Below are 230,686 nucleotides of genomic sequence, written 5' to 3' on the forward strand. Positions count from 1 at the left end.
ATATTAATGGGGGATAACTTATATGAATAGAACTATAATGCAATTTTTTGAATGGTATCTGCCCTCAGATGGTGGACACTGGAACTTTTTAAAAGAGCACAGTAAAGAATTAAGCGAAGTGGGTATAAATACTCTTTGGCTTCCACCGGCATACAAAGGCGGTGGTGGTATTAATGATACCGGTTATGGTGTTTATGATTTATATGATCTTGGAGAATTTGATCAAAAGGGAGCTGTTAGAACTAAATATGGTACAAAAGATCAATACATAGAGGCAATAGCAGATGCTCACAAAAATAAAATTGAAATAATAGCGGATATAGTTTTAAATCAGAAAGGGGGAGCAGACGACACGCAGTGGGTAAAGGTAGTTAAAGTAGCCCCTTCAAATAGAAACAATAAAATATCTGGCGAATATGATATAAAGGCATGGACAAAATTCAACTTCGTAGGAAGAAATAATAAGTACTCAGACTTTAAGTGGAGCTGGGAACATTTTAATGGGGTAGATTGGGATGAGAATAAAAAAGAAAGTGCTATATTCGAATTTACTGGACTTTCTAAGGGCTGGGACTCGGATGTAGATTCAGAAAATGGTAACTATGATTATCTTATGCTTACAGATGTTGATGTTAGTTCAACCGTAGTATGTGAAGAACTCTTAAAGTGGGGATTGTGGTATACAGAAATAGCAAACCTAGATGGATTTAGACTAGATGCGGTAAAACATATAGATTATGAATTTTTCAATAAGTGGATTAATGATATAAGGAAGGTTACAAAAAAAGAGATGTTTACAGTAGGAGAATATTGGAGTGCAGATTTGAATGTTTTAAAAAAGTATGTTGAAGATACCAACCATGCATTTAATATTTTTGATGTACCTCTGCACTATAACTTTTTTTCATCAGCAAAGGAAAAAGAAAATTATGATTTAAGGGGTTTAATGTCAAATACCTTAATAAGCTGTTATCCTGAAAACTCAGTGACTTTTGTGAACAATCATGATACTCAACCTGGACAGTCGCTTGAGTCCTTTGTAGATAATTCCTTTAGTTTACTAGCATATACATTTATTTTGACAAGACAAGAAGGGATACCCTGTGTTTTCTTTGGGGATTATTATGGAATACCAAATAATAATATAGCTCCACTAAAGGATCATTTAGATAAATTATTAAAAGCTAGAAAAGATTTTGCTTATGGATGGCAGCATGATTATTTTGATGATGCACATCTTGTAGGATGGACAAGAGAAAATGGACTAGCTGCCTTAATTTCTAATGGGGAGAACGGTGGTTGTATCAAGATGTTTGTTGGAGAAAAACTTTCAGGCAAGACCTTTGTAGATATAACTGGAAATATTCCAGGAGAAATTAAAATAGCCGAGGATGGTAATGGTGATTTCACTGTTAATGGAAATTCACACTCTGTTTGGTGTATAGTCTAAAAAATAAAAAGGATTGGTAGGGGAGTATTATGAAAAAAGTATTCGCACCTGGGTGTGCCTTGATGATTTACAAATCGGAGCTAGGAAGAAAAGTGCTAGACTTTTTAAATAGTGATTTAGGTAAGATAGATGAATATCTAACTTGCTGTAGACATGAACCAAATTTAGAAACGGGAACACAAATAATAAATACTTGTGCTGGCTGTGATAGACGTTATAGAGAACTCTATGAAGGAATAACAACAATTTCACTTTGGGAGGTATTAGCACAGAGTAAAACATTTTTATTTCCTGATTATAAAGGAAAAGAAATGGCAATTTTGGATGCGTGTCCTACAAGGCATCAGGAAAGGGTTCATAATGCAGTAAGAACGTTATTGAAAAGAATGAATATTGTTGCGGTAGAGCCAGAAAAAACAAGAACAAAGGGTACTTGCTGCGGAGATAGTTTTTATGGAGTTCTTCCTGTGGAGCAAGTTAAAGAGCAAATGAAAAAACGTGCGGAAGAGATGCCTGCTTGCGATGTTGTTGTTTATTGCGTTTCTTGTTCTAAATCCATGTACATCGGGGGTAAAAAACCAAGATATTTGGTAGACCTTTTATTTGGAGAGGATACAATCCCCGGTACTTTTGAACCAGATGAGTGGCATGGGGAGATTAATGATTTTATAAATGAACATTAATCATCATCTTCGATGATGCAATATTATAGCTGAAGCCTCCATTTTGATGGAGGCTCCAGCTTTTGTTAAATGATATTTTTCTTAACACACCTAATATAACAAAAACCAATACAAAGGTTCCAATTACTTCTGTTATAAAGTTTGATGAATATTTTTGTTTATTTTTCTTCCCAGTCCATTGATCTTCCAACGGCTTTGTGCCAACCTTTTAAAAGTTGTACTCTCTTTTCTTCTCCCATTTTTGATTCAAAGGATCTAGAGAGTGCCCAATTTTTTGCAACTTCTTCTTGATCTTTCCAATATCCAACTGCCAGTCCTGCTAAATATGCAGCGCCTAAAGCTGTTGTTTCGATAACTTCTGGTCTGTCAACTTGAACATTTAATATATCAGATTGGAACTGCATTAAGAAGTTATTAGCGCATGCACCACCATCAACCTTTAAGGCTTTAAGTGTGATACCTGAATCTTCTTGCATAGCTTTTAATACGTCATTTGTTTGATAAGCTAAGGATTCAAGGGCTGATCTTATAAAATGTTCTTTCTTAGTTCCGCGAGTTAAACCAACTATTGTTCCTCTTGCATATGGATCCCAATATGGTGCACCAAGTCCGACGAATGCTGGAACCATGTATACACCATTTGTATCTTCAACAGCGGTAGCATATTCTTCTGATTCAGGTGCATTCTTTATCATTCTTAATTCATCTCTTAGCCATTGAATAGTTGCTCCTGCAACAAATACACTTCCTTCAAGAGCGTAGTTAACTTTGCCATTAATACCATAAGCTATAGTTGTAAGCAAACCGTTGTGGGAATCAACTGCTTTTTCACCAGTATTCATTAATAAGAAGCAACCAGTACCATAAGTGTTTTTAGCTGTTCCTGCTTGATAACAGGTTTGTCCAAATAAGGCAGCCTGCTGATCGCCGGCTGCACCAGCTATTGCTATAGGAGAACCAAATATTGAATTATCAGTATATCCATAAACACAACTTGAGGGTTTTACCTGCGCAAGCATTGATTTAGGTATATCCAAAGTGCTAAGTAGTTCATCGTCCCATTTCAATTCATGAATGTTATATAGCATTGTTCTGGAAGCATTTGTATAATCTGTTACATGAACCTCTCCCCTAGTTAATTTCCAAATTAACCAGGTATCTATAGTTCCAAATATTAAATTTCCTTTTTCGGCTTCGTCTCTAGCACCAGCAACATTATCAAGTATCCATTTTACTTTTGTTCCAGAAAAATAAGCATCGAGTATAAGGCCAGTTTTGTCTCTTACCACTTTATCAAAACCTATAGCTTTTAATTCATCACAGGTACCGGCTGTTCTTCTGCACTGCCAAACTATTGCATTGTATACAGGAATGCCAGTGTGTTTATTCCAAACCACTGTAGTTTCTCTTTGGTTTGTGATACCAATAGCCGCGATATCTTCTGCTGTTACATTAATTTTTGCCATAGCTTCTTGTGCTACACCTAATTGAGTAGCCCAAATTTCCATAGGATCATGCTCAACCCAACCTGCACTCGGAAATATCTGTGTAAATTCTTTTTGTGCTACACTTGCAATTAGTCCTTCTTTGTTAAACAAAATGCATCTTGAACTTGTTGTCCCTTGGTCTAGTGCCATTACATACTTAGCCATAAATTTTTACACTCCTTAATTTTATTAGAAACCGTTTACTTGAAGTTTATAGAAACACGGTATTATCTTCATTAATACCGTGAATTTATCATAATTTAACTTATCAAATGGGGGCAACTTGCCACTTGCCACGTGGGTGGCACTATGCCTCTTCAATATCCTTAGTTGCTATAATATTCACTCCTGTGTTAAGTACGTTTTTCAGTACCACATCACCTATATGGATGGGAGCTTTTACTGAAACATTTTTTAGCGCTCCTACACAATCATAAATCAAATTCTTTGGGATATCCTTCTCAGTCTTTACAGGAAGTATATTACTTTTTCCGCCTGTTACCAAAACAGAGGTCGTAACAACTCTTGTTGGATTTGTGCATTCCTTCTTGCCATAGTTTTCACCGATTTTACAGCTATTGCCGGATACACTTATAACTTCATTGCCAGAAAGCTCTACTGTAAGAGCGCAACCCACTGGACAGCCTATACAAGTCAATTCTCTAGTACTCATAATATACTACTCCTTTTCTACTTTTATAGTAATTTTCGTACATTTACTATATTTATCAAAAACTGCTTTAGTTAATTTAACACTTTCCATTTCACCAGGAGTCAGAATCTTCTTTTTTAAATGCATTTCCCTAGCTTCATCAAAGTAAACAGATATATAAGCATTTTTATAGACCTCGCCCACCCTAAATCTAACATCTATACCATCACCGATATTTTCAGGGTTGATAGTCTGTGGTACTGTATATCTAACACCATCTGTTGCGAAAATCGGAGTACCCAAACCCTCATGGTGAATTCCATTTATATAATCTGCAGCATTTCTACCGGCAGTGTAGCTTTCAGTTGTTACATTATCTACCAAATCATGAACGTGAAGCACATTACCACAGGTAAATATCCCAGAAATACTTGTCTGCATACTCTCATCTACCTCAGGTCCTCCTGTAACTCTAGAAAGTTTAACATTTGCTTTTCTAGAAAGTTCATTTTCAGGTAGAAGTCCAACAGATAAGAGTAATGTATCACAAGGAATATATTCATCAGTACCAACAATTGGCTTTCTATTATCATCAACCGCGGCTATTGTAACTCCTTCAAGTCTATCTCCCCCATGTATATTAGTTATAGTGTGGCTTAATTTTAGTGGAATATCAAAATCGTCTAAACATTGTACAATATTCCTCTTAAGACCACTTGAATGGGGCATGAGTTCTATACAAGCCTTTACTTTTGCACCCTCTAGAGTCATTCTTCTTGCCATTATAAGTCCAATGTCTCCGGAACCAAGTATTACTACTTCTTTGCCGGGCATTAAGCCTTCAACATTAACATACTTTTGGGCTGTTCCTGCAGTATAAATACCTGAACATCTTGCTCCAGGTATATTTAAAGCGCCTCTTGGTCTTTCACGACATCCCATTGCAAGTATAATTGCTTTTGCCTGAATCTCAAGAATACCATCCTCGGTATTTACAGCAGTAACTTGTTTATTATCATTTACATCTAAAACCATGGTATCTAGCTTATATTCAATATCAAGAGCAGTAACCTTATCAATAAATCGTTTTGAATATTCAGGACCAGTTAACTCTTCTTTAAAGGTATGGAGACCAAAACCATTATGAATACATTGATTAAGGATACCACCTAATTGATTATCTCTTTCTATAATTAAAATGCTGTTTATCCCTTGATCCTTTGCAGAAACTGCAGCTGCCAGGCCTGCTGGACCGCCACCAATTATGACTAAATCATATTCTTGCATATATATTCCTCCAATTTATAGTGATTCTTTATTCTTGCCAGTTAATAAAATAGAATCCCCACCTGATTTTGTAATTTTAAAACGAGGTATATTAAGTTCTTTTGAAAGTATGTCTACAACTCTTGTAGCGCAAAAGCCTGATTGGCATCTACCCATTCCAGCTCTTGTACGTCTTTTAACTCCATCAAGTGTTTTTGCTCCAAGAGGTCTTCTTATAGAATCTAAAATTTCTCCCTCTGTTACAGTTTCACACCTGCAAATAATTTTCCCATATTCAGGGATTTCCTTGATTATTTCTTTTCTCTCTTCGTTTGACATTTCTCTGAATTTTCTTATACCTTTTCTAATCGGACTAAATCCTTCACTTTTTTCAGGTGCTAATTTCTCTATTACTATATCAGCTACCATTACAGCAATGCTTGGAGCACTAGTTAAACCTGGAGAGTCAATCGAGGCTACATTAATAAAGTTTTTAGCGTCCACGGCCTCCCCAATTATAAAATCATTTGAAATATTTTTTGCTCTGTTACCTGCAAATGAAGTTATTACCATATTCATAGGAAGTGGCTCTTGAATACTGAGCCCTGCATTCAATAAGATATCATCAATACCTTCCTTAGTTGTACAAAGATTAGCCTTGCTATCTACATCTACAGCATCAGGACCAACAAGAAGATTACCATCCACAGTGGGAGTAACTAAAACACCTTTTCCAAGTTTAGTAGGAAGTTGAAAAATAGTTTTTGTAACTAAATCTCCTACAGCTTTATCAAATAAAACGTATTCACCTCGTTTGGGAAGTATTTTAAACTTGTGATCGCTTACCATATTATTAATTTCATCTGAAAATAAACCAGCTGCATTTATAATTATTTTTGTTTCTATGGTACCTTTATTAGTTTTTATAATATAGCTATTTGATTTTTTTTCTATGGAAGTGGCTTCAGTTTCAAATTCGAATTTCACACCATTGGTATATGCGTTTTCAGCCATAGCAATAGTCATTTCATATGGACAAACTATTCCTCCAGTAGGAGCATATAATGCAGCGACGCAGGCTTTAGTTATATTAGGTTCCATTTCGCGAACTTGATCTTCGCCTAGAATAACTAAACCAGGCACTCCATTTTCTTCTCCTTGATGAAGTAAATTTTCAAGATCCAACAGGTTTTCCTTGTCAAAACATAAAACCAATGATCCATTTCTTTTAAAAGGGAAATCTAATTCTTTTGCAAGGTTTGTATACATTGAATTACCTATGGCGTTTAATTTTCCCTTCAAAGTACTTGGATCCGCATCATGTCCTGCATGGACTATAGCGCTATTTGCCTTTGAGGTTCCAGACCCCACATCAATAGATTTTTCAAGTACACAGGTTTTTAAATTATATTTTGATAGTTCTCTTGATATTGAGCAGCCCACAATACCAGCACCAATAATAGTTACATCAAACATCATATTACCTCCTAAACGCAAACAAAAAGAGAACCTTGAAAAATAGGTATAAAACACCTATAGATCAAGGCTCTCTTCTCTCCGCCCCTACTTTATTTAATTTAACAATAACATAATAAGTAAACAATTGCAAGTCCTAATAACTATAAGACCAAATAATGGATATATAAGCGTAATCAAAGCAAATGGTTTACTTGAAATGCTCTAATTTAAATTTAAAGATTCTTTTTATCCATTTAATATAAAATCAAAACATATAAAAGCGGAATAAATAAATTGACTTGAAAGAAAAATAACACTGTGATAAACTTAATTTAATTAAAAATCCTGAATATAATACAACTATAAATTAAAGTTGTATTGTTCTTTTTTATTATAACTTTCTATATAAATAAAATAAATTTTTGGAGGATACATATTTGGGAAAACTAGATCAATTACTAATAGAAAACCCGGTTATTGCAGCCATAAGAAATGAAGAAGATTTAGAAAAAGTAATTCATAGTGGTGTTCTTATTGTGTTTGTATTGTATGGAAGCATTATAAATCTAAAGGAAATATGTAAGAGGCTTAAAGAGGCAGGCAAAGTAGTGTTTGTTCATGTGGATTTAATAGAAGGATTAAAGGGAGACTATACAGGACTTCTTTTTATAAAGCAATGTGGTCAGCCCTACGGGATTATAACTACAAGGGCAACAAATATAAAAAACGGGAAAAAGTTAAATTTTTGTGTTATACAGAGAATATTTGTGGTGGATTCACTGTCCTTAAGAACAGGAATACATAATATACAATCGGTACTTCCAGATGCTGTAGAAGTTATGCCTGGGGTTGCAAGCAAGATTATTAAAAGTATGGAAAATGAGGTGCGAGTTCCAATTATTGCAGGAGGCTTAATTCAAACTAAAAAGGATATAATGGAATCAATTAGTGCAGGAGCAATGGCAATTTCAACAACAAAACAAGAATTATGGACACTATCTGAGGAGTAGCAAAAAAAAGTGGTTCAGTTTTTAATGCACTTATTTCGCCATTGAATGGAACAATGAATTAAAGTATAATTACTTTGAAATCGTTGTTCCTTATTTTTTTTTATCATTTTATGCACTCGTTTGCACAAAATAATATGAATTAATAGGGAATAAGAAACAATAATAAATAGAAAGAGGTGTTTTATGGCTACCAATACTAGTGTGTCTTTACGAAATAAGGTAATGTACTCTGTATATGTAAGAAATCATGGAATTAATGGAACATTCCTCTTAAGTGGAGAGTAGTTCACGAGCTTACTTAATCATTTACACTCCATTGGAATGGAATGTATCCTGTTTTTTTGTATTTCCAAAAGGGATGTACACTTTTATATGCTGGGCAGGAAGCACAAGAATTTCACATACCAAGTCTTTTTGATGGGGATAAAATTAATTTACGTTCTATAGAGGAAGACTTTATAGAACAATTAAAAACTCTGGGAAAGATAAAAAAGAATGAAATTATGGCTAAGGGCTTTTATGAAATTTATATGGCCCAGGATAAAGACGTTATATTAGCATCCTACAAGCTTAAAAACAAACAGCTTATTGGAATATTTAATGTAGGTAAACTGCAAGGTGGGATAGGTGTAAATGTTGCTGATGGTGAATATACTAACCTTGTCGATGGCACAGTGGTAGTAGTTAACAAGGGAATCTTGAAACTTCAAAATAAAGCTGTAATTTTTGAAGTTTAATAAAATATTTAGGAGTCAATAGTTTTTATTGGCTCCTTTAATATTAGAAATTAAAATAAATAAATTAATTGAAACAATTTTCAAAAAAATGGTTTGACATATAAGAAAACTAATAGTAAAATAAAATTAAGCAAACGGTTGCACAAATCACTAAAACCGGTTGCATTGTAAATAATTATATGGGTAGTTAAAATCTTTATTTTATAATATTAAGGGGGAAAGAAAATGAAAAAAATCAAAGTAATAATCGCTATGGCAATGATATCTACTTTAGTAATAGGATCAATGGCAGGATGTACAAAAAAAGCAGCTGTTACACCAGAAAAAACACCAGCTGCAGTAGAATCAACTAAGCCAGTAAGTTTAGCACTATGGGAGCAGGATGATCCGAATGCACAAAAAATACTTGATGGATTGATCACTGAATTTCAAGCTGCAAACAAAAACATAACAGTTAAAAGAACACATTTTGAAACAGAAGAGTTAAGAAAAAATTATACAACAGCATCACTCGGAACAACAGGACCTGATATAGTTCTTGGACCAAATGATAACCTTGGAGTATTTGTTCCTGGAAGTTTAGTACAACCTATTGATACTATTCTTGGAGCGGATTTCATGGCTACAATAGATCCGAATGCATTAGATGCGGCTAAATTTTCAGGAAAACAATATATGCTTCCAGATAGAAATGGTAATGAAGTTTTAGTTGCTTACAATAAAAAATTAGTTCCAACTCCTCCAAAAACGTTTGAAGAATTAGAAGCAATGGGATTACAACTTAAAAAAGACGGAAAAGTAGAATACGGTTTAGTTTTCAATACAATTGAACCATTCTTTTCAATTGGATTCCTAGGAGCCTTTGATGGTAAAGTATTTGATGATGTTAACGCAGCAACTCCTAAACCAACACTAAATACACCAGCTGTTGCGCAATGGATGACTTTCATGAAAAAGATTCACACTGAAGGCTTAATCCCTAAAGAAGCAGATGGAACAGTAGCTGACAACCTTTTCAAAGGTGGAAAAGCTGCATTTGAAATCAATGGACCTTGGGGCTTTGGAGACTATACTAAAGCTGGAATCGACTTTGGTATAATGCCAATACCTACAATAAACGGTAAATCCCCAGCTCCTTACTCGGCTGTTAAAGGTTATACAGTATCTGCAGGAGTAACAGACAAAGATAAATTAGCAGCAGTTAAAGCTTTCCTTATGTTTGTAAATTCAAAAGACGCACAATTAAAAATGGTTGATGCACATCAACAAACTCCATCTAATCTTGAAGCTATGAAAGATGCTAAGATTACAGGAAATGTATTAATAGCAGGACAAAAAGATCAATTAGCAGTAGCAACACCAATGCCAGTTATTACACAAATGAGAGCTATTTGGGATGCTATTAAACCAGTTCAACAAGACGTATTATCAGGAAAAACAAAGCCAGAAGCTGCAGGAGCAATTATGCAGAAGAAAGCTGAAGATGGAATAAAAGCTTTAGGATTATAATTTTTATTTAAAAGGGGAGAAATCCCCTTTTTCTTCTAAGAAAGGAGCATTCACATGGACGGGACTGTTAAAAAAATAAAAAAGAAAAAAGGTAATAGTAGTTTTGGAATAGGACAAAGTAAAATGACCCCTTTCTTTTTTTTAGCACCAGCTGTTATAGTTTTAACACTTGTTGTAGCATATCCACTTATATATGAAATAATAATTTCATTTAAAAACGTTACACTATTAAATTTGAAAAGTCAGAAATATCCTTTTATTGGATTTGATAATTACAAAAATGTACTTGCTGACAGTTTATTTTATTCTACTTTAATAAGAACAGTACTATGGACTGCTATCAATGTGTTTTTTCATGTTTCCATTGGATTATTTCTTGCAATAGTTTTAAATAGAAAATTACCTGGTAAAGCATTTATAAGAGTTTTACTAATTCTACCTTGGGCAGTACCACAGTATATTGCTGCAATGACCTGGAAAGGTATGTATAATGTAGAATTCGGTTCTATTAATATTATTTTAACACATTTATTTGGAAGTGCAGCAGCAATTCCATGGCTATCTATACCCAGTTGGACATTTATAGCATGTATTATAACTAACATATGGCTTGGAATTCCTTTTATGATGATGATATCTCTTGGTGGACTTACAAGTATTCCAGATGAGCTATATGAAGCTGCAGATCTTGATGGAGCAACGGGTTTTCAAAAATTCAAAAATATAACACTACCACTTTTAAAGCCAATACTTACTCCTGCTATAGTACTTGGAACAGTGTGGACATTTAATATGGTTAATGTAATATACCTAATTACAAGTGGTTCTGCTTCAGATGAATCTCAGATTCTTATAACTATGGTATTTAAGAGAGCATTCCAATATTTCAGGTATGGTCAATCAGCAGCGCTTTCAGTTATTATATTCTTAATTTTGCTTGCATTTAGTACAATCTTTATTAGAGCTCAAAAATCAGAAGATTAGAGGTGATTTGTATGAAGAAAAGTGATAAATTTAATAGAGGCGATTCGCTTCCGAAAATAATATTAATATATGCATTTTTAATAGTTGCGTGTATATGTTCAGTATATCCAATATTAAATATATTAACAGTAGCTTTAAGACCAGCCAATGCATTGTTTTCTAAATCTTTGAGTATAATTCCCCCTAATGCAACCTTTGATAATTTCAGACAAGCTTTTATACAATATGATATGTTAGGATGGCTTTATCATAGTTTAATTGTATCAGGTTCCGCCTGTGCTTTTAGTGTATTGCTTTCTGTTACAGCAGGATATGCATTTTCTAGGTTTGAATTTAGAGGTAAAAAAATGGGATTATCACTAATTTTAGTTACTCAGATGTTTCCATTAGCTATGACACTGTTACCACTATATTTAATGATAATTAATTTGAAGATGACAAATAGCTATATTGCATTGGCAGTAATCTATGTATCTACTTCAATTCCTTTTAACATTTGGATGATGAAGGGTTTTTATGATACTATTCCTAAGTCACTTGAAGAGAGTGCTTACGTAGATGGAGCTTCAGTATTTAGGTCTTTTTATCAGATAATATTACCACTTGCAAGACCTGCTGTTGCATTAACAGCGTTGTTCTCATTCATGGGAGCCTGGTCTGAATATATAGTTGCCAGTGTAATCATTAATGAAGCGGGAAAAATAACGTTGCCCGTTGGACTTGTAAGTATGCAAGGGCAATTTTCAACTGCATGGGGTATTTACTCAGCAGGGGCTTTAATTACAGCTGTGCCTGTAATGATATTATTTATTTGCTTATCTAAATACCTTGTTGGTGGATTAACCGTAGGTAGTGTTAAAGGTTAGTAGATAAAATTTTAAAAAAGCAATCTCCTTACCTAAAATTAAATTTAAGGTAAGGAGATTGCTTTTTTAGATAGCTTAAAGTTGTTTGTCGCAATCTAAAGGTCCACATATATCAAATTCAGAATCGGATGGTTGTGGTACAAAATTAGCTTCTTTTTTTGCTTTTTCAAGGTTATCTTTTTCTATTTTTGCTGATTCCTCAGGGCTCAATTTTTTAGTTTGTTTTTCTTTATCTGTCATTAATAATCCTCTCCCTTTTTAATATTTTTAGTTTATCTATTATACTATAACCCTAAATCTAAATTATATCAATGATTATGAACGAATATTAATTGTTATAATGGATTAATTATTTCTTATATAGATTGTCTTAAAAAAATATAATTTTTAAAAATTCACCAATAATTCTGTATTCTATCATACTTCTATCACAATTGGTCCCTATAATAAAGATATAAAGTAAATAAAAAAATATAAGGAGTGTGTGTTTTATGAAAAATATTAAAAAAATTGTTTTATCCATGGCAGTAATAAGTGTACTTAGTACCAGCGTTGTATTCGGAGTGGTAGCTACTAAATCGCCAGCGGATATAACAGCAGGCTTAACAGGAAAAACAATAGAAGAGGTTGCAAAAGAAAGAACTTCTGGAAAAACCTATGGAACAATTGCAAGTGAAGCAGGAAAGTTTGATGAGTTTAAAGCAGCTTCACTCCAGCAGAAAAAATTAATACTAGATCAAAGAGTAAAAGATGGAAACTTAACTCAGGCTGAGGCGGACAAAATTTATAATGATATCAAGACTAATCAGGTAACTTGCGATGGAACAGGTAAAAAAAATGGTGTAGGTTTTGGACAAGGACGAGGAATGGGTAAAGGTGTGGGTCAAGGATCAGGACAACGTAATGGTGCCGGATGCGTTAACACAACACAAGGAACTACAAAATAAAGGGAATTAAAGATTGGCAAGTAAGCCATGAAAACTGTTGAAATATGTAAGTATATTTCAACAGTTTTTCTTAAATATATAATTCTTTAAAAGTAGTTTGCTTAGTTTTACCCATAAATTATAGCCCCTCAAAATTTTGTGAATAATATTACATGGAGGCATCTTGTGTGAGAAAATTATAGTATAATAAGTTTTATAAGAAAGAGGTGGATTTATATGGATAATGAAAAGATACTTCTAGTTGATGATGAAGAACGCATGAGGGATATGATAAAAGAATATACCAGTATAGAGGGATATAATATAGATGAAGCTGCCGATGGGGTACAAGCACTAGAACTATTTAAACAGAATAAATATTCATTGGTTATATTAGATGTAATGATGCCTAAAATAGATGGCTGGAGTGTATGTAGGGAAATACGTAAAACCTCAAATGTTCCTATAATTATGCTTACGGCAAGGGGAGAAGAGTATGATAAGCTTTTCGGGTTTGAGCAAGGCGCGGATGATTATATAATAAAACCATTTAGCCCCAAGGAACTTCTTGCACGTATGAAAGCAATAATTCGAAGAAGTGCGAGTATCGATCTTGAAGCTAAAAAAGAAAATACAGTTGCATTCCAGGGGCTTGTCATAGACTTTGATTCAAGAAATACTTATGTAAATGGTAATATAGTTACACTTACCCCTAAAGAATATAGTTTACTTATTTTTTTTGCAAAGAATCCAAACAGAGTATACGCTAGAGAACAGCTACTTGATGAGGTTTGGGGCTACGATTTTTTTGGGGATGATAGAACAGTGGATACACATATAAAAATGCTCCGTGAAAGTATAAGTGAATATAGGAAATTTATTGTTACAGTTTGGGGAACAGGATATAAGTTCGAGGTGGGTGAAAAAAATGAAAAACATAGCTCTTAAACTTTGGTCAGGAATGATAGCACTTGTTCTAGTGATGCTTGTTATGCTATGGCTTTTTCAAATTGTGTTTCTAGAAAAATTTTATACAGGGATAAAAATTTCAGAGATTAAAAGCAAAGGCTATTCTATTCTTGAAGGGTTAAATGTGGACGGTGGAAAAGATTATGAAAGTACTTTTGAGTCATTTGCCAGCGAAACCAATTCTAACGTTGAGTTTTTGGATTCAAAGGGAGAAACTCTATATAGTGTAGGCTCAAATAGTGGCAGTTCTCAGATACCTATGATGATGAATAATTCAAGGATTGAAGCTCTTAATGATATTACGGCAGGAAAGGAAGTAACGCTATCTTTAATTCACCCCAAATTTCACAATACTTTTATACTTATTGGATTACCTCTTAAAGTACAAGGTGAGTTTAAAGGGGGGCTCCTTATAAGTTTGCCTTTAGCCCCTGTAAAAGATACCGCCGCCATATTAAAGGTACAGCTATTTTACATTACATTAATTCTTCTTTTTACAGCACTAATATTTGCTTATTTCTTGGCTAGAAGTTTTACTAGACCTATACTTGAAATTACAAAAGTATCCGAAGCCATGGCTTCAGGTAATTTTTCAGTTAAAATCAAATCAAAGGGCAGAGATGAGATCGGCAGACTTGCATCCACTATTAATTATATGGGGGAAGAATTATCGAAAATTGATCAACTGAGAAAGGACTTGATTGCTAATGTATCCCACGAATTACGTACTCCTTTAAGTCTTATCCGTGGCTATGCTGAGACAATTAGAGATGTTACAGGAAATGTTGCAGAAAAAAGGAATAAACAGCTTGAAATTATTATAGAGGAATCGGAGAGGCTTTCTAAAATCGTTGATGACATTCTTAATTTATCTCAAATACAGGCTGGATATGTTAATTTGAATAAAACACAGTTTAATATTAATGAGCTTTTAGAAAGAATCATAGCGAAATTCCAGATTTTAAGTGAGAAAACCGCAGTTACTATAGTTCTTGAGAATCATGTAGATGTATTAGTAGAAGGTGATGAAATAAGAATAGAGCAGGTTATGTATAATCTTGTAAATAATTCTTTTAACCATACTGGTAGATCTGGATATATAAATATAAGGGCAATAGAAAATGAAAAAAACATTAGGGTTGAAGTTGCGGATACTGGAATAGGCATTTCAGAAGAGGACTTAAAGCATATATGGGAGAGATTTTATAAAACAGATAAAGTGGAAGGGATAAAATCCGCAGGTAATGGCCTTGGACTTACTATTGTAAAGACTATCCTGGAATCACATGGATTTAAATATGGAGTAGAAAGCACAAAAGGAAAAGGGACTATGGTTTGGATTGAGATCAAAAAGCAGGGTTAATAATAATTAAAACATTGATTAAAAATTTCGTCGAAATTTATTTTTGTTGAAACCTAAAAATTCGTAACTTCTTTATAATTAGTATCGTCTAAATAATATAAGTGTAAATAAAAAATTAAAATATAAGGGGCGATATTATGAAAAAAATAATTGTTTTTACTATAATTAGTATGCTTGCAGCTGTAATGCTTGTAGGATGTAAAAGTAAAGAGATAACAGAAAAACCACCAGTATCAAGTGCCAAGTTGATGGCACCAACGGTTATTGGGAATGTATTAGAGGTAAAAGAAGATGGAAAAGCAATTTTAGTGGATTCTACTTCAGACAATGTAAAAGGGCAAATTTGGGTAAGTATAGACAGTAAGACTAATTTTTTTGAAAATGTAACTGAAGGAACCTCTATTCCTTATCACAATGTAAGTCGTAAATTTGCAATAGGTAATCATGTTGAAATTTTCATTGAGGGAGAAATAAAGGAATCTTATCCTATGCAAGCAACCGCTACATCGGTTTATGTTAATGAAGCTAAGAAGTAGTTGGGAACTTGAATAAATGTAAACTTGCCACTTGCCACGTGGGTGGCACTTGACATATCAGAGTTAAAATTAGTAAAAGAGGCTAAAAAAACCATATAACAAGGTCAAAAAAAGAATTCCAATAATGGAGTTCTTTTTTTATGTCATGAGTTCCTTGACTTGCTATTTTATATCGGTAAACAGAGAAGTGTTAAAATGGCCATAATAACTTTGACTTGGATAATTCATATTATTGTAAAAGATTAGACCATCAGCAAGCAGCCACTCTTTACCATTGTCGCATTTCCAAATGGATACATTTTCATTTTTATCACTACGAAAAAATATAATGCACTTGTTATCAATATATCTTGGTGAAAAATCAAAATAATTTTTATTATAAGTAAGCTGTTTTATTTGTTTTGTAGTTGTATCAATACTAAAAATATGGTGCTTCCCATTTGAAAACCACTCAGATAAGGTTAGGATTCCCTGTTTTTCTTCTGGAGAGGAAGCATATAGAAGGGTTTTCCCATCACGTTTGTAATAAGGCGTCATGGCTGCTTCATCCCCTGGGGCTAAGGACTGAAATTTGCCTGTTAAAACATCTAGAACAACTAAATCTTTGCTATTATCCATATCTCTGCCACAACCATAGATTAATGCTAAATATCTGCTGTTTTTAGGGTTTGGAGATATATTATCACTATAGGCCAGTGAAATTATGTTTGGGTTAGTATATTCTATTAATTTATTATTGTGAATATCATAGACAGCCAAATCAACTCCGTCTGCTGCCAAAGACCCTGAATGCGGATGTTTCCATATATAAAGGTACTTATCATCCTTTGATATCCCAGTTATGATGGGGTACATACCTAAATTTCCACCTGATTCCATTTTGTTTGGAATTGATTTTATAACTATTTTTTCACCCTTTGTTACTGGGTCAAAGAATAGTACACCGTAATCTTTTATATAATCAGAGCCATTCTTTTTATAGAAAAGATACTGTTCTGCATATATTTTTCCACTTCTGTCTAAGGTAATATTTTGATAATTAAATTCATTCTTAAGGTATGGTTTACTAGTTTTATTTACAACATCATAAACATATAAGCCACCAGAGGTAGGGGAGTATAACAATGAATTTTCATCTTGCCATGCAAAGGATAGTTGTGACGCATTATCTGCTACTTTTATATGTTCAAGATTATCCGTCGTAATATATAAAACATTGTCCTTAAGGTATGAAACCTGTTTATTATTAGGGGATATAAGAGGTCGCGAAAAGGTACCGCCACTATCTAAAGTAATGTTTTTTTCGCTATCATTTAAAGAAACCAATAGTAATTCATTTTTCCTAACTACCACAACATTCATTTTTTTAACTGTGCTTTTTTCGCTTGCACTGATTTTTACTACAAAACCACTTGTAATGATAATAGTAATTAGCAACAACATTATAATTGTTAGCCGTTCCGATTTTATTTTTAAACCTATCATGATTTCATACCACCAACCTTTCTTTTTATAAATAGCATTCCCTGTTTCCTTGATTAATTATAAATAAGTTGCTGGATATATAGCAATGTTCGTTACCAGTTTTGAATTTAGTACCATTTTTATACAAAATGTTATTAAGAGGTTAGAAGAATTTATAGAGTGTTTTGAAAATCTTAGTAATAAGCAAAATTACCTAGAGGAAATATTTGATGAAGATTTAATATTTTTAAATAGATTTTAGCTTGATATTTAAATAACTTTTGTAATAAATATTCATTGAAGTAAAATATTAACACAATTGCACATTTATAATTTTGACGATTATTAAAAAAAAACATCAAAATACTCCATTTTTATAAAAACTACGTCCTTATTTAAACTTATTTTCATAAATTTAATGCCGGTATTCGAAAAAAATAAAATATGATTAAAATAATAAGAACTTTAGTAAGATAATAAAAACTGTATAATAATTAGTATTTTATCAACGTGTATATTAATTCAGATTAAATGAATAAATATACATATATAATGGCTTGATGTGAAAGAAATAACGACAAAATGTGAATAATTATTCAAAAAAACCCTTGCTATTTTGTGATTTTTTACCTATAATTTAAATACAGTAATAAAAAAAGGCATAACGTAATAATGTAATATACGGATATATTAAAATGAATAAACATTAAATATTAAAAAATGTATTTAGTGTTAATAAAAGAAAGGATGTGCTGTTCATGTCAATAAATACTTATTTTATTCCAACAATAAACACAATTGGTCAAGGTTCTGTTAATGAGGTTGGTAATCATATTAAATCATTAGGTGGTAACAAAGTATTAATTGTTACAGATGCAATGTTAGCTAAATTTGGTATGGCAGAAAAGATTAAAGGTATATTATTAGAATCTGGTCTTGAAGCAATAATTTTTGACGGTGCTCAGCCAAACCCAACTGATCTCAATGTAGAAGCTGCTTTTGCAGTGTGGAAGGAAAATTCCTGCGATGCAATAGTATCACTTGGTGGAGGTTCTTCTCATGATTGTGCTAAAGGTCTTGGACTCGTAGCTGCTAATGGTGGAAATATTAGGGATTATGAGGGAGTAAATAAATCAACTAAAAACTTCCCACCTTTTGTTGCAGTTAATACTACAGCAGGTACTGCATCAGAGATGACTCGTTTCTGTATAATTACAAACACTTCACGTAAAGTTAAGATGGCTATAGTTGACTGGAGAGTAACACCAAACGTTTCAATTAATGATCCTGAATTAATGGTTGGTATGCCACCAGCACTTACTGCAGCTACTGGTATGGATGCTCTCACTCACGCTATAGAAGCCTATGTTTCTACATCTGCTACTCCTCTTACAGATTCTGCTGCATTAATGGCTATAAAGCTTGTATCTAAATATCTACCTAAAGCAGTTGCGAACGGTACAGATATGGAATCAAGAGAAAAAATGGCCTATGCTCAATTCTTAGGTGGTATGGCTTTTAATAATGCAAGCCTTGGATATGTTCATGCTATGGCACATCAACTAGGTGGATTCTACAACCTACCTCATGGAGTATGTAATGCTATTTTACTTCCAATAGTATCTAAATTTAATCTTTTATCTAGTGCAGAGAGATTCCAAGATATTGCTGTTGCAATGGGAGAAAATGTAACTGGACTTTCTGTAAATGACGCTGCTCAGGTTGCAATTGACTCAATTAAAAGATTATCAAAGTCCGTTGGTATTCCTTCAGGACTTACAGAGTTAGGGGTTAAAGAAGAAGACTTTGAAGTAATGGCTACAAATGCTAAAGCTGATGCATGCCAATTTACAAATCCGCGTCTGGCTACGCTTCAACAGGTAATTGAACTTTTCAGACAAGCATTGTAATTTTATAATTTGAAGCTTATTGCATAAATGGAAAGAAATGTTCTGCGTAAATAGATGTAGGGGCATATGCCCCTTTCTATTTTTAGTAGTTTATGTTATATTGTAATATAAACAAAAGTTCTAAATTTTACAATTAATGAGTAATAAAAAGCTTTAATATGTCATTTGTTCTCCGAGTCATATTTCCTAAGGGATGCTATGGAATTATGACCGTTAGGGTTAAATTGAAAACGATTTAGCCTTCCATTTGAAAAGGGGGATGCTTAATTGCTATTCTCTTTTATATTATAAAATATGAAAGGGGTTTTTTTTATGCAAAAATCAAGTAGTAAGTCAAGTTTCAGGGAGTTATTAATAATATCGCTTTGTGTTGTTATGGTGTTTACTATAACTGCATGTTCTAAAAAAGAGAGGTCTATGGTACTGGCAACCACAACAAGTACTCAGGATTCAGGACTTCTGGATTATTTGCTGCCATTGTTTGAGAAGGACACAGGAATTAAAGTTAAGGTCTTAGCTAAAGGAACAGGAGAAGCGCTAGAGGTTGCAAAGCGTGGAGATGCTGATGGACTTCTTGTACATGCAAAGGCACAGGAACTTCAATTTGTTAAGGATGGATTTGGAACAGAAAGACTTGAGGTCATGTATAATGACTTCATAATAGTTGGACCAAAAGATGATCCTGCAAAGCTTTTGGAAAAAACACCAAGTGACGCTATTGAATCTTTTAAATTAATTAGCAGCAGTAAAGCTACATTTATTTCAAGAGGGGATAAGTCAGGTACTAATACAAAGGAACTTGCTATATGGAAATCAGCAGGGATAACACCTACTGGAACCTGGTATGTATCAGCTGGAAAAGGAATGGGAGCAGTACTTCAGATGGCAGATGAGAAAAAAGCTTATACATTAACAGACAGAGCTACATATTTATCTATGAAGGATAAGCTAGAACTTAAAATTGTTACTGAAAAGGGAAGTGGATTCTTAAACCAATATGCTTTTATAAGATTAGACCCAACCAAGAACAAAATTAAAACTCAGGAAGCAAATGAATTTATTGATTGGATGATTTCTAGTAAAGGACAAAAATTAATAGGTGAATATGGCAAGGATAAATATGGACAGACTTTATTTATACCTAATGCAAAAAAATAGGTGATTAAATGAGTTTTTATGGAGAAGTATTTGGAGTGGTTTTTTTATCCTTGTTTATTTCAGTTACATCAACAATAATAGCTTCAATGGCAGGGATGATACTTGCAATTCCTATTGCACTAAAAGATTTTAGGTTAAAAAAATATGTTGTAAGACTCGCTGAAACCTTTATGAGTATTCCACCAGTACTAATGGGACTAGTAGTTTACCTACTCCTTTCAAGGAAAGGACCTTTAGGTGAACTTGGACTGTTGTTTACTCCTACTGCAATGATTATAGCTCAGAGTCTTCTGGTATTTCCCATAGTATTTGGGCTTACTGTTTCAGCAATAGGAACGCGTGGAAGAAAAATTAAAAAGAATTGTATTGCTTTAGGTGCAGGAAAAAGAGATACTTTAATTTTAATTATAAAAGAGTGCAAAGTTCAACTTTTATCGGTGGCTGCCGCTGGTTTTGGACGTGCAATTTCGGAAGTTGGAGCAGTTATGATGGTGGGAGGAAATATAAAAGGGGACACACGGGTAATGACTACGTATATAGCTTTAGAAACAGGGCAGGGTAAATTTAAGGAGGCCATTACAATAGGAATCATATTACTCCTAGTTGCATTTATGGTTAACTTTAGTTTACATGGACTTACTGAAACTCCTACGCCTAAAGCATAGGGTTCTCAAGTACTAAATAACTTCTTTAATATCACGAATAATATTAACACTGATTATTTTCCCTAAGACTTTCACTATCAAGGATTGTGATCAATCCATTAACGATAGCATAACCGCTCGCTTCAAAACGGCTGGTTTGCGATACCTTGTATATTTTACGCAGTTGAGGCTCTACCTACTGCAACTCCATATATACAGTTGTCGAAGAACGTATTAATATTTTATCATACCCAAATAACCATGTCTAATGGTATATTTTAGAGTAATATCCTTTACACACTTAAAAAACTTTCGCTTTTGCACAAAATTGTAAGTATGAAAAATAGGTGATATTGTATGAAGATTAAAGTATTAGACCTAAGTAAAGAGTACAATGGAAAAGAAGTACTATATATAGATGAGTTAAATTTTAAAGAAGGCTACGTTTATGCATTGATGGGATTAAATGGAAGTGGAAAGACTACTCTTTTACAATGTGTTTCAGGGATTGAAGCATTTACAAGGGGAACAGTATTATATGACGATATTAGCTCCTCTGAATTTGTTACAAAAGATATATCTGTTATGCTTCAAAGCCCATACTTATTTAACTCTTCTGTAATTGAAAATATAATAATGGGCTTAAAGTTCAGAAAATTAAGTGAAGAAATAATCCAAGAGAGAATAAAGCATTATCTTACCTTCTTTAATATCGAAGACTTGCTAAATAAGAATACTAGAGAACTATCAGGTGGAGAACAGGCCAAGGTGGCCCTACTTAGAACAGCTGTTTTGGAAACCAAGGTGACTTTTCTTGATGAACCTACTGCCAGTATGGATATTGAAAGTACACTTATAGCGGAAAAGCTCATAAGAACCATGGCAGAAGGCAAGAGGAGTGTTATTTTAGTCACTCACGACTTAATGCAAGTTGAGCGAGTTGCGGATTTTGTTATTTTTTTAGATAAGGGAAGTATTATTGAACAAGGAGAAAAAAGTGTGGTTCTTAAGTTTCCAGAGCATAAATTGTTAAGACAGATTTTGAAAAGGGGCGATTAAAATATGATAAAAACTGCAATATTAACTATGAGTGATAAAGGTTCTAGAGGAGAAAGAATTGATGGAACAGGTCCAGCACTTAGAAGTGAATTAGAAGGTAAGGGATTTATTATAAGCTACTATAAAATGATTCCTGATGAAATACAGGAAATAGAAAGAGAACTTATTTATTTATGCGATGAGCTTAAGGTGAATTTAATTTTAACAAATGGAGGAACAGGGTTTTCACAAAGAGATGTTACTCCAGAAGCAACTCAAAATGTAATTGAGAAATATGTACCTGGTATTGGTGAAGCTATGAGAATGAAATCCCTTGCAATTACAACAAAAGCTATGCTTTCAAGAAGTATTGCAGGGATTCGCGGGAAAACCTTAATTATTAATCTTCCTGGCAGCCCAAAAGCTGCGGTGGAAAATCTCGGATTTATACTACCTGCAATTCCACATGGGATTGAAATACTCACAGGAGAGGCAAGTGAATGCGCTACTTTGTAGCGTGCGCGACAAAGTAGCTATAAGGTAGAAAGTGATCTATAACTTAATTAATATTATTAAAAAAAATACTGAACTAAAGCGTTTGGGGGAATGACAATGGAACTATTTAATGTGGTATCTGTAAAGGAAGCTAAAGAGATAATCGATAGATCATTTGACTTTAAGCTTGGCTATGAAGTGGTTAATATTTTGCAAAGTGTTTCTAGAATTTGTTCTAATGATATAAAAGCAGAATGTAATATACCAGAATTTAAAAGGTCAACAGTAGATGGATATGCAGTTTGCTCAAGAGATGTGTATGGAGCTTGCGATGCAATGCCTTCTATGCTTGAACTAAAGGGTGAAGTTTTAATGGGAACAGTTCCCCCAACAGATATCTCACTTGGAGAGTGTATGTATGTACCTACAGGAGGAATGCTCCCAGAGTCTGCAGATAGTGTTGTAATGATTGAGTATAGCCATTTCATGGATGATAATACAATACTTATTTATTCACCTGTGGCTATGGGAGATAATGTAATACAGGTTGGAGAAGATATAAATACTCAGGACGTTGTCATAAAAAGAGGGGATAAGCTAAGACCATATGAAATAGGTGTTCTCGCAAGTATCGGAATTTCAGAGATTTCAGTTTATAAAAGACCTAGGGTTGCCATTATTTCCACAGGTGATGAAGTAGTACCCTGTGACGTAAAACCAGCAATAGGGCAGGTGCGAGACATAAATACACATCTGATTTGGTCCTTACTTCTTGAGGATGGAATGGAACCGGTAAGTTATGGGATTATTAAAGATGAATATGATGATTTAAAGAATACAGTTGATAGAGCCTTTAATGAATGTGATATGGTATTAATTTCAGGCGGAAGTTCCGTTGGCAAGAAGGATCAGACCTTAAAGGTGATAGACTCATACACCGATGGAGAGGTTTTAGTACATGGTATATCAGTAAAGCCTGGGAAACCAACTATAATAGGAAAGCATAAAGGCAAAATAATATTTGGACTTCCTGGACACCCACTTGCATGTTCTATTATATATAAGATACTTGTTAAAGATTATTTATATAGACTAACCTCTCAAAGTGATAAGATCTACGGAACAAATGCAGTAATGAGTATAAATTACCACAAAGCTAAAGGGCGAGAGGAATATTTACCTGTGGAGCTTGATACAATAGAAAATGTGGTTGTTGCAAAACCTGTATTTGGGAAATCTGGATTAATATCTGTATTTTCAAAGGCTTGGGGTTATATTGTTATAGAAAAGAATGAAGAAGGGGTAAAGGAAGGTCAAATAGTTGAAGTTTATAAATTATAAAAGAAGAATGAAATCTAAAAAATAGACTGGAATATTGATTAGTTTGTTTTTTAAATGATTAACTATAGCTACAAACTATAGCAATGAGGGGATGAAAGTATTGGCTCAAGAAGTTTTTCTATCAAACATGGATTTAAATGAGGCAATTAATTTGTATTATAATAAGTTACTTCCTATAAAGAGTGAAGTAGAAACCGTGGTTACTTGGGACTGCGCAGGAAGAGTTTCCTACTCACCAATCTTTGCAAAAATATCCTCACCTTTTTATAATAGTTCAGCTATGGACGGTATTGCAACTATAAGTACAAAAACTTATGGAGCAACAGATAGGAGTCATATTGAACTCCAGGAAGGGATGGATTATTTGGTAGTAGATACTGGAGACCCAATACCTAAGGAATATGATTGTGTAATTATGGTAGAGGATCTGATAAATGTAGAAAGTGGAAAGGTAGCTATTTATAAGAGTGCTATCCCTTGGCAGAACATTAGAACTATTGGAGAAGATATTGTGCAAACACAACTTATTATTCCATCAAAGCATTTAATAAGGCCAGTTGATATAGCATCTATTATTGCTGGAGGAGTAAATGAGGTTCAGGTGTACAAAAGACCAGTGGTTGGAATAATTCCAACTGGAACTGAGATGGTGGAACCAGGAGGAGAACTTGTGGTTGGGGACATAATTGAGTTTAACTCAAGAGTATTTTCTGCGCAAGTTAAGGAGTGGGGAGGAATACCTCTAAGATTTGATATAGTAAAAGATGATTATTTACTTATTAAAGATACTGTAAAAAGTGCAGTAGAGAAATGTGATATTGTACTTGTTAGTGCAGGCTCCTCAGCTGGTAGGGAGGATTTCACTTGTAAGGTGATAGAAGAATTAGGTGAAGTATATGTACATGGAGTAGCTATAAAACCAGGTAAACCTGTTATTCTTGGGAGCATAGATAGAGTTCCTGTGATAGGTATACCAGGATTTCCTGTATCTGCTTATTTTGTAATGGAGAATATTTGTAAGAAAATAGTCCATACTTATCAAGGGTTAAATAATGAAGTGCAAAGCACTGTAGAGGCGACTCTTACTAGGCGTACTATGTCCACTCTTAAATATTTAGAGTTCGTTAGAGTTAAGATTGGCTTTGTTTCTGGGAAATATATTGCAACACCTATAGGGCGAGGAGCAGGAACAACAATGTCCTTAGTTCGGGCAGACGGGGTCCTTGAAATTCCACAAAATGTAGAAGGCTATGAAGTGGGAACAAAGGTAAATGTTAAGCTTTTAAGAAGCCAGGAAGAAATTAAAAATACTCTTGTATGTATTGGAAGTCATGATCCAATAATAGATATAGCGTCTAACCTTTTTCATATAAAAAACTCCAATTATTTTCTCTCTTCTGCTCACGTTGGAAGCATGGGAGGAGTAATGTCACTTAAAGGATCAGAAACCCATATAGCACCTATTCATCTGCTGGATATGGAAGATGGAAGCTATAATATTTCTTATATTAAAAAGTATTTAGGGGATAAACCTATGGCATTAATTAAAGGCGTTAAAAGGATTCAGGGAATTATCGTTCCTAAAGGGAATCCACTAGATATTAAATCACTTACGGATATAGTAGCGCAGGGAAGAAAATTTGTTAATAGGCAAAGAGGCTCCGGCACAAGGTTATTTTTAGATTATAATCTAAAAAAATTTGATATTAATCCAAAAGATATAATTGGCTATGAAAGAGAGGAATTCACTCATATTGCGGTTGCAGCAGTAGTAGCCGCAGGAGATGCAGATTGTGGTCTTGGAGTTTATTCTGCAGCTGAGCTTATGGGTCTAGATTTTATAACACTTGGACATGAGGAATATGATTTTGCTGTGCCACTTCCATTTTTAGACATGGACATGATAAGCGAATTTATTAAAGTAATTAAAAATGATGATTTTAAAAGAGAACTCCATAAACTTGGCGGGTATGATTATTCAGAAATAGGAGAAATAATTGTAATTTAGGAGAGGATTTTATGAGAGATAGTCATGGAAGGAATATCAATTATTTAAGAGTATCAGTAACTGACAGATGTAATTTAAGATGTGTATATTGTATGCCAGAAGAGGGCGTTAAAAGTTTAAGACATGAGGATATTTTACGTTTTGAAGATACACTAAAAATTATAAAGGCAGCCACCTCGCTAGGTATTAATAAAATAAGATTTACTGGTGGGGAACCACTGGTTATGAAAGATATAGACAAACTAATATATGAAACCTCTAAACTACCAGGAATAGATGATATTTCCATAACTACAAATGGGATTCTACTCTCTGATATGGCAGTGGATTTAAAGAAGGCTGGGCTTAATAGGGTTAATGTTAGCCTTGATACCTTGAATAGCGATAAATTCAGGAGCATTACAAGAATAGGTAATTTAGATAAAGTAATGGAAAGTATATATAAGTGTTTATCCCTTGACTTAAAACCTGTAAAAATAAATACAGTATTAATGAGAGGCATCAATGATATAGAGTTTGAGGATTTTTTAAATTTGACTCGCGAATTACCAGTAGAAATAAGGTTTATAGAGCTTATGCCTATAGGCGAAGGTGTTAAAATGTATGAAGAGAACAAGTTAAGCTTTATGGAGATACTAAAGCTTCATCCTGAGTTAATCCAAATAGAAACGAAAAAAAGTAGCACTGCGGAGCTGTACAAGCTTCCTGGGGCAAGAGGAAAGATTGGATTCATCAGTCCGGTAAGTTGTAAATTTTGTGCGGATTGCAATAAAATAAGGCTTACATCTACAGGAACCATTAAACCATGTCTTCATTCAGAGGAAGAAATAAACCTTAGAAAATATTTAAATAATGAAGAGCTGCTTACAACTACACTCAAATCTGCAATTTTTAACAAGCCACTTGAACATCATCTTATTGAGGAAAGTGTTAGCAGAAGTGTTAAGGTGATGTCCCAAATAGGGGGCTAAATAAATAAAAAAGGAGCTAGGCAATGGAACTTACCCACATAAATGACGAAGGAAGGGCTAAAATGGTGGATGTATCAGAAAAGTGCGACACTGTACGTGAAGCTATAGCAGTTGGGTCTATATCAATGAAAAGAGAAACCTTAGAAAGAATAAGGGACGGCTCTATTTCAAAAGGAGATGTACTAGCTGTAGCCCAAGTAGGCGGAATTATGGGTGCTAAAAGCACTTCGCAAATAATACCAATGTGCCACGCAATAATGATATCAGGTTGCGATATTAGTTTTAAAATTGACTTTGAAAACAGTAAAATTGAAATAACCGCCACCACAAAGACAGTAGGAAAAACAGGCATTGAGATGGAAGCCCTAACTGCGGTATCTGTTGCAGCACTAACTATTTATGATATGTGCAAGGCGATTGATAGGGGAATGATTATAAATAATATTATGCTTGTACGAAAAAGTGGAGGCAAATCAGGAATATTTGAAAGGAAGGGATTGTAATGGCAAAGGTTACTGCTGTAAATATAAGTGAGAAAAAAGGTGTAATAAAACATCCTATAGAAAGTGGATACTTTAAAATTGACCACGGCATTGTTGGAGATGCACATGCAGGAAATTGGCATAGACAGGTGAGCTTTCTGGGGGAGGAGAGCATTGATAAAATGAGAGCTAGTGGAGTAGAAGGCTTATGTTCAGGGAAATTTGCTGAAAATCTTACTACAGAGGGAATAGTTTTGTACGAGCTTCCTGTGGGAACAAAACTTAAAATTGGAGAGGTAGTATTAGAGGTAACACAGATAGGAAAAGAATGTCATAAGGGCTGTGAAATTATGAAACTAGTTGGAGACTGCATAATGCCAAGAGAAGGTATATTTGCCAAGGTACTTACAGAGGGATATATTAAATCCGGAGATGATATTGTAGTGGAGGCATAAAAATTATGGATGCATACATTAAAGCGTCAAAGGATAGATGTAATGAAATGGAGTTAAGACCTGAAAATTTATTTAGCACTAAGGTGTTAGATGGTTGGGAATTACAGAAAAACTTAGAGAGAAACAGGGAACTTATTTTGAATGCAGCCACCTTTATGGATCATTTATATAATTTCGTAAAAGGCTCTGAGTTTTTTGCTTTATTATGTGATAGTGATGGGTGTATCTTAAACGTAGTTGGAGATGAAAAAATATTATTAGAAGCTGTAAAACTAAAAATGATTACTGGTGCTTACATGGATGAAGCCCATATCGGTACTAATGCAATGAGCCTTGTACTCTCGGAAGGAGTTCCGGTTCAGGTTTCTGGGAAGGAACATTTTATTAATGCCTATCATAAATGGACATGTTCTGCGGCACCTATTAAGGATGAGACTGGTAATGTAATTGGAATTATTAACTTAACTGGCTATATAGAAAATGTTAATCCTCATACCTTGGGTATGGTGGTGGCGGCTGCGGATGCCATTGAAAGAATGCTGGAAAACAACAAATACAATTTAATGCTTGAGATTTCAAAAAAACGTATAGAGACAACCTTTGAATCCATTTCTTCAGGGATTTTGACCTGTGATTTGCTAGGGAACATAACAACAATGAATAAGCAGGTTGCTATTATGTTTGGCTATAGTGATGAAGAAATGAAAAATATTAAAATATCTAATTTAATTTTAAATTGGAATGAAATTCTAGAAGGTATTAAATCAAAGGAAGCATGTACAGATGAAGATATATATGTTAATACACTAGTGAATAAACTTCAATTTACCCTTACAGCATGCCCTATTTATGGCATGGATATGAAGATTGAAGAAATAACGCTTGTATTTTGTGAACTAAAAAAGAGTAGGAAGCTGGCGGGGAGAATCTTGAGTGGTCAAGCAATATACACTTTTGGCAAAATTATAGGGGCAAATGAAAAATTTAAAAAGCTTACTGAATATGCAAAAAAAATAGCAGATAGTAAATCTACGATATTGCTAACTGGTGAAAGTGGAACAGGCAAGGAAGTTTTTGCCCAAGCTATTCACAATCACAGCAAGCGAAGTGAAGAGCCTTTTATAGCAGTAAATTGTGGTGCCATTCCAAGGACACTTATAGAATCAGAACTTTTTGGCTATGAAGGTGGAGCATTTACTGGTGCAAAAAAAGGTGGGAATATAGGCAAGTTTGAAATTGCTGAGGGCGGTACAATTTTTCTTGATGAAATAGGAGAAATGCCTTCTGATTTGCAGATAAGATTACTTAGAGTAATTGAAGAAGGTGTAATAAATAGAATAGGAAGCTCAAAACAAATAAATAGCGATGTAAGGATTATGGCGGCTTCAAATAAGGATCTGAAACATGAGGTGGAGATAGGGAACTTTAGAAAAGATCTTTATTATAGACTAAATGTTCTCCCATTATATTTACCTCCGCTAAGAGAACGTAGGGACGATATAGCAGAGCTCGTGAGTTATTATATGAGAAAAACCTCTAAGAAACTTAATAAACATACGGTAGATATTTCAGAAGAATATATGGACTATCTGATAAATTACGATTGGCCGGGAAATATAAGAGAACTAGAAAATGTAATTGAACGTATAGTTAATTCCGAAGTAATTCAGATGAATTTATATAATGAAGTGCCTCTCGAAGAAAAGAAATCAATAGACCTATATGTAGGGAATACCTTGGAACAGATGGAAAAACACTATATAACTGAAGTTATTAAAGAAGTTAATGGTAATATGAGTTTAGCTGCGAAAATATTGGATATTGCAAGGAGTTCGCTGTATAGAAAAGTTGAAAAATATGAAATTGATTGTCCGGAAATAGAACATTGTTCTAAAATGCAACACTTTAAAAGGTCCAAAGTGTATTAAAGTGGGACAGTGAGTAAAATTTTTAAATATCATTTTTTTTTGGTATCTGAAGCGCCCTAGAATCAATAGTCTCAATAAATTATAAAATTTTTTACCTTGGCATCAAACTTGCGTTGTATATAAGTATATAGAACAAAATGTTTGGAGGAGGGGTATTTATGTATGGTTATAATGGTAAAATATTAAGAATTAATTTAAAAGAAAAGACTGTTAAAGTTGAAGCGCTTGATTTTGAACAAGCGAAAAAATTCATTGGTGGTAGAGGACTTGGAACAAAAATATTTATGGATGAGGTAGATCCTATGGTTGATCCATTAAGCCCTGAAAATAAACTTATAATTGTTACAGGACCATTAACAGGCACACCTGTTCCAACTGGTGGAAGATATATGGTAGTTACGAAATCACCACTATCAAATACAATTGCTTGCTCAAATTCTGGTGGTCACTGGGGAGCTGAATTTAAGGCTACAGGCTATGACATAATTATACTTGAAGGAAAAGCAGATTCACCAGTTTACTTAACAATAATTGATGATAAAGTAGAAATAAAGGATGCAAGTAGTCTTTGGGGAAAACTTGTTACTGAAACTACAGATATTATAAAGAGTGAAATGCCAGATAAAGCAAAAGTTATGACTATTGGACCGGCAGGTGAAAGATTATCTAAAATGGCTTCCATAATGAATGAGTATGACAGAGCAGCAGGTCGTTCTGGTGTTGGTGCTGTTATGGGTTCAAAGAATTTAAAAGCTATTGCAGTTAAAGGAAGTTCAAAGCCACAAATAGCAGATGAGGTTAAGTTAAAAGAGGTTTCAAAAGTTTGGATGAAGGCTATAAAAGAAAATGGGGTTACAGGAGCAGGTCTTCCAACTTATGGAACTGCAGTTCTTGTAAATATACTTAATGAAAACGGTGTACACCCAACTAACAATTTCCAAAAGTCTTATTTTGAGAAAGCCGATGACATTAGTGGTGAAACAATGACCAAAGATTACTTAGTAAGAAAAAATCCTTGTTATAGATGCCCCATCGCTTGTGGAAGATATGTAAAAATAGAGGATATGGGTATAGAGGTTGGCGGACCAGAATATGAAACACTATGGTCTTTTGGCTCAGATTGTGGAATAGCTGATATGAATGCGATCAACAAGGCAAACTATTGGTGCAATGAATATGGTATGGATACAATTTCTGTAGGTGCCACAATTGCGGCTGGAATGGAACTTTATCAAAAGGGATATATTAAAGATGTTGAACTTGAGGGAACGCCACTAGAATTTGGAAATGTACAAGGAATGCTTGATTGGACAATAAAAATTGGAAAATCAGAAGGACTTGGAGCAAAAATGGCTCAAGGTTCATACAGGCTTTGTGATTCTTATGGTGCAGCCCACCTTTCAATGACAGTTAAAAAGCTTGAAATTCCAGCTTATGACCCAAGAGGTATAATGGGACAAGGGCTTTCATATGCTACTTCAAACAGGGGCGGCTGCCATGTAAGAGGATATATGATATCACCAGAAATATTAGGCTTGCCACAAAAATTGGATAGATTTGCACTTGAGGGGAAAGCTACTTGGACTAAGATTTTCCAAGACTTAACTGCAGCTATAGATTCCCTTGGATTATGTTTATTTACCTCCTTTGCAATGGGAGCTCCAGACTATGCTAACCTGTATAATGCAGTATGTGGTACAGAGCACACAGCAGAATCTATACTTGAAGCAGGAGATAGAATTTACAACATTGAAAGACAATTTAATCTTCTAGCTGGAATAGATCAATCTCAAGATACACTTCCAAAAAGATTACTTGAAGAGCCAATTACAGAAGGGCCTTCTAAAGGTAATGTACACAGACTTTCAGAACTTCTTCCAGAGTACTATCTCGAGCGAGGCTGGGATGAAAAAGGTAACCCAACGCAGGGAAAATTAAAAGCATTGGGATTATAATTTATAAGATTATAGGAAATAGTATCTAAGTTCTAATTGGGAGGTGAAAATGTGAAAATTACAGTGAAATTATTTGCTACATTTAGAGATGGTAGGGACAAAATTCAAGTTTTTGAACTGGAACAAGGTGAAACTCCAGAAGATGTTATATCTATTTTAGGAATAGAAAAAGCTGAGGTTGCAATATTACTTGTTAATGGACGAGATGGACAATTTGACAAGCCACTTTTAGAGGGAGATCTAATAGCACTTTTCCCACCAGTTGGAGGCGGATAATAGCTAAATGGATTTTATAGAAAAAGAGCTAGAGATGAGAGGCATGAAAAGAATAGAAATAGTAAATTATTTTATTAGCATGGGCGGCAAAGTTATAAGTGATGAGAACTTCATTGGAAATGGTTGGGAGGTAGAGATATCTGAGGAAAAAACAATTACACTTGGCTCTCTTAAGATACCAGCTACGATAGTTATTTTACGATGTAGGGAAGATCTCATAGATGGAATGATGGTTGCTTTCCGGCTAAGATTCTTATCGGCAGGGGGATAAAAAAAGTAAATGAGATAATAAAGGAATCAGGTTGATTTAACTGATTCCTTTATGTTTTAATTATTTATAGCAGTAATCATTAATTTAGAATCACTGCCAGTAGGTGCTTGTTCATTAATCCAAATATTATATAAACCTTCACCAAACATTATTCCTTGCCAATTAACAAACATATACTTTGTATATGCGTTACTAATTGCTTGTTTATAATTAGGATTGAAAATTTGGTCGTAATTTTTAATAAAATCATCTTTGTTTTGTATTTTGGTAACTTTACCATTAATCTTAACATTAATAGGATATCGTATTTGCGCGGCGAAACCTTTTTTATCACCATCAACTACCAGCTTTTGAATTTTGCTAGCAAAGTTTTCTACATCTTTATCATTTTTAGTATTCAGTGCAACCGCATATCTCTTTCCATATTCCACCCCAGGAATATTACTTTTAAGTGATAATGTAAATGGATAACTTTTTTTGCTATCTGCACTTATCCATGTTCCTTCAATTTTATCAACTGTGCTCAATGTTCCTTTAAATACACCTGTATTTTTACCTGCTTCATCATATTCATATAATAAGATATTTTTTTCTCCTGCTTTTCCTACAAGTTTAATTTCTTTTCTCTGTTTATCATAAAAGTACGTTCCAACTATATTTCCTTTCAATGGATAAATGCTCATATGAATTGGGAGCGTATTATTTATTGTGCCCTGATAATCATAATATCCAATTTCAAACTGACTTTTAGTAGTATCAATATTTTGGAGTGATTTTGAAATTATATCATCATTAGTGACTTCATCATTTTTTGTTGTTTTTCCTGATCCTGGATTATTATTTATTACGGTATCATTAACCGCAGGTTTAGTTATATTATTAACGTCCTTTTTCGAGCTTGAACACCCTGTTAAGGTGACCATTAAAGCAATGATAAGAATTACTGTTTTTTTCATTTTAATTCATCTCCTTATTGTTTGTTGATTCACAGGAGTTATTATAGTCAACAAGCTCAGTAATTGTTGGCTCTGCACCACATAAATTACAGTTTGTAGACTTATTCATACTAATAGTATCAAAATCAGAATCTAATGCATCATAGTAGATTATCCTATTAGATAATGTGTCTCCTATGTCTAAGAGTAGCTTTACAACTTCCGATGCTTGAAGAAATCCCATGAATCCAGGTACAGGACCTAAAACACCTGCTTCAGAACAACTAGTACCAGGCTTTTGATTAGGCATTAGTGGGAAGGCACAACGATAACATGGACCCTTGTTTGGTAATATTGTCATAATTAATCCATGAAACCTTACCACCGCTGCATCTACCAATGGTTTATTGGCGAAAAAACATGAGTCATTTAGAAGATAGCGAGTTGGGAAATTATCAACTGCATCTATAATAACATCATAATCAGAAGTTATATCTAGTGCATTTTGGATATTGATGCTAGTATTATAAGTTACGACCTTTACATCCGGATTTAAATCACTGATGAAAGCTTCTGCTGATTCCACCTTTGGCATGCCAATCCTAGAAGTAGCATGAAGTATTTGTCGGTTAAGGTTACTTATTTCTACACTATCATAATCAATGACACCAATGGTTCCTACGCCTAAACTGGATAGCGCATAAGCTACAGGAGACCCAAGGCCTCCGGTACCGACAATCAATACTTTACTATTTGATAGTTTTTTATCGTTATAGTTTTCTGAATTTTTAGGTAAATTATTCTCATATGAACTATTTTTAAGAAAATCAGTTATTGCTAAATAAAAAACCTTATTATCCCACTTGTAAAATTTCATAGATAGTAGATTAAAATATAATGGTTTATCTAATACCTTCCCTAAATTCAAAGAGAGCTTTATACATTCTACGGAGGTAAGCGCTGAAAGAACGCAATTAGAAAGAACATTACCTTCTTTTTCCTGCACATTATTTCCAAAGGAATTAGAATCTATGGGTAGAGGCTTTATAAGTAACTCATTAAAATCCTCTTGATTACTAAAAGTTTGAAGGAAGCCATTCCAACCATTGTTAATGGACACAATGGTTGGAATGAATTTAGAATGATTGTGGCTACAAGAAAAACTTATCAAATTATCTTGAAGTTCTACATATTTACTAATCAATATTCTAATTACAAAACCTTCATTAAAAAGAGAGTCACTGTATACTATTGATAATTCATTATTAGCAAGTTCAATAACTACATCACTATTTAAATCTTGTATGTTTTTAAATAATTTTTCATACCCCAGGGAATCTTTAAAATAACAAGAAATATAACCTATTCCAGAGGCTGCAAGATAATATATAAGGGAAGAGGCTTCTTGTACTGTAGATGCATATAAATAAATTTTTGACTGGGTTATTTTCTTTTGGCCAGAGCCACTAATTTCAGGGATAATAATATTTCTTAAATATCTATTAATTTGGTCTTTTGATAAAATCATTAAAACACCTCCTATAATAAAAAATTCACTATAATGTGAAAATTATAATCCATGGATTAAGAAATAATTTTTTATTGCATTGTGCAATGCATCAGCTGCTATGTTTGAACAAAGTAGCTTTTCTACAGGTAGACCTCCTAGAGCTTCTGAAACATCTTCATTTTGTATATTAAAAGCATCCTCTAAGGTTTTATTAATTGCGAGTATTGTAACCATACTGCTTGCTGCAATTGCAGCACCACATCCAAAGGTTTTGAATTTAATATCCACCAATAGGTTGTTTTTTACTTTTATAAATATCTTTATCTTATCACCATCTACAGGGTTACCTGTCTCACCAATAGCATCTGCATCAGGTATTTCTCCAGCATTTCTTGGATCAGAAAAATGATCCATAACTATATCATTATACACAGGATACACCTCCTCAAAATGGTAAACATATATTTATGAAAAACAACCACATATATGATTGTCCATACCTTAAGTATATTATAATGCTTTTACATAAGGGGTTCAACAAGGATTACATTTTTTAGTATATAGTTAGGTGTTTATAATTTCTGCTTTCTATAAGCTTTTTAAATAAAGTGGTAACTTAATTATCAAATGTTGAATCTAATGGTATAAACTATTATAATGTAAATAATAGATATTATTAGAGTGAGGGGATTTAATGAGGAAGAATGTAAAAACAGGTATTTTATCAGTTTTAATTATTATAACTACATTTCTAATAATAAGGCGGTCTACCATAATATATTTAGAATTTAAAAATATTAATTTACCTACAAAAGAAAGTAGACAGATTGGAAATATGAGCACTCATAAATGGATAACTGTAAAAAAATTATCCCAAAAAAACAATATAAGTGAAGATGATATTTTTAAAGCTCTTGAAATTATTCCACAAAATGGTGATGAGAATTTAAACATAGAAGAGTTGGGGAAAAAATATAATAAAACTTCAAAAGAACTGAAGGATAATTTAAAGAAAATCATAGAAAATCATAAAAATATAGAAAGTGATAAAAATTTAGAAAGTAATAATTTAGAAGGTAATAAATTAAAAGGTAATAATCATGAGCGAATTTAGTAATTTATTAATAGAATGTTTTAGAAACTATAACATTTGGTTTTTAAGTTTTATAATTATACTTCAGTGTATAGGAATTCCAACAGGATCATCTTTACTTGTAATGGCTTCTGGGGCTTTTGCTTATGCTGGTGAATCTAATGTAGTGATTCTTTTACTAGAAGTTTGGTTTTTTTCATGGCTTGGGGATAATATTGCTTATATTATGTGGAGAGGTATTGGGGATAAAACTTTAAACAATCATCCTAAAGTGAAAACTTACTTCCAACCTAAAATATTTAAGGCTAAAGATTATTTAAAAAAACATGGAAGAATTTCAGTTTTTTTTAGTAGATTTTTAATATCCTCTACGGGACCTTTTATAAATGCTGCAGCTGGGATTACAGGATATAAATTATGGACTTTTAACTTATTTGTTGCTTTAGGCGAATTGTTTTGGACTTGTATATACCTAGGACTTGGATATTGGTTCGGAGATTCCTGGGAAACTATAGTTCCCATAGTAACAGGATTTGGACAATTTTTAACTTACATAGCAATTTTAATTATTGCTCTATATTTTTTTATTAAAGCAATTAAAAACAAAAATCGTAAAAACTAGTCATTATATTTCTAGTTTTTACAATTAAGTTTATTAAGTTTATTAAGTTTATTAAGTTTATTTGACTATAATTTGGTAAAGATACTTTAAATAAAACTAAAATATGTTATAATAAAAAAGGTAACTTATTATATGGAGAGATGTCCGAGTGGCCGAAGGTACCTGCCTCGAAAACAGGCGAACGGGTTATTCCGTTCCGGGGGTTCGAATCCCCCTCTCTCCGCCAAAATTAAGGACTCTAGCAAAACTGCTAGAGTCCTTTTGGCATGGCACTTTTGTTGTAAATGGGATTTACAAGCTAGATCGGCAGTTATTACAACAGAATTAAAACCTATAAAGATAATTTTATGCTTAATAGTCTGCATAGTAGGGTTAGCAGGTTACAATCTATATAATATAATGTAAACTTGTGTTACAACTTTGTTACATCTTATTATATTTATTTATGGTAGAATTATATTAGGAATAATATGAAAATATTGCATATATTATTTCAATTGGTTTTTATAGTAGTATAAATATGAAGATTATACAAATTAATTTGAGGAAGTGTAATTGATGATTGGAAAAAGACTATGTTTAGGAGATACCATAGGGCTTATTTCTCCTGCTAGTCCAGAAAATATTGAAGCAATTCAAAAAGGTATTTTATTTTTAAAAAATCAAGGCTTCAATATAAAAGAAGGAACCCACTTATATGATAATTGGGGTTATCTTGCTGGCAAGGATAAGGACAGGGCAGCAGATGTTATGGAGATGTTTAAAGACAAAGAAGTAGATATGATACTCTGCATAAGAGGTGGATATGGCTCAAGTAGAATACTCCCCTATCTAGATTTTGATGTAATAAAAAAACACCCAAAGATATTTGCAGGTTTTAGTGACATAACGGTTTTTCTAAATTCCTTTTATGAAAAATGTAAACTTACTACCTTTCATAGTCCAATGGGTAGTTCTAATCTGGAAGATACCGAAACTTTTAAAAACTTTATGTTCACTTTTATGGAAGGGTATAAACCCTATGTTATTAAAAACCCATCTGAATTTCCTACTCAGTGTATTGTAAGCGGTATTGCTGAGGGTCATCTCATAGGTGGTAATCTTTCATTAATATGCAATTCTCTTGGAACACCCTATGAAATTAATATGAAAGATAAAATACTCTTTATAGAAGAGATTGGTGAGGCGCCTTATAAAGTTGATAGAATGCTGACACAATTGCTATTAGCTAAAAAGCTTCAACAATGCAAGGGAATTATTTTAGGTCAATTCACTGGGTGTGATTTACCTCACTATGAAAGAAGCCTTACCTTAGAAGAAGTTATTAAGGATCGGTCATATAGTTTAGATATACCTATGTTTTCGGGGTTTTGCTCAGGTCATGACTATCCCAAACTCACTCTTCCAATTGGCGCAAAGGTGATAATGAACTCAGAGTCTGGAGTTATTCATGTAATGGAAGCCGTAGTAGGTTAGGCTGAAGGGCTAAGCTAGTTTTAATATAGGATTTGATAATTTTAAAGGCAAGTGTATTGGAAAGTTTGTAATATTTTTTAGCAATCATTTTAAAGACATTGAAATATATTTAAATAATAGAAGATATTAATATATTTATTTTTTTAAATAAATATATTAATATCTTCTATTTTGGATAACTTTTATAAATAAAATCTTAATATATCTTTCCCTATAAATATAATTTAGTTTCAATTCTTCTATCATATTCTGACCAATTACCAGGTTCTGTTTTATCCTTTACTTGAGAGATCTTATTCATAGTAGCATCTATTGAATCTGCATAATTAACTATAAATGACTCTTCCATTTTCATGCTTCTTGGAGAACCAAATTCAAGTTTTCCATGATGCTGAACAATACAGCCCTTTATCCTAGTGACAAAATCCTCTGAATAAAGTGTTGGATTTTCTCTAATAGCCTTTTCTATCAGTTCTACTCCAATAACAATATGACCTTCCATTTCTCCTCTAAGGGTATATTTAAAAGGACCGTCATAATATAATTCATAAATCTTACCAATATCATGGAGTTTTGCTGCAAGCATTGCTGTTTCTGTCCTCCGGCAGTCATATCTTTCACAAAGCATAGAAGTTAAATGCATAACATTTAGGGTATGTTCTGCAAGCCCACCTATGTAATTATGATGCATAGATACTCCACCTATTCCTCTTTTAAATTTATCTAAGACTATTTCATCCTTAAAGAAATAGTCATTCAAAGACTTACCTTCTATTGAAGTAATATACTTAGTAGTATAAGATTCAATTTCATCCATGATCTCTTCTATAGGTCTCTTTACTGTTGGGAGATAATCTGAGAGATCATAATCTGAAATAAACCCATATTTTTTCACATCTAGATTCCAATCTTTAATACCCTCTATCTCTATTACGCTTCCTTCTGTAATATCGCTCTTTCTACTTGGTATGTTAGCTTTTATATCACCACTTCTATCTGCTAATATGCATATAACCTTAGCAGGGTCTTTAGCTATTATTTTCATTACCATTAATGATGTTTTTATCTTATTGCCACTTTTTATATCACATAAAAAAATCTTTTTTGCACTCATATTTTCCTCCAAATTAATTGTATTTTCTATATTTAGTATGTGTAAAAAAAACATTTATACTTATTGGTGGATCATGTTTATTTCTATAAGACCAATGCTCATATCCAATATTTGTAGAATACGTTTGTTATAAGATTTGTATTTGTAGAGAAACCCGATGTTATAAAAATTAGAAAAGTATGGTATGATAATAAATAAAAAACATATGTGCTGACTTTGGAAGGGGCTATCAAAATTGATTATTTTTATAAATATTATTATTGTATTTTTGCTTGTATTTATGAATGCTTTTTTCGTTGCTACGGAATTTGCCATGGTAAAAGTTAGAAAATCTAGGATAGAAACTTTAGTAGGTGAGGGAGCTAGGAACGCAAAATATACATCAAAGGTTGTTAAAAATTTAAATTCATACTTATCGGCATGTCAGCTAGGAATAACATTAGCATCACTGGGACTCGGATGGGTAGGGGAACCTGCTGTTGCAGATATGCTAACTCCCCTATTTAATTTATTTCATTTGCAACAAAGTGCTGTACATTCAATTTCATTTATTTTAGGATTTTCAATTATAACGGGCTTTCATATTGTACTTGGAGAGTTAGTTCCTAAGTCACTTGCAATTATAAGTGCAGAAAAGATAGCTATGTACACGGCACTGCCGCTTATAATGTTTTATAACGTAACTTATCCAATAATGTGGGCTTTTAACCATAGTACTAGTATAGTTTTAAAGGTTTTTGGTGTGTCCCTTGTAGATGAGCAGGAAGCAGCACATACTGATGAAGAAATAAAATTATTGGTTGAAGAGAGTTATAATCATGGCTTAATAGATAAGACAGAATTAACTTTTATAGACAATATATTTGATTTTTCTGAGAAAACCGTAAAAGAAATAATGATACCGCGTACTGATATGAAATGTATTTTTCTAGAGGATTCTTTTGAGGAGATTATAGCCTTTGCTCTGGAGAAGCAGCAAACTAGATATCCAGTGTGTAGGGATGACAAGGATAATGTTATCGGTTTTGTGCATATTAAGGATTTATATAAACAGAAAATTGAGGGTAATAATCAAAATATAGAAGACATTATTCGTGAGATTAAATTTGTTCCAGAATCCTTGTCAATAAGTGAATTATTAAAGGTGTTTAAAAAACAAAAGGTACAAATGGCTATAATTATTGATGAATATGGTGGAACATTTGGACTCGTAACTAATGAGGATATCTTGGAAGAAATTGTTGGGGAAATTCAAGATGAGTTTGATGAAGAAGCAAGCGAGATTATTAAAACTGAAGATGGTAATTATCTTGTAGATGGAAAAGTTCTCATTGAAGATATCATTGACCTTTTAGATAAGGACTTTGAAGTTGAAAACATTGATACCATTGGAGGTTGGATTTATTCACAGTTAAAGTCATATCCACAAGTTAATGATAAAATCATATATGAGGATTATGATTTTATCATATTGGAATGTGATAGTAAAAGAATAAGCAAAGTGCTAATCAAAAAATCATCTGTAGAATAAGTGAAACAGCCACAATAGTATTGGAAGGCTCTAGCAATTTTGCTAGAGCCTTAAGTTCGTTGTATCTCAACAAATGATATGATAAATGGAATTAAAACCATACTTTTTTTCCCTTAGGTTTTTTAAGTGTTCTGACAATCCATTTGATTACGTAAAAATTAAATTATTTATTTTTAATTTTTCTATTGTTTTTATTTTTAATTGTGATAATATATTGTTATATCGTAATATTACGATATATAGATGAAAATAAAATGTTTTAAAATTATAAATTTAATTTGAAAAGGAGAGTATAAATTATGTTTAATTCAAAGATTAAAAATGTTACTGCAGAAGAGGCTCATAAGCTTTTAAGTGAAAATAGTGAATTTGTTATTTTAGATGTAAGAACTAGAGAGGAATACGATGGTGGTCATATTCCAGGAGCAAAGCTTGTTCCAGTACAGATTCTTCCTATGAAACTTGCTGAACTTGATAAATACAAAGATAAGCCAGTACTTGTTTATTGTGCATCCGGTGGAAGAAGCCCAAGAGCGGTGGATACTTTGGCGAATAGTTCTTTTAAAAATATTTACCATCTCAGTAGAGGAATAAGCTCTTGGAGATACAGTCTAACTAGATAATGATTAAAAAAATTTTAGAAGGGGGCGAGGAACTATGGATACAGATTATATGCAATACAATCACATTGCAGAAATTCTTAAAGTTTTAGCACATCCAATTAGGATATGTATAGTAAAAAATCTATTAGAGAATGGGGAATGTAATGTCGGTTATATGCATACTTGTCTAGAAGTTCCTCAATCTACCGTATCGCAGCACCTACAGAAATTAAGAGTAGCTGGAATAATTGAGGGCAGTCGACATGGACTTGAAATTAAATATAAAATTAAAGATCAGAGAATGGGAAAATTAATTAATTCAATTTTTAGTATACAATAATAGTGAATATGAGGAGTGATTTTAATGAATAAAAAAGTGATTATAGTAGGTGGAGTAGCTGGTGGAGCTTCAACCGCAGCAAGGCTTAGACGACTAGATGAAACAGCAGAAATAATTATGTTTGAAAGAGATGAATATATTTCATTTGCCAATTGTGGACTGCCTTATTATATTGGTGAAGTAATAAAAGATAGAGATAAACTTTTAGTACAAACACCTGAGAGTATGAAGGCAAGATTTAATATAGATGTTAGAAATAACAGTGATGTAGTAGGAATTGACACTGCCAAAAAAACTGTAACAGTTAATAGTAAGGTTCGTGGTACTTATGAGGAGAGCTATGATTATTTAGTTTTATCACCAGGAGCAAAAGCAATCAAACCCAATATAGAGGGTATTAACAGTAAAAGAATATTTACACTAAGAAATATACCAGATACAGATAATATAAAAGCATATGTGGATAAAAAGGGTATTAATACTGCTATAGTTATTGGCGGAGGCTATGTCGGTGTGGAAATGGCTGAAAACTTAAAAGAAAGAGGACTTGATGTTACTATTGTAGAAGCAGCTCCTCATATAATGGCTCCTTTTGATACAGATATGGTTTTAACCGTTGAAAAGGAAATTATAGATAATGGTGTGGAAATAATTTTAAATGATGGAGTAAAAGCTTTTAAAGATAATGAAGACAGTGTGGAAATAATTTTAAATAGTGGTACAAGATTAAGTGCAGATATGGTTATTTTGGCAATAGGAGTTCTTCCAGATACTGGATTTTTGAAAAATAGTGGAATAGAATTTGGACCTAGAGGACATATAATAGTAAATGATAAAATGGAAACAGCTGTTTCTGGAGTATTTGCAGTAGGTGATGCAATAGAAATAGTTGATTTTGTAAACAAGCAAACTTCCGCAATACCACTAGCCGGCCCTGCAAATAAACAAGGTAGAATAGCAGCTGATAATATAGCTGGACTCGCTACTACTTACAAGGGAACTCAAGGGACTTCAATTATTAAGGTATTTGGCTTAACAGCTGCAAGTACAGGTAATAATGAAAGAACACTAACACGCCTTAACATTCCTCATAAAGTTATATTTGTTCATCCTGTAAGCCATGCATCTTACTACCCCGGCGCTCTTTCTATGACTTTAAAGCTTATTTTTAACGATGAAGGGAAAATACTAGGAGCTCAAGGTGTGGGTTATGATGGAGTAGACAAGAGAATAGATGTACTTGCTACAGTTATAAGGCTAGGAGGAACAGTAACTGATTTAACGCAGCTAGAACTTTCCTATGCACCACCCTTCTCATCTGCTAAGGATCCAATAAATATGGCAGGTTTTGTGGCTGAAAATGTAATAGCTGGAAGAATGGACGTATTAACCACAGATGAATTTATGGCTTATGATAAAGCAAATACCATAATACTTGATGTTCGTACTGATATGGAATTTAGTAATGGACATATAGAAGGTGCTATAAATATTCCTGTAGATGATCTAAGAGAAAGAATTGGTGAGCTTGATAAAAACAAGGAAATTCTTGAATATTGTCAGGTAGGACTTCGAGGATACGTAGCAGCCAGAATTTTGCAGCAAAAGGGATTTAAGGTTAAAAACTTAACAGGAGGATATAAATCAGTGTCAATTTCAAATTTCAACTCAAATAAAGTTGAAAAAAATGAAACATCAAAAAGACAAAAATTTTAGATCCTGATACTCAAGTTATAAAGGACCAAGTGGATTACTGGAGCTAAAACAGTGGTTGAAGCAGTAAGACTTTCTAAGAATGTGGCGGATGCCATTGATGAATATGTATTGAACAATATGGATAAATAGAATTGTACACCTAGGATATTAAAAAATGGGAAACTCCATATTGAGCTTCCCATTTTTTAATATAATTATTTACAAAAAACTTATTGCCAAAATGGTTAAAAGTATTTATACTATACTTAAGAATATAATTGTGGAAGTGGGGTGTATATGATTAAAATTCTAGAGGGATTATCTTGTCGGGATTTAGAAATCCTAAATATAATTCAAAAAAGAGGACCCATAACAAAAAAAAACTTGCATATTGTTGCAAATATAAAACTAACCACACTAAATAGAATTATGAAAACACTTAAGGATAAAAAGGTAATAGTGGAATATGGAGAGTCAAAGTCTACGGGAGGAAGAAAAGCAGTGGAATATGATGTATCCCAAGCAGACTTTTATGCTATAGGTATAGACATATCAAGAACTTATGTAAAATTGATATTAACTAATATGAAATTGAGTGTTTTAAAAAAAGAAGAATTTATTATGGATGAAAGTTACTCTCCTGAAAAAACTGTTGAAAAAATCATTCTCACAATAGAACAAATGTTATCTGATTTAAACATTAAAAAGGATGAAGTTTTAGGGATTGGGTTAGGTACTGTGGGGCCAATAGACAGAGAAAAAGGAATTATATTAAACCCTAAAAGTTTTTTTAACAGTAATTGGGTTAATGTTCCTATCAAAGCAATGCTTGAAGAAAGACTTAAAATTCCTTGCTTTATAGACAATGGAGCTAATACTGCTGTTTTAGGTGAGTATTTGTATGGCAAAGGAAAAAAAATAAAAAGCATTGCATATATTCACTGTGGCATTGGACTAAGGTCAGCAATAATAAGAGATGGCATTATTATTAGGTCAATGAACGATAGAGAGGATGCTTTTGCACATATGATTGTAGAGCTTAATGGAGAAGAATGTTATTGTGGTAATTGTGGTTGCATAGAAAGCTATTCCTCCATAGATTCAATCCTTAAAAAAATAAATTCAAAAACAAAATATAATAATAAGTTAATAAATGAAAAAAATTACAGCGAAAAGTTAAAAGTAGAATTACAAAACAATGACATTGCAATTGAAGTAGTAAATCATAGTGCAGAAATTTTAGGTATTGGACTTTCTAACCTTGTGAGATTACTAAATCCTGAGCTTGTGATTCTAAGTGGACCGTTAATAATGAATTTTGAAAATTACTATGAAAAATCTATTGAATCCTTTCGAAACATAAATCATAGGGATAATAGAGTTATGTTTAGCAAAGGAGGTAAGTTTGAAGAAGATATTATTGCCATAGGGGCAGCAGCTATGGTAATGGAAGGTTATTTAAAAAGTATTTAGGTGATAATAATATTATTAGGAGTGATTGTATGAACCCAGTAGCGTTTTATATATTTGGATTTGGTGTAATGTGGTATGGAATATTTATAGGAGCTGGAATGGCATTAGCCATAATGCTCGCAAGTTATACATGTAAGTATAGAGATGTTGATTATGACTCTCTACTAGATGTAGTGCTTTTTTCTCTACCAATTGGTATTATAGGTGCAAGGCTATATTATGTAGCTTTTCAGTTCGATGATTACAGAAATAATTTATTAGATATATTTAATATTAGAGGAGGCGGACTTGCAATTCATGGTGGAATTCTGTTTGCCTTAGTAACTGCATTTATAATAGCAAAGCGTAAGAAGATGAATTTCTTTAAAATGACAGATGTTGCTGCGCCAACAATTATTATTGCACAATCTATTGGCAGATGGGGAAATTTTTTCAATTCAGAAGCCCATGGTGGTCCAGTATCCTATGAGTTTATTAAGAAATTTCCGAAATTCATACAGCAAGGTATGCATATAGAAGGAGTTTATTATCATCCTACTTTCTTATATGAATCACTATGGGATTTCGCTGTGTTTATAATACTAATGATTCTTTTAAGGAAAAATAAAAAAGTTGGGATTGTATTTTTTACTTATATTGGACTGTATTCTATTGGTAGATTTTTCATAGAGGGTCTAAGAACAGATAGCTTAATGTTTGGACCTTTACGAATTGCTCAGATAGTGAGTTTATGTGGAATTGTAGTCTGGGTGGGATTTTTAATTTTATCTAGGTATAAAAAAGTAGAACTTTAATATATTCAGGAGGAATATCAATGACAAGTACTATATTGTTTATTCTAATAGGAATCGTTGCAGGAGTATTAAGTGGAATGTTTGGTATAGGTGGAGGAGTTATAATTGTACCTGCATTAATGTTTTTATGTGGCTTTAGCCAGCTAAAAGCCCAAGGAACTTCTCTGGCCATATTATTGCCACCTGTTGGAATAATTGCATTTATGGAATATTATAAAAAAGGCCAAGTTAATGTTAAAGCTGGCCTTTTAATAGTAATTTTTCTAGTAATTGGGTCAGTATTTGGATCTAAGTTAGCTCAAAATATCCCTACTGAGGTATTAAAAAAAGGCTTTGGTATATTAATGCTTTTAATATCTCTTAAAATGATATTTTCAAAATAAATTTTATATTGCCTTAATCTTTGTTGCATTTTATGGTACTTGAATTAAACTGGAAAAATTTAAATGAGCATCAGTGGTCATAAATAGCTACTGATGCTCATTTTGTTTATGGTAAGCACAAACTTCCCTATAGTTCCTTATTTAAAATAATGGTCTCATTTGTAGAGAGAAATGGACAACTTATATTTGCTAATATTCATTAGTTTGTGTTATATTAATCATATGATTAAATCCTGCTAAATATGGCGAATGGTGCGTTAAGAAAAGAGTATTAGGAAGGAGCACTTTTAATGGAGACAAATATTGATAAAGAACTTTCTAGTATATTTGTAATTTTTGGTGGAACTGGTGATTTGACAAGAAGAAAACTAATTCCCGCTATTTTCAGTTTAATGTACGAAGAAAAGTTACCTGAAAATTTTACAATTGTAGCAATAGGAAGACGTAAAAAAACAAATGAGGAATATAGAGAAGAAATGCATGAATCTGTAGAAAAATTCTCTAGATTTTCACTAAACGAAGAGTTATGGCTTAAATTCAGTAAGAGAATTTTCTATAAAAACTTTGATTTTACTTCGGATAATCAAGGCTATGTGGATTTGGATTTGTTTTTGGAAACTATGGAGATAAAATATTCAACAGGAGGCAAAAGATTATATTATTTAGCCGTTGCTCCAGAGTTTTTTGAAGGCATAATTAGAAATTTAAAGAACAATGGTATGGTTTTAAAAGCTATTGGCTGGCAGAGGATAATGATTGAAAAGCCTTTTGGATCAAGCCTTGAAACAGCTAGGATATTAAATAATAATATATCAAAGCTTATACCAGAAGAAGATTTATTTAGAATAGATCACTATTTGGGAAAAGAAATGATTCAAAATATATTGGCAATTAGATTTGGAAACTCATTATTTGAACCATTATGGAATGCAAATCATATTGATAATATTCAAATTACATCTAATGAGCTTTTAGGAGTAGAGAGCAGAGGTGCATATTATGATAATGCTGGTATACTAAAAGATATGCTTCAAAATCATATATTACAAATGCTAACTATGATTGCTATGGAACCTCCAATAGACTTTGAACCTGAATCTATAAGGGACGAAAAAGTCAAGGCACTACGATCACTCAGACCTTTTACTGCTGAGTCTTTTAAAGAAAATATTGTTCGTGGCCAATACGGCCAGGGAGAAGTCGAAGGTAAGAAAGTAGTGGGTTATAGGGAAGAAGACAGAGTATCCCCTAAGTCCAATACGGATACTTTTATAGCACTTAAGACTTATATTGATAATTTTCGATGGGGAGGAGTACCAATATATATAAGGGCAGGAAAAAGGATGAACAATAAAAGTACTGAGATAGTTATTCAGTTTAAAAAACTTCCGGGAATTAATTATTATAAGGAGTTTAATAACATTCCTCATAATCTTTTAGTTTTAAAAATTCAGCCAGAAGAGGGATTTTTCTTTCAGATAAATGCAAAGAAGCCTGGTAGTGAATTTAAGATGGAAAAGGTTCAATTAGATTATTGTCAAAGCTGTAGGTGTTTAAATGATTCACCTGAGGCCTACGAGAGGCTAATACTTGAGGCAATTAGAAATAACTCATCACTATTTACTAGATGGGATGAACTTCAATACTCTTGGGAATTTATTGAAAGCATTGAAAAACAATATGAAAATAATATACCTACGTGTCCCAATTATCCAGCAGGAACTGCAGGTCCTAAGGAAGCAATAGACTTAATTGAAAGTGATGGAAGACAGTGGTGGAATACTGCGTCTGATTAAGGAGTGTAAATATGATTATATATGATATCTCAATGACTATTGAAAAAAGTATGGGAGTTTACAAGAATATAGAAGAAAAAAGACCAGTAATTAAATTCGAGAGGAAAATTCCAAAGGATAGCATTAATGAATCTAGCATGTATATGAACTTGCATACAGGAACTCATATTGATGCCCCATATCACGTAGATGATATGGGAGCTACTATTGAATCTATTGATTTAAATAAATTGATTACAAAGTGTAGAGTATTAGATCTAACAAAGATAGTAGATGGTATAACAAAAGAGGATCTTGTGGATAAAAACATTACATCTGGTGAATTCTTATTACTTAAAACTAGAAATTCCTTTTCAGAAGAATTTCAGTTCGATTTTGTTTTTCTTAAAAAAAGCGGCGCAGAGTATTTAGCGGAGAAAAAAGTAATTGGAGTAGCAATAGATTCCTTTGGAATAGAGAGAGCTCAGCCAGAGCATGAAACCCATAAAATCCTTTTTAGTAGTGGAATAACTATCATAGAAGGAGTTAGACTAAAAGAAATAAAAGAGGATGAATACTTCATGTGTGCGTTGCCACTTAAAATTAAAGGAGTGGATGGTGCTCCTGCTAGGATTGTTTTAATAAAAGACATGATATAATAATCCTACACTTTTATGTTATAATAATGTCTGTAATAAGAATATATTGTAAATAAACGTTTACAATTTAATGAGGTGAAGGTAATGAACGTAAAAAAAAGAATTGAAGAGTTAAGAAATGAAATGAGAGAAAGAGGCATAGATGCTTGCATTGTCCCTAGTTCAGATCCACATCAAAGTGAATACGTAGCAGAGCACTATACTGCTAGAACTTTTATAACAGGATTCACTGGTTCTGCTGGTACCGCAATTATAACTTTAAGTGAGGCCGGTTTATGGACAGATGGAAGATACTTTATACAAGCAGAAAATCAATTAAGAGATACAGGAGTAACACTATTTAGAATGGGAGAGAGTGGCATTCCAACTGTTGAGGCATTTTTGAAGCAAAATCTTAATAAGGGAGCAAAGATTGCTTTTGATGGTAAGGTTATTTCAGTAGAGTATTTTAGAGGCCTGGAAAAGGCTTTAGAAAGTAGTGAATTTACCTATGAGGTTAATGAAGATTTAATAGATATAATATGGAAAGATAGACCTCAAAGACCTTGTAGTCAGGTAGTTTTGCATGATGTAGCGTTTGCAGGAGAGTCTAGGGAATCAAAACTTGCTAAGGTAGTTCTTGAAATGAAGACTATGGGAGCAGACTACTATGTTATATCGGGCCTTGATGACATAGCATGGTTATTAAACATTAGAGCAAGAGATGTAAAATGCAATCCACTAACTATAGCTTATGCAGTGATTTCAGAGGAAAAATATTATCTATTTATAGATGATAAAAAAATTAATTCGGTTGTTAGAGCAGAGCTTGAAAAGGCTAATGTAGAAATAATGCCTTACGATAGTATAGGGGAATTTTTAAAAGAAATTCAAGCGGAAGCAATATTACTTGATGCAGCAAGAACTAGCACTTGGATATACAGCGCTATAAAGATTAAAATTATAGAGGCTATGGATATAACTACAAGATTTAAGGCTATAAAGAATGATATTCAAATTGAAAATGTTAGAAGTGCAATGGTACGCGATGGTGTGGCTATGGTTAAATTTATTAGCTGGTTAAAGAGAACCATAAAAACACGTAATATTACAGAAATAGAAGCATCAGATAAAATTGAAGAAATAAGAAGAGTAGGAGAAAATTACTATGATTTAAGCTTTGCATCAATTTCAGCTTACAGAGCAAATGCTTCAATGCCTCACTACTCTGCTACGCAAAAAGATCAGGCGACTATTATGCAAGAGAGCCTTTATTTATTAGATTCAGGCGCACAATACTTGGATGGAACAACAGACATTACAAGAACGATAGCCGTAGGTCCATTAACTGATGAAGAAAAAACAGATTTCACCTTAGTATTAAGAGGGATGATTGATTTAACATTGCAGAAATTTTTACATGGAACTACTGGTTCAAATTTAGATATTATAGCTAGAATTCCACTTTGGAATGCTGGAATGGATTATAAGCATGGAACAGGACATGGAGTAGGTTTCTTCTTAAATGTTCATGAAGGCCCACATAGAATATCTGTGGTTCCAAATACTATTAAGCTTGAAAAAGGAATGGTAGTGTCTAACGAACCAGGAGTTTATAAGGCAGGAAAGCATGGTATAAGAATAGAAAACTTAGTTGTTGTTCAAGAAATTGAAAACACTTTATATGGTGGACAATTTATGAAGTTTGAGACCTTAACACTATGCCCTATAGACTTAGAAGTTATAGATGTTTCACTATTAACACTTGAAGAAAAAAACTGGTTAAACAATTATCACAAAACTGTATTTGAAAAACTTTCTACCTATTTAAAGGGAGAGGAACTAGAGTACTTAAAGCAGGCAACGGTGGAAATATAGATATAAGGTTTATAAATTAACAAAGGTTAAATGGCTGTCTCAAAATGATTAAAAAATCATTTTGAGACAGCCATTTTCTTTATTTTTATTTATAAAATCTATATCTTGAAGATAATCCACTTTTAACAACTGTTTTTATTAACGCTTATTCTTTTTAAAGATTTTTAAAAATACATATGCTATTATTGGTGGTAAAAAGAACATCCATACGGGAACTCTGGGTCCAGAAGTATTCATAACCATTTTAACACCCATTGCTGAGGTTACTCCAATAAATAAACCTAAGATTAAAAACTTTGATTTACCAAGCTTATTTAGTATATTTTTCATTTCGCATTTAACTCATTTATCAGATAATAATTTCAATATATGTATTTCTGATAAAATTCTCCTTTCTGTATAATTAGATTATATTAATTCTAGATATATAACTAAAATTCCTTCTTTTTTAAAAAAAATACCACAAATTTCGACTGTTTTTATAAAATAAATATTTTCCTGAAATTGGATATATGGCCGTAACCCTTTAAACAAGCCATATTATCTTGTCAATAGTGATGCTATAGCATAAAACTTAAGGAATGGTAGGAAATCATAGCATTCGAGCTTTTATTACAGTAGATTACTTGAAGTGCTAAATTTCGAACCTTTTAAATATTCTAAATTTTCAATATAGTATGTATTATATTATTTCTTATCCCCACCATATTATTACCTATAAATTATTTTATAACTCTATCATTAAAGAACACAAATTTTATAAAGGAGATAGCCAAGCCATATATTACAGCAAACTTTATTACTAAAATGAAATAATCCAAACAAAACAAAAGATGAATTTAAGAGAGGGGAAAATATTATGAATATTTGGAAGAAAAAATCCCTAGAGCAGATGTTACATTCCGCCGAAAAATCTGATTTGAAAAAGAATCTCACAGCAGTTGACCTTGCAGCACTTGGAATAGGTGCAGTTGTTGGTACAGGAATTTTTGTTTCAACAGGTGTCGGTGCTCATTTAGCAGGACCTGCGGTTGTTTTATCATTTATTGTAGCAGCAATAGTAAGTGGACTTTGTGCTCTTTCCTATGCTGAGCTTGCTACAATGTTTCCAGTTGCAGGTAGTACTTATTCATATTCATATGTTGCTTTTGGTGAAATAGTAGCCTGGACTATAGGTTGGGATTTAATGCTTGAGTATTTAGTTTCGTCAGCTGCAGTTGCATCGGGGTGGTCAGGAACCTTCGTAGGGCTATTAAAATCTGCAGGAGTTAATATGCCTTTAGCGATAACTAGAACACCCATGGCAGGTGGAATTGTTGACTTACCAGCTGTTGCAATAGTGGTGTTTGTAACCTGGATATTATTTGAAGGTATTAAAGAAAGTAAAAAGCTGAACAACATAATCGTTTTGATAAAAGTTGGAGTAATTATTTTATTTATAGTACTTGGCGTATTTCATGTTAGTGTAGCTAATTATAAACCATTTGCTCCTTTTGGATGGAAGGGCGTTATGGCAGGTGCTTCAATTATATTCTTTGCTTTTATTGGTTTTGATGCAGTTTCAACTGCTGCAGAAGAAACTATAAATCCAAAGAGAGATGTACCTAGAGGACTTGCTATTTGCCTAGGAGTGGTGATTCTACTTTACGTTACAGTTGCAGTTGTTATAACGGGCATGGTTCCATATAATGAAATAAGTCAGAACAATGCTGTTCCGGGTGCATTGCAAAGGTTTGGAATTACCTGGGGAGCTGCTTTGGTTGGAACTGGTGCGGTGGTAGGTATGATATCAACACTGATTGTGATGCTTTATGGACAGATAAGAATATTTATGGTTATGTCAAGAGATGGGCTATTGCCAAAGGTGTTCTCGCACATACACCCAGTTCATCAAACACCTAATCGTTGTACATTAATCACTGGTTCTTTAGCGGCGGTAATGGCAGGATTTTTACCCTTAGATCTTATAATACAACTATGTAATATAGGTACATTATTTGCCTTCGTTCTTGTTTCTATAGGTGTTATAGTTCTTAGAAAAACTATGCCAAATGTTGAAAGAAAGTTTAAATGCCCATGGGTACCACTTGTACCTATCCTTACTACATTGGCATGTGTTTACTTAATGTCAGCATTACCTGCAATAACATGGATTAGCTTTGTAATTTGGTTATTAATTGGATTACTAATTTATTTATTGTATGGTAAGAATCATAGTGAACTTCAAAAGGAGGAACTAATATAACAAAATAACATAAAGTTTTAAAGTTAAAAAGGGGCTGCCTCTTCAAATGATTAAAAATCATTTGAAGAGGCAGCCCTTTTTCCTTACTAATTTTTATGGATATGAACATTAAGTTGTGGGTAAAATATTTAGGCGCATGAAATAGATTACCATACTGACTTGTTATTTATTTAAATGAGACTTAGAGTAATAAATAGGAGAGGTGATTATGATGGGAAAAATAATAGCTTACGTTACAATGCCACATCCCCCTATAATAATTCCAGAGGTGGGGCGTGGAGAAGAAAAGAAGATAAAAAATACATATGATGCTTGCGCGCGCATTGGGAAGGAAATAGCAGAGTTAAAACCAGAGGTAATAATAGTAGTTACGCCGCATGGTACTATGTTTTCAGATGCCATAGCACTTTCTTTTGAAAATTCTATTTCAGGAAGTTTAAAGCAATTTGGTGCGTTAAAAGTTTCTATGAATTTTGAAATAGATATGAAACTTACAGAGAAAATAATCGATAAGGCGAACAAAAATAATATACCAACAGCCAAAGTAACATCAAGCTTTCTTAAAAAGTATGGTAGAGAATATGAACTAGATCATGGTACCATAGTTCCACTGTATTTTGTTGTAAATAAATATGATTCTTTTAAGCTTGTTCATATTACATATGGAGGGCTTAGTCCTATACAATTATATAAATTTGGTAAAATCATCAAGGAGGCAGTAGAGGAAAGTAATGAAAATGCTGTGTTTATTGGAAGTGGTGATCTTTCTCATCATCTTAAAGATGAAGGCCCTTATGATTATAATCCCTTTGGAGAAAAGTTTGATGCAGAAATAATAAGTCTATTAACAAAGGGCGATGTAGCAGGAGTATTTAATATAAATTCTGAAATGGTTGAAAACGCTGGAGAATGTGGTTTAAGGTCCTATTATATGATGCTTGGAGCGATGGAGGGTAATGAAATAAAGGGAGAACTTCTTTCCTATGAAGGCACCTTCGGAGTTGGATATGCAGTAATTAAATTTGAACTTAAAAAAAATGACAGAGACATATTATCAGAAATCATGGTGGGAAAAAGAAAAAAATACATGGAAAGAGTAAATAATGAAGATGTCTATGTTAGGCTTGCTAGGGAAAGTCTTACTCATTATTTAATAGAGGGCGATTTCATGGATGAGCCGAGCTATGTAACAGAGGAAATGACAAATAATAAAAGAGGGGTATTTGTATCTCTTAAAAAATTTGGACAGCTAAGGGGCTGCATAGGTACCATTTTTCCTGTAACAGACAGTATTGCTAGTGAAATAATGCGAAATGCCATTGAAGCAGGAGAGGAAGACCCAAGGTTTAGTCCAGTGTCCGAGGGAGAGCTTGAGGATATTGTGTTTTCTGTAGATGTTTTAACTGAGCCAATACCAGCTTTAAAAGAAGAATTAGATCCCAAAAAATATGGGGTAGTTGTACGAAGTGGAAGAAAGAGTGGACTTCTATTACCGGACCTTGAGGGTGTGAATACCATAGAGGAACAGATAAGCATTGTGCTAAACAAAGCAGGGATTTCCACCAATGAAGATTATTCCATAGAAAAATTTGAGGTCATTAGGCATAAATAGGAGTTGTTAATATGGAAAGAGAAGCGCTATTTTATGAAAAACAAGGAGATAAGATAAGTTGCAAACTTTGTCCGCATAACTGTCTTATTGCAGCTGGTGGGCATGGCAAATGTAATGTACGGTTGAATCGAGAGGGAAAACTTCATACTATAAATTATGGGGAAATAACTTCTATGGCTCAAGATCCCATAGAAAAAAAGCCACTATATCATTTTAAACCAGGTAGCAATATACTTTCTGTAGGAAGCTTTGGATGCAATTTTAGCTGTGGGTTTTGTCAAAACTACTCCATATCTCAAGGGAGAGCAAACAGCGAATATATAGCTCCAGAAAAATTAGTGGAAATATGCAAAAACCTTGAAGATAATATTGGGGTTGCATTTACCTACAATGAGCCTTCTATCTGGTATGAATATGTATACAATGCATCAAGGCTATTAAAAGAATCTCTTAAAGATATAAATATAGTTATGGTTACTAATGGTTATATAAAAGAAGATCCGTTAAAGATGCTTCTTCCTTATGTGGATGCTATGAATATTGATTTAAAGGCTTTTAATAATAAGTATTATAAGGACATCTGTGGAGGAAGTGTTACACCTGTAATGGATACTATCAAGATCTCATCAAAAGAGTGTCATGTAGAGGTAACTACACTACTGGTAAATGGAGAAAATGATTCAAGCGGAGAAATTTCTGAAATTGCAGGTTTTATAGCCTCAATAAATAAAGATATTCCACTCCACTTATCAAGGTATTTTCCGAACTATAAGATGAAAAATCCTGCTACAGAGATTGAGGTAATGCTTAAGGATAGAGATATAGCAAAAGAATATCTTAACTATGTATACTTAGGTAATGTGGCAGGTACTGATAACTCAACATACTGTCCAAAGTGCAGTTATAAACTTATTGAAAGAGATGGATTTTATGTACATGTAAATATTAGTGATGGCATATGTCCAAAGTGTGGTTATAAAATAAATCTTATACTTTAGGAGCCAGCAATAATTATTTTCTTATTTTGAAGGAAGTAATTAGGTTTTAGAGAATATAATATAAATACTATAAAAATATAACATTTTAATTGGGGAAGGGGAATAAATTATGAAATTTACAGAAATGCAGTATAAAAGACCAGATATGAAGGAGCTGGAAGTAAAGTTCACGCAGTTATTAGCTAGATTTAATACTTGTGCTAGCTTTGAGGATGCAAATTCAATTATGGTTGAAATCAATGACCTAAGGGGTAATATAGAGTCAATGTCAGAGCTTGTGGGCATACGCCATACTATTGACACAACTGATGCTTTTTATGAAGGTGAACAAGATTTCATTGATGAGAACATGCCTATTTACCAGGGCTTAATTGCCAAGTATTATGAGGCTCTTATTAATTCAAAATTTAGACTTGAATTAGAAGAAAAATGGGGTAAACAACTTTTTAATAAGGCCACTTTAAATATTAAAACTTTTTCTCCAGAAATAATTGAAGATTTACAAATGGAAAATAAGTTATCTAGTGAATATACTAAATTAATCGCTTCAGCAAAAATAATGTTTGAAGGTGAAGAAAGAACACTATCTCAATTAACCCCCTTCGGAGTATCTACTGATAGAGATGTGAGGAAAAGAGCAAATGAAGCTAAATATGCTTTCTTTTCTGAAAATGAAACAAAATTAGATGAAATTTATGATGGGCTAGTAAAAGTAAGAACTAAAATTGCTAAAAAATTAGGCTATGAGAATTTTGTACAACTTGGATATGATCGTATGCTTCGTTCAGATTATAATGCTGAAATGGTTGCGAATTACAGAAAACAGGTAAAAGAAGTTATAGTTCCTATTGCTAGTAAATTAAAAGCAAGACAATGCAAACGCCTAGGCTTAGACCATTTATATTATTATGATGAAGGGATAAGCTTTAAAAGTGGAAATGCAAAACCACATGGTAACCCACAGTGGATAGTTGATAATGCGAAAAAAATGTATGAGGAATTGTCAGCGGAAACTGGAGAATTTTTTAATTTCATGATTAATAACCAGCTTATGAACTTAGAAAGTAAAAAAGGTAAAGCCGGTGGTGGTTATTGTACATTTATAGCAAGTTACAAATCACCATTTATATTTTCAAACTTCAATGGTACCTCAGGGGATGTAGATGTGTTAACACATGAGGCTGGGCACGCTTTTCAAGCTTATTGCAGTAGAAACTATGCTGTACCTGAGTATAACTTCCCAACTTATGAGGCTGCAGAAATTCACTCTATGAGTATGGAATTTTTAACTTGGCCATGGATGAATTTGTTTTTTGAAGAAGAAGAACTAAAATATAAATTCAATCATTTAAGTCAATCACTTTTATTCTTGCCTTATGGAGTAACTGTTGATGAGTTTCAACACTTTGTTTATAATAACCCTGAAGCTACGCCTGCTGAAAGAAAGAGTGCTTGGAAAGAAATTGAGAATAAATATTTACCACATAGAGATTATGCTGGAAATGACTATTTAGAAAGAGGTGGATATTGGTATCAACAAGGACATATTTTTGGTTCACCTTTCTATTATATAGATTATACATTAGCTCAAGTTTGTGCGTTCCAATTCTTTAAAAAAGCTAATGATAATAGAGAAAATGCAATGGCAGATTATATGAACCTTTGCTCTGCGGGTGGAAGTAAATCATTCTTAGATCTAGTTGAACTTGCTAATTTAAAGTCACCATTTGATGATGGTTGCATAGAATCAGTCATAGATGATATTGAAAATTGGCTTAATAGTGTTGATGATACAAAACTATAAACTTATACTTTAATTAAGTAATTTAAAACCACATGGTAGTATAGAATTATTCTTGTTAAAAAATTATCTAAGTATAAATTAAAGCAAAATAAGAAATCCAGTAGAATAACATTCTGCTGGATTTTTTGCGTTCATAATACATTTTGCAATGTAGTTTTAAAGGGTGGATTATATGATAACCAATAGCCTTTACATGGTGAAAACACAAGGCTAACAGCATAAACACAGGCGGCTATCGAATAGTTACTATTTTAACGAAGTATACCAATAATGTTAAAGAAATATGAAATTTAAAAAAAAATTTAGAACAAACTGTTATAGTACTGAAAAAAAGAAATGTTACAGAGGACTTTAATACATGGAAGCAACAATAGATTAATATTTTCAAGTACTGTTGAAAACATTAGTAAGCAATGAATAAAACCTGAATATCAAATTTAGACAAAATATGCTGTATGCATTTTTAAAAGAGTATTTTTTTATTTAATATATTCATGTCATTATGGAGCTACATGTTAAAAATATATTTATTCTTGACTTTAATCTCATTTGAAACTATCTTAAGTAATGGAAGTTCAAGTTAAACAAGTGCAGGTTGATATATAACTCGCCAGTAAGTACAATGTGAATTGTATGGGAGATTTATAAACAAAATTAATATTGTAGTAATGGGGGGTAATGCATCGGTGGTAAAAGAAGAAGAAGGAATTATAATTGAGATATTTAAGGATAATATGGCTAAAGTTAAGGTGGGTAGGCATGGAGAATGCAAAAATTGTGGCGCGTGCCCAGGTGATAGTGCACTAGTCATTGAAGCACAAAATATAATTGGGGCTAAAGCAGGCCAAAGGGTTGCTTTTGAAATGAAAGAAACAAATATGCTAATGGCAGCTTTTGTTGTATACATAGCACCCCTTGTTGCTATTTTAATAGGTGTTGTTGCTGGTCAGGAAATAGCAGTGAAATTTGGTTATTCCGTGAGAGGTTTTCAAATTGCAGGTGGAATACTAACATTTATATTGTCAATATTGAATATAAAAATTTTTGATAAATTTGCTCATAATAATAAGAAAATGCAACCGACTATTACTCGAAGCTTATCTTAAATTATTTTTTTTGAGCTATAGTATGTATACATTAATGAATATACTTTAAATATTTTAAAAGAGGTGTGAAAAATTTATGAAAAGTTTTCGTGGAGGAATACATCCAAATGATTATAAAAGTTTTACTGCAGATAAGCCTATAGAAATAGCTCTACTACCAAGTAGGGTTGTTATTCCTGTAAGGCAGCATATTGGTGCGCCTTGTTCACCTATTGTAGCCAAGGGTGATTTTGTAAAAAAGGGGCAAGTTATAGCAAATAGTAATGCTTTTGTTTCTAGTCCTATCCATGCATCAATATCTGGCATGGTTAAAGACGTGGCAGAATACCCTCATGCGGTATTTGGAAAATGTCTTTCTATTGTAATTGAAAATGATGGCAAAGACGATTGGATAGAAGGAATTCCCTGTGAAAGGGATTGGGAGAAGTTAAATGACGATGAAATAAGAGATATTATTAAAGAGGCGGGTATTGTTGGAATGGGGGGTGCCACTTTTCCATCTCACGTAAAATTATCTCCACCAAAGGAAAAGAAAATTGATACTTTTATTTTGAATGCAGCGGAGTGTGAGCCTTTTTTAACAGCAGACCACAGAATGATGCTAGAGTATTCACAGCAAATTCAAACTGGGGTAAAAATAGTGATGAAGCTTCTTGGTGTTCAAAAAGCCTATGTGGGAATTGAGGACAATAAACCAGATGCAGTAATTGCAATGAAAAGAGCCTTTGAAGGAACTACAGTACAAGTTGTGGAAATCCCAACTAAATATCCACAGGGTTCGGAAAAAATGCTCATTAAAGTACTGGCAAATCGCGAGGTTCCCTCTGGTAGTTTACCGATGGATGTAGGGGTTGTGGTTCAAAATGTAGGTACAGTTATTGCAATTTATGATGCAGTGGTAAAAGGAATTCCGCTAATAGAAAGAGTTACAACTATAAGTGGAGGAGCAGTAAAGGAGCCTAAAAATCTTTTACTTAGAATTGGGACAACCTTTGAAGAGGCTATTGAAAATTGTGGTGGATTTATAGAAACACCAGCTAAAATTATTATGGGTGGGCCTATGATGGGATTTGCTCAATCAAACTTAAAGGTTTCGATTATTAAAGGAGTTTCTGGTATTTTAGGTTTAACTAAAAAAGATCTGAATAACGGCACGGAGTCTCCTTGCATCCGTTGTGGAAAATGTGTAACTGTTTGTCCATGTGGTCTTAACCCAAGTATGCTAAGTATTTTGGGGCAGAAAAACCTTTTTGTAGAAGCAAAGGAAGAACAAAATCTATTAGACTGTGCGGAATGTGGGAGCTGTGTTTATGTATGCCCTGCTAAGCGTAATATCGTACAATACATTAGATATTGTAAGATGCAAAATGCAGCGCAGACTGCAAAAATAAATGCAGCATATGCAGCAAAAAAATAGGGGTGCAAGTTAAATGAATAGTGAAATAAAATTACAAGATAATCTCTTTACAGTTTCAACATCTCCACATATACGTGGGGAGGAATCTATTTCTAAAATAATGTGGACTGTAAATTTGGCTTTAGCGCCAGCTGCGCTTTTTGCTATTTATAATTTTGGAATTCCTGCACTGATTATACTACTTGTAGGAAGTTTGTCAGCGGTAGGGTTTGAGTTTATAGTACAAAAGATTAGAAAAAAACCAATAACTATTTCTGATGGAAGTGCATTTTTAACAGGACTATTGCTTGCAATGTGTTTGCCACCAACAATTCCAGCTTATATGGCAATAGTTGGTTCATTTATTGCTATTGTAATAGCAAAACATTCTATGGGCGGTCTTGGGTATAATATTTTTAACCCGGCTCATATTGGTAGAGCTGCTCTTATGGTGTCTTGGCCTGTGGCAATGACAACTTGGACAAAGCTTTCTACAAGTGTAGATGTAGTAACTACTGCAACTCCTTTAAATATTTTAAAACAACAAGGGTATGGAAAACTCATTGATACTTTTGGAAGCGCACCTCATATGTATAAAGCGATGTTCATTGGTACTCGCAGTGGAAGTATTGGTGAAACCTCTACAATTTTATTACTTCTTGGAGGTATATATTTAATTTATAAAGGGTATGCAAATTGGGTAGTGCCGGTATTTATGATTGGAACAGTAGGTATTTTAACGTGGGTATTTGGTCCAGCAGGTTTATTTAGCGGAGATCCACTTTTTCATATGATGGCTGGAGGACTTATTATAGGAGCTTTTTTCATGGCTACAGATATGGTTACCATTCCCATTACAAAAAAAGGGCAGATAATTTTTGCTATGGGTGTTGGAGCACTTACGGTCCTAATTAGGCTTAAGGGTGGTTACCCTGAAGGGGTTTGTTACTCAATTTTGTTAATGAATGCAGTTACACCTCTTATTGATCGCTTGGCAAAGCCGGTTAAATTTGGGGCAAGGAGGTAGTGAAAAATGTCAGATGAGAATAATGTTAAGCATGAAAAAGAATATAGTGTTTTTCAAATTGCTATGAATTTAACAGTTGCTTGTTTCATATCAGGTGCAATTATTGCTGGAACCTACTTTATAACAGCACCAGTTGCAGCAAAAAAAGCGGCTGAGATGAAGACTGAGGCAATGAAGTCATTGGTGACAGATGCACAAAAATTTATACCAGTAAAAAATAAAAAAGAATGGTTTACTGCAGAAAAAAATGGAAAAATAATTGCATATGTTGTACCAGCAGAAAGTAAAGGATATGGGGGAGCAATAAAAATGCTTGTATCGGTTACACCAGAAGGTAAAATTATAGACTTTAATATATTAGACAGTAAAGAAACACCCGGACTCGGAGATAATGCAAGTAAAGATCCTTTTAAAAGCCAATTTAAAGGCAAAACAACTGGAGATTTAGAAGTGGTAAAAGATAAATCAAAAGAAAATAATATTCAAGCTATGACTGGAGCTACTATTTCTTCAAAAGCGGTAACCAAAGGTATCAAAGAAGCTGTGCAGCAAGTTACACAGTTTGTAGGGGGAAAATAATATGAGAGAGTTATGGAATATATTTAAAAAAGGGATTATTGCAGAAAATCCAATTTTTGTTCTTGCACTTAGTCTTTGCCCTGCTTTAGCGGTAACCAGTAATGGAATAAATTCTCTAACTATGGGCCTGTCAGTAATGTTTGTTATTACTGCAAATAATACTATTGTATCTATTTCTAGAAAAGTAGTAAATCCTAAGGTTCGTGTACCGGTGTATATTACATCTGTAGCAACCATTGTTACTGTAGTACAGTTGGTATTGCAGGCATATGCGCCAGTGCTTTATAAGGCTTTAGGTATATATTTAGCTTTGATTGTTGTTTTTGCAATTATTTTAGCTAGAGCAGAAGTTTTTGCTTCGAAAAATTCAGTGATTCCATCCTTTTTCGATGGACTAGGAATGGGATGTGGTTTTGCACTTGCACTCTTATCTATTGGAATAATTCGTGAACTCTTAGGTACAGGAGCAATATTTGGAATACAAGTGCTTGGTTCTTGGTATAATCCTGCACTTATCATGGTTTTACCGCCGGGAGCATTTATACTTATTGGTTATATGGTAGCTGGTTTTAAGATGCTGACGCAGCATATGGAAAAAGTTAAACTTGAGAGAGGTGAAGTATAATGGGCGAATATCTAACGCTGTTTATCTCTGCGGTAGTTGTAAATAATTTCGTTTTAACAAGGTTTCTAGGACTTTGTATCTTCTTCGGAGTGTCTAACAGTTTAAATGCTTCTATTGGTATGGGAATGGCTGTAACTTCTGTTATGACCCTTAGTTCTATGTTAGCATGGATGGTGTTCCATTTTATATTGGCTCCATTTCATTTAACATTTTTAACAACAGCGGTATTTGTACTTTTGATTGCTAGTTTTGTGCAGCTTTTAGAAATGATTATTAAAAAATATGCGCCTACACTATATAATATGTGGGGTATTTATTTATTACTAATTGCTACAAATTGTGTTGTACTTGGCGTGCCACTTTTAAATGCTGAGTCTAATTTTTCATTTATGAAAAGTGCGGTTTCTGCCATTGGTTCTGGACTAGGGTTTGCTTTGGCAATCATCCTCATGGCAAGTTTAAGAGAAAAATTAAGATTAGCAGATGTACCTAAATCACTGGAGGGTCTCGGCATTGCGTTTATTTTAGCTGGAATGCTCGCTTTAGCGTTTTTAGGGTTCTCTGGAATGATACCAGTATAGAGAGGAAAGGAGCTGAGGAATTAATATGAGTAATATGAGTATTGCAATTGCAGTTTTAGTTGTAATGACATCAGTTGGACTAGTGTTTGGTTTAATTTTGGCGGTTGCCAATAAAAAATTCGCCATTGAAGTAAATCCCTTGATTCATATTGTTGAAGATATATTACCAAAAGGTCAGTGTGGAGCCTGTGGATATGCTGGTTGTATGGCCTATGCAGAAGCTGTTGTTTTAAATCCAGAAGTAGAACCAAATCTTTGCATCCCAGGTAAAGCGGCAGTTGCAAAAATGGTAGGAGAACTAACTGGCAAAGCAGCAGTGGAAATGGAACCAAGAGTGGCTTTTGTAAAATGTGCTGGAACTCATGGGAAAGCTGTTAACGCTTATGAATACAAAGGTGTAGAAGAATGTGTTGCTGCAACGCTACTACAAGGCGGACCCAAGGGATGCCAATATGGTTGCCTTGGTTTTGGAACTTGTGTTAGAAATTGCCCATTTGATGCAATGACAATGAGTGAAGAGGGACTACCAATTATTGATCACAAAAAATGCACAGGTTGTGGAAAATGTGAAATAGTTTGTCCGAAAAAAGTTATTGAATTAGTTCCCATTGGAGTGCCTATAGCTGTGAATTGTAATTCAAAAGACAAAGGTGTTATAGTGCGTAAACTGTGCACTATTGGCTGTATTGGGTGTGGAATTTGTGTTAAAAATTGTAAGCATGGTGCAATAAAAATTGAGAATAATCTAGCTATAGTAGATAGCGCGATTTGTATTTCAGAGTGTAGTGAATCTACTTGCTTATATAAATGCCCTACGGGCGCAATTAAAAATTCTATAGAGTCAATATCACAGATAAGGCCTTCATCTTTAAAATAGAATAATGTTGCAAAAGAAAAAAGTTTCAAAATTAAATATTGATTTTGGAACTTTTCTCTATTTTATTAATGAGAGGAAAGCATACTTTTTAAATTTAGTCAGAAAACTGTGTTAATTTTATGGGAGAAATAGTATAATATATGTTACAATATAATTACAAACAAGTTTAAGGAGGCACGATATGAACAAAATTAAACAACAGCAAATAATGAATGAAATTGGTATACCCTGTCCTCTTGAAAATGAGTCAGATAAGAATTATGCTATTAGAATGATTGAGGAAGCTTGTACTTTCTTAAAAAACTATGCAAAGCACACTGGGAAAAAGGGGTATGTTTGCCATCTTTCAGGGGGAGTGGATACCTTTGTTACAAGTATGCTTATAAAAAAAGCAGGGCTATTTTTAATTAATCTATCTCTTCCTTTTGGGATCAAACCAGACATGGCTGATGTACAACTTGCAAAAGATATTATAAAACCAGATGTATTTAAAACCTATGACATAATGGGGCCTGTAATTGAATCCATTGAGCTCCTTCGTGACCTACCCCCTTCAAAAGTAGATATAGGAAATACAAAAGCTAGAATAAGGATGACTGTAGTTTATAGAGTAGCTGAAGTTTATGATGTTTTAGTAGCTGGAGCAACAAATGTGTCCGAGCTAACTCTAGGAATGGTAACCAAATATGGTGATGATGCGTCAGATATACAACCAATTGCCGGATTGTCAAAAGGCATAATTTACGAAATGGCCAAAATATTTGGTGCGCCTCAATCCATAATTGATAAAATGTCTACCACTGGTACGTGGGATAATGAAGCCAATCAGAAGGAAGTAACAGAGATAAATCATCAGGTTTGCATGTATTTAAGAGGAGATGACATTTCAGAAGAATTCGAGAATGAAATCGTTAGTTTGTATACAACCTCTGAACATAAAAGACATTCACCAGTGACTCCAAAGGATTCTTGGTGGTTTGCATAAATTTGTAAAAGAAATAGGGCACCTAATAGCTAGGTGTCCTATTTCTTTTTTTGAATTTTAATTTGTTATTTATTTTACTTTTAATACAAAAATATGAGGTGTAAGTCTACCACTTTCAATTTTTATCTCTTGAAGAAGCTCAAGCTGAAGGTTTTCAATTAGAACTTCCCTAAATAATTGTTTTTCTATTGTATAAACAAAGGCCATGCCACCTGGTCTTACAAGACTAGGAATCTTATTTACAAATGAACTATAAAGTTCAGCATATTTGTTATGGGTGGTGGACTTATTGTCAAAAGGCATATTTGTTATAAGCTCATCAAAAAGGTAGTTAGTAGAGAATTCTAGTATATCTTCATCTATTAATTCTATATTCACATTAGCTAATTTAGAATTTACTTCCGCAGCGGATATAGCTGTTCTATAAATATCAACTCCAGTTAGTGATTGAACTTTCTCTAATTTAGCTCTTTCAATCAGCATTGTTCCAGTTCCACAAAAGGGATCTATAACCGATGCATTAGGTTTTATCCATTTTTCTATAGCTTTCATTACAATAGCTGCAGTTACGGGATTTATGGAGGTAGCTATTTCATTTTTTCTATAATCAAACCTATTATCTTTAAAGGAATATAGCTTTATAAATACACTGCAGAGATTATTTCTTTCAACTATTCGAAGTTCAACTTCATAAGAGGAAGGACTATTTTTTAAATTTCCAGAAGAAATTTCATCTAACTCTCTAGCTAAATTTTTTACAAACTCTGACCTTTCTCTGCTTGCATCCATAGTTTTAAATTCAACTCTGTACCAAAAAGGAGAATTAGAATCACCTTCATGACACTGATTTAAAAAATCAACAATATTTGCATCCATTATTGCAGCTGCTATTGTTTTATAATCAAACTGCAGGTCTTCACACTCATCTAGTGGAAATAAAAGTTCATAAAAGGTTCTGCAGGTGTAAATCTTATCAATATCATTCTCGTAAATAAGAATACCATCATCTACAAGTCTACCGTCTATTGATTTTACTTCAAGTTCCTTTAAAGTTTGCTGATACTGATAATTCATAACTGTTAGAAGCATTGGTACAGCATTTTCAAATTCATTAAATCCTTTAAACTCATGGCGTACAGGAGGGGATAATTTATCTATGGCCCTTGTAAGTGCAAGTTTTTCCTCATTAATATGCTTATTAGTAGTTATTAATGAGTCATCTTCTTTGCAAGCTTTTTCATTCATTACTACATCTTCAAACATTTTCCTTAACTTTTCTGCATCGATAGCGCTGCCGCAGTTTCCTATGGCAAGCACATAAGAATATCTTACAAATAGTTTATCTTCGGAGTTATAGGCATTATATAGTGATTCTAAATATTCAGGATCTCCCAGTTCTCCAATAACACCACAAACATTCTTTCTCACTTTTGGATCTGAATGCTTAAGAAGAGCGCTAAGTTTTTCTTTGGAATTACCAATAGTTCTTTTGAACATTCCTTTTGGTTTTTCCTTTTTTAGAATATCCCTCATAACAGAAAGAATTGCTCTTGGATTCTCCTCTGTTATTATCTTTGACCATAACATTGGAATTGCATTATTATAATCTAGGGAAAGCTTATTTACTATTGCAGACCTCTGTTTATCATCTGCGGTTTTTAGACTCTCTAAGAGAGCGGACACTGTATCATTTATTTCTATCATTTGTTTCCCTCCTGTAGTTCACTGGGGCACAAAACAATTATTAATTGTTTTGCCTCTTATGTTTTAATTTAATAACTTAATTATACCTTATATTTTGTGATAATGGGGGGATATTAGTGTTTTATCTGTTTTTATTATAATCTAAAAACATTAGTCCTAAATTTTTAAGAAAGGGCATGCCTATTGAATAATAATCATAAACATCATCATTTAGTATACCATTGCTGTTTACGTATATAGTTGCTGTTAGCATAAACCCTCTACCACTATTTTTATCTATAATGTATGTATTATCTGTAAGCTGACCATAAGCCATACCTATTTTATTATATATTTCTACACCGACTGGTTTTCCACGTCATCTTTCTTAGTATAGAATATTTGAAATTGAATTTCCCCTTGTGCAGATGAGTCTATATTTATAATTTCACTTTCAGCTATATGTTCTATAGTAACTAAACTAATTTTTGGTATAGCCTTAGTTTCTTCTGCAAAGGCTAAATGGAAAAACTCAAGGTGAACAATAATATAATTATAAGTGTAGATATAAATTTTTTCATTATAGCAGCCCCTTCTTGTATATAATATTTATTTGATATTTAACTTATTTAGAATATTTTATAAAATTTTCCATATATAGCTACTTAATATTATATCATATATTTTACTTTTTTTAGTAAAACAATACCCTCACTAACTATTAAATAATTCAAGTATTTGACCTAGCTGCTTAAATAAGCTACAATATTTGTTGATAAGAAAAATGATACAACCATGGTGTCGTATTGGTGACTATACGTTTTAAAAGTGCGTACTTACATTGAAACAATATAGTAGTATAATAATAAATATTGAAGAATAAGAAGACGGAGGATTTTAACATGAATGAAACTTTAAAAAATATAAGAAATAGAAGAAGCACTAGGGCCTTTTTACCAGAACAACTCAATGATACAGATGTGCAGGATATAATAGATGCAGGTATTTATGCACCAAGTGCTACAAATAAGCAACCATGGCATTTTACAGTAGTACAAAGAAAAGATATTCTAGACAGATTAAATGATGCGTTTAAGGAGATTGCAGGTAAATCTGATAATGAATATATTAGGAGATTTACTGATAATGAAAAATTTCATGTGTTCTATAATGCACCAACAGTAGTATTAGTATCAGGAGACAAAAATAATGAGTATGCATCAGTTGATTGCGCAGTAGCAGCAGAAAACATGCTTGTAGCAGCAGAATCACTAGAAATTGGATCTTGTTGGATAGGCCTTATAGCCTACCTATTAAATAGTCAGCAAGGAGCAGAATGGATGAGGGAGCTTGAAATACCAGAAGGGTTTAGACAAATACATGCATTTTGTCTTGGATATAAAAAAATTGAAGTAACTAATGCACCAAAAAGGAAAGAGAACACAGTGAATTATGTAAAATAATAAATGAGTGGTTATCTATTCCTAATTGCTATAGGTATTTACAAATGCGGAAAAGTAGAGTATACTAAATTTATTCCGTAATGTGCGTCACTAGCTCAGTTGGTAGAGCACCTGACTCTTAATCAGGGTGTCCAGGGTTCGATTCCCTGGTGTCGCACCAACATAAATAACAGATACCTCAATAATTTGAGGTATCTGTTATTTTTTTACTCTTTATTTAAAATACTAACCGGACGTAATGTTATTCATCCACTCTTTATTATCAATATTCCATTTTATTGTATTCTTAATTCCTATTTCAAAAGGGGTTTCTGGATACCAATCTAATTCATCTTTTATCTTAGTTGGATCTATTGCGTATCTTTTGTAATGACCTTTTCTTATATATTAAACCAAGCTAGTAGAGCTTTTAATTAAATCAGCATATTATAATACGACAGTAAATGTAAACAAGTAGAAATAAGAAAATATTACAAAATAGGAGTGAAAGAAATTGAAATGGGAATATAGTCTATTTAACAGAGTTAAAGATATTCAAAGCCGTTCTGTTATCAATGATATTGGAGGGTGTGACCCACTATCCAAATGTTTTATTATGGCATATTTAGCATCTTACTTTAAGCTGAAAAATTACGTAGAGATTGGTGTGGATAATGGTAGAAGTCTATTTTCTGTTGCTCAGGCGGTTAAAGACAATAACGGAAAAGCATATGGAATAGACCCTTATCTCCTTGTTGAAGATGAAGAATATGATTTCGAGGAAATATTAAAAAAAAGGGTAAACAGGTTTTTAGAAGGCATAGATTTTGAAAACATGTATAATAAGGTCTTAATGAATACAGAAGTATTTAAACTTTCTAAAGTTGTTGAAATTGTAAGAAAAACCTCCACAGAAGCCGCTCTATATTTAAAAGATATAGATATGCTTCATATTGATGGTAAATATGATTTCGAAAGTGTGCAGGATGATATTAATAATTATGCACCATTAATGAGAGAGGGTGGAATTATTGTATTTGACTGCATAAACTGGGATTCCGTAAAACGCTGCTATGATCAATATAAAAATGATTATATAATATTACTTGAAACAAATAATTTCGGTATATTGATGAAAAAACAGAAAAATCAGAAAAATTTAAACGGTGCAGTTGATTTATCAAAAAAATTGGAAAATATATATTATAGGTTGCTTGAGATAGATAATAAAACAGAAGAAGAAAAAATTACCGTAAATGTAGGTGTATTAGCATATAACCACGAAAAATATATAGTTGATTGCCTTAATTCAATAATAAAACAAAAAGGTGATTTCAATTTAAATATTATTATTTGTGAAGATAAATCCACCGACGGAACCGCAGGGATTGTGGAAGCCTATATTAATAATGTAGAAGTTGGCAAAAACGTAACTTTTGAATTTTTGAAAGGTAAAGTAAATTTAGGCATGGTAAAAAATATAAAGCGATTATTAAAAGCTTGTAGCAAAAGCAGATATACTGCGTTAATGGATGGTGATGATTACTGGGCTGATGAGAACAAATTACAAATTCATATAGAATTTATGGAAAGCCATCCGCAGTGCTCTATTTCATTCGATGACATTTTATTTTATGATGAAATTGAAAATGAATATAACTTTTATAATATACAGCAACAAATTAAAGGTGACATTTTAACTACACCAGATATAACAAGTATAAATTTTATTGGCAATATCTCCTGCTGTTTTTATTATAGCAAATATTTTGATCAAATTCCTAATGGATTTTTTGAAATGTTTGTTGGAGATTGGATGCTAAATATTGAATTTTCATTGTTTGGAGAAATAGGACACGTCAACAAAGCAATGACCGTATATAGAAGGCATGAACAGGGTATTTTGAACGGAATGAACGATAATGATAAGAACAAAAAAACTATAGTATTAATCGATGCTTACAATAAATTTTTAAATTATACCTATAACGAACAATTTTCTAATATTCGTAAATTCTGTGAATTAAAATTGGGTAATAAGTATTTGGAATATCTAATTTACAGACCCATTAGACTTGAATAAGTCACATTTTTTTTATATCCAGTACTGGCACAAAAGTGGTTGCTTTAAAATGAATTTTTAAAATCATTTAAGGCAACCCTCTTTTACTCAACATAAGCAATTCTTTATTTATAAATGATGTTTTTTTTTATAGACTAATGTAAAAAAAATAAACATGATTATAAGTTCTAGTAGTTGAATATTTGTGATATAATTAACTTGTGACAGTATTTATAAAACAAAACATAAATTGTAAAAGGGGAGGGAAAAATTATGAGTCTAAGTTCTTACACATTTTTAATTATACCAGGCATTGTGCTAGTAGGAATATTTTTATTTGCATATGGTATAGGGTTTACAAGCATAGGAACAGATGAAGTAGGTATTGTGGAGAAGTGGTGGAGTATGAGTGGTTCAGTGCCTTCAGATGGGCTTATTGCACTTAAAGGAGAAGCAGGTTATCAACCAGAAGTACTAAGGGCTGGTGTTCACTTCAAAACGCCTTTTAAGTATAAGGTTAAAAAGGTAAGACTGGTAACTATACCACAAGGTCAAATAGCTTATGTATTTTCAAGGTCAGGAGAAAGTTTAGGAGATGGTCAAACATTAGGTAAGGTTATCCCTGAAAGTAAATCATTTCAAGATGTTGTAGCATTTTTAAATAATGCTGGGCAAAAGGGACCACAAAGACAGATTCTTCGTGAGGGTACTTATGCATTTAACTTAGCACAATTTATTATAATTACGAAAGACAAGGTACATTCAATATTTACATCAAAGGATGAGACAGCGCAAATAGAAACAATGCGAAGCGACTTAGCCAGAGTAGCTGGATTTAATCCTGTACTTATTTCAAATGCAAAAGCCATTGAACAATACATCCCTCAGAACGATGGTAGTGAAATACCCGTGGTAAATAGTAAAATTGGTAATAAGTACGATAGTCACGATACTATAGGTATTGTAACTATCAATGAAGGTCCTACACCTGACAATGGAGCAATTATAGCACCTATTGTTGGTGAAGGTATAAATAATGAGTCCTATCACAATAACTTCCAAGAGCCAGAAAAGTTTTTAGCTGCAGATGGTAGAAAAGGTAAGCAGATGCAAGTTCTTACGGATGGAGTTTACTTCATCAATAGAATGTTTGCAAGTGTGGATATAGTACCTAAAAGCATTATAGACATTGGATATGTAGGAGTTGTGGTAAGTTATTTTGGTGATAAAGGCGAGGATGTTTCAGGTACAGGATACTCTCATGGAGAACTTGTAGAACAAGGTAAAAAGGGTATTTGGAGAGATTCCATGATGCCAGGAAAGTATGCATTTAATACCTATGCTGGTAAAGTTGTTCCAGTTCCTACTACTAATGTAATTTTAAAGTGGATTAGTGGCCAATCTGGAGTACACAAGCTAGATGATAATTTAAAAGAAATTAGTTTAATCACTAAAGATGCTTTTGAGCCTAATTTACCACTTACAGTAGTATTTAACATTGATTATAGAAAAGCGTCATCAGTTGTACAAAGGTTCGGGGATATTAAAATGCTTATTGAACAATCTCTTGACCCAATGGTAGCTGGTTACTTTAAAAATATTGGGCAAACGAAAACTCTTATAGAACTCGTTCAAGACAGAAGTCAAATTCAACAACAGGCAGCAGATGAAATGAAAGAAAAATTCAAACTATATGATTTAGAGTTGCAAGAAGTATTAATTGGAACACCAGCAGCCTCTGCTAGCGATACAAGAATTGAAAAAATTCTTGCACAGCTTAGAGATAGACAAGTGGCTATGGAAGAGATTAAGACTAATGAAGCTAAACAAAAATCTGCTGAAAAGCAAAGAGAATTAAATGAAGCCCAAGCAAAAGCAATGGCACAATCAGCACTTACTCAATCAAGTATTGATATAGAGGTAGCTGATAATAAAGGTAAATCAGAATTAAGACTTGCAGAACAGTTAGCATTTAAAACTCAGAAACTTGCTGAAGCGGATAAGTATAAGAGAACTCAAGAAGCAGATGCTGAAAGATACACAAGGGAAGCACAAGCGGCAGCACAAGCGAAAACTATAGAATTAACAGCTACTGCTAATGCGAAGCAAGTAGAATTGCAAGCAAGTGCAGAAGCATTCAAACTTGAAAAAGTTGGTAACGCGACAGCACTAAATATTAAAGCAGTCGCAGATGCTACAGCTGAGCAAGAAACAAAGGTAGGTATTGCAAAGGGAGCAGCAGCAAGAGCTTTAGTTGATGCATATGGTGGCCCAGAGTTACAAGTACAACAAAGTGTCATGATAGCATTTGCAGAGGCATTAAAGATAAGCAAGTCTCCACTTGTACCACAAACCGTAATAATGGGCGGTACTGATGGGAAAACACCTAATGCAATGGAAGGAATATTGAGTATGGTGCTTGCAAATATGGCAACTGAAAAAAATTCAGTAGTATCAAAATCTATAGAAAATATAATAGTTAAAGAGGTAATAAAACCAGAAAATAACTAACATGAAATTCAAAAAAAAGATCCAGTAGAATAATATTCTGCTGGATCTTTTTATGCAAATTGCCACTTGCCACGTGGGTGGCACCGATTTATGCAAGTTTTTATTCAAAAAAAATATAAAGTTTGATTTTATTATTGCAATATTCCAAAGATTATTATAATATATAGATGTGACAATAATTTAACAAAGTTTAAGGGGGAAATACAATGAATACAACCTTTGATTATAGCGAGTTGGATAGCATATTAAGTGATCATGAATTTAAATCCTGTAATATTATTGCAATACTTCAAGATACCCAGGAAATCTATAGGTATTTACCTAAAGAAATATTTGCATATTTGTCAGAAAAGCTTGGAATGAGCAGAGCCAAAATATACAGTGTAGCAACTTTTTATGACAACTTTTCTTTAGAACCTAAAGGCAGGTATGTTATAAAAATATGCGATGGTACAGCCTGTCATGTAAGAAAGTCTATTCCTATATTAAATAAGCTTCGAGCAGAACTCGGACTTTCTGAAGCTAAGGTTACAACTGATGATTTAATGTTTACAGTGGAAACGGTGTCATGCCTCGGCGCCTGTGGACTTGCACCGGTTATTACGGTTAATGAGAAGGTACATGGTGCAATGACTCCAGAAAAAGCAAGACTACTTTTAAACGCACTTAAGGAGGCGAAATAAGATGCTTCACAATAGGAAGGATTTAATTAATATTAGAAATGAGTATAAGGCTAGCCTTGATATGCAAAACAAAAAAATTCTTATATGTGCTGGTACTGGATGTATTGCGGGTGGGGCCTTAGAGATATATGATGAACTTGTTAAGTTAATGGGGGAAAAGGGGATAAATTGTGGAATAAGTCTTGAAAAAGAACCACATGATCAATCAGTCGGGATTAAAAAAAGTGGATGTCATGGTTTTTGTGAAATGGGTCCTCTTGTAAGAATTGAGCCTTGGGGATATTTATACATAAAAGTAAAGCCTGAAGATTGCGCGGAAATATTAGAAAAAACTATACTTAATAATGAGTGCGTTGAGAGACTTGCATATAGGAAAGACGGGAAGATACATAAAAAACAAGAGGAAATACCTTTTTATAAAAAACAAACTAGAATTGCACTTGAACATTGTGGGCATATTGATGCCACTTCCATAGAAGAATACTTTGCTATAGGTGGATATAGTGCAGTTGAAAAAGCATTATTTGATATGAGTTCGGTGGAGATCATTAAACAAATAGAAGAGTCAAATTTAAGAGGTCGTGGAGGCGGTGGATTCCCTACAGGTCGTAAGTGGTCTCAAGTAAAACTACAAAAGGAACCTACGAAATATATTGTGTGTAATGGTGACGAGGGTGACCCAGGAGCGTTCATGGATAGAAGTGTAATGGAGGGGGACCCACATAGAGTACTTGAGGGTATGATTATTGCGGCGATTGCTTGTGGTGCTCAAGAAGGGTATATATATGTGAGAGCAGAGTATCCTCTGGCTGTAAGTAGGCTTAAGAATGCTATTAGTCAAGCAAGAAGTTATGGGATTTTAGGTGATAATATTCTTGGAACAAGTTTTAGTTTTGATATTAAGATTAACAGAGGCGCAGGTGCCTTCGTATGTGGTGAGGGAAGTGCCCTTACAGCTTCTATTGAAGGAAAAAGAGGGATGCCAAGAGTAAAACCTCCAAGAACAGTTGAGCAAGGACTTTTCGGTAAGCCAACAGTACTTAATAATGTTGAAACCTTTGCTAATGTACCTTCCATTATTACTAGAGGGGCAGATTGGTATAAAACTATTGGAACTGAAAAAAGCCCAGGAACTAAAGCCTTTGCATTAACAGGTAATATTGAAAACACTGGACTTATTGAGGTACCCATGGGTACAACCTTAAGAGAAATAATATTTGACATAGGTGGAGGGATCAAGAATGGCAAAGAGTTTAAAGCTGTCCAAATAGGTGGACCTTCTGGTGGGTGTCTTATAACCTCGAATCTTGATTTGTTACTAGATTTTGATTCATTAAAAAAAGTGGGAGCAATGATAGGCTCTGGCGGTCTTGTGGTTATGGATGAAGATACCTGCATGGTTGAGGTTGCAAAATTCTTTATGGATTTCACACAAAATGAATCTTGTGGGAAATGTGTTCCTTGCCGCGAGGGTACTAAAAGAATGCTAGAAATTCTTGAAAGAATAGTTTTAGGTAAAGGTGTGCTTTCAGATATTGATTTGCTATTAGAGCTTGCAGATACAATTTCCTCAACAGCACTATGTGGTCTTGGAAAAACCGCTGCATTACCAGTTGTTAGTACCATTAAAAATTTCCGTGATGAGTATGAAACTCATATAATTCAAAAGAAATGTCCATCCAAAACCTGCGCAGCCCTTAAAACAATATTTATTGAGGAAGAACTTTGCAAAGGATGCTCAAAGTGTGCGAGAATTTGTCCTGTTAACGCAATTTCAGGCAAAATTAAAGAACCTTTTGAAATTGATAGTGATAAGTGCATTAAGTGTGGTGCCTGTATAGAAACCTGCCCATTTAAAGCTATAAAGGAGGATTAAGACAATGAATGGAAAGTTTATGATTATAGATAATATACCTGTAGAGATAAATGGAGAAAAAAATATTCTTGAATTAGTTAGAAAAGCTGGTATAGATTTACCTACCTTTTGTTATTATTCTGAGCTTTCAGTTTATGGCGCTTGCCGTATGTGTATGGTAGAAAATAAATGGGGAGATATGGAAGCTGCCTGCTCTACTCCTCCAAGGGATGGTATGGAAATACACACCAATACTCCTAGACTTAGAAAATATAGAAAAATGAATCTGGAACTTTTGCTTTCAAATCACTGTAGAGATTGCACTACTTGTGAAAAAAATGGTCATTGTAAGCTTCAGGATTTAGCACAACGCTTTGGAATAATGAAAATAAGATTTGAGAATACTTTTGAAAATAGGGAAATAGACAATTCCTCTCTATGCATAGTGAGGGATAAAAGTAAGTGCATTTTATGTGGTGACTGTGTTAGGGTGTGTGATGAGGTACAAAATGTTGGAGCTATTGATTTTGTTAAGAGAGGTTCCAAAATGAGTGTTGGTACAGCTTTTGATGAACCACTATCAGAGTCCAATTGTGTTGGTTGTGGACAATGTGCAGCAGTTTGTCCTACGGGTGCTATTGTTGTTAAAAATGACACAGCGAGACTTTGGGAAGACATTAGTGATAAAGATACAAAGGTTGTAGTTCAGATTGCGCCTGCAGTTAGAGTTGGAATTAGCCAGGAGCTAGGACAAAAAGATGGAGAAAATGTAATGGGCAAAATAGTAAGTGCTCTTAGAAAAATGGGTTTTGATGAGGTATTTGATACTTCTACAGGAGCGGATCTTACAGTTTTGGAGGAAACCACGGAATTTCTTTCACGACTTGAAAAAAATGAGAAATTACCACTATTTACATCTTGCTGCCCAGCTTGGGTAAATTATGTAGAAAATACATACCCAAGTTTACTTAAAAATGTATCTACTTGTCGTTCGCCTATGCAAATGTTTTCCTCAGTACTCAAGGAACACTACAAACATTCTAATAAGAGAATTGTATCTGTGGCAATTATGCCTTGTACAGCAAAAAAATCTGAAGCAAAAAGGAATGAATTTACAGAGGATGGGGTTTCTAGTGTAGATTATGTAATAACTACGCAAGAGCTTATCCAAATGATAAAAGAATCGGGAATTGTATTCTCTGAGGTAGAGCCTGAGGCAGTTGATATGCCATTTGGTGTTAGCAGTGGAGCTGGAGTTATATTTGGAGTAACAGGTGGTGTTACTGAAGCTGTAATACGTAGAGTTTTAGATGATAAATCGACTTCAACATTACGTGCACTTGCATTTAATGGAGTACGTGGCATGGAGGGAGTTAAAGAAACTAGCATTACTGTGGATAACCGCGTAATAAATATAGCAGTAGTAAGTGGCCTTAAAAATGCAGATGATCTTGTAAAAAGAATTGAAGCGGGAGAAGCTCATTATGATTTCGTTGAAGTTATGGCATGTCCGGGTGGATGTATTAGTGGTGCAGGACAACCATTTGCAAAAACTGAGGGTAAATTAAAACGTGGTGCCGGGCTATATGAAGCAGATAGAATGAGTAGCATAAAACGTTCAGAGGAAAATCCAGTGATGATGTCCTTGTACCAGGGAATTCTAAAAGGTAAGGTTCACAAGTTGTTACATGTAGAATATAAAGGAAAGGAGTGATTTTTATGATAGATTTGAGTGTTTGTGTAGGTAGTGCATGCCATATTAAAGGATCCTACAATGTTATTAATAACTTTCAGCAAATTATTGAAGAATATAACCTGTCAGATAAAGTACAACTAAAAGCAATTTTTTGCTTAGGTCATTGTACAAAGGGCGTATCTGTAAAAATAGATGACAGTGAAGTTTATAGTGTTTCAGGAAGTACATCCAGGAAGTTTTTTGAAACAGAGGTATTACCAAAATTAGATTTATAGAAAATTACTTTTAAACACATCTGAATAGAATAAAAAATCCAGTAGAATATTAATATTCTACTGGATTTTTTAATGCTAGTTAAAAATATCTGATTTTATTCAGCTAATTATTTTATAAACAAAGTATTATTTTATTATACTCCATCCCATCTTACTGGGAGAGCAGTTTCATTTCCATCACTAAGTTTAGATTTTACAGTTTCCGGAAGTTTGGGCGCCTCACCAATAGTAAGGGTAAGTAATTAGTGATTTATTTTATTGTTTTTTTGATTTTTATTGGTATGTTATTCAATTGTCTCAGCTTGATTTTTGTACATTTTTGTCTAAGTTCCCTTTTATTTTCTAAATTTATGGGTTAATATTAAAAAAGGTATATTATTTTATGGTTATTTATAATTAGAGCAGGGGTGATTAAAATGTCCGGAAAAAGAAGTATGACAAGGAAATTTATTACAAGCTTTATTATATTTATCGTTATTCCTTTTTTTGTTATGAGTTTTATAGTAAATAGGTTGTATGAGGATATCTTAATAACTCATTATAATGAAAAAGTTAGACAAATTATGGAGCAGCTATCTGCGGATCTGGAGGTAGAGCTTAAAAGAGGCTCACTGAATGTAGCTAAAGTTTCTAATGAAGAAGAATTGATGATATTAATAAATCAATGGTATAAAGAAATATATTCTTCTAAAAAGCTTGAAATTTCCTCTAAAATTAATGATAAATTAAATTATTTATTTGCATACTCAGGAGAAATAAATTCTATAGCGTTTTTTAGCAAGAATGGTGAGGTATATAAGTATAAAGATCCCTACTACAAAAGTGAAGAAGATATTTTAAACAGCGTTTTATACAATGAAAGCATGGCCAATAAGGATAAGGTATTTAGCCAAAACAACATTAAAAGCTATGAAGATGCTAACAAAAATAAATCTGAATTTTTATTTGGTATAAGTCCATTAACTAATTATTTTAATAAGAGTATAAGCTTTATATATGTAGAGATGAAAACAGAGGTGTTTGAGTCCATATATTCAAGATTCATAGGAGATAGAGTCGGGAAAATGCTTATAATAGACAATGAGGACAAGATTGTAATATCTCCAGATAAAGAGTTAATTGGGAAAAATATTTCGCAAATAGATTATCTCAAGGATGTAAAAACTAAGGAATCAGATACCTATAAGTTTAAATCTAAGGAAGGAATAATGTATATTTCAAAACATACCTCTCAGTATAGTGGTTGGAGAATAATTGATGTAATAGGCTATAATGAATTGACAAAAGATACTACCAACCTAATGAAAAGCTTATTAACAATATTTTTAGTGCTTATACTGTTCTTTATTCTTTATTCTAAATTTTTCTTTACGGATATAATCAAACCTATAAAGAAGCTTATTAAGAAAATGAATGAAATACAAAAAGGTAAGTTAGATGAAAATGTTAATATATACACCAATCTAGATGAAATAAAAGAACTAGGAGATAATTATAATAAAATGATTTCTGATATAAAAGAGCTTATGCAAGAGCGTGATAATAAAGAAAGACAGAGGTCACAGGAGGAAATAAAGGTACTGCAAGCACAAATTAATCCTCATTTCATGTTTAATACCCTTAATGTAATTAAGCTTATGGCGGCAATTTCTAAAACAGAAAATATCAGAAGTGTAACAGAGTCCTTTATGAAGCTTTTATCAGCTACCTTTAGAAATACACAAAACTTTATTACTGTAAAAGAGGAACTAGAATACCTGGAATGTTATGCTGAAATTATGAGGGTAAGGTTTGGAGATTGCTTTAAATTAGTAATTGATGTGGATGAAGAGATTAAGGAACTTTATATTATTAAGCTAATGCTGCAGCCTATAGTGGAAAATGCCATAATTCATGGTATAGATGAGATTGAAGGGGATAAAGATATTTTTATTAGTGGAAAAATAAATGAAGACAAGCTTATTCTTCAGGTGGAAGATAACGGTATAGGTATGGATGAAGAGACTATAAATAAATTATTAAGTAGTGAAGAAAGTTCAAAGACAAGTTTTAATGGTATAGGGGTTAAAAATACTGAAAAAAGAATTAAACTAAATTGTGGTGAAAAATATGGTATCAAAATTGAAAGTGAAAAGAACAAATACACAAGGGTAAAGATTATTCTTCCAGTAAAATATGAACAGGAGGGTTGATTATGTACAGGATGCTTTTAGTTGAAGATGAACCTATTGTTAGACTAGCATTAAAATCCTTAGTAAATTGGGAGAACTATGGCTTCGATGAAATTTTAGAGGCTAATAATGGTAAAAAAGCCTTGGAAATATTGGCAAAAAACCCTGATATCGATATTGTAATCACAGATATGAATATGCCAGTTATGAATGGCATTCAGCTTATGGAGGAAAATATAAAACTAGATAATGACACCCGATTTTTAGTTTTAAGTGCTTATGATGACTATGAATTAGTCCGTAGTGCATTTAAGCTAGGGATAAATGATTATATCTTAAAGACTGAAATGGATCCAGATAAAATATTAAAAATGGTGCTTAGTGTATTAGAAGGTAAGAAGAAGAAGAAAAAAGATATAAAATTATCAAAGGAAGAGCTTTTAAGGAGGCTACTAATTGAAGAGCTAAAATCAGAGAATTTGAAGAATGGAAATTTAAGGCTTGAAAATGAATATTATGTATGTCTCAATATTATCATAGATAATTTCTCCTCAGTGGAAAAGCGATATGCGGATAGTAGCATAGAGGAGTTAGTTAGATCAGTAAAAAATGCTGCGAATCAGAACTTTGAAGCTATGAATAATGGTGAGATTTTAGTAGTATCGCCTATGGAGTATGGTATATTTCTAAGCTTTGAGTCTCTAGATGAGGATGGAATTTATAAAAAAATAAGTGAAGTTATCAGTAAATTAAGATATGTTTTACTGAATTTCTTAAATGTTCAGGTTACCATTGGAATAAGTAATAAAAGTAATAAAATAGAGCATATAAGAAGGTTATTTGAAGAGGCGCAAAAGCACTCAAGACTAAGATTTATGTTTGGAAAAGGGAAAGATATTTTTCCACAGCAAGTTAAAGAATTAGATAGTATAAAGAAAAAGAATAATTTAACGAAAAAAACTCTATTAGAAATGGGAAAAGAAGAAGGACTTTTGAAATCAATAGATAACTTGGATAAGGAGAAGGCTGTAGAAGCTATAAAGCAAATATTTGATATTAAGGAATTATCAAAACAAGGGAAAGTAGAAAATATATATATTTATTATTTAGAAATTGTACTAATGTTATTTCAGTACATTATGAAAATGGGGGAAAACAGTATTGAAGAAATCATAGGTGAAGACATAGACTTTTACAGTGAAATAATGAAGTTTGAAACAATAAGTGAAATAGAAGCATGGATAATAGAACTGTTAAATAAGGCGATTGATCACTTAAGCAAATTGAAACAAATGCAAAATCGCTTTATAAAGGAGGCAAAGGAGTATATACAAAATAATTATGCTAAAAAAATAACTCTAGAAGATATAAGTAAAGAAGTAGGCTTTTCCAAAGCATATTTTAGTAAGATTTTTGTTGAGGAAACTGGGGATAACTTTATTGCATATTTAACAGATGTTAGAATAACTAATGCAAAAAAATTTTTAGATAAAACTGATATGAAGATATACGAAATTTGTGATAAAGTGGGATATAATAATATTGAGCATTTCAGCAGAACTTTTAAAAAGGTGGTAGGAATAAGTCCACTACAATATAAAAACAAATAATAATCAAAATTTAGTTAATATATATCATTTATAATTTTGTATTTTTTTTGTAAAATTAACTCAAAGTAGGTGTTTATTATGAATGGATTATTTAGTTTAGAGGGACCACTTTACAACTTTTGTGTATTGGTCTATGAAACCTTTATACTTAATCTTCTGTGGCTAGTAGGAAGTATACCTATTGTAACCATGGGAGCTGCCACTACCGCAGTTTGTAGTGTTTATACCAAAAAGGTTAAAGGAAATCATTATAATATTTATAGTGATTTTATCCAAGGTTACAAGGAAAATTTTAAAAAGGCCTCCTTGGCGGGGACAGTTATTAACTTTAGTTTGCTATTAGGTATATATAATGTTGTTAAAATTAGTCGTATAGGTAATGAGTATTTTTGGTTATGTTTACTCCAAATATTTATATTATTTCATTTATTGTTGGTGAGTTTATATATTTTTCCTTTAATAGCTAGATTAGATATGAAGCTATTAGATATAATTAAAAATGCTTTAATTATATCCTATAAAAATATGATAACTAGCTCCTTAAATGTCGTTCTATTTATAGCTATTGCGGTATTTTCCCTTACTAGACCAGTTTGCTTTTTATTCTTATTTAGTGGATATGCTTTATTCATAAGCTATCAGCTAGAAAGAATTCTAAAAAGAAATAAATGACCACTTAAAAACCTACATATTATTTGTGTAGGTTTTTAAATATTTTAGTAAAAAATTTGATGGAAAGTAATAAAAATCAAAAAAACAATAATTTATATCATTCAGATAAAGGGAATAAAGAGATAAGATATGTATATAAAGAAACCGAAGGGGGCAATAAAATGAATAAAAGGAAAATACAAAGAAAAATCAGTTTTGCACTTGTGTGTATGGGTTTAGTTGGAGTTTTAGCTACTGGGTGCTCAAAGAATTCTATTCCAGTTAGCTCAACATCAAAAAGTAGTGAGAAAAAAGTAACTCTTAAATTAGCAATGTGGGGTGAAGGTGACTACAAATACATGAATGAAACTAACAAATTAGTTGATGCTTATAAGAAGGACCATCCTAATGTTACTATTGAATTAGAACATATTGCGCCAAAGGAATATGACAATACAATGAAAATAAGAAGTACTGCTAATCAGCTACCAGATATATTTCCAATAAGACAAGCTAACCTTACATTGTATGCTGATCTTATGGTACCTTTAAATGATTTAAAGGCAGTGAAAAATAATCTTTATGCTAATGAAACAGCTATTAAGGGAAATATAATTGGAATTCCTCAATCGGTATTTAATGAATACGTTTACTACGATAAAAATATTTTCAAAGAATATAATTTAAAAGTTCCTACTACTTGGGAGGATTTTATAAAAGTTGCTCAAACCATAAAAGAAGGTAAGAAGTACACACCACTTGCATTAGGCTTAAAGGATTCTTGGGTAAACTATCCACTGAATGAATACATGCCAATGCTTGAAGCTGGAGATGGACAAATATACAATAAAATGGCTACAAAGGACGATCCATTTACAAAAGGACAACCTTTCTATAATGCGTATGCAAAAATACAAAAATTATATGATGCAAAGGTATGTGGAAATGATCCTCTAGGATATGGCTGGGACCAAGCCGGTGCAATGTTTGTGGCTGGGAAAGCGGCAATGATTGCAGCTGGTTCTTGGTATAAAGATTCCTTCAACCAAGCTGGTGGAAAGGATGAAAGTATAGGTGTATTCTTACTTCCAACTAGAAATAAAACTTCAGATGATTTCTACACAACTGCTATGACAGAAGCTTTATGGGGAATTTCTAAGTCTTCTAAAAATCAACCAGAAGCAAAGGAATTTATTGAATGGTTCTTTGGTAGCGATTATTATGGAAAGCTTGTTACTGCATTAAATATAAAACCAACAGTTAAGGGGTTAACTTATAATGACAAGTTCTTTTCACAAGCATTTACTGACCTGGATGTAAAACCTATCACTGTTTTCTATGATGAGGCTTATAATAAGGTTAAAAATGCAATGAAATTTGATGTTAATGGTATTGGACAACAAATGACTACAGGAAAAAGTTTTGATTCTATGGTGCAAGATTTAAATGCACAATGGAAAAAAGCAAGGGCTAATTAGCAATTAATTAAATAAAATCAAAAAAAGAATAAAGTACTAAGAAAGATACTTTATTCTTTTTTTAGTTAAAAGATGGAGGTTAAGTTATGTTTAATAACACTCAATTGAAGATGCAAAAAAAAATATTGCTAGTGGTTTTTCTATTTATACCCACAATCTTAATGTTGCTTTTTATGGTTTACCCATTAATAAAATTATTGTGCTTGAGTGTTACAAGTTGGGATGGAATAAGCTCTACTAAAACCTTTGTAGGATTAAAAAATTTTAATAAAATTATTTTTGACTCACCTGATGTCTGGGCATCCTTAAAAAATAATGGTGTCTACTTCGTTTTTCATTTAGCATTCATTCCAATAGAATTATTTATAGCATTTTTATTAGATAATAGAGTTAGATGTAGCAAAATGTTTAAAACTATAGTTTTTTTACCTTATATTGTTAATGGCGTGGCAGTTGCTTGTATGTTTGCATTTTTATATAGCTCACAAGACGGTGTTTTAAATGGATTATTACATTTTTTTCATATGAATTCAATTTCATGGCTTAGTGATCCTAAAATTGTAAATTTTTCTCTTGCTGGAGTTTCCTTATGGAGATTCTCAGGGATTCACATAATACTATTTTTAGCTGCATTTCAATCACTATCTAATGATATGATTGAGGCCTCTATAATTGATGGGGCAAGTACATTTAAACAGTTTTACTACATTGTTTTACCTAATATTAAAGGCGTAATTGAAATTGTATTATTCTTGAATATAAGAGGAGCTCTAATGGTTTTTGACATACCCTATGTTATGACTAGTGGAGGACCAGGTACTTCAAGTAGCACTTTTACATTAGAAACAGTGAATACCGCATTTAAGTATGCCAGCTTTGGAAGAGCTTCAGCGATGGCTGTGGTGTTAATGTTAATTATTATAGTTTTATCAATACTTCAAAAGAAAATATTTCATTTAAGGAGGTCATAAGCATGGAAACGAAATTAATTAGTAAAAAAGAAAAAGTTAAAACAAAAATTAATGTAACTCATAATAGCTCTGAAGTTTTGAAAATATTTATGTTTATATTTATATCTGTAGTTGTTATTTTACCTATGCTTATAACCTTATTTGCTTCCTTTAAGGATTTGTCACAAATAGGCTCAGAATCAGCTCTTATGCCACCTTTAAATATTAAACTTGAAAATTATAAGGATGTATTCCAAAATGGACATGTTTTGGTAGCCTTAAAAAACTCCAGTATATTGGTGGTAGTTACAGTAGTTTTAAACTCAATACTAAGTACTATGGTTGCTTATTGTTTAACTAGATTTAATTTTAAATTAAAAAAAGTTTATTATGCTATGTTTCTAGTAGGTTTAATAATCCCAGGTATTGTTACTGAAATATCTAGATTCGGTATAATAGCAGATTTAAAGCTCTATGATACATTATTTGCACCAATACTAATATACATAGGTGCAGACCTAATGCAAATATATATTTATAATCAATTTTTAGAGCAGATTCCAGTTTCAGTAGATGAAAGTGCCATGATGGATGGAGCGTCATATTTTACAGTATACTGGAAAATAATTTTCCCAATGGTGATCCCAGCCACAGCTACTTTAGGGATACTAAAGGCTGTGGATGTATTAAATGATATGTATATTCCATTTTTATATATGCCAGGAACAAATAACCGTACATTAAGTACATTATTATTTAACTATATACAAAATCCTAGAACATCGTCAGTACCTAAATTGAGTGCAGCTGCCATTGTAGTAATGATACCAACTTTAATAATCTATTTTGTATTCCAAAGATATATTTTTAGTGGAGTTACAGCAGGTGCAGTTAAAGAATAAGGGAGGTCGGAATATTCATGAAAAAAAAGGGCAGATTTACACTTCCAGCAGAGTCGGGAATAGATAAAGAAGTAAAAAAGTTAATAGATAAATGGGGAGCAGATGCCATAAGAAACAGTGATGGTACAAAGCTACCTAAAGAGCTAATGGATTTAGCAGTTAAGGTTTATACTACATACCTAACTGTAAGAAATGATCAAGAATGGGCTTATAGTCACAAGAACCAGTTGCAGATGCAATATTTAATGTCAAAGCATAATATAGCTACATCTGAGGTCTTAGACATTGATATTATGGAAGGCTTTTTTCATAGGCAGTTTGAAGTGGATAAAAACCATGATATTAAAAGATATTGGGAGGTTTATGACAGAAACACTGGAGAAGCAGTGGATACGGCTTCTTGGGACTTTAATGAAGGAAATCAAAAGGTCACTATTAAAAATGCTAAACCATGGCACAGATATACAGTAAGTTTTTTAGCTTACCAAGTATGGGATACAACTCAAATGTATAATCATTTGACTAACAATTGGACTACACCGGAAGAAATGCCATATGATGCTATTCATGAAGAGACTAGAGAGCATATTTTTAAATACTTAGAGCAGTGGCTCAGGGAAAACCCAGGTGTTGATGTAGTTAGATTTACTACCTTCTTCTATCACTTCACAATATCCTATAATGATAAACAAAAGGAGAATTTTGTAGATTGGTTTGGCTATAGTGCAAGTGTAAGTCCAGAGGCTATGGATGCTTTTGAAAAAGTCAAGGGATATAAGCTTATGGCAGAAAATTTTGTAGACGAAGGCTATTTCAATTCACCATTCCGTGTACCTTCAAAAGAATATTTGGACTGGCTAGATTTTCTTCAAGGCTTTGTTTGCGAAAATGCTAAAAAGTGCGTAGACCTTTGTCATAAGTATGGCAAGGAGGCTATGATGTTCTTAGGAGATAATTGGATTGGAACAGAGCCTTATGGAGAATATTTTGGAAATATAGGTATAGACTCCGTAGTTGGCTCCGTGGGAAGTGGAGCTACTTTAAGATTAATTTCAGATATACCTCATGTAAAATTTACAGAGGGACGGTTCCTACCTTACTTTTTCCCTGATACCTTTCATGAAGGTGGAAATCCCACTAAAGAAGCAGTAGAAAACTGGGTACAGGCTAGAAGAGCCATACTTAGAAAGCCAGTGGATAGAATGGGATACGGAGGGTATTTAAGCTTAGCCTTAAAGTTTCCGGAGTTTGTAGATAAGGTAGAAGAGATAGCAACAGAATTTAGAGAAATTCATAACAATATAAGTGGAACTAAAGCTTATGTACCTAAGTTTAAGGTAGCAGTTTTAAATTCTTGGGGGAAAATAAGGTCTTGGCAAACTAATATGGTAGCTCATGCTTTATGGTATAAGAAAATTTACTCATATGTAGGAGTTATTGAATGCTTAAGTGGAATGCCTCTAGATGTAGAATTTATAAGCTTCCAGGATATTAAGGAAAAAGGTATTTCAGAGGACATTGGAGTAATTATTAATGCTGGAGATGCGGGTACAGCCTGGTCAGGACATAAGTTCTGGATAGATGATGAGGCAACAGTAATAATCAAAGAATGGGTATATAAGGGCGGCGGCTTTATTGGAGTTGGAGAACCTTCGGCTTATCAGCATCAAGGAAGATACTTCCAATTGGCAGATGTATTAGGTGTAGATAGAGAAATGAGTTTTACTTTGAACTATACAAGACATGATAAGCAAAGTGAAGAAAAACACTTTATTTTAGAGGATCAGTTTGAAAGCATAGATTTTGGTGAAGGTATGAAGTATGTTTATAAAACTGGTGATGACACAAAGCTGCTTTCTATGGATAAAGGCGATGTAAATCTTTCTGTAAACCAATTTGGAAAAGGAAGAGCAGTGTATCTGTCAGGTATTCCTTACACTTCAGAAAATGTTAGGCTTTTATATAGAGCGATTTACTGGGCAGCTACAAAGGAAGAAGAAATTTATAACTGGTTTACTTCAAACAGTAACACTGAATGTGCAGCCTATTTAGAAACAGGCAATATAGCAGTTATTAATAACTCTAATGAGGAGCAGAAAACTATACTTTACAGTGACAAAAACCATCATCAAGTAATGAACTTGCAACCCTATGAAATAAAATGGATAAAGATTGGACAAGAGCATTTGATATAAGAGAGACAAACTTATATGTGCCAGTGCCATATAAAGGAGACGGTTAACAACTTTAGATAATTATTAAAAGTTATTAACCGTCCTTTTGTGCAAATTAAGAGACTTTTTTGATAATTATAAAATAGCTTTTGAAAGTTATAATTTAGATACAGCTAAAAGGTAAATTTAAACTGGCAAATAAAATTAAATAGTAAGGTCTAGTGGAAACTGATTATGTATTTCAAAAAGTAGACATAGTTCCAGCGGGGTATAGTGTGACAACTGAAAGAACTAAGCCTTGGGGTACAGCTCATGCAATAATGTGCTGCAAAAATGATGTAGATACACCTTTTTTAGTAATAAATGCAGATGATTTTTATGGCGCATCTACTTTAAACTTATCCATGATTATTTAGTTAATTTAGAAGACAGTAAGGAGTTTTATGAATACTCCATGGTAGGGTTTAAGCTAGAAAACACACTTACAGACCATGGGCATGTTGCTAGAGGTGTATGCGAAGTTGATAGCTCAGGATATTTGACTGGAATAAAAGAAAGAACTGAAATTAAGAAGTTTGAGGATGGGGCTAAGTATTGTGAAAATGGAGAAAAATGGGTTGATATTCCTGAAGGCAGCACCGTTTCTATGAACACTTGGGGACTGACACCTAGCATATTTGAAGAATTAGAGAAGAAATTTCCTATATTTTTGGAAGAAAATCAAAATAATATTCTAAAAGCAGAATACTTCTTACCAAGTGTAGTTGATAGCTTAATTGCTGAAGATAAGGCTAAAGTAAAGGTTCTTACTTCAGAAGAACAATGGTATGGGTTTACTTATAAAGATGATAAACCAATTGTAAAGGCTGCAATTATGAATTTAGTAAATGATGGGGTATATCCAGTAAAATTGTGGGGGGAAGAAAATGAAAAATAATTTTAAGAGCTAAGGATATTCAAATGGAAATAGATTTTGTTTTGTCACGTGGCGAGGAAACTTCTGTTTTAGCAAATCTTCTAAAGGAAGGAAAGCTACCACTTAGAGTAACTCATAATGATACAAAATTTAATAATGTTATGATAGGACGAGAACTCAGTTTAAAATGGTTATAGATATGGAAGTATGAAAGCCATTGTTCAAAAATATAGTTAAAATTGGAGGATACATGTATGTCTAAACAATATTATTGCAAAAAAACTCCTGCAAGTATTAAAATTGACGGAAATTTGAACAAGCAAGCTTGGCAAGAGGCTCAGGGAGATTTTTTAGTGGAAACTGAAAGTGGAAGAGAGGCTAAGCTCAAGTCAGAGTGTAAAGCTTTATGGAATGAAAACTATTTGTACATCGCATTTAAATGCAAGGATGATTATATAAAAGCTACTATGACAGCATATAATGACAAGTTATATGAAGAGGATGTAGTGGAAGTGTTTATTGATGATAATAGGGATTTAAAAACCTATGTAGAAATTGAGGTAAATCCATTGAATACAGTATTGCATTATATTATTAATAATAATCTAAAGGGTGAAAAATTTTTATATGCTAAGGTAGATAAAACTTTAGAAACTGCTACAATTTATTATGAAGATATACAGGAATGGCATACTGAAATTGCTATACCCATGGAAGAGTTTACAACTGCAGTAAATAATCCACCTCTAACAGGTGACATTTGGGGTATAAATTTCTATAGAATTGATAGAAAAGAAGATAAAGTGGTGGAATACTCAGCTTGGTCAGAAACAGGTCAAATTAACTTTCATATGCCAGAAAAATTCGGACAATTAATTTTTGTAGAATAAGAGAAATATCTTGAAATGGGGAATTATTATAATGAATAGTAAAGAGCAGGTTGTTAGATCTCTAAAAGCAAAATTGTTATAATGCTAAGGAGATTACCATGGGACCTATAGGGTAGACTTGTTTCATTTGTCTACTCTATAGGGAATAGTTTATATTTTGCTAAATTATTATTATTATTATTATTATTATTATTATTTAGAATTATTTTTTTTATTTTGAATATACGAACAAAAAAACAGCAGAATAAATTAATACCCTGCTGTTTTTTCTAATACTATTTAGGAAAGTGCAAATTTACTGTAACTCTTCAGGTTATGAATAATTAACACCTTTGGTGTGATATCTAACCTATAAAGTTTTGTATGGCAAGAAGTGCTTTAATATCTATTTTTTCCTTAGAAGTAATCAGATTTTTAGCTTCTTGCTTTGATAATAGCATAATCTCAATATCTTCATCTGGTTCTAAATAATCTTTTGATATTTCACCAAGGCAAGTGCAATAAACTAAGGCTGCAGACTCATCTGTCATACCTGTTGATATGTAGGCCTTAGCTTTGGTCTTATTATAATCAATTTTAATCAAATCAAGTCCTGTTTCTTCTTTAAGTTCACGCTTAACAGTAGTTTCAAAGTCCTCGCCAGCATCTATAAGTCCAGCAGGAATTTCATAAACATAATCATTAAGAGGAACCCTAAATTGCTTTATAACCACTAATTTGTCCTCAGCTTCATGAGTAGATTTATCTACATGTGTAGCCTTATCTACGTGCGTAGCTACTATTATAACGGCATCGATATTATCTTCTTTGCCATTAAAATAATTACTTTTTAATGTATTTAAATCTTTTCTAGAAGCTATAGACCAATTTTTGGGTTTTCCGTTTTTATTGATATACTCTGCATTATAAAGTTTTAAATACTTTGTATCTGCTAGTGTTGTAATATTTGTTATTGCCATTGTTTCATCTCCAACCCTACTTCATTTTAAAGTTATTCAAAATCCTCTGGTTTTAAAGTATTCACATAATCTAAAACCACATCTAGTGATTTAGAGGAGTACATTGCGTCTGTACCACCTTTATGATAATAAACTGAAAAACGATCATTCTTGAAATAGAAGATGTGATAACTTCTAGTGCCTACCTGTCTATGACCTAAGCAACTTTCATCATCTATAATAAGATCGTTCAGTATTTTATTTCCTACATTTATGTCTTTTAAGACAGCTAAACTGAGAAAACGAGGTTCAAAAATAAATTCTTTCATTGTGTTCATTTAAATTCCTCCTTCATACAATGTATATGTATCAATAATATCACTTTGCAAGAGTAAAAACAAATAGAAACTAGCAATATTTGCAACAATTGGGTCTAACTATTATTAGAAATTAAAATAAATATTTGTTATAATGTTTATGAAATTAAAGTTGTGAAAAATATACATAAATATAATTACAGTTTTTGGAGGCAAAAAAATGGTTCATGATTAATAAAATGGCTAGTCATTTTCAGCATAAAGGAGTTGCAGGAGAAGAATTGGAGTTTTTTCAGATAGATAATATTCCTTATTATGATTTGGATTATACTCATGATGTTCTGCATAATAGAATTAAAGTGCCACCCACATGGCAAGTAGCAAGTTGGAGGTGAAAATCTTTAATAAAATTCACTCGTGCTGACAATATACCATAGAACTGGTAAAATAAAAACAATTTCACCAACGCTATAGTAAAATTGTTAAATGATTCCAGCTGCCGCTAATTTTTAAAAGCATTATTACTTAATAATAAAAGGTATCTGTGTTACAATTTCTACTTCATCTGGATATTTATTTTTTTTAAGAACCATATATTCAACTATAAGTTTGTCCAGTTTCCTGCTTACAATTAACTTTTCTATACTCATTTCATGCTCATCAAGGGTACAACACATTTCATTTAAAACGTCTCTCAATGTATCAATGCAGGTTTCAAGTTTATTTTCATCAAAATTCCTAACTATTGGTTCCCCCATAAACACCCTCTCAATCCATATTATGAAAATAATTCATAATATGTAGCATTTTCCATGATTTATTATATATTAAAAAAAGCAAATAAAAAATATGCTAACAGCCTAAAAATGGAGTTAGCATATTTTTTATTTGTTTAGTAAAAAAAATGGGTTATTAATATTTATTACCTTGCAAGGTGTGGTAATAATAACTTTATAAGACCTTCAATTACAATGATTTCTTTCTCTGAACATTTATTAATCAATGAATGCAAAACATTATTATTAGTGTTTATGTTTACTTGTTCAAAAAACAAATAATCTATTGAAACGTGTAAACATTCAGAAATATTTATCAATGTACTAATACTCATTTTTCTTTCTCCTCTTTCAATTTGTCCTAGAAAATAGGGGGAAAGGTTTAAGAGCTCTGCTAATTTTTCTCTGGTCATATCAAATTTTTCTCGTTCCAGCCTTATACGGTTTCCAATTTCTACGTAATTAATTTCATTTTTCATATTACCCACCCTCTATAACCTAATATATTAATAACCCTATATAATTCTACATAAAAACATATAATATATAAATGAGCCCACTGCATACAATTCATATTATACATTAGCAATATTTTGTAATTAAGTATTAATTTTAGTAAAACAGGTTGACCCCTTTATTATGTGTAATATTCTTTTTTTATATTCTCGGGGTTTACTCTATTCCAACTTATGTAATACATTTGTTTTTCAAACAAAGGATATAAAGTTTTTATTATAATATACGATATATATATTGTAGGGAAATAATCTATATAAAACGGGTGATAATCATGGCATTATCTACAAATATAATTAATAATACACTATTAAAGCAATATGCAGAGCAAATAAAATACAATAATAAGATTTCGGATAAAAGCACAAAAGATTTTGAGGATGAAAAAGCAATGCAGGAATTAGCTTTTCAAACAATGCTTATTCAAATCATGGATAGCTCAGGTAAATCAATGATGGCAGAGCTTATGTCTACTGCACTACCAAATCAAGATTCTTTGAGCTTAAATGATTCATTAGGCTCAATGAGTAATTTCAATTCAATTATGAGAGGCACCACGCAATCATTTTTAAATAATGATAGCCAAAACGTAGAAAATAAATTTAGCGGATTGGGTAACATCTCTGCTAAATATGAATCTAATGCGAATCCAGGTACAATAAGTAACACACCTGGAGATTATGGTGGTAAGTCCTATGGCGCTTGGCAGTTTTCTTCTAAAACAGGATCTTTAGATTCTTTTGTAAACTCACTACAACAAAAAGATAATGAAGTTTTTTCCAAACTATCTGAGGCAAAAGCTAAAGATGGTAATAGATACGGTAAAAACTTCGATACTGCATGGATTAGTATTGCACTATCTGATAAAGATAAATTTTTGAAACTTCAGCAAGATTGTATTAAAGGAAATTATTATGATACGGCGGCACAAGCATTAAAGTCAAAATACGGGTTTGACATAAGCAAAAAAGGTGATGCATTAAAGGAAAGTTTATTGTCTACAGTAGTTCAACATGGGGTAGGCGGAACCTTATCTGTTTTCTCAAAACTTAATTTAAATAATAATGATGGTAATATAATAAATGATTTATATAATGAACGCCAAAAGGTTGATATTTATTTTAGAAGTAGTTCGCAAGAGGTAAAACAGAGTGTATACAACAGGTTTACGAAAGAAAAACAAGATATGCTTAATATGTTAAATGGAGAATCCGTTTAATTAATTCACAATCAATAAATATGTAAAAAATCCAGTAGAAGATTTATTCTACTGGATTTTTTTATTCTAAAAAACTAATTAACTTGCACATTACCTTACGTAATCATCTATAGTTAAATAATGGATTATAAGTTTGCATTTGTCTTAAATTAAAAGGAGTGAATTTTAAAATGAAGCAAGATAAATATATTTTAGATATGTTAGATGAAATAAGAGCTATAGGGCAATTAGGACTCTGTTTTTGCAAAGATGAGTATGATAAACAAAGATATAACCGTTTGATGGAATTAGCATGTGAAGGCTACTCAAGAATATGCAAAGAGTCGCAAGATATCATTTTGGACAGATTCAAAAAAGAATTAGGTTATATAACTCCTAGAATTGGCGTTAATGGAATTGTACTTGATGAAGATTTTAATGTTTTATTAGAAAGACGTAGTGACGATGAGTTGTGGGGAGTCCCTGGAGGGTGGGCTGAAATTGGTGAAACTCCTGAAGCTTCAATAAAGAGAGAATTATTTGAAGAAACAGGATATGAAGTAGAAGTAGAAAATATCATCGATATATTTACTCGATTGCCAGGTGACTTTGGACAACCTCATACATCGTATCATATTTTATTTTTGTGTAAAATTAAAGGCGGGAATTTAAAGTTGTCAACTGAAAGTATAGATGTTGGTTTTCATAATATTAAGGATATAAAAGAATGGCATAAAGATCATTTTGATATGGTTGAAAAGGTTTTTAGTACTATACAAATGAAAACAAGTGACCTAGTTTAGATGGCTGCAAGCACAAATGATTTATACTGTAAATATTTTTGAATATATGGTAATATTATTATATATTCAAAAATATTTGCAATATATTACTAAAAAATAGGGGAGAAGCTAATGAAAATACAATTAAAAAAAAGTTTAATTGAACAAGTGAAAATTACCTCTCAATTTCAAGTAAAGAAGTTAACTTTAGAAGGAATAGAATTAGAGGAATTTTTAAAGTATTATCTATCAGAATTTACAGTAGGAATATTAGACCCAGATACTGCAGGCAAGAAACCAGATAGGTTTGTCAGTAATCTTCAGAATGGTATTTTAGGAGATTTCTCTAATAGATATATTATAACTGCATATGATAATAATGATGCTATTGGTATTTTAATAGGACTTCCAGAAGCAGGACAAAGATTACATATTTATTCGCTGCATGTTTCACCAGAATATCGTAACAAAGGGGTTGGTTCTACACTATTATCCAGGTGTATAAATGATATGTGCATAAGTAATGTAAAAGACATTATTTTAGATGTTCACCTTGATAATAAACCTGCCTATACCCTATATAAAAAATTTGATTTTATATAAATTGATAAGCTCCGGTGAGTACCTGGAAGATGATAAGGATTTGATTATTTAAGTTGGGGAGAAACTTTGGCTCATGGGTTAATTTCACTTATTGGGATATAATTATTATTATAGTCAATTAATTTAACACCTTACGTTCAAATATATAGTGTATTTGAATGTGAGGTGTTTTTTTTGAGCTTGCCTTTATGTGATTTTTAAAAGAGTAACTGAATAGTTACTCCGAAATAAAACATACTAGTTATAGCATGAAAAACGCTGCAGTAAAAAAAATATATATTTAAGGGGGAAAAGGATGAAGAAGCTCACAAAAATAATTTCTACATTAATGATATCTGCATTATTGTTAAATAATTTCAGTGGTATTGCACAAGGCATACAGGTTGCAAAAGCTATGCAAGGCAAACAGGTACAATTAAGTAATTATACATCCACTACAAGTGCTATGGATGTCTTTAAAAAAGGTCAAAATCTATCAGGTTTTAAGTTAGAGTCTAAAAGGTGGATTGAAGATATACATTCTACTGCTATGATATTTAAACATGCAAAAAGTGGAGCTAAACTGATTTATTTACAAAACCTGGATGAAAACAAGGTGTTTTCAATAAGTTTTCGAACTCCGGTATTTGACAACACCGGTGTTAATCATATAATAGAACATTCAGTTTTGTGTGGTTCAGAAAAATATCCTGTTAAAGATCCATTTTTAATTATGACTAAGCAATCATTGAGTACATTTATAAATGCTTTTACAGGAACAGATTTTACAATGTATCCAGTGGCAAGTAAGAATGAAAAGGACTTTAAGAATTTGATGAGTGTGTATTTGGATGCGGTGTTCTATCCAAATATTTCTAAAGATCCCAGAATACTTAAACAAGAAGGTTGGCATTATGAAGTTAATAAACAGTCAGGTGAAATAAGTTATAACGGCATAGTATACAACGAAATGAAAGGTGCTTACTCCTCACCACAGGTAAGACTTTCAAATACTATCAATAAATCGCTTTTTAAAGATACTTCATACAGTTTTGAATCTGGTGGTAATCCAGAAAATATCCCTGAACTAAGTTATGAGAAATTTATTGAAATTTATAAAAAATATTATATTCCATCAAATAGTTCTATATATTTATATGGAAAATTAGATATTGAAAATACATTAAAATTTATAGATGATAATTATCTGAGTAAGATTAAAAAAACAACTGTGGATAGTGAAATTAAATTACAAAATAACTACGAAATAAACGTTGAAAAAGAAGGGTTTTATTCAATAGCTAAAGATGCGAATGCAGCAAATATGACTTACTTATCAACTAACTATGTAATAGATAAAGCTTCTGATGTAGAAACCGTTTTAGGGTTTGAAATGCTTCAGGCGCTTCTTTTGAATACTGAAGCTTCACCTCTAAGGAAAGCACTATTAAATAGTGGAGTTGGTGCTAATGCTTATGCAAGCTTTAATACTTCAACAAAACAACCAATTTTCAGTATAATTGCAACAAATGCAAATGAATCTGAGAAGTATAAATTCAAAAATGTTGTAGAGGCTACTCTAAAGCAAATAGTAAAAGAAGGTTTTGATGAAGAGTTAGTAGGTTCTGTATTCACTGCTATAGAATTCAGTTTGCATAGTGAAAACTCGGAGGCGAGTAGAGGTATGAATTACATGTCTGCTACCCTAAACTCCTGGAATAATGATGGGTGTCCTACAGAATATTTGGAGATAACGCCCTCACTTAAGAAAATAAAATCTAAGCTATCTCATAGATATTTTGAAAAATTAGTACAAAAATATTTATTGGAAAATAAACATAATTCATTAGTTGTATTAAAACCTATTAATGGATTAAATGAAAAAAGTGAAGAAATCACAAAAAATAAGCTTTCAACTTACAAGGCATCATTATCAGAAATTGAGTTAGCTAAAATAAAAAAAGACGCGGAAGAGTTGAAAAAGTGGCAGGACACAGGGGATACCAGTGAAAATTTATCTAGAATACCAACACTTACGCGAGGTGATTTAAACTTAAAATCAGAAAAAATACTAACATTAGAGAAAATTGAAGGGGGCATTAAAGTATTGTGTCATCCTTTATTTACTGATGGCATTATTTATTCTAATTTATATTTTGACAGTTCAAAGGTGCCCCAAAATAAAATATTATATTTAAAATTACTAGCAAATATTTTAGGAAATGTTAGCACGGAAAAATATGATTTCAAACAACTTTCAAATAAAATAAGGTCGGTTACGGGAGGTATTACTTTTAGTTCAACACAATTTAAAGATTACATTGACAGTAATAAATACTATCCTAAAATGAGTATTTCAGTAACCGCTCTTAATAGTACATTACCAAAAGCCTTGGAACTTTTAGAAGAAATAATAAATAATAGTAAATTTGAAGATAAGAATCGTATAAAGGGTTTAATTAGTGCTTCAAAGGCAAATTATGAATCCATGTTTGTAAATGGAGGTAATAGTCTTGCAATAGAGCGTACACTATCTTATTTATCAAATAGTGGCAAGTACATTGATTTGGGATATTTACCTTATTATAATTTTATTTGTGATTTAGACAGAAATTTTGATTCTAAATTTGATGATATAGTGAAGAATTTACACCTTGTAAAAGATTTTGTATTTAACAAAGAAGGATTAGTTGTAAGTTACACAGGTGATGAAAAATATTATGGTGACTTTGCAAGCAGTCTTACTTGTTTAACGAAAAAAATTACGGAAAAAACATTTCCTATGCAGGAGTATAAATTTGATTTTTCAAAGAAAAACGAGGCTTTTATCACTCAGTCACAAGTGCAATACGTGGTTAAGGCTGGAAGTTTTAAAGGTGCAGGGTTTAACTATAATGGGAAAATGAAGGTTGTTGAAAATATTTTAAATAGCGATTATTTATGGAAGGAACTTAGAGTTAAAGGTGGAGCATATGGAGGGTCGATGAGCTTTACAAATTACGAGGTCTTATTCTATTCCTACCGAGATCCAAATTTAAAGGAAACTTTAAAAACCTTTGATGGAGCTGTGAATTTTTTGAAAAACTTTAAAGCCAGTGAGAAAGAAATGGATAACTATATAATAGGAACAATAGGGAGCATGGATTCTTTAACAGGAGCCTACTATAAAGGTGCAATGGGAGACAATATGTATTTTTCAGGAAATACTCAAGATGATATTCAAAAACTACGCGATGAAGCTCTATCTACTACGGCAGAGGATATAAGAAATTTTGCGAAGGTACTAGAAGCAGTAATAAAACAAAATTTACATTGTGTGGTTGGTAGCAATACAAAAATTAATGAAAATAGTGATTTGTTTGATAGAATTATAGTTCCTATTAATAGTTCTAAATAGTAACATTAATCAAACTTATAAAATTTATGGGAAATGTTTCAAAAATCCATTATCATACTATAGTATATACAAATGATATGTTATAATGTCAATAATAGTATATTTGCATGTAAGGAAGTGTTGGATAATGAATTTGATAAACAACAGATATAGAATAATTACAAAATTAAGTCAAGATAGGATTAAATCATCCTATCTTGTTTCTGATGTGATTAATAATAATAAAAAAATGCAATTAACTATTATTAATTCTGAATTTTCATCAGAAAATTTGATGGATTTTTATGTAAATGAATTTACAACACTAGCAACTATAAATCATGCAAATATAAGTAAGGTATTTGACTTTGGGCTGGTTCACACCATTGATAATAAAAAAGTAACCAACAGTGAATACTTTTATACAAATGATTATCTGGAAAATTCCGAAGAACTACAGGAATTAACTTCTAATATAAATGAAAATGAAATTTTAGATATATTTATGCAACTATGTAAGGCTTTAAATTATTTGCATATTAGAGGCTTTATTTATGGAGAATTAAATAGTAATAATATAATGATTTCACATCAATACAATAAATATAAAGTTACTCTTGTGGATTTACCAACTATAGAAATTCAAAATCAAGATTATGCTCATAATAAGATAGGACAACTTAACTTTAAATCACCTGAGTACCTTATAGATAGTAAAAAATCAATAGCCTCAGACATATATTCAATGGGAGTAGTTTTACTCTTCTTATGTGAAATTAAACTACCTCAAAATTCAAACATTAACCAAAGTATTGTAAATTTAGAGAATAAAGCTAAAAATCAATACAGTGAAAGTAGTAAAACAACAGATTTTTTCAATAATTTAATGATAATTGTTAGAAAAATGACGCAGCAAGATTTAATACAGCGATATAATAATATAAATGAAATCGTTGAAGACATCAATATAATTTTCAGTAAAAACTATAAGTCTTATATAATTGATGAAATAGAGAAGTTGAATTTTAAAACTAAAATAGTAGGTAGGAGTGCTGAAATTAAAGAAATAATTAGTGCTTATGACAATTTAACTATACATAATGCACTGAGTAAAATTATCCTTGTTCATGGTGAACAAGGCATTGGAAAAACAAGACTATTAAAAGAAATTGAACATTTACTTTATATGAAAAAAGCCAACGTGTATGCTAGCTTTGCCATAGAAAATTGCCAGGATAAAAGTAATAAGGCTTTTGTAGATATATTAAAGAAAATAGTATCTATGTGCGATGAGGAAATAGTAAAAAGGTATCAAAGTGAATTAATAAAATTCATCCCGGAACTTGGTGCGGAAAATAATATTGTGGCTTCAGAAACCTTAGTAGGTGAAAAGGAAAAATATAGGCTAATTAGTAGAGTGTATAGCTTTATTGAAGAGTCAATGTATAATAAGCCTACGGTGTTTATTATTGATAATGCTCATTGTTTGGATGAATTTTCACTGGAACTTTTAGAGTATATTAATTTACAAAATAATAATGAACAAAATATAATGATTATTTTATCTTATAATAATAGTAAATATACTACAAATAATAAACTTCAACAATTATTAAATAAAAATTCTAACAATTTGAACCTTTATTTATGCAATTTAAATAATGAAGAAACTGCTATAATGATTCAAGAAATACTTAGTAGCCCTAGAGTTTTTAATGACTTTGGGAAAAAAGTTTATGGTAAAACCTATGGAAATCCTCTTTTTGTTGAGGAAACACTAAAAGATTTTGTGGCTAAAAAAATCCTTTGTATAAATGAGAATAATGCTAAATGGCGTGTTCCTTTTGAAACTATTGATGAATTGCCCATAGCATCCACAATGGAACAAGCATTACTTAATCAAATTAAGGAAATTAACAAAGACAGCTATGAAATTCTAAGTACTATAGCTATTTTTAATACTGCTGTTTCAATCGAAGTTATTAAAAAGCTTTTCATTGGTACTGAAAAAAGCATAGAGGGCTATATTGATGAATTATGCTCTAAAGGAATTTTAATTAAAAAAATTGAGGATATGGGTTTTGTATTTGATTTTTACAATAAGGTGCTTAAAAATCTAATATATAATAGATTAAGTGAGCAGCAGCGGCAAGTGAAACACGAATTTGCAGCTTCAGTGCTTGAAAATTTATTTCAAGCAGATGGAAGAGAAAATAAAGAAGAGCTTATATATCATTTAGAAAAGGCTAAGGATAAGAATAGGCTTGTGAAATATTGTATTGAGCTTGCAGAAAAAATGAAATCACTTAGAATAATGGATGAGGCTATTTCTAAGTATGAGAAGGCATTATCCATGTTGTCTGATGAAGAGGATCAAAATAAAAAAGTAGAGGTTATTCTTAAAATAGGAGATATTTACTCAGATATTGGTAACTTATCAGGGGCATTAGAAACTTATAAAAAAACATATAAATATTCAAAAAAAATAGTGGAAGAAAAACTTCAAGTTGATTGTGCAAATAAAATAGCTAATATATATATCAAAAAAAATGAAGTGGAAAAAGCAATCGAATATATAAAAAAAGGTGAATCACTATTGCTAAATATTGAGTATATGGAAGGCTACCTTGAAAACAAAAGGATTTTTGCTCGTATATATCTTTTAAGGCAAGAATATGATAATGTCTTTGAAATATGTACAAGTTGTATTGAAGAATGTGGAAATGATTATATAAGATACAAGGGACTGATGTACAATATTCTTGGTATTATGTATACACAAACATCTAAAACAACTGAAGCTTTAGACAGTTTAAAGAAAGGACTTAAATATTTCGAAGAAATAAATGACTCTGAAGGCATGAGCCGATGCTTAAACAACATTGGAGTAATTTATGGGGACTACTATGGAGATAGTGAAACTGCAATTTCCTATTATAATAAACTTATATTAATTTGTGAAGAAAATAATAGTATAGAATTGGGATTAGTTGCTTTAACTAACATAGCAACTTGTAATTCAGATAATTTTGATTATGATGCTGCATTTAAATATTTTAAAGATGTATTAGAAAAGTCGAAAAATATAGAATTTGAAAGTAATATATTTTACACTTACAACTATCTTTCCTTTATTTCGTTAAAAATGGGGAATAATAAGGAGGCATATGAATACCATTTACTAGCACAAGTGGAGTTAGAACAATATCCTATCCAAGGTAAAGATATCTCATTATATTATCAAATGAGAGCAGAACTTTATCTTGGAATAGGAGATATAGATTCAGCCTACGATTTAATAAAAAAAGCCCTAGAGATATATAATAATGATGGTACAACTCAAGATAATAATAGCAAATTATTATTGTTTATTTTAGAAATACACAGATCTGAAAGAATAGAGGATATAAAGAAAAACATTGAACATGTAGAAACGATAATCTATGGACATAAGAATAATACGAATAAAATTAATGCATTATATGAAATTTGTATAGTTTTGTTTGAAAAGGGATATGTTGAAGAGGCTACTAATTTATTTGAGATTCATTCTTCCAGTGATGTTGAGATTTTAGTTGAACTGGTTAATATTAAAAGGTTATATTTAGAAGGACTCATAAGCAAAGACAAAAATAAGATAGAAAGCTTAATGCTTGCTTTGGATTTGTCTAAAAAAGTGAAAAATAAATTTTTTCAATGGAAAATATGTAGTACTATTGGAGATTACTATTTTTCACAGGTGGATTATTTCTATGCAGTAAATTATTACTTTGAAGCCTGTGAGATAATTAAAGATTGCACGCTGCAATTGCCTGAGCGGTTAAGAATTAATTATATAAATGCATATAATATGATGAAGCCGTTTAATATGATTAAAGGCATGAGCAAGACCTATGAATATGGTGAAATGTGCAATTTGGAAGATGGTAAAATCACCATTTCAAACAATAATGATTTATCAATTCTTTTTAATTACGGTGCCTTTACTGAAATATTAAATAATAAAAGTTTTGTTGAATCAGCTCAAAAGATATACAGTTCCATTCTGCCAGAGGGGATTCATAATATAAATGACATAATTACTAATATGTGTGAGGACCCATTGCAAACGTTAGATGTAATTACAAAACTTATTTCAAGTATGGTATTATCCACTAGGAGCTTAATTATTTCTGAAGGGAATGACAATGAATGCTCAGTTGTTGCTTCTAGCTATGGTAATCATGATATCACAGATATAAAACTAATATTGCAAAGAGTACGTGAAACTAAAAACTCTATATTAGTTAGTGAGGGGTTTAATAACACAAAAAATATAGAATTTAGACTTATGCCCAGTGGTATGAAATCAATAATGTGTATACCAATTGTAAGAAAAAATAACTGCTATGTTGAAAACTCCAAGGGTGAGAGTAAAAGTGGTATTGAAACATTTAAACTAGAAAATATAAAGGGATATTTATACATGGAGTCTGAAAGAGTGCTAAATAATTTTAATGAAGAAAGCTTGAATAAATGTTTGGATTTAACCTCATTTATAAGTTTTATCATGGAAAATTATTTACTCAAAATCAGTTCTTCCATTGATAAACTCACAGGAACACTTACAAGGCGCTTCCTCGAAGAAGCACTATCTGAAAATGTTGAAAAGGCTAGTGGAACTTCTGGAGTGTTCTCAATTATCATGTTTGATTTGGATAATTTTAAAGGTGTTAACGACAGATTTGGTCATCAAACTGGAGACGGAGTGCTGCGGGATGTTTGTAAAATCGTTATGGATTCAATTAGGAAGATAGATATATGTGGACGATATGGTGGGGAAGAGTTTATTGTGATTTTACCAGGTACGGATACCAATGTGGCTAGTGGAATTGCTGAAAGAATAAGACAAAGTATTGAAAATAAAAAAATACTAGGTTCTAAAAGAGAGTTAACTGTGAGTATGGGAATTGCTACTTACCCAAACCATGGAAAATGGAAGCAAGAATTGGTAGAAAAAGCGGACCAAGCACTATATGTGGCAAAGGCAAATGGTAGAAATAGATGCCAAATATGGGAAGATAAGTTTCGCGGAACCGTAAAGGGTAGTGATAAACTATCAGGAATAGTGTCAGGAAATGTAGTTCAAGATTCAAGAAATGTACTAGCTATGGTGGAGTTAATTCAAATTATTAAGGATGATTGTGATTTGGAAACTAAAATATTCAAGGCACTTGGAAGAATAATTGAAACCACTGAGGCACAAAATGGTATGTTTTTTATGGTAAATAATAATGAAGTTACTGAAAAATTCGGGAGAAGAATTTTCAAGGAAAATTGGACTGGGGTTAAAGGCTATAGTGGAGATATAATAGAGTCTGTAATTAAAGAAAAGCAAGGTAAATGTATAATAGATTGGGACTCTATAGTAGACTATGACTTAGTAACTGGAATGCCAAATTGGAACTCTGTTTTAGCTGTTCCTATAATCAAATCAGGAGTTGTTTGTGGAATACTTTATTTAACTGTTCCTATTAAAGTTAAGGAATTCAAATTCGAGGATTTAAATTTTGTAAACACTTTGGGTCAGTTATTAGTTGGTATGTTGTAATTTTTAAATGATTTAGGCTATGTTAGGTATTTAGGAAAGAAAATAAAACGCAAGTTTTATGTTCTTTCCTTTTTTATGGTATAATTAAAAGGTTATAAAATTCTAAAAACTAGGGAGAAAATATGTTGAAAGAAGATATGGTATTACAAATATTTAATGAAGGAACCAGTGGTAAAAATCATGCTAAGGGGCAAAGGGTTCTTAATAATGATTTAGTTTCTTCTGTTGATATTACAAATGAAGATAAGTTAATATGCATAGAAGGCAATGTGATTTCGGAGAAACTTTTTAATGAATATCACACAAAAATTGAGATGGATGCAGAGAGAAAAAGTATTTTTACTACCTTCTGTACCTGCGCTGATTTTGAAAATAACGAGTTTAAAAAAGAAAATTATTGTTGTAAACATTTAGTGGCAACCTTTTATAGTGCGGTAGAAGATTTAGCGAGTCACCCGCTGTTAAAAGAAGAGGATGTGGTGGGGCAAGCTATATTTAAAAGTAGTAGCAATGTATTATCAATGCTTTTAGGAGATGAAAAACATAAGGATGAAACTAAAATAGAGATCTATATAAATAAAAATCAGTGGACAAACAGCCTTACAGCAGAGTTTAAAATAGGATTAAACTCTATGACTTCCAGCAATCTTTACATTTTAAAGGATATCAATCATTTTTTATTAGCCTATGATAATAATATTCCTATAAACTATAGCAAAAATTTCACTTTTAATAGGGCAGATCAAAGATTGAGTACAAAGGATAAAAGACTTATGGATTTCATTGAAATGTTAAAGACAATGGAATCCTCCCAAAGGTACGTTAACAGAAGTGAAGATCGTTATATAGATGGGAAAAATATTAATATTCCTAAATTTTTGACACGGGAATTTTTTGAAATTATAAATAAGCATAGGGTCTATTTGAATGAAGGATTTTTTTCAAGGCCTGTAGACACTGAAATTTTATATGAAGCACCTGCCCTGGATTTTGATTTGAAGCTAATAAAAAATAATTATGTGCTTAAATCACTAAATGGAATGCCAGTGGCTTTAGGATCTAAAAATGATGTTTTTTTGTATGGCAGCAATATATATCTTCCAGATTTTGAGTTTTGTTATAAAATAAATCCTTACCTCCAAGTTTTTAATGAGGCAAGGGTGATAACTATGACAAGCATGGAGGAGGAGAATATATTAAGAAGGCTTGTTCCAGATCTTAATTTTTTATCACCTAATGTTACACTATCAAAGTCTATTAAAGATAAAATAGTAATGAGTAATTGTGGGTTTAGCTTCTATTTTAATCAGGAGGGAAAAGATATTACTCTAACATTAAAGGTGAAGTACGGAACCTTTGAGTTTAACATTTTTGAGGATTGCACAGAGAAAATAATATATAGAGATTCTAAAGTGGAAACTCAAGTCATCGGAGCATTAAAAGCCTTTGGTCTATGTGAAATAAAGAATAAGTTTTATTTCACAAAGGGAGAGGACTATATATTTAAATTCTTTAAAAGTGATGTAGGAAAACTTCAAGAAATAGGAGATGTGTATTACTCAGAAAGTTTTAAAGGTATAAAATCACTGGGGACATCTGGGATTAGTGGAGATATTAAGAGCGGAAAATATAATTACTTTGAAATGGATTTCAAAATAGGAGATATTGAGCCACGCGAAACTACCAATATATTAAGAGCCTTTAGAAATAATCTTAAATATTATAAACTCAAAACTGGTGAGTACCTTGATTTGGAGGAACTCGAACTTAATAAATTCTTAAAGCTTTTAGATGTTATGACCCCAGCTCGTATTGAAAATAATCATATTGAAATATCAAAAAGCAAGGGTGTTTTTCTAGATGGTTATTTAGAGGAAAATAGCATTAGATATATAAGTGGGAAAAAAGAGTTAAAAGAAATAAAAGATAAGCTTAAGAATGTAGAAAAATTGAATTTCAAAGAGCCAGCTACCTTTAAGGGGAAATTAAGAGAGTATCAAAAAATCGGATATAATTGGCTTAAAACCTTAGATTATTTAGGGTTTGGTGGGATTCTAGGAGATGAAATGGGCCTTGGCAAAACCATTCAAGCTATTACTTTTATATTATCTAATGTGGGAAGTAAGACTATAATTGTAGCACCTACCTCCTTAATATATAATTGGATAAGTGAGTTTGAAAAGTTTGCACCTAGGTTAAAGATAGCTGCAGCTAATGGATTAAAGGATACAAGAGAAGAGATAATAAAAAATATAGAAAATTATGATGTAATTATAACTACTTATAATCTAATAAAGAGGGATTTAGAAAGCTATAAGGTATTAGGGTTTGATTATTGCATATTAGATGAAGCACAAAACATAAAAAATCCACATTCTCAAAATGCAATAGCCGTAAAGGAGATAGTGGCGAAAACAAGGTTTGCTCTATCTGGTACCCCTATAGAAAATTCTCTTATGGATTTATGGTCCATATTTGATTTTATAATGCCGGGATACCTTTACGATGAAAAGAGATTTAGTGTCAGATATCATAAAAAACTTAAGGAAAGTCCTGAGATATTAGAAGATTTAAATAGGCTTATAAAACCTTTTATTCTAAGGCGGAGAAAAAAAGATGTTCTAAAGGAATTACCTGACAAAATAGAAAAACCACTAATAGTAAACTTAGAGGAAGAGCAAAAGAAAGTTTATAAAACCTATGCGAACCATGCCATGGAGCTTATTGAAAATAAAGTAAAGAATGATGAGTTTAAAAATAGTAAAATAGAGATACTTTCTTATATAACAAAACTAAGACAACTATGCCTAGATCCTACAGTGCTCATGAATGATTACAGTGGTGGCAGTGCAAAGATAGAAGCTCTAGTGGAGCTTCTTCATAAGAGTATAGAGGAGGGGCATAGGGTCCTTGTTTTCTCGCAATTCACCTCCGTTCTTAAGAATATACAAAAAAGACTAAAGGTAGAGAAAATATCCTTTAGTTACTTGGATGGATCGGTGCCTTCAGAGAAGAGAATGAATTTGGTTAAAGCCTTCAATGATGGTGAAAACTCTGTATTTTTAATAAGCTTAAAGGCTGGAGGCACGGGGCTTAATTTAACTTCTGCAGATGTAGTAGTTCACTTTGATCCTTGGTGGAATCCTGCAGTAGAAGAGCAGGCTACAGATAGAGCACATAGAATTGGGCAAAAACATGTGGTAGAAGTTATAAAAATTATAGCTAAGGGCACCATTGAGGAAAAGATTTTGTCACTTCAAGAAGAGAAGAAAAAACTAATATCGTCTCTTATGGGAGATGAACTGGCAAGTGGAGAAGGCTTTGCAGCTTTAAGTGAGGAAGAGATATTTGGATTATTTGAGATGAAGGAATAAGGACTTGCATATTAATCCTCTTTATTGTAAATTTAGGTGATGAGGTACATTAGAATAGACTAGGCTAGAATAGACTAGTATACTGATTTGTTATTTATTTGAATGTGCCTTGTACTATTTTAAAACTGTGAGGTGTTTTGTGAGCAATAAGATTAAAGATATTTTAATGATTATTAATTATATATTATTTACTGGAATTTTTTTAATAAGTGCAATTTGTAACGCCGAAAATCAATTATTAATTGTTACTTTAACTTTCATATTTTTAACCTCTTACACTATTAGAGTGTTTTTCATATATGGAAGTGAAAATCATAAAAATCTAAGCTGTTTTTCTTTGATAATAGATTTTATATTAATTTTTATACTTAATCTATATGATAACTCTCATCTATCTTTATGTTTATATTTTTTTATGCTAGAAGATATTGTCCTAAATTTCAGCTTAGTCTTTGGTATGATTGCTTCGATTATTTCCTTTGTACTTTATAGCGTGTCGTTAAGTATTATGGTGAATTTTGAACTTGGCATCATCTTTGTGAAAATACTTTTAAGTCTACTCGTATTTTGTATAATTTATTTGATATTTTTCCTTGTAAGATATTTATTGAAACAAACAGAAATAATTGAAATTTCTCTAAAAAAAATAACTATTGAAAAATTAGAAAAAGACTGCATATATATGAATTTAAAGGAAGCATATGAAAAATTAGAGATGATGACTATTCTTAAAGAGAGAAATAAAATAGCACGGGAAATTCATGATACAGTGGGACATACTTTAACCACAGTTTTAGTAGAAATAGAGGCTAGTAAAAGACTGATGAAGGGGGATTTGGATTTATCACTTGAAAAACTTTGCCTAGCACAAGGCCAAGTGAGAAAGGGCCTTAATGATATTAGGGGCTCTGTACGGGTGCTTGAAAAAGGTAATGAGTTATTAGAGTTTTATCCTTCTTTAGAAGCGGTAATTAAGGATACTCAGCTACATTCTGAGGTGACAATAAAATCTGAAATAGACTCTTCATTAAATTTAACTAAAGAAGCACAAAAGGTAATTATATCGTCTTTACTAGAGGGTCTTACTAATGGAATTCGCCATGGTAAAAGTACTGCTTTTTTGTTTAAGTTACTGAAAAAAGAAGATAAAGTATGTTTTTCTCTTGAAGACAACGGCGAAGGTGCAGGTATATTAAACTACGGCTTCGGGCTTCGCGCTATGCGAGATAGGGTTTATGACTTAGAAGGAAGCTTTGATATTAATTCTGATGTGCAAGAGGGCTTAGAATTACTAATTACGCTTCCATATTCTAGAGCCTGCATTCAATAACGGTTAAGAAAATATAAATTTTAGGGGATATTTTTATGGAGAAGATAAGAGTGCTAATAGCAGATGATCAAACCCTTATGAGGGACGGGCTTAAGACAATACTAGAGCTAGAGGAAAATATAGAGGTAGTAGGGCTAGCAAAGGATGGGGTGGAGGCACTAGAATTATGCTCTGAAACCAGGCCACAGGTGGTACTTATGGATATAAGAATGCCCAATATGGGTGGAGTACTATGTACCAAATTAATAAAGGAAGCTTATCCTAATATAGTGATACTTATTCTTACCACCTTTGATGATGAAGAATATATTGTTGAATCCTTAAATAACGGTGCTACCGGTTATATTTTAAAGGATATAGAAGGGGATGGCCTTATAAAAGCGGTGAAAGATGCTTATAAAGGTGATTTCATATTACCTTCTAAAATTGCTAAAAAGCTTGCCGGTAAAATAGCCAAAGAGTACAGTCAGGAATCTGAAACTACTATCAAAAAGAATGAATCTAAATTGCTAAATTCTTTTGGACTTTCAGAAAAAGAAATTGAAATTGCAAAAATGCTTGCTCAAGGGTTTACCAATAAGCAAATTGCATCTTCGCTATATATATCAGGTGGTACAGTAAAAAACTATGTAAGCAATCTATATAGCAAAATAGGAATTTCTGATAGAACATCAGCGGCAATATATATTAAGGATTTACTTAGTGAATAGATATACATTCATAAAGTAACCGTAGTCACTTTATTTTGTGACCACGGTTACTTTTATATTACTCCAAAAATTGGTATTATTTTATTAAAAGGAAATCATAATATTTATGTTTTGAAAGGAGTTAGTACAATGAAACCTTTGTCAGCTTTAAGCTATAGTAAAAATAATAAGAAAAAACTTATTGCTTCCACCATTTCAATATTAGTGGCTGTTTCATTTTTATATGTTCTACAAACTTTTGTGAAATCTATATGGGACTCTATGTATGAGCTGAATGTAAACCCATACAAAAATCATATGACTATAGAAAGTACTGAAAAAGATAAACCTATACCTGGCAATATTGTTGGTAGCCTTAAAGATAACCCTAATGTAGAAAATATAATCCCCTTTATTTCATATGAAACACGATATGTTATACCGGGCGCTAGCACTAATGCTTCCATTTTAGGTATAAGGCCTGAGGATATAGATTATGTTATGAAAAAGCATAACATAACCCTGAAAGAAGGAAGGATGCCTCTAGGAAATCATAAAGAAGTGGCACTAGATTATAGAATGTCAAAAAATAAAAATGTAAAAATCGGGGATAAAATAGGGAATTCCATTAATAAAAATGATAGCTTAAATGGTGAGTATACAGTGGTAGGAATAGTTGAGGGGAACGGTTATTTATCGTTTATGCCCTATAACACTACTACTACTACTACTACTACCTCAATAAATGCCAATGATACAATTGTAGTGAAAAAATCTTTATTAGTTTTTCCTAAGGACAATAAAATAAAAGAGGTAGATGAACTACTACTAAGCTTTTCTAAAAAAGAAGTTGCAGTTTTGACTTTAAGTGCGATAATTAAACTTTTTAATGAAAAGGCATCAACTATGCGTACATTAGATATGATTTGTATACTTGCGATTATTGTCATGGTTATTTCTGTTGGAAGTTCTAAATATGTACAGTTTTTTAGCAGAAAACAGGAACTTGGAATTTTAAATGCCATGGGATATACCAAGGGGGAGCTAATGAAAAAAGCATTTTTAGAGGTGCTTATTGTAAATATGTTAGGATTTACTCTAGGGGTGATTTTTGGATGGTTGTCTTCTATTTTAATCAATGATGGAGCCTTTGGAGCTGTTGGAGGAGTTGCAGTATATTTCTCTTCAAAAGCTTTTTTAATGGCACTTTATATACCACTATTTACAACACTATTTACATTGATACCTGTAAATCGAATGATAAGTAAGCTAGATCCTATAGTTATGATAGAAAAAATATAAAAAGGGAGTGAATTATTATGTTATTTAAAGTAGATAACCTAAATTTAATATATGATATTGGAAAAGAGGACCAGACTTATGCTTTAAGAAATATTAATCTATCCTTGGAAGGAAATAGGTTGATAGGAATAATGGGACCCTCTGGTAGTGGTAAAAGTTCCTTACTATATTCCTTAGCAGGACTTAAGATTCCATCATCAGGTACCATAAGCTACAAGAATATGAAATTTAAGGAATTATCCGTTTCTAAAAGTACAGAGCTCAGGCGTAAAGATTTTGGATTCGTTTTCCAAAGACATTTTCTTATAGAATATATGAGCGTAATAGATAATGTGTTAACACCAATAAATGATAATAGTATGAAAGCAAAAGAAAAGGCTTTGGGATTATTAAAAAAGCTTGGCATTGAGCATTTAGCGGGTAAAAAGCCTCATAAGTTATCTGGTGGGCAAAGACAAAAGGTTGCAATTGCTAGAGCACTTATAAATGACCCAAAAGTAATTTTTTGTGATGAGATTACTGCATCCTTAGACCATTCAAGTGCAAGGGAAGTTATGAAGCTACTAGATGAGTATAAAAATAATGCCTTAGTCATTGTTGTAACTCATGATGCTTCCATACTTGAAAATGCAGATGATATAATTAATATATGGGATGGCGCTATTACTTCAATTAAAAAAAGAGGAATGGAGGGATATAATGAGTCCGCTATCAACCTTTAAGTATATCAAGAACAATATTTCCAAAACATTACCAATATTAATAGCTATGATGGTGAGTGTATTACTAATCTATATTTTTTCACTAGTGACTAAAAGTAGTATTGAGCTAGCAAATCTAACGTGTACTAATTTTTTTAGTAAATACACGATAGTATTTAGCAATAATGAAGAGCCTATTCCAAAAGATTATTTAGATAAAATAACTAATGATAATAATGTAGGTCATGTTATGCCTTTAATTAGCGAGGAAGGTTATCTTCAATATACTAATATTTTCGGTAGCATGAGCATTTCTGTTTTGAATCTTTATGAAAAGGATATATCACAGGTTATTGATACTCTTAATGTAAAATTAATTGAAGGTAGACTTCCAATGGAAAATAAGAATGAAATTATTATCCCTAAAAAATATGCGCTGCAAAACAAATTGAAAACAGGAGATTATATTGGTTCAGAGGTATCCTCTACCTACGCAATAAAAGGAAAATTCAAAGTGTCAGGCATTACAGATGGTCCAGCAATGTTGGTGGTGATCAGCGATAATAAGGATGGTGTCTCTAGAGATACAGCGATAAAGAACTCTATACTTTTATCGGTTAAAGATGTATTGAATAAAAATTTAATTAACTATTTATCTAAAAACACACCTAAAAATGTTTTAATTATGGATTATTACAGTATTTCAAAGCAAACAGATGAAATTCTTAATTCTATGAATGCATTATCCTATATGCTAAATATAATAATAATTCTTGTGCTCTGTATATCTCTTGGGAATTTGAATTATATTAACTTCATTAATAGAAAATATGAATTTGGAGTATTATCAGCTATAGGCTATAAAAAATCTACCCTCTATTTTAAACTTTGGAAGGAAAATGCCACTGTATGCTTACTTGGATATATAAGCGGAATACTATTAAGTACGTGTGTAGCCTTTATTTTGAACTTAACCGTACTTTATCCAAGTGGTAAATTCATTCCTTTATGGAATATTTCTGGTGCTACAGTAGCGTTAATGATACCAATTTTTGTATCATTTTTAAGCTTAATTGCACCTATTAAAGAACTTAGAAAAACAGATCCACTTGATGTAATTGGGGGGGTAATTTAGAAATAATATGCATAATATAAATACCAAATGCTCACAATAAACTGAGGTGAGATTATGAATGATGTAAAAGAAATGAATAAATTCTTAAAAGGCATACACATGGGAGGTACTACCTTTAAAGATTATCTCCGTAAAGGTAAAGGCCCAGAACTTAAAAATGAGTTGGTCCAAATTATAGAATCCTTTAAAAGACATGAAGAGGCAATTACCAATAGGATAGAAAATCTGGGAGGTAATGCTGCCGATACTCTTGGAATAATGGGCACTATGGCAGATTTTTTCGAAAAAATCAAACTTATACCTGTAAATACTGATTTGGAAGTCTGTGAGAATGCTACAGCTGCAATGGAAATGGGAATAACGCAGGGAGAAAAGTTTATTAAGGAGAATAGGGGTTTGGATCCTAGTCTAATGAAAGAAGTAGAGGCTGTTGTAGCCGACTATGACAATCATTTAAAAAAAATACAAGAAATAATGAGAACATGTAAATAGTAAATGCTCCCACTTTATGGATGGGAGCATTTTGCTATTTAATATTTATGTTTATGTTTTTTAATACGGTATAATGACATTTATACCAATCATTATCAGGTTCTATGTCATAGGCTTTTTCTGCAAATATTAAGGCAGTTAGGCTATTGCCCATAGCCATATATACTTCAGACTTTCCGAAATAGGCAGCACTTTTGGATGAATCTACTTCTAAGGCACTATTATATATTTCAAGAGCTTCTTTTTTATTATGCAATGATAGTAACATGCTAGCTTTACCACATAATGCCTCATAAAAATATGGATTTAGGCTTAGGCAAATATCAAAGCATTCTAAAGCCATTCTAAAATCATTAAGAAGAGCTAAGAACTCTGCTTTTTTAAAATATATGTCTATATTTGAAGCATCACTTTCAAGAAGTTTTTCACAATAGTAAACGCATTTATCAAAGTCACCAGTTAAGTCATGTATATCAATTAACTTCCAGTAACCTTTAGGGTCACCCGGAACTAGCTTTAGATATTTCTTTATGCATTTTTCTGCTTCGTAGGCTTCATACATTTCAATATGAGCTTGACCTTTCACAAGATAAGCCCGCGCATATTCATTATTTAAGAAAATGGCTTTATTAAAGTCTTTAAAGGCTTTCTCAATTTCCCCATCATTAAAAAGTCCTTTGCCTCTCTCTATATATTCATGAGCTAAAGTATCATTATTGTTTAAATTATTATTATTATTATTATTATTATTATTATTATTATTATTATTATTATTATTATTATTTTTCATTAATCTATTCCTTTCACGTGTGTTCACACATTACAATTATTGACACAAAATAAAACAGTATACATGAAATTGAAGTGGAATAGAAGTTTTTTGCCTTTATTGAGATAAACTCAGACTTGTTATTTGTATGAATGTGTCTTATAATATTTTTACAATTACATAACTTTGTATAAAATATGAAAAGGGATAAGTTTACATTTAAAGGGGGAACTAATATGGGGAAAGTTGTAAAATGTTCAATAATAATATGTGATGATTTTAATGCTGTGCTCATTGCTGCTAGGGGTAAAAAGAAAATACAAAAGGTATGGAGTATTTTTGGTAAGGAAATAAAGGGCAAGGAAACTTCGGAACAATGTGTTTCTAAAGCAATAGATAAAGATTTAAATTGTACTATATTTGATCTGACACCATTTAAAGAATATGTTTTAGATAGTGAAAGTGGAGATACTTTGTTTGTATATACTGGAAAGTTGAAACATTATATAAATACGCACAAGGACATAAATCAAGTTAAATGGGTTACTGAAAGAGAATTGGACATGTATGAGTTTATTAGTAATGAAAAAGAAATATTAATAGATTTCTTTAAAAGTATGAAATAGTTAATGCACCAATGTTAATACTTAGGTATACATTGGTGCATTTAATTTTACCATATTCCTTTAGCATAAAGAGTATGTATATGTTTTTCTAATGGTCCTTTCAATGTAACAATCATTGTTTTTAAAGAGATAATAGGTTAAAATCTAATAATGCTGGAGAGCATATTCTTAAGAAAATAATATTTTAAATGAAGGAGGCAACATGGAAAAGTTTATCGGTAAACCAGATTCTTTAAAAAAACTCAGTGTTTTTTTTGTTATTTCAATTTTATTAACCTTTGTGACTTTAATATTTATTTCAAATTTTATAATAAAACTAATTTTGTTAATTATTTTTATTACAAGTGCTTGGCAAGCCTATAAGGGACTCATACTTTCCATAACTGTGGATGATGAAAAAATTAGAATACACAAACCCTTTAATACAAGAACTATAAAATTTGAGGATATTGCCTTTTGTGCAGTACATGGAATTGACGAGGATACTGCAGTACTATATGCGTTTAGAAGACAAAAGCACAGCAAAGGGGATAAAGTACGCGGAATAAAATCAGATAAGTCCTTTGATGAAATAGTGAAAATAATTTCTCAGGATGAAGGCAATACAGACCTTAATATTAATTTTAATATGGCCTCTAAGGTTCTAATTTCTTTTGTTGATAAGGGAGATATCTTAAGAGATAAAATACTTGCTACTGTAAATGAAAGACATAAGATAATCCTATAAAAAAATCCTTGCTGATATTTCAACAAGGATTTTTTTATAGGATTATGTAAATAATATTGCTGCTATGCGCTAGCCTTTAAATTCCCCTTATATTCTGGAGCTGATGGATCATCCTCAAGGCATCTTGAACGGTTTCTTGGAGCTAGTCCTCTTTTACGGAACTCGTCTTTATACATTTTGCCAGGAAGTACAATTGAAAGATATTGGTCGCCAGCAAGTATATTTGCAAATATTGAGGTGAATATTGTAGCTGTTACAAGGGATACTGTACTATTTGCATATTTTAGAACACTGTTTGCAAGGGTCCCAAGCATTCCAGTTTTCTCAAGTGTACCACCAAAAGAAAGTGCTGCTAGTATTAGAGATATTGTAAACATCATCCTTTGATATCCACCTCTAGTAAGAAGTGTATCTAAAACCTCATTACCAGTTTTCGAAATAACACCAATCTGCATAGAATTCATTACAGCAGCAAAACTAGCACCTTGGGTAAGCATGGCGGCAGCGCCACAACGGGTATTAGAGCTTCCTATAATTTTGCATCTCTTGGCGTTTTTGTTTTCGATAACATTAACAATCCTCATTTAAGTTTAAAAGCTTCCTAAAAGTTATGATATGGTATATGGTTAATATTATAGATCACAAAATCCACTATTTTAAAACATTAGATATATTACCGATTTATAATAAATTCATAATATACAAGTAATATTGTATATTATACAGTAGTGCTACTTAAAAGAAAAGAAGAAATATTGTCATATTTAATATGTGAATCTATAAATTGGGTTTTTTTCATAAATTTATTCTTATGAAACTTTGATTTAATATAAAAAAATAACAAGGCAAAATGCTAGCATATTTGCCTTGTTATTTTTTAGAGGTATCTCAATCTAAAATCCGTTTTTGCTAACTATATTACTTCTTTGATACTGAATAGGCCATTCTATACTTTCTCCTAATTGAGCAGCAGCAGAAAATGTCCAATAAGGATTTCTTAAAAGCTCTCTTCCTAAATATACCAGATCAGATCTTTTATTGTTTAATATTTCTTCTGCCATTAAAGGGGATGTGATAAGTCCTCCAGCTATAGTTGGAATATTACATTGGTTCTTAATTATTTCAGAATAACAGATTTGATATCCTGGATAGGTAGATATTCTTGCTGGTACGGTGCCACCAGAACTAACATTTACAATATCTATACCAATAGCTTTTATGAGATTTATAAGTGATGCAGTATCCTTTGCAGTATTTCCACCCTGGGCGTAGTCTTCCGCTGATACTCTTAATTGTAATGGTTTAGTTTCAGGCCAAACTGTCTTTACAGCCTGTATAATTTCCCTTAAGAATCTTACCCTGTTTTCCTCTGTACCTCCATATTCGTCTTCTCTCTTATTGGTAAGAGGAGATAAAAATTGTCCTATTAAATAACCATGAGCACCATGTAATTCTAATAAATCAAAACCTGCACTTAATGCCCTCTTAGCAGCAGATTTAAATAAAGCTATAGTATTATTAATATCTTCTTTAGTCATTTCATTTGGTAGCCTATAAAGTTCATTAAAGGCTATAGGGCTTGGCGCTATAATTGGATAGGAAAGAGTTTCAGATTTTCTTCCAGCATGATTAATTTGAACACCTACTTTTGCACCATATTTATGACATTCATTTACTATATTTGATAAGTTTTTAACGTGTTCCTCGGACCATATACCTAAATCATAATCAGTTATACGTCCACCAGGCTCAATTCCTGTGGATTCGACAATGATAAGACCCACACCACCAATAGCTCTAGTTGTATAATGTATAAAATGCCAGTTGTTAGCTATTCCATCCTCATTGTTACAAGAATCCATGCACATTGGGGCCATGACTATTCTATTTTTTAAATCCATATCTTTTATTTTAAAATTACTAAATAATTTTGACATTGGTAATCGCCTCTTTCTTTTATAGTCTAATGATTTTGTGAAAAAGATGAAATCATAGTTCCATCTAGCTATTGACTATTTGTATATAAGTATAGCATTATAGAAAAGATAGTAAAGTATGCACTTAATTGATAGAAGGTATCCTAAAGGATAGTGTATAAATTTATAGGGGGAATTTGAATGTCTGAAAATAAAGCGCAGAAAGCAAGTTATGAGATTGAATTTACACTAGCATTAATTGGTGGTAAGTGGAAGGCTATTATTTTATGGTATTTAATAATGGATGGAACAAAACGATTTGGTGAAATAAATGCACTTGTTGCTGGAATTACACATAAAATATTAACTACTCAATTAAGAGAATTAGAGAACCATGGGCTGATAAGTAGGAAGGTATATGCGCAAGTGCCACCTAAGGTAGAATATTCTATAACAGAAAGAGGTTTAACATTGATGCCTGTTTTGCAAGTAATGTGCAAATGGGGCAGAGAAAATAATGCTATACAATATGAAATGGATAGTTCCATATGTAGAAAAAAAGAATTGTATGGAAAAGAAAAATAAAAATCAATGTATTTATATAGGATATATAGTGCTGAATTAGGATTTAATATTTTTGTTCATTTTGAACTTACATATAACGACATAATATTCATATTTTATCTTGTTATATTTTTATCACATATGATATACTGAATTTGTTGAATAATATGACATATTTAAAAAAATATCAATGGAGGTATTCATATGAAAATTAAAGCAATAATTTTATCACTAGCGGTAGGTGCTACTTTATTAACAGGATGTGGCGCTAAGAAAGCAGCAGTACCAGCACCAACACCTGCAAAAACAGAAGCAGTAACACCAGCAAAAACAGATGTAGTAACAACTGCTTCAGTAGTAAATACTCAAGCGGCTTTTGAAAATGGAATAAGCAGTAAGGGTACATGGATTGTTGCAATTATAAAGGATTTAGCTATTGACAAGGATATTGTAGTTGATGGGGAGTTTAAAAATGGCAAAAAAGATACTAGTGGTAAAGAACTTCTACAACGTAAGATAGCTCTATACACACAAGATGCAGACCGTAAAGTAACTGCTAGATTTACTTTGACTGCGCCAAAATTAACTTTTAATAGTCCTATGGGCAGTATAGAACATGGAACTTTCAAAGGTGACCTTTATGTTTCAGGGAGTAACTTCCAATTAAAAGATGCTACAGTAGAAGGAAATGTTTATTTTATTACTGCTGAAGCTAAATCTACATTTAAAATGGATGCTACAAGTAAAGTTACTGGAGTTCAAGAATTAAAAAAATAAATTATACTGTGTACTTTTAAAAGTATATAAACTATAATAAAATCAGCTAATCCATTGGAACACTAATGGTTTAGTTGATTTTTTTATTTTTATATTGATTTAATTTATCAATTTTAAGGAGATAATATAATACATAGAAATTCATATTTTATGCATAGATAATATGCTCACTCAATTGCAAATTTTTTGACAGTGAAAACAATGTGTTAACACTTGATTTTTTTTATTGATATTTTTGGTTAATTTACTTATTATTATTATTATTAAAGCAACATTAGTTAAAGGTGGGGTTATTATAAGCATTTTAGTTTTATTAACAGTCATTTCTCCTTATACTGTGATTATACCAGTAATATACATGACATATAAGGTGTTATTTGGGAAATTAATCATATACAAAAATCAATGGAATATAGGACTTTTTATAATTTTTATGTGGTCATTGATAGTAGGGGCTATAAATTATAGTCTTATGTCAATTGTGGCGTCTTTTGCTCTATTTATATATTTATGCATTAGTATTTTTCTGCAAAACTATTGCGAAAATGAAAATAAGGTAGAAAAGATATATAGGCATTTAGTGTATTTTTCAGTTTTTTCAGCAATTTTTGGGATTATTGAAAAAATTATATCTATATATTTCCATTATAATATTTGGGAAAAATTTCTTGAGATTACATCTCAGCCAGTAGTTAATGATAGAATATACAGTACCTTTGGAAATCCAAATGTAGCTGGCAATTGGTTTGCAATAATGATTGTTGTAGGTGTTTATTTTTGTAGTGTTACATCTAAAACTACAAAATTATTCTATCAAATATCAACACTTTTGTTTGTTATTGCGTTGTGTTTAACAGGGTCACGGGGAGCTTTCATGGGTTTGTTATTTGGACTTTTTATTTTTTATCTTCTAAAAGCTAATAAAAAAGATATGTGGCTGGTTATAACAATATTTATATTTACAGCTATACTTACTTTTGCACCATCAGATATTTTAAAATATGTAACTGCTCATGATCTTGAAAGCTCATTTAGTAGTCGTTATGGAATATGGAATGGATGTTTAAAAATGATAAAAGCGAAGCCTTTTATAGGTTGGGGAATTACGGGAATTAATGACCATGGAGCAAGTTTTATGAAAGGTTATTATTATGCAACCTTATACCATGGGCATAATATCTGGATTACTATTATGACCACACTTGGGGCTGTTGGAATATTAATATATGGTTATATGAAAATTAATTTATTTAGAAATTTAAAAACACTTTATTCGCAAAATTGTAAATTAATCCCAATGCTAGCAGGTATTCAAGCTGTAATAATTGGGCACGGATTGGTGGATTTTACAATGATTGCACCGCAGACTGGGTTATTATTTATTGGTTGCTGCGCTATAATAAGTGCGCTTGCAAATAAATAACAATTATTATGCCACTTGCCACGTGGGTGGCACCAATGATATAGTATAAAAAGATAACAAAAATATGTTTAATATAGAAAGGTAAATAAGAATGATAAAATTTAAAAAACTAGGGCTTAGTGATGATATTCTAAGCGGTCTAAAAATTCAAGGAATAAGTGATCCAACGGAAATACAAGAGCAAAGTATTAAATTAATAAAGGATGGCATGGATGTTATAGCGGAGGCACAAACAGGTACTGGTAAGACCCTTGCGTTTCTACTGCCAATGTTTGATAATATGTCGGCTGATATAAGTACAATTCAAGGATTAATAGTGACTCCTACAAGAGAACTTGCAATACAGATAACCAGTGAGGCTAAGAAACTTGCAGAAGGTAAAAACTTAAATATTTTGGCGGCCTATGGTGGTAAGGATATAGGTGTGCAGCTAAAAAAACTAAAGGGAAATATTCACCTAGTCATTGCAACGCCAGGTAGATTACTAGACCATCTAAGACGAGGTACCATACAACTTGATAAGCTAAAGACATTAGTGTTGGACGAGGCAGATCAAATGCTCCTTATGGGATTTAAAAACGATATTGAAGATATTATAGAAAAAACACCTAAAAGCAGACAGACATTATGTTTTTCAGCAACTATGGGTTCAGATGTAAAAAAGATGGCATATAAGTATATGAATGATCCTATAGAAATAATTATTAAAAAAGAAGAAACAACTCTTAAAAATATAAAGCAATTCTTAATAGAAACTACAGATAGAAAAAAACAAGAAGATTTATGTAAGGTTTTAGATGAAGATAATCCATTTATGGCTATCATTTTTTGTAGAACTAAAAGAAGAGTGGATGATCTAGAGATGGCTCTTTATAAAAAAGGTTATAACTGTAAAAAGCTACATTCAGATATAACTCAAGCAAAAAGGGAAAAAATAATGAAAGAATTTAAAAAATGTGATATACAGTATTTGATTGCTACGGATGTAGCAGCTAGAGGGCTTGATATTAATGGAGTTAGTCATGTTTATAACTATGATATACCTGAAACTGCTGAAGGCTATATACATCGTATAGGAAGAACTGGAAGAGCTGGAGAAGAAGGATATACATATTTATTTGCAGCTCCCAAGGATAAATTTATTTTAGATGCAATAGAAAAGAAAATAAAAGGTCAAATTCCTAGAAAGATTTTGTAGTGGATTTTTTATCGCATAATAGATAATTCATTATTTAGAATAATTGAAATGAGAAAACACTTAAAGTTGGTTAATAGCCAACTTTAAGTGTTTTTAAAAAGCTATTTATTTTTCTGTGATTTTATTAATAAAAAAGGTTAAACAAATTTCTTAGCACTCTTCCAATGCTTTGAAGCTAAATCATACTTTTGGAAATCTGGTATATCTCCCTTGGTTTCAACCAGTGCTTTAGCTACTTTTTTTAAATCACGTCGTGTTTCACAGTTAAAAGAATTTGATTCTTCTATTGATTGCATTACATCTTCCACCATTCCTTGGAACTTATTCATTATAAAGCCTCCTTCAATTATTATTTTTTAACCAAGTAGTAATTTAATAAATTCTTATTGCGATAATTCTAAATGTTCTATTCTTAATTGCTTCATTGCACATATAGTTTTAACTAATTAAAACCCTAATATACTTATTAATCATCCTCAAAAAATAGGTTAATCTATTTTTAAAGATGCTTATATTTTCTAATAAAAAAGTACACAACACCTAAAAATAATATATGTTGTGTACTTTTCTTATATTAAGTTATAATTTTTAGTTTTACTATTCGATTTTTACTGGTGTTTTGTATAATAAATTTTGTATCGTTATAAATTATTGTTTCGCCTGTCTTTGGAAGTCGTCCGTGTATTCCTGTAACGAAGCCACCTATGGTATCAAAATCCTCTGATTCTATATTGAGACCTATCATTTCATTAACCATGTTTATTCTCGTGTTACCAGCAACAATAAATTCATCTTCTTTAACAACTTCAATTTGATCTGGATCATCATCATATTCATCGTCTATATCTCCAACTATTTCTTCTACTAAATCTTCAATTGTTACAAGTCCAGCAGTACCACCATATTCATCTAATAAAATAGCTATAGGCACTCTTTTTAAACGCATATCAGCAAATAAATCCACAGTGCTTTTAAACTCGTAGGTAAAGTAAGGCACACGCATATGTTTCTCTATAGTAAATTCTTCTATTTCATTTTCAAAGAAAATTAAATCTTTAAGATATAAAACACCAATAATATTATCAATATTCTCTTGGTATATAGGAACTCTAGAAAATTGTTCTTGTTTGAAGATCTTTATGAGTTCTTCATAAGTTGAGTTTACATTTGCTACAATCATATCAGTTCTTGGAGTCATAACATCTTTTGCCTGTGAATCTCCAAATTCAAATACATTATAGATCATTTGCTTCTCTTCGCCTTCTAAAACCCCTTCTTCATGGCTTACACTAACCATAGTTTTCAACTCTTCTTCAGTAATAAATGGTCTCTGCTTACCTATTTCTCCACCCATTAATTTTATAATGGAATTTGTAATATAAATTAATACTGTAATAAGTGGATTTAAAATGAAGGTAATTAGATTTATTGGCCGAGCAACTTTTAAAGCTACTTTCTCTGAGTTTTGTGCGGCTAATGACTTTGGCGTTATTTCTCCGAAAATCAATACAAAAATTGTCATTACAGCGGTTGCAATACCTACTGCAGAGTCACCTAAAGAGGGTCCTAAATATTTAATTGCCAAGGAAGTTGCTAGTGCAGAAGCACCGATATTGGCCACAGTATTTCCTACCAATATGCCACCTAATAGTTTACTTGGATTTTTAAGTAATTTATTAATTAGTGCAGCGCCTTTAATTTCTGATTCTACCATATGCCTTAATCTGATTTTACTTAAAGTCATTAGGGCAGTTTCAGAAGAAGAGAAAAAAGCTGAAAATCCTAATAAAATCACTAAAGATATAATTTGCCACGTACCATCGGGGTCCATAATATGTTCACACTCCTTAAGATATAACCTAAAAAAATTATATCATAAAATGAGAGATATTCAAATAAAATTATCATTAATATTTCAAAGTATTGTATTTTTTTGTATACAAATACAATTATTCAAACTCCGGTACTACTTACAAAAGTCCTTTGTTAATTTATTATATAGTGCAATTAAGAATATTTTTAAATACTGTAGGATTATAATTATAAAAAAAGCTATTAAAAAAAAGTGGTAAGATAGTAGTGTTTGAAATTTAGAATAAAATACATACAATAGGCAAATTAAATTGGAAACAAAAAGATAAATTATGGGTTTGATAAGCGAACTATTCATTTTTTTAGTATAACTATATATTAAAAAAATAATACAAAAAATAATTCCCAAAAATAAGAGGCTTTTATATGTATATGTGAAGCTTGAAGTAAAAATTTCTTTTGAGAACACAGCTTTTTTAAAAACCAAATATCGCATTAATCCCATTTTTCTGTCCGAGAAATATTGTAGGAGTAGTGGTGGAATGAGTATTAGTAACTGTAAGAGTGTAATTATTCTTTTTAGTATTGTAATATTATAAGTTTTCATATGATTCACCTTCTTAATTATATTGTTTTTTCAGTTAAATATAACACAAAAGGGCAATATTTTAATATGCCCTTTTGTGTTTTTATTATTTAGCTTTTGGTTCACCTTTTTCTACAGGGTTTTTAGGGTTTGCACTCCATTCATACCATCCATTACTGTATAATGAAATATTTTTAAGTCCCATTACATCAGCATAGGTTAGAACTTCGGCGGCCCTCCAACCAGAACCACAGAAGAAGGAAAGTCTTTGATCTGGAGTAATTCCTTGCTCTTTCCACATAGCTAATATTTCGTCTTTATTACGCATGGTGTTGTCTATATTTCTATAATCCTGCAGATGATTTGGGTCGCTACCAGCATGACCCCAAGTAGAGCCTGCGGGTCTTCCCATGAATTTTAAATCACTGTAGCCAGATATCTTGCCAGTATACTCATCCCAGCTTCTTACATCTACAAGTTTACTATTAGCTTTATCCGCTAATATTTCTTTTGCTTTGTTTATGTCTACTATATATCCCTTATTTACTGGTATTATGGCACCAAAGGAACTTACCGGTTTTTTTGGATTAGAAATTGTTTCCGTTTCATAACCAGCATTTCTAAAAGCAGCAGTTCCGCCATTTAAAACCCTAACATCCTTAACTCCAATGTACTTTGCTATGGCAGCAATTCTAAAAGAGGCCATTGGATCAGGTCCGTATAGAACAACTGTTGTATCTGCAGTTAATCCGTTTTTTTCTGCAAATGTTTTAAGAGCCGCATCAGAGTTAATGCTCCAAAGTGGAGCTGATTCTATTTCATCTGTATTTATATGCACTGCACCTTTAACATGACCTTTTTTGTAATCTTCATCTTTAGATTCTTCGCCCCAGGCAACTTCGAAAATTTTATATTTATCATTAGTGTAAGTTTCTGGTTTTTTACCATTAACTAAGTCATTTACAAAGGAAGGTGGAACTAACATTTGATAGTTTGCATAATTTTCCATTGGAAGACTAGCATCAGCAGCCCACTGTTTAACATCATATGTATAAATATTTACTATTCCTTTTTGCTTTAAATATGTTGCAACGGCCTGTGCATCTTTTCCATTTGCATCGCACAATACAACACTTTTATCCGCTGAAATGTTCTTTATTCTTAGTGCTTTTTCTAAAATTTTATCCTTTTCTTTATCTTCTGCCTTTAACCAGGTAGCAGAAAAATCCGTCGCACCTTTAATGTGTCCACCACGCAGGACCCCATCTAGTCTCCAACCATTAAATGCGTCATTTGCTCTTGTATCCACTACTATCCAGCCCTTGTTAAGTAGTTTCTCTTTTAAATCTTTAGTGCTTATAGCTTTAATCACTGATGCATTAGTATCCGTTGTGGCTTTTTTTACCTCTTTATTACTTGAACACCCAATAAAAGACATTGCAGTAGTAACAGTAATAAGGGTAGCTAACGTAAGTTTTGTAAATTTTTTCATAATAATCCCTCCCAAACAGAAAAATTTTAACATATAACCAGAAAAGATGCTAATTTATTTTTCTGATAAGTAACCTATTAACTATTTCAATTTCCTATAGCTATCATATATTATTCGCTGAAGTCCATAATTAATGCAATTAAGTGTAGTATTTTGTTGGTAATTATCAATTACAGGGAAATTATAGGATGAATAGTATATGAAATGTTATTTTATGTGTTATTATATATGTGAATATATAGTTGTAAGCACACAATAAGTACAATTAAAAAAGGAGCTAATTTATGGCGAAAATTAAGTCGCATAAAATTAAAATATTTATTTTACTATCAATAACTCTAATTACTATTATTACAATAATTAAAGGAAGTAGTGAAATTAGCCATACAAAAAAGAATGTACCCGTGGCAGAGAAAGGGGTACTAGACCTAAGAAATTGGGATTTTAAGGCGGATGGTATGATAAAACTTAATGGAGGATGGGAATTTTATGATAATAAATTGCTTTTACCTGAGGACTTCAAAAGCGATATAAAACAAGACGTTAAGTATGAAAATTTACCAGGTATTTTTGGTGAGCGAGGATATTGTACATATAGATTAAAGCTACTTATGAAGAATGAAGAGGAGCTTTATTCAGTAAAGATAGATTTTATTCAAAATGCATATGAACTTTGGGCTAACAATAAATTAATAACCTCTGTTGGAAAAGTGGGCAAAGCTAAAAATGAAATGGTTCCAAAATTAAATCCAGCTATAGGATCCTTTTATGTGGAAAAGGGAGAAACTTATTTAGTCCTTAGAGTTAGTAATTTTTATAATAAATATGGATACATAGATACACTAATATTGGGGAAATCAGAAGAAATTACAGCTATGAGGGAGAAAAAGATAGCCCTTAGTGTATTTATTTTTGGATGTAGTATTATGGCTGCTATATATAGTATTGGAGTATTTATTAATAGAAGAAAAGATAAGGCACAATTATATTTTGCAATGATTTGTGTAATTATTGCTATTAGAACATTATTTATTGGGGAAGGATTTTTAATTTCACTATTACCAAATCTTAATTATATCTTTTCTACAAAAATAAAAATATGGACATTTTATGCTTATATTCCTTTTATTATTTTATGCATAGATAAGTCTTATGAGAAAATAATGTCACCTAAATTAGTAAAAACATCCAATTATTTAGCTTTACTATATACTTTAATTGTAATTTTTATTCCCATGGAATACTATTTATACTATATAGCCCCTTTTGAAGCATTTGCACTATTATCTATCTTTTATATGATGTACAAAATCTCTATAATATACATAGATCGGGGACAATCGGACTATATAGTTGTGGTAGGATTATTTGCACTATTTATTACAAGGATTAACGATATTTTGTATGAATACAGTATTGTATTTACTGATTCATTTGCGTCCCTTGGCATATTGATATTTATTATTGTCAATTACTATGTTTTAGCAAAGCGCCAAGCGGATGAACTTTCAAGTGTTGAGAATACAAGTGCTAAACTTAAATCTCTAAACGACTTAAAAGATGATTTTCTTGCTGTAACTTCACATGAATTAAAAACTCCATTGAATGGAATTATTGGATTAACTGAAGGTATAGTGACCAATAAGGGAGTCAATTTAGATGGTGAGCTTAGAGAGGATCTATTTTTGGTGAACTCTAGTGCTAAAAGATTATCTAACTTGGTCAATGATATGATGACATTTTCTAAGCTTAAAAATAATGAAATTGTATTACACAGGAAGCCAGTTAATATAAGTAATGTGGTAGAGATGGTAATAAAATTTAATCGAATATCTATAAATAGTAAAAATGTTATTTTTACTAATACAATTGACAAAAATGCACCTTATGTATTTGGGGATGAAGACAGAATACAGCAAATCCTATATAATTTACTGGGCAATGCTATAAAATTCACACATACAGGAAAGATAACATTATCCTATAAATTATTGAATTCTTTTATTGAGATTTCTGTAACAGACACAGGAATAGGAATTCCACAGCATAAGCTTAATAAGATTTTTAATAGATATGAGCAAGTGGATGGAATTTCAGAAAAGTATGGTGGCACTGGAGTAGGACTTTATGTAACTAAAGAACTTATCCAAATACAAGGTGGAACTATAGTGGTTTCTTCAATTATAGGAAAAGGAAGTAAATTTATGTTTACTATTCCTTTATGCACAGAAGAAGACCTAAGGAATAATCCTCAGGAAAGCCAACCAAATATAAACAAAGGAGAAATACAAGCTGAATATTTAAAGCACTTAGAGTTAAAACCTAATCTTGTAAGTATATCATTGGAGCATGGTAAGAAAATTATTGATGAAAATATAAAATCAACAAGCAGTGATAAATATAGAATTTTGATAGTTGATGATGAGTATGTTAACCGTAAGGTATTAAAAAATTATCTGTCAAATGACACCTTTGAAGTATTAGAAGCATCATCCGGCACTGAAGCATTGAGGATAGTAGAAGAGAATGCGGATTTAGATTTAGTAATTCTTGATATGATGATGCCGGATATTTTAGGTTATAAAGTATGTGAGATTATTAGGGAAAAACAATCTATATTTGAACTTCCTGTGTTAATTATGACTGCAGATAGTAGCCTAGAGCACTTAGTTATATCCTTTGAATGTGGTGCAAATGATTATTTAAGGAAACCATTTAATATTCATGAGTTATTATGTAGAATAAACACACTGATAACCTTAAAGCATTCCGTTAAACAAGCATTATCCTTAGTACATGAGCTTGGAATAGCTAAAAACCAAGTTAAGGAACTTAGTATGCAAAGCGCCGAAACTAGTAAACGGGTTGAAGAGCTTATGGCATATGATAAAGTTAAAACTGAATTTTTTGCTAATTTATCACATGAACTTAGAACTCCTCTAAATGTAATTTGTAGTACGATACAACTAATAAAATCCCTTGACGGATCAAAGGAACTAGGTGAAGAAAAAATAAAATATTATATCAATATCATGAATCAAAATTCCCTTAGGTTACTTAGACTTATAAACAATATAATAGATACAACTAAAATAGAGGCAGATTACATAAGCCTTCAATTGAAAAATGGAGACATAGTCTATGTTGTAGAGGAAATATCGCAATCTGTAGCTGAGTATATAAAAAATCATGGCATAACCCTTATATTTGATACTGATATAGAAGAAAAGACCATTGCGTTTGATGAAGAAAAAATAGAAAGAATTATGTTGAATTTATTATCTAATGCAGTTAAATTTACAAAGGAAAATGGAAGCATTCTAGTTAATATACATGATAAAGGTGATTTTATTCAAATATCTATAAAGGATACAGGTATAGGAATTCCAAAAGATAAGTTAGATTTTATTTTTCAACGGTTTGCCCAAATTGACAAATCCACATCAAGACAGAATGAAGGCAGTGGAATAGGGCTGGCTTTAGTAAAGTCTCTTGTAGAGATGCATGATGGTGAAATTCATGCAAATAGTGTAGAGGGAGAGGGAAGTGAATTTATTATAACACTACCAGTTAGAATTGTAGATACGACGAAAGAAGAAAATAATCTTAAAAATAAAGAGGTATTTGAAACAAATTATGACGAAAATTTATCCATAGAGTTCTCTGATATTTATAAATGAGACTATTGAGTTTAAAACCATAAGAGAAGAAATGAACCCTTCTTGAAAATTATTTAAAATTTTCAAGAAGGGTTCATTTCTTTTGTGAAGATAAGTTTATAGTTTACTAATATTAATTTTCATTTGTTCCAGTGTCATGCCACCTTTTATAGTGGAGACAATATTTCCTTCCTTATTTATAAAGAAAGAAGTTGGAATTGCTACAATATTATATTTTGTTGCTATACTTTGATCTGAATCTAATAGAACAGTAAAATTATATTTATTGTTATCTATAAAAGATTTTGCTGTGGTTTTGGCATCACCAATATTTACAGCCAGAATAACTAAATCAGAATCCTTTGTTTGTCCGTATAATTTTTCAATATCAGGCATTTCGGCTTTGCAAGGCGGACACCAACTTGCCCAAAAGTTCAGAAATACCTTTTTTCCTTTAAAATCACTAAGGGAAACCTCCTTGCCATTTAAATCTGTCAGTTTAAAATTTAGTGCGGCAATCTTATCAGCATCTGTGCTTTTCATAGTGGAAGAGGGATTGGCAGAAGCAGAATCCTTTACAGTGCTGGTACTCGTATTTGCACCTGTACTATTGGTTTTAGAATTTTCTTTGATAGCTATGTCTGAATCCTTGGATTTGTTTTTATTGTAATCAACTACAGAATAAATACTTATTCCAAATACTAAAATTACTACAAGTGGTAAAATTATTTTCTTCATTATTAATCCTCCAATCAGTTAAATGTAATCTAAAAGGGATATATTAAAGACTTTAGAACTTAAAACAATGTATCTTGAAATGTTCCTAAAAATTAAAGAAATCTAAATAGCGACTTAAAACATTCACATTATTTGTGAAAATTAAAATACCCATTATGAGTAATAGCACTCCACTTATAGTGGATATTACAGGTAGATATTTAAAAATAGCAGCTTTGTGCTTTGTAAAACTACCTATAGCAAGTGCAGTTAATATAAAAGGAACAGCAAGACCTAATGAATATACGCAGAGCAGAAGGATACCTTTTACTATGGTTTCAGAACTGCTAGCATACATAAGGATAGAAGATAAAATAGGTCCTATGCAGGGAGTCCAACCAGCTGCAAAGGCCATGCCCATAAGTATAGAACCGAATTTGCCACTAGCTTTATTAAAAGAGAAAAATCTTTTTTCTCTATAAAGTAGTTTAATCTTTAGGAGTCCCATGGTGTGAAGACCGAATACTATCATTAAAGAACCGCTGATTTTTCTAAAAATGGTCTGATTTGAAATGAAAAGTTTGCCAAGGGTTGTTATAGAAGCTCCCATTAAAATAAAAATAATAGAAAAACCAATAACAAAGCCAATAGATTTATATAATACATTCAATTTAGCTTTTTTATCATCTAATTCATTAATAGCCGTTCCAGTTATGTAACTTATATATGCTGGTACTAGCGGTAAAACGCAGGGAGATAAAAAAGAAAGTAATCCTGCTGAAAAAGCTAATATAAGTGAAATATTGTCCAACTATGTGTCACCTCCTAGGATGTTAATATGTTATATAAAATCAAGTAAAATATTACATGTTTTTAATATAACAGTATGATATCATATTAATATGATATATCAAAGTATTATACTATATCGTATTATTAAATTATATAAATAACAAGATACAATATTATATCATATTATAATTTTGTAGTATACTGCATTTATAATTAAAAATTTGGCTAATATAATTACAGAAAAAAATCCTACTATATTATCATTATAGGTATACATTTAGTAACTATAGTTCATATAAGTATCTACTTGCAAAAAATGAACAAACGGTATAAAATTATAGATGGACGTAAAATATGATGATATTTATGGTATATCCTAAGGGGAAAGGTTGATATGATGATTTTTAAAAGACTTACAATAGAAGACAAAGCTACATTGGAGAAATTTATATATCCATATAAATTTCTAAGTTGTGAATATTCTTTTACAACTTTATATATATGGAGAGAGGCTTGTGATATTTGTTTTACTATTCATAAAGGGGCACTAATAATAAAGAAACAGGATTTTGCAGGAAGATACTATTTTATGCAGCCGCTAGGGTATAGTACTGAAAATCTTAAAGATATAATCGATGCACTAATGGACTATAAGACGAAAAACAATATGCACTACTTATTCAAAGATCTTGATGAAGGTTTTATGGAAGAAATTAGCAACATATATGATGATGTTCAGGACATTTGTATAAAAGAAGATCGAGATAATTTTGATTATTTATATGAAGCTGAAAAACTCATACAGCTTTCTGGTAAAAAGCTTCATGGTAAAAAGAATCATTATAATTCTTTTATAAAGAGTTACAAATATGAAGTTAAAGACATTAAAGAGGAACAAGTGATAAGTGATGTAATATTAGCTGCAGAAAAATGGTATGAAGGCAATGAAGAAGATGATGATAAGCTTTATTACGAATTACAGGGAATAAAAGATGTTCTGCAAAATTTGAAAATAATAGATATTCAGGGTATTGCTGTTTACGTAGATGAAAAAATAGTTGCATTTAGTTTAGGAGAAAAACTAAATGATAATTTAGCAGTAATTCATATAGAAAAAGCAGATATGGATTATAGTGGTGTGTACAGCTTTATTAACAAAACTTTTGTAGACAGATGTTTTAGTGACGTTAAGATAATTAATAGGGAACAAGACCTAGGAATTGCAGGTCTACGAAAGTCCAAACTATCTTATCACCCTTTCAAATTAGAAAAAAAATATATTTTTAGTTTTTCTAAATGTTTAGTTAGTGATGTTTAATAAAATAGACTAGCATAAAGCTAGTCTATTTTTTCGATAATATTGAAACTTCGAAGAAGATGAACAGCTTAGCAGAGGATGATTTAACCATATTTCAGCACCCTAGTTGATGATTTAATATGGAATTAAAGCTAGAGAGAAGGTTATTTTATGAAAAATCTTTTGGTTGGGGAAAAAATAGTGCTTACTTCTATAAATGAAGAAGATGTTTTGGAATTTCAAAAGTGGTACAACGATGTATCCTTCATGCGTCATTACGATATAGTAAGTGCGATTCCTAAAACAATAGAAGATGTAAAACAGTTAGTTAGTGAAGTACATAAATCTAATACAGCCTATATTTTTGCTGTGAAAGATCTTCTGAAAAAAGAGTTTATTGGAGTTACAGGATTTGAAGACATATCTTGGAACAATGGAACTGCCTTAATATATATAGGAATCGGAGGGGAAAAACATAGAGGATGCGGCTATGGAGAGGAAGCTCTTAAATTAAGTATAGAGTTTGGGTTTCAAGAACTGAATTTCCACAGAATACAGCTTACTGTACTTGAATACAATGAACCTGCTATAAAGCTATATGAGAAAGTAGGCTTTAAAAGAGAAGGGGTATATAGGGAGTTTATTCATAGAGATGGCAGAAGGTATGATATGTATTTATATGGAATACTGAGATCTGAGTGGGAAAATACCCAAAAAGAAAAATAAACATAAAATGCCAGGAGGGGGCAATCATGTGAATATAAAAAATAAAAACTTAGCACAAATACACTTAGCTGTTTTTTTGTTTGGAATAGCAGGATTATTTGGAAAATTACTCTCACTGTCACCTATGATAATTGTACTAGGAAGAGTTTTCTTTTCAAGTGTTTTTTTATTGATTGTTATGATTTTCCTTAAGAAAGACATAAAACTAAAAGTAAAAAAAGATTATCTTTACTTAGCAATAATGGGACTTATTTTAGCCATTCACTGGAGTACCTTTTTTAAGTCCATTCAGGTGTCAACAGTAGCAATTGGCCTTCTGATATTTTCTACATTTCCTGTTTTTGTTACTTTTCTCGAACCTTATTTTTTTAAAGAAAAAATTGTGATGAGAGATATTGTAATTGCAGTTGTTACACTACTAGGAGTAGCACTTGTAGTTCCGAAGTTTCAACTAGGAGATAATTTAACACAGGGAGTTCTGTGGGGAGTACTTTCTAGTTTCACATATGCAATTCTTTCAATGCTTAATAGAAAATATGTGAAAGAGTATTCAAGTGTAGTGATAGCTTTTTATGAACAATTCGTAGCAACACTAGTATTAATTCCTTTTTTATTTTTAATAAAACCTATTTTCAAACCTACAGATATATTATTACTAATTTTATTAGGTATTGTTTTTACTGCAATATCTCACTCATTATTTATTAATGGTTTAAAAAGTGTAAAAACACAAACGGCAGGCATTATTTCTAGTTTGGAACCAGTCTATGGTATTATTTTTGCTCTGATTATCATTGGAGAGGTACCAACTGCAAGAGAAATTTTAGGTGGTGTCATTATTTTAGGAACTGCTTTTTATTCAACAGTAAAATCACAATAATTCTACATATTATTGTGATTGAAAAATGTTTATACATAATATTATATATCTTACTCTATTGAAGATAATAATGATTTTGGAAATTCAATAGTAAAAGTTGTTCCTGCTCCAAGTTGACTTTCTACAAAAATTTTTCCGTTATGTGCTTCAACAAGAGATTTTGTAATAGTAAGACCTATACCTGATCCACCAGAATTTTTATTTCGAGAGAGATCGCTTCTATAGAATCTTTCAAATATATAGGGTAAGTCTTTTTCAGCAATTCCTAGGCCATTATCTTTTACTTTTATAACAATGTGTTTTTCAGTTTGTACTAATGTGATTTGTACCTCCCCACCTATATTTAAGTAGTTATAAGAGTTGTAAAGAAGGTTATACATAATTTGTTTAAGCTTATCTTTATCCATTGCAACAATAATATTACCTGTAAGGTTAGAAGCAAGTGTGAAACCACTTTTGCTATATAATAGTTCGAAGTTATTCATAATTCCATTTAACTCATTGGATAAATTAAATTTTGTTTTATTTAAATTAAGATTAGCTTGCTCTAATTTTGCAAGATTTCGTAGATTATCTACTAGTTTTGTAAGCCTATCAATTTCCTCTGAAAAAACTTCTATTCTCTCTTTGGTGGGTTCCCATACCCCATCAAGAATGGCTTCAACGTGTGTTTTAAGTGTTGTAAGTGGAGTTCTTATTTCATGAGCCATATCAGAAGTAAATCTCTTTCTAATCATTTCTTGCTGGCTTAACGTCTCTGCTAAATAGTTAATTGAATTTGAAAGCTCGTGGATTTCCTTTGTTTTTGTCTTTATAGAACACCTAATATCTAGGTGACCATCTCTCATTTGATTAGCAGTAGAAGTGATTTTTATTAGTGGGTTTGATATCTGTTTTGAGAGAATAATGCTTATGACTAGCCCAATAAGTAATGTTATAAAAGCTGATAACATAAATGATTGATTTAACGTCATGGTAAAGGCTAATGCAGCGTTAGTTAAGTAGGAGGTACTGAAGTATCCGGCTACTAAATAACCAACAGTATTGCCATTTTTAAGTAGGGGGTGATTTGCTTCTAAATATTCTCCAAGGTTATTATTAGAGCCTTTGTGCATCATGGAACCCATCATTGAATCACTCTTGCTTCTGTTTTGCAAATGGGCGCTACCAGAGGAAAAAATTAAATTACCCTTCATATCTTTAATTTCTATAAATAGTTCTTGTGATACTGCATATCTTTGAATTTCATCCTTATTTAAATTAGAATATCCATTACTACCTGTATATAAATCTTCTACAAGTTTTACTATACTTTCAATCTTTGACTTATGTTCGTCTAGCAGATATCTATTAAACTCTTTATCGATCCTGTAATTGGAGATAAGACTTGTTATAAGAATAGAGGTAATAATAGCTAAGAGAAAGCCTAAAGAAAGTTTTTTTGTTAAGGAAATTTTCATTTGTTACCTCCTAAAATTATAATTATCCTATAAATTTATACCCAAGTCCATAAATTGTAATAATATATGTGGGTTCCTTTGGAACGTCCTCAATTTTTTGTCTGATGTTTTTTATATATGAATCAACAGTTCTATCAAATCCATCGTAATCCATGCCGAAAGCTTTTTCTACTAACTGTTCCCTAGAGAATACCTGGCCAGGATTAGTAAGCAAGGCTACTAATACTTTGAATTCATTGGTGGTGAGATTTACAGTTTGACCATGTTTTTTTACAAGGATTTTTTTAACATCTATTTCTAAATCGTTGTTATTGAAGGTTAAATAATCAGCTAAGGGGGAAGAGTCTCTATAAGTTCTTCTTATAAGTGCCCGTACTCTAACTACTAGTTCACGAGTGCTGAAGGGCTTTGTTAAGTAGTCATCTGCACCCATAGTTATACCATCAATTCTATCATCCTCATCAACTTTTGCGGTTAACATGATTATTGGAACATCCGAAGTTGCTCTTATTTTACTACAGACTTCTTCTCCGGATATTTTAGGAAGCATTAAATCTAAAATTATTAGATGGATAACTTCATTGTTAAATATATTTAACGCAGACTCACCATCTAGTGCAGTAACTACTTGAAAACCATCCTTCTCTAAATAAGCCTTTACTACATCAAGAATTCTTTTTTCATCATCTACAACTAATATTCTTTTGATGTCATTCATAGTAGCACCCCCAATTTTAATAAATAACAATACTATTATATCTTTAAAATAAGCTTTATAAAATAAGTATATAGAATTACCAACTTTTAACAAGAAAAACTAGAGAAAATCTCTAGTTTTTCTTGTTAAGTACAGTTTTTCTATTAATATACTCTTCTTCGCTAACTTCTCCCATAGCAAATTTTTCATCTAACATTTTTAATGCACTATGAGGGTGGTTAACGTATTTTTTATATAGCTTAATACCTATAAATACTAAAGCAGCGAATATTAATAATTTTATACCCATCATTAGAAACAAACCACTTCCACCAGAAAAACAAGAAGCACCAGGACCATAACCTCTACCAAACATAATATTTCCTCCCTTTAATTAATAATTACACTATTAATATATTTATATAATAGCAATTAATTGTGGAGGAATTATGGAGAAAAATAAATCTTTAGTTAATTAAATTTCCATCTGTAATGAGCATGTATTGGAGCTGTAAAGTATGAAAGTTTCATTGTACTAGCATGGGGCTTTGTATTATGAATAACATAGGGGATACCATTTTTATCTCTTATATTAGAAATGATACCAACGTGTTCGTACCCCTTTGTAAATACCACAATATCACCAGGTTGCCACTCTTTTAAATTTTCATCATTTCTAGATTTAACTTCAGTGGTTAAACTTAGGCAGTATCTGCTAAAAAACACATCTTGGTTTGGTACTCTTCTAAAATCAATATTAGGATCAGGCTTTCCAGCTACTCTAGGATAAAGTTTAGTATTGTTTTTTATATCCTCATCAATAAGATCTTTTAAGTTAATGTCAGCATATTTAAAGCCTCTCCAAATCACGTCGGTACATACACCTTCATTTTCAGGTGGGTATCCGCCATTATAATAATTACTAATATATTTTGTTTTACTCTGAGCTTCATTATTAGCACCATTAACTATATCTAATACATCTGCTATTCTATTTTTGTTGTTATCCACTTTTGAAAAAATTTCAGATACTTGAAATTTGGGTTTAAAAATGTTGAAAATATATTCATTAACAAGTTGCTTATATGGAATAAATACATATATGGAAGTTAGGATTAAAAATATAATTATTAAAATAAAAAGAGATTTTTTTTTCATAGGATCACCTTTCCTAAATTTAATGTGAAATATTAAATTTTATATAATCAAAAATGATTTTGTATTTTTAACTATGTAAGTTATATACAATTATTATAACATAACAAGGTTAAATAACCAGTAATTATGAAATTTAGGAAACTTAGCTAAAAGTTTTTAAAAATAAAAAAAATAGCAACAAAGATTGCAAGATAAACCTCCAATCTTTGTTGCTAAAATATACTGCACAATTTCTATAGATAAATTGGACATTTAATAAAGTGAAAAATATAAGTAGATTTGCACAAACAAGTCTACTTATATTTCATAGCAGTAATTACCTCCCATTTTTCAACTTAATATAAATGGCCCATTTTTTCTTTCTTAGTATTAAAGTACTTTTGATTATACAGATTTGTTTCCATAATCAATGGAACTCTTTCTACAACCTCTATGCCATGACCTCTAAGTCCAATAAGTTTTTTAGGATTGTTGGTCATGAGCCTTAATTTTCTTACGTTAAGTTCACTTAATATTTGAGCTCCAATACCATAATCTCTCATGTCTGCTGGAAATCCTAATGCAATATTAGCTTCTTCAGTATCCATTCCTTCCTCTTGAAGCTTATAGGCTTTAATTTTGTTAATTAAACCTATTCCTCTGCCTTCCTGTCTTAGGTAAAGTAATATTCCTTTGCCTTCTTTTTCTATAGCTGCAAGGGCTGAAGCCAATTGCTCTCCACAATCACACTTTAATGAGTGGAAGGCATCGCCTGTTAAACATTCTGAATGAACCCTAACTAAAACTTCATCCGTTTCACTTATTTCTCCCTTTACCAAAGCCACATGATGCTCTCCATTTAATTTATTTACAAAACCAACCATATTGAAGAAACCATATGCTGTTGGAAGTTTTGCATCTGCAGCTCTCACAACATAGCATTCGCTTCCTCGTCTATAAGCGATTAAGTCCTCAATAGAAATAATTTTTAAGTCCTGTAATTTTGCAAGCTCTATTAACTCTGGTAATTTTGCCATTGATCCATCTTCATTTAATATGTCACATATAATTCCTGAAGGGTCGAGTCCTGATAAGATAGGAAGATCCACTGCTACTTCTACTTTACTAGCTCTTTTTAAGGTTCCACCTTTAACAGATTTCACAATAAACATATGTCCAGGAGTCCTAAAATTACTCTTAGATTCCCCACGTTCTAGTAATTTATTTATAGTTAAGGCTCTTTCCTCAGCAGAAATCCCATTTTTTGTCTCCACGTAGTCTACGGATAAATCGAAAAGTGACTTACTATCATTACCAACCATTTGAGGTATATCAAGTGCTTCAACTCTTTCCTGCGTTAATGCAATTGATATAAGCCCTTTACCATATTTCATCATGAAATTAATGGATTCCTTACTGGTCATTTCAGCCGCCATAACAAGCGCACCATCATTTTCTAACCCACCATCGTCAACTACAATAACCATTTTTCCGTTTTTTATATCTTCTAGTGCTGCTTCAATCTTTGCAAACATAATTTTGCCTCCTTATTTTTAAACGTAACCTTTAAAAATCACGTCACTACCAACTATTTCATGAGTGACTCTTTTTAGAATAATAGCATCTCTCATTCTTTCAATACCTATTCCTCCAACTGGAGACACCGCATTTTTTCCACCGATGATTTTTGGAGCTATAGTAGCATAAACCACATTTACCACTCCGCTTTCAAAAGCGCTGGCAAAAACTCCACTTCCACCTTCTATATATAGTGAATCGATTCCTCTATCACCTAGTGCTTTCACAATGTCTTTGAAATCTATTTTTTTTAATGTTTCTTTCAGTTTTAAAACCTCAACTCCCTTTTTAAGTAATTGTTCCTCTTTTTCTAGTGAAATATTATTAGAAACAATTACTATAGTTTTAGTATCTTTATTTACCTTTAATACCTTAGCATCCATTGATATATCGCCATATGTAGAAAGGATTACGCGTAGGGGGTTTGATATCTCCACACCTTCAAGTCTAGTAGTAAGCATGGGGTCATCTAATCTTACAGTATTCTCTCCCACCATAATAGCCGCAACTCTTTGTCTCAAATGATGAACAAACTTCAAACTGTCCTCTCCGCTAACCCACCTAGAGTCACCAGTTTTACTAGCTAATTTTCCATCTAAAGTCATGGACCAACTAGTAAAAACAAAAGGTGTACCACTAGGTAAGTAATGCGTTGAAATTTCGTTTAATTCTTCACATTCACACTTTAAAATATTAATTTCAACTTCTATGCCTGCAGCTCTCAACAATTCTACATTTCGTCCTTTGTCCACAGGATGTAACATTCCAATATAAACTTTTTTAATACCACTTGTAATTATGGAATTGGCATCTGGCTCAAGGTTTATATATATTTCTGCTCCATGAAGCTCCTGCGAAATATTATTAAAAGCATCTACTTCAGCAGATGAACTATTATATGCCTTGTGATATCCACTTCCTATTATTTTCCCACCTTTTATAACTACAGCCCCTACTAGTGGATCTGGATTTACAAATCCTATACCTTTTTTTGCTAGCTCAATAGCTTTATTCATATATGATGACTGCATATAATGCCTCCGATTTTTTGAAAATTATAAAATGCTAAACTAATATACTAATTATAACCATTTTCAACCTAACTTCAAACAATAATTTAAAAAAATTCAAAATAGAACAAAGTAAATGCTAAAGCAATTAATTTTATAATAGTACAGAAAACCATATAATGGTATAATGGGATGCATATAATAAAAATATATAAGACTTAAAGTGCATATCAGCTAATAGGTTATGTTCTTATAAGGTAAATTGGAGGGGATTATTTTGAAGAGTAAATTTTATTTGGGAATCATCATTATACTATTTGGTATTGGAGCATTATTTCAACAGCTAGGACTATTTGATTTAGGTGACATAATATCGATGTGGTGGCCACTTATACTAATAGGTGCTGGAATAAGTCAGTTGAGTAAAGGACCTGTTTCGAAGACTTCAGGTATTACATTAGTAGTGATTGGCGCATTGTTTCAATTGCGTGAACTTAATATTATTACAGTTAGTCTAGTGAGATTTTTTTGGCCTGCTATAATTATAGCTATTGGTGTATCAATGCTGGTGCCTAAAACAATAAAAAAAGAAAATAATGAATTTAGTAAAAGTGAAATTAATGAAGATGTGGTGGATAACTTAGCACTTTTTTCAGGTGTGAAAACAAGAAATATTTCTAAAAACTTTAGGGGTGGGAGCCTTGTTGCTCTTTTTGGCGGCATTGATTTGGATCTTCGAGATGCTTATATTTTAAATGAAGGAGCAAGACTTGATGTTACAGCTGCTTTTGGCGGAGTGAACATAATAGTTCCTCCAGAATGGAAGGTTGTAGTTAAGGGTATTCCTATATTTGGAGGATGGTCCAATAAAACTAGAGGCAAAAATTATGTTAATCCAGAGGCACCAGTTTTGACTTTGCAATGCTTTGTAGCTTTTGGAGGGGTGGATATAAAAAATTTAGACAGGAATAATTAAGTATCAAATTTCAGCCACGTGCCTTGCAGTAAGAGCTAAAAACAAGAAATTCCATTAAGAAATTCTAATCTTTTGCAAATATAAAATTCTCTGGCGTTCACATTCGCCGTCCTGGCTCAGGTTCGCTAGCCACCTCTGGGTGGTTCTCTGGGGGACATAACAATTATTAATTGTTATGCGTCCTGGCAGGCTCACGAGAATTTTATATTTGCAAAAGAAGAATTACTAAATGGAATTTAATAGTTTCTTCGCTTCTTACTGCAAGTCACTCGGTCGAAAATTTACACTAAGAGTGACTTTCACTAAAGGTAACTGTGACTTGGGAAAAATAGTATTTTATTCATTCAAGTTGTAGTCCTTTGCTATTTCAGTCATCATTTTATTTAATGTTGTATCTTTGATTTTAGAATTGTTATCTTTATATTTTTGCTTGTAATCTTTCTCTCTACACAATACACTTCCTAAAATTTCTCTAAAGGCTTTGTAATCTTCGGAAGTCTTATCTACACTTTTAATTTCTTTAAGAGCTTCAATAAAATTACTCTTGTTGCCATTGTACAGAAAACCACTTATATTCTGAGATAATTTTAATGCGTCCTCAAAATCTTCAAGATAAAGTTCTAATAGTGGATAATCATATAAATAATCAAGTCCCATTGTTCTAGCCTTATTGAAACACTCTTTAGCACTATTAAAGTCTTTAAGCCTTAAATATATATCAGCTAAATCTGAATATTGTTCTTTTTTAAGTTCTTCTTTAGGTAGAGCTAAAATCTGTTGTAAGGCCCACTCATAATCTTTGGTAGTATTAAAATCGCGGTATATACCGTTTAATAGATATTTCACTCCTTCAATATTTCCTGTTAATTTATAAGATCTATTTGCCAGGTCCATTGCTTTATAGATGTCTTTCCCTATATATTCTCCTCTATTTTTCATATCATATCGTACTCCTATTTTGTACATTCTAGTTAGTACGTCAATTGTATGAATATCATTAGGGTTATTTGCTAAATAATTTTCGTAGCTTTTTAATGCTTATTCAGGCTTTTTCTGAATTAAAAGTTTATCTCCCTCTAGTAGTTCTACCTTTGGACTGGATATTATATTCAAGTTATCATATTTTTCTTGGATAGCTGATGAGGTAGAGATAATGTTATTTTTTATGTCGTAAGCAGTAACACTAAATGGTACTTTAAAACCTGGTAAAAATACACCTAAATAAGCTTGGATATTTACTAATCCATCTTCATCTATACTAAATGACCTAGATTGGTTATTTATACCATCAATATAGAGTGTATAATTAGTATCAGTTATTTTTTCATTAACTGGAGCAGTACCACTGCTTCCCACTAAATTTATTGGATCGTCCATAGTTGTTATATTCACATAATAATATGCAGCTCCTTCAACCTTTTCCCACTTAATATTTACCTTATTAGCTTGAGGCTCAACTATTCCTTTTGGCTCTATATTCATAGGTGATACGAAGTTGAAATTTAATTCTTTATTTTCATTTTCGGAAAGTTCTATAATTCTATTTATACCAATGTTATCCTGATAAACTGTTCTGCTTTTAGCTAATAATATTAAAGGAATATCTAATTCAATGTTATATTCTCCCTTAGGTAAATTAGAAATAGAGTAATTACCTTCACTATCCGTCCATAAGGGGTATCCCTTTTCACCACTGCTAAAAGTATTTAATCCAATAAATTTACTGTCTCTCAAATAAATCTGAGTATATGCTAAGGGATTACCGTTTATCATAACTTCGCCATGAATATCGCTTTTGCCTTTGTATATATCCTTCATTCTATTAAGACTATATAATTGGCTCTGGCTATCAAATCTTTTGCTATCTAGATTATAAACAGTAAAATCTTCATAATTTTTTGCTTTGTTAAGGGGACTATTTATAATATTTTCCATTTCATTATTCTGTTTTTCGTAACTCTCAGTAGCCTTTTCAAAATTCATTTGGGAAGAATAAATATCTCCAAGCATAGTATAAACATCACCTATATAATACTCATCCTTTTGATTTATAAGTTTTTGTCCCAGAGCAATTGCTTCAATTTGCTTCCTTTCAACCATTAAATAGAACATATTATACTTTTGTGCTATAAAATTCATTTCCTTATTGGTAGATTTTAATCCGTTTTCTATGAGGTTTTTGCTTTTATCATGTTCTCCTAAGGCAATATGAATATCTATAAGTCTTTTATAAGATTTGATATAAGCTTCGTTATCAGGATAATTTCTATAAATCTCTTCATAATATTCAAGCGCATTATTAACTATTTCAGAAGTAAGTATTTTACCGCTAGAGCCACTTCCAAACTGTGTTAACTCATACATGCCTAAAACATCATAATGTGGGGCAATCTGATTCGCAATTTTAAACATTGCATCTGCTTTTTTATTAGAAAATGGAATCATACTTATATAACGCTTATATAAAACCTTTGAAGCTTCCATATCCACAGTTTCTAATTTTTTTGCTTTGGCATATATGGCTTTAGGAACAACATATGCAGAAGATGCAATTATGATTAAAGAAGTTAATAGTAAGTATTTCACTTTTATCTTAATTTTCATCATTATCGATCACCTCGCTAATATCCTTTGGTAAAATCACACTACTTCCACTGATATTTAAAACTCGAATATTAGTATATCCTTGGAGTTTTTTATCCATTTTCATGCTTTCTGTTACTATAAATGTTGATAAGGTGGAACTAATAAATATAACAAAGCAGACTGTACAAATATATGAGACTGGAATTTCTATTGTTCTATTTAGAAACTCAGAAAATTTCTCATACAAGTTTTTTGGCTTATTAATTGTACACTCCATTATGCTTTTCTTAAGATTATGAGACATTTCTACAGTAATCAACTCCCCTTTAAGCTCATTTTGCAATGTATAATCTATAGCATTTTTCTCAAATATATCTCTATATATTTCCTCATCTTTATTATTAAATTTCCTCATAAGATAAATCCTCCTTTATTAATATATCCTTCAATATTTTTCTTCCTCTTATTAATCTACTTTTGACTGTATTCTCATTTTCATTTAGAACTTCACAAAGTTCTTTTATTGACAACTCTTGATAATAATATAAGGTTATAATTTCTCTATAAAGTGGCTTCATGAGAAAGATACAATCCTTAATTTTATTAACTTTAACACTCAAAAGAACCTCATTTTCGATATTACTGTCTGCCTCTATCTCATCATAATCGTCAAAATAGGTGTATTTATTATTTTTCTTAAGGATATCTCTACATTTGTTAATTGCTATTTTATTTATCCAGGTAAATAAAGAACTCTTCTCCTTAAACTTGCTACCATGTCTATAAACTAAAATAAATACTTCTTGCGTAACATCTTCTGCTAAATTTATATCTTTTAATATTAAATAACATACTCTTAAAATCTTATATCCATATATATTAAGCAAAGCTTCAAAAGCTGAAGCTTCTTTATTTTTAAGTCCTAGTATTAAAGCTTTCTCATCAATATATTTAATCTCCAATCTCATCCTCCTTTTTATTGCATTTACAATTATATAGACAGTTATTTAAAGTAAAAAGTTGCAAAAATTTCATAAAGATCAAAATTTATTTTTAGAGATCTTAAATAATCCTAGCAATGTAATAAATCCGTAGCAGAGTGGCTATAAAAAATAATGGATTTACCTCGGTATTCTAATTTGCAAAAACTGAATAGTTAAAACTTTCAGACAAATGCATATTGAGGATAATATAATTATTAAAATATTTAGAAAATTTAAATAATTATATCGTTTTTTTCATAAAAATATGATATATTAATATATATTTATATAATTACTTGATTTAATAATTATATGACTAACATATGATGTTGAATTAAGGAATATATATAATTAGATATGATTATTAATAGGTTACAAATTTTATGGACAACCATTTATTTGTAGTACTATAGTAGTAAAATGTTTATGCATAAAAATAAGGGGGCATATTATGGGTAAAGTCAATGAAATTAACGATTCTGGAAACGTAAAGTTAAAGAGGGAGCTTGGTCTTGCTGCTGCAACTGCTATAGTTGTAGGTAACTGTATAGGTTCAGGTATTTTCACCTCTGCCGCATCACTAGCTGCTGCATCAAATCCTAAAACCGCTATGATTGCTTGGGTAATTACAGCCATTGGATCACTACTAATTGCTTTAAGTTTTGCTAGTCTTGGAACAGCTATGCCAAGAACAGGAGGGCCAATCGTATATACTAGAGCTGCCTTTGGAGATTTTGCAGGGTTCTTAATTGCATGGACTTATTGGATAGGTGCTTGGGTAGGAAACGCCGCTATTATAACTGCTTTTATGCTTTATTTCACATATTTTTTCCCTGGTGCAACAACTCCAATAATGGCGTTTTTAATTACTTCAGCTGTATTGTGGTTTTTCACCATTGTAAATATTCTTGGTGTTAAAGGAGCCGGTATGGTTAGTATTGTAACAACAGTGCTAAAAGTAAGTGCTCTAGTAGTATTTGTAGTAATTGCAGGTTCGCATTTTAATCCTGATATGCTTAGTACAGTATCTAGTGCTAAAGTTTCAGGAATGAATACCTTACCAGCAGCGATTGCAATTGCATTATGGGCTTTTGTAGGAATTGAAAGTGCAACAGTTCCCGCAGGAGAAATTAAAGATCCAGAAAAAAACATTAGAAAAAGCACAATATATGGTACTTTAATTGCAGCAGCTGTATATTTAATTGTTTCAATAGTTGCTATGGGTGTTCTAAATCAAGAAACTTTAGCTGGTTCAAAAGCACCTCTTGCGGATATAATTAACGCAGCAACTGGTGGAACTTGGGGCGGAAACTTTATAGCAATAGGCGCTATAATATCCACACTAGGAGCTACTTCAGGATGGGTGTTAACCACTGCTAGAAGCGCATTTGGTGCTTCTCAGGATAAATTATTCCCAGAAGTATTTGGAAGAGTACATCCTAAATATAAGACTCCAGTGGCCTCACTTGTAATAAGTGGTGTTGCAGCTAATATACTTCTTATATTAAATTATGTAGGTTCATTGAATGCAGCATTTAATTTTATGTTATTACTTGCTACATTAGCATTCTTGCCGGCTTATGCTTTTTGCGCAGCAGCAGATATAGTTCTTTTAAAGAAACATTCATTAGACTTTAATATTTGGAATTTCTTGAAGAATTCTTTTGTAGCATTGCTTGCTTTTGCATATGCTATATATGCGATTTATGGAACTGGATCAGAGGTTGTAATGTATGGGTTTATACTTATGTTAGTAGGTATTCCAGTGTACTTATACATGATGCTTGAAAATAATAAGAAAGACAAAAAAGTTGATGCTTTAAGAAAAGATATACAGGCTTAGATGTTAGAAAAGTGCTCAGTTGTAAATAGTAATTAAAGAGGAACGCCCTTGTAACTTATAAAGTTACAAGGGCGTTTTTATAATGATTTAACAACACTGGTTCCTAAGAGGTATAAACTTTGGTGTGAGTTCAACTTTTGTGGTATACTTTAATAAGGCTAGAATTGGGAGGCAAAATAATGGGAAATATACTTATGTATTCAAAAAAGCAATTGGATAAAACACTAAAAAATTTCGCAAAGAAACAAAACTTAGGGTCAAATGACACAGCGGAGTGGATAAGACTCATAAATGATTTTATATATGAATTTGGTTTAAAGTCCGAAGTTAATGAAGAAGATACACTTTCAATAACTACGAGTAAAGAAGAGCAAGTTGTAATTGAAAAAATGATGTATGTATTAGAAGGTACAAAAACTTCACTTACTTATATTTTTGATGGCAATATTACTTATATAGAAGAGTAAGCAAAAAAGTACGAAATATCTATTTCGTACTTTTTTTTGCTTTAAACATATTTTTATAGAATTTGCTTGTTTTCAGTTCTTTTATTCATAAAATCTTCTAATAAAATATTTATTAAAGCTATAGTTGGAACTCCAAGTATCATTCCTGTAATTCCGAAAAGTCCTCCTCCGAGAACAATTCCTAGTATTATAAGTAGTGGACTAAGCCCTACCTTATCACCAATGATTTTGGGGGATATAAACCATCCATCGATATTACTTAAGGTTACAATAAAGAGTACTAACTCTAAAGATTTTATTGGACTAAAGAATATTGTTATTGTAACAGCAGGTATCATTCCTATAATGTTTCCAAAATAAGGGATCATATTTGTTACTGCTATTACTAAACTAAAAGGCAATGCATAAGGTATCTTTAATATCATAAATCCTATAAAAGTAATAGCACCAAAAATAATAGAATCAATTATCTTTCCAATAAAATATTTTTTAAAAGTAATATTAGCTATTTTTCCGAAATTAACTACTTTAGCAGCATGGATTTCATTTAAAAAAGAATAAATGAATTTTTTAATATTATAAATAATGGATTCTTTATCAAGTAAATAGTAAACTGAAATTACGATTCCAGACATTAACTTCATAAAGAAAGAACTTAACCCCATTAAATTATCAATTAGAAGTTGTAAACCTGGGGCGAAGTATGTTGATATATCTTTATTAAAAGTAGTAAGGTAATTTTTCAAGTAAGGTGTAAGATTGAATTTGTTTAAAAATTTATTTTCAGCTAGAAAATTAGTAGACCCTTTAATTGATTTATCTGCTAATTGAGGAATATTATTAAATAAATCAACCACACTTTTAACAACATTAGGAGCAACTAGGAATATTATTAATAATATTATTCCTATAAATATTGTATAAATTATGATGATACTATAAATTCTTTTCATTTTAGTCTCTTTTTCAATGTATACCATAAGTGGATTAAGCAAATAAGCTATAAAGAAACCCCAAATAAAATAACTAAGTAATGAAATGATTTTTTGAAATATTGCACCTATATTTTCAATGTTACTTATTATCCTAAAAAGAAGAAAAGTTATTATAATTATAGGGATAAGCTGTATATAGGGTATTTTTTTATATCGAATCAATACAATTCCTCCAATCAATATCTATAAATATAAGTATAGCAGTTTGTAAAAAATAATTGAAGAGTTTTATTAACAAAGAGTAAAATTTTTAATTCATTAATGTTATTTTTATTAATATATTTCTTTTTATACTAGAAAAATGATATATTTAGTGAATTATCGTATAAATACTTTAGATGGAGCTAGGAAAAAAGCTAAATACTATGGATTTAGGGAGCATTCTATGCTTGGGAAAGTCAAGAAAATGGTGAGGATGCCTGTAGTGATTTTAACGTAATTGTAAGAGGAGAAAAATATTTCATAGAAATTACACATAAAAACCATAGGATTATGAAAGTATAATATATATGCATATTTTCTTAACGCCTTGCTATCTTTTAGGTGGCACACAGGATTGTATTATAAATAAGTTTTTTTTATTTGGTTATAAAAACAAAATAATATAATATAAAAATTATTATCGGTAACATATGTATGCAAAAGAATAAGCAAAAGGCTATATAAGCCAAAGAATGGCTTTTTAAGCCAAGAGGAGTGTATTATTATGGAAAAAGTTATTTTAGATGCATTTGAAAGAATTCCAGGAAATAAGAAATTTAAAGAAGGCGGTTTTATTGCAGGTGTAATTTATGGTGATAACATCAAGGAAGCAATTTCTGTAAAGTTTGAATTATTACCCCTAAAAAAGATTCTTGCACAACATGGTTCTAATGCGAAAGTATGGGTTAAATGCGGAGAGGACAAGAAATTTGGATTCGTAAAAGCAATCCAAAGACATCCTGTATCAGCAACAATTAACCACGTAGATATACAAGTTGTTTCTTTAGATCATGAAATAAAATTACAATTACCTATATCATTCAAAGGTGAAGCTAATATTATAGATAATCTACTTCAGTTACAGATCCATAAATCTGAAATAGATGTTTTTGGAAACATGGCTTTAATGCCAGATGTAGTAACTATTGATATAGCAGGAAAAAAACTTGGAGATACAATTACAATAGCTGATTTTGATTTAGATAAGAAAATTAAAATCACTGACGAGGAAGATCAAATTTACGCAGCTATAATAGCAAGAAAAGAACAAGTTGAAGAGGATGAAGTTACTAAAGAAGAACTTATTGTTGAACCTGTAGTTGAGGCTTAATTAGATTATTTTATCTAATATATACAATATATAGATTCTAAGAGTGTTGATGGAAACTGTGTTTTCATCAACACTCTTATTTTTTGCTACTATATGATAAATTAATTAGTGAAAAGCTAGTTTTGATACCTTATAACTATGGAGCAGCAAGAAGCCGCAATTAAAAATGCATCAGAAACCGTAGAAGAATTAAAAGTATGATTTTTAATTTACTGTGCAAATTTTATGGATTAATGATAAAATGATATTTGTCGTTTATTTTTTGTTTCATTAAATATAGGGCTAATCATTAAATTAAGGGATGTGACACAAAGGATGGAATCGAAAAAAAAGAGTATAGTCATTGCATTAATGGTGTCAATGTTTCTCGCCGCTGTAGAGGGAACAGTAATAACTACTGCCATACCAACTATAGTTAAAGAATTAAATGGGTTTGAGCTTATAAGCTGGGTTTTTGCTGCTTACCTATTGACATCAGCTATTTCAACACCCATATATGGGAAATTATCTGATTTATATGGAAGAAAAAACATTCTTTCAATTGGAATAATAATTTTTTTACTGGGAAGTTGCCTTTGCGGGATATCACAAAGCATGTACCAGCTTATAGCATTTCGTGCAGTTCAAGGAGTGGGGGCGGGAGCAATATTTACGGTTACGTACACTATAGTTGGTGACATTTTTACTGTTGAAGAAAAACCAAAGGTTCAAGGTTGGTTAAGTACAGTATGGGGAATAGCGAGTTTAACAGGACCTTTTTTAGGGGGATTTTTAATAGAAAATCTTTCGTGGAATTGGATTTTCTTTATAAATTTACCCTTTGGAATAATATCTATAGTACTTTTACAAAAGAACCTAATTGAAACTTTTGAAAGGAAGAAACATAAGATAGATTATTTAGGTACTTTATTATTATCTCTTGCAATTATAACCTTTTTACTGGGAAGTTTATCTGGTAAAAAGAATAATATCATAATAGCCTTAGCAGTTACAATGGCAATATTGATCCTATTTTATCATGTGGAGAAAAGAGCTGAGGAACCCATTATACCCTTTGAAATTTTCACGAAAACTAGCACTATTGTAAATTCCATAAGCTTTTTAGCCTCAGGGATTTTAATAGGAGTGGAGGTTTACTTGCCTATTTATATGCAAAATGTTTTAGGCTTTGGGGCTACAGCTTCAGGAGTTTCTATGGCACCAATGTCTATTTCATGGCTCTTATCTTCATTTATTTTGTCTAAAGCTATTCCTAAATATGGTGAAAGAATAGTCATTGGTATATCTACACTAATTTTACTTGTTAGTTGTGGGTTTTTAACTACTTTAACTATTAAATCTCCAATAATATCAGTTATAGTTTATGGTTTTATAATGGGATTTGGTTTTGGAGGAGCTTTTACTACATTAACAATAATGGTGCAAGAATCTGTAGGATATAGCAAAAGAGGTGCAGCCACAGCAGTAAATGCACTAGTTCGTACCTTAGGTCAAACTATAGGAGTAAGTATTTTCGGTATTATATTAAATGTAAATATAGTTAAATATTTTAATAACTTGGGAATTAAGGGTATACAACCAAATAATTTATACTCCCAGACAGCTTTAAACAGTGGAGTAAGTTTGCAGCAAATAAAATTATCTTTAAATTCAGGGCTTCATGTGGTATTTATAGCATTTATCATAATTGCTATAGTTTCACTGATACTTTCTTTTAGATTTGATGCAAATTCAAAAGATAGTATTTTAGAATAAAAGGATTATTCCTCTATATGGGGGAGTCCATTTTGTTATTTAACTTTTATAAAAAAATAAGGCAGGATAATCCTGCCTTAAAATTATTTTTTAGTATTACTTTTATTTACGTCTGAACGTGTATTTAATTGTTTTCTTTCTTCTAAATCATCATAATTAGTGCTGTTGGTCATATTAGACATATCATCATTTGAAATACCAGTATAAAAATCATTACCAGTTGATTGAATGTTTAATCTACCGGTTTCTTTTGGAGTAGCATCACTAGTGCTGCTATTCAAACCTTCATTTGAGTAAGTTTTTGAACCTTTATTGTCATTTGACCGTGTGGTTGCTTTTTTAGTTTGTTCTAAATTATTGTTATTGGTCATAAGTATTCTCCCTTCGAATATATAAGTTATACTGAATTTATATCCAGTACATTTTATAGTTTATCCATTCTGTTATAGAATATAGATGGAAATATGAGCAATTTTAAATTTCTATAATTAGGATGTAACATATGAATGAAACATGAAATCCTAATAATTGTCAGAATAATTCACCAATTATTCATAATGTTAATTAGTAATAACTATTGACAAAGATCACTAAGGGAAGTATACTAAAGTTACACAAAGAAGAAAGCTTTCAATTCAGAGTGTAAGGTTAAATATTAACAAACAAGAAAAAATCTTAAAAAAAGAAAGGGTGTGGCCCAAAAATTAATAATATTAAAAAACCATTTATTATAATTGAAAGTGGGGTGGTTACACCAAAAAAGATAAGTTAAATTAGTTTGTATAAAAAAATTAGTTAAACTGCTGAATCAGCTTAAACAAGCAACTTAATCATAGGTAGTGGAAAAAATGTCGATTAGGCCTATAAAAGATAATTGATCCATTGCTAAATATTAATAAAAAATAATTTAAAGTTACCCGTACCGATTAAACCTTAAGAGTTTAATATCAACAATATTAGAATCATTATTATTTATGAGCGGGAAATTAGTTAGGAGAGTATTATTGAAAGAAGAATTTATTAGGAAATAGAAGCTAAACCCATCGGGATTGATATATGGGGAATTAGCTTCTATTTTTTTGTGCGTTCATAAGCTTATGTAACTTCATTTTTCTTGAGAATTTTCGAATAATTTAGCTTTAACCTGAACTATTTGATCAATAATTCGTATATAAAGGTGATATTGGAATATAAGATAAAAAGATGTATAATAATATTAATAAAAGACTTAGAGGAGGGAAAAAAATGAAAAAGCTTCTGTTAATTACTAGTTTAATTTTTTCGCTTGTATTTCTAAGTAGTTGTTCAGATAAGAAGGTTGTTGTGCCTGATAAAGTGAAGACAGTTCCAATTGTGACGAAGTTACCATCCACTATTAAGGATTATTTTTCCTATGGTGAAAACTCGGAATATATATATGAGGGTAAAGGAAATGAATATGCCTCTTACAATGTTTTTGTAGACTATTTAACTGAAAACCGTGTTCAACTAAGAACTGATAATGGGGGTACGGAAGTAGTTAAGGTGCTAGAAAATAAAGATGGAAAGTTAACTATGCTTCTATCTAGAGCTGAAAGTTATTATAGAGAGAATTTAACCCAAAGTCCTAGTAATAAGGAAGAAATTTTGTTAAAAGAACCACTAATAAAAGGAACCACTTGGACCCTCTCTGACAATAGAAAAAGATATATCTCAAATGTGGATGTTTACGTAACCACACCTTTGGGTAAATATAAAACAATTGAGGTTACTACAGAGAATAAAGAAGGTAAGAACTTAGACTATTATGCACCAAATGTTGGTTTAGTTAAAACAGCATTTGTTATAAAAGATGGTGATGAGATTACATCTTCATTAAGCAAAATAGAAAAAGACAAGGCATTAACTCAAACAGTGAAATTTTATTATCCTAATGCAGTTGAAGATAAATTATATTTCGTAAATAAGCAACTTTCTTTTAAAACTAATGATATAACAAAAATCATTTTTGAAACTGCTTTTAAAGATTTGCCTAAAGGAGATCTCGGCAAGGTGCTTGGACCTAATGTTAAAATAAAAAGTCTTTATTTAAATAAGGATAATACGGTTTATGTGGACTTCACAAAGGAATTGGTTAGTGAAATGAATGCAGGCTCAGGCTTTGAAGGCATGATTTTACAGTGTATTACCAATACACTTGGTGCATATTACGGTGTAGATAAAGTTTATATAACCATAGAAGGCAGTCCTTACTCTTCAGGTCATATTATAATGAAAAAAGGTGAGTCTTTTACTGTAGATTATAAGAATAGTATTGAACTAAAATAAAGCAAAATATAGGGGTTTAAAAATGAATTGTGTTTTTCAAGTAGCAAGTTTATAGTTTTTGATATAAATTGGCTACTTAGTAGCCATGGATGTATTTATTGTGACTCCAGAAGTAAATGTTATGGTATAGATAATAAAATCAAAGAGATTATTTTTATAATGAGTTAATAAAAATGGCATATAGCTGTTAAGAGATCAGGTATAAAACTTGAATAGGATTGAATAAAAAATACCCACAAGAACTGTCATCAACTTTGACATTCTTGCGGGTATAAGAACCTTTTCCTTTTTTGATCTTTTGGATTCCTGTGCCTCTTCCAATTTCACTGGAATTAAATTTTCTCCTATTTAAATTCAGTTTGTTCATGTCAATTGTAAAGGACATGCCTTGAATTAATTGCTTTTTAGACTTTTTCATTTAAATCATCCTTCCATCTTGTATTTATTATATAATATGATAGATTGTATACAAAATGCAATAGTTTTTTTAAAATTCAGCATGAATATAAATGTTATGGCAGGTTAAAATAGTAATAGAAGATAATAGCAATTTAATGAAAGGAGAAGGTGTCCAAATTTAAAGTTATCCTGGCTTGTTCAGATTTATTTAGATTTAGGAAACCAGTACAACATAATGGAAAAGAATATGGTTCCAGTTGGATTATCAAACAGACACATACATTTAAGTAAGGAGCATTTAGAACTTTTATTTGGAGAGGGTTATGAATTAAAGAAGTCCAAAGACTTATCTCAGCCAGGACAATACGCTGCAGAAGAAAAGGTTGATGTTGTTGGAACAAAAGGAACCTTTAAGGGAATAAGAATACTAGGGCCAGTTAGAAAAGAAACACAAGTAGAAATTTCTTTAGCTGATGGCTTTGTTTTAGGCGTTAATCCACCTATTAGTAATTCGGGGAACTTAATAGATAGCCCAGGAGTAAAGGTTGTTGGCCCTAAGGGAGAAATTATAATAGAAAAAGGTGTTATTGCTGCTGCTAGACATATCCATATGCATACTTCTGATGCAGAGAACTTTGGAGTTGTTGACAAGGAAGTCGTTAGCGTTAAGGTTGAAGGTAAAAGAGGTTTAGTATTCGACAATGTTTTAATTAGAGTTAATAAAGAATATGCTCTTGAAATGCATGTTGATATAGAAGAAGGCAATGCAGCAGGACTTAAGAACGGACTAATGGTAGAATTATTAAAGTAAACTAAGCTCAAAGAATAAAAAGATAAGGAAAGCTAGCAGGAATTGAAATTGCTAGCTTTCCTTTTTCAACTAATAAATGTTGAAAACTTCCTAAAATAATACTTCACTAAGGCTTAGTTTTGTATGCATGATTATTCCCTTTGTTACTTATCATTGTATAGTCCTAGAATATGGTGTACAATATGTCCTGTAAATACAATATCAGATATAGTTATTGAAAAAAATGAGTTTCAAAATATATTTCCATAAATGAATAATAAGAATAAAAAATCTATTCACAAAGGAAGGGATAAAATGCATAAGTTTAATATTAAAAATATAGAAAAATTAGATAATCCAGAAAGAAGAAGGACTATGCCACCAGAAGAAACACTTTTAAAATTTAAAGTGGCGGATGACGGTACTTTATTAGATGTAGGCTGTGGGATAGGATATTTTACGGTGCCAGCTTCAAATCTTCTTAAAAATAACAAAGTTATCGGTATAGATATAGTTCCTGAAATTTTAGATTTTGCTAAGGAAAAAGCAGAGGGCATAAATAATATAGAATTTAAGAACAGTGAAGAATATACTTTCCCAGTACAAAGTGATTCAGTTAAATATGTACTTATATGCAATGTTATTCACGAAGTTGAGGATGTAGCAAGATACTTTGATGAAGTTAAAAGAGTATTAAAAGATGATGGCTACTTTTTAATAATAGACTGGGTTAAAACAAAAATGGAGGTAGGGCCTCCTATTCAGGATAGAATATCTGTAGATGAGATGGTGCAATTATGTAACAGTGCAGGATTTAAAGCAATTGAAACTATAGATGTATCACCTACTCAATATGGCTTGAGATTAGAAAAGCAAAAATAATTTTAAAAAATTAAGGCAGGAGTATCATCCTGCCTTAGTTTTTTTTATTTCATAGCACCTTTATTTGCTACTGATTGTTGATTTAATTTTTTTGTTTCTTCTAAAGTAGAATTATTAGTGCTACTAGTCATATTAGACATAGCAGCATTTGAAACACTACTAGTGCCTGAATTTGAAGCTGATTGTTGATTTAATTGTTTTGTTTCCTCTAATGGTGCACCGCTAGTGCTACTACTCATATTAGACATGTTAGTCATACCGGAGTTAGAAGCAGCACTAGTACCTGAGCTAGAAGCTGATTGGTTATTTAATTGTTTTGTTTCTGCTAAAGTAGCGGGATCACTAACGCTACTAGTCATACCAGAGTTAGAAGCACTACTATTCCCCTTATTAGTTACTGATTGGTTATTTAATTTTTTTGTTTCTTCTAAATTATTATTCATAAACATTCTCCCTTCGTATATAAAATTTACACTGTATTATTCAGTGCCTTTTATAGTTTAACCATTTAACTATAAAATATAGATGGGAAAATTAGGGTTTTATTCAATTTTTAAATTCTAATTTGAAATTATATCCGACTTATGCTCTAAGATAAAGGTAATAATTTGTGTAAGTGAACTTGTTATGTTATTATTAGTAGATGAAATAAAATCACTAGCAGTATTAGTTGTTATGTTATTTCATATGCCACAGTTTACAAAAGTGAATAACCGAGCACAGGGGAGTTGGATAAGCCAACTGAGAGCAAGAACTGTAATTCTTTGACCCTAATAACCTGAACTGGATAATGCCAGCGTAGGAAGTTGTTTAATGGTGTATTATATATGTATATATTTTTATATAGCATGGTAATTTAAACACAAATCCTAAGGATCTGTGTTTTTTTGTTTAGCATCTAATAAAACGACACTACACAGTGGATATTATCAGTTTATTCTTTTTTATTTTTATTATGAAAGGAGAAACGATAAATGAAAACTAAAAAAATAACTATATCATCAATGCTAATAGCTATAGGGGTAATAGTAGGAAATATTATTTTTATACCAGTAGGAGTATCAAAATGCTTTCCTGTGCAGCATACAATCAATGTACTAGCAGCTGTGATTTTAGGCCCTGGATATGCTGTGGCTATAGCCTTTTGTATATCATTACTTAGAAATATATTAGGAACAGGCTCTCTTTTGGCATTCCCAGGAAGCATGATTGGAGCACTTTTAGCTGGAATTTTATATAAGAAAACCAAAAATAATTTGTTGGCAGTAGCTGGAGAAATATTTGGGACAGGAATTTTAGGGGGACTATTAGCATTTCCAGTAGCTAACTTTATAATGGGTAAAAAAATTGGTGCATTGTTCTTTATAACTCCATTCTTAATAAGTACCATTGGAGGAAGTCTAATAGCATTTTTCATTCTTAGAGTTTTAGATTTAAAAAAACTAACCAATTTAAATAAAGAAGCTTAAAATAGATAAAAAGCAGGAGGTTTTACATATGAAAAAAGTTTTGACTATAGCGGGTTCTGACAGTTGTGGAGGAGCAGGAATACAAGCGGATTTAAAGAGTTTTAGTGCAAATGGGGTTTACGGAATGAGTGTTATTACAGCTATAACAGCGCAGAATACCATGGGAGTTTTTGCAGTACAAGATTTGGATAAAGAAATTATTGAGTCACAAATTGATGCGATTTTTACAGATATAGTTGTAGATGCAGTTAAAATTGGTATGGTTTCAGTGATTTCAACTATTGATGCCATAAGTGAAAAATTAGAACAATACAAGCCTAAAAACATAGTATTAGATCCTGTAATGATTTCAAAAAGCGGTTTTTCATTGTTAAAGCCAGAGTCCAAAACCGCACTAATTAAGAAATTAATTCCACTAGCATCTCTTATTACGCCTAATGTTCCAGAGGCTGAGGAGATTCTTCGTGAAGTTAATTCAGATATTACAAGTATTGAAACAGTGGAAGATATGGAAAGAGCCGCAAAGGAAATGTACAAGCTAGGCTGCAAAAATGTGCTTTTAAAGGGAGGACATATGCAGGGAGATGCAATAGATGTGTTTTATGATGGGAAGGAAATTACACATTTTAAATCCGAAAGAATACATACAAAAAACACTCATGGAACGGGATGTACTTTATCTTCTGCTATAGCTGCAAATTTGGCTTTGGGGCTTAATATGGTGGAGGCAATAAAAAAATCAAAAGAGTATATAACAATTGCTATAATGCATTCCTTAGATATTGGACATGGCGTTGGACCTACCAATCACTTCTATGAATTATATAAGAAAGCAGGTATAGCTAATGATTAATGATAGTGAAAAATTAGGATTTTGGACCTTTGCATTTTTATGGTTTGGAGCAGCGGTTTCTATTGCTGAAATTTTGACTGGAGGACTCATTGCACCCTTAGGTTTTAAAATAGGGGTAATAGTAATTTTACTAGGACACCTAATTGGAACAGGAATATTGATGCTTGGAGGTATCATCGGTACTAGAGAAAAAGTGCCAGCTATAACTTCTACCAGTATTTCGTTTGGAGTATATGGTACTTATTTATTTTCAATTTTAAATATACTTCAGCTTATTGGTTGGACTGCAGTTATGATAAAGGCAGCAGCAAATTCTGTAAACACAATAACACAAAGTTTATGGGGTTTCAATAATGTTTTGGTATGTATAGTGCTTATCGGAATACTTACGATATTATGGCTTTCTTTTGGAAATGCGGGTATGAAAAAATTAAATATTACGGCCGTATTTTTGCTTTTTATCCTTACCTTGGTACTCGGATCAATTATTTTCAAGGATAAAACCTTACTTACAAAGGCCAGTAGTTCAGGTATATCCTTTGGAGGAGCATTAGAACTTAGTATAATTATGCCTCTTTCTTGGTTACCTTTAATTGCAGATTATACTAGATTTGCAAAAAGTGAAAAGGGAGGAGCCTATGGAAGTTTTATAGGTTATTTTTTAGGAAGTTCATGGATGTTTATAATAGGTCTGGGGGCTGCTATAGTTTCAAATAATTCAGATCCTTCAGCTATGATGCTTGCTGCAAATTTAGGAATTACGGCTTTAGGTATAGTGGTTCTATCTACAGTAACTACTACATTTTTGGATGTATACTCAGCAGGAGTTTCTTTCATAAACATTATGCCAAAGCTCAGTGAAAAAAGAGTTGGGATTGTTATGACTATTATTGGAACCTTCATGGCTATAATACTTCCTATAGAAAATTATCAGAGCTTTCTATATGCAATAGGGTCAGTATTTGCACCATTATTTGCGATTTTGATTACAGATTATTTTATAATAAAGAAAAATACAAAGGTTGAAGCGAGTGTACTTATAAATTGGGGAGCAATTCTTGTATGGGTTATGGGAATAGTAATTTACTATAGCTTTATTAAGCTTGATTTTATACTAGGTGCTACAGTACCAGTTATGATTATTACAGGCTTTATATATGCAATAAGTTGGAGGGGGACATCTAAATGGAAATTAACAAGAAAATCATAGAATTATTAAACAATGTAAAAGAAAAAAATCCCTTGGTACACCATATAACAAATTATGTTACAGTTAATGATTGTGCTAATATTACCCTAGCTATTGGCGGGTCACCAGTTATGGCGGAGGATATTAATGAAGTTTGTGATATGGTATCCCTTTCCTCTTCACTAGTTATAAACATAGGAACCTTAAACTCTGCAAGTGTACAGTCTATGCTTTTAGCAGGGAAAAGAGCAAATAAATTTAATATTCCTGTTATCCTAGACCCTGTGGGAGCAGGTGCAACAGCTTATAGAACAGATACTGCTAAGCGGATTATAGGAGAGGTAAAACTAGCGGTTATTAGAGGGAATTTATCGGAAATTAAAACACTCTACGGTATTGAAGCTAAAACAAAAGGCGTAGATGCTTGCGACAGTGTATCTGTTGATGATAATGCACGTGCAGAGGGAAAAGAAATGGCAAGGTCACTTGCAAGTAAACTAAACACTGTGGTAGCTATAACTGGTGAAGTAGACATAATAACAGATGGGGAAACTCTTTATTCTGTAGAAAATGGGCATAAAATAATGGCTAAGGTTACTGGTACAGGATGTATGTGCACTTCGCTTATTGGGTCTTATTTAGGAGCAGGAGATAACAATCTTTTAGCTGCACTAGCCGGGATTGTTTCAATGGGGATTGCAGGAGAAATAGCTTATGAGGGCTTAGATAAAAATCATGGTGGAACAGGAACTCTAAAAGTAAAAATACTAGATGCTATTTATAACTTATCTAAAACTGAAATAATAGAAAGGAGCAAAATAAATGAAGAATAATATAGATTACAGTCTCTATCTTGTTACAGATAGGGATGTGCTCATGGATACAGATATATATACTGAGGTTGAACAGGCTATAAAGGGTGGAGTTACATTAGTCCAGATTAGAGAAAAGAGCATAGGTACTTTAGAATTTTATAACATTGCAGTAAAAATAAAGTGCATTACAGATAAATACAAAGTTCCACTAATAATTAATGACAGAATTGATATCGCCCAGGCAATAGATGCCGATGGCGTACACTTGGGTCAAAATGATATGCCTGCAGATATTGCAAGGTGTATATTAGGCAGTAATAAAATAATAGGTGTCTCTACCTCAACTCTTGTAGAAGCTCAAAAGGCAGAAAGACAAGGTGCAGATTATGTAGGGGTGGGAGCTATGTTCCCTACAACTACTAAAGATGATGCAAGTGCAGTGACCATAAATTGTTTGAAAGAGATAAAACAAGGAATTTCTATCCCCGTGGTTGCTATTGGTGGAATTAGTGAAATAAATATAGCACTATTAAAGACGGCAAATATCGATGGAATAGCTGTGGTATCAGCAATTCTCGGTAACAAAGATGTAAAAACAGCAGCAGAAAAACTAGAAGGTTTATTTAGAAACTAAAAGTAAAACATTTTGAAAATTCAAAATAGTTGTTGTAATCCATGTAAAAACAAATTATACTCTATATAGAGCTAAATTTAATAATTACCGCTTTGTTTATAAGATGTCTAAAAACATTAACGTAAGTTAGCCCAGTATGATGAATAATCACATTGGGCTTTTTTCATAATGTTTTTATCAGTTAATAATATAGTGAGCTTAAAGTGATAGCGAAATTATAAGGAGCGTAAAATATGATAATTGAAGGTAAAGTTTTAATTGCACAAGGTGGAGGACCAACCGCCGTTATTAATCAATCACTAGTTGGTGCTGTTCTAGAAGCAAGGAAATTTGCACAGGTAACAAAAGTCTATGGTGCTATAAATGGAGTAAATGGGATAGTTAATGAAAATTTTCATGATTTAAGCCGTGAGACAACTCATAATCTAGAACAGGTGGCTATGACTCCATCCTCCGCACTTTTATCTACAAGAGACAAGCCAGATGTAGAATATTGTAAGGAAATATTTAAGGTGCTTAAAGCTCATGAAATAAGATATTTCTTTTATATTGGAGGGAATGATTCATCAGATACAGTTAGAATAGTAAATCAGCAAGCTAAAATTTCAAATTACGAGCTTAGGGCAATTCATATACCAAAAACTATAGACAATGATCTTATGATTAATGACCATACTCCTGGATATGGATCTGCAGCTAAATATATAACAAATGCATTTATTGGAATCAATCTTGATAACAGAGCATTACCAGGGATATATATTGGGGTAGTAATGGGACGTAATGCAGGTTTTTTAGCAGGAGCAGCAGCCTTAGCTAAAAAGTATGAAGATGATGGTCCACATTTAATATATTTGCCAGAAAGAGTTTTTACAATAGAACAATTTTTGATTGATGTAAAAAATGTTTATGATAAATATGGAAGATGTGTAATAGCTGTTTCAGAAGGTATTCGAGATGAAAAAGGAGTGCCAATTATTTCAAGTCTTATGGAAAGAGTAGAAAAGGATGATCATGGAAATATACAACTTTCAGGATCAGGGGCATTAGGTGATCTTTTAGGTAAGTACATCAAAGATAATCTAAATATTAAAAGAGTTAGATCGGATACATTTGGCTATTCTCAAAGATGTTTTATGGGATGTGTCTCAGATGTAGATAGAAATGAAGCTAGAGAAGTAGGAGAAAAAGCTGCACAGTATGCACTTTGGGATAATGTTGATGGTTCAATTACTATTCATAGAACGGGTCATTATTCAGTAGATTATAGACTTACACCACTGGAGCTCGTAGCAGGCAAGACAAAGGTAATGCCCGATGCTTTTATTAATAGTGCATGCAATAATGTAACTGAAGCCTTCTTAAATTACGCTAGGCCGCTATTAGGTTCCGACATGCATTATGCACATAGACTTAGAGCATCTAAAGTAACAAAAATTTTAAATAAATAGGGATTAAAATTTAGAAGGTTTAATAATAATAGTAAGATAGTTTATTAAGGGGGATGATATCTATAATGAGTACTGAAGAAAATGTATCTTTACAGAACCTATGGAACCCAAAAGCAGATAAACTCTTCATTTCAAATATTCCTGAGTTAAAAGAAGAGATGCTCTATGCAAAAAATTGGATAAAATCTCTTGATATGAATAAAGTCATTATGAATATTCAGGACATAGAAGTATATAACGAGAAAAATATAAAAACTAGATCACCTATTGTGGACTTGGAAAATTTTAGTGAATCACTTAGTAAAGGTGAATTAATAGACAAACTAAACACTATTAGCTCTTTCCCAAAAGTTGAAAGATACCATGAGAATGGAAAGTTGGTAAGCGCAGAATATTATAATAAGTTAATAGAGAATTGTAATATATATGGAGTTATGGACACAAACAATATTAAATATGGAATAACCCTTAAAAAGACTGTGATGAGAACATTCCCAACCTATGATACAGTATTTAATATTGGAGATAACTATGAGTTTGATAGATTTCAAGAGACTGCTGTTTATCCTATTGAACCACTTGTGATTCTTCATAAAAGTGTTGATAATAAATGGTATTTGGCGCAGATGTATAACTATTTAGCTTGGATACCTGAAAAAGATGTGGCGGTTTGTAAAAAACAAGAGCTTTTTGATTACCACAATACAGAGGACTTTATAGTGACTACAGGGAAAAGGGTATTTACAAATTATAATCCCTTAAATGAACAATTATCAGAAGTGAAATTTGATATGGGTATTAAAATACCACTTGTAGCTATTAATGAAATAGAAGAAGATATTTATGGACAAAGTCCTACAGGTAATTATGTGGTTAAACTTCCAACAAGAAATAAAAGTGGCAATGTAGAATTTAAACTAGCTTTAATTGCAAGAAATGAGGAGGTTTCAAGAGGTTATTTACCTTATACTAGAGAAAATATCCTAATCCATACATTCAAATTCTTAGGTGAAAGATACGGTTGGGGTGGAACTTTTAATTCGAGAGATTGTGCAAGCTTAATTATGGATGTTTATAGAACTATGGGTATAGTGCTTCCTAGAAATGCAGAGGAGCAAGGAGAATTTGCAGTCGGTAATTTCTATGAAATGTCAGAGACTATGACTATTAAGGATAGGGAAAGGCTACTTGATAATTTGAAACCTGGAACACCAGTATATATGAGTGGGCATGCTATGCTATATGTGGGTAAAGAAGAGGGGAAATATTACATTATTCATGATTTTTCTGGATTTTATAAGCCACAGCAAGATGGAGCTGCGAAATATTATAGAGTTCGGGAGGTAATGGTTTCTCCATTGTGCATTGGATTATCAGAGGAAGGAAAAACCTATATTGAGGGATTATATGGAGCAAGAGACTTTGTTCTTGTGGAATAGCTAATTTAGGTATAATAATCAAATAAAACAAGTCAAAATGCTAATGTATTTTGACTTGTTTTTTATTTGAAAGTACCTAATATATAAGCTTATAAATATTAATTTGTTACTAAAATTTGACTGAGTAAATGATCTAAACTTTAGTACTAGCTATTATGTGATCTTTAACCTTGTTGTAAGCATAATCTAGTGAGGAATCTAAATTATTATTATTCTTTCCTCCACCTTGCGCTGATAGGTCACTTCCACCACCTTTTCCATCTATAAGTGTTATGGCATCCTTAAGAAGGGCATTCATACTAATCATATTTAAATCCTTTGAGCACATGAATAAAAGATTTGCCTTATCAACAGATTTTACTCCAAATAAAACTATAACCTTTGGCTGAGATACTAATTTTGTTGCTAAGGTATTAGTGTATTTTAAATCACCGTTATCATAAATGAATTTAAGCACTCTAACGTCTTCTATTTTTGGAGCTGATGTTAACATATTTTGAACTTCATATTCAGCAACCGCTGCCTTTAATGTCCTTTTTTCAGTAAGGGCCTTATTAAGTTCACCAGAAAGCCTATCTACTTCAGATAAAAGGGTAGCACTATTGCAGGATAAAAGTTTAGACATCTTATCTATGGCTTCATATTTTGAAACATAATCAGAAACTGCTCTTGAACCACACAAAAATTCAATTCTCGTGCCATTCTTGTACTTTTCGATTTTTATAACCTTAATTAATTGCACCTCAATAGTTGTACTAGGATGTATTCCACAGCATGGATTTATATCAATATCACCTATTTTAACGATTCTAATTTTTTCACCAGCTTTTACCGGGATTTTCTTTAGAGTTAATTTTTTTAATTCAGAATTGCTAGGATACAGTACCTCTACGTTAATATTGTCTAAAACTATTTTGTTAGCCTGTGTTTCAGCAGTTTTAATTTCATCACCTATAATAACTTTATCAATATCTATAGTTGTTGAATCTATGCCAAGATGAAAACCAATTGTATAAGCATTAAACAAATCAGCTATACAAGCAGAAAGGATATGTTGTCCTAGGTGTTGCTGCATATAGTCGTATCTTTTATCAAAGTCTATACTACATTTAACCTTGTGAATTTTTAGGGGTTTAACTGCAACTACATGATATACTTTTTTATCTTTTTCATATACATAGGTTACTGCAGCGCCATTTATAAGGCCAGTGTCACAGGGCTGACCACCACTTTCTGGATAAAAACAGGTTTTATCCAGTTCAATATGATACTCTTTTTCTTTTTCTAATACATTTATTACTTCAGCTGTGAATTCTGTTTGATATGGATTTTCATAATATAACTTTTCCAAAGTTAAGCATCTCCTTTAAATAGCAACGTTGCATAATAATATATTGCATAAAATTCATGATCTGTTTTTAATCTATAAGAAATTTAAAAAATTATAATTAATTATGTCTGTAATAGCATTTATTGTAATATGCATAATTGTTTTAATCTATATTGTACCATAAAAATAGTAGGTGTAACTATTAAGATTTAAAAGTAATGAAGATATACAGGTAAATTGATTGTGAAACACTATGCCTATATCCTCAATATTATCTACATAGCCTTAAATAAAGATATAGTTTTGTATGGTCGTGTTAGGAATATATGGTATAATTTTAGTAGAGAACTTACATTTGTAGAAGCTAATAATAGATTTGCTCTAAAAGTAAGTGTAAGAATAATTAAAATTGAGAGGTTGGGGTATTATGGATTTTGAGAAATCCTGTGGCGCTGTAATTTATAGAAAAATATATGGAAATTTAGAGTTCTTAACTATTAGTCATAGAAACGATGGACATTGGGGTTTTCCTAAAGGACATGTTGAAAAAAATGAAAGTGAAGTGCAAACAGCAGTAAGAGAGGTTTCTGAAGAGACTGGACTTTCGGTTTCGCTTATGGATGGATTTAGAGTGTCAGTAGAATATTTAATAAAAAAAGAGACAATGAAGGAAGTTGTATATTTTTTAGCTGAGGTTCAAGATCAGATTATACTTATTGAAGTAAATGAAGTAGTGGATTATAGGTGGTCAGACTTTAAACAAACAAAAGAACTATTATCTTACATAAGTAGCAAGGAAGTTTTGGAGAAGGCCTATCAATTTATAGTTGAAACTGTTAAAAATCCAATGAAATAAGTTGTTATTTCATTGGATTTTTTCATATAATTTTGTCATGGTTTAGTTTTAGACTTAAAAGTCATGTAAAAAATATAAAAAAGAGGTTTATACCATATTTTGTAGAATATAATATTTTGAAAATATTCTTAAAACAATTTAATTTATCATAAATTCTGTAGTACTTTAGGAGATTTTTAAAGGGGGATTAACATGAGTGAACATATTAATGATAACGTATTAGAAGATATAGATATTGATAGTGTTATTAAGAAAAGTGCGAGTGAATTCAGAAAAAGTGAAGAAGTATATAAAAGATTATTTGAATTATCTCCTGACCCTATATTTGTTCATTGTGATGGGAAAATAGTCTTAGCCAATCCTGCTACTGAAAGACTGTTCAATATGAAAGATTCTAAAGATATAATTGGGAGAAATGTTATGGATTTTATTCATCCTGATTATATTGACATTGCTACTAGCAGAATAAATACAGTATATGAAGGCGGAGTTGTTGAACAATTTATTGAAGAGAAATTTATTTCTAGTGATGGTACAGTTATAGATGTAGAAATTGGAATCTCCCCTTTTAAGTATAAGGATAAATCTTCAGTTTTAGTAGTTACACGTAATATTAATATAAGAAAAAAAATAGAGAGAGAGCTAAAGGCGAATGAATTACTATTAAGAGAGATAACAGAAAATATCTCGGATATGGTTGCAAAGATAGATGTAGATGGAACAATTAGATATGTTACATCTGCTAAAAATGATATTCTCGGATCTGGAGCAGAGAATGTAATTGGAAAGAATTTTTTTGATTTTATTCATATAGATGATAAAGAAAATGTAGCAAAGAGAATTAAAGAATTAATTAGCACATCTATAAATCAGAAACTTCAATTTAGAGGCATACATGCGGATAAACGTATTGTTTGGGTAGATGCTTCATTTAGTACAATGGTAGATGAGAATAATAAAGTAATAGGATTAATCTTATCATCAAGAGATATTACCAAGCACATAAAAGATGAAGAGGTTATGAAAGAAAATGAGGAAAAGACAAGATTTTTAAATCAAGCAATAGAATATGATAGATTTAGGACGGATTTTTTTGCCAATATATCTCATGAATTAAGAACACCAATCAATGTTATTTTAGGGACTATCCAGCTTATGGATCTAAAATTCAAGGATTTATTTAAGGAAAATGAGAAAAAAAGCAGAGGATATTTAAAAACTATGAAACAGAATTGTTATAGGTTAGTAAGATTGATTAATAACTTAATTGATGTAACAAAAATAGATGCAGGATATTTTGAAATTCACTTAAGTAATTGTAATATTGTTAGTGTTATAGAGGAAATAACTTTGTCTGTAGCTGAGTATGTTGAGAATAATGGGGTATCACTTTTATTCGATACAGAGATGGAAGAAAAAATAATAGCTTGTGATAAGGATAAAATAGAAAGAATAATGTTAAATCTAATTTCAAATGCAATAAAATTTACAAATCCAGGGGGAAGTATTTCAGTAAATATCTTTGAAGGAAAAGATAATGTGGTTATCTCTGTTAAGGATACGGGGATAGGAATACCCAAAGAAAAATTAGATTTGATTTTTGATAGATTTATTCAAGTTGACAAGTCCTTGACAAGAAATAAAGAAGGTAGTGGAATAGGATTATCCTTAGTTAAAGCTTTAGTAGAAATGCACGGTGGTAAAATGTTTTTAGAAAGTGAGATTAATGTAGGAAGCGAATTTAGCTTTGAACTTCCTATAAAACAGTTACCAGATAACGAAGTGGTGTATGTTAATAGCAATTTTAATGCCAATAGTAACATTGAGAAAATCAACATAGAGTTTTCTGATATATATTTCTAAACCCAATTTCTAATAGAACAGGAGAAGACTGCACACGGGAAAATTTTAAGAATAAACCCTGTAACAGAGAGTGGAAATAAAATATCTTGATATTAAAGATAATAATGTGGTTCCAACTGTTGGCTTTAAAAATAGCAATCTAAAATAAAAATGCAAATAGTGCCATCCTCGTGGATGGCACTATTTTATTTTTATTATCTATCATGTTGGAGGTTTGTCCCTGCATATAGTTAATAATAAAAATAATTCTATCTTAGGAGGTATTAAATGGAATTTGAAAAAGTGATAAAGAATGATAGAGAAGCTAAAATCAAGAGTAAATTTGAAGGAAGCTTTCTGGAGTATTTAGATATAATTAGTAAAGATCCTGATAAAGCTAAGCTTTCCCATAAGAGGATGTATGACACAATAATAAAAGGAGGCTTTGAAATTCTAAGGCCTGAGGAAAACCCAAGAACAAGAAAAATATATGGTAATGATCTTATAAAAAGGTATGGGTTTTTTAAAGAGGACTTTTTTGGAATTGATAAGGTACTTATGAAGATAGTAAGTTACTTTTATTCTGCATCTATGAAGGGGGAGGAATCCAGGCAGGTATTATATTTAGCAGGTCCTGTAGGAGCAGGTAAGTCATCCCTGGTTGAAGTACTGAAGAAGGCCTTTGAAAATACGGAACCAGTATATATTTTAAAAGGATGTCCTATGAATGAAGAGCCATTGCATTTAATACCAAAGCATCTTAGGCGCGATTTTGAGAGAATGCTTAATGTAGAAATTGAAGGAGACCTTTGCCCGGAATGTAAATATAGATTAATTTATGAATACAATGGAGAATATGAGAATTTTCCTGTTACAACTACTTCTTTTTCAATAAGATCAAGAAAAGGTATAGGGGTTGTACCACCTGTGGATCCAAATAATCAAGATACTTCAATTTTAACAGGATCTGTTGATATATCTAAAATGGATATGTATTCAGAGGATGATCCAAGGGTTTTCTCTCTTAATGGAGCATTTAATGTTGGTAATAGGGGTCTTGTAGAATTTATAGAAGTATTCAAAAATGATGTTGAGTATCTTCATACTATAATTACTGCAACACAAGAAAAATCAATACCATCACCAGGAAAGGGATCTATGATTTACTTTGATGGCATAATTATTGCCCATTCTAATGAAGCTGAATGGAATAGGTTTAAGTCAGATCATACCAATGAAGCTATTTTAGATAGAATTGTAAAGATAGAAGTTCCTTATTGCCTTGAGTTAAATGAAGAAATTAAAATTTATGAAAAGATACTTAAAAAGAGTAACTTTAAGCCTCATATAGCACCACACACCATTGAGACTGCTGCAATGTTTGCGCTGCTTTCAAGGTTTAAACCTTCAAACAAGGTGGATCCTATAACAAAGTTAAAGATTTATAATGGTGAAGAAATAGTAGAAAAGGGAACTACTAAGAAAATGGATATTAGCGAACTCAGGGAAGAAGCAGGTCTTGATGAGGGTATGCATGGGATTTCAACAAGATTTATAGTAAAGGCTATTGATAATGCTATTTCAAATTCAGAATTTGATTGCATAAATCCACTTGGCATTATGGAAAGTATAATTAAATCCGTAAGGGAAATGGACGTTGCTGAGGATGAAAAGAAAAAATATATGGGCTTTGTTCAGGACACTATTAGAAAAGAATACAACAAAATATTGGAGAAAGAAGTAACTAAGGCCTTTATACACAGCTATAAGGAACAAGCGGAAAGTCTATTTAATAACTATATTGATAATGCAGAAGCCTTTGTAAATAAGGCCAAATTAAAGGATAGAGCTACCGGGGAAGAGCTAATTGCAGATGAGTCCTTTATGAGATCAATAGAAGAGCAGATTGGAATATCTGAAAGTTCTTCAAAGGGATTTAGAAGTGACGTAACTTCTTATATGTTTTATGTGGTTAGAAATGGTGGAAAAATAAAATATGAGTCCTATGAGCCTTTAAAGGAAGCAATTGAAAAGAAACTTACTAGTTCCGTAAAAGAGCTTTCGAGAATTGTAACTAGATCTAGAGTTCGCGATAAGGACCAAGATGAAAAATATAACGTAATGGTGGAGCAAATGAAGACAAATGGATATTGTGATTATTGTTGTGACGTTATACTGAAATATGCAGCTAATAATTTATGGAAGGACTAGTCCTATGGCAATTTTTAGAGACTATAACGTAACCCCCATAGATCATGATAGGGCTGTAGAGGATAGAAGGCGGCATCGGCAGCTTGTTGAGAAATCTATTAAAGAAAATCTAGGAGATATATTATCAGAAGAAAGTATTATAGGTCAAGGTAAGGATAAAAAAATTAAAATACCAATAAAAGGCCTTAAGGAATATGAATTTATTTTTGGTAAAAATAAGAGTGGCGTGGGAAGTGGAGATGGTAGCGAAGAAAGAGGGCAAGTCATAGGAAAAGAAAAGGCTAAGGGTGAAGGGAAAGGAAGCAGTGGTGCAGGTGAGGATGAGGGTGAAGACATTTATGAAACTGAAATAACATTAGAAGATGCACTAAATTACCTTTTAGAAGATTTAGAACTTCCGGAACTAGATAAAAAAAAGTTCTCGGAAATTTTAACTGAAAATAGTGTTAAAAGAGCAGGCTATCAAAAACATGGTATCCAGCCCCGTCTTGCTAAAAAAAGAACAGTAGTGGAGAAAATCAAAAGGGAGCAAGGGAGAAGCAAAGCACTAATGGAGTCATCTCAGGAGGAAAAGATTGAAAGACTGCCCTTTAAAAATGAGGATTTAAGATATCATAGAGTGAAGCAAGTTTTAAAGAGAGAATCAAACGCGGCAATTTTATGTGTAATGGACGTATCTGGGTCAATGGATACCACAAAGAAGTATTTGGCCCGCTCCTTTTTCTTTATATTATCTCAATTTATTAGATCAAAATATACGAATGTAGAGGTTGAGTTTATTGCACATACAACAGTTGCCCAAGAGGTAAACGAGGATGATTTTTTTCATAAGGTTGAATCAGGAGGTACCTATATTTCTAGTGGATTAAATAAAGCACTAGAAATAATTGATAAAAGATATAATCCAGATTATTGGAATGTATATGTATTTTACGTTAGTGATGGAGATAATTGGCAAGAAGATAATGAAAAAGCCATAACGGCTGCAAAAAGTATTTGCGAGGTGAGCAATTTATTTGGGTATGTTGAGCTTATGAATAAATACTATACTTCTTCTATGAAAAGAATTTTCGAAAATGGAGTATTTAATAAAAACTTTATTTCAGTGGAAGTAAAGAAAAAACAGGATTTATGGGAAAGTCTTAAATACATGCTAAAAAAAGAAGGAGAGAGGTGACAGCGGGTTGGAATATATCTTAAAGGATTTGGAAGCTTGGAATGAAAAAATTGAGGATATAGCAAAAAATATAGGACTTGATTTCTATCCTCAAGAATTTGAGATAATAGGATATAAGGATATGCTGTCCTACGAAACATACATTGGAATGCCATCAAGATATCCCCACTGGAGTTTTGGAAAATCCTACGAAAAAAATAGCACTGTATATAAATATAATTTAACTGGATTACCTTATGAGATGGTTATAAATTCAGATCCATGTATTGCATATTTAATGAAGGAAAACACACTTTTATTGCAAATATTAACTATAGCTCATGTTTATGGTCATAATGATTTTTTTAAAAACAATAGACTTTTTAAGGATGGAACTAGAGCAGCATCTGCTGTGGAGATGTTTAAATTTCATGCAGATATGGTAAGAAGTTATATAAATGATCCAAGTATAGGCTATGAAAAGGTAGAAAGAATTTTAGATGCAGCTCATGCCATTAAGCTTCAAACCTCTAGGGTTATTGGGGAAAAGAGAATTGATGGGGAGGTTTTAAAGCAAAGACTTTTAGAGGATTATAAAAACAATAATGAAGTTCATAATGACTTAGATGCTTATGTAAAACTAGCATTTCCTAATTTGAATAAAATCCCTATTCAGCCTGAGGATGATCTTCTTTATTTTATTATAAAGTATGGTGATATGGAGGAATGGGAAAAAAGTTTGCTCGGATTTGTAAGGCAAGAAACATCATATTTCTTGCCTCAAATTGAAACAAAAATAATGAATGAAGGTTGGGCTAGCTTTTGGCATTATAATATATTAAAGCAGCTGGATTTACCAGGCGGACTTTATTTAGAGTTCATTAAGCGTCATAATGATGTTATAGCTCCTGGGTATGGGTCAATAAACCCATATTTTATAGGCTTTAAGATATTTGAAGACATTTTAAAAAGATATGGCAAGGAGAAAATATTTGAAGTTAGAGCTCTTGAACGAGACGAATCCTTTTTAAGAAAGTATTTAACACAGGAACTATGTGCAGAGCTTAATTTATTTGAATATGCGGCTAAGAATGGGGATTACGTAATTAGTGAAGTGTCTGATGATAGTGGGTTTAAAAATATTAGAAATACCTTAAGTAGCTCTTGTGGCGTAGGTACTGTACCACTTATTAGAGTAGTAGAAATGTCACAAAAGGACAAAACACTAATTCTAGAGCATGTTTTTGATGGAAGAGAACTAAATATTGCATATGCAGAAGCTACATTAAAGTATATATATGAGTTATGGGGCCATACTGTAACTTTGAAAACAACACAGATTGGAAAGGAAATTACACTTTTATGTGAGGATAAGAAGATATCTGTAAAAAAATAATAATTTGGGGACGGTTAAGAATATTACAACAAAATAGTATCATCTCAACCTACAGCTGTGGATTATAAAACACAAATTAGATTGAGATGATTTTTTCTTTGCCACTTGCCATGTGAATTGCAACATGTACATAAATTTTTCATATATGAATGCTATAATAAACTCTTACATATAGGCAACTTCAGCTAGGAGGGGACACGGGGAACATCAGAGGAATTTAAATATAAAAGGTTGGTGACCAGATTGAAAAGAAAAAAGGTTAGAAACAAAAGAATTTTGGTTGTAGGTACATTATTTTCTATAGTATTTATGGCTCTTGTGAGTAGATTGATTTATTTAATGATTATTAATGGGTCTTATTATAAACAGCTGGCATTAAAACAATATACAAAAACTATAAAAACAGCTCCCAAAAGGGGCGTTATTTTTGCCAGAAACGGTTCTGAATTGGCATTAAATGCAGATATTTATAGGATTGATATTGATTTAAATGTTTTTAAAAAGTATTTAATTGATAAAAAAATACCGGAAAAACAAGCAGCTTACAAATTGTCACAGATACTGAATATTAGAAACAGCGAAGTTGAAAAAATTTTAAATAGCAAAGATAGTAAGGGAAGGCTACTTCAATTTATATTGTTGAAAAGAAAAGTTAAGGAAGAAATGGTAGATTCCATTAAAGCTCTTAAATATAATGGGATAATAATTTCAAGAGATGTAGAGAGGGTTTACCCAAATGATAGCTTCTTATCCCATGTTATTGGGCATACCAATTCTGATGGAGATGGGGTAAGCGGAGTAGAGCAGAGTTATGACAAGGAATTAGCAGGTGTTCCCGGGGTAACAGTGGCTGAAGTGGATAGGAATAATAATGAATTGCCGTACATAGAAGCAACTACAGTTGAACCTATAGACGGAAAAGATTTAACATTAACTATTGATGAAGGAATTCAAGAGTTAGCTGAAAAAGTAGCTAAAGAAACATTGGCTGAAAATGGTGCTAAATCTGTTAGTATAACAATTATGAATCCCCAAAATGGTGAAGTTTTGGCTATGGCGAGTATGCCAGATTATAATCTAAATAAGCCTTATGCAGAAGGGAAAACAGATAACGAAATACAGGAAATGTGGAAGAATAGAGCTATAAGTAATGTGTTTGAGCCAGGATCAATTTTCAAGGTTATAACGGCGGCGGCGGCACTTCAAAACAATGTGGTAACAGACCAGGATCGTTTTGTAAGCAATGGGAGCATTAAGGTTGGTAATACTACATTGTACAATGATAATAAAGAGGATTATGGGATTGAGACTTTTTCAGATATAATTAAAAATTCAGATAATGTTGGATTTGTTAATCTTGGACAAAAAATTGGAAATGAAAATCTTTATAAGTTTGTAAAGGAGGCTAACTTCGGAGAGAAAACAGAAATAGACTTGCCTGGTGAAAGTACTGGATTAATAAAGGACTATAAACGTATTGAACCTGTTGATTTTGCTACTATGTCCTATGGACAAGGTATTGCAGTTAGCCAAGTTCAGTATATTGCGGCCTTCGATGCAGTAGCTAATGGTGGTAAATGGATAAGACCACATGTTATGAAGGAAATATCCCATATGGAAAATGGTAAAAAAATTGTGGATAAAAAGTATGATAATTTTGCTGAAAGGACTATAACTAGTAGTGAAAAGGCAGCTCAATTAAGAATGTATTTGGAAAGGGTTGTTAAGGAAGGAACAGCAAAGGATACCTATATGAAGGGTTACCACATAGCTGGAAAAACTGGAACTGCAAATGTGGTTAACAGTACCACGGGAGGCTATGAATCTGGTAAGTATATAGCTTCCTTTGCAGGGATGGCTCCTGCTGAAAATCCAAAAGTATCCTTGGTGGTTACTATAGAAGAACCAAATTCGGGAAAATATTATGCTGCTCAGACAGCAGTACCCGCAGCTCGTAAGCTATTTTCAGGGATATTTAAAATACTTAAAATATCCCCAGATAATAAATAGTAAAAAGATACCCTTATTTAGATAGGGGTATCTTTTTAAATTGGAACTTGCCACTTGCCACGTGGATGGCACTATTTAGGAATATATAGTATAATATTCTTATAGTTTACAAAGAAGGAAAAGGGTGAGATGCAATGATTGAGGTAAATGGATTATACAAGAAGTATAGTAAAAAGGTACTAGCAGTAAAAAATTTGAGTTTTAGGATAAAGGAAGGGGAAGTTGTTGGACTCCTTGGGGAAAATGGGGCAGGAAAGACTACCACGCTTAGAATACTCGCTACGATTTTAAGCCCTACAAAAGGAACAGTTGTTATTGATGGTTATGATGTTCACAAAGATGGAGAAAAAGTCAGAGGCTCAATTGGAGCGCTTTTTGGTGGAGATGTAGCTCTTTATGACAGACTAACTGCAAGAGAAAACATTGAATATTTTGGGCAACTCTACGACATGAAAAAGCAAGAGCTTAATAATCGAATAGTGCATTTAGCAGAATATTTTCAGTTTGAAGATTATCTTGATAAAAAGGCATCGGAATTGTCTAGAGGTATGAAACAGAAAATAGCTATTGCAAGAGCAATAGTTCATGATCCTAAAGTAATGCTTCTAGATGAGCCGACTACAGGACTTGATGTGGTTGCAAGAAGATTATTGTACAATTTAATTGCACAGTGGTCAAAGGAAGGAAAGACTATCTTATTTTCTAGTCATTCTATAAGTGAGATAGAAAGACTTTGTCAAAGGGTAATTATTATAAATAAAGGACAATTGGTTGAGGAAGGAACTGACAGTTACCTAAAAGAAAAATATTCAATGGATAACTTGGAGGATGTCTTTATTCATTTAATAACAGGTGGTGTAGAGAGTGAATACAATATTAAAAGTATTTAAGAATGAATTTAAAATGTATACAAGAGATAAAAAATTATTAGTAAATACACTCTTATTGCCAATATTAATTTACCCATTAATTATTGCAATAGTAGCTCTAGGTGCATTTATTTCTATGAAAAGTGATGTTCAAGGAATAAAGGTTAGTTTTCAAGGAAAAAATCTAGAAGTTATGGAAGCCATGAAGAAAACTAAGGGAATAAAGATAATTGATGACAGGGTTTATAGTGATAGTGATATATTAGATAGAACAGTTGACGCAATTATTGTACTTTCTGAGGATAAAGATAAGGTAATACAGATTAAATACGATTCCACTAAAAAAAGCTTTTTATTTGATAAGATTACAGATAGTATACAGAAATTGAAAGTGGATTATATAACCTCAGTACTTAAGGGAAAAGGATTAAAATATGACAACATAAATCCTATATCTTTTAAAACGCTAAATGAAAAGGGGAAGACAATGGATAGTTTTACAATGGTAATTAGCTTAGTATTACCTATGTTATTTCTTTTATTTCCAATGATTTCAACTTCCTATTTGACCACAGATATAGCTGCAGGTGAAAAAGAAAAGAATACGTTGGAACCATTGTTATGTACTAAAACTTCTAGATATAAAATTCTACTGGGCAAATTGCTTTTTACATCAATAATAAGCGTGATTATTTCAATAATATCTATATTGGTTTTAGGACTAGCCGCAATTGCGGCAATTTCAGCGTTTAATGTTTCAATTTCTTCAATGAGTATTAGTTTTAGTGGCATAGGATTTATGATAAGTTTAATTATAATAATGCTTACAGTTATATTTTTAAGTGCATTACAATTAACTTTGAGCTTTTTTGCTAAAAATTATAAGGAAAGTCAAATGCTAGTTTCACCTCTTTTAATAATAATAATGGTACCAATATTTATGTCTATGTTTCTTCCAGATAAATCAATATTTTACCACCTGCCAATATTTAATGTGGTACTAATATTAAAACAACTTACAGCAGGAATAATTAATTTTGCTAATGTTTCTATTGTTATTGGATGGTTAGTTATATATATAATTATAAGTGTATTATTGTGCATTAAGGCCATAAACAGTGAAAAATTTATATTTAGGGTATAGGTGATAAGATGTTTTATGCAGTTTTGAAAAAAGAACTAATGAATTTTATTAGAGATAAAAAGAGTTTGATCTCATTTTTTCTAATACCAATTATAATGTATATATATATGTTTAATGTGCAAGGTGCTATTAACAAAATGGCAGATGGGTCCTCAAAGGATAGTTCGAAATACAAGTTTAAAATAGTAGTACAAAAGGACGAAGAAGCTCATCCATTGATAAAGAAAATAAAGACAATGGACAAAAATATGCAGATAGTAATAGAAGATACTAAAGTAATAAATGAAGATTTTGATTTGGTGCTAGAATTCCCCAAGGGGTTTTCTAAAGCCTTAAAATTAGGGCAGCCAATAGAACTAATTACCTATAGAAAAACCACAGATATATTGGATGAAAATTATACTAAAATAGAGAAGGTTATACAGGATTATGAAAGTGAATTAGTAGCGAGTACTTTAATTTCAAAAGGAATAGACATAAAAATATTGGATAGTTATTCCACTCAAAAGGTAAATGTATCTGAGGTAACAGAAGCACAAGCTGGCTTCTTTTATGTAATACCTATGTGTATTTTATTATTCCCCTTAAGCATTGGAATGCAAGTAGTTATAGAGATTTGTGTAACAGAGAAGGAAAGAGGGACACTAGAAGCACTAATGTTAACAAAGGCAAAGCGAAGTGTAATTATAGGAGCTAAATATACTGCACTACTAGTAATTGTTTTAGCAGAAATTTTAATTTCACTAGGAGCTTTTATAATAACTTCAAAAGCAGTTAAAACAGAATTAATAAATATTAGTACTTTAAACGTGGCCAATATAAGTATAATGTTACTTATGATTGTATTAACCTATATAGGAATATCTCTTATACAATTTATGATTGGATTATATGCTAAGAATTTCAAAGAGGCACAAGCTTATATGACAGCAGTTTTATTTTTGGTTATAATTCTAAATTATTTATTCTTTTTTATAGATATTAAGAATCTAAGCTATGTATTTTTAAACATACCAATTGTAAACTCCATAGCGATTTTAAATGAAATTCTTTTAGGCATATTAAACATGAGGCATTTGATTATTGTAGGTGCTTGGCTTATTATATATATTGTAGCACTTGCATATATTGCAGTTAAAGTTGTATTTGTAGAGAGTGTTTTACTTAGAAGATGAGGCAGCTTCAAGAAAATAGCTGTTGCATCTTTGATTTGTTATTCTTTTTGTGATGGTTAATTTTATATTTAAAGGAGAAGGTTATGAAAAATAAAAAAATATTATTAGCTAATAGTTTATTACTATTAGCGTTATTCTTATTTGTTTCAATACCATTATGCGCAAGTAAAATATTTAATTTAAATGAATCCATAAGCGGGAATATTTCACTTTTGCTTTCTGGAGGAACTAGTATAATAGTACTTGGTGGCATTGCACTATTATATTGTAGGATTACTAAGAGAAAATTTACTAAGGTAATGGTAATAAAGAAAATCTCTATAAAACAAGTATTTTTAATTATGGTTGTTTCTATTGGTACCTATATTTTTGCAGTAGGAGTTAATTCATTAAGTATGAAGTTATTCCCCATTGCAATAAAAGATGGCATGGCAATATCTAATTTATTAAATAGTAGTTCACTATTGTTAGGACTGCTTGTGGTAGTTTTGGTGCCAGCATTTTTTGAGGAAGTATTCTTCCGAGGGATTTTTTTAGACGCTTATGAAGGAATAAATAAAAAAACGAAATATTTTATTTTAATTGCAATATTTGCTACCTTCCATGGCAACGTAATGCAAATCATCTATGTGTTTTTTTTGGGGTATATACTATTAAAGGTAAGGGAATATACAGGTTCATTACTGGGAAGTATGACACTTCACGCAGTCAATAATGCAATATCCTTTATTATAAGTAAAGTGGCTTTGAGCTACATGAAGCTTGTGAATACTGGAGTAGACAATGGAGTCATAGATCCGGCAAAAGCTGCTACTACAGCGGATGCAACGAATGTTAGCTTTAGCGTAGCACTACTTAGATCTTCAATATTTTTTCTAATCGGTGGTGCAATATTATATATAAACCTAAGGAAATTGAAAGAATATAAAGAGGAAAAAGAAGGCTTAGAATACATTGAAGAAGAAAACTCCGAAAGCTTAGAATATGGTGAAGGAGAGAAATATATTCTAAGAAATGAAATCATTAATACAGATATAAAACAATATATTCCATTAGTTATTTATTTTGTTTCAATGACTATATTAGTTGTTTTAAGGTATTAAGATTTAAGGAAATTCACAGCTTGACTATTTTTAAATTTATGATAAAATATAAATTAAAGTTTAGAATGGTTATATTAGCAATTACTTGTGAATAATTATAAAAGTTAATTTAAATTCGTATAACCCCAATAATATGGTTTGGGGGTTTCTACCAGGAACCTATAAATCCTGATTACGAAGAAGATACATATGTTTGTATCTTTTTTGTGATCAGGATTTTTTTATCTTTTTTGATTAAGGATAGAAGTTAAATCATTACCAGAGGTGCTGTAACATTAACGATTAAGAGGCGATTTAAAAAGGAGGACAAAATGAAATTTAAAAATTTACCTAAAATTGATTTGCATTGCCATTTGGATGGGAGTGTAAGACCTGCAACAATAATTGATATAGCAAAGGAAGAGGGTATAAGTATTCCACATTATGGTATTGAAAATATTAAAAAAGAAGTTGTTGCTCCAGCTGAATGCAAGTCTCTTGATGAGTATTTAAAAAGATTTGAAATTCCCAATCTAGTAATGCAATCAAAGGAGAGTTTAAGAAGAATTACATTTGAGCTTCTTGAAGATTCTGCAAAAGAAAATGTAAAGTATATTGAAGTTAGATTTGCACCACTACTTCATATAACAAAGGGATTAACCCTAGGCGAAGTAATAGATAGTGTATTATCTGGTATTAAAGATGCAGAAGAGAAATATGATATTAAAGGAAATGTAATACTTTCATGTATGAGATTTATGTCTATTGACAAAGCCTTCGAGGTTGTGGAAGCTGGAAGGAAGTACCTATCCAAAGGTGTAGTTGCAATAGACTTATGTGGATCTGAAGGAGAAGGCTTTTGTGACAAATTCATAGAGCCTATAACCTTGGCTAGAGAATATGGGTATAGAGTAACTATTCATGCAGGTGAAACCGGAATAGGTAAAAATGTCCTAGAAGCTGTGGAACTTTTAGGAGCAGAAAGAATTGGTCATGGAGTATTTATTAAAGACTTCGCTGAAGCCTATGATATTGTAAAAGATAAAGGAATTACTCTTGAAATGTGTCCAACAAGTAATATTCAGACTAAAGCAGTTGATTCAATTAAAGACCACCCATTTTATGATTTTTATAAAGATGGAATAAAGGTGACAGTTAATACTGATAACAGAACTGTATCGGATACAAATATGACTAAGGAATGCGATATTTTATTAAGAGCATTTAACATTACGTTTGAGGAGTATAAACAAATTTACCTTGCAAGTGTTGACGCAGCCTTTGTTGATCTAGAAACTAAGGAATTGTTAAGGAAATATATTTATCAATATTTTGTGATTAGATAAAAACAATAGACGATACCTATAGATAATTGTTTATCTATAGGTATCGTCTATTTTCAAAAAAAACCTATGTGTTATATAATTATTTATGGTATTATGTAGTGTTGTTCAAAAAGGGGGGGGACTAGTGAAACAATTAAAAAAATCAACTTACATAAAAATTGCTATAATTATAGCAATTACATGTTTATTATTTACGAGGCCTGTAAAAGAAATGATTTTTATGCTAAGTATAATAAATGTTGACGCTATAAAAGGGTATATTTTATCCTTTGGCGTTTGGGCTCCTGTTATATCCTTTATTCTAATGATACTTCAATCCATTATTGCACCATTACCAGCTTTTATAATTACATTTGCTAATGCAGGGTTATTTGGCTGGGTGAATGGAGCATTATTATCTTGGAGTAGTGCAATGGCGGGTGCAGTATTATGCTTTTTTATAGCAAGGTTATTAGGTAGAGACACAGTACAAAAATTAACAAGTAAATTTGCATTAAAAAGTATTGATGACTTTTTTGACAAACATGGTAAATACGCAATATTAATTGCTAGATTACTTCCCTTTATATCTTTTGATATTGTAAGCTATGCAGCAGGACTAACCTCCATGAGTTTTTCCGCTTTCGTTGTAGCTACTGCTATTGGACAACTTCCAGCGACAATTATTTACTCTTACGTTGGGGGAATGCTAGCTTCCGGCACAAAAACCATGGTTTTTGGACTTTTAACACTATTTGCTGTAAGTATATTAATGTTACTAATTAAAAAGATATATAAGGAAAAAAACAAATAATTATATAAAGCAAAATAAAGGATGATTATATATGAGAAAAATTAGATTAAGTGATGGTATTTTAGAGAGGGTAAATACCATGTTAGATGAATGCATTGGTTGCAAGAAGTGTATGAAAAACTGTATAATGTTAGATAACTACTGCTCATCACCTAAAGAAATTTTTGGTGAAATAGTAAGGAGTGGTGAAGTAGATATAGAGATACCCTATTCTTGTAACTTATGCAATTTATGCACTGAGGTATGTCCGAGTAATATCAATCAAAAGGAGCTTTATCTAGAATTACGAAAATATGCTTTCACAAGTCATAAAAAAGCTATAATCCCATTAGGTTACAAGGTAGTAAAATTTCATCAAAAAAGCAGTTTTTCTAAATTGTTTTCAGCTTCTACAAAAAAAATGGAAAATGCTAATTGTACTGCATTTATTCCAGGGTGTAGTCTTATGTCCTACAGTCCTGAAATTATTATGAAAACTTATAAATATCTTCAAAATATCATGCCAGAAATAAAAATCATTTTGAAATGTTGCGGAAATCCAACATATACTATGGGAGATCAGCAGGGATTTAAGCAATATTATTCTCAGCTTGACCGTGAGATACAGAAATTAAAAGTAACTGAAATAATTACAGCTTGCCCCAATTGTTTTATAAGCATAAAAAAGAATAGCTCTAATTTGAAAATCACTACTGTTTGGGAGAAAATCAATGAAAGTGTTATCTCAGATATGTTATTAAATAAATATGTAGATGTAGATATTAAATTTAGTCTTCACGATCCATGCCCAACAAGATTAGAAAACAATACACAGGTCGCAGTCAGAGAAATTATAAAAAAAATGGGTATTAAAATGGAAGAATTTCAATTTTCTAAAAGGCAAACACTATGTTGTGGCGCAGGTGCTATGGTGGGAGTAACTAATAACAAACTTGCAGTAGCGCATATGAGCAAAAGAGCAGAAGAGGCCACCACGGATCATATATTAACTTACTGCCAAACTTGCGCTGAGTCCTTGTCAATAGGAGATAAAAATGCTATTCATTTATTGGATCTTATGTTTAATGAAGAGATGTTTTCAACCTTTAGTTTTCAGCAGAAAAAAAATAATACTACTAAAAAATGGAGTAATAGGTACAAAGGCAAAAGAATAATTGAAAAACTGTAAAGTATATAAGTATAAGTATAAGTATAGGGACGGTTAACAACTTTAAATAGTATTTATAGAGTAGAAAGGTTTGATAAAGATGCTAGACACTCATGGTAGAAAATATATAAGTCCACTTTTTAAGGGTGCGGCCAATATTTTTTTAAAATTAAATATGACACCTAACAACATAACTATTATAGGCTTTATAATAGGGTTATTACCTTTTGTATTTATTTACTTTGATAAGCCTTTAATAGCAGTTATACTTTTATGGGTTTCAGGTTTCCTTGATGCTGTAGATGGTGAAATGGCGAGAATTAGTAAGATGTCAACTCCCTTAGGAACACTTATGGATGTAACTTTTGACCGGTTAGTTGAACTAGGGGTTATTTTAGCTATAGCATTGAAAGAGCCGAAGTCTATGCTACAGTTATTATTTTTGACATCAACAATAATAATTTCTATGACTGTTTTTTTAACAGTAGGTGCACTTTCTCGAAACAAGGGAAGTAAATATTTCTATTACCAAACGGGAGTGGCAGAGCGAACAGAAGGGTTTATATTTTTTACACTTATGATCTTGATACCTGTGCATCTTCAATTAATAACTAGCATATTCTCAATAATAATTGCAATAACTGCACTGCAGAGATTTCTGGAGGCCAGAAGAATTTTAAAATGAGACGGACCTTATTAAATTAGCAAAAAAATATAATTTAAATATTTCAGAGTATATAAATGATTAGTGATTAATTTATATTTTATAGATATAACAAAATAAATTTGCTTTATAAGGCACCCTAGGAGATTATCTATCTTAGGGTGTTAGTTGTTTTTTGTAATATAAGATAGTTATTGCTAGGGTGGGATGATTCAGCTTGCTTATTGACTTATTTTACTAGTTCATTCATAATAAAGTAACAACTTTATTATTAGTTATATGGAGGAAAATATAATGATTGAAAGATTAAAGAAAATACAATACAATTCACCAGTGATATTAACTTTTACTTTTTTAGCTCTTGCTAGCTATTTATTAGGTTACCTGACAAATGGCACTTCGACTGCATTGCTTTTTTCAAATTATAGAACTTCTCTTTTGGATCCACTGCAATATGTAAGACTTTTTTCTTATATATTAGGTCATGCTAATTGGGCTCATTTTTCAGGGAATTTCATAATAATTTTAATAATTGGACCTATGCTAGAAGAAAAATATGGTTCAAAAGTTTTAATACAGTTAATATTGGTAACAGCTTTTGTTACAGGCATAATACACACAATTTTCTCGGGTACTGCTCTTTTGGGGGCAAGTGGCATTGTTTATATGTTTATTATTTTAGGCTCCTTTACAAATAGGGAGAAGGGCAAAATTCCACTGACTTTAATAATTGTGTTTTTTGTATTTGTTGGTAGCGAAGTATTTGGAGGTGCTTTTGCTCAGGATAATATCTCTCAACTTGCACATATTATTGGTGGATGTTGCGGGGCATTATTTGCTTTTAAGATTAAACATTAAGAAAAAATATGGAAAGCTAGTATAAACAATGAAAAAAGGTAATTTTAGTGATATACTATATTAAAAAATCATAGGAGAAAGGGTGATAAACATGTTAGATAGAGATAAGGCAGAAGAGCTTTTGCACAAACATTTGAAGAATGATAAATTAGTCATTCATTGTTATGCGGTTGAAGCTGTAATGAGTGCACTAGCTAAAAAATTAGAACCTGAAAATGAAAAAGAGTGGGGAATAACAGGCCTATTACATGACATAGATGAAACAACCATAGATTGGCTCAAAAATCCAGAACTACATGGTCCCACTGCAGTAGAGATATTAAAAGCAGAAGGTTTTGGAAATGAACGCATATACCATGCGATTTGTGCACATAACCAGCTAAATGGAACAAAAATAATCAGCAAAATGGATGCAGCAGCTTATGCTGGGGATCCTATAACCGGATTTATTACTGCCATTGCGCTTGCTTACCCAGATAAAAAGCTTGCAAATGTAAAAGTGAAATCTATAGTAAAAAGAATGAAAGACACAAGATTTGCCGCTAGTGCCAATCGACAAGCTATGTATTCCATTGTAAATTTAGGAATGACCTTCGAAGAATTTGCAGAACTTTCTTTAAATGCTATGTTGAAAATTTCAGATAAGCTTGGTTTGTAAAATTCATATAACATAAATTAAGTCCTCTTATATTCAAGTAAAAATATAAGAGGGCTTCTGTGTGATTTTTGATCTATTATGGTGGGTAATTTATTATATTAATAAAATTATATTTGCTTATGTTTAAAAATAAACAAAATTGGAGATAGCAATTATGACAAATGATAAAAATGAAGTTTCAACAGTTCAAGAAGAATTATGGAAGGGCTATAAATCCATTCGGTTTTCAGCAGGTGGGTATGAAGCCTTAATGATAACGGATGTTGGGGCTAACATCATAGAACTAAAAGATACTATAAGAGGGTTAAGCATACTTAGAACTCCTGTGGACAATTTAGAATTTGAAGTTTTCAAGTCCACACCTCAAGTTTATGGACTGCCAGTTTTGTTTCCACCAAATAGATTAGAAGATGGGACATTTAAAGTGGAAGACAGAGTATATAAATTTCCAATAAATGAACCTGAAATTAATAATTATATCCATGGTTTTATTAAAAATGAAAAATGGAAGATAGCTAGAAGTGAAATTATTGAGGGTGAAGAAGTTGAAATAGAGGCTATACTTGATTTTAATGAAGAACATGAATTTTATAAGTACTTTCCTCACGCCTTCCAGTTTAAATTAGTTTATAATCTCTCAAGTAGTGGATTAAAGCAGACAACAAGTATTATTAATTTAAGCAATGAGAAAATGCCAATGGGAATAGGATTTCACACTGCCTTTAATATACCTTTTCACCCAGAAAGCGTGGAGGAAGATTATAGACTAATAGCATCAATAGATAAGATATGGGAACAAAATGAAAGAAACTTACCTACAGGAAAAATCTTAGACTTAACTATTGATGAAAAACAATATTTAAACAAGGGGATAAATCCACTAGGGGAAGAATTAGAATCTCATTATACATTAAAAAATATGAATATAAATGGAGAAGAATTTCATGGAGCAATAATTGAGGACACCTCAAAAAAAATAAGATTAATTTATGAAATGGGCAATGATTATAAACATATGGTGCTATGGAATGATAAGGGTGACAAACATTATGTTTGCGTAGAGCCTCAAACTTGTTCAATAAATGCTCCAAATATAAATTTAGAAAACGACATAACTGGATTTAAAACCTTATGTCCTAATGAAACCTGGAGCGAAGAATGTAGGATATATGCAGAGGATATGATTTCAAACTAATATAGGTTAATTTAAAACCACACATAAAAGTGAAAGGATGATAAACAATGGCTATAGATAAAGTTAAGGAGTATTTTAAAAAATGGGGTAGGGATAAAGACATTTTAGAGTTTGTAACATCCAGTGCTACTGTTGAACTCGCAGCAGAGGCAGTGGGTGTAGAGCCTGCAAGAATTGCTAAGACTATTTGTTTTAAAAATGGAGAGGGTGCTATGCTAATAGTTACAGCAGGAGATGTAAAAACAGATAATAGAAAATTTAAGGACGAATTTGGGTTTAAAGCAAAGATGCTAACACCCGATGAAACTTTTGAATTTACAGGACATGTAGTAGGTGGAGTATGCCCCTTTGGTTTAGAAAATGATATACCTGTATTTTTAGATAAATCTCTTAAGCGATTTGTTACTGTGTATCCTGCCTGTGGAAGCAGCAATTCAGCTATTAAACTTACCTGCGAGGAACTTGATAAATATTCCTTGAATAAGAAGTGGATAGATGTGGGTAAAGGCTGGGAGTTACCATAGTATAGAATATTATTTATCTGTTTAACCCTAGTATAAATTGAGCACTCTTATATTTAAGTGAAATATATGCTATAATGTAAACTGTAGACATGTGTAAATAAACAATAATAACATTAAGAGATAAAACTCTTTTGGATTCTTTGTTGGAAAAAATTAGGTTTCAGATTTATGTTCTGGGCCTTTTTACTTTTGGGGGAAATTACTAATAAACGTAAAATTTGTATAGATGGATAAAATAAATAGGAAACCGTACTTTTATGTTTTCTGTTGGGTAAGGAAGAAGGAAAAGAAAAATGATAAAGCTTGAAGAAATATATAAACTTTGTGAATGCTGTGAAAAGCAAGATAAAAAAACAGGTATTATGAAACTAATGGAGAAAGGCTACAATGAGATTACCGCAACAAAATATTATAACATTTGGAAAAGACATTACATGGATTGTAGTAGTCAAGATTCAACGCTTTCTGGTATTTATATAAAAACCAGTAAAGAAAGAAGACTGTTAGAAGAGTGTACATTTATTGAACGTCAAAGGTATCTAGAAGCATTAAGTAAAGATCAACTTATACAAATTGCACAGGCAATGCTTAAATAATATATAAAAATGGTGGAGATAGGGGGAATCGAACCCCCGGCCTTCTACATGCGAAGCAGACGCGCTCCCAACTGCGCTATACCCCCATAAATTTTGTTATCCCTAATTATAACACTATTTAGGATAATATTCCATATTAGCTATTTATTTAATGGAATTTTTAAAATTAAAACAAAAACAATTATAAATGATTTATTAGTAAAAAATATGATTATTATAAGGTGAAATGTAAATTTTATAGTTAATTTCGTGATATAATATTAGTAGAAAACTAAATGTGAAGCATCCATAAATAAGATTTTTATACTGGTAAAACGGTTTTCTAATTTATTTAAATGGGTGTTTTTTTGCATTAACAAAATTAAAATTTGATATTAATTTAATAACTAAAGGGAGGGCTTTTTCATGGATATAGAAAAATTAACAGTTAAGGTTCAACAATCCTTAAATGAGGCTCAATTAATAGCGGTAAAGAATAATCATCAGCAAATAGATACAATACATCTATTTGCAGCACTTATTGCTCAAGAGGATGGGCTCATTCCTAACATATTTAGTAAAATGGGAGTGGATATAAGACAACTAAATGAGGATATTAATAAAGCCTTAGAGAGGATGCCGAGAGTTACAGGAAGTGGTGCAGATACTGGAGCTGTTTATGCAACTAGAAGGTTTGAGGAAATTTTTATAAAGGCAGAAGATGAAGCTAAAAAATTCAAAGATTCTTTTATAAGTGTTGAACATGTAATGCTTGGTCTTATGGATGTAAATACTAAAGTCATTGGGGATATTTTAAAAAAATTTAATATAACTAAAGAAGAATTTTTGAATGCGCTTTCGAAAGTTAGGGGAAATCAAAGAGTGGAGAATCCAGACCCAGAAGGTACTTATGAGGCATTGGTTAAATATGGTTCAAACCTTGTGGAGCAAGCTAAAAAGCATAAATTAGATCCTGTAATAGGACGTGATGAGGAAATTAGGCGGGTTATAAGGATACTTTCTAGAAGAACTAAAAATAATCCAGTGCTTATAGGAGAACCTGGAGTAGGTAAAACTGCTATAGTGGAAGGACTTGCCCAACGAATTGTAAAGGGAGACGTACCAGAAGGACTTAAAAATAAAATAGTGTTCTCTTTAGATATGGGAGCTCTTATTGCAGGCGCTAAATTTAAAGGTGAATTTGAAGAAAGACTTAAAGCAGTGCTTAAAGAAGTAGAAAATAGTGAAGGTAAAATAATTTTATTTATAGATGAGATTCATAATATAGTGGGAGCAGGAAAGTCAGAGGGTTCTATGGATGCAGGAAATATGATAAAACCACTTCTAGCTAGAGGAAGCCTTCATTGTATAGGTGCAACTACTTTTGATGAATATAGAAAATACTTAGAAAAGGATAAGGCCTTAGAACGAAGGTTTCAACCAGTAACTGTAGAGGAGCCAACTGTTGAAGATGCTGTGTCAATACTTCGAGGCCTTAAAGAAAAGTTTGAAATATATCATGGTATAAGAATTCATGATTCAGCCATAGTAGCCGCTGCTAAGCTTTCAGATAGATATATAACCGCAAGATTCCTTCCAGATAAGGCAATAGATCTTATAGACGAAGCCTGCGCTATGATAAGGACTGAAATTGATAGTATGCCAACGGAGATGGACATGACTAAACGTAAGTTATTTCAACTTGAAATTGAAAAGAATGCACTATCAAAAGAGAAGGATGAGGCTTCAAAGAAAAGGCTAGAAATACTCGAGAAAGAGTTAAGTAATTTAAAAGATAAAGATAATGAAATGACAGCAAAATATGAAAAGGAAAAATCTAAGATAGTTGAAATTAGAAATTTAAAAGCAGAGTTAGATGCTTCTCGTGGGGAGATAGAAAAATCAGAAAGAGAATATGATTTATCTAAAGTGGCAGAGCTTAAATATGGTGTAATTCCAAAACTAGAAGCTCAGATAAAAGAAAAAGAAGAAGGCATCAATCAAAATAATGAAACAGCTATGCTTAAAGAAGAGGTAACAGAAAAAGAGATTTCACAGATCGTATCAAAATGGACAGGAATACCTGTAGCAAATCTAGTCGAAGGAGAAAGGAAAAAACTCATAAGGCTTGAAGAAGTGTTATCGGAAAGAGTAATTGGACAAAAAGAAGCCGTTACTGCAGTTTCAAATGCTGTTATTCGCGCAAGAGCAGGCATGAAGGATCCAAGAAGGCCTATTGGCTCATTCATATTCCTAGGACCCACCGGTGTTGGGAAAACCGAACTTGCAAAAACCTTAGCTAGAACACTATTTGATAGCAAAGAAAATATAATAAGAATAGACATGTCAGAGTATATGGAAAAATATTCTGTATCAAGACTTATAGGAGCACCACCAGGTTACGTAGGTTATGAAGAGGGCGGTCAACTTACGGAAGCAGTAAGGCGAAAACCTTACAGTGTTATATTATTTGATGAAATAGAAAAGGCTCATGAAGATGTGTTTAATATATTTCTTCAGATACTAGATGATGGAAGGCTTACAGATAATCAAGGTAAGATCGTGAATTTTAAAAATTGCATAATAATTATGACTTCAAATATTGGAAGTAGTTATCTCTTGGAAAACAAAGAAAGTGGAGGTATAGAGCAATATATTCGTGATAGAGTTATGAACGAATTGAAGTCAAATTTTAAACCGGAATTTTTAAATAGATTAGATGATATTATACTATTTAAACCACTAGATACAAAAGAAATAAAAGGTATAGTAGATATATTCCTTGAAGAAATTAAAAATAGGCTTAAAGACAAAAACATATTAATGAAAGTAACAGACGCTGCTAAAGAGCTTATGGCCCGAGAAGGCTATGATCCAATTTACGGTGCACGTCCACTAAAGAGATACATTGAAAATGTACTAGAAACATCTATTGCTAAGAAAATTATTAGGGGAGACATAGTGGATGGTTCAATCATTGGGGTAGATGCCAAAGATGAGCAAATTATCATAGAAAAGATTCAATAATTCTATTTACTTTAATAAAAAATAGAGGTTCACTAATTAAAAAAGATAGTAAAACTTTGTAATGAGGTTTTGCTATCTTTTTTTTGTTAGGATAGAGACTAAAAAATCTACTCATCTCTTTTGTTTTATACTTTTTCTATGAATATCATGATTATTATTCTAGTAGTTGACAATGGAACAATTATTTAACATAATAAGGTTGACCATGCTTTTACATAATATTAAAGCGAAACCAAATATTAATGGCACTAATTCAAATGAAAGGGGGCCATAGAAATTATTGAAAAAAATATACGAATAGAGGTAGATACGGAGGAAAATTGTGAAAATTAGCACTAGGTCACTCATAGAAGGATTATCTTATGCTTTGGACGTGGCTGAGAAATCTTATTTCTCTCACTCTAAACACGTAGCATATCTTTCCGTTATGATAGCTATGGAATTAGATTTACCAAAAGAGCAACAAGAGGAGCTTTATTATGCAGCATTATTGCATGATATAGGAGCAAGCAATACATATTTAATTCAAGAACATTGTGAAGTTGGTAGAGATATAATATTAAAACTCCCAATTAAAAGTATAATAGCGGAGTATGTCTATTATCACCATGAGCATTATGATGGAACAGGGCCATTTAAATTAAAGGCTGATGAAATTCCACTACCTTCCCAAATTATATGTATAGCAAATTTGTTTGACACAAAATTTGGGAGTATAGAAACTCTAAATTTAGAAACACTTAATGAAATTAATAAATGGATTGATAGTAACCATGAATTATTTAAACCAGAAATAGTGGAGACTTTTTATAGACTCATTGAAAAGGAGTATATATTTTTAGATTATTTTACTCATGAATTTAACAATGTATTAGTTAAGCGAATAGAGATAATAAGGAATAATATAGGTTTCGAAGATGTTAAACTGTTTGCGCATGCATTTTCTCAAATAATAGATAAGAGAAGTACATTTACTTATGAACATTCCGTTGGTATTTCTAATTTAGTCAATAAAATAACTACACAATTAGGCTATAATTATGAAATACAAAACAAAATGTACATAGCAGCATTATTGCATGATATTGGTAAGTTAGTAATATCAAATGATATTATTGATAAGAAAGGTAAGCTTGATGAGGAAGAACGATATCAAATCAATAAGCATACATATTATACAAGGTGGATATTAGAGCAAATTGAGGGGTTTGGGGATATTACCAATTATGCATCTAATCATCATGAAAAATTAAATGGAAATGGATATCCATTACATTTAGCTGAGGAACAAATCAGTGAACTAGATAGAGTAATGGCAATATGCGATGTATATCAAGCATTGACGGAAGACAGGCCTTATAGAACTAAAATGCCAATAGATAAAGTTTGGTCAATCATTAATGAAATGGTGAACAATAATGATTTGGACGGAAATTTAGTTGGCAAAATAAAAACTATTTTGAAAGAGGCGATTATATAATGAATGAGTTTCTAAAAATTGTAAGAGAAAGAAGATCGGCTAACAAATTTATTGAAAATGTTGTAATACCAAAAGAGGATTTTAATAAAATATTTGCAGAGCTTTCATTGGCACCTTCTGCATTTAATTTACAACATGCAAATTATTATGTTGTAGAAGATAAATCATTAACGGATAAAATTTATGAAGCTGCTTTTAAACAATATAAAATAAAAACTGCTTCAGCAACAATAATAGTTACTGGAGATAAAAATGCTTATTTATCAGCGGGAACAATATATGAAGGATCAATGATGCTGGGAATGATAGATAAAACTGAATACCAAATTCTACTTGATAGCATTAATCATGTATATGAAGATGGGGGGCAAGGTTTTCAGCATGATGAAGCTATTCGGAATGCATCTATATCAGCAATGCTATTCATGCTTTTAGCTAAGAATGAAGAATGGGATACATGCCCAATGATATATTTTGATAAAGATAAAATCAGTAAGTTGTTAAATATTCCAGAAAATGAAGTGCCCGTTATTATGATTACCATGGGTAAAATGGACAAAAGTAGTAGTAAGATAAGAGGGTATAGAAAGCCTACTGCTGAATTTGTAAAATTTTATTAATTAAATATCTTTTTCTTGCAAAGTGTCCTGCATAAAAATTATGATTATAGCTCATTTAAACTAATGAAAAAATTATGGGGGTGTCATCATGCATGGTGTAAGTAATGACATGAAATATGATATTATGTACAACAAAAATTCAGAGTATAACGATACATTCTATACAGCAGTTAAAACAACAGGTGTATATTGTATTCCATCCTGCAGCGCAAAAAAACCAAACAAAGAGAATGTTGAGTTTTATGATACAACTGTTGAAGCAGAAGCTAAAGGATATAGACCTTGTAAAATATGTTTACCTAATTTATTAAAGGTAAAGTGGAAAGATTTTAAAAAGTATATAGAAATTGAAGTACCTGATGAGTTTAGCTTTCAGCAGTGCATGGTTTATTTAAATAGGTCTGACATAGAATGTCTTCATAAAATTAAAGAGGGAGATTTCTATAAATTACTTAAATTTGAAGATGTTAACGTTTTAATTAGTATTTCCATGGTAAATAAAAAGCTAAAGGTAACCTTTGTGGATGAGGTTCCAGCAAAATGGGTTAGAGCACAAGTAGCTAAATATGTGTGGGATATGTTTGATTTATCAACAGACTTAACTGATTTTTATAAGTTGGCGGAGAAGGATTCAATTATTAAACTATTAATTGATAAATATAAGGGACTTAGGATTGTAAAAATCAATGATATGTTTGAAACAATATGTTGGGCAATTATTGGTCAACAGATAAATCTAAAGTTTGCATATACATTAAAGAAGAGACTAGTTGAATATTATGGAGAAAAAATGGTATATGATAATGAGGAGTATTTCTTATTTCCAACGCCGCAAGTTATTTCAAAACTTGAAGTTGAAGATTTGAAGCCCCTTCAATTTACTACAAGAAAGGCTGAATACATAATCGGTATTGCAAAGCTTTTTAATGAGGGTCTTTTTAAAAAACAAGAATTAGCATTAGAAGTGAATTATGAAAAATTGAAAAATAGATTGCTATTAATTAGAGGGGTAGGAAATTGGACAGCAGATTATGTAATTATGAAATGCTTTGATCTAAATGATGCTTTTCCTATAGCTGATGTGGGTATTCATAATGCATTAAAAGGCATTTTAGGGTTGGATAAAAAGCCTTCAATAGAGGAAATAGAAAAATTATCAGTGAATTGGAAAGGATGGGAAGCCTATGCTACATTCTACTTATGGAGGTTCCTAAATGACTAAAAAATATTATGGGTATTATAATTCACCTATTGGAATATTAGAAATAATAACATCTGAAGATGCAGTAATTTCAGCTATGTTTGTAGAGGCAATTAAGGAAAGTACAGGACAACCGCATATTTTGAAACAGGCTATTAAACAATTTGATGAATACTTTAAAGGGACAAGAAGTGAATTTGAAATAAAATGTGAAGTACAGGGCACTGAATTTCAAGAAAAGGTTTGGAAGTCTTTAGAGGAGATACCTTATGGAGTGACTTTATCTTATAAGGAACTAGCGATTGCAATTGGAAACGAAAAAGCTTCAAGGGCTGTTGGTAAGGCTAATAGTAAAAACATTATTAGTATAATTATACCCTGCCATAGAGTGATTGGAGCTGATAAGAGCTTGACAGGATATGCAGGTGGGCTTGATAGAAAGCAGTGGCTTTTAGAACACGAAAGAAGAAATTCATCTATCTCTTTATCTTAGAATACTATACTATCATTTGGGGCATGGTTGGAGAAAATTAAGAATTTACAGATATGGATGAAGTGCTAACTAAAGACATAAAATAATAATATTTAAATAGCCAGTTGGGTTGCAGATTAATGTGCAGCTCGACTGTTTTTTTTTGCTTAAAAAGATTTGCAGACATTTATGCTACTTTTTAATATTCAAAGAAATAATTAAATATTTCAAACTATGTATTGACTATAAAAATACATAATTGTATAATTAAGGAATAAGTGTGCGGGAATATTTATATTTCATAGTGCACTAAATTTAGGGGGGATCTGTTAAATGGTAAGTAAAAAACTTCTAGGTGTGATTATGTCATTTGCGCTAGTTGCAAATGTAATGTCATTCAAGCCAGCATCATCAGTGGGACAGGCTAATCTTACATCAGGTAATCTGATTCAAGAGGACAAGGGTACCGTAGACCTTGCAATTGCAAATGAAGATAGACTTATTGAAATGTTAAAGAAATCAGGGAAGATCGCTCAAAATGCAACGCAGGAAGAGGCACTTCAAGTAGTACGTGCATATTTAAAAGGGATGGAAAAGGATGCTGTAGGTGATCCTTCAAAATTAACAACAGAAGAGAAGACTGCTTTAAACAAAATTAAAATTGAAGTACAATCTAAAAATCCAAAGCAAAATAAAAAATTCCCTGCTACACCTTCAAAAACATGGGATGGAAAAGTGAAGTCAGATAAAATACTTGTTTTACTAGAAGATTTCAACGACTACAAACATAATATGATAACACCTGATGAAACTGATATGTATTATAAAGAGTATGCTCAGAAGCATTATCAAGATATGTTATTTGGAAAAAATGGATATGCTGGACCAAGCGGTGAAACATTAATATCAATGAAGCAATATTATGAACAACAATCAGGTGGAAGTTATACAGTAGATGGAACGGTACTAGGCTGGTATACTGCACCTAATACTGCAAAATATTATGGAGAAGATACGGCAACTTCTCACAATAAAAATGCTAAAACCTTTGTTTATGAAGGGCTTAAAACAGCAGCAAAAGATGCTAGTGTAAATTTAGCAGATTATGACTTAGAAGATCCATATGATATCGATGGAGATGGAAATATAAATGAACCAGATGGAATTATTGATCACTTAATGGTTATACATGCTGGTGTTGGTCAAGAAGCTGGTGGCGGAGTTTTAGGAGATGATTCAATATGGTCACACAGTTCAAAATTATCAACTGGTCCTGTTGCTATACCAGGAGCAACTTCTAATAGTACAAATTTTGGTGGAAAGCTTGCTGCATATGCTTATACAATAATGCCGGAAGATGGAAATACAGGCGTGTTCTGTCATGAATTTGGTCATGATTTAGGACTTCCAGATGAATATGATACAGACTATACTGGAGTAGGTGAACCAGTTGAATATTGGTCAATAATGTCATCAGGAAGTTGGGCAGGTAAAATTCCAGGAGCTGAACCAACAGGTTTTAGCCCATATGGTAAGCTTTATTTCCAAGAAACCTATGGTGGAAATTGGATGCATGGTTCAGAAGTTAATATTAATGACATACCAAAAAGTGGTTTGAAATATGTTCTTGATCAAGCAGCTATAAAAGGAAAAAATAATGACTTTGTAAAAGTTAATTTACCAGAAAAATCTACAAAGGTTAATACTCCTGCAAGTGGTACTAAGGAGTATTTCAGTGGTAAGGGCGACGACATGAATAACTCAATGTGGGTTAATTTAGACTTAACAGGTAAAGCAACTGCTAAATTAACATTTAATACCTTGTATGATATTGAGCAAGATTATGATTATGCATATATTAATGTTAAGGTAGGATCTGCTGACGGGGTAACAGTACCAGGGAATATAACAACTACAACCAATCCAGAAGGGGCAAATCTTGGAAATGGAATAACGGGAAGCTCAAATGGATGGGTTAAAGGAGAATTTGATTTAACTCAGTTTGCAGGACAAAAAATACAATTATCATTTAATTATGTAACAGATGCTGGTTTATCAATGCCTGGATTCTATATTGATGATATAGCTGTACAAGCTGATGGCGCTGCTATATTCTCAGATAACGTAGAAGCAGCACCGAAGTTTACAATGGATAAGTTTACTGTAAGTGATGGAAATATGTATACTTCACAATACTATATTTTAGAGTGGCGTAACCAAGTAGGAGCAGACTTAGGCCTTGCACATATTAAACGTGGGAATTCCTTAATGTCCTATGATCCAGGTTTACTTGTATGGTATGTAGATAACTCCTTCACAGACAACTGGACAGGAATTCATCCAGGACAGGGATATCTAGGTTTGGTAGATGCAGATCAAAGTATAAATATGTGGAATTATGCAGATAAAACAATGAAACCAGCAGTTGCTTCAACAAGATATCAATTGCATGATGCTGCATTTAGCCAAAGGAAAACTGAGAACATGTTATTAGATTATGGTACACAAACATTAACGGATACCACAACTCAAACAAACCATACATTTAATGATAGTAAATCCTATATGAGCACTTTAATTCCCGATGCAGGAAGAATAGTTCCAAAATTTGGACTTGAAATTTCTGTAAATGGAGAAGCTAATGATAGAAGTAGCGCTACAATAATGCTTAAAGTTAAATAATCAAATACAAAGAAGGGCACTCTTAATTTTTTTCAGAGTGCTTTTACTATATTTTGGTTGAAGATATAATGACAGTAGCAAGGCTTGTAAAAATGATTTTACTAATATTACTTTAAGACCTCATGAAACTAAAGTATATATGATAAAATAGATAAATAAGGATTTATAATACCAATATAAATTGGAATTAAATCAATGATTTAAGGAGGCTACAAAATGTCATATTTACTTAAACCACTAGAACAATGTAAGTTAACTTTTAGCAATAGATTGGTTATGCCACCCATGGCTACTTCCAAATCTCAGCAGGATGGAAGGGTCAGTAAAGACATATTAGATTATTATGATGAAAAATCTCAAGGTGGATATATATCATTGATTATTATAGAACATAGCTTTATAACTCAAAAGGGAAAGGCTAGTGAAAGAATGCTTTCTATAGCAGAGGATAGTGTTGTGGAGAGCCTAAAAGAACTGGCAAATATTATTCACAAAAATGGATCTAAAACAGTAATGCAAATTAATCATGCTGGAAGTGCAGCAAAGATGGAGGTCACAGGATATGAGCCAGTTGGACCTTCAGCTATAGCGAATCCTCGCACTGGTAGTGTTCCAAAGGAACTTACTAAAAGCGAAATTAAAATTATAATTGGAGAATTTGCAAAGTCAGCACTTCGTACAAAAGAAGCTGGGTTTGATGGAGTAGAGATTCATTCTGCTCATGGATACCTTTTAAACCAATTCTTCTCTCCTCTTTCTAATAAACGAACTGACGAATATGGTGGAGATTTATTAGGAAGAATTAAAATTCATTTAGAAATTATTAAAGCAGTAAAGGATGCTGTTGGTAATGAATTTCCTATTCTGCTTCGTCTAGGTGCTTGTGATTATATGGAAGGTGGAAGTACAATTGAAGATAGCAAAGCTGCAGCCATAGAGTTTGAAAGTGCAGGAGTAGATGTTCTAGATATTTCTGGAGGATTTTGTGGATATACTGTGACTGGTAATACTAGTCAAGGATATTTTTCACCCTTAACTGAAGCTATTAAGGAGGTTGTGTCCATTCCAGTTATACTAACTGGTGGAATTACTGAAGTGAGTGTAGCTGAAAAACTTCTTTCAGAAGGAAAAGCCGATCTCATTGGTGTAGCCAGAGCTATATACAAAGACTCTAAGTGGGCGAAAAAGGCTATTGAAAGTCTTAAATAAGTTTTTTTAAAAATGAAGAATTATTTAAAGTAAAAAACCACTGATTTACGAAAAAATCAGTGGTTTTATTTGTACCTCATAAAAAATCAGCCTATGTTTTAAATTATGGTATAATATGAAGTGTCAGAAAATAGTAGGATTAAAATCCGTTGAAAGAATAACCAGTTATTATGTGAGGTGTGATATTTTGAATTCTGTAATAGGACTAATTAATCATTATGGATATATAATTTTGTTTACTGCTTTGGTACTTGAATTATTGCATTTCCTCTCCCAGGCGAGCTAATGATGACGTACTGTGGCTTTCTTGTTTATCAATCTAAAATGAATTGGATTATAAGTATCCTTGTAGCTACTGCTGGAGTAATATTAGGCATTACAATATCTTATTTTGTAGGCGCTAAATTGGGTACCAGGTTTTTTGATAAATATGGTTCATATATTCATCTTGGGCCCAAGCAAAGGGAAAAAACATCAAAGTGGTTCAAAGCATCTGGTAATAAATTATTAATTTTAGCATGTTTCATCCCTGGAGTTAGGCATATTACTGGGTATTTTTCCGGTATAACGGAGATATCCTATAAAAGATTTGCGATTAACGCCTATTTTGGAGCTTTCCTTTGGACTGCTACTTTTATTTCACTAGGTAAGATTCTTGGACCAGACTGGGATAAATTTCAGAGTTACATATCGAAATATTTAGTTATTGGCAGCATAAGTATATCTTTAATTTTCATTATGATTTATGTTTATATAAATCATAAGACACAGATAATAGAAAGTACTTATAAAACGATAAATAGAACTTTAATTACATTTCATTCCATGGGAAAAATAAAAGTCGCTATAGCTGGTGTAGCATTTGCTTCCTTAGGTTTTATGGTTCTTGTAATTGGTGTAATACAAGATTATTTATCACATGAATTCCAGCAATTTGACATTGTTGTATCTTATTTAGTAAAAGCAATTTTCACTACAAAATGATTAAGCATTATCCGCTTATTTGAAATGATTACTTCAATTAAGGTCTTAGTTCCACTTGCTATTCTCATATTAATATTGATTATAAGAAAAAATAGAAACCGAGTTCTTGAAATTCAGTTTCTATTTATAGTGTTAGCCGGCGGAGAAGTTTTGCAATTTGCATTAAGAAATATTTTCAGGCGCCTAGGACCTTCTTCATTAAGGCTACTAGGAAATATTCAATATACGTTTCCTAGCAATCAATCGTTAATGGCAATTGTTGCATATGGTTTTTTTGCTTTTTTAATAATACGAAACTTAAAGAAATCATGGGCTTCCACTGCTATCATAATTATAACTTTACTTATTTGTATTTGTGCAGGACTAAATCCAATATTCTTTCAAACTGCATATCCAAGTGACGTTTATGCAGGATATATTTTTGGTGGGGTTTGGCTTACTATAAATATTATTTTATTGGAAGTTTACCGCATACTACCTAAAATACAATTTTAAAGTAATTGTATTAATCCAATAAATTAAGTCAAAGATTTAAGTAAACAGCTTATACTGAAAGGAAGAATTAAATGAAAAAAAGTAAAATAAATTTATTTATAATTATAGGATTAATAGTAATTATACTTGGGTTTATCGGAAGTACTTATAATGATTTTAGAATACAGGAAAATTTCACTGGGATACCGCTTAATTTTAATCCAACGAATTCTGTATCTTCATATGATTGGAATGGTATCAATGTCACCATAAAAGGTGGATTTGTTAAAGGTAAAGTAACTCAAAGCAAAACAGAGAATTTAATACTCAGAAGTCTTTCTTCAACACCACAAATTAGAATTAAAGGTAATCCGAAAACCTCCGGAACATATCTAATTAGGTTAGAGAATGTAAATCCAGCTGATACAACCTTCTCAAACTTGGATAGAGCTGCTATAAAAATATTAGAGCCACATACATTGTTGTTAACAATAAATTTAAAGGCAAGTGAAGATAAAACAATTAATGTTTCTCTCAAAGATAATAAACAAGGCTTTGAATTTGTTATGCTTGGTGATAATAGAGATGGTTATGATACATTTTCAAATATTATTGATCAGGTAAATGCAATAAATCCTATTTTTACAGTTGATGATGGAGATTTAGTATACGGAGGAGAGCCACATAAATACAGGTTATTTAATGAAACAGTTTCAAAATTCAAGGTTCCGCTCTATACTACACTTGGAAATCATGATATTAGAGAAAATGGTAGACCCACATATACAAAGATCTTTGGCCCACCTTATTATTCTTTTGAATACAAAAATGCACATTTTGTATTTTTAGATAGTTCGCGAGGGTGGTCAGAAAAAACATCAATCCCTCAGGAACAATATGTATGGTTGGAAAATGATCTTAAAAATGCTAAGGGGAAGATGATATTTGTTTTCTCGCATATACCACCCATAGATCCAAGAGCTGATAAAAAAACCAACATCATACCCTATGCTTCCGAAGAAGAGAAACCAAGTTTGATTGACCGATTAGCCAATAATTATAGTGAATATAAGAGTCTAAATCATGGGTTCCCAGACAGTAATGAGGCATTAAAATTCGAAAACCTAATGACTAAATATAAAGTGAATACTGTTTTTACTTCACATATTCACAGCTATATAAGTTATGTTAAGAATGATGTTAGATATGTAATAAGTGGAGGGGCAGGGGCTGAACTACTTACTACTAATAGTTATTACCATTATTTAGTTGTAAAGGTAGCTGATAAAGATACTTTCATTGAGGCTATTGAGTTGCCGTCTCCCACAAATACAATACAAGATAGGTATATAGCTGCAATTCGACTATTTGCAAAGGCAATTTATAAAGAATACACAACAATTGTGATAGGTATTATTACTATTGCTATCATTTTACTACTATGGATAATGTGGAATGCTCGTAATAAATGGAAAAAACACATTAAGCTATGGACCAAGTTATTGGTAGATATATTTTCGTTTTCAATAAAAAAATATAAGGAACTAAAAGAAAAATATATAAATAAATAAATAAATAAATAAATAAAGGGAAGCCAAATGGCTTCCCTTAAAAATAGAAGCTCAGCTAAATTTGAAAGGGTGATTAAATGAATTTCTTAATAGACTTAATAATAAAGACATCCGTTGATACAATATATTTGACAGGAATGATAATTTTAGTAGGATTTATTCTTGGATATATGAGGGACCATTCAATGCGAAATTTTCAAAGGAGTTTTGGTTGGAAGACAGTTGCTGTTACAGCTATTATAGGAGTACCTATACATGAAATGTCACATGCTATCTTTTGTTTGATTTTTGGTCACAAAATTACAAAAATAGTACTCATACAAAAGAGGGATGAAAATGGAGTGCTTGGATATGTAAGTCATGCTTATAATCCTAATAGTATATATCAACAGGCAGGTAATTTTTTTATAGGAATTGCGCCTATCTTCGGAGGGATTTCCGTTATAATTGCACTAATGCATATAATTATTCCGAGAACATACAATGAATTTATAAATATATCACTAAATAATTTGAACATAACTAAAATAAGTCAGGGTTCAATAGAGGCCATAATTAATTCATATATTGATTTAATAAAAACAATCTTTTCAATAAATAACTTTGGAAATCCTTACTTTATAATATTTTTATTTTTAGCTATATGTATTTCATCTCATATATCTTTAAGTTCCGCGGATATTAAAGGCGCTTCTAAAGGATTAATTATAATATTTCTATTAATATTAGTTATTAATGGTCTTGGATTTTCAAGGTTTTTTATGGCTGAAAGTATATTGAAATATAATATTATACTAATAGGTTTTCTCATAGTATCCTTGATTTTCTCAAGCATAACGTACCTTGTAAGTTTACTTCTATTAACAATAAAGAATTAATGTAGAAGCATGGAATTTGTGTTGCTATAATGGTTTCATCGTCCAGAAATCTATGGAAAACCAGTTCTAGTTATAGCCTCAACCAAGGGATCAGGACTTAAATCTACTCTTAAATATTTAGAGAGAGTGTCAATTCAATAGTAATTTATGATATAATGAAATTTAAATGTAAAACTAATATAAATAAGGAAGTGTTTGTATGAAGACGAAAAAAGTGTTTTGGATTTTGATGTATTTCCTTGCACCCGTATTACCTGTATATTTTTATCTAATCCACGCAGCCAAAAGCAATCATGATTTTATATTTTTACTAGGTGGATCACTAGGAATTTGTTCCTACGTATTTTTTGTAAATCAATTTATAATTACTGCTAGGCCAAAGTTTATAGAAAAAAACTTCGGCATGGATAAAATGTATAGATTTCATATGGTTATGCCCTTAGTTGCTTTTACTCTAGGACTTATACATAATCAAATTAAAGAAGGTTATTTCGAGGATTCCTTTCAAACCACATTAGGAACTGCAACGCTTATAATATTTGGTACAATAATTGTTATTAGTGCCTTATTAATGATTAATAAGCTATTTATCAAAATAAAAATAGTGGATGATATAAGAAATCTATTAAAGAAAATTTTAAAACCAAAGCACGAATTTCTTGTTACAATTCACAATATTACTGTAATAGGAGTGTGTGTTTTATTAGTTCATATACTCTTAAGTAATTCTGTAAAAGCTAATATTCCATTAGAAATAACACTTGTATCGTACTTTGTAATAGCCTTATCAATGTATTTTTATCATAAAATATTAAAAAGACATATTGCAAAGAGCAAGGAATATACTATTTCAGATGTTATAGTGGAATGTAATAACATAATTACTTTAAAATTTAAACCTAAAAATCATAAATTATTTAACTATAAACCTGGGCAATTTTTATATGTTAAACTATATAATAGTGAAATTCCAAAGGATGAGCATCCTTTTACTATATCATCCAGCCCTACTGAAATGGATTATATTTCAGTAACGGTTAAGCAGCTTGGAGATTTTACTAATAGCCTTGTAAAAGCAAGGGTGGGTGATAGGGCATACGTTGATGGCAGTTATGGAAGTTTTACTCATTTGGATTTACCAAAAGCAAGTAAAATGTGTTTTATTGCTGGAGGAATTGGAATAACACCGTTTTTAAGTATGTTAAGGTATTTAAATATAGAAGAAAAAGATAGACAAGTTATTTTACTTTGGGGTGTTCGCGATAGCAGTGAACTAATTTGCAGAGAAGAACTAGATTCAATAGCAGGTAACATGAAAAATCTAAGCATTATACCAGTACTATCTTCAGACAAAAACTACAGTGGAGAGCAAGGATATGTTGATGCTGCTAGAGTTAGGAGGTTACTTAATAATGATCTTGATTATGACTTTTTCATATGTGGACCTCCAATTATGCTAGAGAAGGTTGTTTCCGATTTAAGATCCTTTAATATTGATTCGCATAAGATACATTTTGAAAGATTTTCAATTTAATAAATCATCTATGAGAAAACAGCCTAAAAAGGCTGTTTTTTTAGTTGGTATGTATTTCAAATAATATATCAAAAATATTACATTTAAGCATGAAAAAAATAACTAATAATTTCAATTGTAAACATTAAAGTAATTAATGGTTTACAATTAACGAATATTGGATTACTATTAGTATGTATTAGTATGTATTAGTGGTATTAAGGAGGAACATTTATGAAAAACACAAGAAATTTAATTTTAGTAGCTATGTTTGCAGCTTTAACAGCAATTGGAGCTTTTATTAAGGTGCCAATACCATACGTACCTTTTACCCTTCAATATCTGTTTTGTGCATTAGCTGGTTTAATTTTAGGTTCAAAATTAGGTGCATTATCACAAATAGTCTATGTTGCTATTGGACTTTGCGGTGCGCCCGTATTTACTGAAGGTGGGGGTATAGGTTATATATTTAAACCTACTTTTGGATATCTTATTGGGTTCATAGTAGCGGCCTATGTCATAGGTAAAATAAGAGAGAATGTTATTGAATTAACTTTTTTTAAGACCATACTTACACTGCTTTTGGGTCTATTTTTTATATATTTGTTTGGAGTTGTATATTTATATATTAGTTATAATTTATACCTAGGAAAAAATGTTTCTTTTTATTTTGCATTTTTCTATGGCTTTGTGGTTTGCATAGCTGGAGATTTGGTACTTACAGTTTTTGCGGCCTATATTTCAATGAAACTAATACCCGTATTAAGAAAAAGTGGATATATCGATTAAGAAACAATAAGAGTGGAGGAGTACGACATGAAAGAATTTATTAGGAGTATAGAGGAAAAGGTTATAGAAGGCCTCGCTGTAAGCTTTGAAGATACAATGAAATTAGCGGGCATTGAAGAAAAAGAGGATATAGTATTATTATGTATTAGTGCTAATAAAGTGCGAGAGTTTTTTTGTGGTAAGGAGGTAGACCTTTGCACCATAATGAATGCAAAATCAGGACGCTGTACTGAGGACTGCAAATTCTGCGCGCAATCTGCTCATTATAAAACCAATGTAGAAGTGTATGGATTAGTTTCAAAAGATGATGCTTTAAAGCTGGCAAGGGAAAATCAAAATGAGGGTGTAAATAGATTTTCCTTAGTGACAAGTGGAAGAGGAACTACTGGCAATGATTTTGAAAAGATTTTAGATATGTATGAGGAGTTAAATAAGGAAGTGAAAATAGATTTATGTGCTTCACTTGGGATATTGAGATATGAGCAACTGCTTAAGTTAAAACAGACGGGAATAACAATGTATCATCATAACCTAGAAACTAGTAGAGAATACTATGAAAACATATGTACAACTCACAGTTATGATGAAAGAATAGATACTATAAATGCAGCCAAGAGGGCTGGAATGCTTGTTTGCTGTGGTGGAATTATTGGACTTGGGGAAAGTTTTGAAGATAGAATTAAGCTAGCTTTGACCTTAAGGGATTTAGGCATTAAATCTATTCCTATAAATGTATTGAATCCAATTGTGGGTACACCACTAGAAAATGCAGAAAGCTTAAGTCAGGAGGAAATACTAAAAACTATTGCCATATTCAGATTGGTTAATCCTAAAGCTCTTATAAGACTTGCTGGTGGAAGAAATCTCATAGAAAAATTTGGTGAAAAATGTTTTAATGCAGGAGCCAATGCTACAATCACTGGAAACTATCTAACAACATCAGGTAATAAAATATGTGATGATAAGAAAATGGTAAGGGAATTAAAGCTGGAGGTTAGAAAAAATGGCTAAGGGAGTATTTATAGTTGGAACAGATACTGATGTGGGTAAAACTGTTGTAACTGCAGGAATTATGCATGTGATGAGGAGTAATGGGTATAATGCTGCTTATTTTAAGGCAGCATTAAGCGGGGCAATTGAAGTAGGTAATGAGCTTATTCCTGGTGATGCTAAGCTTGCTTGTGAAGTGAGTAATTTAGAAGAAGCCTACGTTAATATAACACCCTATGTTTATAAGGCCGCGGTTTCTCCTCATCTTGCTGCAAAGATTGAGAAGAAGACTATTGATTTAGATGTAGTAAGAGAAAGATACAATTATTTAAAGGAAAAATATGATTATATAATTGCTGAAGGTAGCGGCGGAATAATATGTCCATTGATAGATGATAAAAGAGGATTATACGCCCTTGAAAATCTTATTGTGGATTTAAATATGAGTGTTATTATTGTGGCAAGAGCTGGGGTCGGAACAATTAATCATACAGTTCTGACTGTTAAATATATAGAATCTATAGGGATTAAGATCAAAGGAATTATAATAAACAATTATATAGAAAATATGATTTGCAATGACAATATTAAGATGATAGAAAAACTTGCGAAAGTGCCGATTATAGGCAAGTTTAAAAATATTGAAGGCTTAAAGGATCACATGGTACAAGCTATAAGGATAAATGCAGAAGTGGCTTTTGATGTTAGTACTATAGAAAAATGTATGGATCAATTATAATGTGAAAGTTGAGGTAAATGTATGAATAGTTATGTAGAAAAGGATTTGAAATATATATGGCATCCTTGTTCACAAATGAAGGACTATGAGGAGCTTAATCCAATAGTTATTGAAAAAGGCAAAGGGGTTTGGCTTTATGATATTGACGGAAATAGATATTTAGACTGCATATCATCTTGGTGGACAAATACTCTAGGACATAGTAATAAGAGAATTAATGAGGCCATAAAAAAACAGATAGATAGCATTGAACATGTTATATTTGCAAATTTCTCAAATAAACCTGCTATAGAGCTTGCGGAAAAATTGGTAGATATAACACCAGACAAGCTTACAAAAGTGTTTTTCTCTGATAATGGATCCTCAGCGGTGGAAATAGCATTAAAGATGAGTTTTCATTATAATATGCAAAAGGGAAGTACTAAAAAGAAAAGGTTCGTAGCTCTAAGCGATGCATACCATGGAGAAACTTTAGGGGCCTTGTCAGTTTGTGATATAGATGAGTTTAATATGGTATATAAGCCTCTCCTTTTAGATACATTCAGAGTAGAAGGGCCAGATTGCTATAGGTGTAAATATGATTTTAATAGAGAAAATTGTAATGCTGAGTGCTTTGGAGATATGAAAAAGTGTTTAACAGAAAATCATGAGGATATAAGTGCAGTAATAGTTGAACCTATGGTTCAAGGTGCTGCAGGTATGAAGATTTATTCCCCTATTTATTTAAAAAAGCTTCGAGAGCTTTGTGATAAATATGATGTACATCTCATTGCAGATGAGATTGCAATGGGTTTCGGTAGAACTGGCGAGATGTTTGCTTGTAATCATGCTCAAATATCTCCAGACTTTATGTGTCTTTCAAAAGGAATTTCAGCTGGATATATGCCTATGTCAGTGGTAATGACTACAGATGAAGTATATGATAGTTTCTATGGGGATTATAAAGAACGGAAATCATTTATTCACAGTCATACTTACGCAGGTAATGCAATGGGCTGTGCCATTGCATTAGAAAACCTAAAAATATTTGAAGAAGACAATATTATAGAAAAAAATATAGAAAAAGGTCAACTTATAAGAAAACTTACATTAGAAAAGGCGGAAGGGTTAAAGCATGTAGGCGAAGTAAGAAGTATAGGAATGATAACAGCTATGGAAATAGTAAAAGATAAGGAAACAAAGGAAAGCTATCCTTGGGATATGAGAGTAGGATACGCGATTTACAAAATTGCACTTAGAAAAGGATTAGTACTTAGACCTATAGGAAATGTACTATATTTTATTCCTCCATACGTTATACATCAAGAGGAAATAGAATTTATGGTGAATACTTGCTTTCAAAGTATAGAAGAATATTTTCAGAGAACAGGGGTAAAAACATTGTAATATCAATTATTTAATGCTGATGGAGTTGTAATGTCAGCAGCTTTCATACTTTCAGGCATATTTGCTGCATTAGTATAGTTATGTATAAAGAAAAGCATTCAATCTTTTGTGATTGAGTGCTTTTCTTTATCTATAGAAGAACTAAATGCATAAGTAAAAAAAAATAAAATCATTATAGTGATAAATGGCGAAACTTTTGGTTTGTTTAATATAGTAATATCTTGCATAAAACAAGAAAGAACTAACATATACTTAGTAGAATGAACAATATATAAAGAGACTTGAATGCTGAATTCTTCGTAAAATTAATTCCTTTTAAGGGGGAGCTATTAGACTTAGAATTTTTGTATTATAAATGAGCTTTGCTCTGAAAAATAAAAAGGGGGATTCTAGATGTTAAAAAGGTCATTAGCAATCGGTTTAAGTTTAATTCTAACATTTGGCATGGTAGGGTGCGCAAAAAAAACACCTACAACACCTGCGCCTACAACAGCACCACCTGCTGTAACTGAGACGAAAAAGATGCATATTGGTATTGTTACTGGTACTGTATCACAAGGTGAGGATGAACTGCGTGGGGCTGAAGCAATGATTGCAAAGTATGGCGATGCTGCTTCCGGCGGAATGATAAAACATGTTACGTATCCAGATAATTTTACGCAAGAGCTAGAAACTACTATTGGAACAATTACTGGACTCGCAGATGATGCAGACATGAAGGTAATCGTAGTAAACCAAGCAGTTCCAGGTACTGTTGCAGCGTTTAAACAAATTCGTGAAAAAAGACCTGATATATTACTTTTGGCTAATTCTTCTCAAGAAGATACTGCTATGATTGAAGCAGCTTCCGATTTGGTTGTGGATCCTGATAACGTAAACCGTGGATATCTTATGATTTTAGCCGCTAAGAAAATGGGTGCAAAAACCTTCGTTCATATTTCTTTCCCAAGACACATGAGTATAGAACTTCTTTCACTAAGAAGAAATATTATGGAGCAAGCTTGTAAAGACTTAGGACTTAAATTTGTATTTGAAACAGCTCCAGATCCAACGAGTGACATTGGAATTCCAGGAGCACAACAATTTATTCTTGAAAAAATGCCTGCATGGGTTGAAAAATATGGAAAAGATACAGCGTTTTTCTGTACAAATGATGCTCAAACAGAACCATTGTTAAAACGTGTTGCGGAACTGGGTGCGATATTTGTTGAACCAGATCTTCCTTCACCAATAATGGGATATCCAGGAGCATTTGGTATAGATCTAAAAGCAGAAGCTGGAAACTGGCCTGAGATTCTTAAAAAAGTTGAAGCAACAGTAGTTGCTAAAGGTGGATCAGGAAGAATGGGTACATGGGCATTCTCCTATGGATACACAGCTTCTGAAGGCTTAGTAGAGTATGGTAAGAATGTAGTAGAAGGTACAATGCAAAAAGGTAATCTTGCTGATGTAATAAAGGCATTTGGTGCATATACACCAGGAGCTGAGTGGAATGGTTCACTGTATTTAGATAGAGTTACTAGTAAAGAGATTTCCAACCACGTAATGGTTTATCAAGATACTTATGTATTTGGAAAAGGATACCTAGGAAATAGTAAAGAAGAAGTTCCAGCAAAATATAAAGATATAAAATAAGTGAAAAATATTGAGTATTGAGAATATTCTATTTAGACTGTTCTGAGTTATTATTATAACCAAATGAGTGTGAATTGCTTTGCCTTTATATGTGTGCAAAGCAATTCTCCTTATGTTGGGTCATAAGAGGTGAATTTATTGTCTACAGAAAATGTACTACTTAAAGTAGAAGGTGTTGGCAAAGAATATGACGGAAACAGGGTGCTTAAAGATATAAATTTCACACTTGAAAAAGGAAAAATATTGGGACTTGTAGGAGAGAATGGAGCAGGCAAATCTACATTGATGAATATCTTATTTGGAATGAAGGTGATTTCTGAAACTGGTGGATACGAAGGTGCTGTTTATTTAAATGGAGAGAAAATTAAATTTAAAAGCCCTGTGGATGCATTAAAGGCAGGAATAGGAATGGTACACCAAGAATTTTCACTAATTCCTGGGTTTACGGTAGGAGAGAATGTACTTCTTAACATGGAAAAGACCAAGAAAAGCTTGATTTCAAAGCTCCTAGGTAAACGGGTGGAAACTATGGATTTACCAGAAATTCGAAAGAGTGCTCAAAAGGCAATAGATACATTGGGAGTTCAGCTAGATACGGAAACTTTGGTATCCGAGATGCCAGTTGGACATAAGCAATTTATAGAAATAGCACGTGAAATTGACAGAAGTCAGGTTAAGCTTATTGTTTTAGATGAGCCAACTGCAGTACTTACAGAATCTGAAGCTGAGATCCTACTTAAATCAATGAGACTGCTGGCAGATATAGGTATTTCTATTGTATTTATATCCCACAGACTTCGTGAAATAACATCTATTTGCGATACTATTGTTGTACTTCGTGATGGATTAGTTGTGGTAGAGTCACCAGCAGAGAGTGTGAATGTAAGGCAGATTGCTGAATGGATGGTAGGTAGAGATGTTGATGAAGATGCCACACATATAAAACCCATAGTAAAAATTGACGAAAAGGATATAATTTTCGAAACTAGAAATCTCTGGGTGGACATGCCTGGTGAAACAATTAAAAATGTGTCATTAAAGGTACGTAGAGGTGAAATATTAGGCATTGGTGGTCTTGCAGGGCAAGGCAAGCTTGGAATTCCAAACGGAATTATGGGACTTTTTGCGAGCGGTGGGGAGATTTTCTTTGAGGGTAAACCACTCCATTTAAACAATACGCTAAATGCTCTACAAAGTGGCATAGCGTTTGTATCTGAGGACCGTAGAGGTGTTGGACTACTTTTAGATGAACCTATTGACTGGAATATTGCGTTTAATGCCATGCAAGTTCAAAATAAATTCCTAAAAAGTTATTTGGGGGGGGCGATTAAGTGGCGAGACGAGAAAGCTATGAAAACATGCGCAATGGAATATATAAAGTCACTAGAAATTCGGTGTACTAGCCAGCGTCAATTAGCAAGGAATCTTTCGGGCGGGAATCAACAGAAGGTTTGTCTAGCAAAGGCATTCGCTATGAATCCAAAACTATTATTCGTCTCTGAGCCTACCCGTGGTATTGATGTTGGAGCAAAAAAATTAGTTTTAGATGCATTAAGAAAATATAACGAAGAAAACAACACAACTATAGTTATAATATCCTCAGAACTGGAAGAACTTAGATCTATTAGTGATAGGATAGCTATTGTTTGTGAAGGAAAAATATTTGGTATTCTGCCACCAGATGCGCCAGTAATTGATTTTGGGTTATTAATGGCCGGAGAATTTAAGATAAACGAAGAGGGGGAAAAAATATGGCTCAGATAAATAAATTCATCAAAAACTTTGGATGGGCCCGCATCATCATTGCCATTTTCCTGCTAATATTATTTATTATTGCTCCTATTTTCGGGGTAAGGGTCGATACATCTTTAAATGATGTTATTGTGCGTTTTGGTATGAGTGGTATCATGGTACTTTCTATGGTGCCTATGATACAATCAGGATGCGGGCTGAACTTTGGTGTTCCAGTTGGCCTTATATCAGGAATGATGGGAGCTGTGGTGAGCCTAGAGTTTAATCTTACAGGTATGGCAGGGATTGGAGTAGCCATTCTAGTTGGCCTTGCTATGGCCGCAGTTTTGGGTTTTCTTTATGGATTGCTTTTAAATCGTGTTAAAGGTGATGAAATGATTATAGCCACATATGTGGGTTTCTCATTCATATTTTTAATGAACATAATGTGGCTCAAACTTCCCTTTAAAAATCCAGCAAGTGTTATGGGTTTCAAAGGTGAGGGACTTAGGACCACAATTAGTATTGAAGAGTACTGGATACATGTACTTAGTGATATCTTAAAAATTCCTGTTTCAAAATATCTAATTATCCCTACAGGAATGATTTTATTTTTTATTATTATGTGTTTGATAGTTTGGGGCTTTTTTAAAACAAAGCTTGGCACTGCTATTACAGCAGTGGGCTCTAATCCAGATTATGCAAGGGCTTCAGGAATTAATATTAATAAAATGAGAGTAGTATCAGTAATGCTGTCAACAATGATAGCAGCAGTTGGTATGATTGCTTTTGAGCAAGGCTTTGGTTTTGTTCAAATGTACAATGGACCCTCAGCGTTTGTCTTTCCATCGGTGGCAGCTGTTCTCCTTGGAGGTGCTTCAGTTAACAAAGCAACCATCACCAATGTAGTTATTGGAACATTTTTGTTTCAAGGTATTTTGACAATGACGCCGTCAGTCATAAACAGTGCGATCAATATTGACGTATCTGAAATCATCCGAATAATAGTTTCTAACGGATTGATTGTATATGCACTGACTCGGAAAGGGAGGTAGGTCATGAAATTTGATAAGAAAAAAATAGGTCCATTACTTACGGGTAGTGTTGTGCCATTAATGTTTTTAATCATCAGCATAATAGCAATACCGCTTTCGGGGTATTCTGGAGGTTTTTTGGTGGATCAGATTATAACCAGGCTGGCAAGAAACTCTTTCCTAGTATTATCACTGCTGCTTCCTATTATGGCAGGAATGGGTATCAACTTTGGGATGGTTTTAGGTGCTATGGCAGGTCAAATTGGATTGATATTTATTACTGACTGGGGTATTACAGGAGCTCCAGGGATACTCCTTGCGGCACTTGTTGCAGCTCCTATAGCAATAGGCCTTGGATATTTTTGTGGTGTGGTACTAAATAGGGCTAAAGGCCGTGAAATGGTTACTGGCATGATTCTAGGTTTTTTTATTCTTGGTGTTTATCAATTCTTTCTTTTATACATGTGCGGAAATGTAATTCCATTTAAGACTAGTTCACTGCTGCTTTCTAAAGGGTATGGTGTACGTAATGCCTTGAACTTGGGTGTAGCTAAAGGATTTGATAAACTAATTTTAATAAATATAAATGGTATAAATATTCCGGTTGGAACCTTTTTGATTATAGGTTTGATTTGTGTCTTCACTGTTTGGTTTAGAAAAACAAAACTGGGTCAGGATATGAGAGCTGTAGGACTTGACATGAATGTATCTGATACTGCAGGAATTGCTGTTGATAAGACACGTATTCAGTCCATCATAATTTCAACAGTCCTTGCTTGCTTTGGACAAATAATTTATCTGCAAAATATAGGAACTATGAACACCTATAATGGAGCAGATCAAGCAGGCCTTTTTGCAGCTGCATCACTTTTAGTTGGTGGTGCAACGGTTACTAAAGCTTCTATCCCAAATGCCATTATTGGTACTGCACTGTTTCATTTGATGTTTATAGTTATGCCTATGGCAGGCAAAAACATTACTGGGTCGGCTATGATTGGGGAATACTTGCGTATGTTTATATCCTATGGAGTTATTACTATAGCGCTAGTTCTACATGCTTGGAAACGTCAAAAGGATAAAGATATGGAAAGGCATAGTTTTCAGCTAGACATGGAAAAACAGTCTAGTAAATAGGAAATGTGTTAGTATAGTTTGTATGAAAGAAATAAGCCTTAGAGTGAGAAGTAATCTTCAAGCTCTGGGGCTTATATTTTAGTTTGACTTTTTATCTTTGAAGCTTATCTTTTTCATTAAATTTGTTTTTATAATTCTGCTTATATTCATACATATTCTTATCTGCAATTCTTATCAACTCATTATAGTCAGTTGCATTATGGGGGAAGCTTGAAATGCCATAGCTAAAGCTACAGATAATTTTATTTCCTTCAAAAAGTATAGGATTATCAGCGAATTCTTTGATTATGTCTTCTAATCTATGGATTAGGTCTTGCAAATTATCTCCCGAAAAAACTGCAACAAATTCATCTCCGCCAAAACGCGCAAATATATCTGAAACCCTAATATTATTGCTTAAACCACTAGCAAAGATTTTAATTAATTCATCGCCTGCTAGATGGCCATATGTATCATTAATAGGCTTTAAGGCATTTATATCAAAGATTACCACAAAAAAATTTTCATTACATGTTTTAGCCTTAGTAAAGGCTATGTTAAATAATTCTTCAAAATATCTTCTATTATATACATTTGTTAATTTGTCATATCTGGATAAGTACACTGTTTCTTCATAAAGCGCATACTTAGCAATACCAAGCTCAATTTGCTTTTTCAAATATCCCATTACTTCTAAATCAGATTCATCAAAAGCATTATTATCTGTGCTGTCAACATTTATTAGTGCATATAATCGATTATCTAAAAGAATTGGAGTACTAATAGAAGATTCCACCTTAATACTAAGGGTATTTTCTAAAACCTTAGTATATTTATTGAAGTTTAGTTTCTGAATATCATTAATAATAACAGCTTTATCTAAATTACCCACCACTGCGTTCCAAAAAAAAGAATCTTTTAGCTTAAGTGTGAATTCTTCAGATAGATTATTATCATAACCACTGCTTGCGATAATTTTTAAGTTTTCCTCTGCATTTAGAACTAATACACAACCAAGAACACGATTATCCAGTGCCTGCATTACTTTTTCTAAAAGTAATATAAATAATTCTTTAATATCATTTATTTGAAGGAGAGCATGATTTATATCTAGCATGGATTCTTTTAGGTTTAACAGTTTATTTATTTTATTTTCCATACACTTCCGCTGTGTAATATCAACCATGTTACCTACAATTCCTTTTACTATGCCTTCTTTGTTTACATTGGTTCCCTTGGTAAAGAGAATGTCATGTATTGATCCGTCTGAATATTTTACTCGTGCTTCATAAACTTGTTTTCCTTTGGACTGCATTAATTTCATATCTGCACTATAATAAACATCTGCCAAATCTTTTGGGCTTATATCATAAACAGTATGTCCAATAACTTCTTCTTTTTTTAACCCTAAATACTCTATAAAAGCAATATTGCAATGTGTGTATATTCCCTTCTCATCCTTATAGAAAATTGGGTTAGGGATGCTATCAATAAGAGTTTGCAGAAAGTTAGCATCACTTTCTTTTAAAGCCAATGGGAGTTGTTTATTATTGTAAGAGTTAGAGGTGGTCGAGAAATTTCCTTTTTTTCTATGAAAAAAACGGGGGTGCTTATGCTGACGGATAAAAATTCCTCCTCTGAAACTACGATTTAGAAATACTTATAATTTTTATTATATTTCCAGTAATTATAGTTGTCAAGTTAAAAAATCTTTCCATTATTGGTATTGAAGTTTTATTTTAAATAGAGTATACTACAAAAGAGAACGGAGGTTTTCTAATGCAATATTTGAAATATGAAGTTAGAAAAAATATAGTAGAAGAATCGCTAAAGGAATTTAAAGAAATGGGCTACAAAGGTACATCAATAAGGAATATAGCTGTGAATTCTCAAACATCTGTAGGAAACTTTTATAAATATTTTCATAGTAAGGATGACTTGTATGAAAAATTAATTGGCTCTGTGTATGAAAGATTAATGGATTACATTAATCAATTTAATAAAGTAGAAATAAACGAAAAGGCAGATGAAATTTTTTATGAATTAATGGAAAAAATAATGGAGATATTTAAAGGGAGCAGCACAGAAATTACAATATTACTTAATAAAAGCGAAGGATCTAAGTATGAAAATTGTAAAAAAACCTTTGTCGATTTCATAACTAGAATAGTCTCTGAGAAAATGAAATATGAGCTATTACTCCAGGGGAAAAAACTTAAAAATAATTTTATTATATATCTAATGTCCTATAATCTTGTGGAGAGCATTTCTATAATACTTAGAGAAAAAGAGGATGGGGGAGAAGTGAGAAAGCTTATCCTTGATATAATAGATATATTTTATAGTAATATTATAGGCAAGCTAGATTGTGAAAATATTGATTAGGAGATAAAAAAATGAAAAATTTTATAGAACTAAAAAATGTGAAAAAAACTTACCACATGGGAGAAGTTATTATTAAAGCAGTAGATGATGTTTCATTTTCTATAGAAGAGGGTGAATTTGTAGTAGTTATTGGCGCTAGTGGTGCAGGAAAAACCACAATACTTAACCTTTTAGGAGGTATGGATCAGGTTACAAGTGGAAATATCCTTGTAGATGGTAATGAGATAAGCGAATATAATAAAAAAATGCTTACAAAGTATAGACGTGACGAAATAGGTTTTGTATTTCAGTTTTATAATTTAGTACAAAATTTAAATGCCATTGAGAATGTAGAGCTTGCAGTTGAAATATGTAAAAATCCAATGAATCCTGTAGATGTGCTTAATAATGTGGGACTCAAAGATAGAATGCAAAATTTTCCTTCCCAGCTTTCTGGAGGAGAACAGCAAAGGGTTTCCATAGCAAGAGCTTTAGCTAAAAATCCTAAATTGCTTCTTTGTGATGAGCCTACAGGTGCATTGGATTATAATACTGGTAAATCAATACTTAAACTATTATCCGATACATCAAAAAAACATGGAATGACAGTTATAGTTATTACGCATAATTCTGCTATAACTCCTATTGCAGACAAAATAATAACATTAAGAAGTGGTAAAGTTGAGAGTGTAGTTAAAAATAATAATCCAATGTCCATAGAAAAATTGGAGTGGTAAAATGAAAAAAACATTTTTTAAAAACTTATTTAGGGATGTAAAACACACACTTTCAAGGTTTTTATCTATAGTAATAATTATTGCAATGGGAGTAGCTTTTTATGCTGGTATTAGAGCAACTAGTCCTGATATGAAAATATCAGCAGATTCTTATTTTAATGAAACGGAGTTTATGGATTTTAAATTGATTTCTACACTGGGACTTACTGTGGATGATATAAACCAGGTGGAAAAACTAAAAGATGTAAAAAAGGTGGAGGGCTCCTTCTCAATAGATGCGGTAGTTGAAAAAGATAAACGAGAACTGGTGCTTAATGTTAATTCATTGCCATCTAAAGATGGCATAAATAAGATGAAAATTGTCTCAGGAAGAATGTCTGAAAATAATAATGAAGCCGTAGTGGAGGAAAGATTTTTAAGCGAAAATAATTTTAAATTAGGGGATATTATAGAACTTAAATCCGGCAAAGATACTAAAATAGGGGATGACTTAAAAATAAGCAAATTTAAAATAGTAGGAGCTTCACTGTCACCTCTATATTTATCAGCTCAAAGACAACTAAGCTCTATTGGAAATGGTTCAACTCGTGGATTTATTTATATTAAACCTGAGGTGTTTAAGAGCGAAGTATATACTGAAATATATGTAAAGATTAACAAGGTGGAGTCAAAAGATAGTCTTTTATTAAATGAAGACTATAAAAATGTAGCTGCCGATATACAGCAAAAGCTAAAAGACCTTGGCGTTATAAGAAGTAAAGTTAGGTTTGACCAGGTAGTAGGTGAAGCTCAAAGTAAAATAAATATAGCAGAAGAAAAATTAAATGTGTCTAAAAAAGAAGCAGAGGTTAAATTTGCAGAAGGCTATAAAAAATTAAATGATGCAAAAATTAAAACGGAGCAGGGCAAAGTAGAACTTGCAAGAAATCAAAAGATTTTTAATCAGAAAAAAGCGCAAGGGGAAATTCAAATTGCAGATGGGAAAAAGCAACTTGCTGCAAGTCAAGAGAAACTTAATCTAGGGAAGAAGCAAGCTGCAAATGGGATTTCATCCTCAATGGCATCAAAAGTTGCGGAGGCGAAAAAACAATTAGACTCCGACCCAAGTAATGCAACATATATTGCTCAGTTTAATGGGATAAATTTGATCTATGAAAAAAACATCCAGGGAAAAGATTTTGATAACATGTACAATTCCTTAAAAAATGATGGTGCGTTAGAGCAGATTAAGCCTTATTTTGATATAGAATTGACAAAGAGCAATTTTGACAAGTCACAATCACAAATTGATGCGGGATGGGCTGAATTAATTAAGCAGGAAAAATTGCTTCAAAAGGGAAAGCAAGATCTAGCATCCGGAAGCAAAAAACTTGCAGACGCTGAGAAAGAAATTGCTACAAATACGCAAAAATTAAAGGCTGAAGAAGAAAAAGCCAATGCTAAAATAAATGATGGTTATTTAGAAATTCAAAAGAATAAGGATAAAACTTCCGATATTAAATCTCCAGAGTGGTATGTACTTGGGAGGAGTGCTAACATAGGCTACGAAACCTATAGACAAGATAGTGACAGAATTAATAATATAGGCAAGGCATTTCCACTTATATTTTTTTTGGTTGCAGCTTTAGTTAGTCTTACAACTATGACAAGAATGGTAGGTGAAAATAGAATTGAAATAGGAATTTTTAAAGCACTAGGATATTCAAGAGGGGCTATAGTTTCACACTATTTAATATATGCATTATCAGCCAGTATAACTGGATGTATATTAGGGGTGGCCTTCGGATTTAGACTTTTCCCCCCACTTATTATGAATGCTTATGGCTCACTTTATTCTAATCCCATTTTATTAAATCCATTTAACGTTGAATTAGCACTTCAAGCTTCATTAATCGCTATATTATTTACTGCAGTAGCAGCAGTTGCGGCAACTCTTGAAGAATTGAGGGAAACACCGGCATCGCTAATGAGACCAAAATCACCAAAGGCTGGGAAAACTATATTACTGGAAAGAGCAACCTTTATATGGAAAAGATTAAGCTTTACAAAAAAAGTTACTGCAAGAAATATATTTAGATACAAACAAAGACTTTTCATGACAGTAATAGGAATTGCCGTTTGCACAGGCCTTATGATAACAGGTTTTGGTCTTAAGTCTGGAATAATAGGTGCTGTAGAAAGTCAATTTACGAGTATATATAGATATGATATGCAGTCAACACTTAAGAAAAACATAGATTATAATCAGAAAGCAACCACAGAAAATAAAATAATGGAAGATACCAATGTAAAATCAGTTTTATTTACTTATACAAAGAATGGAACAGTAAATGTTAATAAATCTGGTAGAGAAGATGCATATGTTGTTGTTACAGAACATAAGGAGCAGCTTAATAACTATATTAATCTTACAATGAAAGGGAATACTCTTGCTCTTTCTGAAGATGGTGTAATTATTACAGAAAAGCTATCCAAACTTATGAATAAAAAGATTGGAGACACCTTTGAAATAACACTAAATGATAAAGTGGTAAAAGCTAAAATTTCAGCTATTACGCAGCATTATGTTCAGCATTACATTTATATGAGTTCTGATTATTACAAAAAAATAACTGGGAGTAAACTAGAGTTTAATGGGTTCTATGGACTTTTAAAATCTACCACAGAAAGTTCTGAAAATAGTACCTCAAAGTTATTAACAACCATAAAAGATGTGGGCTCCATAAGTTATAAAAACAACGTACATTTTGATTTCAATAAAACTACAAAAAGTATCAATTCAGTGGTTCTGGTGTTAATAGTGTCTGCGGGAGTTCTTGCTTTTGTTGTAATATTTAATCTTACAAACATAAATATCAATGAACGAAAAAGAGAGCTGTCTACAATTAAACTTTTAGGTTTTTATAATAATGAACTGGCCTTATATATATACCGTGAAAATATTATATTAACGGTTCTAGGAAGCTTAACTGGAATAGCTGTAGGCATGCTTTTAAACAGTTATGTAATCAATACTGCTGAAACCAACGTGATGATGTTTATGAGACACATTGACCCAATTTATTTTCTGTACTCAGTACTAATTACTATATCTTTTTCTATAATTGTGAACTTAGCAATGTACAGAGAATTTGGCAATATAGATATGATCGAGTCACTTAAAAATGCAGAATAATATTAATAGTGCAACTAAAAAAAGCTCGGGAAGTAATCTATATGATTCTCTCCGGGCTTTTTGTAACTATTATTTTTTTGTATGATAGCTGGAAGATGAGCTAGGAGTACTAGAAAAATTTAGGGATAATCTATCTCAATCTTTGGAAGAATAGATATAGAGGTGTACCTTAAAAAATTTGGTAGCCTCATAATAAAAAATTAACATTAAAAGTGTGGTGATGTGAAATGTTGTTTTTAGACAGAATGGATGCAGGTGAAAAGCTAACTAATAGTCTTAGCAAGTTTAAAGATGAAGATGTAATTGTTCTTGCAGTGCCAAGAGGTGGACTCCAAATAGCTTATGATACAATAAAAAGGCTTGGTTTTAAGTGGGATTTGATTATCCCAAGAAAAATAGGTGCACCACATAACAAGGAGTTTGCAATAGGTGCAGTATCTGTGGATGGTAGCTATTTTATAAACCATGATTATGTAAAAATGCTTGGTATTTCACAAGATTATATCGACAAGGAAGTTTCTGAGCAAACAGAGGAAATTAAAAGAAGAATGCAAGAGTACCGTGGAGTGGTGACATTTCCTGAAGTTAAAGATAAAACAGTTATAATTATTGATGATGGTATTGCCACAGGATTTACAATCCTTGCTGTAATAAAGGCTGTTAAAGTGCAAGGAGCCAAAAAGATAATTCTAGCTATTCCTGTAGGTCCTAGGGAAACTATTGAAGAATTTAAAGAGCTTGTTGATGAGGTTATATGCCTATATATACCAGAGGAATTTTATGCAGTAGGTTCATATTATGTGGATTTCCAGCAAGTTACGGATGAGGAAGTATTTAAAATAATGAAGGAATTGAGGGGATAACTTATGGAGTATAAGCTTGTTGCGGTGGATATGGATGGAACCCTTCTTACTCCACAACTCGAGATATCAGAGGAGACTGTAGAAACTATAAATAGAGTTATAGAAAAAAGTGTGATATTCACACTTTCAACAGGAAGAATGTATCTTGCAGCTATACCCTTTGCAAATATGCTTAATCTAGATGTTCCTATAATAACTTGTAATGGAGCCCTTACTAAATGTTCTAGAACGGGAAAAGTATATGATATAAAGAAAATTGATAAAAAACTTTCGTCAAAAGTAATAAAATATTGTGAGGAAGCTGGAATATCCGTAAGTATTTATATGGAAGATGATATATACATTCAAAAGAATAGTGAGAATTTAGATATACACATGCAAATAGATCTGGCAAAACCTCAAATTGTAGTGGATTTTGATTCGCTCTTAGATGGTTCAATTATTAAAATAATGTTTAATAGCAGCGATAAATATAAGCTTGAACAGCATACACGAAAATTATATGAATTATATAAGGAACAACTGAATTTTTATTTTTCATTACCCCATTTTGTTGAGATTGTTCACAAAGAGGCAAATAAGAGAAATGCTCTAGAGAATTTAGCACGTAAATTTAATATAAAAAGAGAAGAAATCATTGCTATGGGAGATAACTTCAATGATAAGGATATGATAGAATACGCAGGCCTTGGAGTTGCAATGGGAAATGCACCTGATTATTTAAAAGAAGTGGCTGAATTTGTAACCCATTCAAATGATGAAGATGGAGTTAGGCATGTTCTAGAAAAGTTTATACTAAACAGATAGCTCTAAACGCTGTTGTGCTTTAAATAGCATAATAGCGTTTTTGCTTACCTAAATAAATATTATATAGTATAATAGAAACACAGTTTGTGCGATGATATAGCAAATAAAGCCAAAAATGCTGTTAGGAGATAAAATAATGAATGATAAAGGCGGTATAGAAAGACTAAGAAATATATATTCAGAACTTAAAGGAACAGAAAAAAGAGTTGGGGAATACATTCTTAAAAACCCTAAGGATATTATCCATTCGTCTATTACAGAACTTGCTGAAAATTGTAAATGTGGTGAAGCCACCGTGTTTAGACTTAGTAAAAAATTAGGGTTTAAAGGATACCAGGATTTGAAGATAAGCATAGCTAGCGAAATTGTAAAACCTCTTGTAAACCTCCATGAAGAAATAAAAGAGAATGACGATACCTTGGTTATAATGCAAAAGATATTTAATTCCACAATAAGTTCTCTTAATGAGACTTTAAGAATAAACGACAGTGCGGAGTTAGATAAGGCTATAGGTTATATTCATAATGCAAAAAGAATAGCTTTTTTTGGTATGGGTGGATCTGCAGCAATAGCGCTTGATGCATATCACAAGTTTATGAGAACCGGGAAATACTGTGTATTTCATGATGATTCACATTTTCAAGCTATGATAAGCTCCATGTATGATGAAAATGATTGCATTCTAGCTATTTCAAATACTGGAAGTAATAAGGAATTAGTAGAGAGCCTCCGAATTGCCAAGGAAAAAGGAGTTAAAATTATATCCGTAACTTCAAATTACAAATCTCCTATATCAAAGGTATCAGATGTGGTTCTCCTATCCTATGGTAAAGAGAATCTATCAAAAAGTGAGGCGATGGATGCAAGAATTAGTGCGTTATCACTTATAGACTGTTTGTTTGTAGGTACTTGTTTAAAGGATAAAGAGAATTATTATAAAGCTTTAGGACAAATAAGAGAAGCAATAGCAAATAAGAGATATTAAAATAAATTTCATACACTCCAAAAGAGTGTATTTTTTTATGCAATTATGAAAATTATTTTCAGAAACCTCTTGATTAAACCTTTACATTATAATATAATAATGAAAAGAGAATAATTTTCATAAAACAGCAATTATATTAATATTTAAGAAGAAAAAGAAAATTTATTTCAAAAGGGAGGAAGTTATGGAATATCTAATTGGACTAGATATTGGAACAAGTAGCACTAAAGCAATTGCCTTTGACCTGCTTGGAAATGTAATTTCAAAGTGCAATATCGGCTATCCTATTTTAAATCCAAAGTCTTCTTGGAGTGAGCAAGATCCAGGCGAGATGTTTGAGGCAGTTATTAATTCTATTAAAAGTGTAGCAAGTGAAAACGCTAAAAAAGGAAATAATCTTCTTGGTGTGAGTTTTAGCTCTGCTATGCACGGAATAATGGCTGTAAATGAAAATGGGGATAAATTAACGGATTGTATTATTTGGGCAGATACTAGAAGTGTGGAATATTCAGAAAGAATAAAGAATAGCAAAATAGGTCACAAGATTTATATGAAAACGGGCACACCAATACACCCAATGTCACCATTATGCAAACTTGCATGGATGAAGGATAATATGGAGCTAATATTTAAAAAAACATATAAATTTATTTCAATTAAAGAATATGTTTTCTATAAACTGTTCCGGAAGTACGTTGTAGATTATTCAATTGCATCTGCTACAGGATTGTTTGATATTTATGACCTTCAATGGAATAAAAATTCATTAGGAGTTGCAGGTATAAGTGAGGACAAGTTATCTACACCAGTATCTACAACCCAGGTTTTTAAGGGTATGGATAAAAAATATGCGGATTTAATGGGAATTGACATAGAAACTCCTTTTATAATTGGGGGGAGCGATGGCTGCCTTGCAAACCTTGGTGCTAATGCTATAAAACCTGGAGATGCTGCAGTAACAATCGGAACAAGTGGAGCTATAAGAATAATAGCAGATAAACCAAAAAATGATGAGAGTGAAAGAATTTTTAGCTATATTCTTACTGAAGATCATTTTGTTCTTGGAGGACCTGTTAATAATGGTGGAATAATATTTAGATGGTTCAGAGATAATTTTTCGAAGATAGAATTAGACCAGGCGGAGACTACAGGCGTTGATTGTTATGAACTATTGACAGCAGAAGCCTCGAAGGTACCCGCAGGAGCAAATGGGTTGATATTTTTGCCATATCTGCTTGGAGAGAGAGCTCCACATTGGGATGCAAACTCCAAGGGGCTTTTCTTCGGAATAAATATTACACATAAGAGGGAACACTTTCTAAGAGCACTACTAGAAGGCGTAATATTTGGTGTTTATAGTGTGGGAAAAGCTTTAGAGGAGACAACTGGTAATATTGATACAATCTATGCTACTGGAGGTTTTGTTAGATCTGAGCTTTGGGTTCAAATGCTAGCAGATGTATTTAATAAAAAGGTAGTAATAGCAGAAAGCTACGAAAGTTCCTGTTTAGGAGCTGTAGTGCTTGGTATGAAGGCAATAGGACTTATAGATAATATTGAAGAAGTAGAAAAATTAGTTCCTATTTCTCAAACATTTAAACCCAATATTGAAAATCATGAAGTTTACATGAAAACTTTTGAAATTTACGAAAGATTATATTTGAAATTAAAGGATGAGTTCGTAAGTATTGGTTTATTACAAAAATAAAAGGGGGATTTTATTATGCCATTATTAATTGTTGCTTTGGGGGTTTTGTTATTATTAGTTCTTATGATAGCTTTTAAATTAAATGGTTTCTTATCATTAATTCTTGTGGCACTGTCAGTTGGTATTTTGGAAGGTATGCCACTTCCTACTGTTGTAGCTTCTATTACAAAAGGCGTTGGTGGTACATTAGGTACACTTGCATTGGTACTTGGATTTGGTGCTATGCTTGGTAAACTAATGGCAGATAGTGGTGGAGCTCAAAGAATAGCTCTTACATTAATTGATAAGTTTGGAAAAAAGAGAATACAATTGGCAGTAGTAGTAACAGGCTTTATAGTTGGTATGGCGCTATTTTATGAAATAGGATTTGTACTTTTAATACCACTAGTATTTACAATAGCAGCAGCAGCTGATATTCCACTTTTATATATAGGAGTTCCAATGGCAGCAGCACTATCAGCTACTCATGGATTCTTACCACCACATCCAGGGCCGACAGCTATAGCTGCTATTTATAAAGCAGATTTAGGTAAGACTTTACTTTATGGTATCGTGTGTGCTATACCTGCTGTAATTCTTGCGGGGCCTGTACTTACAAAGTTCTTAAAGAATATGGAACATGATATACCAAAAGGCTTATATAACCCTAAGATATTTACAGATAAAGAGATGCCTGGTTTTGGAATAAGTGTGTTTACGGCTTTAGTGCCAGTAATTCTTATGGCAGCAAGAGCTATTGCTACTATTGTATTACCAAAAACTTCTCCTATCTTAAGTTATACAACGTTTTTAGGTGATCCAGTAATAGCATTACTATTAGCTGTACTTTTAGCTATATTCACTTTTGGACTAAATAGGGGCAAAAAGATGCCTGAAGTTATGAAAACTGTAAGTGAATCTATAGCAGCAATAGCTATGATACTATTAATAATAGGTGGAGGCGGAGCCTTCAAGCAGGTTTTAGTAGATAGTGGAGTTGCAGATTATGTTGCACTAATTATGAAAGGCTCAAGTATATCACCCTTAGTACTTGCATGGCTTATTGCAGCAATACTTAGAATAGCATTAGGATCTGCAACAGTAGCAGGCCTTACAGCAGCAGGAATTGTAGGCCCATTAGTTGTAGCAACAGGTGCTAGTCCAGAACTTATGGTACTCGCAACAGGTGCAGGAAGCTTAATACTCTCACATGTTAATGATCCTGGTTTTTGGATGTTTAAAGAATATTTTAATCTATCAATACCAGAAACATTAAAATCATGGACAGTACTCGAAACTATAATTTCTGTGGTTGGGTTAGTTATGGTTCTATTACTAAGTACTGTTATACATTAAAGTTTTATACAGGTGAAGCAGTGCTTCTCCTGTATAAGTTTTTTAAAAGGAGGAATTTATATTATGGATAAACAGCAATTTGGAGTTATAGGCATTGGTGTAATGGGTAAAAATCTGGCGTTAAATGTTGAAAGCAGAGGGTTATCAGTTTCAGTATATGATCGATATGCAGCAACGACAGATGAATTATTAATAGAAGCTAAAGAGAAAAATATTGTGGGAACTTATTCTATAGAAGAATTCGTAAATTCTCTCCAAATTCCAAGAAAAATATTGATTATGATTAAAGCAGGAAAAGCAATTGATGAGGCTATAGAAGAATTAATACCATATATCTCTAGGGGCGACATATTAATTGATGGCGGAAATTCATTTTTTATGGATACAATACGTAGAAGCAAAAAACTAGAGGCGTTGGGTTTTAAATTCATAGGAACAGGAGTTTCTGGAGGAGAAGAGGGAGCTTTAAAAGGACCGGCAATTATGCCTGGAGGCCAGGAGGATGCATGTAAAATATTACAACCAATTTTCACAGCCATATCTGCAAAAGTAGATGGGCAGCCGTGCTGTACCTATATTGGAGAAAATGGGGCAGGACATTATGTAAAAATGGTTCACAATGGTATTGAGTATGCAGATATGCAACTTATTTGTGAAGCATATGCACTATTAAAAGAGGTTGCAGGGCTTTCTAATGAGCAGCTTCATAATACTTTTGCAGAGTGGAATAAAGGTGAACTTGATAGCTATCTTATGGAAATAACTAGTGAAATATTTACGCAAAAAGATGATGAGACTGGCAAGTATATGGTTGACATTATTTTAGATAGTGCAGGCCAGAAGGGAACAGGAAAATGGACTAGTCAAAGCGCTCTGGATTTATCAGTACCAATACCTACCATAACAGAGGCGGTTTTTGCACGTTGCATATCTGCATTAAAAGATGAACGAACAAACGCCAGTAATATATTAAAAGGACCAGATACATCATTTGAAGGAAATATAAATGAGTTTATAGAATCTGTAAGAAGGGCTCTTTATACAAGTAAAATATGCTCTTATGCACAGGGATTTGCACTTATGAAAGCAGCAGCAGAAGAGTATAATTGGGAGCTTGAATATGGCGAAATTGCTAAAATATTCAGAGGTGGGTGCATTATTAGGGCTCAATTCCTTAATAAGATAAGCGAAGCATATGAAAATAATGTTAATATTAAAAATATAATGTTAGATTCGTATTTTAAAAATATTATTCATAGTTATCAAAAGGATTGGAGATATGTAGTATCCACAGCTGTAAATTTAGGTGTGCCCGTTCCAGGATTTTCTAGTGCACTAACCTATTATGACAGTTATAGAAGTGCAAATCTACCAGCAAACTTATTACAGGCACAAAGAGATTATTTTGGAGCTCATACCTTTGAAAGAACTGACAAAGAAGGCATATTTCATCATGAGTGGGTAACAGAATAAAAAGGTGCCACCCACGTGGCAAGTGGCATGTGGGTGGCACTTTTTTTATAATTTTTAAAACTAGAATATTTATATGGCAAATAAATATATAACAAAAATTTTCACTTGTTTAAGCAGTTTAAGTGTATAATTAAGAAAGTAAAAACATTACTTTAGTAAATAATAATAAGTATTACTTAAGTTTTTAATAGGAGGTTTTGTGTTATGGATAAACAGCAATTTGGAGTTATAGGTATGGGTGTCATGGGTAAAAACCTAGCCTTAAATGTTGAAAGCAAAGGCATTTCAGTTTCAGTTTATAATAGAAATAGAATTAAGACTGATGAGATATTGATAGATGAAAAAGAAAGAAATATTGTGGGAACATATTCTATTGAAGAGTTTGTAAATTCTCTAGAGCTTCCAAGAAAAATATTGATTATGATTAAAGCAGGAAAACCTGTTGATGATACTATAGAGGAATTAATACCTTATATCTCAAAGGGTGACATATTAATTGATGGTGGAAATTCATTTTTCATGGATACAATACGCAGAAGTAAGAAGCTTGAAGCTTTGGGCTTTAAATTCATAGGATCAGGAGTTTCAGGAGGAGAAGAGGGTGCTCTAAGAGGACCAGCAATTATGCCTGGAGGTCAAGAAGATGCCTATAAAATAGTAGAACCTATTTTTACAGCTATAGCTGCAAAAGTAGATGGGCAGCCATGTTGTACTTATATTGGAGCAAATGGAGCAGGACATTATGTGAAGATGGTACATAATGGAATTGAGTATGCAGACATGCAGCTTATTTGTGAAGCATATGCACTTTTAAAAGGAGTTTTAGGACTTTCGAATGAGCAGCTTCATGATGTTTTTAAGCAGTGGAATGGTGGCGAGCTTGATAGCTACCTAATGGAAATAACTAGTGAGATATTTGCACAAGTGGATAATGAAACTGGAGAGCACATGGTTGATGTTATTTTAGACAGTGCAGGCCAAAAGGGAACCGGGAAATGGACTAGTCAAAGCGCACTGGATTTAGCAGTACCGATACCTACCATAACAGAGGCCGTTTTTGCACGTTGCATTTCTGCATTAAAAGAGGAACGAGTATCGGCAAGTAATGTATTAAAAGGACCAGAAGCAAAATTTAAGGGAGATATAAATGAGTTTATAGAATCCGTTAGAAGAGCTCTTTATGCCAGTAAAATATGCGCCTATGCACAGGGATTTGCACTTATGAAATCTGCAGCAGTAGAGTATAATTGGGAACTTGAATATGGGAAAATCGCTAAAATATTCAGAGGCGGGTGTATTATTAGAGCTCAATTCCTTAACAAGATTAGCGTTGCTTATGAAAATGATGCGAATATTAAAAACTTAATGTTAGATTCATATTTTGCGGATATTCTTAATAGTTATCAAAAGGACATGCGATATGTAATATCCACAGCTGTAAATTTAGGTGTGCCAGTCCCAGGATTTTCTAGTGCGCTAATGTATTATGACAGTTATAGAAGTGCAAATCTCCCAGCAAACTTACTACAGGCACAGAGAGATTATTTTGGTGCTCATACCTTTGAAAGAAGGGACAAAGAAGGAATATTCCACCATGAATGGGTAACTGATACTAAATAAAGATAGTAAATATTAAAACCTGCAGTTAATATTTTAGCTGCAGGTTTGTTTCGTATTTCGACTAATAAAAATCACCTCACGTGGCAAGGTTTCCGGACAGTCTGGGGGGTAAATAGCATGGATTACAAAGTTGATAAATTAAACAATTAGATTATTGGTAGCAACGTATCATTAGACCTTTCAATTAAAAACAAAAAAGCCATTGACCTATACAATAGTCAATGGTATACTAAATGTTGACATACTTTTAACAAATAACATTTATTCAATCATACTCTTGACTATAGCATACTACAATGAAATTCATTTGTCAAGAGATTTCATAAAAATAATTGAAAGGATGCGAAAAATGGAAAATAATTTTATGTTGATTCCAACTGTTATGATGAACAGGCTGGCAATTACAGAAATCATAAATTGTAATGAAATAACATCCCGTTATGGGTTAATGCTTTCAAAAGCAGAGGCACAAGACCTTGTTGTAACACGTGCAGAGTCTCTAAGCAACAATGGCCGTATTGAATTCGCAGGCGGAATTATTAATAAACTGATTATAGAATTTTGTGACTCCCCCTTCATTTCTCAATTCAACTATGCTTCTACATTGAATGAATTGCTAGAAACCTTTTACTATTTCAAAAATGAGACACTTGACGAAATCAGTGACGATGATCTGATTTTACTTATGAAGGAGTTTTTTGATGTAAATTGCAAAGGTTCCATTGAACTTTTGCAAAATAGAGAGTTAGAAGCTTTGGCACATAATATCCGATATGGAATTACTGATTATGATTATGTATATAAAGATGAATATGAAGATGCATACGAATATGAAAACGAATATGAAGATGAATATGATGATACAAAAAACTTTTATTACGAGGAGGATTATGATGAATAGTCTTGAAAGACAACATTTAATTAAAAAAGAAAAGCTTAATCAGACATATTATTTTCAGTCGATTTTGCAGAAAGCCTATGGACTTAAGCTATTAACTGATTCTGAACTTGAAAATATTCAAATGCAAAGCTTACAACTTTTATCCAAACGGATAGAGCGATATACAGATGGAGAAAGCAGTTCAGTAAAAGTAGAAACTGCTGAGAGTATTATGCAATCAATCTTTTATTGTGTTGGTAGCTATCTAAAGAGTTTTCCGGATATAGACATGAGCATAGAGGTACTTAAACAAAAACCACTATTAGAACTTTATCTGAATGGAAAAAAAACAATAGATTTACAATTAGAATGTGCTAAAGAATTACTTTGCGAAATACAGAATGACAGCGTTGTTACAGACAATTATGCTTATAACGATACAATACAGAATGGTCTGCAAGTTTTTTTCACAAGCTATGATGTTGACTTCGCTGCTCACGACACCCCTGCATCTATAGATTATCCCTTAAGCAACGATAATATGGAATTGGTTGGTATAGACTATATCGATAGTTATCTTAAAAAACTATCTTTGGAAAATAAATTTTGTAAAAACTTCACTGAGCATGATATCCATTGCTTGTTACGAGGATATGATGAAAATTATAAAGACTTACTTATAAATATTTTTGGACTTGTGTTAACAAACTTGGTGGGTTCTTTATTAGCAAACAAAACGACGCTCCAGCTTAAGATTGAACCATCAGATAGAGTGTTTTTACAACAAAAACTGGGCGGTTTATCAAAAGATAAGCTAGATACAATGTTGCAATGTGCAGCAAGAAGGCTCTGTACAGAGCTTAATATATCGGAGAGGATATTACAAAAACACATTGCAGCCACTGTAATGGAATTATCAGAGAGAGTAAAAAATGCTTTAGAGAACAACCGATTGGAATCAATATTTATTAGTTTAAAAGAGAACTGTGCAGAACAATCCTTTCAATTTGAAGATGGCGTGAAGATGAATGATGAATCATTCCGCAACATTGCAGATGAGGTTAGAACATGCAGATATGTATCAGATAAAATAGCAATCATTAAAAGGGAAATCCATAGCATTATTGATTTGATTGATATCCTGGAGGGGCATTGTATCCTTGACGATGAATTTTCTGAAATTTTTCAATCACTTGGGGATATGGAACTTGCTCTACTATTAAAAAATCTACCAACATATATAGTAGATTCAAATTACCAGTTTACAGAGAATGAAAAGGAATGGAAAAATAAGCTAAATTGTTTTTTTAAGGAAATCGATTTAGTCAGAGTAGAAAGCATTAGGGAACTATCAAAAAAAATCAATTGTAATTGAAGCAAAACGCACTAATTAATTGTTTTCTTTAGTTATGAATTGCTTTCTACTATTATATAAAGACTTATAACCTAAGTTTAGGGATAAGAAAACCGTAATACAAACAGAAGTACAAATTGCAATCATAATGGCTATTTGGTACATAATTGCTGTAGTAGGAAGTGTACCTGATAAAATTTGTCCGGTCATCATTCCTGGTAAAAAGATTATGCCCATTCCTAGCATGGAATTTATGGTAGGAATCAAGGCGGTTTCTAGTGCATTATTAGCAAAAGGCTTCAAAATATCTTTAGGTTCTACTCCTAAATTAAGTAGTGTATTGATTTTAATTTTTTCTTTACTTATGTCATCCATAAAGGTTTTTATTGCAATGTTTACGCCAGTCATAGCGTTACCAATAATCATGCCGGCTAGTGGTATAGTGTATTGAGGGTTGAATATGGACTTATTCACAACAACAGCTACAAAGAAAATCAGAACAAATAGCCCCGAAAATGTTAAAGAGGCACCTATTGCAATTTTAAAATTGTGATTTAAGTCTTTTCTACTTGAAATCACTCTATGTACAGAAAATACTATCATAAGCATTAAAAAAATCACAGTAAATATTGGTTTTGGATTACTAAAGACATATGTAAGTATATAACCTACAGTTACAAGCTGAACTGACATTCTTATACTTGCAATTAAAAGAAGTTTTGTTTGATTAACCTTTGATTTTTTCATTATTAGAAGTACTATAATTAACAGTAAATAAATAAGTGAAAATTTGAAAATATTTAGTGTAACGGCTCCTTGCATACCTAAAACTCCTTAATCATTTGAATTTTATTTTCACAAAACTCTTCAACAATATTTTTATCGTGGCTTACAATTACAATATCAATATGTTTTTCCTTACAGAATTTTATTATATTTTCTATTATTTTATGGCTGTTTTTTTCATCTAATGCCGAAGTTGGCTCATCTAATAATATAACTTTGGGGCATAATGATAAAAAAATAGATATATAAACTCTTTGGCGCTCCCCACTAGAAAGGGTAGATGCATTTTGGTCTAGTGGAACATTTACAGAGCAAAGATCTGTAATATAACTTATATATTCACTCTTTGGCATAGGTAATTGTCTAAGTGAATAAAAAGTTTTAAAATTATCTAAAATGCTCTCATCAAAGAGGAAAGGGTCCGCAGAAACTAAACTTACCTCACGTCTTAGAGAAATAGGTTCATACTCATTAATTGGCGTGCCTTTATATAATAATTCGCCAGAAACTTGAGTTATGGATTGATTCAATAACTTTAAAAAAGTGCTTTTTCCACAGCCACTCTCCCCAACAATAAAATTAACCATACCTTGCTTAATTTTTATATTATCATAACTTAAATTGGCTTTGTAAGTAAGATTACTGGCCTTAAATAATAGTTCATTCATAATAGTTCCTTCCTTAGTCCTGTTTATAATAGGTTTATTATATCATACTTGAGTATGCTATACTGAAGAAAATAATTTGTTAAGAGAGGAATTAATACAAAGGTTTAATGGTTCATATATGGGTGTGGAAACCATTATCACCTGTGTGATTATTGGGCTACTACCTTTAAAACGCTTGTCGAAATGGTATAAATAACAGCTTTTAAAACTAAAAGTGCTACCCATATGTCAATTGACACGTGGGTAGCACCTTTAAATTACCACTGTCCAGGTTTACAAATTATTTCTTTGATCTTAGTTTCTAGTATATTGGAACTATGAGCAGGTCTAAGAATTATAGCAGTATCAGCACCACGTCCAGTACCAGATATTGATATAATATCATTATCATAAGGTATCATCCCACCATCTAGCGCCATTGTAGATATTTCCACTCCAACTTTAACGCCTTGGCCCAGCATTCTTAAAGAATAAGCCATAACTTCAATGGGAGATATTCCACCAAACTTATTGGAAAGACTTCTCTCAGCGCCAGATAGCGTATGGGTTGAAGTATAAACCGCAAATCCATAGCTTTCTAATTCCATTCTTGTTTTCTCAGACATTTCCTGAGTTCCTGCTTCTTTAAATCCGTTTACATGTGTAACTACAACTATGTTTAGTCCACAAGCTTTAAGCAGTCCTGCTGTTTCACCTTCATTTGATGCTACTACTATATAATTAATTCCTTTTTCCTTAGCAACCTTAACTGCAAGTTCTACTGTTTGTTTTGTATTATCTTTTCCACATTTTTCAAAATACATTATGTCACTCCCTTATAATTTTTTTCCATTCCATATTTTTAAAACTTCTTTAATTGACCTTGCCATTTCTACAGAGAAATCCGCTCCGGTTTTAAAGGCATAATGCATTTGTGCATAATTATCTGCATTAAATTTGTTGCCAGTTATAGGGCGATTGTTTAGTGTTTTGTGCATATCTTGAATTTCGTCTGCGGATAAGGTTTTGTACTCTTCATTAAATACCACATATTTTTGTGAAAACCTATCTCTTGGTTTAATATTATAATCCTCTGGGTAATAACCAAGGCACAACATAGCTGCGGGAAATGCAAATTCAGGTAATTTTAGAAGCTCTTTATGAAACTCATATTTTTCCATTATGTCACCGATATAGCAAGAGCCAATCCCTATTGCTTCAGCTGCTACTACAGCATTTTGTGCTGCTATTATTGCATCTCCAATAGCTAGAAAAAGGCTTGCTTCTGAGGGGGCTAAATATTCCATGTTGTTTTTCTTACAATATTCCAGTACGTTATTTACCTTATAGTATTCAAACCATTTTTGATAATCAGCTACAAAAATTAGAACTAGGGGTGCTTTAGCTATAAAAGGCTGATTGTCACAGCTTTTGCTGAGTATTTCTTTTTTTTTATTATCCTGAACTACAATTATAGAGTAAGTCATCATATTTCCAGCGGTTGGGGCTCTCATAGCTCCTTCTAAAATATACTGTAAATCCTCTGGGGATATTGGCTTATCCATATATTTTCTTAGGGAAGTTCTATCATTTAACAGTTTTAGTGTTTCATTCATAAAAAACAACCGTCCTCTCTTTATGTAAAAATTATTATTATTATTATTATTATTATTATTATTATTATTATTATTTGCATATGTTTCAATTTAAGGCTATGTTAGATAATATTGAGGATAAAAGAATATTAAATTGGCTTGTCGTAAAATAGACAAGCCAATAAATTTTTCCTTAACTATTAAAGAAACGTGAATTTATGATTGATGAACTATATATGAACATTACGTTACAATAGTTTATGAATTATTTTTTCTTTTAAATTTTTATAGAACTTTTCATTTAATTTAATCTTTGTTTTCGTTTTTGCAGATAATATTATTGCTCCATTAGGACAATGGTGTACACACCTAAAGCAAAACTCACATTTTTCTACTTCATAATGAGGATATCCTCCAACTATGTTCCAACATTTTCGTATACAATTATTAACACATTTGTTGCAATTTACACAGTTTTCTTTTAATAATTTCAATTTGTGCTTATATGCTTTACCCAAAACTTTATTAGGGTAGTTTAATATTGTATATAATTTAAATGAAGGGCACTGGACTTTACCAGTATCAGTTTTAATAATCTCTTCTATTTTTTTTATATCTACTTTTATCTTATAATCTATATTTTTTTCATAATTAAACATAAAAGGTATTGGCGGTAGAAGTAATGCCCCATCGGTAGCAGGTGCTTTATATACTGAATATCCATTTATATTTATATTTTTAGACGAACATTTTTTTATAAATTCTCTTAATGCATTTCCTGAATATAGACCACATGTAGTAAATGCGAAAGCCTTCTTTGGTTCATCAAATACTGGCATGTTTTTAATAAATTCCATCATAGAAGAAGAAGGACTACAATGATATGTAGGAAAAGCAAAAATTAAAAACTCATAGTTCTGTAGTTTTTTATAATCGTACTCAAAATCAATTGAACTTATATCTATAAAATATGAATCTAACTTTTTATAATAAACCTCTGCAATTGTTTTAGTGCTTCCTGCTCCTGAATGATATAAGATTAATATTTTTTGCTTATTCTCCATATAAAATTCCTCCATATTATATCACTTTAACCTAATACATGTTACACATTATTCTACAAGTGTTTACTAAATTATAGTTTATTTTTATACTAATTATAACATAAATTTCAAGTATAAGGGATTTTATTATCTAAATATAGGTTCTCTACCTTTGTAAGTAGCAATTCTGATATCTACAAAGTTTGTTATACTATGAACTATAATATTTTTGCTTTTTATTATGTCTTTATCATCTTTGAAACATTGTAACCACTTGAACCAATGGAGATAATTCGCCAAAAATTTAGTTGATACTCCGCTAAATTTATCCATCCACTTTTTAAACTGGCTGTGCAAACTATTTACATGATTAATATGATAAATACCATTTAACTTTTTTGTCTTCATATATTTATTTGACATTAATAATAAAAAATACTAAAATAAACCATTTTACTATTGACAGTGAAGTTATTTGGTTATATAGTTAGTTATATAAGTAATTAACCAATTAAGTAAAGAGGGTGATATTGTGAAATTAGATTTTAATAATGATGTACCTATATACATGCAGATTGCAAAAGCTATTGAGGAGAACGTTTTTAAGGGGATTTTTGAGGAAGAAACTGTAATTCCCTCTACAACAGAAATTTCTGTTAAGTATAAAATAAATCCCGCTACAGTAGCCAAAGGGTTTAATTTACTTGTAGATGAAGGAATTATATATAAAAAAAGGGGCGTTGGTATGTTTGTTGTAACTGGAAGTAAAGAAAAGTTGATAAAAAAAAGAAAAGAAAATTTTTATGAGTGCTATATAGTGTCATTAATAGAGGAAGCTAAGAAATTAGATATTTCAAGTAGTGATATTATTAAAATGATCCAAGGGGGGATTTAATATGGGCCGAGTAGTGGTAACAAATGCATGTAAAAAATA

At 31.9% G+C, this 230,686-nt stretch carries 204 protein-coding genes, 3 tRNA genes, 5 pseudogenes and 3 riboswitches (1 of these 215 running past the window's edge); of the genes and pseudogenes, 162 read left to right on the forward strand and 50 right to left on the reverse strand.

The annotated features are described in order from the left end of the window. Positions 1 to 22 precede the first annotated feature (22 nt). Positions 23 to 1,450 carry an alpha-amylase gene (locus tag G9F72_RS08940; RefSeq protein WP_164956093.1) on the forward strand — a complete coding sequence of 476 codons (1,428 nt, stop codon included), beginning with the start codon at positions 23 to 25 and terminating at the stop codon, positions 1,448 to 1,450. 29 nt (positions 1,451 to 1,479) lie between these two features. Beyond that, a complete protein-coding gene (locus G9F72_RS08945) occupies positions 1,480 to 2,133 on the forward strand; it encodes a (Fe-S)-binding protein (protein ID WP_164956094.1) in 654 nt (217 codons plus the stop codon). A 158-nt stretch (positions 2,134 to 2,291) separates the two neighbouring features. Here the strand turns inward: G9F72_RS08945 and glpK are convergent, their stop codons facing one another. From glpK to G9F72_RS08965, 4 genes are all read right to left on the reverse strand, one after another. Beyond that, a complete protein-coding gene (gene glpK / locus G9F72_RS08950) occupies positions 2,292 to 3,785 on the reverse strand; it encodes a glycerol kinase GlpK (protein WP_164956095.1) in 1,494 nt (497 codons plus the stop codon). Between the two features lie 142 nt (positions 3,786 to 3,927). Further along, on the reverse strand, positions 3,928 to 4,293 hold the full coding sequence (locus G9F72_RS08955) for a DUF1667 domain-containing protein (RefSeq protein WP_164956096.1): 366 nt from the start codon (positions 4,291 to 4,293) through the stop codon (positions 3,928 to 3,930). A 6-nt stretch (positions 4,294 to 4,299) separates the two neighbouring features. Next, the gene (locus G9F72_RS08960) at positions 4,300 to 5,559 is read right to left on the reverse strand and encodes an NAD(P)/FAD-dependent oxidoreductase (protein ID WP_164956097.1); all 1,260 of its coding nucleotides are present in this window, start codon (positions 5,557 to 5,559) and stop codon (positions 4,300 to 4,302) included. Between the two features lie 15 nt (positions 5,560 to 5,574). Further along, entirely contained in the window at positions 5,575 to 7,014 is a 1,440-nt protein-coding gene (locus G9F72_RS08965; RefSeq protein ID WP_164956424.1) for an NAD(P)/FAD-dependent oxidoreductase, read from the reverse strand. 419 nt (positions 7,015 to 7,433) lie between these two features. Here G9F72_RS08965 and G9F72_RS08970 point away from each other — a divergent pair, with 419 nt between their 5' ends. From G9F72_RS08970 to G9F72_RS08990, 5 genes are all read left to right on the forward strand, one after another. After that, positions 7,434 to 8,006: a glycerol-3-phosphate responsive antiterminator gene (locus G9F72_RS08970; RefSeq protein ID WP_164956098.1), complete on the forward strand. Its 573-nt coding sequence runs from the start codon at positions 7,434 to 7,436 to the stop codon at positions 8,004 to 8,006. Positions 8,007 to 8,347: 341 nt separating this feature from the next. Then, a complete protein-coding gene (locus G9F72_RS08975) occupies positions 8,348 to 8,743 on the forward strand; it encodes a hypothetical protein (protein WP_164956099.1) in 396 nt (131 codons plus the stop codon). Between the two features lie 225 nt (positions 8,744 to 8,968). Next, positions 8,969 to 10,252: an extracellular solute-binding protein gene (locus G9F72_RS08980; protein WP_164956100.1), complete on the forward strand. Its 1,284-nt coding sequence runs from the start codon at positions 8,969 to 8,971 to the stop codon at positions 10,250 to 10,252. 54 nt (positions 10,253 to 10,306) lie between these two features. Next, on the forward strand, positions 10,307 to 11,236 hold the full coding sequence (locus tag G9F72_RS08985) for a carbohydrate ABC transporter permease (protein ID WP_202054827.1): 930 nt from the start codon (positions 10,307 to 10,309) through the stop codon (positions 11,234 to 11,236). A gap of 11 nt (positions 11,237 to 11,247) precedes the next feature. Next, entirely contained in the window at positions 11,248 to 12,102 is an 855-nt protein-coding gene (locus G9F72_RS08990; RefSeq protein WP_164956101.1) for a sugar ABC transporter permease, read from the forward strand. Positions 12,103 to 12,177: 75 nt separating this feature from the next. Here the strand turns inward: G9F72_RS08990 and G9F72_RS08995 are convergent, their stop codons facing one another. After that, positions 12,178 to 12,342: a hypothetical protein gene (locus tag G9F72_RS08995; protein ID WP_164956102.1), complete on the reverse strand. Its 165-nt coding sequence runs from the start codon at positions 12,340 to 12,342 to the stop codon at positions 12,178 to 12,180. Between the two features lie 251 nt (positions 12,343 to 12,593). On the opposite strand from G9F72_RS08995, the gene G9F72_RS09000 reads away from it, so the two are divergent. The 4 genes from G9F72_RS09000 to G9F72_RS09015 all read left to right on the forward strand — a co-directional run bounded on the left by G9F72_RS09000 (position 12,594) and on the right by G9F72_RS09015 (position 15,896). Further along, on the forward strand, positions 12,594 to 13,049 hold the full coding sequence (locus G9F72_RS09000; RefSeq protein ID WP_164956103.1) for a hypothetical protein: 456 nt from the start codon (positions 12,594 to 12,596) through the stop codon (positions 13,047 to 13,049). A gap of 216 nt (positions 13,050 to 13,265) precedes the next feature. Beyond that, on the forward strand, positions 13,266 to 13,976 hold the full coding sequence (locus G9F72_RS09005) for a response regulator transcription factor (RefSeq protein WP_164956104.1): 711 nt from the start codon (positions 13,266 to 13,268) through the stop codon (positions 13,974 to 13,976). After that, positions 13,957 to 15,360 carry a sensor histidine kinase gene (locus G9F72_RS09010; RefSeq protein WP_164956105.1) on the forward strand — a complete coding sequence of 468 codons (1,404 nt, stop codon included), beginning with the start codon at positions 13,957 to 13,959 and terminating at the stop codon, positions 15,358 to 15,360. Before G9F72_RS09005 ends, G9F72_RS09010 begins: the two co-directional genes overlap by 20 nt. 137 nt (positions 15,361 to 15,497) lie before the next feature. Further along, positions 15,498 to 15,896 carry a DUF3221 domain-containing protein gene (locus G9F72_RS09015; protein WP_164956106.1) on the forward strand — a complete coding sequence of 133 codons (399 nt, stop codon included), beginning with the start codon at positions 15,498 to 15,500 and terminating at the stop codon, positions 15,894 to 15,896. 162 nt (positions 15,897 to 16,058) lie between these two features. On the opposite strand, the gene G9F72_RS09020 is transcribed toward G9F72_RS09015, so the two are convergent. Then, positions 16,059 to 17,381, reverse strand: coding sequence for a TolB family protein (locus G9F72_RS09020; RefSeq protein ID WP_164956107.1), 1,323 nt, complete (start codon positions 17,379 to 17,381; stop codon positions 16,059 to 16,061). An 85-nt stretch (positions 17,382 to 17,466) separates the two neighbouring features. Here G9F72_RS09020 and G9F72_RS09025 point away from each other — a divergent pair, with 85 nt between their 5' ends. The 15 genes from G9F72_RS09025 (at position 17,467) to G9F72_RS09095 (ending at position 32,292) form a co-directional block, all read left to right on the forward strand. Further along, a complete protein-coding gene (locus tag G9F72_RS09025; protein ID WP_224676047.1) occupies positions 17,467 to 17,622 on the forward strand; it encodes a hypothetical protein in 156 nt (51 codons plus the stop codon). A gap of 496 nt (positions 17,623 to 18,118) precedes the next feature. Then, positions 18,119 to 19,270 carry an iron-containing alcohol dehydrogenase gene (locus tag G9F72_RS09030; protein ID WP_164956108.1) on the forward strand — a complete coding sequence of 384 codons (1,152 nt, stop codon included), beginning with the start codon at positions 18,119 to 18,121 and terminating at the stop codon, positions 19,268 to 19,270. 158 nt (positions 19,271 to 19,428) lie between these two features. After that, a riboswitch (molybdenum cofactor riboswitch) is annotated at positions 19,429 to 19,544 on the forward strand. 101 nt (positions 19,545 to 19,645) lie between these two features. Further along, a complete protein-coding gene (locus tag G9F72_RS09035) occupies positions 19,646 to 20,428 on the forward strand; it encodes a substrate-binding domain-containing protein (RefSeq protein ID WP_164956426.1) in 783 nt (260 codons plus the stop codon). An 8-nt stretch (positions 20,429 to 20,436) separates the two neighbouring features. After that, positions 20,437 to 21,093, forward strand: coding sequence for an ABC transporter permease (locus G9F72_RS09040; protein WP_164956109.1), 657 nt, complete (start codon positions 20,437 to 20,439; stop codon positions 21,091 to 21,093). Positions 21,094 to 21,429: 336 nt separating this feature from the next. Next, entirely contained in the window at positions 21,430 to 22,131 is a 702-nt protein-coding gene (locus tag G9F72_RS09045; protein WP_164956110.1) for an ABC transporter ATP-binding protein, read from the forward strand. A gap of 3 nt (positions 22,132 to 22,134) precedes the next feature. After that, a complete protein-coding gene (locus G9F72_RS09050; protein ID WP_164956111.1) occupies positions 22,135 to 22,626 on the forward strand; it encodes a molybdenum cofactor biosynthesis protein B in 492 nt (163 codons plus the stop codon). 96 nt (positions 22,627 to 22,722) lie between these two features. Beyond that, positions 22,723 to 23,946 (forward strand): molybdopterin molybdotransferase MoeA, encoded by a 1,224-nt coding sequence (locus G9F72_RS09055; protein WP_164956112.1) that lies wholly within the window; start codon positions 22,723 to 22,725, stop codon positions 23,944 to 23,946. Positions 23,947 to 24,046: 100 nt separating this feature from the next. After that, positions 24,047 to 25,954, forward strand: coding sequence for a molybdopterin biosynthesis protein (locus G9F72_RS09060; protein WP_164956113.1), 1,908 nt, complete (start codon positions 24,047 to 24,049; stop codon positions 25,952 to 25,954). Positions 25,955 to 25,965: 11 nt separating this feature from the next. Further along, positions 25,966 to 26,925, forward strand: coding sequence for a GTP 3',8-cyclase MoaA (gene moaA / locus G9F72_RS09065; protein WP_164956114.1), 960 nt, complete (start codon positions 25,966 to 25,968; stop codon positions 26,923 to 26,925). A gap of 23 nt (positions 26,926 to 26,948) precedes the next feature. Further along, complete coding sequence (gene moaC / locus G9F72_RS09070) at positions 26,949 to 27,428, forward strand: cyclic pyranopterin monophosphate synthase MoaC (RefSeq protein ID WP_164956115.1); 480 nt, start codon at positions 26,949 to 26,951, stop codon at positions 27,426 to 27,428. Continuing rightward, positions 27,428 to 27,862 carry an MOSC domain-containing protein gene (locus G9F72_RS09075; RefSeq protein ID WP_164956116.1) on the forward strand — a complete coding sequence of 145 codons (435 nt, stop codon included), beginning with the start codon at positions 27,428 to 27,430 and terminating at the stop codon, positions 27,860 to 27,862. Before moaC ends, G9F72_RS09075 begins: the two co-directional genes overlap by 1 nt. 5 nt (positions 27,863 to 27,867) lie before the next feature. Continuing rightward, entirely contained in the window at positions 27,868 to 29,790 is a 1,923-nt protein-coding gene (locus G9F72_RS09080) for a sigma-54-dependent Fis family transcriptional regulator (protein WP_164956117.1), read from the forward strand. 158 nt (positions 29,791 to 29,948) lie between these two features. After that, a complete protein-coding gene (locus tag G9F72_RS09085; RefSeq protein ID WP_164956118.1) occupies positions 29,949 to 31,745 on the forward strand; it encodes an aldehyde ferredoxin oxidoreductase family protein in 1,797 nt (598 codons plus the stop codon). A gap of 51 nt (positions 31,746 to 31,796) precedes the next feature. Continuing rightward, positions 31,797 to 32,021 (forward strand): MoaD/ThiS family protein, encoded by a 225-nt coding sequence (locus tag G9F72_RS09090; protein WP_164956119.1) that lies wholly within the window; start codon positions 31,797 to 31,799, stop codon positions 32,019 to 32,021. A gap of 7 nt (positions 32,022 to 32,028) precedes the next feature. Then, positions 32,029 to 32,292, forward strand: a complete 264-nt coding sequence (locus G9F72_RS09095; protein ID WP_164956120.1) for a hypothetical protein — start codon at positions 32,029 to 32,031, stop codon at positions 32,290 to 32,292. A 56-nt stretch (positions 32,293 to 32,348) separates the two neighbouring features. Here G9F72_RS09095 and G9F72_RS09100 read toward each other — a convergent pair whose 3' ends face one another. Genes G9F72_RS09100 through G9F72_RS09110 form a run of 3 tightly spaced genes read right to left on the reverse strand, consistent with a single transcriptional unit; the run spans position 32,349 to position 35,169 of the window. Then, positions 32,349 to 33,248, reverse strand: a complete 900-nt coding sequence (locus G9F72_RS09100) for a hypothetical protein (protein WP_164956121.1) — start codon at positions 33,246 to 33,248, stop codon at positions 32,349 to 32,351. A gap of 1 nt (position 33,249) precedes the next feature. Further along, positions 33,250 to 34,755 (reverse strand): ThiF family adenylyltransferase, encoded by a 1,506-nt coding sequence (locus G9F72_RS09105; RefSeq protein WP_164956122.1) that lies wholly within the window; start codon positions 34,753 to 34,755, stop codon positions 33,250 to 33,252. A gap of 42 nt (positions 34,756 to 34,797) precedes the next feature. Beyond that, on the reverse strand, positions 34,798 to 35,169 hold the full coding sequence (locus tag G9F72_RS09110) for an iron-sulfur cluster assembly scaffold protein (RefSeq protein ID WP_164956123.1): 372 nt from the start codon (positions 35,167 to 35,169) through the stop codon (positions 34,798 to 34,800). Positions 35,170 to 35,431: 262 nt separating this feature from the next. Here G9F72_RS09110 and G9F72_RS09115 point away from each other — a divergent pair, with 262 nt between their 5' ends. The 4 genes from G9F72_RS09115 to G9F72_RS09130 all read left to right on the forward strand — a co-directional run bounded on the left by G9F72_RS09115 (position 35,432) and on the right by G9F72_RS09130 (position 37,928). Further along, on the forward strand, positions 35,432 to 35,851 hold the full coding sequence (locus G9F72_RS09115) for a hypothetical protein (protein WP_164956124.1): 420 nt from the start codon (positions 35,432 to 35,434) through the stop codon (positions 35,849 to 35,851). Further along, on the forward strand, positions 35,838 to 36,452 hold the full coding sequence (locus tag G9F72_RS09120; protein ID WP_164956125.1) for a DedA family protein: 615 nt from the start codon (positions 35,838 to 35,840) through the stop codon (positions 36,450 to 36,452). The genes G9F72_RS09115 and G9F72_RS09120 overlap by 14 nt, the downstream gene beginning before the upstream one ends. Before the next feature lie 134 nt (positions 36,453 to 36,586). After that, a tRNA-Ser gene (locus G9F72_RS09125) sits at positions 36,587 to 36,678 on the forward strand. Positions 36,679 to 37,010: 332 nt separating this feature from the next. Next, positions 37,011 to 37,928, forward strand: a complete 918-nt coding sequence (locus tag G9F72_RS09130) for an LD-carboxypeptidase (protein ID WP_164956126.1) — start codon at positions 37,011 to 37,013, stop codon at positions 37,926 to 37,928. Between the two features lie 211 nt (positions 37,929 to 38,139). On the opposite strand, the gene G9F72_RS09135 is transcribed toward G9F72_RS09130, so the two are convergent. Next, positions 38,140 to 39,042: a 3'-5' exoribonuclease YhaM family protein gene (locus G9F72_RS09135; RefSeq protein WP_164956127.1), complete on the reverse strand. Its 903-nt coding sequence runs from the start codon at positions 39,040 to 39,042 to the stop codon at positions 38,140 to 38,142. A 235-nt stretch (positions 39,043 to 39,277) separates the two neighbouring features. On the opposite strand from G9F72_RS09135, the gene G9F72_RS09140 reads away from it, so the two are divergent. The 10 genes and pseudogenes from G9F72_RS09140 to G9F72_RS09185 all read left to right on the forward strand — a co-directional run bounded on the left by G9F72_RS09140 (position 39,278) and on the right by G9F72_RS09185 (position 50,151). Next, a complete protein-coding gene (locus tag G9F72_RS09140; RefSeq protein ID WP_164956128.1) occupies positions 39,278 to 40,573 on the forward strand; it encodes a hemolysin family protein in 1,296 nt (431 codons plus the stop codon). 299 nt (positions 40,574 to 40,872) lie between these two features. Further along, positions 40,873 to 41,196, forward strand: a complete 324-nt coding sequence (locus G9F72_RS09145; RefSeq protein WP_164956129.1) for a rhodanese-like domain-containing protein — start codon at positions 40,873 to 40,875, stop codon at positions 41,194 to 41,196. A gap of 34 nt (positions 41,197 to 41,230) precedes the next feature. Beyond that, complete coding sequence (locus G9F72_RS09150; RefSeq protein ID WP_164956130.1) at positions 41,231 to 41,515, forward strand: ArsR/SmtB family transcription factor; 285 nt, start codon at positions 41,231 to 41,233, stop codon at positions 41,513 to 41,515. Positions 41,516 to 41,539: 24 nt separating this feature from the next. Then, positions 41,540 to 43,222, forward strand: a pseudogene (locus tag G9F72_RS09155) (CoA-disulfide reductase); the annotation flags it as partial. Between the two features lie 285 nt (positions 43,223 to 43,507). After that, entirely contained in the window at positions 43,508 to 44,683 is a 1,176-nt protein-coding gene (locus tag G9F72_RS09160) for an ROK family transcriptional regulator (RefSeq protein WP_164956132.1), read from the forward strand. Between the two features lie 11 nt (positions 44,684 to 44,694). Further along, complete coding sequence (gene lgt, locus G9F72_RS09165; RefSeq protein WP_318010976.1) at positions 44,695 to 45,477, forward strand: prolipoprotein diacylglyceryl transferase; 783 nt, start codon at positions 44,695 to 44,697, stop codon at positions 45,475 to 45,477. 20 nt (positions 45,478 to 45,497) lie between these two features. Beyond that, the gene (locus G9F72_RS09170; protein ID WP_164956134.1) at positions 45,498 to 45,860 is read left to right on the forward strand and encodes a sulfite exporter TauE/SafE family protein; all 363 of its coding nucleotides are present in this window, start codon (positions 45,498 to 45,500) and stop codon (positions 45,858 to 45,860) included. A 290-nt stretch (positions 45,861 to 46,150) separates the two neighbouring features. Then, positions 46,151 to 47,656 carry a glucose-6-phosphate dehydrogenase gene (gene zwf / locus G9F72_RS09175; RefSeq protein ID WP_164956135.1) on the forward strand — a complete coding sequence of 502 codons (1,506 nt, stop codon included), beginning with the start codon at positions 46,151 to 46,153 and terminating at the stop codon, positions 47,654 to 47,656. Between the two features lie 11 nt (positions 47,657 to 47,667). Further along, entirely contained in the window at positions 47,668 to 48,294 is a 627-nt protein-coding gene (locus G9F72_RS09180; RefSeq protein ID WP_164956136.1) for a cyclase family protein, read from the forward strand. 84 nt (positions 48,295 to 48,378) lie between these two features. Then, the gene (locus G9F72_RS09185) at positions 48,379 to 50,151 is read left to right on the forward strand and encodes an aminopeptidase P family protein (RefSeq protein ID WP_164956137.1); all 1,773 of its coding nucleotides are present in this window, start codon (positions 48,379 to 48,381) and stop codon (positions 50,149 to 50,151) included. Positions 50,152 to 50,289: 138 nt separating this feature from the next. Here G9F72_RS09185 and G9F72_RS09190 read toward each other — a convergent pair whose 3' ends face one another. After that, complete coding sequence (locus G9F72_RS09190) at positions 50,290 to 50,481, reverse strand: hypothetical protein (RefSeq protein WP_164956138.1); 192 nt, start codon at positions 50,479 to 50,481, stop codon at positions 50,290 to 50,292. A 529-nt stretch (positions 50,482 to 51,010) separates the two neighbouring features. On the opposite strand from G9F72_RS09190, the gene G9F72_RS09195 reads away from it, so the two are divergent. The 12 genes from G9F72_RS09195 to nadE all read left to right on the forward strand — a co-directional run bounded on the left by G9F72_RS09195 (position 51,011) and on the right by nadE (position 63,986). Beyond that, on the forward strand, positions 51,011 to 52,396 hold the full coding sequence (locus G9F72_RS09195) for an APC family permease (protein WP_164956139.1): 1,386 nt from the start codon (positions 51,011 to 51,013) through the stop codon (positions 52,394 to 52,396). A 211-nt stretch (positions 52,397 to 52,607) separates the two neighbouring features. Then, positions 52,608 to 54,008: an AmmeMemoRadiSam system protein A gene (amrA, locus tag G9F72_RS09200; protein WP_164956427.1), complete on the forward strand. Its 1,401-nt coding sequence runs from the start codon at positions 52,608 to 52,610 to the stop codon at positions 54,006 to 54,008. Positions 54,009 to 54,019: 11 nt separating this feature from the next. Further along, positions 54,020 to 55,006, forward strand: coding sequence for an AmmeMemoRadiSam system radical SAM enzyme (gene amrS, locus G9F72_RS09205; RefSeq protein ID WP_164956140.1), 987 nt, complete (start codon positions 54,020 to 54,022; stop codon positions 55,004 to 55,006). A 109-nt stretch (positions 55,007 to 55,115) separates the two neighbouring features. Continuing rightward, complete coding sequence (locus G9F72_RS09210; protein ID WP_164956141.1) at positions 55,116 to 56,810, forward strand: M3 family oligoendopeptidase; 1,695 nt, start codon at positions 55,116 to 55,118, stop codon at positions 56,808 to 56,810. Between the two features lie 686 nt (positions 56,811 to 57,496). Beyond that, positions 57,497 to 57,916 (forward strand): SoxR reducing system RseC family protein, encoded by a 420-nt coding sequence (locus G9F72_RS09215; RefSeq protein WP_164956142.1) that lies wholly within the window; start codon positions 57,497 to 57,499, stop codon positions 57,914 to 57,916. Between the two features lie 76 nt (positions 57,917 to 57,992). Further along, positions 57,993 to 59,333 carry an electron transport complex subunit RsxC gene (gene rsxC / locus G9F72_RS09220; protein ID WP_164956143.1) on the forward strand — a complete coding sequence of 447 codons (1,341 nt, stop codon included), beginning with the start codon at positions 57,993 to 57,995 and terminating at the stop codon, positions 59,331 to 59,333. Positions 59,334 to 59,346: 13 nt separating this feature from the next. Next, positions 59,347 to 60,339 carry an RnfABCDGE type electron transport complex subunit D gene (locus G9F72_RS09225; protein WP_164956144.1) on the forward strand — a complete coding sequence of 331 codons (993 nt, stop codon included), beginning with the start codon at positions 59,347 to 59,349 and terminating at the stop codon, positions 60,337 to 60,339. 6 nt (positions 60,340 to 60,345) lie between these two features. After that, complete coding sequence (locus G9F72_RS09230; protein WP_164956145.1) at positions 60,346 to 60,918, forward strand: RnfABCDGE type electron transport complex subunit G; 573 nt, start codon at positions 60,346 to 60,348, stop codon at positions 60,916 to 60,918. Position 60,919: 1 nt separating this feature from the next. After that, the gene (rsxE, locus tag G9F72_RS09235) at positions 60,920 to 61,543 is read left to right on the forward strand and encodes an electron transport complex subunit RsxE (RefSeq protein WP_164956146.1); all 624 of its coding nucleotides are present in this window, start codon (positions 60,920 to 60,922) and stop codon (positions 61,541 to 61,543) included. Next, a complete protein-coding gene (locus G9F72_RS09240) occupies positions 61,543 to 62,124 on the forward strand; it encodes an electron transport complex protein RnfA (RefSeq protein WP_164956147.1) in 582 nt (193 codons plus the stop codon). Before rsxE ends, G9F72_RS09240 begins: the two co-directional genes overlap by 1 nt. 34 nt (positions 62,125 to 62,158) lie before the next feature. Continuing rightward, positions 62,159 to 63,001 carry an RnfABCDGE type electron transport complex subunit B gene (gene rnfB / locus G9F72_RS09245; protein ID WP_164956428.1) on the forward strand — a complete coding sequence of 281 codons (843 nt, stop codon included), beginning with the start codon at positions 62,159 to 62,161 and terminating at the stop codon, positions 62,999 to 63,001. 181 nt (positions 63,002 to 63,182) lie between these two features. Continuing rightward, on the forward strand, positions 63,183 to 63,986 hold the full coding sequence (nadE, locus tag G9F72_RS09250; protein ID WP_164956148.1) for an NAD(+) synthase: 804 nt from the start codon (positions 63,183 to 63,185) through the stop codon (positions 63,984 to 63,986). 69 nt (positions 63,987 to 64,055) lie between these two features. On the opposite strand, the gene G9F72_RS09255 is transcribed toward nadE, so the two are convergent. Together G9F72_RS09255 and G9F72_RS09260 are read right to left on the reverse strand one after the other, a co-directional pair. Then, complete coding sequence (locus G9F72_RS09255; protein ID WP_164956149.1) at positions 64,056 to 65,690, reverse strand: HEAT repeat domain-containing protein; 1,635 nt, start codon at positions 65,688 to 65,690, stop codon at positions 64,056 to 64,058. A 121-nt stretch (positions 65,691 to 65,811) separates the two neighbouring features. Further along, entirely contained in the window at positions 65,812 to 66,006 is a 195-nt protein-coding gene (locus G9F72_RS09260; protein WP_164956150.1) for a hypothetical protein, read from the reverse strand. A gap of 565 nt (positions 66,007 to 66,571) precedes the next feature. Between G9F72_RS09260 and G9F72_RS09265 the strand changes: the two genes are divergently transcribed. Both G9F72_RS09265 and G9F72_RS09270 read left to right on the forward strand, forming a co-directional pair. After that, positions 66,572 to 67,132, forward strand: coding sequence for a nitroreductase family protein (locus G9F72_RS09265; RefSeq protein ID WP_164956151.1), 561 nt, complete (start codon positions 66,572 to 66,574; stop codon positions 67,130 to 67,132). Between the two features lie 84 nt (positions 67,133 to 67,216). Further along, positions 67,217 to 67,292: transfer RNA gene (locus G9F72_RS09270), tRNA-Lys, on the forward strand. Positions 67,293 to 67,357: 65 nt separating this feature from the next. Here G9F72_RS09270 and G9F72_RS09275 read toward each other — a convergent pair. Beyond that, positions 67,358 to 67,513: pseudogene (locus G9F72_RS09275) on the reverse strand (dTDP-glucose 4,6-dehydratase); the annotation flags it as partial. Positions 67,514 to 67,625: 112 nt separating this feature from the next. Here G9F72_RS09275 and G9F72_RS09280 point away from each other — a divergent pair. From G9F72_RS09280 to G9F72_RS09305, 6 genes are all read left to right on the forward strand, one after another. Next, a complete protein-coding gene (locus tag G9F72_RS09280; RefSeq protein WP_164956152.1) occupies positions 67,626 to 69,194 on the forward strand; it encodes a glycosyltransferase in 1,569 nt (522 codons plus the stop codon). A 252-nt stretch (positions 69,195 to 69,446) separates the two neighbouring features. Continuing rightward, positions 69,447 to 71,684: an SPFH domain-containing protein gene (locus G9F72_RS09285; protein WP_164956153.1), complete on the forward strand. Its 2,238-nt coding sequence runs from the start codon at positions 69,447 to 69,449 to the stop codon at positions 71,682 to 71,684. Between the two features lie 206 nt (positions 71,685 to 71,890). Further along, positions 71,891 to 72,367, forward strand: coding sequence for a complex I 24 kDa subunit family protein (locus G9F72_RS09290; RefSeq protein WP_164956154.1), 477 nt, complete (start codon positions 71,891 to 71,893; stop codon positions 72,365 to 72,367). Between the two features lies 1 nt (position 72,368). Further along, the gene (gene nuoF / locus G9F72_RS09295) at positions 72,369 to 74,243 is read left to right on the forward strand and encodes an NADH-quinone oxidoreductase subunit NuoF (RefSeq protein ID WP_164956155.1); all 1,875 of its coding nucleotides are present in this window, start codon (positions 72,369 to 72,371) and stop codon (positions 74,241 to 74,243) included. A gap of 4 nt (positions 74,244 to 74,247) precedes the next feature. Next, the gene (locus G9F72_RS09300) at positions 74,248 to 75,936 is read left to right on the forward strand and encodes a [FeFe] hydrogenase, group A (protein WP_164956156.1); all 1,689 of its coding nucleotides are present in this window, start codon (positions 74,248 to 74,250) and stop codon (positions 75,934 to 75,936) included. 5 nt (positions 75,937 to 75,941) lie between these two features. Next, entirely contained in the window at positions 75,942 to 76,193 is a 252-nt protein-coding gene (locus tag G9F72_RS09305) for a (2Fe-2S) ferredoxin domain-containing protein (RefSeq protein WP_164956157.1), read from the forward strand. Positions 76,194 to 76,327: 134 nt separating this feature from the next. Here the strand turns inward: G9F72_RS09305 and G9F72_RS27575 are convergent, their stop codons facing one another. After that, the gene (locus G9F72_RS27575; RefSeq protein WP_164956429.1) at positions 76,328 to 76,420 is read right to left on the reverse strand and encodes an Ig-like domain-containing protein; all 93 of its coding nucleotides are present in this window, start codon (positions 76,418 to 76,420) and stop codon (positions 76,328 to 76,330) included. Between the two features lie 189 nt (positions 76,421 to 76,609). On the opposite strand from G9F72_RS27575, the gene G9F72_RS09315 reads away from it, so the two are divergent. From G9F72_RS09315 to G9F72_RS09365, 11 genes and pseudogenes are all read left to right on the forward strand, one after another. Next, complete coding sequence (locus tag G9F72_RS09315) at positions 76,610 to 78,385, forward strand: sensor histidine kinase (protein ID WP_164956158.1); 1,776 nt, start codon at positions 76,610 to 76,612, stop codon at positions 78,383 to 78,385. 2 nt (positions 78,386 to 78,387) lie between these two features. After that, positions 78,388 to 79,974: a response regulator gene (locus G9F72_RS09320; protein WP_164956159.1), complete on the forward strand. Its 1,587-nt coding sequence runs from the start codon at positions 78,388 to 78,390 to the stop codon at positions 79,972 to 79,974. 78 nt (positions 79,975 to 80,052) lie between these two features. Further along, on the forward strand, positions 80,053 to 80,646 hold the full coding sequence (locus G9F72_RS09325) for a YesL family protein (protein ID WP_164956160.1): 594 nt from the start codon (positions 80,053 to 80,055) through the stop codon (positions 80,644 to 80,646). Positions 80,647 to 80,807: 161 nt separating this feature from the next. Beyond that, positions 80,808 to 82,103, forward strand: coding sequence for an ABC transporter substrate-binding protein (locus tag G9F72_RS09330; protein WP_164956161.1), 1,296 nt, complete (start codon positions 80,808 to 80,810; stop codon positions 82,101 to 82,103). An 86-nt stretch (positions 82,104 to 82,189) separates the two neighbouring features. Continuing rightward, entirely contained in the window at positions 82,190 to 83,074 is an 885-nt protein-coding gene (locus G9F72_RS09335; RefSeq protein WP_164956162.1) for a carbohydrate ABC transporter permease, read from the forward strand. A 2-nt stretch (positions 83,075 to 83,076) separates the two neighbouring features. Continuing rightward, positions 83,077 to 83,955 (forward strand): carbohydrate ABC transporter permease, encoded by an 879-nt coding sequence (locus G9F72_RS09340; protein WP_202054829.1) that lies wholly within the window; start codon positions 83,077 to 83,079, stop codon positions 83,953 to 83,955. Positions 83,956 to 83,972: 17 nt separating this feature from the next. Next, positions 83,973 to 86,150 carry a 1,3-beta-galactosyl-N-acetylhexosamine phosphorylase gene (gene gnpA, locus G9F72_RS09345; RefSeq protein WP_164956163.1) on the forward strand — a complete coding sequence of 726 codons (2,178 nt, stop codon included), beginning with the start codon at positions 83,973 to 83,975 and terminating at the stop codon, positions 86,148 to 86,150. 200 nt (positions 86,151 to 86,350) lie between these two features. Beyond that, positions 86,351 to 86,545, forward strand: a complete 195-nt coding sequence (locus G9F72_RS09350) for a hypothetical protein (RefSeq protein WP_224676048.1) — start codon at positions 86,351 to 86,353, stop codon at positions 86,543 to 86,545. Positions 86,546 to 86,583: 38 nt separating this feature from the next. Further along, positions 86,584 to 87,066: a hypothetical protein gene (locus G9F72_RS09355; RefSeq protein WP_164956165.1), complete on the forward strand. Its 483-nt coding sequence runs from the start codon at positions 86,584 to 86,586 to the stop codon at positions 87,064 to 87,066. Between the two features lie 5 nt (positions 87,067 to 87,071). Further along, positions 87,072 to 87,221, forward strand: a pseudogene (locus G9F72_RS09360) (mucin desulfatase); the annotation flags it as partial. A 78-nt stretch (positions 87,222 to 87,299) separates the two neighbouring features. Then, positions 87,300 to 87,935, forward strand: coding sequence for a carbohydrate-binding family 9-like protein (locus G9F72_RS09365; RefSeq protein ID WP_164956166.1), 636 nt, complete (start codon positions 87,300 to 87,302; stop codon positions 87,933 to 87,935). Between the two features lie 344 nt (positions 87,936 to 88,279). On the opposite strand, the gene G9F72_RS09370 is transcribed toward G9F72_RS09365, so the two are convergent. Then, positions 88,280 to 88,894 carry an NUDIX hydrolase gene (locus G9F72_RS09370; RefSeq protein ID WP_164956167.1) on the reverse strand — a complete coding sequence of 205 codons (615 nt, stop codon included), beginning with the start codon at positions 88,892 to 88,894 and terminating at the stop codon, positions 88,280 to 88,282. A 32-nt stretch (positions 88,895 to 88,926) separates the two neighbouring features. After that, positions 88,927 to 89,211 carry a hypothetical protein gene (locus G9F72_RS09375; protein ID WP_164956168.1) on the reverse strand — a complete coding sequence of 95 codons (285 nt, stop codon included), beginning with the start codon at positions 89,209 to 89,211 and terminating at the stop codon, positions 88,927 to 88,929. A 206-nt stretch (positions 89,212 to 89,417) separates the two neighbouring features. Between G9F72_RS09375 and G9F72_RS09380 the strand changes: the two genes are divergently transcribed. Next, a complete protein-coding gene (locus G9F72_RS09380) occupies positions 89,418 to 89,585 on the forward strand; it encodes a hypothetical protein (protein ID WP_164956169.1) in 168 nt (55 codons plus the stop codon). Positions 89,586 to 89,711: 126 nt separating this feature from the next. Here the strand turns inward: G9F72_RS09380 and G9F72_RS09385 are convergent, their stop codons facing one another. Beyond that, positions 89,712 to 89,948 carry a Spo0E family sporulation regulatory protein-aspartic acid phosphatase gene (locus G9F72_RS09385; protein ID WP_164956170.1) on the reverse strand — a complete coding sequence of 79 codons (237 nt, stop codon included), beginning with the start codon at positions 89,946 to 89,948 and terminating at the stop codon, positions 89,712 to 89,714. 164 nt (positions 89,949 to 90,112) lie between these two features. Continuing rightward, positions 90,113 to 90,445 carry a helix-turn-helix domain-containing protein gene (locus G9F72_RS09390; protein ID WP_224676049.1) on the reverse strand — a complete coding sequence of 111 codons (333 nt, stop codon included), beginning with the start codon at positions 90,443 to 90,445 and terminating at the stop codon, positions 90,113 to 90,115. A 311-nt stretch (positions 90,446 to 90,756) separates the two neighbouring features. Here G9F72_RS09390 and G9F72_RS09395 point away from each other — a divergent pair, with 311 nt between their 5' ends. From G9F72_RS09395 to G9F72_RS09450, 12 genes are all read left to right on the forward strand, one after another. After that, positions 90,757 to 91,701, forward strand: coding sequence for a vgrg protein (locus tag G9F72_RS09395; protein ID WP_164956171.1), 945 nt, complete (start codon positions 90,757 to 90,759; stop codon positions 91,699 to 91,701). A 170-nt stretch (positions 91,702 to 91,871) separates the two neighbouring features. After that, the gene (locus tag G9F72_RS09400; protein ID WP_164956172.1) at positions 91,872 to 92,483 is read left to right on the forward strand and encodes an NUDIX hydrolase N-terminal domain-containing protein; all 612 of its coding nucleotides are present in this window, start codon (positions 91,872 to 91,874) and stop codon (positions 92,481 to 92,483) included. Positions 92,484 to 92,594: 111 nt separating this feature from the next. Next, complete coding sequence (locus G9F72_RS09405; RefSeq protein ID WP_164956173.1) at positions 92,595 to 93,065, forward strand: GNAT family N-acetyltransferase; 471 nt, start codon at positions 92,595 to 92,597, stop codon at positions 93,063 to 93,065. A 295-nt stretch (positions 93,066 to 93,360) separates the two neighbouring features. Beyond that, on the forward strand, positions 93,361 to 96,441 hold the full coding sequence (locus G9F72_RS09410) for an insulinase family protein (protein ID WP_164956174.1): 3,081 nt from the start codon (positions 93,361 to 93,363) through the stop codon (positions 96,439 to 96,441). Between the two features lie 127 nt (positions 96,442 to 96,568). After that, complete coding sequence (locus G9F72_RS09415) at positions 96,569 to 102,010, forward strand: diguanylate cyclase (RefSeq protein WP_164956175.1); 5,442 nt, start codon at positions 96,569 to 96,571, stop codon at positions 102,008 to 102,010. A gap of 122 nt (positions 102,011 to 102,132) precedes the next feature. Continuing rightward, the gene (locus G9F72_RS09420; protein ID WP_164956176.1) at positions 102,133 to 105,384 is read left to right on the forward strand and encodes a DEAD/DEAH box helicase; all 3,252 of its coding nucleotides are present in this window, start codon (positions 102,133 to 102,135) and stop codon (positions 105,382 to 105,384) included. Between the two features lie 139 nt (positions 105,385 to 105,523). Then, a complete protein-coding gene (locus G9F72_RS27380) occupies positions 105,524 to 106,714 on the forward strand; it encodes a sensor histidine kinase (protein ID WP_224676050.1) in 1,191 nt (396 codons plus the stop codon). Between the two features lie 35 nt (positions 106,715 to 106,749). After that, positions 106,750 to 107,424: a response regulator transcription factor gene (locus G9F72_RS09430; protein ID WP_164956177.1), complete on the forward strand. Its 675-nt coding sequence runs from the start codon at positions 106,750 to 106,752 to the stop codon at positions 107,422 to 107,424. Between the two features lie 129 nt (positions 107,425 to 107,553). Further along, entirely contained in the window at positions 107,554 to 108,705 is a 1,152-nt protein-coding gene (locus G9F72_RS09435; protein WP_164956178.1) for an ABC transporter permease, read from the forward strand. Between the two features lie 17 nt (positions 108,706 to 108,722). Further along, positions 108,723 to 109,427, forward strand: coding sequence for an ABC transporter ATP-binding protein (locus tag G9F72_RS09440; protein WP_164956179.1), 705 nt, complete (start codon positions 108,723 to 108,725; stop codon positions 109,425 to 109,427). Next, positions 109,405 to 110,541, forward strand: coding sequence for an ABC transporter permease (locus G9F72_RS09445; RefSeq protein ID WP_164956180.1), 1,137 nt, complete (start codon positions 109,405 to 109,407; stop codon positions 110,539 to 110,541). The genes G9F72_RS09440 and G9F72_RS09445 overlap by 23 nt, the downstream gene beginning before the upstream one ends. A gap of 54 nt (positions 110,542 to 110,595) precedes the next feature. Then, positions 110,596 to 111,033 carry a DUF2383 domain-containing protein gene (locus G9F72_RS09450; protein ID WP_164956181.1) on the forward strand — a complete coding sequence of 146 codons (438 nt, stop codon included), beginning with the start codon at positions 110,596 to 110,598 and terminating at the stop codon, positions 111,031 to 111,033. A 34-nt stretch (positions 111,034 to 111,067) separates the two neighbouring features. On the opposite strand, the gene G9F72_RS09455 is transcribed toward G9F72_RS09450, so the two are convergent. After that, positions 111,068 to 111,823, reverse strand: coding sequence for a tetratricopeptide repeat protein (locus tag G9F72_RS09455; protein WP_164956182.1), 756 nt, complete (start codon positions 111,821 to 111,823; stop codon positions 111,068 to 111,070). A 215-nt stretch (positions 111,824 to 112,038) separates the two neighbouring features. Between G9F72_RS09455 and G9F72_RS09460 the strand changes: the two genes are divergently transcribed. Next, on the forward strand, positions 112,039 to 112,428 hold the full coding sequence (locus G9F72_RS09460; protein WP_164956183.1) for a hypothetical protein: 390 nt from the start codon (positions 112,039 to 112,041) through the stop codon (positions 112,426 to 112,428). A 202-nt stretch (positions 112,429 to 112,630) separates the two neighbouring features. Next, the gene (locus tag G9F72_RS09465; RefSeq protein ID WP_164956184.1) at positions 112,631 to 113,155 is read left to right on the forward strand and encodes a hypothetical protein; all 525 of its coding nucleotides are present in this window, start codon (positions 112,631 to 112,633) and stop codon (positions 113,153 to 113,155) included. 62 nt (positions 113,156 to 113,217) lie between these two features. Here G9F72_RS09465 and G9F72_RS09470 read toward each other — a convergent pair whose 3' ends face one another. Next, on the reverse strand, positions 113,218 to 113,739 hold the full coding sequence (locus tag G9F72_RS09470) for a Na+/H+ antiporter NhaC family protein (protein ID WP_164956185.1): 522 nt from the start codon (positions 113,737 to 113,739) through the stop codon (positions 113,218 to 113,220). 309 nt (positions 113,740 to 114,048) lie between these two features. Next, positions 114,049 to 115,092, reverse strand: a complete 1,044-nt coding sequence (namA, locus tag G9F72_RS09475) for an NADPH dehydrogenase NamA (protein WP_164956186.1) — start codon at positions 115,090 to 115,092, stop codon at positions 114,049 to 114,051. 180 nt (positions 115,093 to 115,272) lie between these two features. On the opposite strand from namA, the gene G9F72_RS09480 reads away from it, so the two are divergent. The 4 genes from G9F72_RS09480 (at position 115,273) to G9F72_RS09495 (ending at position 119,033) form a co-directional block, all read left to right on the forward strand. Further along, a complete protein-coding gene (locus G9F72_RS09480; RefSeq protein WP_164956187.1) occupies positions 115,273 to 115,656 on the forward strand; it encodes a winged helix-turn-helix transcriptional regulator in 384 nt (127 codons plus the stop codon). Positions 115,657 to 115,839: 183 nt separating this feature from the next. After that, on the forward strand, positions 115,840 to 116,412 hold the full coding sequence (locus G9F72_RS09485) for a hypothetical protein (protein ID WP_164956188.1): 573 nt from the start codon (positions 115,840 to 115,842) through the stop codon (positions 116,410 to 116,412). A gap of 235 nt (positions 116,413 to 116,647) precedes the next feature. Further along, the gene (locus G9F72_RS09490; RefSeq protein ID WP_224676051.1) at positions 116,648 to 117,835 is read left to right on the forward strand and encodes an O-antigen ligase family protein; all 1,188 of its coding nucleotides are present in this window, start codon (positions 116,648 to 116,650) and stop codon (positions 117,833 to 117,835) included. A gap of 91 nt (positions 117,836 to 117,926) precedes the next feature. Beyond that, a complete protein-coding gene (locus tag G9F72_RS09495; RefSeq protein WP_164956190.1) occupies positions 117,927 to 119,033 on the forward strand; it encodes a DEAD/DEAH box helicase in 1,107 nt (368 codons plus the stop codon). 137 nt (positions 119,034 to 119,170) lie between these two features. Here G9F72_RS09495 and G9F72_RS09500 read toward each other — a convergent pair whose 3' ends face one another. From G9F72_RS09500 to G9F72_RS09510, 3 genes are all read right to left on the reverse strand, one after another. Next, positions 119,171 to 119,362: a hypothetical protein gene (locus G9F72_RS09500; protein WP_164956191.1), complete on the reverse strand. Its 192-nt coding sequence runs from the start codon at positions 119,360 to 119,362 to the stop codon at positions 119,171 to 119,173. A 245-nt stretch (positions 119,363 to 119,607) separates the two neighbouring features. After that, positions 119,608 to 120,864, reverse strand: a complete 1,257-nt coding sequence (locus G9F72_RS09505) for a hemolysin family protein (protein ID WP_164956192.1) — start codon at positions 120,862 to 120,864, stop codon at positions 119,608 to 119,610. A gap of 673 nt (positions 120,865 to 121,537) precedes the next feature. Continuing rightward, positions 121,538 to 122,923 carry a rhodanese-like domain-containing protein gene (locus G9F72_RS09510; protein WP_164956193.1) on the reverse strand — a complete coding sequence of 462 codons (1,386 nt, stop codon included), beginning with the start codon at positions 122,921 to 122,923 and terminating at the stop codon, positions 121,538 to 121,540. A gap of 284 nt (positions 122,924 to 123,207) precedes the next feature. Here G9F72_RS09510 and G9F72_RS09515 point away from each other — a divergent pair, with 284 nt between their 5' ends. After that, positions 123,208 to 126,603 carry an ATP-binding protein gene (locus G9F72_RS09515; protein ID WP_164956194.1) on the forward strand — a complete coding sequence of 1,132 codons (3,396 nt, stop codon included), beginning with the start codon at positions 123,208 to 123,210 and terminating at the stop codon, positions 126,601 to 126,603. A gap of 96 nt (positions 126,604 to 126,699) precedes the next feature. Here the strand turns inward: G9F72_RS09515 and G9F72_RS09520 are convergent, their stop codons facing one another. Together G9F72_RS09520 and G9F72_RS09525 are read right to left on the reverse strand one after the other, a co-directional pair. Beyond that, entirely contained in the window at positions 126,700 to 127,320 is a 621-nt protein-coding gene (locus tag G9F72_RS09520; protein ID WP_164956195.1) for a redoxin domain-containing protein, read from the reverse strand. 85 nt (positions 127,321 to 127,405) lie between these two features. Then, entirely contained in the window at positions 127,406 to 128,110 is a 705-nt protein-coding gene (locus G9F72_RS09525; protein WP_164956196.1) for a cytochrome c biogenesis CcdA family protein, read from the reverse strand. Positions 128,111 to 128,485: 375 nt separating this feature from the next. Here G9F72_RS09525 and G9F72_RS09530 point away from each other — a divergent pair, with 375 nt between their 5' ends. The 3 genes from G9F72_RS09530 to G9F72_RS09540 all read left to right on the forward strand — a co-directional run bounded on the left by G9F72_RS09530 (position 128,486) and on the right by G9F72_RS09540 (position 130,994). Then, entirely contained in the window at positions 128,486 to 129,409 is a 924-nt protein-coding gene (locus G9F72_RS09530) for a DUF2156 domain-containing protein (RefSeq protein WP_164956197.1), read from the forward strand. Positions 129,410 to 129,559: 150 nt separating this feature from the next. Next, complete coding sequence (locus tag G9F72_RS09535; RefSeq protein ID WP_164956198.1) at positions 129,560 to 130,114, forward strand: GNAT family N-acetyltransferase; 555 nt, start codon at positions 129,560 to 129,562, stop codon at positions 130,112 to 130,114. A 28-nt stretch (positions 130,115 to 130,142) separates the two neighbouring features. Beyond that, on the forward strand, positions 130,143 to 130,994 hold the full coding sequence (locus G9F72_RS09540; protein WP_164956199.1) for a DMT family transporter: 852 nt from the start codon (positions 130,143 to 130,145) through the stop codon (positions 130,992 to 130,994). Between the two features lie 50 nt (positions 130,995 to 131,044). On the opposite strand, the gene G9F72_RS09545 is transcribed toward G9F72_RS09540, so the two are convergent. From G9F72_RS09545 to ribD, 6 genes are all read right to left on the reverse strand, one after another. Further along, positions 131,045 to 132,454: an ATP-binding protein gene (locus G9F72_RS09545; RefSeq protein ID WP_164956200.1), complete on the reverse strand. Its 1,410-nt coding sequence runs from the start codon at positions 132,452 to 132,454 to the stop codon at positions 131,045 to 131,047. A 22-nt stretch (positions 132,455 to 132,476) separates the two neighbouring features. Then, positions 132,477 to 133,172 carry a response regulator transcription factor gene (locus G9F72_RS09550; protein ID WP_164956201.1) on the reverse strand — a complete coding sequence of 232 codons (696 nt, stop codon included), beginning with the start codon at positions 133,170 to 133,172 and terminating at the stop codon, positions 132,477 to 132,479. A 112-nt stretch (positions 133,173 to 133,284) separates the two neighbouring features. Continuing rightward, entirely contained in the window at positions 133,285 to 133,527 is a 243-nt protein-coding gene (locus tag G9F72_RS09555) for an SHOCT domain-containing protein (protein ID WP_164956202.1), read from the reverse strand. A gap of 95 nt (positions 133,528 to 133,622) precedes the next feature. Beyond that, on the reverse strand, positions 133,623 to 134,309 hold the full coding sequence (locus tag G9F72_RS09560; protein ID WP_164956203.1) for a DUF1287 domain-containing protein: 687 nt from the start codon (positions 134,307 to 134,309) through the stop codon (positions 133,623 to 133,625). A 335-nt stretch (positions 134,310 to 134,644) separates the two neighbouring features. Beyond that, positions 134,645 to 135,823 (reverse strand): GTP cyclohydrolase II, encoded by a 1,179-nt coding sequence (ribA, locus tag G9F72_RS09565; RefSeq protein WP_164956204.1) that lies wholly within the window; start codon positions 135,821 to 135,823, stop codon positions 134,645 to 134,647. Positions 135,824 to 135,841: 18 nt separating this feature from the next. After that, positions 135,842 to 136,897 carry a bifunctional diaminohydroxyphosphoribosylaminopyrimidine deaminase/5-amino-6-(5-phosphoribosylamino)uracil reductase RibD gene (gene ribD, locus G9F72_RS09570; RefSeq protein ID WP_164956205.1) on the reverse strand — a complete coding sequence of 352 codons (1,056 nt, stop codon included), beginning with the start codon at positions 136,895 to 136,897 and terminating at the stop codon, positions 135,842 to 135,844. Positions 136,898 to 137,153: 256 nt separating this feature from the next. Here ribD and G9F72_RS09575 point away from each other — a divergent pair, with 256 nt between their 5' ends. Beyond that, positions 137,154 to 137,852, forward strand: a complete 699-nt coding sequence (locus G9F72_RS09575; protein WP_164956206.1) for a LiaF transmembrane domain-containing protein — start codon at positions 137,154 to 137,156, stop codon at positions 137,850 to 137,852. 336 nt (positions 137,853 to 138,188) lie between these two features. On the opposite strand, the gene G9F72_RS09580 is transcribed toward G9F72_RS09575, so the two are convergent. The 4 genes from G9F72_RS09580 to G9F72_RS09595 form a co-directional block, all read right to left on the reverse strand. Beyond that, the gene (locus tag G9F72_RS09580) at positions 138,189 to 138,791 is read right to left on the reverse strand and encodes a hypothetical protein (protein ID WP_164956207.1); all 603 of its coding nucleotides are present in this window, start codon (positions 138,789 to 138,791) and stop codon (positions 138,189 to 138,191) included. 99 nt (positions 138,792 to 138,890) lie between these two features. Beyond that, positions 138,891 to 140,459, reverse strand: coding sequence for a hypothetical protein (locus G9F72_RS09585; RefSeq protein ID WP_164956208.1), 1,569 nt, complete (start codon positions 140,457 to 140,459; stop codon positions 138,891 to 138,893). Beyond that, entirely contained in the window at positions 140,446 to 140,853 is a 408-nt protein-coding gene (locus G9F72_RS09590) for a hypothetical protein (protein ID WP_164956209.1), read from the reverse strand. The genes G9F72_RS09585 and G9F72_RS09590 overlap by 14 nt, the downstream gene beginning before the upstream one ends. Continuing rightward, entirely contained in the window at positions 140,840 to 141,400 is a 561-nt protein-coding gene (locus G9F72_RS09595) for an RNA polymerase sigma factor (RefSeq protein ID WP_164956210.1), read from the reverse strand. Before G9F72_RS09595 ends, G9F72_RS09590 begins: the two co-directional genes overlap by 14 nt. Before the next feature lie 472 nt (positions 141,401 to 141,872). Here G9F72_RS09595 and G9F72_RS09600 point away from each other — a divergent pair, with 472 nt between their 5' ends. After that, entirely contained in the window at positions 141,873 to 143,264 is a 1,392-nt protein-coding gene (locus tag G9F72_RS09600; RefSeq protein ID WP_164956211.1) for an amino acid permease, read from the forward strand. Positions 143,265 to 143,443: 179 nt separating this feature from the next. Beyond that, a complete protein-coding gene (locus tag G9F72_RS09605; RefSeq protein ID WP_164956212.1) occupies positions 143,444 to 143,731 on the forward strand; it encodes a hypothetical protein in 288 nt (95 codons plus the stop codon). Between the two features lie 53 nt (positions 143,732 to 143,784). Here G9F72_RS09605 and G9F72_RS09610 read toward each other — a convergent pair whose 3' ends face one another. After that, positions 143,785 to 144,888 (reverse strand): AI-2E family transporter, encoded by a 1,104-nt coding sequence (locus tag G9F72_RS09610; RefSeq protein WP_164956213.1) that lies wholly within the window; start codon positions 144,886 to 144,888, stop codon positions 143,785 to 143,787. Between the two features lie 544 nt (positions 144,889 to 145,432). Here G9F72_RS09610 and G9F72_RS09615 point away from each other — a divergent pair. Both G9F72_RS09615 and G9F72_RS09620 read left to right on the forward strand, forming a co-directional pair. Then, positions 145,433 to 146,038 carry a 50S ribosomal protein L25 gene (locus G9F72_RS09615; protein WP_164956214.1) on the forward strand — a complete coding sequence of 202 codons (606 nt, stop codon included), beginning with the start codon at positions 145,433 to 145,435 and terminating at the stop codon, positions 146,036 to 146,038. A 315-nt stretch (positions 146,039 to 146,353) separates the two neighbouring features. Further along, a complete protein-coding gene (locus tag G9F72_RS09620) occupies positions 146,354 to 147,793 on the forward strand; it encodes an MDR family MFS transporter (protein WP_164956215.1) in 1,440 nt (479 codons plus the stop codon). An 83-nt stretch (positions 147,794 to 147,876) separates the two neighbouring features. Here the strand turns inward: G9F72_RS09620 and G9F72_RS09625 are convergent, their stop codons facing one another. Next, the gene (locus tag G9F72_RS09625) at positions 147,877 to 148,164 is read right to left on the reverse strand and encodes a hypothetical protein (protein WP_164956216.1); all 288 of its coding nucleotides are present in this window, start codon (positions 148,162 to 148,164) and stop codon (positions 147,877 to 147,879) included. 874 nt (positions 148,165 to 149,038) lie between these two features. On the opposite strand from G9F72_RS09625, the gene G9F72_RS09630 reads away from it, so the two are divergent. After that, a complete protein-coding gene (locus tag G9F72_RS09630; RefSeq protein WP_164956217.1) occupies positions 149,039 to 150,100 on the forward strand; it encodes a GerMN domain-containing protein in 1,062 nt (353 codons plus the stop codon). A gap of 187 nt (positions 150,101 to 150,287) precedes the next feature. Here G9F72_RS09630 and G9F72_RS09635 read toward each other — a convergent pair whose 3' ends face one another. After that, positions 150,288 to 150,518: a hypothetical protein gene (locus G9F72_RS09635; RefSeq protein ID WP_164956218.1), complete on the reverse strand. Its 231-nt coding sequence runs from the start codon at positions 150,516 to 150,518 to the stop codon at positions 150,288 to 150,290. A 216-nt stretch (positions 150,519 to 150,734) separates the two neighbouring features. On the opposite strand from G9F72_RS09635, the gene pduL reads away from it, so the two are divergent. Together pduL and G9F72_RS09645 are read left to right on the forward strand one after the other, a co-directional pair. Next, positions 150,735 to 151,310, forward strand: a complete 576-nt coding sequence (gene pduL, locus G9F72_RS09640; RefSeq protein WP_164956219.1) for a phosphate propanoyltransferase — start codon at positions 150,735 to 150,737, stop codon at positions 151,308 to 151,310. Between the two features lie 294 nt (positions 151,311 to 151,604). After that, positions 151,605 to 152,171 (forward strand): class I SAM-dependent methyltransferase, encoded by a 567-nt coding sequence (locus tag G9F72_RS09645; protein ID WP_164956220.1) that lies wholly within the window; start codon positions 151,605 to 151,607, stop codon positions 152,169 to 152,171. A gap of 44 nt (positions 152,172 to 152,215) precedes the next feature. Here G9F72_RS09645 and G9F72_RS09650 read toward each other — a convergent pair whose 3' ends face one another. Then, positions 152,216 to 152,614: a hypothetical protein gene (locus G9F72_RS09650; protein ID WP_224676052.1), complete on the reverse strand. Its 399-nt coding sequence runs from the start codon at positions 152,612 to 152,614 to the stop codon at positions 152,216 to 152,218. 268 nt (positions 152,615 to 152,882) lie between these two features. Next, positions 152,883 to 152,994: riboswitch (TPP riboswitch) on the forward strand. A 151-nt stretch (positions 152,995 to 153,145) separates the two neighbouring features. Between G9F72_RS09650 and thiW the strand changes: the two genes are divergently transcribed. From thiW to G9F72_RS09685, 7 genes are all read left to right on the forward strand, one after another. Beyond that, complete coding sequence (gene thiW / locus G9F72_RS09655; RefSeq protein WP_164956221.1) at positions 153,146 to 153,640, forward strand: energy coupling factor transporter S component ThiW; 495 nt, start codon at positions 153,146 to 153,148, stop codon at positions 153,638 to 153,640. Between the two features lie 28 nt (positions 153,641 to 153,668). Continuing rightward, positions 153,669 to 154,493, forward strand: a complete 825-nt coding sequence (gene thiD, locus G9F72_RS09660) for a bifunctional hydroxymethylpyrimidine kinase/phosphomethylpyrimidine kinase (protein WP_164956222.1) — start codon at positions 153,669 to 153,671, stop codon at positions 154,491 to 154,493. Beyond that, positions 154,486 to 155,703, forward strand: a complete 1,218-nt coding sequence (gene cytX, locus G9F72_RS09665; RefSeq protein WP_164956223.1) for a putative hydroxymethylpyrimidine transporter CytX — start codon at positions 154,486 to 154,488, stop codon at positions 155,701 to 155,703. The genes thiD and cytX overlap by 8 nt, the downstream gene beginning before the upstream one ends. After that, entirely contained in the window at positions 155,679 to 156,515 is an 837-nt protein-coding gene (thiM, locus tag G9F72_RS09670; RefSeq protein ID WP_164956224.1) for a hydroxyethylthiazole kinase, read from the forward strand. Before cytX ends, thiM begins: the two co-directional genes overlap by 25 nt. Continuing rightward, positions 156,505 to 157,131 carry a thiamine phosphate synthase gene (thiE, locus tag G9F72_RS09675; protein WP_164956225.1) on the forward strand — a complete coding sequence of 209 codons (627 nt, stop codon included), beginning with the start codon at positions 156,505 to 156,507 and terminating at the stop codon, positions 157,129 to 157,131. The genes thiM and thiE overlap by 11 nt, the downstream gene beginning before the upstream one ends. 233 nt (positions 157,132 to 157,364) lie before the next feature. Beyond that, on the forward strand, positions 157,365 to 158,582 hold the full coding sequence (locus tag G9F72_RS09680) for a 6-phosphofructokinase (RefSeq protein ID WP_164956226.1): 1,218 nt from the start codon (positions 157,365 to 157,367) through the stop codon (positions 158,580 to 158,582). A 65-nt stretch (positions 158,583 to 158,647) separates the two neighbouring features. Beyond that, positions 158,648 to 160,021, forward strand: coding sequence for an SH3 domain-containing protein (locus tag G9F72_RS09685; RefSeq protein ID WP_164956227.1), 1,374 nt, complete (start codon positions 158,648 to 158,650; stop codon positions 160,019 to 160,021). Between the two features lie 133 nt (positions 160,022 to 160,154). On the opposite strand, the gene G9F72_RS09690 is transcribed toward G9F72_RS09685, so the two are convergent. Beyond that, positions 160,155 to 161,372, reverse strand: coding sequence for an alanyl-tRNA editing protein (locus tag G9F72_RS09690; protein ID WP_164956228.1), 1,218 nt, complete (start codon positions 161,370 to 161,372; stop codon positions 160,155 to 160,157). A gap of 406 nt (positions 161,373 to 161,778) precedes the next feature. Between G9F72_RS09690 and G9F72_RS09695 the strand changes: the two genes are divergently transcribed. The 19 genes from G9F72_RS09695 to G9F72_RS09785 all read left to right on the forward strand — a co-directional run bounded on the left by G9F72_RS09695 (position 161,779) and on the right by G9F72_RS09785 (position 182,873). Beyond that, the gene (locus G9F72_RS09695) at positions 161,779 to 162,207 is read left to right on the forward strand and encodes a bis(5'-nucleosyl)-tetraphosphatase (protein WP_164956229.1); all 429 of its coding nucleotides are present in this window, start codon (positions 161,779 to 161,781) and stop codon (positions 162,205 to 162,207) included. A gap of 192 nt (positions 162,208 to 162,399) precedes the next feature. Further along, positions 162,400 to 164,070 carry a PAS domain S-box protein gene (locus G9F72_RS09700; protein ID WP_164956230.1) on the forward strand — a complete coding sequence of 557 codons (1,671 nt, stop codon included), beginning with the start codon at positions 162,400 to 162,402 and terminating at the stop codon, positions 164,068 to 164,070. 267 nt (positions 164,071 to 164,337) lie between these two features. Continuing rightward, entirely contained in the window at positions 164,338 to 166,260 is a 1,923-nt protein-coding gene (locus G9F72_RS09705; protein ID WP_164956231.1) for a PrkA family serine protein kinase, read from the forward strand. 4 nt (positions 166,261 to 166,264) lie between these two features. Further along, positions 166,265 to 167,437, forward strand: coding sequence for a sporulation protein YhbH (yhbH, locus tag G9F72_RS09710; protein WP_164956232.1), 1,173 nt, complete (start codon positions 166,265 to 166,267; stop codon positions 167,435 to 167,437). Between the two features lie 7 nt (positions 167,438 to 167,444). Further along, on the forward strand, positions 167,445 to 168,812 hold the full coding sequence (locus tag G9F72_RS09715; protein ID WP_164956233.1) for a SpoVR family protein: 1,368 nt from the start codon (positions 167,445 to 167,447) through the stop codon (positions 168,810 to 168,812). 243 nt (positions 168,813 to 169,055) lie between these two features. Further along, complete coding sequence (locus tag G9F72_RS09720; protein ID WP_164956234.1) at positions 169,056 to 170,822, forward strand: peptidoglycan D,D-transpeptidase FtsI family protein; 1,767 nt, start codon at positions 169,056 to 169,058, stop codon at positions 170,820 to 170,822. 134 nt (positions 170,823 to 170,956) lie between these two features. Next, positions 170,957 to 171,712, forward strand: a complete 756-nt coding sequence (locus G9F72_RS09725; RefSeq protein ID WP_164956235.1) for an ATP-binding cassette domain-containing protein — start codon at positions 170,957 to 170,959, stop codon at positions 171,710 to 171,712. Further along, positions 171,687 to 172,835, forward strand: coding sequence for an ABC transporter permease (locus tag G9F72_RS09730; protein WP_164956236.1), 1,149 nt, complete (start codon positions 171,687 to 171,689; stop codon positions 172,833 to 172,835). Before G9F72_RS09725 ends, G9F72_RS09730 begins: the two co-directional genes overlap by 26 nt. A gap of 8 nt (positions 172,836 to 172,843) precedes the next feature. Continuing rightward, positions 172,844 to 174,010: an ABC transporter permease gene (locus G9F72_RS09735; protein WP_164956237.1), complete on the forward strand. Its 1,167-nt coding sequence runs from the start codon at positions 172,844 to 172,846 to the stop codon at positions 174,008 to 174,010. An 83-nt stretch (positions 174,011 to 174,093) separates the two neighbouring features. Further along, positions 174,094 to 175,113 (forward strand): CPBP family intramembrane glutamic endopeptidase, encoded by a 1,020-nt coding sequence (locus G9F72_RS09740; RefSeq protein ID WP_164956238.1) that lies wholly within the window; start codon positions 174,094 to 174,096, stop codon positions 175,111 to 175,113. 95 nt (positions 175,114 to 175,208) lie between these two features. Further along, positions 175,209 to 175,308: riboswitch (purine riboswitch) on the forward strand. A gap of 116 nt (positions 175,309 to 175,424) precedes the next feature. Next, positions 175,425 to 176,438, forward strand: a complete 1,014-nt coding sequence (gene add, locus G9F72_RS09745) for an adenosine deaminase (protein ID WP_164956239.1) — start codon at positions 175,425 to 175,427, stop codon at positions 176,436 to 176,438. A gap of 124 nt (positions 176,439 to 176,562) precedes the next feature. Then, the gene (locus G9F72_RS09750; protein WP_411955931.1) at positions 176,563 to 177,231 is read left to right on the forward strand and encodes a TVP38/TMEM64 family protein; all 669 of its coding nucleotides are present in this window, start codon (positions 176,563 to 176,565) and stop codon (positions 177,229 to 177,231) included. A gap of 31 nt (positions 177,232 to 177,262) precedes the next feature. Next, positions 177,263 to 178,399 carry a (Fe-S)-binding protein gene (locus G9F72_RS09755; RefSeq protein WP_164956241.1) on the forward strand — a complete coding sequence of 379 codons (1,137 nt, stop codon included), beginning with the start codon at positions 177,263 to 177,265 and terminating at the stop codon, positions 178,397 to 178,399. A gap of 79 nt (positions 178,400 to 178,478) precedes the next feature. Next, a complete protein-coding gene (locus G9F72_RS09760) occupies positions 178,479 to 179,063 on the forward strand; it encodes a CDP-alcohol phosphatidyltransferase family protein (RefSeq protein ID WP_164956434.1) in 585 nt (194 codons plus the stop codon). 273 nt (positions 179,064 to 179,336) lie between these two features. Next, positions 179,337 to 179,900, forward strand: coding sequence for a rhomboid family intramembrane serine protease (locus G9F72_RS09765; protein WP_224676053.1), 564 nt, complete (start codon positions 179,337 to 179,339; stop codon positions 179,898 to 179,900). 91 nt (positions 179,901 to 179,991) lie between these two features. Beyond that, the gene (locus tag G9F72_RS09770; protein WP_164956243.1) at positions 179,992 to 180,558 is read left to right on the forward strand and encodes an HD domain-containing protein; all 567 of its coding nucleotides are present in this window, start codon (positions 179,992 to 179,994) and stop codon (positions 180,556 to 180,558) included. Positions 180,559 to 180,712: 154 nt separating this feature from the next. After that, positions 180,713 to 181,753 (forward strand): aldose 1-epimerase, encoded by a 1,041-nt coding sequence (locus G9F72_RS09775; RefSeq protein ID WP_164956244.1) that lies wholly within the window; start codon positions 180,713 to 180,715, stop codon positions 181,751 to 181,753. Between the two features lie 47 nt (positions 181,754 to 181,800). After that, entirely contained in the window at positions 181,801 to 182,277 is a 477-nt protein-coding gene (locus tag G9F72_RS09780; protein ID WP_164956245.1) for a YbaK/EbsC family protein, read from the forward strand. 293 nt (positions 182,278 to 182,570) lie between these two features. Next, positions 182,571 to 182,873 (forward strand): hypothetical protein, encoded by a 303-nt coding sequence (locus G9F72_RS09785; RefSeq protein WP_164956246.1) that lies wholly within the window; start codon positions 182,571 to 182,573, stop codon positions 182,871 to 182,873. Between the two features lie 10 nt (positions 182,874 to 182,883). Here G9F72_RS09785 and G9F72_RS09790 read toward each other — a convergent pair. Further along, positions 182,884 to 182,959 (reverse strand) — tRNA-Ala (locus G9F72_RS09790). Positions 182,960 to 183,278: 319 nt separating this feature from the next. On the opposite strand from G9F72_RS09790, the gene clpB reads away from it, so the two are divergent. From clpB to G9F72_RS09890, 20 genes are all read left to right on the forward strand, one after another. Then, complete coding sequence (clpB, locus tag G9F72_RS09795; RefSeq protein ID WP_164956247.1) at positions 183,279 to 185,879, forward strand: ATP-dependent chaperone ClpB; 2,601 nt, start codon at positions 183,279 to 183,281, stop codon at positions 185,877 to 185,879. A gap of 322 nt (positions 185,880 to 186,201) precedes the next feature. After that, on the forward strand, positions 186,202 to 187,359 hold the full coding sequence (locus tag G9F72_RS09800) for an HD-GYP domain-containing protein (protein WP_164956248.1): 1,158 nt from the start codon (positions 186,202 to 186,204) through the stop codon (positions 187,357 to 187,359). Continuing rightward, positions 187,359 to 187,979: a nitroreductase family protein gene (locus tag G9F72_RS09805; RefSeq protein ID WP_164956249.1), complete on the forward strand. Its 621-nt coding sequence runs from the start codon at positions 187,359 to 187,361 to the stop codon at positions 187,977 to 187,979. Before G9F72_RS09800 ends, G9F72_RS09805 begins: the two co-directional genes overlap by 1 nt. Before the next feature lie 88 nt (positions 187,980 to 188,067). After that, on the forward strand, positions 188,068 to 189,201 hold the full coding sequence (locus tag G9F72_RS09810; RefSeq protein ID WP_164956250.1) for a DNA-3-methyladenine glycosylase family protein: 1,134 nt from the start codon (positions 188,068 to 188,070) through the stop codon (positions 189,199 to 189,201). Continuing rightward, positions 189,194 to 189,673: a methylated-DNA--[protein]-cysteine S-methyltransferase gene (locus G9F72_RS09815; RefSeq protein ID WP_164956251.1), complete on the forward strand. Its 480-nt coding sequence runs from the start codon at positions 189,194 to 189,196 to the stop codon at positions 189,671 to 189,673. The genes G9F72_RS09810 and G9F72_RS09815 overlap by 8 nt, the downstream gene beginning before the upstream one ends. 312 nt (positions 189,674 to 189,985) lie before the next feature. Beyond that, entirely contained in the window at positions 189,986 to 192,334 is a 2,349-nt protein-coding gene (locus tag G9F72_RS09820; protein ID WP_164956252.1) for an immune inhibitor A domain-containing protein, read from the forward strand. A gap of 216 nt (positions 192,335 to 192,550) precedes the next feature. Continuing rightward, complete coding sequence (locus tag G9F72_RS09825; protein ID WP_164956253.1) at positions 192,551 to 193,543, forward strand: NADH:flavin oxidoreductase; 993 nt, start codon at positions 192,551 to 192,553, stop codon at positions 193,541 to 193,543. A 324-nt stretch (positions 193,544 to 193,867) separates the two neighbouring features. After that, complete coding sequence (locus G9F72_RS09830) at positions 193,868 to 194,527, forward strand: DedA family protein (protein WP_263486849.1); 660 nt, start codon at positions 193,868 to 193,870, stop codon at positions 194,525 to 194,527. 24 nt (positions 194,528 to 194,551) lie between these two features. Continuing rightward, on the forward strand, positions 194,552 to 195,022 hold the full coding sequence (locus G9F72_RS09835; RefSeq protein WP_224676055.1) for a phosphatase PAP2 family protein: 471 nt from the start codon (positions 194,552 to 194,554) through the stop codon (positions 195,020 to 195,022). A 71-nt stretch (positions 195,023 to 195,093) separates the two neighbouring features. Further along, positions 195,094 to 196,572 (forward strand): metallophosphoesterase family protein, encoded by a 1,479-nt coding sequence (locus tag G9F72_RS09840; protein WP_164956255.1) that lies wholly within the window; start codon positions 195,094 to 195,096, stop codon positions 196,570 to 196,572. A 77-nt stretch (positions 196,573 to 196,649) separates the two neighbouring features. Next, entirely contained in the window at positions 196,650 to 197,450 is an 801-nt protein-coding gene (locus tag G9F72_RS09845) for a metalloprotease family protein (protein ID WP_164956256.1), read from the forward strand. Between the two features lie 199 nt (positions 197,451 to 197,649). Then, a complete protein-coding gene (locus tag G9F72_RS09850; protein WP_164956257.1) occupies positions 197,650 to 198,984 on the forward strand; it encodes an FAD-binding oxidoreductase in 1,335 nt (444 codons plus the stop codon). A gap of 213 nt (positions 198,985 to 199,197) precedes the next feature. After that, positions 199,198 to 199,752: a biotin transporter BioY gene (locus G9F72_RS09855; RefSeq protein ID WP_164956258.1), complete on the forward strand. Its 555-nt coding sequence runs from the start codon at positions 199,198 to 199,200 to the stop codon at positions 199,750 to 199,752. Positions 199,753 to 199,779: 27 nt separating this feature from the next. Then, complete coding sequence (gene bioB / locus G9F72_RS09860; RefSeq protein ID WP_164956259.1) at positions 199,780 to 200,763, forward strand: biotin synthase BioB; 984 nt, start codon at positions 199,780 to 199,782, stop codon at positions 200,761 to 200,763. Then, positions 200,756 to 201,481, forward strand: coding sequence for a dethiobiotin synthase (gene bioD / locus G9F72_RS09865; RefSeq protein ID WP_164956260.1), 726 nt, complete (start codon positions 200,756 to 200,758; stop codon positions 201,479 to 201,481). The genes bioB and bioD overlap by 8 nt, the downstream gene beginning before the upstream one ends. 21 nt (positions 201,482 to 201,502) lie before the next feature. Next, positions 201,503 to 202,867 carry an adenosylmethionine--8-amino-7-oxononanoate transaminase gene (bioA, locus tag G9F72_RS09870; protein WP_164956261.1) on the forward strand — a complete coding sequence of 455 codons (1,365 nt, stop codon included), beginning with the start codon at positions 201,503 to 201,505 and terminating at the stop codon, positions 202,865 to 202,867. 393 nt (positions 202,868 to 203,260) lie between these two features. Next, a complete protein-coding gene (locus G9F72_RS09875; RefSeq protein WP_164956262.1) occupies positions 203,261 to 204,502 on the forward strand; it encodes a DUF3798 domain-containing protein in 1,242 nt (413 codons plus the stop codon). Between the two features lie 138 nt (positions 204,503 to 204,640). Further along, positions 204,641 to 206,266: a sugar ABC transporter ATP-binding protein gene (locus G9F72_RS09880; RefSeq protein WP_164956263.1), complete on the forward strand. Its 1,626-nt coding sequence runs from the start codon at positions 204,641 to 204,643 to the stop codon at positions 206,264 to 206,266. Continuing rightward, positions 206,254 to 207,288 carry an ABC transporter permease subunit gene (locus G9F72_RS09885; protein ID WP_164956264.1) on the forward strand — a complete coding sequence of 345 codons (1,035 nt, stop codon included), beginning with the start codon at positions 206,254 to 206,256 and terminating at the stop codon, positions 207,286 to 207,288. Before G9F72_RS09880 ends, G9F72_RS09885 begins: the two co-directional genes overlap by 13 nt. Positions 207,289 to 207,291: 3 nt before the next feature. Continuing rightward, the gene (locus tag G9F72_RS09890; protein WP_164956265.1) at positions 207,292 to 208,401 is read left to right on the forward strand and encodes an ABC transporter permease subunit; all 1,110 of its coding nucleotides are present in this window, start codon (positions 207,292 to 207,294) and stop codon (positions 208,399 to 208,401) included. Positions 208,402 to 208,492: 91 nt separating this feature from the next. Here G9F72_RS09890 and G9F72_RS09895 read toward each other — a convergent pair whose 3' ends face one another. Continuing rightward, positions 208,493 to 209,914, reverse strand: coding sequence for a sensor domain-containing diguanylate cyclase (locus G9F72_RS09895; RefSeq protein WP_164956266.1), 1,422 nt, complete (start codon positions 209,912 to 209,914; stop codon positions 208,493 to 208,495). 245 nt (positions 209,915 to 210,159) lie between these two features. Between G9F72_RS09895 and G9F72_RS09900 the strand changes: the two genes are divergently transcribed. The 12 genes from G9F72_RS09900 (at position 210,160) to G9F72_RS09955 (ending at position 225,702) form a co-directional block, all read left to right on the forward strand. Next, positions 210,160 to 210,765 (forward strand): TetR/AcrR family transcriptional regulator, encoded by a 606-nt coding sequence (locus G9F72_RS09900; protein WP_164956267.1) that lies wholly within the window; start codon positions 210,160 to 210,162, stop codon positions 210,763 to 210,765. An 11-nt stretch (positions 210,766 to 210,776) separates the two neighbouring features. Beyond that, positions 210,777 to 211,481, forward strand: a complete 705-nt coding sequence (locus G9F72_RS09905; RefSeq protein WP_164956268.1) for an ABC transporter ATP-binding protein — start codon at positions 210,777 to 210,779, stop codon at positions 211,479 to 211,481. A 1-nt stretch (position 211,482) separates the two neighbouring features. After that, positions 211,483 to 214,656: an FtsX-like permease family protein gene (locus tag G9F72_RS09910; protein WP_164956269.1), complete on the forward strand. Its 3,174-nt coding sequence runs from the start codon at positions 211,483 to 211,485 to the stop codon at positions 214,654 to 214,656. Positions 214,657 to 214,883: 227 nt separating this feature from the next. Next, complete coding sequence (locus G9F72_RS09915) at positions 214,884 to 215,519, forward strand: phosphoribosyltransferase (protein WP_224676056.1); 636 nt, start codon at positions 214,884 to 214,886, stop codon at positions 215,517 to 215,519. A 3-nt stretch (positions 215,520 to 215,522) separates the two neighbouring features. Next, complete coding sequence (locus G9F72_RS09920) at positions 215,523 to 216,326, forward strand: Cof-type HAD-IIB family hydrolase (RefSeq protein WP_164956270.1); 804 nt, start codon at positions 215,523 to 215,525, stop codon at positions 216,324 to 216,326. Between the two features lie 136 nt (positions 216,327 to 216,462). Next, entirely contained in the window at positions 216,463 to 217,311 is an 849-nt protein-coding gene (locus G9F72_RS09925) for a MurR/RpiR family transcriptional regulator (RefSeq protein ID WP_164956271.1), read from the forward strand. A gap of 184 nt (positions 217,312 to 217,495) precedes the next feature. Further along, complete coding sequence (gene gntK, locus G9F72_RS09930) at positions 217,496 to 219,019, forward strand: gluconokinase (protein WP_164956272.1); 1,524 nt, start codon at positions 217,496 to 217,498, stop codon at positions 219,017 to 219,019. A 15-nt stretch (positions 219,020 to 219,034) separates the two neighbouring features. Beyond that, positions 219,035 to 220,354, forward strand: a complete 1,320-nt coding sequence (locus G9F72_RS09935) for a gluconate:H+ symporter (RefSeq protein WP_164956273.1) — start codon at positions 219,035 to 219,037, stop codon at positions 220,352 to 220,354. A gap of 63 nt (positions 220,355 to 220,417) precedes the next feature. Next, positions 220,418 to 221,827, forward strand: coding sequence for an NADP-dependent phosphogluconate dehydrogenase (gndA, locus tag G9F72_RS09940; protein WP_164956274.1), 1,410 nt, complete (start codon positions 220,418 to 220,420; stop codon positions 221,825 to 221,827). 204 nt (positions 221,828 to 222,031) lie between these two features. Next, on the forward strand, positions 222,032 to 223,447 hold the full coding sequence (gndA, locus tag G9F72_RS09945) for an NADP-dependent phosphogluconate dehydrogenase (RefSeq protein ID WP_164956275.1): 1,416 nt from the start codon (positions 222,032 to 222,034) through the stop codon (positions 223,445 to 223,447). A 340-nt stretch (positions 223,448 to 223,787) separates the two neighbouring features. Further along, a complete protein-coding gene (locus G9F72_RS09950; RefSeq protein ID WP_411955932.1) occupies positions 223,788 to 224,348 on the forward strand; it encodes a DUF6323 family protein in 561 nt (186 codons plus the stop codon). Next, complete coding sequence (locus G9F72_RS09955) at positions 224,341 to 225,702, forward strand: DUF6179 domain-containing protein (protein ID WP_164956276.1); 1,362 nt, start codon at positions 224,341 to 224,343, stop codon at positions 225,700 to 225,702. Before G9F72_RS09950 ends, G9F72_RS09955 begins: the two co-directional genes overlap by 8 nt. Before the next feature lie 15 nt (positions 225,703 to 225,717). Here the strand turns inward: G9F72_RS09955 and G9F72_RS09960 are convergent, their stop codons facing one another. The 6 genes and pseudogenes from G9F72_RS09960 to G9F72_RS09985 all read right to left on the reverse strand — a co-directional run. After that, positions 225,718 to 226,503 (reverse strand): ABC transporter permease, encoded by a 786-nt coding sequence (locus G9F72_RS09960; RefSeq protein WP_164956277.1) that lies wholly within the window; start codon positions 226,501 to 226,503, stop codon positions 225,718 to 225,720. A 2-nt stretch (positions 226,504 to 226,505) separates the two neighbouring features. Next, a complete protein-coding gene (locus tag G9F72_RS09965) occupies positions 226,506 to 227,135 on the reverse strand; it encodes an ATP-binding cassette domain-containing protein (RefSeq protein ID WP_164956278.1) in 630 nt (209 codons plus the stop codon). Positions 227,136 to 227,392: 257 nt separating this feature from the next. Then, positions 227,393 to 227,938: a pyruvate kinase alpha/beta domain-containing protein gene (locus G9F72_RS09970; RefSeq protein ID WP_164956279.1), complete on the reverse strand. Its 546-nt coding sequence runs from the start codon at positions 227,936 to 227,938 to the stop codon at positions 227,393 to 227,395. A gap of 12 nt (positions 227,939 to 227,950) precedes the next feature. Continuing rightward, complete coding sequence (locus G9F72_RS09975; protein ID WP_164956280.1) at positions 227,951 to 228,730, reverse strand: nitroreductase family protein; 780 nt, start codon at positions 228,728 to 228,730, stop codon at positions 227,951 to 227,953. A gap of 227 nt (positions 228,731 to 228,957) precedes the next feature. Further along, positions 228,958 to 229,773, reverse strand: coding sequence for an EFR1 family ferrodoxin (locus tag G9F72_RS09980; protein ID WP_164956281.1), 816 nt, complete (start codon positions 229,771 to 229,773; stop codon positions 228,958 to 228,960). Between the two features lie 126 nt (positions 229,774 to 229,899). Continuing rightward, a pseudogene (locus tag G9F72_RS09985) lies at positions 229,900 to 230,142 on the reverse strand (IS1595 family transposase); the annotation flags it as partial. A gap of 178 nt (positions 230,143 to 230,320) precedes the next feature. Between G9F72_RS09985 and G9F72_RS09990 the strand changes: the two are divergent. Continuing rightward, entirely contained in the window at positions 230,321 to 230,647 is a 327-nt protein-coding gene (locus G9F72_RS09990) for a GntR family transcriptional regulator (protein WP_263487128.1), read from the forward strand. A gap of 1 nt (position 230,648) precedes the next feature. Further along, positions 230,649 to 230,686, forward strand: a pseudogene (locus G9F72_RS09995) (ATP-binding cassette domain-containing protein); it runs 838 nt beyond the window's last position.

Source organism: Clostridium estertheticum (genome assembly GCF_011065935.2).
Taxonomy (GTDB): domain Bacteria; phylum Bacillota; class Clostridia; order Clostridiales; family Clostridiaceae; genus Clostridium_AD; species Clostridium_AD estertheticum_A.

Coding starts and splice junctions, on each gene's coding strand:
- G9F72_RS08940 (WP_164956093.1), top strand. CDS start 23: ATGAATAGAACTATAATGCAATTTTTTGAATGGTATCTGCCCTCAGAT.
- G9F72_RS08945 (WP_164956094.1), top strand. CDS start 1,480: ATGAAAAAAGTATTCGCACCTGGGTGTGCCTTGATGATTTACAAATCG.
- glpK (WP_164956095.1), bottom strand. CDS start 3,785: ATGGCTAAGTATGTAATGGCACTAGACCAAGGGACAACAAGTTCAAGA.
- G9F72_RS08955 (WP_164956096.1), bottom strand. CDS start 4,293: ATGAGTACTAGAGAATTGACTTGTATAGGCTGTCCAGTGGGTTGCGCT.
- G9F72_RS08960 (WP_164956097.1), bottom strand. CDS start 5,559: ATGCAAGAATATGATTTAGTCATAATTGGTGGCGGTCCAGCAGGCCTG.
- G9F72_RS08965 (WP_164956424.1), bottom strand. CDS start 7,014: ATGTTTGATGTAACTATTATTGGTGCTGGTATTGTGGGCTGCTCAATA.
- G9F72_RS08980 (WP_164956100.1), top strand. CDS start 8,969: ATGAAAAAAATCAAAGTAATAATCGCTATGGCAATGATATCTACTTTA.
- G9F72_RS08985 (WP_202054827.1), top strand. CDS start 10,307: ATGGACGGGACTGTTAAAAAAATAAAAAAGAAAAAAGGTAATAGTAGT.
- G9F72_RS08990 (WP_164956101.1), top strand. CDS start 11,248: ATGAAGAAAAGTGATAAATTTAATAGAGGCGATTCGCTTCCGAAAATA.
- G9F72_RS08995 (WP_164956102.1), bottom strand. CDS start 12,342: ATGACAGATAAAGAAAAACAAACTAAAAAATTGAGCCCTGAGGAATCA.
- G9F72_RS09000 (WP_164956103.1), top strand. CDS start 12,594: ATGAAAAATATTAAAAAAATTGTTTTATCCATGGCAGTAATAAGTGTA.
- G9F72_RS09005 (WP_164956104.1), top strand. CDS start 13,266: ATGGATAATGAAAAGATACTTCTAGTTGATGATGAAGAACGCATGAGG.
- G9F72_RS09010 (WP_164956105.1), top strand. CDS start 13,957: ATGAAAAACATAGCTCTTAAACTTTGGTCAGGAATGATAGCACTTGTT.
- G9F72_RS09015 (WP_164956106.1), top strand. CDS start 15,498: ATGAAAAAAATAATTGTTTTTACTATAATTAGTATGCTTGCAGCTGTA.
- G9F72_RS09020 (WP_164956107.1), bottom strand. CDS start 17,381: ATGATAGGTTTAAAAATAAAATCGGAACGGCTAACAATTATAATGTTG.
- G9F72_RS09025 (WP_224676047.1), top strand. CDS start 17,467: ATGTTCGTTACCAGTTTTGAATTTAGTACCATTTTTATACAAAATGTT.
- G9F72_RS09030 (WP_164956108.1), top strand. CDS start 18,119: ATGTCAATAAATACTTATTTTATTCCAACAATAAACACAATTGGTCAA.
- G9F72_RS09035 (WP_164956426.1), top strand. CDS start 19,646: ATGGTGTTTACTATAACTGCATGTTCTAAAAAAGAGAGGTCTATGGTA.
- G9F72_RS09040 (WP_164956109.1), top strand. CDS start 20,437: ATGAGTTTTTATGGAGAAGTATTTGGAGTGGTTTTTTTATCCTTGTTT.
- G9F72_RS09045 (WP_164956110.1), top strand. CDS start 21,430: ATGAAGATTAAAGTATTAGACCTAAGTAAAGAGTACAATGGAAAAGAA.
- G9F72_RS09050 (WP_164956111.1), top strand. CDS start 22,135: ATGATAAAAACTGCAATATTAACTATGAGTGATAAAGGTTCTAGAGGA.
- G9F72_RS09055 (WP_164956112.1), top strand. CDS start 22,723: ATGGAACTATTTAATGTGGTATCTGTAAAGGAAGCTAAAGAGATAATC.
- moaA (WP_164956114.1), top strand. CDS start 25,966: ATGAGAGATAGTCATGGAAGGAATATCAATTATTTAAGAGTATCAGTA.
- moaC (WP_164956115.1), top strand. CDS start 26,949: ATGGAACTTACCCACATAAATGACGAAGGAAGGGCTAAAATGGTGGAT.
- G9F72_RS09075 (WP_164956116.1), top strand. CDS start 27,428: ATGGCAAAGGTTACTGCTGTAAATATAAGTGAGAAAAAAGGTGTAATA.
- G9F72_RS09080 (WP_164956117.1), top strand. CDS start 27,868: ATGGATGCATACATTAAAGCGTCAAAGGATAGATGTAATGAAATGGAG.
- G9F72_RS09085 (WP_164956118.1), top strand. CDS start 29,949: ATGTATGGTTATAATGGTAAAATATTAAGAATTAATTTAAAAGAAAAG.
- G9F72_RS09095 (WP_164956120.1), top strand. CDS start 32,029: ATGGATTTTATAGAAAAAGAGCTAGAGATGAGAGGCATGAAAAGAATA.
- G9F72_RS09100 (WP_164956121.1), bottom strand. CDS start 33,248: ATGAAAAAAACAGTAATTCTTATCATTGCTTTAATGGTCACCTTAACA.
- G9F72_RS09105 (WP_164956122.1), bottom strand. CDS start 34,755: ATGATTTTATCAAAAGACCAAATTAATAGATATTTAAGAAATATTATT.
- G9F72_RS09115 (WP_164956124.1), top strand. CDS start 35,432: ATGAGGAAGAATGTAAAAACAGGTATTTTATCAGTTTTAATTATTATA.
- G9F72_RS09120 (WP_164956125.1), top strand. CDS start 35,838: ATGAGCGAATTTAGTAATTTATTAATAGAATGTTTTAGAAACTATAAC.
- G9F72_RS09130 (WP_164956126.1), top strand. CDS start 37,011: ATGATTGGAAAAAGACTATGTTTAGGAGATACCATAGGGCTTATTTCT.
- G9F72_RS09135 (WP_164956127.1), bottom strand. CDS start 39,042: ATGAGTGCAAAAAAGATTTTTTTATGTGATATAAAAAGTGGCAATAAG.
- G9F72_RS09145 (WP_164956129.1), top strand. CDS start 40,873: ATGTTTAATTCAAAGATTAAAAATGTTACTGCAGAAGAGGCTCATAAG.
- G9F72_RS09150 (WP_164956130.1), top strand. CDS start 41,231: ATGGATACAGATTATATGCAATACAATCACATTGCAGAAATTCTTAAA.
- G9F72_RS09160 (WP_164956132.1), top strand. CDS start 43,508: ATGATTAAAATTCTAGAGGGATTATCTTGTCGGGATTTAGAAATCCTA.
- G9F72_RS09170 (WP_164956134.1), top strand. CDS start 45,498: ATGACAAGTACTATATTGTTTATTCTAATAGGAATCGTTGCAGGAGTA.
- zwf (WP_164956135.1), top strand. CDS start 46,151: ATGGAGACAAATATTGATAAAGAACTTTCTAGTATATTTGTAATTTTT.
- G9F72_RS09180 (WP_164956136.1), top strand. CDS start 47,668: ATGATTATATATGATATCTCAATGACTATTGAAAAAAGTATGGGAGTT.
- G9F72_RS09185 (WP_164956137.1), top strand. CDS start 48,379: ATGAACGTAAAAAAAAGAATTGAAGAGTTAAGAAATGAAATGAGAGAA.
- G9F72_RS09190 (WP_164956138.1), bottom strand. CDS start 50,481: ATGAAAAATATACTAAATAAGCTTGGTAAATCAAAGTTTTTAATCTTA.
- G9F72_RS09195 (WP_164956139.1), top strand. CDS start 51,011: ATGAATATTTGGAAGAAAAAATCCCTAGAGCAGATGTTACATTCCGCC.
- amrA (WP_164956427.1), top strand. CDS start 52,608: ATGGGAAAAATAATAGCTTACGTTACAATGCCACATCCCCCTATAATA.
- amrS (WP_164956140.1), top strand. CDS start 54,020: ATGGAAAGAGAAGCGCTATTTTATGAAAAACAAGGAGATAAGATAAGT.
- G9F72_RS09210 (WP_164956141.1), top strand. CDS start 55,116: ATGAAATTTACAGAAATGCAGTATAAAAGACCAGATATGAAGGAGCTG.
- rsxC (WP_164956143.1), top strand. CDS start 57,993: ATGAAAAGTTTTCGTGGAGGAATACATCCAAATGATTATAAAAGTTTT.
- G9F72_RS09225 (WP_164956144.1), top strand. CDS start 59,347: ATGAATAGTGAAATAAAATTACAAGATAATCTCTTTACAGTTTCAACA.
- G9F72_RS09230 (WP_164956145.1), top strand. CDS start 60,346: ATGTCAGATGAGAATAATGTTAAGCATGAAAAAGAATATAGTGTTTTT.
- rsxE (WP_164956146.1), top strand. CDS start 60,920: ATGAGAGAGTTATGGAATATATTTAAAAAAGGGATTATTGCAGAAAAT.
- G9F72_RS09240 (WP_164956147.1), top strand. CDS start 61,543: ATGGGCGAATATCTAACGCTGTTTATCTCTGCGGTAGTTGTAAATAAT.
- rnfB (WP_164956428.1), top strand. CDS start 62,159: ATGAGTATTGCAATTGCAGTTTTAGTTGTAATGACATCAGTTGGACTA.
- nadE (WP_164956148.1), top strand. CDS start 63,183: ATGAACAAAATTAAACAACAGCAAATAATGAATGAAATTGGTATACCC.
- G9F72_RS09255 (WP_164956149.1), bottom strand. CDS start 65,690: ATGATAGAAATAAATGATACAGTGTCCGCTCTCTTAGAGAGTCTAAAA.
- G9F72_RS09260 (WP_164956150.1), bottom strand. CDS start 66,006: ATGGCTTATGGTCAGCTTACAGATAATACATACATTATAGATAAAAAT.
- G9F72_RS09265 (WP_164956151.1), top strand. CDS start 66,572: ATGAATGAAACTTTAAAAAATATAAGAAATAGAAGAAGCACTAGGGCC.
- G9F72_RS09285 (WP_164956153.1), top strand. CDS start 69,447: ATGAGTCTAAGTTCTTACACATTTTTAATTATACCAGGCATTGTGCTA.
- G9F72_RS09290 (WP_164956154.1), top strand. CDS start 71,891: ATGAATACAACCTTTGATTATAGCGAGTTGGATAGCATATTAAGTGAT.
- nuoF (WP_164956155.1), top strand. CDS start 72,369: ATGCTTCACAATAGGAAGGATTTAATTAATATTAGAAATGAGTATAAG.
- G9F72_RS09300 (WP_164956156.1), top strand. CDS start 74,248: ATGAATGGAAAGTTTATGATTATAGATAATATACCTGTAGAGATAAAT.
- G9F72_RS09305 (WP_164956157.1), top strand. CDS start 75,942: ATGATAGATTTGAGTGTTTGTGTAGGTAGTGCATGCCATATTAAAGGA.
- G9F72_RS09315 (WP_164956158.1), top strand. CDS start 76,610: ATGTCCGGAAAAAGAAGTATGACAAGGAAATTTATTACAAGCTTTATT.
- G9F72_RS09320 (WP_164956159.1), top strand. CDS start 78,388: ATGTACAGGATGCTTTTAGTTGAAGATGAACCTATTGTTAGACTAGCA.
- G9F72_RS09325 (WP_164956160.1), top strand. CDS start 80,053: ATGAATGGATTATTTAGTTTAGAGGGACCACTTTACAACTTTTGTGTA.
- G9F72_RS09330 (WP_164956161.1), top strand. CDS start 80,808: ATGAATAAAAGGAAAATACAAAGAAAAATCAGTTTTGCACTTGTGTGT.
- G9F72_RS09335 (WP_164956162.1), top strand. CDS start 82,190: ATGTTTAATAACACTCAATTGAAGATGCAAAAAAAAATATTGCTAGTG.
- G9F72_RS09340 (WP_202054829.1), top strand. CDS start 83,077: ATGGAAACGAAATTAATTAGTAAAAAAGAAAAAGTTAAAACAAAAATT.
- gnpA (WP_164956163.1), top strand. CDS start 83,973: ATGAAAAAAAAGGGCAGATTTACACTTCCAGCAGAGTCGGGAATAGAT.
- G9F72_RS09355 (WP_164956165.1), top strand. CDS start 86,584: ATGGTAGGGTTTAAGCTAGAAAACACACTTACAGACCATGGGCATGTT.
- G9F72_RS09365 (WP_164956166.1), top strand. CDS start 87,300: ATGTCTAAACAATATTATTGCAAAAAAACTCCTGCAAGTATTAAAATT.
- G9F72_RS09370 (WP_164956167.1), bottom strand. CDS start 88,894: ATGGCAATAACAAATATTACAACACTAGCAGATACAAAGTATTTAAAA.
- G9F72_RS09375 (WP_164956168.1), bottom strand. CDS start 89,211: ATGAACACAATGAAAGAATTTATTTTTGAACCTCGTTTTCTCAGTTTA.
- G9F72_RS09380 (WP_164956169.1), top strand. CDS start 89,418: ATGATTAATAAAATGGCTAGTCATTTTCAGCATAAAGGAGTTGCAGGA.
- G9F72_RS09385 (WP_164956170.1), bottom strand. CDS start 89,948: ATGGGGGAACCAATAGTTAGGAATTTTGATGAAAATAAACTTGAAACC.
- G9F72_RS09390 (WP_224676049.1), bottom strand. CDS start 90,445: ATGAAAAATGAAATTAATTACGTAGAAATTGGAAACCGTATAAGGCTG.
- G9F72_RS09395 (WP_164956171.1), top strand. CDS start 90,757: ATGGCATTATCTACAAATATAATTAATAATACACTATTAAAGCAATAT.
- G9F72_RS09400 (WP_164956172.1), top strand. CDS start 91,872: ATGAAGCAAGATAAATATATTTTAGATATGTTAGATGAAATAAGAGCT.
- G9F72_RS09405 (WP_164956173.1), top strand. CDS start 92,595: ATGAAAATACAATTAAAAAAAAGTTTAATTGAACAAGTGAAAATTACC.
- G9F72_RS09410 (WP_164956174.1), top strand. CDS start 93,361: ATGAAGAAGCTCACAAAAATAATTTCTACATTAATGATATCTGCATTA.
- G9F72_RS09415 (WP_164956175.1), top strand. CDS start 96,569: ATGAATTTGATAAACAACAGATATAGAATAATTACAAAATTAAGTCAA.
- G9F72_RS09420 (WP_164956176.1), top strand. CDS start 102,133: ATGTTGAAAGAAGATATGGTATTACAAATATTTAATGAAGGAACCAGT.
- G9F72_RS09430 (WP_164956177.1), top strand. CDS start 106,750: ATGGAGAAGATAAGAGTGCTAATAGCAGATGATCAAACCCTTATGAGG.
- G9F72_RS09435 (WP_164956178.1), top strand. CDS start 107,554: ATGAAACCTTTGTCAGCTTTAAGCTATAGTAAAAATAATAAGAAAAAA.
- G9F72_RS09440 (WP_164956179.1), top strand. CDS start 108,723: ATGTTATTTAAAGTAGATAACCTAAATTTAATATATGATATTGGAAAA.
- G9F72_RS09445 (WP_164956180.1), top strand. CDS start 109,405: ATGAGTCCGCTATCAACCTTTAAGTATATCAAGAACAATATTTCCAAA.
- G9F72_RS09450 (WP_164956181.1), top strand. CDS start 110,596: ATGAATGATGTAAAAGAAATGAATAAATTCTTAAAAGGCATACACATG.
- G9F72_RS09455 (WP_164956182.1), bottom strand. CDS start 111,823: ATGAAAAATAATAATAATAATAATAATAATAATAATAATAATAATAAT.
- G9F72_RS09460 (WP_164956183.1), top strand. CDS start 112,039: ATGGGGAAAGTTGTAAAATGTTCAATAATAATATGTGATGATTTTAAT.
- G9F72_RS09465 (WP_164956184.1), top strand. CDS start 112,631: ATGGAAAAGTTTATCGGTAAACCAGATTCTTTAAAAAAACTCAGTGTT.
- G9F72_RS09470 (WP_164956185.1), bottom strand. CDS start 113,739: ATGAGGATTGTTAATGTTATCGAAAACAAAAACGCCAAGAGATGCAAA.
- namA (WP_164956186.1), bottom strand. CDS start 115,092: ATGTCAAAATTATTTAGTAATTTTAAAATAAAAGATATGGATTTAAAA.
- G9F72_RS09480 (WP_164956187.1), top strand. CDS start 115,273: ATGTCTGAAAATAAAGCGCAGAAAGCAAGTTATGAGATTGAATTTACA.
- G9F72_RS09485 (WP_164956188.1), top strand. CDS start 115,840: ATGAAAATTAAAGCAATAATTTTATCACTAGCGGTAGGTGCTACTTTA.
- G9F72_RS09495 (WP_164956190.1), top strand. CDS start 117,927: ATGATAAAATTTAAAAAACTAGGGCTTAGTGATGATATTCTAAGCGGT.
- G9F72_RS09500 (WP_164956191.1), bottom strand. CDS start 119,362: ATGAATAAGTTCCAAGGAATGGTGGAAGATGTAATGCAATCAATAGAA.
- G9F72_RS09505 (WP_164956192.1), bottom strand. CDS start 120,864: ATGGACCCCGATGGTACGTGGCAAATTATATCTTTAGTGATTTTATTA.
- G9F72_RS09510 (WP_164956193.1), bottom strand. CDS start 122,923: ATGAAAAAATTTACAAAACTTACGTTAGCTACCCTTATTACTGTTACT.
- G9F72_RS09515 (WP_164956194.1), top strand. CDS start 123,208: ATGGCGAAAATTAAGTCGCATAAAATTAAAATATTTATTTTACTATCA.
- G9F72_RS09520 (WP_164956195.1), bottom strand. CDS start 127,320: ATGAAGAAAATAATTTTACCACTTGTAGTAATTTTAGTATTTGGAATA.
- G9F72_RS09530 (WP_164956197.1), top strand. CDS start 128,486: ATGATGATTTTTAAAAGACTTACAATAGAAGACAAAGCTACATTGGAG.
- G9F72_RS09535 (WP_164956198.1), top strand. CDS start 129,560: ATGAAAAATCTTTTGGTTGGGGAAAAAATAGTGCTTACTTCTATAAAT.
- G9F72_RS09545 (WP_164956200.1), bottom strand. CDS start 132,454: ATGAAAATTTCCTTAACAAAAAAACTTTCTTTAGGCTTTCTCTTAGCT.
- G9F72_RS09550 (WP_164956201.1), bottom strand. CDS start 133,172: ATGAATGACATCAAAAGAATATTAGTTGTAGATGATGAAAAAAGAATT.
- G9F72_RS09555 (WP_164956202.1), bottom strand. CDS start 133,527: ATGTTTGGTAGAGGTTATGGTCCTGGTGCTTCTTGTTTTTCTGGTGGA.
- G9F72_RS09560 (WP_164956203.1), bottom strand. CDS start 134,309: ATGAAAAAAAAATCTCTTTTTATTTTAATAATTATATTTTTAATCCTA.
- ribA (WP_164956204.1), bottom strand. CDS start 135,823: ATGTTTGCAAAGATTGAAGCAGCACTAGAAGATATAAAAAACGGAAAA.
- ribD (WP_164956205.1), bottom strand. CDS start 136,897: ATGCAGTCATCATATATGAATAAAGCTATTGAGCTAGCAAAAAAAGGT.
- G9F72_RS09580 (WP_164956207.1), bottom strand. CDS start 138,791: ATGAAAAATAGAGGAGAATATATAGGGAAAGACATCTATAAAGCAATG.
- G9F72_RS09585 (WP_164956208.1), bottom strand. CDS start 140,459: ATGATGAAAATTAAGATAAAAGTGAAATACTTACTATTAACTTCTTTA.
- G9F72_RS09590 (WP_164956209.1), bottom strand. CDS start 140,853: ATGAGGAAATTTAATAATAAAGATGAGGAAATATATAGAGATATATTT.
- G9F72_RS09600 (WP_164956211.1), top strand. CDS start 141,873: ATGGGTAAAGTCAATGAAATTAACGATTCTGGAAACGTAAAGTTAAAG.
- G9F72_RS09605 (WP_164956212.1), top strand. CDS start 143,444: ATGGGAAATATACTTATGTATTCAAAAAAGCAATTGGATAAAACACTA.
- G9F72_RS09615 (WP_164956214.1), top strand. CDS start 145,433: ATGGAAAAAGTTATTTTAGATGCATTTGAAAGAATTCCAGGAAATAAG.
- G9F72_RS09620 (WP_164956215.1), top strand. CDS start 146,354: ATGGAATCGAAAAAAAAGAGTATAGTCATTGCATTAATGGTGTCAATG.
- G9F72_RS09625 (WP_164956216.1), bottom strand. CDS start 148,164: ATGACCAATAACAATAATTTAGAACAAACTAAAAAAGCAACCACACGG.
- G9F72_RS09630 (WP_164956217.1), top strand. CDS start 149,039: ATGAAAAAGCTTCTGTTAATTACTAGTTTAATTTTTTCGCTTGTATTT.
- G9F72_RS09635 (WP_164956218.1), bottom strand. CDS start 150,518: ATGAAAAAGTCTAAAAAGCAATTAATTCAAGGCATGTCCTTTACAATT.
- pduL (WP_164956219.1), top strand. CDS start 150,735: ATGGAAAAGAATATGGTTCCAGTTGGATTATCAAACAGACACATACAT.
- G9F72_RS09645 (WP_164956220.1), top strand. CDS start 151,605: ATGCATAAGTTTAATATTAAAAATATAGAAAAATTAGATAATCCAGAA.
- G9F72_RS09650 (WP_224676052.1), bottom strand. CDS start 152,614: ATGAATAATAATTTAGAAGAAACAAAAAAATTAAATAACCAATCAGTA.
- thiW (WP_164956221.1), top strand. CDS start 153,146: ATGAAAACTAAAAAAATAACTATATCATCAATGCTAATAGCTATAGGG.
- thiD (WP_164956222.1), top strand. CDS start 153,669: ATGAAAAAAGTTTTGACTATAGCGGGTTCTGACAGTTGTGGAGGAGCA.
- cytX (WP_164956223.1), top strand. CDS start 154,486: ATGATTAATGATAGTGAAAAATTAGGATTTTGGACCTTTGCATTTTTA.
- thiM (WP_164956224.1), top strand. CDS start 155,679: ATGGAAATTAACAAGAAAATCATAGAATTATTAAACAATGTAAAAGAA.
- thiE (WP_164956225.1), top strand. CDS start 156,505: ATGAAGAATAATATAGATTACAGTCTCTATCTTGTTACAGATAGGGAT.
- G9F72_RS09680 (WP_164956226.1), top strand. CDS start 157,365: ATGATAATTGAAGGTAAAGTTTTAATTGCACAAGGTGGAGGACCAACC.
- G9F72_RS09685 (WP_164956227.1), top strand. CDS start 158,648: ATGAGTACTGAAGAAAATGTATCTTTACAGAACCTATGGAACCCAAAA.
- G9F72_RS09695 (WP_164956229.1), top strand. CDS start 161,779: ATGGATTTTGAGAAATCCTGTGGCGCTGTAATTTATAGAAAAATATAT.
- G9F72_RS09700 (WP_164956230.1), top strand. CDS start 162,400: ATGAGTGAACATATTAATGATAACGTATTAGAAGATATAGATATTGAT.
- G9F72_RS09705 (WP_164956231.1), top strand. CDS start 164,338: ATGGAATTTGAAAAAGTGATAAAGAATGATAGAGAAGCTAAAATCAAG.
- yhbH (WP_164956232.1), top strand. CDS start 166,265: ATGGCAATTTTTAGAGACTATAACGTAACCCCCATAGATCATGATAGG.
- G9F72_RS09725 (WP_164956235.1), top strand. CDS start 170,957: ATGATTGAGGTAAATGGATTATACAAGAAGTATAGTAAAAAGGTACTA.
- G9F72_RS09735 (WP_164956237.1), top strand. CDS start 172,844: ATGTTTTATGCAGTTTTGAAAAAAGAACTAATGAATTTTATTAGAGAT.
- G9F72_RS09740 (WP_164956238.1), top strand. CDS start 174,094: ATGAAAAATAAAAAAATATTATTAGCTAATAGTTTATTACTATTAGCG.
- add (WP_164956239.1), top strand. CDS start 175,425: ATGAAATTTAAAAATTTACCTAAAATTGATTTGCATTGCCATTTGGAT.
- G9F72_RS09755 (WP_164956241.1), top strand. CDS start 177,263: ATGAGAAAAATTAGATTAAGTGATGGTATTTTAGAGAGGGTAAATACC.
- G9F72_RS09760 (WP_164956434.1), top strand. CDS start 178,479: ATGCTAGACACTCATGGTAGAAAATATATAAGTCCACTTTTTAAGGGT.
- G9F72_RS09765 (WP_224676053.1), top strand. CDS start 179,337: ATGATTGAAAGATTAAAGAAAATACAATACAATTCACCAGTGATATTA.
- G9F72_RS09770 (WP_164956243.1), top strand. CDS start 179,992: ATGTTAGATAGAGATAAGGCAGAAGAGCTTTTGCACAAACATTTGAAG.
- G9F72_RS09775 (WP_164956244.1), top strand. CDS start 180,713: ATGACAAATGATAAAAATGAAGTTTCAACAGTTCAAGAAGAATTATGG.
- G9F72_RS09780 (WP_164956245.1), top strand. CDS start 181,801: ATGGCTATAGATAAAGTTAAGGAGTATTTTAAAAAATGGGGTAGGGAT.
- G9F72_RS09785 (WP_164956246.1), top strand. CDS start 182,571: ATGATAAAGCTTGAAGAAATATATAAACTTTGTGAATGCTGTGAAAAG.
- clpB (WP_164956247.1), top strand. CDS start 183,279: ATGGATATAGAAAAATTAACAGTTAAGGTTCAACAATCCTTAAATGAG.
- G9F72_RS09805 (WP_164956249.1), top strand. CDS start 187,359: ATGAATGAGTTTCTAAAAATTGTAAGAGAAAGAAGATCGGCTAACAAA.
- G9F72_RS09810 (WP_164956250.1), top strand. CDS start 188,068: ATGCATGGTGTAAGTAATGACATGAAATATGATATTATGTACAACAAA.
- G9F72_RS09815 (WP_164956251.1), top strand. CDS start 189,194: ATGACTAAAAAATATTATGGGTATTATAATTCACCTATTGGAATATTA.
- G9F72_RS09820 (WP_164956252.1), top strand. CDS start 189,986: ATGGTAAGTAAAAAACTTCTAGGTGTGATTATGTCATTTGCGCTAGTT.
- G9F72_RS09825 (WP_164956253.1), top strand. CDS start 192,551: ATGTCATATTTACTTAAACCACTAGAACAATGTAAGTTAACTTTTAGC.
- G9F72_RS09830 (WP_263486849.1), top strand. CDS start 193,868: ATGAATTGGATTATAAGTATCCTTGTAGCTACTGCTGGAGTAATATTA.
- G9F72_RS09835 (WP_224676055.1), top strand. CDS start 194,552: ATGATTACTTCAATTAAGGTCTTAGTTCCACTTGCTATTCTCATATTA.
- G9F72_RS09840 (WP_164956255.1), top strand. CDS start 195,094: ATGAAAAAAAGTAAAATAAATTTATTTATAATTATAGGATTAATAGTA.
- G9F72_RS09845 (WP_164956256.1), top strand. CDS start 196,650: ATGAATTTCTTAATAGACTTAATAATAAAGACATCCGTTGATACAATA.
- G9F72_RS09850 (WP_164956257.1), top strand. CDS start 197,650: ATGAAGACGAAAAAAGTGTTTTGGATTTTGATGTATTTCCTTGCACCC.
- G9F72_RS09855 (WP_164956258.1), top strand. CDS start 199,198: ATGAAAAACACAAGAAATTTAATTTTAGTAGCTATGTTTGCAGCTTTA.
- bioB (WP_164956259.1), top strand. CDS start 199,780: ATGAAAGAATTTATTAGGAGTATAGAGGAAAAGGTTATAGAAGGCCTC.
- bioD (WP_164956260.1), top strand. CDS start 200,756: ATGGCTAAGGGAGTATTTATAGTTGGAACAGATACTGATGTGGGTAAA.
- bioA (WP_164956261.1), top strand. CDS start 201,503: ATGAATAGTTATGTAGAAAAGGATTTGAAATATATATGGCATCCTTGT.
- G9F72_RS09875 (WP_164956262.1), top strand. CDS start 203,261: ATGTTAAAAAGGTCATTAGCAATCGGTTTAAGTTTAATTCTAACATTT.
- G9F72_RS09885 (WP_164956264.1), top strand. CDS start 206,254: ATGGCTCAGATAAATAAATTCATCAAAAACTTTGGATGGGCCCGCATC.
- G9F72_RS09890 (WP_164956265.1), top strand. CDS start 207,292: ATGAAATTTGATAAGAAAAAAATAGGTCCATTACTTACGGGTAGTGTT.
- G9F72_RS09900 (WP_164956267.1), top strand. CDS start 210,160: ATGCAATATTTGAAATATGAAGTTAGAAAAAATATAGTAGAAGAATCG.
- G9F72_RS09905 (WP_164956268.1), top strand. CDS start 210,777: ATGAAAAATTTTATAGAACTAAAAAATGTGAAAAAAACTTACCACATG.
- G9F72_RS09910 (WP_164956269.1), top strand. CDS start 211,483: ATGAAAAAAACATTTTTTAAAAACTTATTTAGGGATGTAAAACACACA.
- G9F72_RS09915 (WP_224676056.1), top strand. CDS start 214,884: ATGTTGTTTTTAGACAGAATGGATGCAGGTGAAAAGCTAACTAATAGT.
- G9F72_RS09920 (WP_164956270.1), top strand. CDS start 215,523: ATGGAGTATAAGCTTGTTGCGGTGGATATGGATGGAACCCTTCTTACT.
- G9F72_RS09925 (WP_164956271.1), top strand. CDS start 216,463: ATGAATGATAAAGGCGGTATAGAAAGACTAAGAAATATATATTCAGAA.
- gntK (WP_164956272.1), top strand. CDS start 217,496: ATGGAATATCTAATTGGACTAGATATTGGAACAAGTAGCACTAAAGCA.
- G9F72_RS09935 (WP_164956273.1), top strand. CDS start 219,035: ATGCCATTATTAATTGTTGCTTTGGGGGTTTTGTTATTATTAGTTCTT.
- gndA (WP_164956274.1), top strand. CDS start 220,418: ATGGATAAACAGCAATTTGGAGTTATAGGCATTGGTGTAATGGGTAAA.
- gndA (WP_164956275.1), top strand. CDS start 222,032: ATGGATAAACAGCAATTTGGAGTTATAGGTATGGGTGTCATGGGTAAA.
- G9F72_RS09950 (WP_411955932.1), top strand. CDS start 223,788: ATGCGAAAAATGGAAAATAATTTTATGTTGATTCCAACTGTTATGATG.
- G9F72_RS09955 (WP_164956276.1), top strand. CDS start 224,341: ATGAATAGTCTTGAAAGACAACATTTAATTAAAAAAGAAAAGCTTAAT.
- G9F72_RS09960 (WP_164956277.1), bottom strand. CDS start 226,503: ATGCAAGGAGCCGTTACACTAAATATTTTCAAATTTTCACTTATTTAT.
- G9F72_RS09965 (WP_164956278.1), bottom strand. CDS start 227,135: ATGAATGAACTATTATTTAAGGCCAGTAATCTTACTTACAAAGCCAAT.
- G9F72_RS09970 (WP_164956279.1), bottom strand. CDS start 227,938: ATGTATTTTGAAAAATGTGGAAAAGATAATACAAAACAAACAGTAGAA.
- G9F72_RS09975 (WP_164956280.1), bottom strand. CDS start 228,730: ATGAATGAAACACTAAAACTGTTAAATGATAGAACTTCCCTAAGAAAA.
- G9F72_RS09980 (WP_164956281.1), bottom strand. CDS start 229,773: ATGGAGAATAAGCAAAAAATATTAATCTTATATCATTCAGGAGCAGGA.
- G9F72_RS09990 (WP_263487128.1), top strand. CDS start 230,321: ATGCAGATTGCAAAAGCTATTGAGGAGAACGTTTTTAAGGGGATTTTT.